The 230,686-nt window shown below is 59.1% G+C and carries 206 protein-coding genes, 5 tRNA genes and 2 pseudogenes (1 of these 213 cut by a window edge); 91 read left to right on the forward strand and 122 right to left on the reverse strand.

The annotated features are described in order from the left end of the window. The 4 genes from RV1423_RS03440 to mfd all read right to left on the reverse strand — a co-directional run. The coding region (locus tag RV1423_RS03440; protein WP_034293210.1) for a succinyl-CoA--3-ketoacid-CoA transferase at positions 1 to 356 on the reverse strand (356 nt) is incomplete at its 3' end. A 98-nt stretch (positions 357 to 454) separates the two neighbouring features. Then, positions 455 to 817 carry a membrane protein gene (locus RV1423_RS03445; RefSeq protein ID WP_034293722.1) on the reverse strand — a complete coding sequence of 121 codons (363 nt, stop codon included), beginning with the start codon at positions 815 to 817 and terminating at the stop codon, positions 455 to 457. Positions 818 to 840: 23 nt separating this feature from the next. Next, positions 841 to 1,683, reverse strand: a complete 843-nt coding sequence (gene serB / locus RV1423_RS03450; protein ID WP_034293212.1) for a phosphoserine phosphatase SerB — start codon at positions 1,681 to 1,683, stop codon at positions 841 to 843. Between the two features lie 31 nt (positions 1,684 to 1,714). Next, complete coding sequence (gene mfd, locus RV1423_RS03455; protein WP_034293214.1) at positions 1,715 to 5,161, reverse strand: transcription-repair coupling factor; 3,447 nt, start codon at positions 5,159 to 5,161, stop codon at positions 1,715 to 1,717. Positions 5,162 to 5,342: 181 nt separating this feature from the next. On the opposite strand from mfd, the gene ispD reads away from it, so the two are divergent. The 3 genes from ispD to RV1423_RS03470 all read left to right on the forward strand — a co-directional run bounded on the left by ispD (position 5,343) and on the right by RV1423_RS03470 (position 6,962). After that, positions 5,343 to 6,077: a 2-C-methyl-D-erythritol 4-phosphate cytidylyltransferase gene (ispD, locus tag RV1423_RS03460; RefSeq protein WP_034293216.1), complete on the forward strand. Its 735-nt coding sequence runs from the start codon at positions 5,343 to 5,345 to the stop codon at positions 6,075 to 6,077. 9 nt (positions 6,078 to 6,086) lie between these two features. Next, positions 6,087 to 6,611: a 2-C-methyl-D-erythritol 2,4-cyclodiphosphate synthase gene (gene ispF, locus RV1423_RS03465; RefSeq protein WP_034293218.1), complete on the forward strand. Its 525-nt coding sequence runs from the start codon at positions 6,087 to 6,089 to the stop codon at positions 6,609 to 6,611. 144 nt (positions 6,612 to 6,755) lie between these two features. Continuing rightward, complete coding sequence (locus RV1423_RS03470) at positions 6,756 to 6,962, forward strand: cold-shock protein (RefSeq protein ID WP_034293220.1); 207 nt, start codon at positions 6,756 to 6,758, stop codon at positions 6,960 to 6,962. 185 nt (positions 6,963 to 7,147) lie between these two features. Here RV1423_RS03470 and aceB read toward each other — a convergent pair whose 3' ends face one another. Further along, complete coding sequence (gene aceB, locus RV1423_RS03475) at positions 7,148 to 8,734, reverse strand: malate synthase A (protein WP_034293222.1); 1,587 nt, start codon at positions 8,732 to 8,734, stop codon at positions 7,148 to 7,150. 179 nt (positions 8,735 to 8,913) lie between these two features. On the opposite strand from aceB, the gene RV1423_RS03480 reads away from it, so the two are divergent. Beyond that, positions 8,914 to 9,819, forward strand: coding sequence for a LysR family transcriptional regulator (locus tag RV1423_RS03480; RefSeq protein ID WP_034293225.1), 906 nt, complete (start codon positions 8,914 to 8,916; stop codon positions 9,817 to 9,819). A 130-nt stretch (positions 9,820 to 9,949) separates the two neighbouring features. Here the strand turns inward: RV1423_RS03480 and thrC are convergent, their stop codons facing one another. Further along, the gene (gene thrC, locus RV1423_RS03485; protein ID WP_034293227.1) at positions 9,950 to 11,410 is read right to left on the reverse strand and encodes a threonine synthase; all 1,461 of its coding nucleotides are present in this window, start codon (positions 11,408 to 11,410) and stop codon (positions 9,950 to 9,952) included. A 104-nt stretch (positions 11,411 to 11,514) separates the two neighbouring features. Then, positions 11,515 to 12,651 (reverse strand): helix-turn-helix transcriptional regulator, encoded by a 1,137-nt coding sequence (locus tag RV1423_RS03490; RefSeq protein WP_034293230.1) that lies wholly within the window; start codon positions 12,649 to 12,651, stop codon positions 11,515 to 11,517. A 592-nt stretch (positions 12,652 to 13,243) separates the two neighbouring features. Here RV1423_RS03490 and RV1423_RS03495 point away from each other — a divergent pair. Further along, positions 13,244 to 13,663, forward strand: a complete 420-nt coding sequence (locus RV1423_RS03495) for a surface-adhesin E family protein (protein ID WP_034293232.1) — start codon at positions 13,244 to 13,246, stop codon at positions 13,661 to 13,663. A gap of 179 nt (positions 13,664 to 13,842) precedes the next feature. Here the strand turns inward: RV1423_RS03495 and RV1423_RS03500 are convergent, their stop codons facing one another. Together RV1423_RS03500 and RV1423_RS03505 are read right to left on the reverse strand one after the other, a co-directional pair. Continuing rightward, positions 13,843 to 15,153 carry a homoserine dehydrogenase gene (locus tag RV1423_RS03500; protein WP_034293233.1) on the reverse strand — a complete coding sequence of 437 codons (1,311 nt, stop codon included), beginning with the start codon at positions 15,151 to 15,153 and terminating at the stop codon, positions 13,843 to 13,845. A 122-nt stretch (positions 15,154 to 15,275) separates the two neighbouring features. Next, a complete protein-coding gene (locus RV1423_RS03505) occupies positions 15,276 to 16,505 on the reverse strand; it encodes a pyridoxal phosphate-dependent aminotransferase (protein WP_034293235.1) in 1,230 nt (409 codons plus the stop codon). 215 nt (positions 16,506 to 16,720) lie between these two features. Between RV1423_RS03505 and RV1423_RS03510 the strand changes: the two genes are divergently transcribed. The 10 genes from RV1423_RS03510 (at position 16,721) to RV1423_RS03555 (ending at position 27,292) form a co-directional block, all read left to right on the forward strand. After that, positions 16,721 to 17,104 carry an Mth938-like domain-containing protein gene (locus RV1423_RS03510; RefSeq protein ID WP_034293237.1) on the forward strand — a complete coding sequence of 128 codons (384 nt, stop codon included), beginning with the start codon at positions 16,721 to 16,723 and terminating at the stop codon, positions 17,102 to 17,104. 23 nt (positions 17,105 to 17,127) lie between these two features. Then, on the forward strand, positions 17,128 to 18,855 hold the full coding sequence (locus RV1423_RS03515) for a glycosyltransferase family 39 protein (RefSeq protein ID WP_034293239.1): 1,728 nt from the start codon (positions 17,128 to 17,130) through the stop codon (positions 18,853 to 18,855). Continuing rightward, positions 18,852 to 19,223 (forward strand): EamA family transporter, encoded by a 372-nt coding sequence (locus tag RV1423_RS03520; RefSeq protein WP_034293241.1) that lies wholly within the window; start codon positions 18,852 to 18,854, stop codon positions 19,221 to 19,223. The genes RV1423_RS03515 and RV1423_RS03520 overlap by 4 nt, the downstream gene beginning before the upstream one ends. A gap of 108 nt (positions 19,224 to 19,331) precedes the next feature. Further along, positions 19,332 to 20,453 (forward strand): DegT/DnrJ/EryC1/StrS aminotransferase family protein, encoded by a 1,122-nt coding sequence (locus tag RV1423_RS03525; protein WP_034293243.1) that lies wholly within the window; start codon positions 19,332 to 19,334, stop codon positions 20,451 to 20,453. Between the two features lie 142 nt (positions 20,454 to 20,595). Then, positions 20,596 to 21,552 (forward strand): glycosyltransferase, encoded by a 957-nt coding sequence (locus RV1423_RS03530; RefSeq protein WP_034293245.1) that lies wholly within the window; start codon positions 20,596 to 20,598, stop codon positions 21,550 to 21,552. Then, positions 21,549 to 22,466, forward strand: a complete 918-nt coding sequence (locus tag RV1423_RS03535; protein ID WP_034293248.1) for a formyltransferase — start codon at positions 21,549 to 21,551, stop codon at positions 22,464 to 22,466. Before RV1423_RS03530 ends, RV1423_RS03535 begins: the two co-directional genes overlap by 4 nt. 14 nt (positions 22,467 to 22,480) lie before the next feature. Next, positions 22,481 to 23,536 carry a bifunctional UDP-4-keto-pentose/UDP-xylose synthase gene (locus tag RV1423_RS03540; RefSeq protein ID WP_034293251.1) on the forward strand — a complete coding sequence of 352 codons (1,056 nt, stop codon included), beginning with the start codon at positions 22,481 to 22,483 and terminating at the stop codon, positions 23,534 to 23,536. Positions 23,537 to 23,775: 239 nt separating this feature from the next. Beyond that, entirely contained in the window at positions 23,776 to 24,717 is a 942-nt protein-coding gene (locus tag RV1423_RS03545; protein WP_034293252.1) for a polysaccharide deacetylase family protein, read from the forward strand. A 52-nt stretch (positions 24,718 to 24,769) separates the two neighbouring features. Then, a complete protein-coding gene (locus tag RV1423_RS03550; protein ID WP_255344191.1) occupies positions 24,770 to 25,249 on the forward strand; it encodes a peroxiredoxin in 480 nt (159 codons plus the stop codon). A 366-nt stretch (positions 25,250 to 25,615) separates the two neighbouring features. Continuing rightward, on the forward strand, positions 25,616 to 27,292 hold the full coding sequence (locus tag RV1423_RS03555) for a PhoH family protein (protein ID WP_051516463.1): 1,677 nt from the start codon (positions 25,616 to 25,618) through the stop codon (positions 27,290 to 27,292). A 71-nt stretch (positions 27,293 to 27,363) separates the two neighbouring features. On the opposite strand, the gene RV1423_RS03560 is transcribed toward RV1423_RS03555, so the two are convergent. The 7 genes from RV1423_RS03560 to rpsF form a co-directional block, all read right to left on the reverse strand. Next, the gene (locus RV1423_RS03560; protein ID WP_034293256.1) at positions 27,364 to 28,371 is read right to left on the reverse strand and encodes an inorganic phosphate transporter; all 1,008 of its coding nucleotides are present in this window, start codon (positions 28,369 to 28,371) and stop codon (positions 27,364 to 27,366) included. An 88-nt stretch (positions 28,372 to 28,459) separates the two neighbouring features. Next, entirely contained in the window at positions 28,460 to 29,086 is a 627-nt protein-coding gene (locus RV1423_RS03565; protein ID WP_034293258.1) for a DUF47 domain-containing protein, read from the reverse strand. Between the two features lie 107 nt (positions 29,087 to 29,193). Beyond that, positions 29,194 to 30,588 carry a replicative DNA helicase gene (locus RV1423_RS03570; protein WP_373419949.1) on the reverse strand — a complete coding sequence of 465 codons (1,395 nt, stop codon included), beginning with the start codon at positions 30,586 to 30,588 and terminating at the stop codon, positions 29,194 to 29,196. 191 nt (positions 30,589 to 30,779) lie between these two features. After that, complete coding sequence (gene rplI, locus RV1423_RS03575) at positions 30,780 to 31,232, reverse strand: 50S ribosomal protein L9 (protein WP_034293264.1); 453 nt, start codon at positions 31,230 to 31,232, stop codon at positions 30,780 to 30,782. A 26-nt stretch (positions 31,233 to 31,258) separates the two neighbouring features. After that, positions 31,259 to 31,543, reverse strand: coding sequence for a 30S ribosomal protein S18 (rpsR, locus tag RV1423_RS03580; protein ID WP_007882558.1), 285 nt, complete (start codon positions 31,541 to 31,543; stop codon positions 31,259 to 31,261). Positions 31,544 to 31,577: 34 nt separating this feature from the next. After that, positions 31,578 to 31,871 (reverse strand): primosomal replication protein N, encoded by a 294-nt coding sequence (gene priB / locus RV1423_RS03585; RefSeq protein ID WP_034293266.1) that lies wholly within the window; start codon positions 31,869 to 31,871, stop codon positions 31,578 to 31,580. Between the two features lie 34 nt (positions 31,872 to 31,905). Next, complete coding sequence (gene rpsF / locus RV1423_RS03590) at positions 31,906 to 32,274, reverse strand: 30S ribosomal protein S6 (RefSeq protein WP_007882559.1); 369 nt, start codon at positions 32,272 to 32,274, stop codon at positions 31,906 to 31,908. A 253-nt stretch (positions 32,275 to 32,527) separates the two neighbouring features. On the opposite strand from rpsF, the gene lexA reads away from it, so the two are divergent. The 10 genes and pseudogenes from lexA (at position 32,528) to RV1423_RS03640 (ending at position 42,644) form a co-directional block, all read left to right on the forward strand. After that, positions 32,528 to 33,181 carry a transcriptional repressor LexA gene (gene lexA / locus RV1423_RS03595; RefSeq protein ID WP_034293269.1) on the forward strand — a complete coding sequence of 218 codons (654 nt, stop codon included), beginning with the start codon at positions 32,528 to 32,530 and terminating at the stop codon, positions 33,179 to 33,181. Positions 33,182 to 33,374: 193 nt separating this feature from the next. Continuing rightward, positions 33,375 to 35,339, forward strand: a complete 1,965-nt coding sequence (locus RV1423_RS03600; protein ID WP_034293727.1) for a tetratricopeptide repeat protein — start codon at positions 33,375 to 33,377, stop codon at positions 35,337 to 35,339. A 332-nt stretch (positions 35,340 to 35,671) separates the two neighbouring features. Next, positions 35,672 to 36,760, forward strand: a complete 1,089-nt coding sequence (locus RV1423_RS03605; protein WP_034293272.1) for a flagellin — start codon at positions 35,672 to 35,674, stop codon at positions 36,758 to 36,760. Positions 36,761 to 36,839: 79 nt separating this feature from the next. Further along, positions 36,840 to 37,196, forward strand: coding sequence for a flagellar protein FlaG (locus RV1423_RS03610; protein ID WP_034293273.1), 357 nt, complete (start codon positions 36,840 to 36,842; stop codon positions 37,194 to 37,196). 261 nt (positions 37,197 to 37,457) lie between these two features. Continuing rightward, entirely contained in the window at positions 37,458 to 39,527 is a 2,070-nt protein-coding gene (gene fliD / locus RV1423_RS03615; RefSeq protein ID WP_034293274.1) for a flagellar filament capping protein FliD, read from the forward strand. A gap of 28 nt (positions 39,528 to 39,555) precedes the next feature. Beyond that, on the forward strand, positions 39,556 to 39,975 hold the full coding sequence (gene fliS, locus RV1423_RS03620; RefSeq protein ID WP_034293276.1) for a flagellar export chaperone FliS: 420 nt from the start codon (positions 39,556 to 39,558) through the stop codon (positions 39,973 to 39,975). Positions 39,976 to 40,030: 55 nt separating this feature from the next. Further along, positions 40,031 to 40,366, forward strand: a complete 336-nt coding sequence (locus RV1423_RS03625; protein ID WP_034293279.1) for a flagellar protein FliT — start codon at positions 40,031 to 40,033, stop codon at positions 40,364 to 40,366. 2 nt (positions 40,367 to 40,368) lie between these two features. Next, the gene (locus tag RV1423_RS03630) at positions 40,369 to 41,541 is read left to right on the forward strand and encodes a flagellar hook-length control protein FliK (RefSeq protein ID WP_034293282.1); all 1,173 of its coding nucleotides are present in this window, start codon (positions 40,369 to 40,371) and stop codon (positions 41,539 to 41,541) included. Further along, positions 41,528 to 41,831: pseudogene (locus RV1423_RS03635) on the forward strand (EscU/YscU/HrcU family type III secretion system export apparatus switch protein). The gene RV1423_RS03630 and the pseudogene RV1423_RS03635 overlap by 14 nt, the downstream one beginning before the upstream one ends. Before the next feature lie 57 nt (positions 41,832 to 41,888). Next, positions 41,889 to 42,644, forward strand: coding sequence for a flagellar brake protein (locus RV1423_RS03640; RefSeq protein WP_034293287.1), 756 nt, complete (start codon positions 41,889 to 41,891; stop codon positions 42,642 to 42,644). Between the two features lie 138 nt (positions 42,645 to 42,782). On the opposite strand, the gene fliE is transcribed toward RV1423_RS03640, so the two are convergent. Then, a complete protein-coding gene (gene fliE / locus RV1423_RS03645; protein WP_034293289.1) occupies positions 42,783 to 43,124 on the reverse strand; it encodes a flagellar hook-basal body complex protein FliE in 342 nt (113 codons plus the stop codon). Positions 43,125 to 43,392: 268 nt separating this feature from the next. Between fliE and fliF the strand changes: the two genes are divergently transcribed. From fliF to fliR, 13 genes are all read left to right on the forward strand, one after another. Continuing rightward, complete coding sequence (gene fliF, locus RV1423_RS03650) at positions 43,393 to 45,162, forward strand: flagellar basal-body MS-ring/collar protein FliF (protein WP_034293291.1); 1,770 nt, start codon at positions 43,393 to 43,395, stop codon at positions 45,160 to 45,162. Continuing rightward, entirely contained in the window at positions 45,155 to 46,150 is a 996-nt protein-coding gene (fliG, locus tag RV1423_RS03655; protein WP_034293293.1) for a flagellar motor switch protein FliG, read from the forward strand. Before fliF ends, fliG begins: the two co-directional genes overlap by 8 nt. Positions 46,151 to 46,230: 80 nt before the next feature. Beyond that, positions 46,231 to 46,929 carry a flagellar assembly protein FliH gene (gene fliH / locus RV1423_RS03660; RefSeq protein ID WP_034293295.1) on the forward strand — a complete coding sequence of 233 codons (699 nt, stop codon included), beginning with the start codon at positions 46,231 to 46,233 and terminating at the stop codon, positions 46,927 to 46,929. Between the two features lie 39 nt (positions 46,930 to 46,968). Beyond that, positions 46,969 to 48,372 (forward strand): flagellar protein export ATPase FliI, encoded by a 1,404-nt coding sequence (fliI, locus tag RV1423_RS03665; RefSeq protein WP_034293297.1) that lies wholly within the window; start codon positions 46,969 to 46,971, stop codon positions 48,370 to 48,372. A 37-nt stretch (positions 48,373 to 48,409) separates the two neighbouring features. Beyond that, the gene (gene fliJ, locus RV1423_RS03670; RefSeq protein WP_034293299.1) at positions 48,410 to 48,850 is read left to right on the forward strand and encodes a flagellar export protein FliJ; all 441 of its coding nucleotides are present in this window, start codon (positions 48,410 to 48,412) and stop codon (positions 48,848 to 48,850) included. Between the two features lie 20 nt (positions 48,851 to 48,870). After that, a complete protein-coding gene (locus tag RV1423_RS03675) occupies positions 48,871 to 50,133 on the forward strand; it encodes a flagellar hook-length control protein FliK (protein ID WP_034293301.1) in 1,263 nt (420 codons plus the stop codon). A gap of 115 nt (positions 50,134 to 50,248) precedes the next feature. Then, on the forward strand, positions 50,249 to 50,770 hold the full coding sequence (fliL, locus tag RV1423_RS03680) for a flagellar basal body-associated protein FliL (RefSeq protein ID WP_034293304.1): 522 nt from the start codon (positions 50,249 to 50,251) through the stop codon (positions 50,768 to 50,770). A 4-nt stretch (positions 50,771 to 50,774) separates the two neighbouring features. Further along, positions 50,775 to 51,788 (forward strand): flagellar motor switch protein FliM, encoded by a 1,014-nt coding sequence (fliM, locus tag RV1423_RS03685; RefSeq protein ID WP_034293305.1) that lies wholly within the window; start codon positions 50,775 to 50,777, stop codon positions 51,786 to 51,788. Beyond that, complete coding sequence (gene fliN / locus RV1423_RS03690; protein ID WP_034293307.1) at positions 51,781 to 52,230, forward strand: flagellar motor switch protein FliN; 450 nt, start codon at positions 51,781 to 51,783, stop codon at positions 52,228 to 52,230. Before fliM ends, fliN begins: the two co-directional genes overlap by 8 nt. Further along, positions 52,227 to 52,694: a flagellar biosynthetic protein FliO gene (fliO, locus tag RV1423_RS03695; protein ID WP_051516464.1), complete on the forward strand. Its 468-nt coding sequence runs from the start codon at positions 52,227 to 52,229 to the stop codon at positions 52,692 to 52,694. Before fliN ends, fliO begins: the two co-directional genes overlap by 4 nt. After that, a complete protein-coding gene (fliP, locus tag RV1423_RS03700) occupies positions 52,681 to 53,451 on the forward strand; it encodes a flagellar type III secretion system pore protein FliP (protein ID WP_051516465.1) in 771 nt (256 codons plus the stop codon). The genes fliO and fliP overlap by 14 nt, the downstream gene beginning before the upstream one ends. 9 nt (positions 53,452 to 53,460) lie before the next feature. Next, positions 53,461 to 53,730, forward strand: a complete 270-nt coding sequence (fliQ, locus tag RV1423_RS03705; RefSeq protein ID WP_034293309.1) for a flagellar biosynthesis protein FliQ — start codon at positions 53,461 to 53,463, stop codon at positions 53,728 to 53,730. Positions 53,731 to 53,769: 39 nt separating this feature from the next. Next, complete coding sequence (gene fliR / locus RV1423_RS03710) at positions 53,770 to 54,573, forward strand: flagellar biosynthetic protein FliR (protein WP_034293311.1); 804 nt, start codon at positions 53,770 to 53,772, stop codon at positions 54,571 to 54,573. A gap of 153 nt (positions 54,574 to 54,726) precedes the next feature. Here fliR and flgL read toward each other — a convergent pair whose 3' ends face one another. The 11 genes from flgL to flgB all read right to left on the reverse strand — a co-directional run bounded on the left by flgL (position 54,727) and on the right by flgB (position 65,608). Then, entirely contained in the window at positions 54,727 to 55,860 is a 1,134-nt protein-coding gene (gene flgL, locus RV1423_RS03715; protein ID WP_034293313.1) for a flagellar hook-associated protein FlgL, read from the reverse strand. Between the two features lie 17 nt (positions 55,861 to 55,877). Continuing rightward, entirely contained in the window at positions 55,878 to 58,160 is a 2,283-nt protein-coding gene (gene flgK, locus RV1423_RS03720; protein WP_034293316.1) for a flagellar hook-associated protein FlgK, read from the reverse strand. Between the two features lie 127 nt (positions 58,161 to 58,287). Beyond that, entirely contained in the window at positions 58,288 to 59,232 is a 945-nt protein-coding gene (gene flgJ, locus RV1423_RS03725) for a flagellar assembly peptidoglycan hydrolase FlgJ (protein WP_034293318.1), read from the reverse strand. A gap of 12 nt (positions 59,233 to 59,244) precedes the next feature. After that, entirely contained in the window at positions 59,245 to 60,381 is a 1,137-nt protein-coding gene (locus RV1423_RS03730; RefSeq protein ID WP_051516466.1) for a flagellar basal body P-ring protein FlgI, read from the reverse strand. Positions 60,382 to 60,396: 15 nt separating this feature from the next. Next, complete coding sequence (locus RV1423_RS03735) at positions 60,397 to 61,056, reverse strand: flagellar basal body L-ring protein FlgH (protein WP_034293322.1); 660 nt, start codon at positions 61,054 to 61,056, stop codon at positions 60,397 to 60,399. Between the two features lie 43 nt (positions 61,057 to 61,099). Further along, entirely contained in the window at positions 61,100 to 61,882 is a 783-nt protein-coding gene (gene flgG / locus RV1423_RS03740) for a flagellar basal-body rod protein FlgG (RefSeq protein WP_034293324.1), read from the reverse strand. Positions 61,883 to 61,915: 33 nt separating this feature from the next. Continuing rightward, positions 61,916 to 62,656 carry a flagellar basal-body rod protein FlgF gene (gene flgF, locus RV1423_RS03745; RefSeq protein ID WP_034293326.1) on the reverse strand — a complete coding sequence of 247 codons (741 nt, stop codon included), beginning with the start codon at positions 62,654 to 62,656 and terminating at the stop codon, positions 61,916 to 61,918. 74 nt (positions 62,657 to 62,730) lie between these two features. Beyond that, a complete protein-coding gene (gene flgE / locus RV1423_RS03750; RefSeq protein WP_034293327.1) occupies positions 62,731 to 64,008 on the reverse strand; it encodes a flagellar hook protein FlgE in 1,278 nt (425 codons plus the stop codon). 36 nt (positions 64,009 to 64,044) lie between these two features. Next, on the reverse strand, positions 64,045 to 64,761 hold the full coding sequence (locus RV1423_RS03755) for a flagellar hook assembly protein FlgD (RefSeq protein ID WP_034293329.1): 717 nt from the start codon (positions 64,759 to 64,761) through the stop codon (positions 64,045 to 64,047). Between the two features lie 14 nt (positions 64,762 to 64,775). Further along, entirely contained in the window at positions 64,776 to 65,180 is a 405-nt protein-coding gene (flgC, locus tag RV1423_RS03760) for a flagellar basal body rod protein FlgC (RefSeq protein WP_034293332.1), read from the reverse strand. A gap of 5 nt (positions 65,181 to 65,185) precedes the next feature. After that, the gene (gene flgB / locus RV1423_RS03765; RefSeq protein WP_034293335.1) at positions 65,186 to 65,608 is read right to left on the reverse strand and encodes a flagellar basal body rod protein FlgB; all 423 of its coding nucleotides are present in this window, start codon (positions 65,606 to 65,608) and stop codon (positions 65,186 to 65,188) included. A 209-nt stretch (positions 65,609 to 65,817) separates the two neighbouring features. On the opposite strand from flgB, the gene flgA reads away from it, so the two are divergent. The 3 genes from flgA (at position 65,818) to RV1423_RS03780 (ending at position 67,438) form a co-directional block, all read left to right on the forward strand. Further along, positions 65,818 to 66,534, forward strand: a complete 717-nt coding sequence (flgA, locus tag RV1423_RS03770; RefSeq protein ID WP_034293338.1) for a flagellar basal body P-ring formation chaperone FlgA — start codon at positions 65,818 to 65,820, stop codon at positions 66,532 to 66,534. A gap of 108 nt (positions 66,535 to 66,642) precedes the next feature. After that, entirely contained in the window at positions 66,643 to 66,957 is a 315-nt protein-coding gene (gene flgM, locus RV1423_RS03775) for a flagellar biosynthesis anti-sigma factor FlgM (protein ID WP_034293341.1), read from the forward strand. 4 nt (positions 66,958 to 66,961) lie between these two features. Further along, positions 66,962 to 67,438, forward strand: a complete 477-nt coding sequence (locus RV1423_RS03780) for a flagella synthesis protein FlgN (RefSeq protein WP_034293343.1) — start codon at positions 66,962 to 66,964, stop codon at positions 67,436 to 67,438. Positions 67,439 to 67,516: 78 nt separating this feature from the next. Here the strand turns inward: RV1423_RS03780 and motD are convergent, their stop codons facing one another. From motD to RV1423_RS03845, 13 genes are all read right to left on the reverse strand, one after another. Further along, complete coding sequence (gene motD, locus RV1423_RS03785) at positions 67,517 to 68,314, reverse strand: flagellar motor protein MotD (protein ID WP_034293345.1); 798 nt, start codon at positions 68,312 to 68,314, stop codon at positions 67,517 to 67,519. A 32-nt stretch (positions 68,315 to 68,346) separates the two neighbouring features. After that, positions 68,347 to 69,093 carry a flagellar motor protein gene (locus RV1423_RS03790; protein ID WP_034293347.1) on the reverse strand — a complete coding sequence of 249 codons (747 nt, stop codon included), beginning with the start codon at positions 69,091 to 69,093 and terminating at the stop codon, positions 68,347 to 68,349. Then, the gene (locus tag RV1423_RS03795) at positions 69,075 to 69,809 is read right to left on the reverse strand and encodes an RNA polymerase sigma factor FliA (RefSeq protein WP_034293350.1); all 735 of its coding nucleotides are present in this window, start codon (positions 69,807 to 69,809) and stop codon (positions 69,075 to 69,077) included. Before RV1423_RS03795 ends, RV1423_RS03790 begins: the two co-directional genes overlap by 19 nt. 6 nt (positions 69,810 to 69,815) lie before the next feature. Then, positions 69,816 to 70,613: an antiactivator of flagellar biosynthesis FleN protein gene (locus tag RV1423_RS03800; protein WP_034293352.1), complete on the reverse strand. Its 798-nt coding sequence runs from the start codon at positions 70,611 to 70,613 to the stop codon at positions 69,816 to 69,818. Positions 70,614 to 70,647: 34 nt separating this feature from the next. Further along, positions 70,648 to 72,075, reverse strand: coding sequence for a flagellar biosynthesis protein FlhF (flhF, locus tag RV1423_RS03805; protein WP_034293354.1), 1,428 nt, complete (start codon positions 72,073 to 72,075; stop codon positions 70,648 to 70,650). After that, positions 72,072 to 74,168 carry a flagellar biosynthesis protein FlhA gene (gene flhA, locus RV1423_RS03810; protein WP_034293356.1) on the reverse strand — a complete coding sequence of 699 codons (2,097 nt, stop codon included), beginning with the start codon at positions 74,166 to 74,168 and terminating at the stop codon, positions 72,072 to 72,074. The genes flhF and flhA overlap by 4 nt, the downstream gene beginning before the upstream one ends. Next, the gene (gene flhB, locus RV1423_RS03815; RefSeq protein ID WP_034293358.1) at positions 74,165 to 75,346 is read right to left on the reverse strand and encodes a flagellar biosynthesis protein FlhB; all 1,182 of its coding nucleotides are present in this window, start codon (positions 75,344 to 75,346) and stop codon (positions 74,165 to 74,167) included. The genes flhA and flhB overlap by 4 nt, the downstream gene beginning before the upstream one ends. Before the next feature lie 258 nt (positions 75,347 to 75,604). Then, on the reverse strand, positions 75,605 to 76,255 hold the full coding sequence (cheZ, locus tag RV1423_RS03820; RefSeq protein WP_034293361.1) for a protein phosphatase CheZ: 651 nt from the start codon (positions 76,253 to 76,255) through the stop codon (positions 75,605 to 75,607). After that, the gene (gene cheY / locus RV1423_RS03825; protein ID WP_034293364.1) at positions 76,242 to 76,637 is read right to left on the reverse strand and encodes a chemotaxis response regulator CheY; all 396 of its coding nucleotides are present in this window, start codon (positions 76,635 to 76,637) and stop codon (positions 76,242 to 76,244) included. The genes cheZ and cheY overlap by 14 nt, the downstream gene beginning before the upstream one ends. Before the next feature lie 120 nt (positions 76,638 to 76,757). Beyond that, positions 76,758 to 77,837 (reverse strand): chemotaxis response regulator protein-glutamate methylesterase, encoded by a 1,080-nt coding sequence (locus RV1423_RS03830; protein WP_034293367.1) that lies wholly within the window; start codon positions 77,835 to 77,837, stop codon positions 76,758 to 76,760. An 81-nt stretch (positions 77,838 to 77,918) separates the two neighbouring features. Beyond that, a complete protein-coding gene (cheD, locus tag RV1423_RS03835) occupies positions 77,919 to 78,521 on the reverse strand; it encodes a chemoreceptor glutamine deamidase CheD (protein ID WP_034293370.1) in 603 nt (200 codons plus the stop codon). Between the two features lie 3 nt (positions 78,522 to 78,524). After that, positions 78,525 to 79,391 (reverse strand): CheR family methyltransferase, encoded by an 867-nt coding sequence (locus tag RV1423_RS03840; protein WP_034293373.1) that lies wholly within the window; start codon positions 79,389 to 79,391, stop codon positions 78,525 to 78,527. Positions 79,392 to 79,487: 96 nt separating this feature from the next. Continuing rightward, entirely contained in the window at positions 79,488 to 81,170 is a 1,683-nt protein-coding gene (locus RV1423_RS03845) for a methyl-accepting chemotaxis protein (RefSeq protein ID WP_034293376.1), read from the reverse strand. Between the two features lie 710 nt (positions 81,171 to 81,880). Here RV1423_RS03845 and RV1423_RS03850 point away from each other — a divergent pair. Then, entirely contained in the window at positions 81,881 to 83,257 is a 1,377-nt protein-coding gene (locus RV1423_RS03850) for an HdeD family acid-resistance protein (RefSeq protein ID WP_034293378.1), read from the forward strand. A 107-nt stretch (positions 83,258 to 83,364) separates the two neighbouring features. On the opposite strand, the gene RV1423_RS03855 is transcribed toward RV1423_RS03850, so the two are convergent. From RV1423_RS03855 to RV1423_RS30330, 7 genes are all read right to left on the reverse strand, one after another. Further along, a tRNA-Pro gene (locus tag RV1423_RS03855) sits at positions 83,365 to 83,441 on the reverse strand. A 117-nt stretch (positions 83,442 to 83,558) separates the two neighbouring features. Then, entirely contained in the window at positions 83,559 to 83,936 is a 378-nt protein-coding gene (locus tag RV1423_RS03860; RefSeq protein WP_034293380.1) for a hypothetical protein, read from the reverse strand. Between the two features lie 157 nt (positions 83,937 to 84,093). Next, positions 84,094 to 84,477 (reverse strand): DUF427 domain-containing protein, encoded by a 384-nt coding sequence (locus RV1423_RS03865; RefSeq protein WP_034293382.1) that lies wholly within the window; start codon positions 84,475 to 84,477, stop codon positions 84,094 to 84,096. Between the two features lie 143 nt (positions 84,478 to 84,620). Continuing rightward, positions 84,621 to 85,868, reverse strand: coding sequence for an MFS transporter (locus RV1423_RS03870; RefSeq protein WP_034293384.1), 1,248 nt, complete (start codon positions 85,866 to 85,868; stop codon positions 84,621 to 84,623). Positions 85,869 to 86,175: 307 nt separating this feature from the next. Then, positions 86,176 to 86,601, reverse strand: a complete 426-nt coding sequence (locus RV1423_RS03875) for an Rrf2 family transcriptional regulator (RefSeq protein WP_034293386.1) — start codon at positions 86,599 to 86,601, stop codon at positions 86,176 to 86,178. Positions 86,602 to 86,682: 81 nt separating this feature from the next. Next, on the reverse strand, positions 86,683 to 87,162 hold the full coding sequence (locus RV1423_RS03880; protein ID WP_034293388.1) for an OsmC family protein: 480 nt from the start codon (positions 87,160 to 87,162) through the stop codon (positions 86,683 to 86,685). Next, positions 87,149 to 87,316 (reverse strand): hypothetical protein, encoded by a 168-nt coding sequence (locus RV1423_RS30330; RefSeq protein WP_197034872.1) that lies wholly within the window; start codon positions 87,314 to 87,316, stop codon positions 87,149 to 87,151. The genes RV1423_RS03880 and RV1423_RS30330 overlap by 14 nt, the downstream gene beginning before the upstream one ends. Between RV1423_RS30330 and RV1423_RS03885 the strand changes: the two genes are divergently transcribed. Next, on the forward strand, positions 87,315 to 88,394 hold the full coding sequence (locus RV1423_RS03885; protein ID WP_034293390.1) for a permease: 1,080 nt from the start codon (positions 87,315 to 87,317) through the stop codon (positions 88,392 to 88,394). The genes RV1423_RS30330 and RV1423_RS03885 overlap by 2 nt on opposite strands. Here RV1423_RS03885 and mnmH read toward each other — a convergent pair. From mnmH to RV1423_RS03910, 5 genes are all read right to left on the reverse strand, one after another. After that, positions 88,391 to 89,494, reverse strand: a complete 1,104-nt coding sequence (gene mnmH / locus RV1423_RS03890; RefSeq protein ID WP_034293392.1) for a tRNA 2-selenouridine(34) synthase MnmH — start codon at positions 89,492 to 89,494, stop codon at positions 88,391 to 88,393. The genes RV1423_RS03885 and mnmH overlap by 4 nt on opposite strands. Continuing rightward, positions 89,494 to 90,528, reverse strand: coding sequence for a selenide, water dikinase SelD (selD, locus tag RV1423_RS03895; RefSeq protein WP_034293394.1), 1,035 nt, complete (start codon positions 90,526 to 90,528; stop codon positions 89,494 to 89,496). The genes mnmH and selD overlap by 1 nt, the downstream gene beginning before the upstream one ends. Before the next feature lie 146 nt (positions 90,529 to 90,674). Next, positions 90,675 to 90,750, reverse strand: a tRNA-Asn gene (locus RV1423_RS03900). A gap of 244 nt (positions 90,751 to 90,994) precedes the next feature. Next, positions 90,995 to 91,070 (reverse strand) — tRNA-Asn (locus RV1423_RS03905). A gap of 91 nt (positions 91,071 to 91,161) precedes the next feature. Then, a complete protein-coding gene (locus RV1423_RS03910) occupies positions 91,162 to 92,379 on the reverse strand; it encodes an amino acid aminotransferase (protein ID WP_034293397.1) in 1,218 nt (405 codons plus the stop codon). 116 nt (positions 92,380 to 92,495) lie between these two features. Here RV1423_RS03910 and uvrB point away from each other — a divergent pair, with 116 nt between their 5' ends. Both uvrB and RV1423_RS03920 read left to right on the forward strand, forming a co-directional pair. Then, entirely contained in the window at positions 92,496 to 94,598 is a 2,103-nt protein-coding gene (gene uvrB / locus RV1423_RS03915; RefSeq protein ID WP_034293400.1) for an excinuclease ABC subunit UvrB, read from the forward strand. Positions 94,599 to 94,706: 108 nt separating this feature from the next. Further along, complete coding sequence (locus RV1423_RS03920) at positions 94,707 to 95,498, forward strand: uracil-DNA glycosylase (RefSeq protein ID WP_034293403.1); 792 nt, start codon at positions 94,707 to 94,709, stop codon at positions 95,496 to 95,498. A 36-nt stretch (positions 95,499 to 95,534) separates the two neighbouring features. Here RV1423_RS03920 and RV1423_RS03925 read toward each other — a convergent pair whose 3' ends face one another. Then, positions 95,535 to 95,957 carry a VOC family protein gene (locus RV1423_RS03925; protein WP_034293735.1) on the reverse strand — a complete coding sequence of 141 codons (423 nt, stop codon included), beginning with the start codon at positions 95,955 to 95,957 and terminating at the stop codon, positions 95,535 to 95,537. Between the two features lie 262 nt (positions 95,958 to 96,219). Beyond that, positions 96,220 to 96,459, reverse strand: coding sequence for a hypothetical protein (locus tag RV1423_RS03930; RefSeq protein ID WP_034293406.1), 240 nt, complete (start codon positions 96,457 to 96,459; stop codon positions 96,220 to 96,222). Positions 96,460 to 96,564: 105 nt separating this feature from the next. On the opposite strand from RV1423_RS03930, the gene RV1423_RS03935 reads away from it, so the two are divergent. After that, positions 96,565 to 97,497: a LysR substrate-binding domain-containing protein gene (locus RV1423_RS03935; RefSeq protein WP_034293408.1), complete on the forward strand. Its 933-nt coding sequence runs from the start codon at positions 96,565 to 96,567 to the stop codon at positions 97,495 to 97,497. Here the strand turns inward: RV1423_RS03935 and RV1423_RS03940 are convergent. The 5 genes from RV1423_RS03940 to RV1423_RS03960 form a co-directional block, all read right to left on the reverse strand. Beyond that, positions 97,473 to 97,784, reverse strand: a complete 312-nt coding sequence (locus RV1423_RS03940; protein WP_034293410.1) for a putative quinol monooxygenase — start codon at positions 97,782 to 97,784, stop codon at positions 97,473 to 97,475. The genes RV1423_RS03935 and RV1423_RS03940 overlap by 25 nt on opposite strands. Positions 97,785 to 97,897: 113 nt before the next feature. Then, positions 97,898 to 98,824, reverse strand: coding sequence for a metal ABC transporter substrate-binding protein (locus tag RV1423_RS03945; RefSeq protein WP_034293738.1), 927 nt, complete (start codon positions 98,822 to 98,824; stop codon positions 97,898 to 97,900). 45 nt (positions 98,825 to 98,869) lie between these two features. Continuing rightward, positions 98,870 to 99,751, reverse strand: a complete 882-nt coding sequence (locus RV1423_RS03950; RefSeq protein WP_034293411.1) for a metal ABC transporter permease — start codon at positions 99,749 to 99,751, stop codon at positions 98,870 to 98,872. Beyond that, entirely contained in the window at positions 99,748 to 100,509 is a 762-nt protein-coding gene (gene aztA, locus RV1423_RS03955; RefSeq protein ID WP_034293413.1) for a zinc ABC transporter ATP-binding protein AztA, read from the reverse strand. The genes RV1423_RS03950 and aztA overlap by 4 nt, the downstream gene beginning before the upstream one ends. A 2-nt stretch (positions 100,510 to 100,511) precedes the next feature. Next, on the reverse strand, positions 100,512 to 100,868 hold the full coding sequence (locus RV1423_RS03960) for a hypothetical protein (RefSeq protein WP_034293415.1): 357 nt from the start codon (positions 100,866 to 100,868) through the stop codon (positions 100,512 to 100,514). Between RV1423_RS03960 and RV1423_RS03965 the strand changes: the two genes are divergently transcribed. From RV1423_RS03965 to RV1423_RS03980, 4 genes are read left to right on the forward strand one after another with little or no spacing between them, the layout of a single operon-like run. After that, positions 100,867 to 101,427, forward strand: coding sequence for a DUF2796 domain-containing protein (locus RV1423_RS03965; RefSeq protein WP_034293417.1), 561 nt, complete (start codon positions 100,867 to 100,869; stop codon positions 101,425 to 101,427). The two genes, RV1423_RS03960 and RV1423_RS03965, sit on opposite strands and share 2 nt — an antisense overlap. A 19-nt stretch (positions 101,428 to 101,446) precedes the next feature. Further along, the gene (locus RV1423_RS03970) at positions 101,447 to 102,160 is read left to right on the forward strand and encodes an ABC transporter ATP-binding protein (RefSeq protein WP_034293420.1); all 714 of its coding nucleotides are present in this window, start codon (positions 101,447 to 101,449) and stop codon (positions 102,158 to 102,160) included. Next, positions 102,157 to 103,419 carry an FtsX-like permease family protein gene (locus RV1423_RS03975; protein WP_034293422.1) on the forward strand — a complete coding sequence of 421 codons (1,263 nt, stop codon included), beginning with the start codon at positions 102,157 to 102,159 and terminating at the stop codon, positions 103,417 to 103,419. The genes RV1423_RS03970 and RV1423_RS03975 overlap by 4 nt, the downstream gene beginning before the upstream one ends. Positions 103,420 to 103,423: 4 nt before the next feature. After that, complete coding sequence (locus RV1423_RS03980) at positions 103,424 to 104,125, forward strand: DUF3299 domain-containing protein (RefSeq protein ID WP_034293424.1); 702 nt, start codon at positions 103,424 to 103,426, stop codon at positions 104,123 to 104,125. A gap of 713 nt (positions 104,126 to 104,838) precedes the next feature. Here the strand turns inward: RV1423_RS03980 and RV1423_RS03985 are convergent. The 5 genes from RV1423_RS03985 to RV1423_RS28910 all read right to left on the reverse strand — a co-directional run bounded on the left by RV1423_RS03985 (position 104,839) and on the right by RV1423_RS28910 (position 108,320). Then, positions 104,839 to 105,486: a DUF2026 family protein gene (locus tag RV1423_RS03985; protein ID WP_034293426.1), complete on the reverse strand. Its 648-nt coding sequence runs from the start codon at positions 105,484 to 105,486 to the stop codon at positions 104,839 to 104,841. Between the two features lie 38 nt (positions 105,487 to 105,524). After that, positions 105,525 to 105,809 carry a hypothetical protein gene (locus RV1423_RS03990; protein WP_034293428.1) on the reverse strand — a complete coding sequence of 95 codons (285 nt, stop codon included), beginning with the start codon at positions 105,807 to 105,809 and terminating at the stop codon, positions 105,525 to 105,527. Positions 105,810 to 106,007: 198 nt separating this feature from the next. Then, complete coding sequence (locus RV1423_RS03995) at positions 106,008 to 106,373, reverse strand: hypothetical protein (RefSeq protein ID WP_034293429.1); 366 nt, start codon at positions 106,371 to 106,373, stop codon at positions 106,008 to 106,010. Positions 106,374 to 106,816: 443 nt separating this feature from the next. After that, complete coding sequence (locus RV1423_RS04000) at positions 106,817 to 107,428, reverse strand: hypothetical protein (RefSeq protein ID WP_034293432.1); 612 nt, start codon at positions 107,426 to 107,428, stop codon at positions 106,817 to 106,819. Positions 107,429 to 108,050: 622 nt separating this feature from the next. Next, on the reverse strand, positions 108,051 to 108,320 hold the full coding sequence (locus RV1423_RS28910; RefSeq protein ID WP_081768677.1) for a hypothetical protein: 270 nt from the start codon (positions 108,318 to 108,320) through the stop codon (positions 108,051 to 108,053). Positions 108,321 to 108,344: 24 nt separating this feature from the next. On the opposite strand from RV1423_RS28910, the gene RV1423_RS29665 reads away from it, so the two are divergent. From RV1423_RS29665 to RV1423_RS04025, 4 genes are all read left to right on the forward strand, one after another. After that, on the forward strand, positions 108,345 to 108,611 hold the full coding sequence (locus RV1423_RS29665) for a hypothetical protein (protein WP_155835017.1): 267 nt from the start codon (positions 108,345 to 108,347) through the stop codon (positions 108,609 to 108,611). A 156-nt stretch (positions 108,612 to 108,767) separates the two neighbouring features. Continuing rightward, entirely contained in the window at positions 108,768 to 109,565 is a 798-nt protein-coding gene (locus RV1423_RS04015; protein ID WP_034293440.1) for a FadR/GntR family transcriptional regulator, read from the forward strand. 168 nt (positions 109,566 to 109,733) lie between these two features. Then, complete coding sequence (kdgD, locus tag RV1423_RS04020; RefSeq protein WP_034293442.1) at positions 109,734 to 110,648, forward strand: 5-dehydro-4-deoxyglucarate dehydratase; 915 nt, start codon at positions 109,734 to 109,736, stop codon at positions 110,646 to 110,648. 124 nt (positions 110,649 to 110,772) lie between these two features. Then, on the forward strand, positions 110,773 to 112,209 hold the full coding sequence (locus RV1423_RS04025) for an aldehyde dehydrogenase family protein (protein ID WP_034293444.1): 1,437 nt from the start codon (positions 110,773 to 110,775) through the stop codon (positions 112,207 to 112,209). A 262-nt stretch (positions 112,210 to 112,471) separates the two neighbouring features. Here RV1423_RS04025 and RV1423_RS04030 read toward each other — a convergent pair whose 3' ends face one another. The 7 genes from RV1423_RS04030 to RV1423_RS04060 form a co-directional block, all read right to left on the reverse strand. Continuing rightward, entirely contained in the window at positions 112,472 to 114,202 is a 1,731-nt protein-coding gene (locus tag RV1423_RS04030; protein ID WP_034293446.1) for a methyl-accepting chemotaxis protein, read from the reverse strand. Positions 114,203 to 114,470: 268 nt separating this feature from the next. Next, positions 114,471 to 115,550: a beta-propeller fold lactonase family protein gene (locus tag RV1423_RS04035; RefSeq protein ID WP_231502052.1), complete on the reverse strand. Its 1,080-nt coding sequence runs from the start codon at positions 115,548 to 115,550 to the stop codon at positions 114,471 to 114,473. Between the two features lie 101 nt (positions 115,551 to 115,651). Next, positions 115,652 to 117,229, reverse strand: coding sequence for a galactarate dehydratase (gene garD, locus RV1423_RS04040; RefSeq protein WP_034293742.1), 1,578 nt, complete (start codon positions 117,227 to 117,229; stop codon positions 115,652 to 115,654). Positions 117,230 to 117,289: 60 nt separating this feature from the next. Next, a complete protein-coding gene (locus tag RV1423_RS04045) occupies positions 117,290 to 118,573 on the reverse strand; it encodes an MFS transporter (RefSeq protein WP_231502053.1) in 1,284 nt (427 codons plus the stop codon). Positions 118,574 to 119,123: 550 nt separating this feature from the next. Continuing rightward, complete coding sequence (locus RV1423_RS04050) at positions 119,124 to 119,543, reverse strand: CHRD domain-containing protein (protein WP_034293454.1); 420 nt, start codon at positions 119,541 to 119,543, stop codon at positions 119,124 to 119,126. A 50-nt stretch (positions 119,544 to 119,593) separates the two neighbouring features. Next, positions 119,594 to 121,846 (reverse strand): molybdopterin cofactor-binding domain-containing protein, encoded by a 2,253-nt coding sequence (locus RV1423_RS04055; protein WP_034293456.1) that lies wholly within the window; start codon positions 121,844 to 121,846, stop codon positions 119,594 to 119,596. Then, positions 121,843 to 122,313 carry a (2Fe-2S)-binding protein gene (locus tag RV1423_RS04060; RefSeq protein ID WP_034293458.1) on the reverse strand — a complete coding sequence of 157 codons (471 nt, stop codon included), beginning with the start codon at positions 122,311 to 122,313 and terminating at the stop codon, positions 121,843 to 121,845. The genes RV1423_RS04055 and RV1423_RS04060 overlap by 4 nt, the downstream gene beginning before the upstream one ends. A 302-nt stretch (positions 122,314 to 122,615) precedes the next feature. Here RV1423_RS04060 and RV1423_RS04065 point away from each other — a divergent pair, with 302 nt between their 5' ends. Beyond that, complete coding sequence (locus RV1423_RS04065; RefSeq protein ID WP_034293461.1) at positions 122,616 to 123,503, forward strand: S9 family peptidase; 888 nt, start codon at positions 122,616 to 122,618, stop codon at positions 123,501 to 123,503. Positions 123,504 to 123,675: 172 nt separating this feature from the next. On the opposite strand, the gene RV1423_RS04070 is transcribed toward RV1423_RS04065, so the two are convergent. Beyond that, positions 123,676 to 124,245, reverse strand: a complete 570-nt coding sequence (locus RV1423_RS04070; RefSeq protein WP_034293463.1) for an OsmC family protein — start codon at positions 124,243 to 124,245, stop codon at positions 123,676 to 123,678. Between the two features lie 363 nt (positions 124,246 to 124,608). Here RV1423_RS04070 and RV1423_RS04075 point away from each other — a divergent pair, with 363 nt between their 5' ends. From RV1423_RS04075 to RV1423_RS04095, 5 genes are all read left to right on the forward strand, one after another. Then, complete coding sequence (locus RV1423_RS04075) at positions 124,609 to 125,646, forward strand: ABC transporter substrate-binding protein (RefSeq protein WP_034293465.1); 1,038 nt, start codon at positions 124,609 to 124,611, stop codon at positions 125,644 to 125,646. A gap of 26 nt (positions 125,647 to 125,672) precedes the next feature. Next, on the forward strand, positions 125,673 to 126,701 hold the full coding sequence (locus RV1423_RS04080) for an ABC transporter permease (RefSeq protein WP_034293467.1): 1,029 nt from the start codon (positions 125,673 to 125,675) through the stop codon (positions 126,699 to 126,701). Then, the gene (locus RV1423_RS04085; protein ID WP_034293469.1) at positions 126,695 to 127,498 is read left to right on the forward strand and encodes an ABC transporter ATP-binding protein; all 804 of its coding nucleotides are present in this window, start codon (positions 126,695 to 126,697) and stop codon (positions 127,496 to 127,498) included. Before RV1423_RS04080 ends, RV1423_RS04085 begins: the two co-directional genes overlap by 7 nt. Next, positions 127,495 to 128,688 carry a cytochrome c gene (locus RV1423_RS04090; protein ID WP_034293472.1) on the forward strand — a complete coding sequence of 398 codons (1,194 nt, stop codon included), beginning with the start codon at positions 127,495 to 127,497 and terminating at the stop codon, positions 128,686 to 128,688. Before RV1423_RS04085 ends, RV1423_RS04090 begins: the two co-directional genes overlap by 4 nt. A gap of 114 nt (positions 128,689 to 128,802) precedes the next feature. Next, a complete protein-coding gene (locus tag RV1423_RS04095) occupies positions 128,803 to 129,594 on the forward strand; it encodes a MetQ/NlpA family ABC transporter substrate-binding protein (RefSeq protein WP_051516467.1) in 792 nt (263 codons plus the stop codon). Between the two features lie 148 nt (positions 129,595 to 129,742). Here RV1423_RS04095 and RV1423_RS04100 read toward each other — a convergent pair whose 3' ends face one another. The 4 genes from RV1423_RS04100 to RV1423_RS04115 all read right to left on the reverse strand — a co-directional run bounded on the left by RV1423_RS04100 (position 129,743) and on the right by RV1423_RS04115 (position 132,666). Beyond that, a complete protein-coding gene (locus RV1423_RS04100) occupies positions 129,743 to 130,477 on the reverse strand; it encodes an aspartate/glutamate racemase family protein (protein ID WP_231502042.1) in 735 nt (244 codons plus the stop codon). Next, complete coding sequence (locus RV1423_RS04105) at positions 130,474 to 130,995, reverse strand: hypothetical protein (RefSeq protein WP_051516468.1); 522 nt, start codon at positions 130,993 to 130,995, stop codon at positions 130,474 to 130,476. Before RV1423_RS04105 ends, RV1423_RS04100 begins: the two co-directional genes overlap by 4 nt. Positions 130,996 to 131,019: 24 nt before the next feature. Further along, on the reverse strand, positions 131,020 to 132,108 hold the full coding sequence (locus tag RV1423_RS04110) for an FAD-binding oxidoreductase (protein ID WP_034293475.1): 1,089 nt from the start codon (positions 132,106 to 132,108) through the stop codon (positions 131,020 to 131,022). Positions 132,109 to 132,282: 174 nt separating this feature from the next. After that, complete coding sequence (locus RV1423_RS04115; RefSeq protein ID WP_231502043.1) at positions 132,283 to 132,666, reverse strand: hypothetical protein; 384 nt, start codon at positions 132,664 to 132,666, stop codon at positions 132,283 to 132,285. 386 nt (positions 132,667 to 133,052) lie between these two features. On the opposite strand from RV1423_RS04115, the gene mgrA reads away from it, so the two are divergent. After that, positions 133,053 to 134,090: an L-glyceraldehyde 3-phosphate reductase gene (gene mgrA / locus RV1423_RS04120; RefSeq protein ID WP_034293481.1), complete on the forward strand. Its 1,038-nt coding sequence runs from the start codon at positions 133,053 to 133,055 to the stop codon at positions 134,088 to 134,090. 72 nt (positions 134,091 to 134,162) lie between these two features. On the opposite strand, the gene RV1423_RS04125 is transcribed toward mgrA, so the two are convergent. After that, positions 134,163 to 135,020, reverse strand: coding sequence for an SDR family oxidoreductase (locus RV1423_RS04125; protein ID WP_034293483.1), 858 nt, complete (start codon positions 135,018 to 135,020; stop codon positions 134,163 to 134,165). A 98-nt stretch (positions 135,021 to 135,118) separates the two neighbouring features. On the opposite strand from RV1423_RS04125, the gene RV1423_RS04130 reads away from it, so the two are divergent. Further along, positions 135,119 to 135,562, forward strand: a complete 444-nt coding sequence (locus RV1423_RS04130; RefSeq protein ID WP_051516469.1) for a helix-turn-helix domain-containing protein — start codon at positions 135,119 to 135,121, stop codon at positions 135,560 to 135,562. Positions 135,563 to 135,578: 16 nt separating this feature from the next. On the opposite strand, the gene RV1423_RS04135 is transcribed toward RV1423_RS04130, so the two are convergent. Beyond that, a complete protein-coding gene (locus RV1423_RS04135; RefSeq protein ID WP_034293485.1) occupies positions 135,579 to 136,031 on the reverse strand; it encodes a MarR family winged helix-turn-helix transcriptional regulator in 453 nt (150 codons plus the stop codon). 74 nt (positions 136,032 to 136,105) lie between these two features. Between RV1423_RS04135 and RV1423_RS04140 the strand changes: the two genes are divergently transcribed. Further along, entirely contained in the window at positions 136,106 to 136,720 is a 615-nt protein-coding gene (locus RV1423_RS04140; protein ID WP_231502044.1) for an NADPH-dependent FMN reductase, read from the forward strand. Continuing rightward, a complete protein-coding gene (locus RV1423_RS04145) occupies positions 136,704 to 136,964 on the forward strand; it encodes an integrase (protein WP_051516470.1) in 261 nt (86 codons plus the stop codon). The genes RV1423_RS04140 and RV1423_RS04145 overlap by 17 nt, the downstream gene beginning before the upstream one ends. Before the next feature lie 102 nt (positions 136,965 to 137,066). Here the strand turns inward: RV1423_RS04145 and RV1423_RS04150 are convergent. The 4 genes from RV1423_RS04150 to RV1423_RS04165 form a co-directional block, all read right to left on the reverse strand. Beyond that, a tRNA-His gene (locus RV1423_RS04150) sits at positions 137,067 to 137,142 on the reverse strand. Positions 137,143 to 137,245: 103 nt separating this feature from the next. Continuing rightward, positions 137,246 to 138,148 (reverse strand): glutamate racemase, encoded by a 903-nt coding sequence (gene murI / locus RV1423_RS04155; RefSeq protein WP_034293488.1) that lies wholly within the window; start codon positions 138,146 to 138,148, stop codon positions 137,246 to 137,248. Positions 138,149 to 138,179: 31 nt separating this feature from the next. Then, a complete protein-coding gene (locus RV1423_RS04160; RefSeq protein ID WP_034293492.1) occupies positions 138,180 to 139,721 on the reverse strand; it encodes a fumarate hydratase in 1,542 nt (513 codons plus the stop codon). Positions 139,722 to 139,755: 34 nt separating this feature from the next. After that, a complete protein-coding gene (locus RV1423_RS04165) occupies positions 139,756 to 140,367 on the reverse strand; it encodes a YqhA family protein (protein ID WP_034293495.1) in 612 nt (203 codons plus the stop codon). Positions 140,368 to 140,715: 348 nt separating this feature from the next. On the opposite strand from RV1423_RS04165, the gene acs reads away from it, so the two are divergent. Continuing rightward, the gene (gene acs, locus RV1423_RS04170) at positions 140,716 to 142,698 is read left to right on the forward strand and encodes an acetate--CoA ligase (protein WP_034293499.1); all 1,983 of its coding nucleotides are present in this window, start codon (positions 140,716 to 140,718) and stop codon (positions 142,696 to 142,698) included. A gap of 197 nt (positions 142,699 to 142,895) precedes the next feature. After that, a tRNA-Ser gene (locus RV1423_RS04175) sits at positions 142,896 to 142,986 on the forward strand. A 67-nt stretch (positions 142,987 to 143,053) separates the two neighbouring features. Here the strand turns inward: RV1423_RS04175 and RV1423_RS04180 are convergent. The 5 genes from RV1423_RS04180 to RV1423_RS04195 form a co-directional block, all read right to left on the reverse strand. After that, a complete protein-coding gene (locus RV1423_RS04180) occupies positions 143,054 to 143,236 on the reverse strand; it encodes a hypothetical protein (RefSeq protein WP_034293501.1) in 183 nt (60 codons plus the stop codon). Between the two features lie 65 nt (positions 143,237 to 143,301). Next, entirely contained in the window at positions 143,302 to 143,604 is a 303-nt protein-coding gene (locus tag RV1423_RS04185; protein WP_155835018.1) for a hypothetical protein, read from the reverse strand. A gap of 504 nt (positions 143,605 to 144,108) precedes the next feature. Next, on the reverse strand, positions 144,109 to 145,599 hold the full coding sequence (locus RV1423_RS04190; RefSeq protein WP_051516471.1) for a P-loop ATPase, Sll1717 family: 1,491 nt from the start codon (positions 145,597 to 145,599) through the stop codon (positions 144,109 to 144,111). A gap of 504 nt (positions 145,600 to 146,103) precedes the next feature. After that, positions 146,104 to 146,991, reverse strand: a complete 888-nt coding sequence (locus RV1423_RS29670; RefSeq protein ID WP_155835019.1) for a hypothetical protein — start codon at positions 146,989 to 146,991, stop codon at positions 146,104 to 146,106. Positions 146,992 to 147,161: 170 nt separating this feature from the next. Further along, positions 147,162 to 147,566 carry a helix-turn-helix domain-containing protein gene (locus tag RV1423_RS04195; protein WP_081768679.1) on the reverse strand — a complete coding sequence of 135 codons (405 nt, stop codon included), beginning with the start codon at positions 147,564 to 147,566 and terminating at the stop codon, positions 147,162 to 147,164. Between the two features lie 266 nt (positions 147,567 to 147,832). On the opposite strand from RV1423_RS04195, the gene RV1423_RS28440 reads away from it, so the two are divergent. Together RV1423_RS28440 and RV1423_RS04205 are read left to right on the forward strand one after the other, a co-directional pair. Next, a complete protein-coding gene (locus tag RV1423_RS28440) occupies positions 147,833 to 148,327 on the forward strand; it encodes an antirestriction protein ArdA (protein ID WP_051516473.1) in 495 nt (164 codons plus the stop codon). Positions 148,328 to 148,695: 368 nt separating this feature from the next. Further along, complete coding sequence (locus tag RV1423_RS04205; protein WP_034293505.1) at positions 148,696 to 149,679, forward strand: porin; 984 nt, start codon at positions 148,696 to 148,698, stop codon at positions 149,677 to 149,679. Positions 149,680 to 149,939: 260 nt separating this feature from the next. On the opposite strand, the pseudogene RV1423_RS04210 reads toward RV1423_RS04205, so the two are convergent. Next, positions 149,940 to 150,396 (reverse strand): annotated as a pseudogene (locus RV1423_RS04210) (methyl-accepting chemotaxis protein); the annotation flags it as partial. Positions 150,397 to 151,055: 659 nt separating this feature from the next. On the opposite strand from RV1423_RS04210, the gene wecB reads away from it, so the two are divergent. The 9 genes from wecB to RV1423_RS04255 are packed head-to-tail and all read left to right on the forward strand — an operon-like array spanning position 151,056 to position 164,434. Continuing rightward, complete coding sequence (gene wecB, locus RV1423_RS04215; RefSeq protein WP_051516474.1) at positions 151,056 to 152,195, forward strand: non-hydrolyzing UDP-N-acetylglucosamine 2-epimerase; 1,140 nt, start codon at positions 151,056 to 151,058, stop codon at positions 152,193 to 152,195. 2 nt (positions 152,196 to 152,197) lie between these two features. Further along, positions 152,198 to 154,432 carry a cellulose biosynthesis cyclic di-GMP-binding regulatory protein BcsB gene (locus RV1423_RS04220; RefSeq protein ID WP_034293510.1) on the forward strand — a complete coding sequence of 745 codons (2,235 nt, stop codon included), beginning with the start codon at positions 152,198 to 152,200 and terminating at the stop codon, positions 154,430 to 154,432. Between the two features lie 8 nt (positions 154,433 to 154,440). Continuing rightward, positions 154,441 to 156,591, forward strand: a complete 2,151-nt coding sequence (locus tag RV1423_RS04225; RefSeq protein WP_034293511.1) for a glycosyl transferase family protein — start codon at positions 154,441 to 154,443, stop codon at positions 156,589 to 156,591. Continuing rightward, positions 156,588 to 159,410: a bacteriophage N4 adsorption protein A gene (locus RV1423_RS04230; protein WP_034293513.1), complete on the forward strand. Its 2,823-nt coding sequence runs from the start codon at positions 156,588 to 156,590 to the stop codon at positions 159,408 to 159,410. The genes RV1423_RS04225 and RV1423_RS04230 overlap by 4 nt, the downstream gene beginning before the upstream one ends. A gap of 13 nt (positions 159,411 to 159,423) precedes the next feature. After that, on the forward strand, positions 159,424 to 160,098 hold the full coding sequence (locus tag RV1423_RS04235) for an alginate O-acetyltransferase AlgF (RefSeq protein ID WP_051516475.1): 675 nt from the start codon (positions 159,424 to 159,426) through the stop codon (positions 160,096 to 160,098). Between the two features lie 11 nt (positions 160,099 to 160,109). Further along, complete coding sequence (locus tag RV1423_RS04240) at positions 160,110 to 161,495, forward strand: MBOAT family protein (protein WP_034293515.1); 1,386 nt, start codon at positions 160,110 to 160,112, stop codon at positions 161,493 to 161,495. 2 nt (positions 161,496 to 161,497) lie between these two features. Beyond that, on the forward strand, positions 161,498 to 162,562 hold the full coding sequence (locus RV1423_RS04245; protein WP_034293517.1) for a hypothetical protein: 1,065 nt from the start codon (positions 161,498 to 161,500) through the stop codon (positions 162,560 to 162,562). A 10-nt stretch (positions 162,563 to 162,572) separates the two neighbouring features. Then, complete coding sequence (locus RV1423_RS04250; RefSeq protein ID WP_034293519.1) at positions 162,573 to 163,568, forward strand: twin-arginine translocation pathway signal; 996 nt, start codon at positions 162,573 to 162,575, stop codon at positions 163,566 to 163,568. A gap of 23 nt (positions 163,569 to 163,591) precedes the next feature. After that, the gene (locus tag RV1423_RS04255; RefSeq protein ID WP_231502045.1) at positions 163,592 to 164,434 is read left to right on the forward strand and encodes a hypothetical protein; all 843 of its coding nucleotides are present in this window, start codon (positions 163,592 to 163,594) and stop codon (positions 164,432 to 164,434) included. A 185-nt stretch (positions 164,435 to 164,619) separates the two neighbouring features. Here RV1423_RS04255 and RV1423_RS04260 read toward each other — a convergent pair whose 3' ends face one another. The 4 genes from RV1423_RS04260 to RV1423_RS04275 form a co-directional block, all read right to left on the reverse strand. Continuing rightward, on the reverse strand, positions 164,620 to 165,975 hold the full coding sequence (locus tag RV1423_RS04260) for a cytochrome c (protein ID WP_034293522.1): 1,356 nt from the start codon (positions 165,973 to 165,975) through the stop codon (positions 164,620 to 164,622). Positions 165,976 to 165,987: 12 nt separating this feature from the next. Then, positions 165,988 to 167,763 (reverse strand): GMC family oxidoreductase, encoded by a 1,776-nt coding sequence (locus RV1423_RS04265; RefSeq protein ID WP_034293524.1) that lies wholly within the window; start codon positions 167,761 to 167,763, stop codon positions 165,988 to 165,990. 2 nt (positions 167,764 to 167,765) lie between these two features. Next, complete coding sequence (locus tag RV1423_RS04270; RefSeq protein ID WP_034293526.1) at positions 167,766 to 168,485, reverse strand: gluconate 2-dehydrogenase subunit 3 family protein; 720 nt, start codon at positions 168,483 to 168,485, stop codon at positions 167,766 to 167,768. A gap of 332 nt (positions 168,486 to 168,817) precedes the next feature. Beyond that, positions 168,818 to 169,564, reverse strand: a complete 747-nt coding sequence (locus tag RV1423_RS04275; RefSeq protein WP_081768682.1) for a glycosyltransferase — start codon at positions 169,562 to 169,564, stop codon at positions 168,818 to 168,820. 315 nt (positions 169,565 to 169,879) lie between these two features. On the opposite strand from RV1423_RS04275, the gene RV1423_RS04280 reads away from it, so the two are divergent. Next, complete coding sequence (locus tag RV1423_RS04280) at positions 169,880 to 171,217, forward strand: FAD-binding oxidoreductase (protein WP_034293528.1); 1,338 nt, start codon at positions 169,880 to 169,882, stop codon at positions 171,215 to 171,217. A 27-nt stretch (positions 171,218 to 171,244) separates the two neighbouring features. Then, positions 171,245 to 171,640, forward strand: coding sequence for a cupin domain-containing protein (locus RV1423_RS04285; protein WP_051516477.1), 396 nt, complete (start codon positions 171,245 to 171,247; stop codon positions 171,638 to 171,640). Between the two features lie 92 nt (positions 171,641 to 171,732). Here RV1423_RS04285 and RV1423_RS04290 read toward each other — a convergent pair whose 3' ends face one another. After that, positions 171,733 to 172,704, reverse strand: a complete 972-nt coding sequence (locus RV1423_RS04290; protein ID WP_231502046.1) for a LysR family transcriptional regulator — start codon at positions 172,702 to 172,704, stop codon at positions 171,733 to 171,735. A gap of 476 nt (positions 172,705 to 173,180) precedes the next feature. On the opposite strand from RV1423_RS04290, the gene RV1423_RS04295 reads away from it, so the two are divergent. From RV1423_RS04295 to RV1423_RS04305, 3 genes are read left to right on the forward strand one after another with little or no spacing between them, the layout of a single operon-like run. Continuing rightward, complete coding sequence (locus tag RV1423_RS04295; RefSeq protein ID WP_034293530.1) at positions 173,181 to 174,182, forward strand: ABC transporter substrate-binding protein; 1,002 nt, start codon at positions 173,181 to 173,183, stop codon at positions 174,180 to 174,182. Between the two features lie 9 nt (positions 174,183 to 174,191). Beyond that, positions 174,192 to 174,965: an ABC transporter permease gene (locus RV1423_RS04300; protein ID WP_034293532.1), complete on the forward strand. Its 774-nt coding sequence runs from the start codon at positions 174,192 to 174,194 to the stop codon at positions 174,963 to 174,965. Positions 174,966 to 174,988: 23 nt separating this feature from the next. Next, the gene (locus tag RV1423_RS04305; RefSeq protein ID WP_155835023.1) at positions 174,989 to 175,756 is read left to right on the forward strand and encodes an ABC transporter ATP-binding protein; all 768 of its coding nucleotides are present in this window, start codon (positions 174,989 to 174,991) and stop codon (positions 175,754 to 175,756) included. Positions 175,757 to 175,951: 195 nt separating this feature from the next. Here the strand turns inward: RV1423_RS04305 and RV1423_RS04310 are convergent, their stop codons facing one another. The 4 genes from RV1423_RS04310 to leuC form a co-directional block, all read right to left on the reverse strand. Continuing rightward, positions 175,952 to 178,504 carry a cation-translocating P-type ATPase gene (locus tag RV1423_RS04310; RefSeq protein WP_034293536.1) on the reverse strand — a complete coding sequence of 851 codons (2,553 nt, stop codon included), beginning with the start codon at positions 178,502 to 178,504 and terminating at the stop codon, positions 175,952 to 175,954. A 308-nt stretch (positions 178,505 to 178,812) separates the two neighbouring features. Further along, positions 178,813 to 180,123 carry an MFS transporter gene (locus tag RV1423_RS04315; protein WP_197034875.1) on the reverse strand — a complete coding sequence of 437 codons (1,311 nt, stop codon included), beginning with the start codon at positions 180,121 to 180,123 and terminating at the stop codon, positions 178,813 to 178,815. An 81-nt stretch (positions 180,124 to 180,204) separates the two neighbouring features. Continuing rightward, positions 180,205 to 180,852, reverse strand: a complete 648-nt coding sequence (gene leuD, locus RV1423_RS04320; RefSeq protein WP_034293541.1) for a 3-isopropylmalate dehydratase small subunit — start codon at positions 180,850 to 180,852, stop codon at positions 180,205 to 180,207. Continuing rightward, positions 180,852 to 182,246: a 3-isopropylmalate dehydratase large subunit gene (gene leuC, locus RV1423_RS04325; RefSeq protein ID WP_034293544.1), complete on the reverse strand. Its 1,395-nt coding sequence runs from the start codon at positions 182,244 to 182,246 to the stop codon at positions 180,852 to 180,854. Before leuC ends, leuD begins: the two co-directional genes overlap by 1 nt. A 137-nt stretch (positions 182,247 to 182,383) precedes the next feature. Here leuC and RV1423_RS04330 point away from each other — a divergent pair, with 137 nt between their 5' ends. Further along, positions 182,384 to 183,268: a LysR substrate-binding domain-containing protein gene (locus RV1423_RS04330; protein WP_034293789.1), complete on the forward strand. Its 885-nt coding sequence runs from the start codon at positions 182,384 to 182,386 to the stop codon at positions 183,266 to 183,268. Here RV1423_RS04330 and RV1423_RS30870 read toward each other — a convergent pair. From RV1423_RS30870 to RV1423_RS04345, 3 genes are all read right to left on the reverse strand, one after another. Continuing rightward, positions 183,197 to 184,831 (reverse strand): methyl-accepting chemotaxis protein, encoded by a 1,635-nt coding sequence (locus RV1423_RS30870; RefSeq protein WP_081768684.1) that lies wholly within the window; start codon positions 184,829 to 184,831, stop codon positions 183,197 to 183,199. The genes RV1423_RS04330 and RV1423_RS30870 overlap by 72 nt on opposite strands. A gap of 97 nt (positions 184,832 to 184,928) precedes the next feature. Continuing rightward, positions 184,929 to 186,101: a mandelate racemase/muconate lactonizing enzyme family protein gene (locus RV1423_RS04340; protein WP_034293547.1), complete on the reverse strand. Its 1,173-nt coding sequence runs from the start codon at positions 186,099 to 186,101 to the stop codon at positions 184,929 to 184,931. Positions 186,102 to 186,124: 23 nt separating this feature from the next. Next, positions 186,125 to 187,462, reverse strand: coding sequence for a cation:dicarboxylate symporter family transporter (locus tag RV1423_RS04345; protein WP_051516478.1), 1,338 nt, complete (start codon positions 187,460 to 187,462; stop codon positions 186,125 to 186,127). Positions 187,463 to 187,651: 189 nt separating this feature from the next. On the opposite strand from RV1423_RS04345, the gene RV1423_RS04350 reads away from it, so the two are divergent. Both RV1423_RS04350 and RV1423_RS04355 read left to right on the forward strand, forming a co-directional pair. Continuing rightward, positions 187,652 to 188,383 (forward strand): GntR family transcriptional regulator, encoded by a 732-nt coding sequence (locus tag RV1423_RS04350; protein WP_034293550.1) that lies wholly within the window; start codon positions 187,652 to 187,654, stop codon positions 188,381 to 188,383. A gap of 456 nt (positions 188,384 to 188,839) precedes the next feature. Further along, positions 188,840 to 190,195, forward strand: a complete 1,356-nt coding sequence (locus RV1423_RS04355; RefSeq protein WP_034293553.1) for an adenylosuccinate lyase family protein — start codon at positions 188,840 to 188,842, stop codon at positions 190,193 to 190,195. A gap of 133 nt (positions 190,196 to 190,328) precedes the next feature. Here the strand turns inward: RV1423_RS04355 and RV1423_RS04360 are convergent, their stop codons facing one another. The 4 genes from RV1423_RS04360 to RV1423_RS04375 form a co-directional block, all read right to left on the reverse strand. Next, positions 190,329 to 192,971 (reverse strand): fimbria/pilus outer membrane usher protein, encoded by a 2,643-nt coding sequence (locus RV1423_RS04360; RefSeq protein ID WP_034293555.1) that lies wholly within the window; start codon positions 192,969 to 192,971, stop codon positions 190,329 to 190,331. A gap of 85 nt (positions 192,972 to 193,056) precedes the next feature. Further along, positions 193,057 to 193,821, reverse strand: a complete 765-nt coding sequence (locus tag RV1423_RS04365; protein ID WP_231502047.1) for a molecular chaperone — start codon at positions 193,819 to 193,821, stop codon at positions 193,057 to 193,059. Between the two features lie 89 nt (positions 193,822 to 193,910). Beyond that, on the reverse strand, positions 193,911 to 194,447 hold the full coding sequence (locus RV1423_RS04370; protein WP_034293561.1) for a fimbrial protein: 537 nt from the start codon (positions 194,445 to 194,447) through the stop codon (positions 193,911 to 193,913). A 550-nt stretch (positions 194,448 to 194,997) separates the two neighbouring features. After that, the gene (locus tag RV1423_RS04375; protein WP_081768685.1) at positions 194,998 to 195,666 is read right to left on the reverse strand and encodes a response regulator transcription factor; all 669 of its coding nucleotides are present in this window, start codon (positions 195,664 to 195,666) and stop codon (positions 194,998 to 195,000) included. Positions 195,667 to 196,024: 358 nt separating this feature from the next. On the opposite strand from RV1423_RS04375, the gene RV1423_RS04380 reads away from it, so the two are divergent. Next, positions 196,025 to 196,486 carry a hypothetical protein gene (locus RV1423_RS04380; RefSeq protein WP_034293564.1) on the forward strand — a complete coding sequence of 154 codons (462 nt, stop codon included), beginning with the start codon at positions 196,025 to 196,027 and terminating at the stop codon, positions 196,484 to 196,486. 53 nt (positions 196,487 to 196,539) lie between these two features. Here the strand turns inward: RV1423_RS04380 and RV1423_RS04385 are convergent, their stop codons facing one another. Next, positions 196,540 to 197,331, reverse strand: a complete 792-nt coding sequence (locus RV1423_RS04385) for a ferredoxin--NADP reductase (protein WP_034293567.1) — start codon at positions 197,329 to 197,331, stop codon at positions 196,540 to 196,542. Positions 197,332 to 197,592: 261 nt separating this feature from the next. On the opposite strand from RV1423_RS04385, the gene RV1423_RS04395 reads away from it, so the two are divergent. Beyond that, positions 197,593 to 199,374 (forward strand): autotransporter assembly complex family protein, encoded by a 1,782-nt coding sequence (locus tag RV1423_RS04395; protein ID WP_034293571.1) that lies wholly within the window; start codon positions 197,593 to 197,595, stop codon positions 199,372 to 199,374. A gap of 36 nt (positions 199,375 to 199,410) precedes the next feature. Beyond that, the gene (locus RV1423_RS04400; RefSeq protein WP_081768687.1) at positions 199,411 to 203,376 is read left to right on the forward strand and encodes a translocation/assembly module TamB domain-containing protein; all 3,966 of its coding nucleotides are present in this window, start codon (positions 199,411 to 199,413) and stop codon (positions 203,374 to 203,376) included. A gap of 70 nt (positions 203,377 to 203,446) precedes the next feature. On the opposite strand, the gene corA is transcribed toward RV1423_RS04400, so the two are convergent. Genes corA through RV1423_RS04415 form a run of 3 tightly spaced genes read right to left on the reverse strand, consistent with a single transcriptional unit; the run spans position 203,447 to position 206,793 of the window. Continuing rightward, positions 203,447 to 204,439, reverse strand: coding sequence for a magnesium/cobalt transporter CorA (gene corA, locus RV1423_RS04405; RefSeq protein ID WP_231502048.1), 993 nt, complete (start codon positions 204,437 to 204,439; stop codon positions 203,447 to 203,449). 33 nt (positions 204,440 to 204,472) lie between these two features. Next, the gene (locus tag RV1423_RS04410; protein WP_034293574.1) at positions 204,473 to 205,363 is read right to left on the reverse strand and encodes a DMT family transporter; all 891 of its coding nucleotides are present in this window, start codon (positions 205,361 to 205,363) and stop codon (positions 204,473 to 204,475) included. A gap of 20 nt (positions 205,364 to 205,383) precedes the next feature. Beyond that, a complete protein-coding gene (locus RV1423_RS04415) occupies positions 205,384 to 206,793 on the reverse strand; it encodes a DHA2 family efflux MFS transporter permease subunit (protein ID WP_034293575.1) in 1,410 nt (469 codons plus the stop codon). A 177-nt stretch (positions 206,794 to 206,970) separates the two neighbouring features. On the opposite strand from RV1423_RS04415, the gene RV1423_RS04420 reads away from it, so the two are divergent. Continuing rightward, positions 206,971 to 208,830: a chorismate-binding protein gene (locus RV1423_RS04420; protein ID WP_034293577.1), complete on the forward strand. Its 1,860-nt coding sequence runs from the start codon at positions 206,971 to 206,973 to the stop codon at positions 208,828 to 208,830. Between the two features lie 210 nt (positions 208,831 to 209,040). Here the strand turns inward: RV1423_RS04420 and RV1423_RS04425 are convergent, their stop codons facing one another. The 5 genes from RV1423_RS04425 to RV1423_RS04445 all read right to left on the reverse strand — a co-directional run bounded on the left by RV1423_RS04425 (position 209,041) and on the right by RV1423_RS04445 (position 219,289). Continuing rightward, positions 209,041 to 210,495, reverse strand: a complete 1,455-nt coding sequence (locus RV1423_RS04425) for an efflux transporter outer membrane subunit (protein WP_034293800.1) — start codon at positions 210,493 to 210,495, stop codon at positions 209,041 to 209,043. Between the two features lie 26 nt (positions 210,496 to 210,521). Further along, positions 210,522 to 213,743, reverse strand: a complete 3,222-nt coding sequence (locus RV1423_RS04430; RefSeq protein ID WP_034293579.1) for an efflux RND transporter permease subunit — start codon at positions 213,741 to 213,743, stop codon at positions 210,522 to 210,524. A 12-nt stretch (positions 213,744 to 213,755) separates the two neighbouring features. Further along, on the reverse strand, positions 213,756 to 216,932 hold the full coding sequence (locus RV1423_RS04435) for an MdtB/MuxB family multidrug efflux RND transporter permease subunit (protein ID WP_034293582.1): 3,177 nt from the start codon (positions 216,930 to 216,932) through the stop codon (positions 213,756 to 213,758). Between the two features lie 10 nt (positions 216,933 to 216,942). Continuing rightward, on the reverse strand, positions 216,943 to 218,535 hold the full coding sequence (locus RV1423_RS04440) for an MdtA/MuxA family multidrug efflux RND transporter periplasmic adaptor subunit (RefSeq protein WP_034293802.1): 1,593 nt from the start codon (positions 218,533 to 218,535) through the stop codon (positions 216,943 to 216,945). A 250-nt stretch (positions 218,536 to 218,785) separates the two neighbouring features. Next, complete coding sequence (locus tag RV1423_RS04445; protein WP_034293585.1) at positions 218,786 to 219,289, reverse strand: Spy/CpxP family protein refolding chaperone; 504 nt, start codon at positions 219,287 to 219,289, stop codon at positions 218,786 to 218,788. Positions 219,290 to 219,498: 209 nt separating this feature from the next. Between RV1423_RS04445 and RV1423_RS04450 the strand changes: the two genes are divergently transcribed. Beyond that, entirely contained in the window at positions 219,499 to 220,227 is a 729-nt protein-coding gene (locus RV1423_RS04450; protein WP_197034873.1) for a response regulator, read from the forward strand. After that, positions 220,224 to 221,654 carry an ATP-binding protein gene (locus RV1423_RS04455; protein WP_051516479.1) on the forward strand — a complete coding sequence of 477 codons (1,431 nt, stop codon included), beginning with the start codon at positions 220,224 to 220,226 and terminating at the stop codon, positions 221,652 to 221,654. Before RV1423_RS04450 ends, RV1423_RS04455 begins: the two co-directional genes overlap by 4 nt. Positions 221,655 to 221,661: 7 nt before the next feature. Here RV1423_RS04455 and trpS read toward each other — a convergent pair whose 3' ends face one another. The 8 genes from trpS to trbE all read right to left on the reverse strand — a co-directional run. Then, on the reverse strand, positions 221,662 to 222,711 hold the full coding sequence (gene trpS / locus RV1423_RS04460; RefSeq protein WP_034293589.1) for a tryptophan--tRNA ligase: 1,050 nt from the start codon (positions 222,709 to 222,711) through the stop codon (positions 221,662 to 221,664). Positions 222,712 to 223,258: 547 nt separating this feature from the next. Continuing rightward, positions 223,259 to 223,528 (reverse strand): DUF2274 domain-containing protein, encoded by a 270-nt coding sequence (locus tag RV1423_RS04465; RefSeq protein ID WP_034293591.1) that lies wholly within the window; start codon positions 223,526 to 223,528, stop codon positions 223,259 to 223,261. Next, complete coding sequence (locus RV1423_RS04470) at positions 223,525 to 224,829, reverse strand: TrbI/VirB10 family protein (protein WP_034293593.1); 1,305 nt, start codon at positions 224,827 to 224,829, stop codon at positions 223,525 to 223,527. Before RV1423_RS04470 ends, RV1423_RS04465 begins: the two co-directional genes overlap by 4 nt. Before the next feature lie 2 nt (positions 224,830 to 224,831). Then, entirely contained in the window at positions 224,832 to 225,833 is a 1,002-nt protein-coding gene (trbG, locus tag RV1423_RS04475) for a P-type conjugative transfer protein TrbG (protein WP_034293596.1), read from the reverse strand. Continuing rightward, a complete protein-coding gene (gene trbF / locus RV1423_RS04480; RefSeq protein WP_034293598.1) occupies positions 225,830 to 226,534 on the reverse strand; it encodes a conjugal transfer protein TrbF in 705 nt (234 codons plus the stop codon). Before trbF ends, trbG begins: the two co-directional genes overlap by 4 nt. A 12-nt stretch (positions 226,535 to 226,546) precedes the next feature. Next, positions 226,547 to 227,926 carry a P-type conjugative transfer protein TrbL gene (trbL, locus tag RV1423_RS04485; protein ID WP_034293600.1) on the reverse strand — a complete coding sequence of 460 codons (1,380 nt, stop codon included), beginning with the start codon at positions 227,924 to 227,926 and terminating at the stop codon, positions 226,547 to 226,549. A gap of 9 nt (positions 227,927 to 227,935) precedes the next feature. Continuing rightward, positions 227,936 to 228,664 carry a P-type conjugative transfer protein TrbJ gene (trbJ, locus tag RV1423_RS04490; protein ID WP_034293602.1) on the reverse strand — a complete coding sequence of 243 codons (729 nt, stop codon included), beginning with the start codon at positions 228,662 to 228,664 and terminating at the stop codon, positions 227,936 to 227,938. Continuing rightward, positions 228,661 to 230,686, reverse strand: the 3' portion of a protein-coding gene (gene trbE, locus RV1423_RS04495) for a conjugal transfer protein TrbE (RefSeq protein WP_034293604.1). Its footprint extends 413 nt past the window's final position; 2,026 of the gene's 2,439 nt are visible here — the last part of the coding sequence; its start codon lies beyond the right edge, outside the window; it ends in the stop codon at positions 228,661 to 228,663. Before trbE ends, trbJ begins: the two co-directional genes overlap by 4 nt.

Genomic DNA, 230,686 nt, shown 5'->3' on the forward strand with positions numbered 1-230,686 from the left:
AAGAAGGCCGGGATGCCCGCCCCGCCGGCGCGCAGCTTCTCGGCCAGCGTGCCTTGCGGGGTGAATTCCAGTTCCAGTTCGCCGGCCAGGTATTGGCGTTCGAATTCCTTGTTCTCGCCGACGTAGGAGGCGATCATTTTCTTGATCTGCCGCGTGGTCAGCAACTGCCCCAGGCCGAAACCGTCGACGCCGGCATTGTTGGATATCGCCGTGAGGTTCTGCACGCCGGACTCGCGCAGCGCCGCTATCAGCGCTTCCGGTATGCCGCACAGGCCGAAACCGCCGACAGCGATCGTCTGACCGTCCTTGACGATGCCGGATAACGCGCTGGACGCGTCGGGATAGACTTTATTCATACGGTCGCCTCTCTTTTCTGATTGTTGCAGGATGTTGCCGAAACCTGCCGGCACATTCTAATCCATCTGTATGACCTCAGCTTGACGGCTCACGCTGTCTAGACCGGCATGGCCTTATTGTCGTTGAGGTCGAGCCAGCCCTTGATGATGCGATAGGCTTTCCAGATCCATGCCAGTGCCCAGATCAGCACCGCCAGCGGAATGCCGACGATGGTCATCCAGACGACGCCGCCGGCGAACATCCAGAACAGATACCACCAGAACGAACGGATCTGCCAGCGATGATGGCTATAGACGAAAGTGTCCGCAGCATCGCCGCGCTTGAGGTAATTGACGATCAGCGGCAGCCACGACAACATGCCGAGCGAGAACACCAGACTCAGCCCGTGGAAGATGTACAGCCACCAGGCCAGATCCTTGGCCGATTGCAGGTTGGTATCCAGCATCAGTTCCTGATTCATGCTCATGCGCACCTCCTGTGCATTTAAGTAAGTATGTTCAAGATGCCATCCAGACCGACAAAGTTCAATGCAACATCGGCCTGCGCACGCACCACAGGCTTGGCGCGAAAAGCCACCGAAAGACCGCTGACGCCCATCATCTTCAGATCGTTGGCGCCGTCGCCCATAACGATCGCTTGCGAGGTCGGTACGCCCAGAGCGGCGCAAACGCGTTCGACGGTCAGGCGCTTTTCATCGGCATTGACGATGCCGCCGACGACTTTTCCGGTGAGTTTTCCGTCGATGATTTCGAGCACGTTGGAGTGCGTGTAATCGAGATTCAGACGGCTCTTCATGCGGTCGGTGAAGAAGGTGAAGCCGCCCGACACCAGCAAGGTTTTCAGACCGGCGGCCCGAATCGCTCGCAGCATCTTTTCCGCACCCGGCGATAACTTCAGACGTTCATCGTAGACGCGTTGCAAGGCGCCCGCATCGAGTCCTTTGAGCAAGGCGACCCGGCGCGTCAGGCTCTCATTGAATTCGATTTCGCCGCGCATGGCGGCTTCAGTGATTTCCGACACCAGCGGCTTCAACCCTTGCATGTCGGCGATCTCATCGATGCATTCAATCGTGATCAGGGTCGAATCCATGTCCATCGTGACCAGCTTGAAATCCTTCAGCGTACACCCTGCTTCGACGAAGGCGTAGTCGACTTGCTGCGCCAGACAGGCTGAGTCGATTTGCGCCTTGAGCCCATCGTTGAAGGCGACGCCTTCGCAACGCCAGGCATGAGCGCCGACATCGATGATACGCTGCGGCCGCGCAAGCCCGATGATCGCCTCGACATCGGCGCGATTGGTATTCAGTCCTTGCAAGATCAGATTCATGATGCGTCTTTTTCGTATTTTCAAAATTCGTTCAGCCGACCAATGAGCGCATGGTCGCTTTGACCTGTGCCACGCGCGCGCTGAGGTCGGGCATGTTGACGGTGATGCGCAACTTGTCCTGGCCGTTCAGCTTGATGTGGCGGTTCTTCTGGATCAGTTCGATGATGCGCATGGCGTCGACCGGTGGATTCGGCACGAACTGCAACACCGCCGATTCGGCATGCGCGTCGATCTTGATGATGCCCAGCGGCTTGGCGGCGATGCGCAGGCGGTGCGTCTCGACCAGCGCCTTGGCGACTTCAGGCAACTTGCCGAAACGATCGATCAGTTCTTCCTGCAAGGCGTCGATGGCGTCCTGCTCGGTGCAGTTGGCGAAGCGCTTGTACAGCGACAAGCGTTCGTGCACGTCGCCGCAATAATCGTTGGGCAGCAAGGCCGGCACATGCAGGTTGATCTCGGTGGTGCTGGCCAGCGGCGCAGCGAGGTCCGGCTCCTTGCCGTCCTTGAGCGCGCGCACCGCTTCGTTGAGCATGTCGGAATACATCTGGAAACCGATCTCATGCATTTCGCCCGACTGGCTGTCGCCGAGCACTTCGCCGGCGCCGCGGATTTCCAGATCGTGCATGGCGAGGTAAAAACCGCTGCCGAGTTCTTCCATCTGCTGGATCGCTTCGAGTCGGCGCTGTGCCTGCTTGGTCAATCCCTTGACGTCGTTCACCAGCAAATAGGCATAGGCCTGATGATGCGAACGGCCGACGCGGCCGCGCAATTGGTGCAACTGGGCCAGGCCGAATTTGTCGGCGCGGTGCATGATGATGGTGTTGGCGGTCGGCACGTCGATACCGGTCTCGATGATGGTGGTGCACAGCAGGATGTTGGAACGCTGCGCGACGAAATCGCGCATGACTTTTTCCAGGTCACGCTCGTGCATCTGGCCGTGCGCGATGACCACGCGTGCCTCCGGCAACAGGGCTTCGAGCATGGCCTTGCGGTTTTCGATGGTCTCGACTTCGTTATGCAGGAAATAAACCTGACCGCCGCGCTTGAGCTCGCGCAGGCAGGCTTCGCGGATCGTCGATTCGCCTTCGGCGCGTACGAAAGTCTTGATCGCCAGGCGCTTTTGCGGCGCCGTGGCGATGATCGAGAAATCGCGCAATCCTTCCAGCGCCATGCCGAGCGTGCGCGGAATCGGCGTGGCGGTCAGCGTGAGTACGTCGACCTCGGCGCGCAGCGCTTTGAGCGATTCCTTCTGGCGCACGCCGAAGCGATGTTCTTCATCGATGATGACCAGGCCCAGGCGCGAGAACTTGACGTCGTCGGATAGCAGCTTGTGCGTGCCGATGACGATGTCGAGTGTGCCGTCGGCCATGCCCTTGATCGCTTGCGTGATTTCCTTGCCGGTGCGGAAACGCGACAGTTCGGCAATGCGCACCGGCCAGTTGGCGAAGCGATCGGCAAAGGTCTGCGCATGCTGCTCGGCCAGCAAGGTGGTCGGCGCAAGAATGGCGACCTGCTTGCCGCCCATGACGGCGACGAAGGCGGCGCGCAAGGCGACTTCCGTCTTGCCGAAGCCGACATCGCCGCAAATCAGACGATCCATCGGCTTGCCGCTGGTCATGTCGCCGATGACGGCGTTGATGGCGGCGGCCTGGTCAGGCGTTTCTTCAAAGCCGAAGCTCTCGGCGAAGGTTTCGTAATCGCGCGCGGAATACTGGAACGCGTGTCCCTGGCGCAGCGCGCGGCGCGCATACAGGTTCAGCAATTCGGCGGCGGTGTCGCGGATCTGTTGTGCCGCACGGCGCTTGGCTTTTTCCCACTGCCCGGAACCGAGCGCGTGCAGCGGTGCGTCTTCCGGCGAAGCGCCCGAATAGCGCGAGATCACGTGCAATTGCGACACCGGCACGTAAAGCTTGGTTTCCTTCGCATATTCGAGATGCAGGAACTCGGTCTCGCCCTCGCCCAGGTCCATGCTGAGCAAACCCATGTAGCGGCCGATGCCATGGTTGGCATGGACCACCGGGTCGCCGATCTTGAGCTCGGACAAATCGCGCACCATATGCTCGACTTGCGTGACGGCTTCCTGTTTCTTGCGGCCGAGGCGGCGGCCCGAGCCGGCATACAGTTCGGTCTCAGTGATAAATGCGACCTGCTCTTGCTCCAGCTCGAAACCGGCATACAAGGGCGCCACGCCCAGCATCAGTTGCTCGTCGTTGGCGATGAAGCTGTCGTAGCCGTCGCACAGCGCCGGATGCAAGTCGTATTCCGCGAAGTATTGCTGCAAGGTTTCTCGGCGGCCGTTCGATTCGGCGCACAGCATGACGCGCTTGCCGGTCTTGAGCAGGTAGGCGCGCAGGTTGGTCAGCGGATCGTCGGTGCGGCGATTGACAGCGACATTGGGGATCGGCGCCGACAGAGCGGAAGGCGCGTCGTCGGTTTGGAGTGCCCAGCGGCCGTACGGTTTGACCAGCGTAAAAAAATCTTCGTCGGTCAGGAATACTTCCTCCGGCGCCAGCACCGGACGTTCGCGATCGGCCTTGAGGAAATTGTGGCGCGAGCGCGTATCGCTCCAGAAGCGTTTGATGGCCTGGTCGATGTCGCCGACGGTGGCGAACATGGACGTCGACGGCACATACTGGAACAGCGTCGCGGTCTGCTCGAAGAACAGCGGCAGATAGTATTCGATGCCGGCCGAGGCGATGCCGTTGCCGATGTCCTTGTAGATTGCCGAACGCGACGGATCGCCTTCAAAGACTTCGCGCCAGCGGCTGCGGAAAGCGGTGCGCGAGGCCTCGTCCATCGGGAACTCGCGCCCCGGCAGCAGGCGCACTTCGCGCACCGGATACAGCGAGCGTTGGGTGTCGGCATCGAAGGTGCGGATGGTTTCGATGGTGTCGCCGAACAAGTCGAGGCGATACGGCAGCGCCGAACCCATCGGAAAAATGTCGATCAGGCCGCCCCGCACTGAATATTCGCCGGGCGACATGACTTGCGTCACGTGGGTGTAGCCGGCCAGCGTAAGCTGCGATTTCAGGCGCGCTTCGTCGAGCTTCTCGCCTTGCTTGAAAAAGAAAGTGTACCCGGCCAGGAAACCCGGCGGCGCCATGCGCAGCAAAGCGGTCGTGGCCGGTACGATGAGCACGTCGCAGTGGCCGTTTTGCACTTCATACAGGGTCGCCAGGCGCTCCGACACCAGGTCCTGGTGCGGCGAGAAGGCATCGTAAGGCAAGGTTTCCCAATCGGGCAGCAAATGGCAGCGCAACTTGTCGTCATCGCCTGCGGCGCGCTGGAACCACGGAATTTCCGACAACAGCCGCTGGGCGTCGGTGGCGCTGGCCACGACCACGGTCAGCATGCGCCGGTCGGCTTTGAGCGCGACGGCGGCCTGCGCCAGCAGACAGGCATCGGCGGAGCCATGCACCGCAGGAGGAACGAAACGCGCGCCCGGCTTGGGAAGGGATTTTTTCAGGTCAAAAGACATTGGCTGGATTGGGAAGCGCACCCGGAGTACGCAAAATACGACAAAATGCTGCTGAGCGAGCTGAGTTTGGCTTTAAAATTCAGCCTCACATTATAAACGAAGCCCTCTGCAGACAAGGCCGCGCCCCGACGGCGCCGCGAGCAGGCATTTCCTGCGCTCTTGCTGCCATGGCGCCCTCGGCATGACAGCTTCCGCATCATCACGCTTGGCCCGACATTTCGCCCTGATCCCCGCCGCCGGCGTCGGCGCGCGCCTGGGCGGCGACATCCCCAAGCAATACATGCCGCTGGCCGGCAAACCGATGCTGCAATATGCGCTCGATACCTTCGCCGCCAGCGACGCCATCGCGCATATATTTCTGGTAGTAAGTGTAAACGACGGCTATGTCGACGATTTCCTTGCCGCGCAGCCACAACTTGCGGGCAAGCTGACGGTATTGCGCAACGGTGGCGCGACGCGGCAAGACAGTGTCCTCAACGGCTTGCAGGCGATTCGCGCGCAGGTCGGCGACGACGATTGGGTGCTGGTGCATGACGCAGCCCGCCCAGGACTGAATGCGGAACTCCTGAACAAGCTCATTGCAGCGTTGCGCGACGATACGGTCGGCGGCTTGCTGGCGCTGCCGGTAGTCGATACGCTCAAGCGCAGCAGCGCAGACATTGCGCAACGCGTGCAGGCGACGGTGCCGCGTGAGGCATTGTGGGCCGCGCAAACGCCACAGATGTTTCGCTACGCCTTGCTAACGGGCGCGCTGGAACAGGCCCATGCACAGAACCGCGTCGGTGATATCACCGACGACGCCAGCGCCATCGAAATGCTGGGCCTGCAGCCGAAGCTGGTGGAAGGCAGCCCGCGCAATATCAAGGTCACGTTGGCGCACGATGTCGCACTGGCCGAACTCTTCCTGAAAACGTAAAGGACAAACATGACTTTCGCCCCTCCCCCTCTATTTCGCATCGGCCAGGGCTACGATTGCCATGCGCTGGTGGCGGGACGCAAACTAATCATCGGCGGCGTCGACATCCCGCACAAGACCGGACTGCTTGGACATTCCGACGCGGATGTGTTGTTACATGCCATCACCGACGCGATTTTCGGCTCGGCCGGACTGGGCGACATCGGCCGCCATTTCCCTGACACCGACGCGCAATTCAAGGGAGCCGATTCGCGCGTCCTGCTGCGAGAAGCAGCCAGGCGCCTGGCTGCGGCGGGCTATGCAGTCGGCAATGTCGACGCCACCATCATCGCCCAGGCACCCAAGATGGCGCCGCATATTGCGGCCATGACGGCGCATGTGGCCGATGATCTTGGTATTGCGCCGGAGCAAGTCAACATCAAGGCGAAAACCAACGAAAAACTCGGATATCTGGGCCGCGAAGAAGGCGTTGCCGCCGAAGCGGTGGTTTTGGTCTACAAACCGTCTGCAAATAAAATCGTTCTCACAGAGTGAAAAACGCTTGCATTGACGATTTAATCGGTATAATTAAACGGTCGTTAAGATTCGAGTTGGTAGTGCGGTATTAGTCTGTCATTCCTCTCTAGGGTTAAACGATAATAACGGGCGAAGCCCAGACTAACTTATTTAGGAATTAACATGGCAACTGGTATCGTAAAGTGGTTCAATGACTCGAAGGGCTTCGGCTTTATTACTCCTGACGCGGGCGGCGAAGATTTGTTCGCACACTTCTCGGCTATCCAATCGAATGGCTTCAAGTCGCTGAAAGAAAACCAACGCGTTTCCTTTGAAGTGACTACTGGTCCTAAGGGCCAACAAGCTTCGAACATCGTTCCGACGGAATAATCGATTCGCGTTCGATAAAAAATCCCCGACATGTCGGGGATTTTTTTTGTCCGCACGTTTTGCAGAAGCGTCGATATCCGGCGATTGGCCATGCAACTGCGCAAATGAAAACGCCCGGCACGACCGGGCGTTTTCAATAAAGCGATGAGCAAGATAATACGGCTATCCTGTCGCACCACTCTTCATCAGATTTCTTCGTACAACGGCAACGTCAGGAATTCGGCAAACGTCGCCGAGGTAGACATTTCCTCGAAAATCTTCGCAGCGCGGTCATAAGTCGGGCCGTTGCCGGCGACTTCCTTGACCTTGACCAGTTCTTCCGGAATCATCGCGCGCACCATGTCGGCGGTGACCTTGCGGCCGTCTTCCAACTTACCCTTGCTGCTGCGGATCCACTGCCAGACTTGTGCGCGGCTGATTTCGGCGGTCGCGGCATCTTCCATCAGGTTGTGGATCGGCACGCAGCCGTTGCCGGCTAGCCAGGCGCCCAGATAGTGGATGCCGACGTTGATGTTGTAGCGCAGACCGGCTTCGGTGATCGGCGTTTCCGGCTGGAAGTTGAGCAGGTCGGCCGCCTTGACGTCGACGTCCGGACGTTGCTTCTCGAACTGGTTGGGCTTGTCGCCCAGCACCGCCACGAATTCCTTCATCGACGCTTCGACCAGGCCCGGATGCGCAACCCAGCCGCCATCGTAGCCGTCGGTGGCGTCGCGGCGCTTGTCGTTGATGATGCCTTGCATCGCAACGGCGTTCTTTTCCGGATCATTCTTGATCGGGATCAGCGCACTCATGCCACCGATCGCCGGCGCGCCGCGCTTGTGGCAGGTCTTGAGCAGCAGCAGCGCATAGGCGCGCATGAACGGCGCAGTCATCGTGACCTTGGCGCGGTCTGCCAGGCAGAAGTCCTTGTCGTTCTTGAACTTCTTGATGCACGAGAAAATGTAATCCCAGCGGCCGGCGTTCAGGCCCGCGCTGTGCTCGCGCAGTTCGTACAGGATTTCTTCCATCTCGAACGCGGCGGTGATCGTTTCGATCAGCACGGTAGCCTTGATGGTGCCTTGCGGTAGGCCGATTTCATTTTGCGCCATCACGAAGATGTCGTTCCACAGGCGCGCTTCCAGATGCGACTCCATTTTCGGCAGGTAGAAGTACGGACCGGCGCCGCGCGCCAATTGCTCCTTGGCGTTATGGAACAGGAACAGCGCGAAGTCGAAGATACCGCCGGAGATACGCTTGCCGTCGATGGTGACGTGCTTCTCGTCGAGATGCCAGCCGCGCGGACGCACGACCAGAGTGGCGATCTTGTCGTTGAGCTTGTAGCTCTTGCCGTTCGATTCCAGCGAGATGGTGCGGCGGATCGCGTCGAACAGGTTGATCTGGCCGCTGATCTGATTGTCCCACACTGGCGAATTCGAATCCTCGAAGTCGGTCATGTAGCTGTCGGCGCCCGAGTTGAAGGCGTTGATGACCATTTTGCGCTCGACCGGGCCGGTGATTTCGACACGGCGGCATTCCAGCGCCTTCGGGATCGGAGCGATCTTCCAGTCGCCGCTGCGGATATGCGCGGTGTCGGCCAAGAAGTCGGGACGCTCGCCGGCGTCCAGGCGTTTGACGCGCTCGGCGCGGGCCGCCAGCAACTCTTGGCGACGCGGCTCGAAAGCGCGGCTTAATTTGGCTACTAGCGCCAGTGCGTCGGGGGTCAGGATCTGTTCATAACCAGGCTTGATTTCACCAGAAATCTGCATCCCGGCCGGCAGTGTCAATTGCGTCATGCTGTGCTCCTAAGTAAAAAAAATCGAATGAGAATTCGTTGTCGCATTGTATTTTTATGCACTTAGTATATTTAAACTAAATCCACATGAGTAAAACGTTTTATCACTTTATCTTTGCGTTTTAGTCATAAGTGAAGGGATAATGACTGCGCAGCTTTTCAGCCTTCGAGGGTACCCTGATGGATCAGTTCAAGCAAATTTCCACCTTTGTCGACGTCGCCGCCAAAGGCAGCCTGTCCGCCGCCGCGCGTGCCGAAGGCATTGCGCCGGCCATGATCGGCCGCCGCCTCGATGCGCTGGAAGAAAGACTGGGCGTCAAACTACTGCAGCGGACCACGCGCAAGATCGTGCTGACCAATGAAGGTACCGCCTTCCTGGAGGACTGCCAGCGCATTCTGACCGATCTGGAAGACGCTGAATCCTCGGTATCCGAGCGCAGCGCCCGGGCCAGCGGCAATTTGCTGATCTCCGCCCCGGCAGGTTTCGGCCGCCAGCACGTAGCGCCGCTGGTGCCGTCTTTTCTGGCCGAACACCGCGACGTCACACTCACGCTCAATCTCAACGACCGCATTGTCGATCTGATCGGCGAAGGCGTCGACGTCGCCATCCGCATCGCTGCGCTGACCGATTCCAACCTGATCAGCGTCAAGCTGGCCGACAATCATCGCGTGGTGGTGGCGGCGCCCTCTTATCTGCGCCGCTTCGGCACGCCGGAAACGCCCGACGATCTGGTCCGGCATAACTGCCTGGCCATCAGCAGCGAGGGTAGCCAGCGCGGCTGGACGTTTCGCCATCACGGCAAGAACAGTATTTTCAAGGTCACCGGAAACATGGTCTGCAACGATGGCGAGGTGCTGCACAACTGGGCGCTGAACGGCAAGGGACTGGCCTGGCGTTCGATGTGGGAAGTGGGTTCTGCGATCGAATCGGGAGAGCTGGTCACCGTACTCGACAAATTTGCCGCACCGGGCAACGACATCTATGCGGTGTTTGCGCAGCGGCGGCATCTGCCTTTGCGGATCCGGGCGTTCGTGGATTTCCTGCGGCACGCTTATGCGCAGCCGGATTACTGGCGCAAGAAATAAGAACGGGGATTGCGTGACGACGCTGGATCCAGGCTTTCGCCGGGACGACGAAGACAGAGCAAAAAGACAGGCGCTTCCTCCGTCGTCCTGACGGAGGTCAGGACCCAGCGTCGTACAACTGTCTGATGAATTACAACCCGGTATGCCCGGCCACGAAAGCTTTCACCATCGCCGCATCGGCAGGCATCACTTCAAACCGCTGCGGCAAGGTTTCGATGTTCTCGAACCCTGCGGGACGTTCGGCATCGCGGCCCAGCGCTTCGCGGATAGTTTCGTTGAACTTGGCCGGCAAAGCGGTTTCCAGCACGATCATGGTGACTCCCGGCGCGAGGTTTTCGCGCGCGACCTTGATGCCGTCGGCGGTATGCGTGTCGACAGTGATGCCGTAATTCTTTTCGGCGAAGCGGATGGTTTCCAGGCGGTCCGCATGCGTCGACTTGCCGGATGCAAAACCGTAGCGGATCACGCCGGCGAATTCGTCGCCATCGCTGCCCGGCTTGCCTGTCAGATCGAAACCTCCGGCCGTCTCCACCTTGTGGAACAAGGCCTTCACGCGCGCACTGTCGCGGCCCACCAGGTCGTAGATGAAGCGTTCGAAGTTGGATGCCTTGCTGATGTCCATGCTCGGGCTGCTGGTGTGATAGGTTTCGGCCGACTTGCGCACGCGATAAATACCGGTACGGAAAAATTCGTCGAGCACATCGTTCTCGTTGGTCGCCACCACCAGCTTGTCGATCGGCAGGCCCATCATGCGAGCGATGTGGCCGGCGCAGATATTGCCAAAGTTGCCCGACGGGACGGTGAATGACACCTTTTGGTCATTGCCCGTCGTCGCACTCAGGTAGCCACGGAAGTAGTACACCACCTGCGCCACCACGCGCGCCCAGTTGATCGAATTGACGGTGCCGATCTTCTGCTTCGCCTTGTAGTCGAGATCGTTGGAAATGGCCTTGACGATGTCCTGGCAATCGTCGAACACACCTTCCACTGCCAGGTTGAAAATATTGGGATCCTGCAGGCTGAACATTTGCGCGGTCTGGAATGCGCTCATCTTCTTGTGCGGCGATAGCATGAAGACGCGGATGCCCTGCTTGCCGCGCATGGCGTATTCGGCTGCGCTGCCGGTGTCGCCGGAAGTAGCGCCGACGATATTGAGCTCGGCGCCCTTCTTCGCCAGCGCGTATTCGAACAGGTTGCCCAGCAACTGCATCGCCATGTCCTTGAAGGCCAGCGTCGGACCGTTCGACAAACCTTGCAACACCAGCCTCTTGCCGTCCTTGTCTTCCAGCGTACGCAACGGCGTGATCTGCGCGGCGTCTTCGCCGGCGCGCGTATTGCGATAGATGTCGGGGGTGTAAGTCTTGCGGGTCAGCGCTTTGAGGTCCGCATCGGGAATGTCGCTCGCGAATTTTTTCAGTACTTCGTAGGCCAGGTCGGCGTAAGACAGCGTGCGCCACCGTTCCAGCTCGGCGCTACTGACTTGCGGATAGTGCGCAGGCAGATACAGGCCGCCATCCGGCGCCAGGCCGCCCAGCAGGATTTCGGAAAAGGAAGGTGTTGCAGAGTGACCGCGAGTGGAAACGTATTGCATGGCGTAAGTGAGATAGGTCTTGCAGCAGGTTGCACGAAGAGCGCCATTATAGCTGGCTCGCGAGACGGTCTTGCGATTTTCCGCCGACGGCGGCCTGCTGGACGTTATAGAACGACGTGCGGCTGCGACGCCAGTAGAATCCTGATCAACTCGGCCTGACGCCTGGCGCCGGTCTTGGCGAACAGGCTGGCCAGATGAGTCCGCACGGTGTTGCGGCTAACGTCGTTCTTCAGCGCATAGGATTCCACCGTCTCGTTCTCCAGCAAGGCTTCGGCCAGCCGCGTCTCCGCCGGTGTCAGGCGATAGATGATCTGCAACTGCACCGCGCGCGCGATGCGCTGGCGCATCATGTCCTGCAGGATCAGGAGCGCGAACGGACCGCCGCACAAGGGATCGAGCGCGGCCGGAATCGTCGCAGGAATCACCGACACCAGCAGCGGCACGGTTTGCTTACGACGGGCGACGGCAAACCATTGCCCCTGGCGCGGCTCCTGCGTCGTCGCCATGCGCAGCGCGCGCTGCAGTTTTTCGGCATCGGCCGGCTCGCACGCTGCGAGCTTGTCGTTGCGCACGGACAAGCCATCGGCGACGGCCAGGGTCTCCGTCGCCTGCTGATTCAGGGAAACGATACGGCCCGCGGCGTTGACCCATGCCGTGCCATACGGCAGATGCGCCACCACCGATTCGCTGGCCGACTGCTGGCGCTCCAGCGTCTGCATGCGCGCACGCAGCGCCGCCGAACGGATCAGGTGCGGCGACAGGCTGCGCAGGAATTCATATTCCGTTTCGGCGTATTCGCGGGCGCCGAGCGGTCTCAGGAAGGCAATCGCTTCAGATTGCGTGGTGCGCTCGCCGATGCGCCCCACCACCATATGACGGCCGCCGTATTTGAACAGAAAATCGTTATAGATCTCGCTCTTGCGCACGAAGCGCTCGTCGAAACGCTGATGGTCGGCGCGCCACTCGCCGACTTGCCCGGTGGCAAGCCAGCCGAGACGATCGTCGACCTGGCTGTAGTATTCCTTGTATTCGAGATCGCCGGCTTGGTAGTCGCCGTTGCTCACGCAGGAGGCGATCACCTCGCGGCTCTGCACGTCCATCTGAACGTAATGGCCGGCGATGGCGCCCACCTCGCGGCAGATCATTTCCATGGCTGGCGCAATCCGGCTGAGATCCTGGACCGAGTCGTAAATCAACTCCACCAGTTGGCCGAAGCGCTGTTCCGCGTTCCCCGTAGACATAATTTAGAGCCCCTGAATCGCTTTGTTCGATGCGACTTCTATCCCCCGCGTCTGAGCATAGAACATTTCACTGTCTCATTCAAATGGGTGAGGCTTTTTTTACGAGCGATCTTTAGAACGCATCTCACGCCTATTGATGAAATGAGTTCCAGAATAAATGCAACAAAAAATGCCTGCCGTCATCTTTCGGTACAAGGTCGTGTCATGAGCGGATAAAAAATGCAGGCACTGCAATAAATCTGTCATAAAACAGCTTGGCGACAACTTCAGCGATAGCATCTTCCCGGTTGCACCGGCGGCCGGTTGCGCCACACAAGACAGGAACAAGAATATCGTTATTTTCAAATGACCTTCCGCAGCGGCGCGCAAGCTTCCTGCGCACCGGCCTTCTCGTCCCCGCTCCCCTCTACTTCCCCGCCACGCTTGCTGCAGCGAAATGAAATAAAACGTTACCAGACTTGTAAGCAGTCGTTCGGCGCGTTATGCTGGCGCCCCTGAACCGTATGCGGATGCCGCATGCTTATTCTCACGGAGCAGCCGGAGACGCCTTGTTCGTCCTGTCTTGCGCCCATTGGATAGAAATGGATAAATGATGAAAAAATGGACATGGATGTTGTGTTTGGTATGCGCCGGCGCTGCTCATGCCGAAAACTGGCAATCGATCGGTGGTACCGATCAGGCCGAACTGTCGATGGACGTCGACTCGATCAAGGAAAGCAAAGGCATCCGCGAAGCCTGGTCCATGTGGAATTTCAAGGCTGCCCGCCCGAATAACGACAGCAACTTCCCGTCGCTGAAGTCGTATCGGGACATGCATCAATACAATTGCAAGGAACAGTCATTGAAGCTGACGCGCGAAATCATCTTCGCGGAAAACGACGGCAAGGGCGCCAAGCTTGACCATTCCGACGCGCTGAAGAGCATGCAGTTCGTCAAGCCGGCACCGAACTCGGTGGGCGACGCGATGTTGCAACTGGTGTGCGGCTACGAAATTCCGGCAACGAAGAAATAAATTCTTATCCATTCGCAATACAATCAGGGCGCCCGATGGCGCCCTTTTCTTTAGCCCTGGGATCATCGCGTCCAAAGAAAAAGGAGTCACGGGGACTCCTTTTTCATTCAGACCAACAACAACAACAACAACAACAACAACAACAACAACAACAACAACGACAACCTCGCCGGAGTCGCTCAGCTCAACTCTTCCAGGCGAATCTTCATGACGCTGCCCATGACCGTCGGCAAGGCTTCGATCTTGGCGATCGCCGCCTCGATGTTGCGCTCCAGGGTCTGGTGCGTGAGCATGATGATATCGGTCTGGGTTTCGCCTTCCGACGGCTCCTTTTGCAACATGGCGTCGATCGAAATCGATGAATCCGCCAATATGCGTGTGACATCGGCCAGCACGCCCGGCTTGTCGGCTACATGCATGCGCAGGTAGTAGCTGGTGGTGACGTCCTGGATGGGCAGGACCGGCGTATCGGCCATGGCATGCGGCTGGAACGCCAGGTAAGGCACGCGGTGCTCCGGATCGGCAGTAGCCAGGCGGGTGATGTCGACCAGGTCGGCGATCACGGCCGATGCGGTCGGCTCGGAACCGGCGCCCTTGCCGTAGTACAGCGTCTCGCCGACGGCGTCGCCGCGCACCATCACGGCATTCATCGCGCCTTCGACGTTGGCGATCAGGCGGCCCGACGGAATCAGCGTCGGATGCACGCGCAGTTCGATGCCCTTGGCGGTCTGGCGTGTGATGCCCAACAGCTTGATGCGGTAGCCCAGTTGCTCGGCGTAGCGGATGTCGGTGGCCTGCAGTTTGGTGATGCCTTCCACATGCGCCTTGTCGAACTGCACCGGAATACCGAACGCGATCGAGGCCATGATGGTCAGCTTGTGCGCGGCGTCGACGCCTTCGATGTCGAAGGTCGGATCGGCTTCGGCATAGCCCAGCCGTTGCGCCTCTTTCAGCACGACGTCGAAGTCCAGTCCTTTGTCGCGCATCTCGGACAGGATGAAGTTGGTGGTGCCGTTGATGATGCCGGCGATCCACTGGATGCGGTTAGCGGTGAGTCCTTCGCGCAATGCCTTGATGATGGGGATGCCGCCGGCGACGGCCGCTTCGAATGCGACCATCACGCCCTTTTCCTGCGCCGCCTTGAAAATCTCGTTGCCGTGCGTGGCGATCAGCGCCTTGTTGGCGGTCACCACATGCTTGCCGTTGGCGATCGCCTTGAGCACCAGATCCTTGGCCAGGCCGTAGCCGCCGATCAACTCGATGACGATATCGATGTCCGGGCTGTCGACGACCAGATTGGCGTCGTTGACCACTTTGACTTGTCCATTGGTCAGCTCGGTGGCGCGCTCCGTGTTCAGATCGGCCACCATGGTAATTTCAATGCCGCGCCCTGCGCGCCGCGCAATTTCTTCCTGATTGCGCTTCAATACATTGAAAGTACCGGAACCCACGGTGCCGATGCCGAGCAAGCCTACTTTGATGGATTTCATAATGTCTTCGTGGTTGATAAAAAAGACCGCCGTGATGAAACTGAAATGGGCGGGTGCTGCGGTAAAACGATCACTACCGGATTTCCGGCCACGCGCGAAAATCCGGTTTACAAGATACGAAATCAGGCCGTGCCGTGGCGCCTGCGGTAGCCCTCGAGGAAATGCGCAATGCGTCCCATCGATTCGGTCAGGTCGTCAGTGTTCGGCAGGAACACCACACGGAAGTGATCCGGCGTCGGGCAGTTGAAACCGGTGCCCTGGACGATCAGCACTTTCTCTTCGGCCAGCAGTTCGTAAGCGAACTCCTGGTCGTCCTTGATCGGATAGACCGCGGGATCGAGGCGCGGGAACATGTACAGCGCCGACTTCGGCTTGACGCAGGTCACCCCCGGGATATCAGTCAGCAGCTTGTGCGCGAGGTCGCGCTGCTTGGCCAGGCGGCCGCTCGGCGCCACCAGGTCGTTGATGCTCTGGTAGCCGCCCAACGCAGTCTGGATCGCATACTGCCCCGGCGCGTTGGCGCACAGGCGCATCGACGCCAGCATGTTGAGGCCTTCGATGTAATCCTTGGCGTGCTTCTTCTCGCCCGAGACCACCATCCAGCCGGCGCGGTAACCGCAGGAACGGTAGTTTTTGGATAGCCCGTTGAACGTGATGAACAGCACATCGTCAGCCAGCGATGCCAGCGAGGCATGCGTGTTGCCGTCGTACAAGACCTTGTCGTAGATCTCGTCTGCGAAGATGATCAGTTGGTGCTGGCGCGCGACTTCGACCAGTTCCTGCAACACTTCGGTGGTGTACAGCGCGCCGGTAGGATTGTTCGGATTGATGACGACAATGGCCTTGGTATTGGGTGTGATCTTCTTCCTGATATCCGCGATGTCGGGCTGCCAGCCGGCCTGCTCGTCGCAGACGTAATGCACCGGCGTGCCGCCGGACAGGCTGACTGCCGCGGTCCACAACGGATAATCCGGCGACGGCACCAGCACCTCGTCGCCGGTGTTGAGCAAGGCGTTCATGCTCATGACGATCAACTCGGAAGCGCCGTTGCCGAGATAGATGTCATCGATGGTGACGTCCTGGATGTGCTTTTGCTGGGTGTAATGCATGACCGACTTGCGCGGTGCGAACAGCCCCTTGGAGTCGGTATAGCCCGAGGCGTTGCCCATGTTGCGGATCATGTCCTGCACGATCTCGTCCGGCGCATCGAAGCCGAACGCAGCCAGGTTGCCGATGTTCAGCTTGATGATCTTGTGGCCTTCTTCTTCCATTTGCCGCGCTTTTTCCAGCACGGGGCCTCGAATGTCGTAGCAGACATCCGCCAGTTTTTTCGATTTGTGAATCGGTCGCACAGTGTAAATCCTTTGTATGAAGCCGGTCCGGCAAGGCCGGACGGAGTGGCGTGCCGCATCGCCAGAACCAACCATTTTGCCGAAAGCCCTCCATTTTATCAATGAATAAAACATAGTCCCGAACCGGAAAACGCTACAATGCAGCACTTTAAGACCTTATTGCCCCAATTTGCCACGGCCTCGCCGCCGCGTCAGGCATCTCGGCACTGCGCGCCATGAAGCTCCATTCCACAGAAACCCAGCAATACCAGACCGTCACCTCCTATGACGACAGCGGCGTCGAACTCAACGCCATCCGTTTCGATCATAGCCTGCTCGTGCTTCCCGAGACCCCGCCGGTGGACTGGCCCGTGGCCTCGTTCGAGCAATTGGACGTCGGGCATTTCTCTCAGATCGACGCTACCCGGCCGGATGTCGTAATCCTCGGCACCGGGCAACGCCAGCGCTTCGTCCATCCCAGGCTGACGGTGGCGCTGACCGAGCGTCGCATCGGCGTCGAATGCATGGACAACCAGGCTGCTTGCCGGACCTACAACATCCTCATGGCAGAAGGCCGAAAAGTGGCGCTGGCATTGATTATCGAAGCAAAAACCGCTTAAAAACTGCTAAGGACATCGCCCTGATGCGCGAATTGTACAAATCCAAAGCGTTCGTCTGGACGCTGCTCATTCTGTTCCTGCTGGTGTGGTTCTACATGCTCGGCGCCCGCACCCTGGTGCCTACCGATGAAGGCCGCTACGCCGAAATGGCGCGCGAAATGGTCGCCACCCAGGACTGGATCACCACTCGCCTGAACGGCATCAAGTATTTCGAAAAACCGCCGCTGCAAACCTGGATGAACGCCATCACTTTCGAGCTGTTCGGACTGGGAGAATGGCAGGCGCGTTTGTGGACCGGCCTGTGCGGCCTGTTCGGCATCGGCCTGGTGGCCTATACCGGCCGCCGCGTATTCAACGACCGCGTGGCGTTCTATGCGCCGCTGGTGCTGGCATCGAGCCTGTTCTGGGCCGGCATGGGTCACATCAATACGCTCGACATGGGGCTGGCCGGGATGATGACCTTGAGCGTGTGCGCCCTGCTGCTGGCGCAGCGCAACGACGCCAACCGCGACGAACAGCGCAACTGGATGTTGCTGTGCTGGGCCGGCATGGCGCTGGCGGTGCTGTCGAAGGGATTGATCGGCATCGTGCTGCCGGGCGCCGTGCTGGTGCTGTACACGCTCTTTTCGCGCGACTGGGCGATCTGGAAAAGACTGCATTTGATCAAGGGGCTGGTCCTGTTCTTCGTCATCACTGCCCCCTGGTTCGTGCTGGTGTCGCTGAAGAATCCTGAATTTCCGCAATTCTTCTTCATCCACGAACACTTCCAGCGCTTCACGACCAAAATCCATAGCCGCACCGGTCCCTGGTATTACTTCATTCCCATCCTGCTGCTGGGCATCATTCCCTGGCTGGGCGTCTTAGTGCAAAGTCTGTGGCATGGCCTGCGCGAAGATTCCGGTGCGGGCAGCTTCAACAGCCTGTCCAACGGCAGATTCCAGCCGCGCAAGATGCTGCTGATCTGGTCGGTGTTCATCTTCGTGTTTTTCAGCATCTCCGATTCCAAGCTGCCGTCCTACATCTTGCCGATCTTCCCGACGCTGGCGCTGCTGATTGCCAGCTATCTTGAGCGCGCATCCTTCAAAGCCATCGTCTGGTCGGCATCGATAGTCGCCGTACCCTGCGCCATCGCCATGGCGTTCATTCCGCGCGTGCCGTCGCTGGCCAAGGATGCCTATTCGCTGCCGCTGGTCACGGCGCACGTGCCGTGGATTTACGCCGCGACCATCGTCGCCTTCGTCGGCGCCGTACTGGCGATCCGCTTTGCGCGATCGCAAAAGGATCTGGCCGTGGTCCTCCTGGCGGCTTCGGCGTTCATCGCCGGACAATTGCTGATGCTGGGCCACGACCCGCAAGGGCGCTATTCCGCAGGCGTCGATTACGTCCCGGCGCTGCAACAGGAGCTGACGCCGGAAACGCCAATGTATTTGGTCGGCCGCTATGAACAGGCCTTGCCGTTCTACCTGCGCCGCACGATGACGCTGGTGCGCCATGCCGATGAAATGGAGTTCGGCCTGAAGCAGGAACCGCAACTGTGGCTGCCGACCGTTGACGCTTTCGTCGCGCAATGGGTCGCCGACCATGCCGCCGGCAAGAAGGACATCGCCATCATGGATCCGGCCATCTATGCCGACCTGAAGCAACGCGGCCTCCCGATGCGACTGATCGGCCAGGACCCGCGCCGCGTCATTGTGGCCAATAATCCCGACGCTGCGGCAGCCGACGACAAGAGCAAGAAAGCCAATCCATGAATCTCACCACCTTCGGTTTCATCTTCGTCGGCATCTGCCTCAACGCGGTTGCGCAACTACTACTCAAGGCCGGCACCAACGCTGTCGGCGCGATCCACCTGACGGCCGACAACTGGTTCCCCATCGGTATCAAGCTGGCCACGCAATTGCCAATCATCGGCGGCCTGACCTGCTACGTGATTTCAGTCGGCGTCTGGATCATCGGCCTGTCGCGCGTAGACGTGACGATCGCTTATCCTTTGCTGTCGCTGGGCTACATCATCAACGCCGTCGGGGCCTGGTATTTCCTCGGCGAAGCGGTGTCGGCGCAGCGCCTGCTGGCGATCGGCGTCATCATCGTCGGCGTGATTCTGCTGACCAGAAGCTGATCCATTCAGACTTCGCTGATTTACAATACGCGGCGGTATGCAATGACATTGTGACAAACGCCTTGCAACGCCGACCGAATTTCACCATCAGATCATTGCGAGCACTCCATGACTCAGCCCTTCCTGCCATTCTCCAGACCAACCATTGACGAGCCCACCATCGCCGCCGTCGCCGATGTGCTGCGCTCAGGCTGGCTCACCAGCGGCCCCAAAGTGCAGGCGTTTGAAAAAGCCCTGTCCGACTATTTCGGCGGACGCCTCGTTCGCACGTTCAATTCCGGCACCTGCACGATGGAAATCGCCCTGCGCATCGCCGGTATCGGCGCCGGCGACGAAGTGATCACGACGCCGATCTCCTGGGTGGCCACCGCCAACGTCATTATCGAAACCGGCGCCACGCCTGTTTTTGCCGATATCGATCCGATCACCCGCAATATCGACCTCGACAAGCTGGAAGCCGCCATCACGCCGCGCACCAAGGCGGTGATCCCGGTTTACCTGTCGGGCCTGCCGGTCGACATGGACCGCCTGTACGCGATCGCCAAAAAGCACAAGCTGCGCGTGGTCGAAGACGCTGCCCAAGCCCTGGGTTCAACCTGGAAAGGCAAGCGCATCGGCGCGTTCGGCGATTTCGTGTCGTTCAGCTTCCAGGCCAACAAGAACGTCACCAGCTCCGAAGGCGGTTGCCTGGTTGTCAACAACGCCGACGAAGCCCGGCTGGCAGAAAAATATCGCCTGCAGGGCGTGACCCGCAGCGGCTTCGACGGGCTTGAAGTCGACGTGCTGGGCGGCAAGTTCAATATGACGGACGTGGCCGCCGCCATCGGGCTGGGCCAATTTGCCCATATCGACGCCATCACCGAAAAGCGCCGCGGACTGGCAAAGCACTATTTCGAGGTTTTTGGCAACGATTTCGAAGCCCGGACCGGTGCGCAACTACCAGTCGCGGACTTTGAAAACTCCAACTGGCACATGTTCCAGTTGGTCCTGCCGGAGCGCATCACCCGCGCCGCCTTTATGGAAAAGATGATGGAACGCCAGATCGGCATCGGCTACCACTACCCGCCCATCCATCTGCTCAAGCTATACCGCGACCGCGGCTTCAAGGAAGGCATGTTCCCCGTCGCCGAGCGCGTCGGGCGCCTGATCGTGTCGCTGCCGATGTTTACTGCAATGAGTAAAGAAGATGTCGAACGCGCAGTCGGCGCGGTAAAATCCGTGCTCGCATAAATCTGCGGCATTTCATGTCTGCAAAGCAACATCTGCGGACATGTCTGGGTTGCAAGGCGATTGTCCACCATATGGTATGCGGCTTGCATGGCATGGTTTACATTATCGCTTTCAACACAGCAATCTTTCATTTCAGGACTTGATGAAACCAGAACTTTCTGTCGTCATTCCCGTATATAACGAGGAATCCGGCCTTGCCAAGCTCTTTGCCCGCCTTTACCCGGCGCTGGATGCTTTAGGCATCACTTACGAAATCATTTACATCAACGACGGCAGCCGCGACAAGTCCGCAGCGATCCTGGCCGAACAATACCGCGCTCGTCCCGATGTCACCCGCGTCGTCCTGTTCAACGGCAACTACGGCCAGCATATGGCGATCCTGGCCGGCTTCGAAGCCACCCGCGGCGAGATCGTCGTCACGCTCGACGCCGACCTGCAGAATCCGCCCGAAGAAATCGGCAACCTGATCGCCAAGATGCGCGAAGGCTACGACTATGTCGGTTCGATCCGCCGCCAGCGTCAGGACTCGGCGTGGCGCACCTGGGCCTCCAAGGCCATGAATCGCCTGCGCGAAAAGATCACCCACATCAAGATGACCGACCAGGGCAACATGCTGCGCGCCTATGGCCGCAACGTCATCGATCTGGTCAACCAATGCCGTGAAGTGAATACCTTCGTGCCGGCACTTGCTTACACCTTTGCGCGCAAGCCGACCGAAATCATCGTCGAGCACGAAGAACGCTCCGCGGGCGAATCGAAATATTCGCTGTACAGCCTGATCCGCCTGAATTTCGATCTGGTCACCGGCTTCTCGCTGGTACCGCTGCAGTTCTTTTCGCTGCTCGGCATCGGCCTGTCGTTCGCCTCGGCCGCGCTGTTCATTCTGATGGTGATCCGCCGCTTCATCCTCGGCGCTGAAGTGCAAGGCGTGTTCACGCTGTTCGCCATCACCTTCTTCCTGATCGGCGTAATCCTGTTCGGCATCGGCCTGCTCGGCGAATATATCGGCCGCATATACTTGCAGGTGCGCGCGCGTCCGCGCTATGTCGTGCAGGCATTGCTTGAGCAATCTTCCGAACAAGACAAACAAACCTCATGAACGCCGTCGTTTTTGCCTACCATGATGTCGGCGTGCGCTGCCTGAAGGTATTGTTGGCGCGCGGCGTGCGTGTGGCGCTGGTGGTGACGCACGAAGACAATCCGGACGAGAATATCTGGTTCAGTTCGGTCGCGGACGTGTGCCGCGAATACGGCATTCCCTACATCACACCGAACGATCCGAAATCGCCGCAATTGCTGACCCAGGTGCAGGCAGCCCAGCCGGACTTCATCTTCAGCTTCTACTATCGCCACATGCTGCCGGTTAATCTGCTGGCCTTGGCCAAACATGGCGCCTACAACATGCATGGTTCGCTGCTGCCGAAATACCGCGGCCGTGTGCCAATCAACTGGGCGGTCCTGCACGGCGAGACCGAAACCGGCGCCACCCTCCACGAGATGGCTGCAAAGCCAGATGCCGGCGCCATCGTGGCGCAGACTTCCGTGCCTATCCTGCCGGACGACACGGCTTATGAGGTCTTCGGCAAGGTAGTGGTTGCCGCCGAGCAAACCCTGTGGCGCGTGCTGCCGCTGATGCTGTCCGGACGCACGCCCAAACTGCCCAACGACCTCAGCAAAGGCAGCTATTTCGGCGGCCGCAAACCGGAAGACGGACGCATCGACTGGAAAAAACCCGCGCAGCACGTGCATAATCTGGTCCGTACTGTCGCGCCGCCCTATCCCGGCGCGTTCGAAGAAATCGCGGGTGATAAAATCACGCTGGTAAGAACGCGCCTGATCCCGGCCTCCGCCCGCCCCACGCTTGAGAGGTCGCACGGCGCGCAAGACAAGTTCTTTGAAGGCGGCCGCCTCTATGCACGCTGCGGCGACGGCAACTACCTGCAAATCCTGGGCATCCAGATCAACGATCAGGATGTCTCTCTTAACAATTATCTGAAATACATGGCGGTCTAGGCCGTCCACTCACTATGAAAAAAGTCCTCATTCTCGGCGTCAACGGCTTCATCGGCCACCACTTGTCCAAGCGCATCCTGGAAACCACAGACTGGCATGTCTACGGCATGGACATGATGACCGACCGCATCACCGACATCCTTGAAAACGAGACATACAAATCGCGCATGCACTTCTTCGAGGGCGACATCACAATCAACAAGGAGTGGGTCGAGTACCACGTCAAGAAATGCGACGTGATCCTGCCGCTGGTGGCGATCGCCACGCCATCCACTTACGTCAGCAAGCCGCTGCGCGTGTTTGAACTGGACTTCGAAGCCAACCTGCCGATCGTGCGCTCGGCCGCCAAGTACGGCAAGCATCTGGTGTTTCCGTCGACCTCCGAAGTCTACGGCATGTGCCATGACGACGAATTCGATCCCGAAGAATCCGAACTGATCTGCGGCCCGATCAACAAGCCGCGCTGGATCTATTCGTGCGCCAAGCAATTGATGGATCGCGTGATCTGGGGCTACGGCATGGAAGACAACCTGAACTTCACGCTGTTCCGTCCGTTCAACTGGATCGGCGCCGGACTCGACTCGATCCATACGCCGAAGGAAGGCAGTTCGCGCGTGGTCACGCAATTCTTCGGTCACATCGTGCGCGGCGAGAACATTTCGCTGGTCGACGGCGGCCAGCAAAAACGCGCCTTCACCTACATCGACGACGGCATCGACGCACTGATGAAGATCATCGCCAACGAAGGCGGTATCGCCACGGGCAAGATCTACAATATCGGCAATCCGACCAACAATTACTCGATCCGCGAATTGGCCGACATGATGCTGAAGCTGGCTGCAGAATATCCGGAGTACGCCGACTCGGCCAAGCAGGTCAAACTGGTGGAAACCACGTCGACGGCCTACTACGGCAAGGGTTACCAGGACGTACAGAACCGCGTTCCGAAAATCACCAATACCTGCGGAGAGCTGAACTGGAAACCGACCTTCACCATGGCCGACACCCTGCGCAACATCTTTGATGCTTACCGCAGCCAGGTTGCCGAAGCCAGGGCCTTGGTCGACTAAGCGCCATTGTTGCAAGGGATTCGCCTGCCTGGGCGTATCCCTGCCCTCCTCTTCCATCCGCGGCCGGCATTTGCCGCCGTCTCGGCACTCGCTCCTGTTTTATCCTCTACAAACCGGAATGAATCCTTAAAATGGGTTTATTCGCCACGTCTTTCGTGCCACAATTTAGCCATCAGGCAACCGGCCCGCAAGAACAACGTCGGCGCTGACAAGCTTCCCCATCAAGAAAGCAAGAGACCTTGCCCCAGATCACTCTCAAAATCGATGCCGATACTTATCGCGGCACGCGCGAAGGCGTTCCCAATCTGGTCCAGCAATTGCTGCGCCATGACGCCAATGCGACCTTCCTGTTTTCGCTGGGGCCGGACCATACCGGCTGGGCGCTCAAACAGGTATTCCGCCCCGGTTTCTTCAGCAAGGTGTCGCGCACTTCCGTGGTCGAACATTACGGCATCAAGACGCTGATGTACGGAACGTTGCTGCCGGCGCCGGATATCGGCAAGACCTGCGCAAAATACATGCGGGCGGTGCGCGACGCTGGCTTCGAATGCGGCATCCATACCTGGGACCACCGGGTATGGCAGGACAACGTTCGCACGCGCGATGCGCAATGGACCAGGGAAACGATGCAGCGCTCATATGCGCGCTTTCACGACATCTTCGGCCATGCTCCGGTCACGCACGGCGCCGCCGGCTGGCAGATGAATGAATACGCATTCGCGCAACTCGATGAGTTCGGCATCGCCTATTCCTCCGACGGCCGCGCGATGCTCAATGAAGACGGCTCGCTCTACGACGCTGCTGCGGGCCCGCATCGCCTGAAACTGGGAGACAAGACCTCATCATGCGTGCAATTGCCGACCACGCTGCCGACGCTGGACGAGCTGCTCGGCCGCACCATCAACGGCGTTGTCATGGATGCGTCAAATGTCGCCGCTATACTGTTGCGATTGACGGAGCAGCGCCGCGACCATGTCTTTACTTTGCATGCCGAACTTGAAGGACAAAAACTTGCCCCCATCTTCGAACAATTGCTGCTTGGCTGGCGGGCACAGGGCTACGATCTGGTATCGATGGGAGATTACTACCAGACCGTGAAAGACGATGTTTTGCCGAACCTTCCCGTCGCATGGGGCGAGTTGCCGGGTCGCTCCGGCGACATGATCCTGCAGGCAGCATGACCGGACTCCACTCTCGACGACACAATACGAACACTTACTTCGGGGCGCTATTTTGACTGACGATACACCATCCATACTGAACAAGATCGTGCCGGAATTTTCCGCTGCGATGACCAGCGGCAAAACCTTTACGCTGTCGGACTACAAAGGCAAGAATCTGGTGCTGTACTTTTATCCGAAAGACAATACGCCGGGCTGCACCACCGAAGGCATCCAGTTCCGCGATATGTATCCCGAATTCCAGAAACACAACACCGAGATTTTCGGCATCAGCCGCGACAGCCTGAAGTCCCATGAAAACTTCAAAGGCAAACTGGAAATGCCTTTCGAACTGATCTCCGATCCTGACGAAACGCTATGTATCATGTTCGATGTGATGAAAATGAAGAACATGTATGGCAAGAAAGTCCGCGGCGTCGAACGCAGTACGTTTGTGATTGACGAATCGGGCAAATTGGTGAAAGAATGGCGTGGAGTGAAGGTGCCATCGCACGTTGACGAAGTGCTGAGCTTCGTGAAGACAATTGCTTGAGAAACGTTTCCGCACGCGGACAACGTTTCCCATAGTAGCGACAGAATCGATCTGAAACATCATTTTGCCGCCGCCAGCCGAAAGATGCGGTCATTTTAGATAAGCCTTTGAATTCAAACAGAAAAATGTTTTTTGGAAGCCGTTTTTGGATCAGGTCCCGAACCTGCCAAAACGGCTTTTTTACTTTGCAATTTAGTCCTTCCACTAATCAAGCCCTCCTTCCTCTTTTCCTGTGCCTGTCAGCGGTGCATGCCTGTACCAAGAAGGGTTTTATTAGCGGCAGCCGTCCTTCGTTGTTGTTCCTCCCGCAGTACCTGTTCGCTCTGACAAAGCGGCATTTTTTCTCCATTCACTACCGAGGTTCTGATGCCCCTGCCCAAACTGCCGAGTAAACCAGCTGCTTTATTAGCCCCCAAAGATTATCCCAAGGCCGACCGCGGTAAACCTGTCAAACCCCACATCGCATTAGTAGAACCTGCTGCACCTGCCGCATCCCCAGTCGCCAAGGCGGCGCCGCAGCCGGCCCCCCCTCAGGCCAGGATCACCGACAAGAGCCCGGTCGAAAAGCCCCGTGCTGCGCCCAAAGCCGTTGAATCGCGCGCCAAGTCGAACATCAGCCGTACCGCGGACAAGCTGGGCGTGTCCAAACTGTTCGTACTCGACACCAACGTACTGATGCATGATCCAACCTCGCTGTTCCGTTTCGAGGAACACGACATCTATCTGCCGATGATCACGCTGGAAGAACTCGACAACCACAAGAAAGGCATGTCGGAGGTGGCCCGCAATGCGCGCCAAATCTCGCGTTCGCTCGACGCGCTGGTCAGCGACATCGCAGAAGACGCCATCGATCTCGGCATCCCGCTATCGAAACTGGGCAACAAGGACGCCAAGGGCCGCCTGTTCTTCCAGACCAAACTGCAAAACGCCAAACTGCCCGACGGCCTGCCCGAAGGCAAAGCCGACAACCAGATTCTCGGCGTGGTGCGAGCGCTCGACCAGCAATATCCTGACCGCCCCGTCGTGCTGGTGTCGAAAGACATCAACATGCGCCTCAAGGCGCGCGCTATCGGTTTGCCGGCCGAAGACTATTTCAATGACCACGTGTTGGAAGACACCGACCTGCTGTATTCAGGGATCCAGCAGTTGCCGGACGATTTCTGGAACAAGCACGGCAAGGGAATGGAATCCTGGCAGGAAAACAAGCACGGCACCAGCTATACCTACTACCGTGTCACCGGCCCGCACGTACCTTCGCTGCTGGTGAATCAGTTCGTTTTCATTGAACCGAAGAACGGCGAACCGGCGTTTTACGGACAAGTCACGCAGATCAATGGCAAGACAGCGGTCCTGCAAACCTTGCGCGATTATGGTCACACCAAGAACAGCGTGTGGGGCATCACGGCACGCAATCGCGAGCAGAACTTTGCGCTGAACCTGCTGATGAATCCGGAATGCGACTTCGTCACGCTGCTCGGCCAGGCCGGCACCGGCAAGACCCTGCTGGCATTAGCGGCGGGGCTGGCGCAAGTACTGGAAACCAAGAACTACAACGAGATCATCGTCACCCGCGTCACCGTGCCGGTGGGCGAGGACATCGGTTTCCTGCCCGGCACCGAAGAAGAAAAGATGGGGCCGTGGATGGGTGCCTTCGACGACAATCTGGAAGTCCTGAACAAGTCGGACGGCGACGCCGGCGAGTGGGGTCGTGCGGCGACGCAAGACCTGATCCGCTCGCGTATCAAGATCAAATCGCTGAACTTCATGCGCGGCCGCACTTTCGTCAATAAATTCCTGATCATCGACGAAGCACAGAACCTGACGCCAAAACAGATGAAGACCCTGGTCACCCGTGCAGGTCCAGGCACAAAGATCATCTGCCTCGGGAACATCGCGCAGATCGACACGCCTTACCTGACCGAAGGCTCAAGCGGCCTGACTTACGTGGTCGACCGCTTCAAGGGCTGGTCGCACAGCGGCCATGTCACACTGGCGCGCGGCGAACGTTCGCGTCTTGCAGATCACGCAAGCGACGTCTTGTAAGAGCTGCCGTTGCAAACAAAAAAGCGCAGACTTCGGTCTGCGCTTTTTGTTTTTGACGCCAATCCGGCTGGTTATAGGATGTGCATACCTATCCACCACGCAATCGCCGCGACGAATGCCGATGCAGGAATCGTGAAAATCCAGGCCCAGACGATATTGCCGGCTACGCCCCAGCGCACTGCCGACATCTTGTGCGAAGCGCCGACGCCGACGATCGCGCCGGTGATAGTGTGCGTGGTGGAGACCGGCACCCCCATTGCAGTTGCAATGAACAAGGTAATCGCCCCGCCGGTTTCAGCACAAAAGCCGCCGACCGGTTTCAGTTTGGTAATCTTCTGACCCATGGTCTTGACGATGCGCCAGCCGCCGAACAAGGTGCCGAGGCTGATCGCACAATAGCAACTGATGATCACCCACATTGGTGGATTGTCGGTGCCGGAATACCCCGCCGCGATCAACAGCATCCAGATGATGCCGATGGTTTTTTGCGCATCGTTGCCGCCGTGGCCGAGGCTGTACATCGATGCCGACAACAATTGGGCACGGCGAAACCAGCCGTCGATCTTGCGCGGTGTCGAGCGCACGAAAATCCACGACACCAGCAACATCATGATCGAACCGAGCACAAATCCCAGCAAAGGCGACAACACGATGAAGATGATGATCTTGATCAGGCCCGACGCCACCAGCGAACCGGTGCCCGCCTTGGCCACGGCGGCGCCGACCAGGCCGCCGATCAGGGCGTGCGAGGACGAAGATGGAATACCGTAATACCACGTAACCAGATTCCAGAAAATCGCACCGACCAGCGCGCCGAACACGACAACATGATCTACCACAGCAGGATCGATCGTTCCTTTGCCGACCGATGCCGCCACATTCAATTGATGAAAAACGAATACCGCTACAAGATTGAAAAATGCCGCCATTGCCACCGCCGTCTGCGGACGCAGCACGCCGGTGGAAACCACCGTGGCGATAGCATTGGCGGCATCGTGGAAACCGTTCATGAAATCGAACAGCAGCGCCAGGACGATCAGCAAGGCAAGAATATGGAAACTAATTTGAACTGTATGCATGGATAAACCGTTATCTTGAGAATCATCGGCAACAACTGGCAACATCGCGCTGCGACGGCGCCGGGCGCCGCACAGTCAATGGCGAGGATCAGGCGTTTTCGACGATGATGCCTTCGATGATGTTGGCGACGTCTTCGCAACGATCAGTAACGGTTTCCAGGATTTCATAGATGGCTTTGAGCTTGATCAGGTTGCGCACATCAGGTTCATCGCGGAACAGTTTGGACATGGCAGCGCGCATGACGTGATCGGCATCCGATTCCAGGCGGTCGATTTCTTCGCAGATCACCAGGATTTGCCGCGAGTTGTCCATGTTGTGCAACAAGCCGACGGCGGTCTTGACCTTTTCGGCACAGGCCAGGCACAGCTCAGCGAGACGCTTGGCTTCCGGCGTGATGGCCTTGATGTCATACAGCGAGATGGTTTGCGCCGCGTCTTCCAGCAGATCGAGGATGTCATCCATGCGCGTGATCAGTTGATGAATGTCGTCTCGATCCAGCGGCGTGATGAAGGTCTTGTGCAACAGGTCGATCGCATTGTGGGTAATTTTGTCCGCTTGTTTTTCCAGGGTCTCGATCGCGTGTACGCGAATTTCCAGATCATCGAAATTGGTCATCAATGCAACCATCTCCTTGGCGCATTTCACACCCAGTTCCGCATGCTGGTTGAAGAGATCAAAAAATTTGCCCTCGGTGGGCATCAGGCGTCCAAACATGTTCCACTCTCTTATGAATAATTAGTGCTTCGCTTGCACAATCCGGGCCGCTGCATGCATGGCCCGCATCGCTCGTCCGGATGGAACCGGACGATAAACCCGGCGCATCAATCGCCGCCGTATGGCGAACCCAGACTGCCGATGTAGTTGTCGTACTTGGTAAATTGCCCCAGGAATGCCAGGCGGATGCTACCGATCGGACCGTTACGCTGCTTGCCGATGATGATTTCCGCAGTGCCCTTGTCCGGTGAATCCGGATTGTAAACTTCGTCGCGATAAATAAACAAAATCACGTCGGCGTCCTGCTCGATAGCGCCGGATTCGCGCAAGTCGGACATGACGGGACGCTTGTTCGGACGCTGCTCCAACGAACGGTTCAACTGCGACAGCGCAATGACCGGGCAATTGAGTTCCTTGGCGAGGCCTTTGAGGCTTCGCGAAATTTCCGAGATTTCCGATGCGCGGTTTTCCGAACTATTACCGCCATTGCCGGACATCAGTTGCAGGTAGTCGATGATAATCAGGCCCAACTTGCCGCATTGGCGAGCAAGGCGACGTGAACGGGCGCGCAATTCGATTGGGCTCAGCGCCGGTGTTTCATCGATATAGAACTGCGCATCGTTCATTTTTTGAATCGCATGCGTCAGACGTGGCCAGTCTTCATCGATCAGGCGGCCTGTGCGCAGACGGTGCTGATCGAGACGGCCGACCGAACCCAGCATACGCATGGCGAGCTGGGTGCCGCCCATTTCCATGGAGAACACGGCGACCGGCAAGCCGCTATCGATGGCAACGTTTTCACCGATATTGATCGAGAAGGCGGTCTTACCCATCGAAGGACGACCGGCGACGATGATCAAGTCGCCCGGCTGCAGCCCGGAAGTCATCTTGTCGAGATCGACGAAACCTGTCGGCACGCCGGTGATGTCGCTGGTGCTGTCGCGGTTATACAGTTCATCGATACGCTCGACCACCTGCGTGAGCAGCGGCTGAATTTCCATGAAACCCTGCGAACCGCGCGAACCTTCTTCGGCGATCGCAAAAATCTTGGACTCGGCTTCATCGAGCATTTGCTTGACATTTTTGCCTTGCGGATTGAAGGCGTTGCCCGAGATTTCATCTGAGACCGTGATCAGCTTGCGCAAGATGCCGCGGTCACGCACGATTTCGGCGTAACGGCGAATATTGGCTGCGGACGGCGTGTTCTGCGCCAGAGCATTGAGATAGCTCAGGCCGCCAACCTCGTCGGCCTTGCCGCTGGTTGACATCGCCTCGTAGACGGTGATCACGTCGGCGGGCTTGGTTTCGTTGATCAGCTTGACGATATGCTGAAAGATGATGCGATGATCGTAGCGATAGAAATCGTCTGCGCTGACGAAGTCGGCGATACGGTCCCAGGCAGCATTGTCAAGCAGCAAACCGCCCAAGACGGATTGCTCGGCTTCGATCGAGTGTGGCGGGACACGCAGAGATTCTAGTTGCGGATCGGGAGATGCGTTCATGGCGCGCATTATACCTGCTAAGAGTAGTCGCTACAGGTGCGGGGGCGAATTAGCCGGCGGTTTTACAAACAACAATCAGATTCGCGTCGAATCTCCGCCATGGCGACCAGCGGACCCCGACCCGACGCAATAAAAAAGCCAGGCGAACCCGGCTTCTTTATCAAAACAAAAGAAAGGACTTGGCGTAAAAATTACGCGTGATCGCCCAGAACAGCAACGGTTACGTCAACCACGACGTCGGTGTGCAGAGCAACCGAAACAGTGTGATCGCCGACGATCTTCAGAGGACCTTGCGGCAAGCGAACTTGCGCCTTTTCGACCGGGAAACCTTGCTTTGCCAGCGCCTCGGCGATGTCGAAGTTGGTCACGGAACCGAACAGGCGGCCATCAACGCCAGACTTCTGGGTGATTTGAACGGCCAGGCCGCTCAATTTTTCACCCTGAGCTTGTGCCGTTGCCAGCTTTTCAGCGGCGGCCTTTTCCAGCTCGGCGCGCTTCGCTTCGAATTCAGCGATAGCAGTTGCTGTAGCGCGGCGCGCCATGCGTTGCGGGATCAGGAAATTGCGTGCGTAACCGTCCTTGACGCGGACGACTTCGCCCAGACCACCGAGATTAACGACTTTTTCCAACAGAATGACTTGCATGTTTTTCTCCTATATCTGGTCGTCAATTACGCGTTGTGCAGATCAGTGTACGGCAGCAACGCGAGGTAGCGTGCGCGCTTGATCGCAGTGTCGACTTGACGCTGATAATGTGCCTTGGTGCCGGTCAGACGTGCTGGCATGATCTTGCCGTTTTCTTGCACGAAATCCTTCAGGGTGTCGACGTCCTTGTAATCGACTTGCTCAACACCTGCTGCGGTGAAACGGCAGAATTTTTTGCGCTTGAACAGCGGATTTTGCTGTTGGCGTTTTTGCTTCAACTTGCTTTTATCGAACTTTTTACCGAATGCCATTTTGCGGCTCCTGATATATAAAAATTGAGTGGTTCTAAACTACGGATTCAAAATCAACGATATGAAACACGAGGCTTTTGCTGTTGCGATTTCTGCGTGCCATGAAGCCGGTGAATTTAAGCATCTCGCCGAGACCGGCCTGATTAAGCCGACCTGAAATTTCACCTGCAGCAAATGCAGTGATTTCAAACTCGACCAATCTCTTGACGCCTGCTTCAGTCTGTTCCGACTGGTGCTGCAACTTTGCAGTCACTATCGGGATGCCGGCCGGGGTATAACGCAGGACGTCACGCTCGGCGATGCTGGCAACAAACTGGAATTGATTCACTCTCCCTGGTGCTTTTCTATCGCAACGTCAGCAATTAAGCCGCTGGTGCTTCTGCGCGATTGCTCTTTGCTGCGTCTTCCTTCTGGACAGCCTTCAGGATTGGCGAAGGACCGGTTTCGGCCTTCTTCATCTTGACTGTCAGGTGACGCAACACTGCATCGTTGAACTTGAAGCCGGTTTCGATTTCGGCCAGAGTTTCGCCGTCAACTTCGATATTCAGGCAAACGTAATGTGCTTTTGCCAGTTTCTGGATTTGGTACGCCAATTGACGGCGGCCCCAATCTTCGACACGGTGAATCTTGCCGCCGCGTGCAGTAACGATGCCTTTGTAACGCTCGATCATCGCTGGAACTTGCTCGCTTTGGTCCGGATGGACGATAAATACGATTTCATAATGACGCATGTAGACTCCTTTTTGGACTGATTAACAAATCGCCCACCTCGGCGTCAAGACGAGTGTGGGAAGAGGAAAGCCCGCAATCATACAACAGGCGGCCAAAAACCTCAATGCTTTCAGGCGTTTGCTGTGGATCGGCCCCGACAAAAAACGGCCAATGGCAATGACATGATTTCAATATTGCAGATTGACACTGCTTTATAACTGTATAAAAATACAGACTGTTTATGCAACCAGCATAACTTCCCCGAAAGCCGACATGCTCAAACTGACCGCTCGCCAGGAACAGATCCTGAATCTGATCAAAGATGCCATTGAAAACACAGGCTTCCCCCCAACACGGGCAGAAATAGCCACCGAACTGGGCTTTCGCTCAGCAAATGCGGCCGAAGAGCACCTGCAGGCGCTTGCGCGCAAAGGCGCCATCGAGATTTCTCCCGGCACGTCGCGCGGCATCCGTCTGCGTGAAACCTCGCTGACCGGTACTGGCGGCCGGCAAATGGCCCTGCCGCATCCGGCATTGATGCAATTGTCGCTGCCTCTGGTTGGACGGGTCGCCGCCGGCTCGCCGATCTTGGCGCAAGAACATATAGAAAACAATTACAACGTGGACCCTGCGCTGTTTTCAGCAAAACCCGACTATCTTTTGAAAGTACGCGGCATGTCAATGCGCGATGCAGGCATCCTTGATGGCGACCTGCTGGCAGTGAAAAAAGCGGATCAGGCCCGCAACGGCCAGATCGTTGTAGCCCGCCTGGGCGACGATGTGACCGTGAAGCGATACAGGAAGACCGGCTCACTGATCGAACTGCTGCCGGAAAACCCGGACTTCAGCATTATCAAGGTCTCCGCCGAAGAAGAGAACTTCGCACTGGAAGGCCTCGCCGTCGGCCTGCTTCGTAGTTGGAATTGAAAGAGCAACACGGCAGCAAGATCAACAACCCGCTAAATTGCGGGTTTTTTTGTGTCTGTTTGAGCCATCAAAATAGAAATTGCGTCATATGATAAGCGCAGAATATTGCGCCTTCTTTGCCAGGGCATTCATTATTCCCGGCGAAACGAGCAACATGCGTATCGAGACACTACTTATTGGTCAAGGGATTCAAATGTCAACGCGTAGCAGCAAAAAACCAGTCAAGAACAACACCCACGATATCAAGGATCTACTGGCAGTCCGCGAATGCCTTAGCCTGCTGGACGATCATAAAGTTGATGAAGCAAAAGTCATTTGTGCTCAAGTCCTCAAACGCGCACCGAACTTGGTATTCGCCAATCATGCCTGGGGTCTGATTGCAATGCATGAGAATGACTATGCTGCAGCGGAAACGGCGCTACGCAAAGCCGTCTCCGCGGATTCGAAAAACTCGGAATACCTTGCCAATCTGGCAACCTGCGTTCTGAAGCAAGATCGCATTGACGACTCAATCGCTCTTTACGAAGAGGCCATCAAGTTCAATACAGAGAACAAAGACGCGCGCATCGGCCTTGCCAATGCCCTCCATGAAAAGAATGATCCCGAGGCATCCATTGCCTATTTCGAAGACGCCGTCAAACGCGCACCCGATGCCCCCGGACCACTTTCTCACCTCGGCAAAGCACTCATTGATGCAAAAAAATACAAGGAAGCGGTCGCCGTCCTGCTTAAATCGCTGGAACTGCAGATCGATTTCGCACCGGCACACACCAATCTCGGCGTTGCATTCCAGGAAATGAACATGCTGGGAGATGCGCTGGAATGCCACAAGACATCGCTACTGCTCGACCCTACAGATATATATGCGCAAAACAAGATTGCCGACACTTATATAAAGCAAAAGAATTACGATAAGGCAAACGAACATTACAAGCGCATTATCGAACTCGCTCCAAAGGACCCAAACAGCTACACAAAACTGGCATCCAGCTACTTTTCCAATGAAGACCGCTACGAAGATGCCATGGCGCTTTTCCACAAAGCTCTGGAAGTCGATCCCAAACATCCACTGACATTGAACAATGTCGGCGCCACTATGTACGACTACGGGGAAACAAAGGCCTCCCTGCAATATTTCCGGGACGCTCTGGCTTTAAAGCCCAACTATCTGACTGCACAACACAATCTTGCCCTTGGGCAATTATTGGCAGGCGATCTGAAAGAAGGCTGGGCCAACCACGAGAGCCGGCTGGATGTGAAGGAACGTCGCTACGTCTACAAGCTCATCCACAAGCTTTTTGAACTAATTCCCAAATGGGATGGCACGTCTTCTCTGAAGGACAAATTCATTTTATTAATGCACGAACAAGGTTTCGGCGACAGCATCCAGTTCGTTCGTTATGTACATTTGCTGCTGGAGCAAGGAGCACGGGTGGCCCTGCACGTAAAAGACCCGCTGGCCAGGCTGTTTCGCAGTGTGTCCGACCAGATCACTTTGGTCAGAGAAAACGACCCAATCCCCCCATGCGATTGCGCCTATGTGTTAATGAGCCTGCCGCATGCAATGGGAACCGATCATGTCGAAGATATTCCTTCCTATCCATCCTACTTGTCCGCCGATCCGGCCGACAGTGCAAAATGGGCTGAGAAAATTGGCCTTCTCGCAGGAAACAAAAGCGATCTGCGCGTCGGTTTCGTCTGGGCAGGCAATCCGGAACATGGCAATGACCGAAAACGCTCCATTCCACTCGATACATTTGCACCGCTCTTTAATACGCCTGGCGTCAAATTCTTCTCGATTCAAAAAGGCCCCGCAACACCAGAACTGGAAAAACTGCCGAAAGAATTGCCTGTTTTCAACATTGGCGACGCATTCAACGATTTTGCCGATACTGCCGCAGCCATGGCAAATCTCGACTTAATTATCAGCGTCGACACATCCGTGGTTCACCTGGCCGGCGCTCTTGGCAGACCGACATGGACATTATTAGCCCACACCCCCGACTGGCGCTGGTTAAATGACAGGGAAGACTCGCCCTGGTACCCGAGCATGCGCCTGTTCAGACAACAAAGCAGAGGCGACTGGCCCGGGGTCATTGCCAAAGTAGCATCGGAATTATCTGCATTGGGCAATAAAAAGAAACAAGACGCAGAATAATCAGACACATCCTTCTCATCTTCAATTTCATTGCGCCAACTGTATTTGTTGGCGTAATGCAATCTTCTCCATCTTCCATTTTGGGAACTTTTACAAGAATACGCGCTAAAGTTTTCCCAAATAGCGTCGAAATAGGATTTGCTTGACGTATGAAGCACGCAGTTTTAGGTCGGACAGCATTGGAAAAATTTTTTTGCCATAAACATTAAACTTTTTCCGATACCGTCCGATAAAGCTAACAACAGCGGTTTGAACGCCTGAGGCTTTAGGTAAAAACCAAAGTTAAGCACTGAAACTCGGATTTATCGGCCTCAAATCTTAGGAGAACTAATATGGCATCAATCATCAATACCAATATTGCGTCGCTTAACACGCAACGCAATCTTAGTGCTTCGCAATCCTCGTTGAATACATCGATTCAACGTTTGTCTTCCGGCCTGCGCGTCAACAGCGCAAAGGACGACGCAGCAGGCTTGGCAATTGCCGACCGTATGAATGCCCAAGTCAAGGGTCTGGCAGTTGCTCAACGTAACGCCAATGACGGCATCTCCCTGGCTCAAACCGCTGAAGGCGCGCTGAGCACGGTTACCGACAACCTGCAACGTATGCGCGAACTGGCAGTTCAAGCAAGCAACGGCTCGAACGGCGCACAGGACCGTAAAACCCTGAACGACGAATACAAGCAATTGTCGGACGAAGTTTTCCGTGTTCTGAACGGCACAACGTTCAACGGCCAAAACCTGTTCACAGGTATCGGCTCCGGTGCAAGCGCTGGTACAGGTTCCGATACAGCCAACGTTTCGGCTTCGCTGACACTGACTTTCCAAGTCGGCGCCAACGTAACCGACAACAAGCTGAACGATCAAATCAGCATCTCGCTGTCCGATCTGTCGAATGCCAGCACAATCGCCAACGTTATCGGTACAAGCGCGAAGGGTCTGATCGGTTTGGGCGACACAACCTCGGTTGACGCTGCTCAAGTCACTTATACATCGGCCAAAGCCGCCCTGGACAATCTGTTCGCAACCGGTTCGACACTGACCGCAACTGCGCTGGCTTCGTCCGCTGTGAGTCTGCAATCCGCCATCGACACAGCCAAACTGGCTCTGGACAAGGCAATCGCCGACCCGACAGCGCAAAGCGATGCGCAAAAAGCGATCAAGAATCTGGACCAGGCGATCAACCTGATCTCGTCCAAGCGTGCAGAGTTCGGTGCGGTTCAAAACCGTTTCACCGCCGTGATCAGCAACCTGCAGATCTCGAGCGAAAACATCACCGCCTCGCGCAGCCGTATCATGGATACCGACTACGCGGCAGAAACTGCGAACCTCTCACGTGCGCAGATCCTGCAACAAGCTGGTACCGCAATGCTGTCGCAAGCGAACTCGTCGCCGCAAAGCGTGCTGTCGCTGTTGAAATAGTCTTAAGTACTATGTAGGATAGTGTGCGGAGACATACGTCTGTATTCTCCGCACATTCCTTTGACGAAGGAGCAAAATCATGTCGACTTCCCCGCTTAATATCACTGCTGCAGGTGACTCCGGCGTCTATGTGCCGACGCAAGCAAATACAAAGCCAGACCCAGTGGTATCGACGGTTGCACCAGCGGCAACACCGCAAACACAACGCTTGACCGAAAGCGACGTCACCCAGGCTGTCGACAAGCTGAACGATTTCGCCAGCCAGAATGCGTCTGATCTCAACTTCTCGAAAGATCAGGAAACCGGCAAAACAATCGTAAAAGTTGTCGATACGGCAACCGATACCGTCATCCGTCAGATTCCAAGCGAAGAAGCAATTGCGATCGCAAAATCGATTGATAAGATGCAAGGCTTGCTGATTAACCACAAGGTTTGATGCACATGGAGTCTGCTACGAACTGTTGAAGTCCTTAGAATATTCATGCGTAATCGCAGTTATTTGCGCAGGGTATATTATTCGCCTCAATAATTCATAACGGATTTGCGCAATTTTTAGTTACGTATTGGCATGCTTCATTTTGATGTTTTGAGGCCCGTCAGGACTTCGATCAACAGAACCATGCTTGTCCATTGCTCGCCACTCTTGTCACTGCGGCAGTGTAATTGGCGCCATGCGCCCTAGAAATCAGGAGATATCATGGCAACCTCTACCGGTACAATTACTACCTCTGCCGGCCCCCTTGACGTAGCAACTCTTGTTTCAAAATTGATGGGTGCGGAAAGTCAAGTACTGACGCCGTTGACTCAGCAAGCAAGCAGCTACAATTCGCTGATTTCGGCATATGGCAGCCTGAAGAGCGCCATTTCCTCCTATCAAAGCGCCCTCAACAATCTGACGGCGGCAAGTTTCAGTTCGCAAAAAGCAACTGTCAACAATTCCGGCACCGGAACCACGTTGACCACGGATCCGTTCACCGCGGATGTCAATAGCGATGACTCGACCAAAATTCTCGCTCAGAAGATTCAGTCGGCCGGCTTTCCCAGTTCACAGACTTTCAACGCCGGCGATTCGCTGGCCATCAAGATCGGCACCAATTCACCGACTTTCATTACGCTGCAAGCCAATTCGACACTGTCCGGCCTGCGCGACACCATCAATGCATCCAAAGCCGGTGTGACCGCGAGCATCGTCACGGACGGCACGGGCGATCACCTCGTGCTGGAGTCCAACACGGGCGGCACAGCCAACACCATCAAGGTACAAGCCAACAATAGCCTGTCCTCGCTGGCATACGATCCGTCCAGCTCGACCCCCAGCACAATGACGCAGACCCAGGCGCCGCGTGATTCAACGGTTGCCGCTTCCGGCAGCTACACCGTGTCGGTTTCCCAATTGGCGCAGGCGCAAAAAATCACGTCCGTCGGCTTTGCCGACGGCACGACATTTGATAACGGGCTGCTTGCCATCAAGACAGGCAACGGCTCTACCACGATCATCAAGCCAACCACTAACACCTTGGCTGGCGTACGCGATGCAATCAATGCCAGCACTGCAGGCGTCAACGCGACCATCGTCAGCGACGGCACGGCCTCCCATCTGGTGCTTGTCGCCAAGGACAGTGGCGCCAGCAATTCGATTCGCGTTACCGGCACGGGCAGCTACTCCTCTCTGAACTTCGACCCTAGTGGCAAGATCACTTCCGCAGGCGTGGCGACGGGACAGACCTTCGATACGAGTACCGGAGGATTGACGCTGAATGTCGGCGGTACGAACACCACCATTTCGTTGAGCGGCTCCGCAACGATGCAAAACATCCGCGACGCTATCAATACGGCCAACGCCGGCGTCACGGCAAGCATCACCAATGACGGCACCCAGGACCATCTGGTGCTGACGCCTTCCGGCACCGGCGCCACCAGCCCGGTGTCGCTGACCGGCACTGGTGACTTTGCCACGCTCTCCGGCAGTACGATGGGCCAGTTGCAAGCCGCCCAGGATGCCAAATTGAATATTGACGGCGTCGCTGTGACAAGCCCGACCAACAAAGTCACCAATGCCATTTCGGGCGTGACGCTGAATTTGTCCAAGGTCACCACCGCCTCCGACAACATCACGCTGAACATTGCCAATGACACCAGCGGCGTTGCAACAACGGCAAGCACTTTCGTTTCGGCCTACAACGCTTTGGCCAAGTCCATCGCCGGCATGACGCAACAAACGCCGTCGACCACACTTGGCGCTGCCGGCACCTCCTCTCCCCTGGCGAGCGAATCGTCAGTGCAGAGCATCATGACCCAGTTGCGTAGCGCATTGTTCGCCAATGTTGCCGGTGGCAACGGCATCAGCAGCCTGTCCGACATCGGCATCAGCTTCCAGAAAGACGGCACGCTTGCGCTGGATTCGACAAAACTGACCACGGCGACCACCAACAACTTTGCAGGCGTTGCCAACCTGTTTTCTTCGACCGCCGGCACAAATTCGGACGGCTCGCTCAATACGACGGGCACCAATGGTATTCTCGTCAATTTGAAAAATCTAGTGACCGGTTTCTTGGCCGATGGGGGTATCATCGATACCAAGACCAAGGGTCTGCAAGCCAGCCTGAAAATCAATTCGGATCGCCAATCCGCCATTCAGACTCGCCTGAGCAATATGCAGGATCAATATACGAACCAGTTCAATGCGCTCAATGTCACGCTGGCCAGCATGGCATCGACACAGAGCTATCTGACGCAGCAACTGGCAAACCTGCCTAAAGCCGGCTAATCGGTAAGAGCGAGCACAGGAGAATATAATGTTCGGAACCATGCAACGCGGCGCCAACGCCTACGCCAATATCGGTGTCGAAACCGGCGTTGTCGCTGCAAGTCCGCACAAGTTGATCACCATGCTGTTTGACGGCGCGCTGGTAGCGATTGCCATGGGCGAAAAATATATGAAAGGCGGCGACATCAAGAACAAGGGCGAATCCATCACCAAAGCGATTTTGATCATCGAAAGCGGCTTGCGCGCCAGCCTGAACAAGAACGTCGGCGGCGAACTCGCCATGAATCTGGACGCACTGTACGAATACATGGGGCGCCGCCTGTTCACCGCCAATGTCGAGAACTCGGTCGAAATACTCACAGAGGTCCATGGATTGCTGGACGGATTGCGAGATGCTTGGGAAGCAATCGCTCCAACCACGCTCAACCAACCGCAAGCTGCCGCATAAAACACGATAACAAGAGTACGTCTTCCCCTCTACAGCCAACGAAAGCATATCAATAATGGACGGTGCAGAAGTCATCTTGTTATATGAACTGGTCGCCGAGCTTACGGACCAGATGCTTGCTGCTGCCCGCAAGGAAGACTGGACCTTGCTTTCGCAGTTGGAGGCGAAATGCGCACAATATGTGGAAACCTTGAAGCAAAATGAAACCGGCGTCGCATTAAGCGATGATCGTCGTGAACGTAAAATCGAGATATTGAAAAAAATCCTTGAAGACGACAAGGATATTCGCAACCTCACCAGTCCGGGCCTGCAGAAACTTTCAGCAATGATCAAGAGCACCGGTACAGAAATCAAACTGTCCAAAACCTACGGCATGAATCAAAGAGGCTAGAAATGATACCGCGGGCAGACATCGCCACAACCGTCCAGCCCGTAGCCGCCGTCGAGGCGCCTACTACAATCGTTTCTGTCGCCGACGCCAAGCAAGAAGCCTTCAGTCGTCTCGCGCAAATCGCCATCGGCCAGCAATTGCAGGCCAAAGTGCTGTCGACCTATAACGATGGCTCCTATCTGGTACGCATCGCCAATACCGCCGCCCGCATGGTCTTGCCGACCGCAACGCGCACGGGAGACACGCTGGTGCTGACGATGGTCGGCAAAGAGCCTCGCCCCACCTTCTTGCTGGATGCAACCGAAGGCGCAGCCGAAAAAGAGGAAAGCAGCTCGGTATCGCTCAGCACTGCCGGCCGCATGATGGAAAAGGACATGCAGTCGCTGAAAGCGGCCCAGCAAGGCGCTCCTACCGTCGTCGGCCGCGACAATCAGATCGACGAAGGAGAGGCCAGAAACGCCAATCAAGGCCAGGCCGCTCCAGAAAGTACCAAGACATCCCTGAGTTCCGCCGGCAAGCTGGTCGATGCCCTCCTGCATGCCTCGGAAGAAAGCGATTTGCCAAGCGCCATCAAACCCGGCAGCCCGCTGGTCGGCAATCCAAGCAATACACCGCAATTGGCAACTGCCCTGCATGATTCGGTAGCGTACAGCGGTGCGTTCTACGAATCCCATGTAGTCGCGTGGGCCGAAGGCAAGCGCCCCCTGACCGAATTGCAAAAGGAGCCGCAAGCGCAACTTGGCCAACAAGTTCAGGCCGGCGCGTCGAGTTTCCTGAACAGCACGGACCCCGCCAATACCCAGCTTGGTCAATTGATCAATCTCCAGTTGAACGCTTTGGAACAGCAACGCATCGTTTGGCACGGCGAAGTCTGGCCCGGCCAGCAAATGGAATGGGAAATCAATCGGGACGCCCCCGACACACCCAACCACGGCGACCAGGAAAACGAGAGCGTGCCGTCCTGGCATAGCGTAGTGCGCTTCAATTTCGAGCATTTGGGCGCTGTTTCGGCCTCAATACGCTTGATCGGCCAGCAGATACATATGCAGGTGCGCACCAATAGCGACGTCACGGCCGCAGCATTGCGCGCAAACGGCAGCATGTTGTCGGAGGCGATGGCCGCCGCCGGCTCCTCCTTGGATTCCCTGATTGTGAAGCGGGATGAACAAACCTAATATCCCCCTTCAGAATGCAGTAGCCTTGGCCTACAATACTACTCAGGCTGCTCCCAAAGTTGTCGCCAAGGGAAGCGGGCTGGTCGCCGAAGCCATTATTGCCCGTGCGCGGGAAAGCGGTGTTTTTATTCACGAATCGAAGGAGCTCGTCTCGCTGCTGATGCAGGTCGACCTCGACCAGCAAATTCCCCCCGCCCTCTACCGGGCGGTAGCTGAACTTTTAGCCTGGTTGTATCGTATTGAAAATATGCAATTAGAGCGCAGTGATGTATGATTCGGGGTTAGATTAAAACCTGCCCTTTTGGGATACGAGCTTACCCTTCTATCCTTTGATTTGAGACGCACAGATGGCAAACACCGACGAGATTCAAGACGACAGCCCGTATCGAGTACACTCGCGCCGGGAGATCATTTCCCTGCTCAATAGCATGATGGAACGTAATCAACTGCTGAGCCTGCTCATCAAGGGAGGCTCTGAATCCATTATTACGTCGATTCTGGACATTGACGAGGACGAAAACAGTGTCGTCGTCGATGCGGCGCCTAGCGCCACGCTGAACGAAAACATCCTGCAAAGTACGCGCATCGGCTTTGAAGCCCTGTACAACAACATTCGCATCACTTTCAATGTCGACAGGGCAAAGTCATGCGAATTCCAGAAGCGCCCGGCGCTCAAGATCGACATTCCGGACAGCCTCGTACGGCTGCAACGCCGCGAATATTTCCGTATCGCCACGCCGATTGCCAAGCCGCTGCGCTGCACCTTCCGTGTCACCCAGCCCGACGGGACCTTCACCACGATCGTCACCCTGCTCAACAACATCAGTGCCGGCGGCGTCGCCGTCACCGATGAAAAGAAAGTACTCGATACGACGATTGGTCGCATTTATGACGATGTTTCGCTGGAAATGACGGACAACACCATTGTCACCGTCAAATTGCAGGTGCGCGACTGCAAAGAAGCCAAACTGACGTCAGGCAAGACCGTCAATCGCTTCGGCTGCGAATTTGTCGACCTGCCGCGTGCAGTTCTCGCTGCGATCCAGCGTTTCATCACAAAACTCGAGCGCGAGCAGAATGCGAAAGCTTCGGGCATGATGTAAAAATAGCAAGGGAAATACACCAGTATCCTCGCCTGCGCCAAAAATTCCCTCGTACAATAAAAAAGAGCTGCCAGCGCAGCTCTTTTTTATTGTATTCAATGAATGACGCCGCGACTCACCGCTGACATCCCGCAGGCGTCACACCTGCATCGTCATGATGTCGCGGTAAGCCGACACCAGTTTATTGCGCACTTGCAGGCTGGTCTGGAACGAAATACTTGATTTCTGCATGGCAATCATGACATCCGACAGGTTGATGTTATCGTTGCCCATGGCAAAACTCTCGGACATCTGCTTGGACTTTTCCTGCGATGCATTGACATCATCAAGGGAGTTCTTCAACACACTGGCGAAATCCACACGGGGGGCCGGTTTTTCACCGACGGCGGCACTTTCCAAAGGAGCAACGTTCCCCTGGGCACGCGCAGCCGCAGCCTTCAACTGCGCTACCATCGCCTCGATTCTGCTAGTGTCAATCATGCTGGCTGCCAATTTGCACCTCTTCGAATTCAACCCAACGATATGCAATCACGCGTTGTGATCACAATTCCCGTTTCTACAACGGCAGATTACCACGCCGCCCCTTGCCACTCGCAACAATAAGCGGGGAAATAGCCATTCTGTTCCATAGATCAAATTTCCGCTCTGGCAGGACAATCCACACTAAGCAAAAAACCTATATGGGTAGGGAAGCAGTGAAGCAAATCACATACAGCCACAAGCTCGGCGGCACACGCAAGGGGAAATCATGGCGGTAGCAGCCGATGGCACGCTAACCAGCGACAGCACCACAGCCACCGAAGGCACAACTCCGGGTGAAAACGGTTCCTCGGGGCCGCAACGCAGCGGAATCGTCGGCTACGCCCAATCGACTCAAGGACGCCGGGTACTACTGATGGTCGCGGCTGCAGCCGTGGTCGCGCTGATGATCGGCATCTGGATGTGGAGCCAGAAGACTGAATATCGGGTCCTGTTCTCCAACTTTTCCGACCGCGACGGCGGCGCCATCGTTGCCTCGCTGCAGCAGATGAACGTACCCTACAAATATTCGGAAGGCGGCACAGCTATTCTGGTGCCCGAAACCATGGTGCATGATGCCCGCCTGAAACTGGCGGCGCAGGGCCTGCCCAAGGGTGGCAATGTCGGCTTCGAGCTGATGGAAAACCAGAAGCTGGGCGTCTCCCAGTTCCTCGAACAAGTCAACTTCCAGCGTGCCCTTGAGGGCGAACTGGCTCGCTCCATCCAATCGCTGTCCGCCGTTCAGGCGGCTCGCGTGCATCTGGCCCTGCCGAAAGCCTCCGTTTTTGTGCGCGACCAGCAAAAGCCGACGGCATCGGTCATTCTCAGCCTCTACCCCGGCCGCATGCTGGATGCCCAGCAAGTCAGCGCAATCGTCCATCTCGTCGCTAGCAGCGTCCCCGAGCTATCGCCTAAAAGCGTGACCATCGTCGACCAGAATGGCAACCTGCTTTCCGATACCACCAAGCAACCAGCCAATGGTCTCGATCCGACGCAATTGAAATACGTTCAGGATCTGCAGCAAGACATCGTCAAACGCGTCGAATCCATCATCGCGCCTATTGTCGGCAACGGCAACGTCCGCGCCGAAGCGACCGCCGATGTCGACTTCTCGCGCAGCGAGCAAGCCGCAGAAACCTACAAACCGAACCAGACGCCTGATACCGCCGCAGTTCGCAGCAAGCAAAGCAGCGAATCGCAGAACGGCAATTCGAGCACATCCGGTATTCCCGGCGCCCTGACCAACCAGCCGCCGGCGCCGGCTACTGCGCCGATCGTCAATCCGCCGGTTGCCGGCGCTGCCGGAGCGGCAGGCGCAGCGGGCCAGGCCGCGACACAGCCGACCACCAGTACGGGCACATCGCATAAAGACGCGACCATCAACTACGAAGTGGATAAGACCGTCCGCTACGTTCAGCAACCGATGGGCGGCGTCAAGCGCCTGACGGTAGCGGTGGTCGTCAATTACAAGCGCACAATCGACCAGACCGGCAAGATCGTCATGAAGCCGCTGACCGAAGCCGAGCGCAACCAGATTTCGGATCTGGTCAAGGAAGCGATGGGCTTCAATAAGGATCGCGGCGACTCGCTCAACGTGGTCAATACCCAATTCAGCAGCGAGCTGGAACCGGAATTGCCGTTGTGGAAACAGCCGGATATGATCCAGATGGCCAAGGAAATCGGCAAATACGTCCTGCTGGCTGCCGTGCTGCTCTACCTCTACTTCGGCGTGCTGCGCCCCATCATCTGGAAGATTACCGGTCGCGAAGAAAGAGAAGCCAAGGCCCGCGCCGAAGCGGAAGCCGCAGCAGCAGCGGCTGCAGCGGCAGCCATGTATGATCCGGACAATCCCGACGCTATCGTCGAATTGTCTCCCGAAGCAGCAGAACTCGACGCCCGCGCCGAGTACAAGCAAAATCTCGAAACCGTCAAGCTGTTGGCCAAATCCGATCCTAAACTGGTCGCAAGCATTGTGAAGGCATGGGTGAACAATGAGTAACGAAGGCGTTCAAAAAGGTGCCATCCTGATGCTTGCGCTGGGCGAGGATGAGGCTGCCGAAGTCATGAAATACCTTGGCCCCAAGGAAGTGCAAAAACTGGGCGCCGCCATGACCACGCTGAAAAACATCAGCTTCGAGGAAATCAACGGCGTGCTGGACGATTTCCTGGCGCAAACCGGCCAGGCTTCGTCGATCGGCCTCGATTCGGATGAATACATCCGCAGCGTGCTGACCAAGGCGCTGGGCGACGACAAGGCCACGTCCCTGCTCAACCGCATCCTGGGCGGGCGCGACGCCAGCGGCATCGAAAGCCTCAAGTGGATGGATGCGCAGTCGGTCGCTGAACTTATCCGTAACGAACACCCCCAGATTATTGCGACCATCCTGGTTCACCTCGAACGCGACCACGCCTGCGATATTCTCAACAATTTCACCGAACGCCTGCGCAACGACGTCATCTTGCGTATCGCCACCCTCGATGGCGTGCAGCCGACGGCATTGCGCGAACTGAACGACGTCCTGACCAAGCTGCTGACCGGCAACGAAAGCCTGAAGAAACAGCAAATGGGCGGTATCCGCACCGCGGCGGAAATCCTCAACTTCATGTCGGGCGAGAACGAAACGTCCGTCATGGGCAATCTGCGCGCCTACGACGAAGACATGGCGCAAAAGATCATGGACGAAATGTTCGTGTTCGAAAACATCATCGACATCGACGGCCGAGGCATCCAGTTGCTGCTGCGCGAAGTTCAGTCCGAATCGCTTATCGTCGCCCTCAAGGGCGCCTCGCAAGCGCTGCGCGACAAGATATTCGGCAACATGTCGCAACGCGCGGCTGAAATGATGAAGGAAGACCTGGAATCCAAAGGCCCTGTGCGTCTCTCGGAAGTCGACGCGCAGCAAAAGGCCATCCTGCAAATCGTCCGCCGCCTGGCCGACGAAGGTCAGATCGTACTCGGCGCGAAGGGCGAAGATGCATTCGTCTGACGCCGCTACCGCAATCACGCGCGTGCCGTTCGGCCGCGTGATGCTGAGTGCGCCTGTCGCCCAGTTTTACCGGATCTGAAATGGCTTCGCGAAACAACATCATTCCCAAAGAACAGATGACGCCTTACCAACGTTGGGAATTGGCATCCTTCGACGAGCAGGAAGAACTTCCGCCGCCGGTGGAGGAGTTCGTCGTCGAGGAAATCCCTCCCCCGCCAGCCCTGACCGTTGAGGAAATTGAGGCCATCCGCGAGCAGGCGCGCCAGGAAGGCTATGCCGAAGGCCAGCAACAAGGCTTGCAGGCCGGCCGCGCGGAAGGCTATATGGCCGGTTTGCAACAAGGCCAGACCGAAGTCAACGAAACCATCCAGCATCTGCGCCAGATCGCCGTTTCGTTCGGCACGGAAGTTTCGCAAAGCAGCGAAACCATGGCGCCGGAGTTGCTCAGCCTCGGATTGGATATCAGCAAAGCCATGCTCAAGACGGCGCTCAGCGTCAAGCCGGAACTGATCCTGCCGACCGTCACCGCTGCCATCCATTCCCTGCCCAGCCTGCAATTACCGGCCCTGCTGTTTTTGCACCCCGAAGACGCCGCGCTGGTGCGCGAACATCTGGGCGATGAACTCGGCCAGCATGGCTGGCGCATCGTCGAAGATCCAGAACTGGATCGCGGCGGCTGCCGCATCGAAACCGGCACCAACCAGATTGATGCCACTACCCAGACACGCTGGCGCCGCATCGCCGAATCGCTCAGCAAACAACTGGACTGGCTGGAGTAGTCGCATGCGCGCACCTACTCCCATTTACAAGGTGCAACGATGAATTCGCCGATGCCCTCTCATTTCAGTCGCTGGCAGGCTTATCTGCACAACTGCAGCGGCCTGATCGGCATGACCGAACCGACGCAGATTTCCGGTCGCGTCACGCGTGTTGCCGGCCTGGTGATGGAAGCCGTCGGCCTGAAACTGCCGGTCGGAAGTCCTTGCACCGTCCCCTTGCCAAATGGCACCTTGATCGAAGCGGAAGTCGTTGGTTTCCAGGATGACCGCCTCTTTTTGATGCCGCAGAGCGACGTCGAAGGCATCGTCCCCGGCACGCGCGTCTATCCGGTGGAACCGGTCAAACCACCGCCGCGCACCGGCCCGATCGCCTATATCCGCCGTACCGATGAACATAGCCGCCGCCTGCCGGTCGGCGACGAGTTGCTGGGCCGCGTGCTCGACGGCGCCGGCCGGCCGCTCGACAATCTCGGCCCCTTGCATACCGAAAATTCCGCGCCGCTCAGCGTGCGCGCAGCCAACCCCTTGGGACGCGCCCCGATCGTCGATATCCTGGATGTCGGCGTGCGCGCCATCAACAGCATGCTGACCGTCGGACGCGGCCAGCGCATGGGCCTGTTTGCGGGTTCCGGCGTCGGCAAGAGCGTGTTGCTCGGCATGATGGCGCGCTATACCAGCGCCGATGTCATCGTGGTCGGTCTGATCGGCGAACGGGGCCGCGAAGTCAAGGAATTCATCGAACAGATTCTCGGCACCGAAGGCCTGGCGCGTTCGGTGGTGGTCGCTGCTCCGGCCGACACCCCGCCGCTGATGCGCCTGCAAGGCGCAGCGTACGCAACCGCCATTGCCGAATATTTTCGCGACCAGGGTAAAAATGTCCTGCTGATCATGGATTCGCTGACCCGCTACGCCATGGCGCAACGCGAAATCGCACTGGCCATCGGCGAACCGCCGGCCACCAAGGGCTATCCACCATCCGTGTTCGCCAAACTGCCGGCGCTGGTCGAACGTGCCGGCAACGGCGACGTCGGCGGCGGCTCGATTACCGCTTTTTATACCGTCCTGACCGAAGGCGACGATCAGCAGGATCCGATCGCCGATGCGGCGCGTGCGATTCTCGACGGCCATATCGTGCTCAACCGGGTATTGGCGGAGGCCGGACATTATCCGGCAATCGACATTGAACAATCCATCAGCCGCGCCATGCACAGCATTACGTCGGTCGAACACCAACGCGACACGCGCCGCCTGAAACAGTTGTATTCCCGATATCAACGCAATCGCGACCTGATCAGCGTAGGCGCCTACGCTGCCGGAACCGACCCGATTCTGGACCAGGCCATCCAGCTATTACCGCGTATCGAGGCATTCTTGCAGCAGGGCATCCCCGAACGCGCCGGTGTTACCGAGAGCTTGGGGCAACTTACCGCTCTATTCCAGTGATTGAGCGCTTGGACCGGAAAATATAATCAAAGCTACCATGGCTACGACCTCTGCACTCGAAACGCTGATCGAACTGGCGACCAAAGAGACCGACGAAGCGACCAAACGCTTGGGACGGGCCGTTCGCGCAAGCGAAGAAGCGCAGCAGAAACTTGTCATTCTGGAACAATATCGCGATGATTATGCTTTACGTTTTCAGGAAAGCCTGTCATCCGGTTTGACGGCAATGAGCTATCGCAATTTTCAGTTATTCATTGAAAAGATCGACAGTGCCATTTCCGGGCAGCAAAGTGTGGTCAGGAATGCCCAGCAACGTGTCGCGGAAGCGCGCGCAGCGTGGCAAGCATGCGAGCGCAAGCGGATGTCTTATGACACACTGGCGACGCGGGCGAAGCAAACTGCGCAATTGCGCGAAAATCGACGTGATCAGAAGCAGACGGATGAACATGCGTCGCGCATCACGTTTTACAAACGGTAAGCAAGGAACTGGCGGAAACGATGAACACTCAATTGCCGATACTGAACGTCGCTGGCATGCAAAATGCCGCTCGCCCGGCTACGCAAGCCGATTCCTTCACGGCTGAAGTTCCGTTCAATCAGGTATTGAACAAGGAAGTCAGCAATCGCAACGCCGACAACCAAAGTAAACCCAGCGAAGCCGCCAAGGATACTTCGCCCGAACCGGCCAAGACCAGCACAGCCTCGGAATCGTCCGCTCCGGCGACAAAGTCCGACACGACCAAGACAGCCTCGTCCGACGATAAAAAAGACGACGACAAGGCCGACGACGACACGGAAGATACGACCGCTGCAGCCTCGTCCGCGCAAATGCTGGCGCTGGTCGCCAACATGGGTCACTTGGCCGTCCAACCTGTTGCGAAGAAAACCGCCGATCAGGATATGGACGCCCTGGCCAGCCAGAAAGGCAAAAAACCCATTGGACAGATCGGCGCCGAGACCAAGACCGGCCTGACCGATGCGCAAAACGACGACAAGGGCGACAATAAAAGCAAGGGCAACGTGCTCGACTTTGCAGCCCTGCAAGATCAGGACAAACAAGCCGCTGAGGACAAATCTGCGACACCGGTGCGCACGAGTGCCGAGAAGGCATTGCCTGAAACGCCGGCCGATGCAAAATCCGCCAAAGCCGATCTGCAGGATGCAACGGCAGCAACCCGCAACGTCAAGGTCGCTCCCGAAGCGAACATCAAACCGGCCGAAGCTCAAGTGCAGCCGAACGCCTCGACAGTGGTTCCGGCCTTGCAGCAAGCCATGACGCTGAGCCAGCAGGCTGCCATGAGCGGCCAGGCCGTGCAAAGACTGACGCCCGCCGTCGGTAGTCAAGGATGGGATCAGGCTGTCGGCCAGAAAGTCGTCTGGATGGCCAGCGGCGGCATGCAGAGCGCTTCGCTGACACTGAATCCGCCGGACCTCGGCCCATTGCAGGTGGTCCTGCATGTCAACAACCAGCAAGCCGATGCGACATTCATCACGGCGCAGCCCGAAGTCAAGCAAGCGCTCGAAGCCGCCATGCCGAAGCTGCGCGAAATGATGGACCAGGCCGGCATCCAACTGGGCCAGGCCACCGTCAATACCGGCACGCCAAACCAGCAAGGCCCAGCGAATCAGCAACAACAGGCGCGCAGCGGCAGCACGTCGAGCTTCGGGCGTACCGGCAACGATGAAGCCGACATTCATGTCGCCGTCGTTCCACGTCCGGCCGCCAGCGGCGGACAAGGGCTCGTAGATACATTTGCATAAGCCGAACAGCATTCAATATAAAAAAACAGGTGTCCCGGTAACAGTATTCAATATCGGCCGTTTCTTGCCGATAGTGTTCTTATCTGCCGCAGACATCCACGAAAGGGAAAAATAGATGGCAACAAAAGCAGCAAAACCGGCAGCCAAAGGGGCGGACGCCGCAGAGGCGCCACCGGCGAAATCGAAGAAAATGCTCTTCATCATCATCGGCGCAGTGCTAGTGCTGGCGATCGGCGGCGCAGCGGCTTTCATGCTGATGGGTGGAAAGTCCAAGAAAGCCGACGAAGAACATTCTGAAGAAAAAGCAAGCTCCAAAGTACCGGTATTCGTTGTCATCGAACCTTTTGTCGTCAACCTCCAGCAGGAAAACGGCGACCAGTTCCTGCAAGTGGCGTTGACCCTGCAAGTGCCGAATGCGGAAACTGCGGAGACGCTTAAGGTCTTCATGCCACAAGTGCGCAGCCGTTTGCTGATGGTATTGTCGAGCAAGAAAGCGTCCGAATTGCTCACCAGCGAAGGCAAGCGCAACCTGACCGACGAGATCATCGACCAACTGGGAGAACCTTTTGCCGGCGGCGGCAAAGGACCGACGATCACCGACGTGTTCTATACCTCTTTTGTCATTCAACAGCAGTAGCATCATGGCCGAACACTTTCTATCGCAGGAAGAAGTCGATGCACTCCTAAGAGGGGTGACCGGGGACGAGGACGAGGAAAAAAGCGCCGAAGAAACCCCCGGTACGGTACGCAATTACAATCTTGCGACGCAGGAGCGTATCGTCCGCGGCCGGATGCCGACGCTCGAAATCATCAACGAACGTTTTGCCCGCCTGTTTCGCATCGGCCTGTTCAACTTCCTGCACCGTACCGCCGAAATTTCGGTCGGGCCGGTGAAAGTGTCGAAGTACAGCGAATTCATCCGCAACCTGGTGGTGCCGACCAACCTCAACCTGGTCCATATCAAACCCTTCCGCGGCATCGGCCTGGTGGTGTTCGATCCCCAGTTCGTGTTCCTGCTGGTGGACAACATGTTCGGCGGCGACGGACGTTTCCATACCCGCATCGAAGGCCGCGAGTTCACGCCGACCGAACAGCGCATCATCATGCGCGTGCTCGACATCGTATTCGAGACGTATTCGAAGTCCTGGGAACCGATTTATCCGATCGAGTTCGAGTACATCCGTTCCGAACTGAATACGCAATTCGCCAATATCGCCACGCCCAATGAAGTCGTGGTCTCGACTTCGTTTACCATCGAACTGGGTCCGGTCAGCGGCGAGATTCACGTCTGCACGCCCTATTCGATGATCGAGCCGGTACGAGACAAGCTTACCAGCAGCATGCAAGGCGAAGCCCTGGAAGTCGATAAACGCTGGATCCGCCTGATGAAGCAGCAGATCCAGACCGCCGAAGTGGAACTCATCGCCAACTTCGGCACCGCCCGCGTCACATTTACCGATTTGCTGAACATGCAAGTCGGCGACGTCATCCAACTGCAGACCGTCACTCCGGTCACGGCGCAGGTCGATGGCGTTCCGGTGATGGAGTGCAGCTATGGCAAACTGAACGGTCAATACGCTCTGCGCGTAGAGAAGCTGCTATCCATCACGCACAACGAAACACCAGAAAGTATTCAAGGAGAGCAGAATGGCTGAAGATAACGTTGACCAAACAGTGGCGGAAGACGATCCGTGGGGCGCCGCGTTGGCCGAACAGACAGAGGCGGAAGAAGCGCAGAAGAAGCATATTCCGGAAGAGGAAGGCCTTCCCGCAAAGCCGGCTGAAGCGACCATCTTCAAGGATCTCAGCGCATCCGATCTGCAAACGAATACCCCCAACGACATCGACTTCATCCTCGATATCCCTGTCCAGTTGACAGTGGAACTGGGCCGTACCAAGATCGCCATCAAGAACCTGCTGCAATTGGCGCAAGGTTCGGTGGTGGAACTTGACGGCATGGCCGGCGAACCGATGGACGTCCTCGTCAACGGTTGTCTGATCGCACAAGGCGAAGTGGTGGTGGTCAATGACAAGTTCGGTATCCGCCTGACCGACATCATTACTCCTGCAGAGCGTATCCGCAAACTGAATAGATGAACCGCCCCAGCCGTCTCCTCAGCCTGACCTGCACATCCTGCAGTTGCATCGCCTTCCTATCGGCAATACTTGTGGCCGGTGCGGCACAGGCAACGGAACAAGCATCTGCCCCGGCATTGCCCTCTTCCACCGGCAGCGTATTTACCATGCTGCTGGGCTTGGTCGCGGTATTGGCGTTGATGGCCGGCATTGCCTGGTTGTTCAAGCGTAGCGGGCTGGTTCAGGGCGCCAACAGCAATGCGGTTGCCAAAATCATCGGCGGCGTCAGCGTCGGCACACGCGAACGCGTGATGGTCATCGAAGTTGCCGATCAATGGATCGTTATCGGCGTTGCGCCGGGACGCGTCAACACGCTTGCGACCATGCCGCGCCAGGAACATGTCGCTGCATCCGCATCGACGGCATCCGCGAATTTTTCATCCTGGCTGAAACAAACGATCGATAAACGTAATGGCAGCAGTTAGAACCTCATCGGCGCGCCCGCATCGCTGGCTACGCCTGCTGCCGGTTTTCCTCCTCTGCCTGCCGCTGGCGGCGGCTGCACAGCAGGGATTGCCGGCATTCACCAGCACGCCGACACCGGGCGGCGGACAAACCTACAACCTCAGCATCCAGACGATGCTGCTGCTCACGTCCCTGTCCTTCATTCCCGCCGCGCTGTTGATGATGACCTGTTTCACCCGCATCGTCATCGTGCTGTCGCTGCTGCGCCAGGCGCTGGGTACGCAATCGACGCCGCCGACCCAGGTGCTGGTCGGTCTTTCGCTGTTCCTGACGCTGTTTGTCATGGGACCGGTATTCGACAAGATTTACGCTGACGCCTACCTGCCCTTTGCCGACAACAAGATTTCCATGATCGACGCGATGGAAAAAGGCGCCGTGCCGCTCAAGGAATTCATGCTCAAGCAGACGCGCCAGTCCGATCTGGCGCTGTACGTCAAACTGTCGCATGGTCCCGACCTGCAAGGCCCGGAAGACGTGCCGCTGCGCTTGCTGATCCCGGCGTTCGTCACCAGCGAGCTCAAGACCGCCTTCCAGATCAGTTTCGCCATTTTCATTCCTTTCCTGATCATCGATATGGTGGTCGCCAGTATCCTGATGTCGATGGGTATGATGATGATGTCGCCCGCCATCGTCTCGCTGCCCTTCAAGCTGATGCTGTTCGTGCTGGTGGACGGTTGGCAGTTGCTGATCGGCTCGCTGGCCGAGAGTTTTTATTAAGGTACCGCCATGACTCCTGAGAGCGTAATGACCCTTGGCCGCCATGCCATGGAAGTCACCCTGATGATCGCTGCGCCGATGTTGTTTACCGCGCTGATAATCGGCCTGGTGGTCAGTATTTTCCAGGCGGCGACGCAAATCAACGAAGCCACGCTGACGTTCATCCCGAAACTCGTCGGGGTATTCCTCGCGCTGATCATCGCCGGTCCGTGGATGATCGGCGTCATGCTGGATTACATGCGGCTGATGTTCACCGGCATTCCTGCGATGGTGCAGTAACGCCGGCAGGATTTCCACGCTTTTGCCACCCGGCATGCCATGATCAATGTCACCAGCGCCCAGCTTTATATCTGGGTAGCTTCCTTCCTTTGGCCGCTGACCCGCATTCTGGGCTTGCTTTCGATCGCGCCGCCGTTCGGCAACGCCAGTGTGCCGATGCTGGTAAAACTGCTGCTGGGCGTCGCCATATCCATCGCCATCGCTCCTGGCGTACCGGTGCCGCCGGCGCTGGATCCGATGTCGATGACCGGACTGATGATCCTGATGCAGCAATTCATCATCGGCGCGGCAATGGGTTTTGCCGTCCGCGTGGTGTTTTCCGCCGTCGAAATGGCCGGGGACATGATCAGCTCCACCATGGGTCTCGGCTTCGCGGTGTTCTTCGACCCCCAATCCCAGGGCCGCAGCTCCGCCATCAGCCAGATGCTTTCGCTGCTGGCCACGCTGGTCTTCCTGAGCATCAACGGCCACCTGATCCTGGTCGCCGTCATGGCCGATAGCTTCAATACCCTGCCGATCACGGCCGCGCCGGTGACCGCCGAGGGCTTCCATTACATTGCGATCTCGGGTGCGCGCATCTTCAGCATGGGATTGCAATTGTCGCTGCCGATCGTGGTGGCGTTATTGATCACCAATATGGCCCTGGGCATTCTGACGCGTGCGGCGCCGCAACTGAACCTGTTCGGCATCGGTTTTCCCATCACGATGGTGGCTGGCTTCGTGCTGCTCGCCATCTGCCTGCCCTATATGCTGACGCCGCTCCAGCACTTCCTCAACGAGACCATCGAAACGGTCCGCATGCTCGGCGGCATGGCAACCATTCCGCCCATGCCCAAGCGCTGACGCAGGATGCGTTCGTCCTGACCGGCAATCCGGGTTTACAGCCGGGGCGCGAGAATTTCATACAATTGAGGAATAAGAACAAGATACGAAGCACGCATTGGCCTCGTCAAGAGAAGAGACGCCGGGCAAACGTCCGTTCGCCCGGCAGAAGAATTACTTCAGGTAATTCAACAGCGTCAGGCTGCTGGTGGTGACGAACGATTTCTGTGCAGCTTGCAGGTAAGTCTGCTGCAGGGACAACGCGCTGATGGATGCCGCCAGATCCGCAGGATTGCGACCGAGCAGATCGTTGGCGGTCTGCGTGTATTGCTCGTCCTTGACGGAGCCAGCGGCATTGAGATTATCGATCTCGGACTGGCGCGCGCCCACCGAGGCGGAGGCAGCACCGACACTGTTCATCTGGACATCGATGTCGGCGCCCAAGGCATTTAATCCACGCGTCAACGCCGCCTGACTGCCTGGAATCGGAGTACGCGCAGCATCCGCCTTGTCGGAAGTCAGCTTGGCGTTGGCCGCCTGGGTCAACAAAGTCGCGTAGTTAGGGTCTGTAGGCTGGGCAGCGTCAAGAGCCGCTTGTGCAGTCTTGTATGCCTGGATGGGAAACTGTCCCGACCCTGTAGGATATTCAAACGTATTGGCAGCCTGAACATCTGCATTATTCGCTGTCTCTGTGACCGGCACCGACAACAAGGTGATCAGGTCTTGCATGTTCTTAAAGACGTTCTGGCCATTGCCCTGAAAGACTGCCTGGCCGGACACGCTGATTTCCATGTTACGAGAGGAGTCCACCTGCAATGTCTGTTGTCCCTGGTCACCGTTATAAACGATATTGCCCATGCTATCGTAGTCGAACGGCTGGGTGGTACTCTTGAAACCGGAGAACAGATAGTTTCCCAAACCATCCTTGGCATTGGCGAAACCGAGCATCTCTTTCAGATTACCCTTCAACTCGGTCGCCAGATTGGCGCGCTCGGCATTGGTATAAGAAGCATTGCCTGCGGAGATCATGTCCGACTTGATCTTCGTCAGCATGTCGGTAACGCTGGTCAGCGCTGCGCCGACCTGAGACAAGGAACTGTCCGCATTATCGCGATTTGTCTTGTATTGTGTGTTGAGCGCCTGGGTCTGAGACAAATCCAGCGCACGCGCCGCAGACACCGCATCGTCCGACGGCAACAACACTGTCTGGTTCTGGTTGACCTGCTGCTGCAGCTTCAGAATCGAGCTCTGCATGCCGGTCAATTCGTTGCTGCTCAACTGGTAGAGCATGCTTGTACTAATGCGCATTTTGATCTTCCTTAAAACTAGCCGCCAAGAGTGAACAAGACATTCAGCATGTCGCTGGCCGCCTGGATGATTTTTGCCGCAGCCTGGTAGGCTGTCTGATTCTTGATCATGTTCGCCAATTCCTCATCCTGGTTCACCCCGGATTCGGCCTGCTGCTCCTGCTGAATCGATGTCAGACGGGCATTCTCCGCCTTGTTGGTGACATCGATCTCATTGGTCTTGTTGCCGATCATGCTGACCAGTTGCGAATACGATCCCTGATATGAGGTATTACCGATCGTATTGGTCGTCTGCAAGGCATTGAGCGCCTGCGCATTGCGGTTGTCGCTGACGCCGTCGGTATTGGGCGAGACGTAGAACTGGTCACCGTTGACCGGCTGTCCGGTAATCTTGAAGTTGATGCCGGTGGAGGTAGTGTAGCTATAGCCTGGGCCGAAAGGCAAATTCGGCGGCGTCACCGCAACGTTATTGCCGCTGGCATCCGTAACCGTCACCGTGCCCATCGCCGCCGATCCCAACGCAGGGGATGGCACCAATTGCCCGGTACCGCTGTCGAAAGTGAAGCTTAATTTGGTGCCGGCAGCAAGCGGCGATCCGGCATAGTTGGTGTCGATGGTCCCGGGTGAAATAGCTCCTGTTCCGGTGTTGGCCGGCTTCGGCGAGAATGCGAATGTATCGCCGTTCGCCGGTGCACCGCTCAGCACGAAACTCACGCCGCCGCTGCTGATGGTAGCGCCGGCAGAATACGGAACCGGCGCGCCGGCCGTATAGGTAGTCGTCACGCCTGCCGTCGTGGTCACAGTGACTGCGGCCGGAGGCACCAATGCCAATGACGTCGTACCGGAGTTATAAGTGTAAGTCTGCGTCGAATTCGGCGTGAACACCGACTTGTCGACAGTCGCGGAAGTCACCACGCCAGTGCCGGTATTGCCGGTCGTCACCAAACCCATGTCGGTGACGGCATTGCTCGATGTCACAATCGGGGTTGCTGCAGCAATCTTCTGGGTATTGGTGATTGCCACGCTGATGCCGCCCGCGCCATTGATGGTCGGCTTGACTGTGAAACTGTCGTTGGCCGCCATGTTGGCAGCGTTGAACGTCACGCCGTCCACAGTCACGCCAGCCGCCGGCATGGTCGCGAAAGTAGTCTTGGTATTGTCCGACAGACGCGTCACCGTATAGTTGGTGCCGTCGAAATCGAGCTTGTAGTCGCTGACCGTCAGTTGGGACGTATTGGTGATCGATGCCGCCAATGTGGCGGCCGGTGCCGCAGTGTGGTTAGTCGCGCTGGGAAAAACGCCCGGCGTGGGCACATTGAAGAAAGCCGTTCCCAGAGCGCCGTTCTGGTCTTGCCCCAGTTCATGCTGAGCATTGAAAGTGCTGGCCAGCACAATTGCCACGCGACCCAAGGTATTCTGCGCGACGTCCAGAGTTTCGGTGCGATATTGCAAAATCCCGCCCAGACTGCCGCCGCTGAATGCCTTGTCCGGCAACGAGATCGTGGCGCCGCTGCTGGTCTTCATCGAAACCTGCAAACGTGTAGGATCATCTGGCGACGGCGTCGCCACCAGTTGGGAAACCTGATCGCCCATCACCAGAGGCTGGCCGTTGCCGATAAAAACGCTCAGCGAGCCATTGTCCTGCGGCAGCGTCGTTACCTTGACGATCTTGTTCAAATTGGCAATAGCCTGGTCACGCTGGTCCAACAGATCGTTAGGCGCGACGCCGCTGGCGCCTGACACCTTCAGAATCGCCGAGTTCAGCTCCTGGATCTGCGTCGCGTAAGAATTGATCGTATCGACGCTGGAGGTAATCTGGCTGTTGACGTTGTTGCGGCTTTGCGCCATCTGGTCGTTCAAGCTTTGAAAACGCGCAGACAACGTCTGACCTGCCGACAGGACGGCCTGGCGTGCGGCATCGTTGTTCGGCGTCGACGCCAGGTTTTGCATGGCGGTGAAAAAACCTTGCAGCGCAGGCGACAAGCCGGCGGAGGTGTCGGCAACCAGATTATTCAGTTGGCTGATCTGCGACAGGTAGGAATCCAGCGAACTCGTCGTCGTCTGCGACGCCAAGACCTGCTTGTTCAGGAAATCGTTATAGACCCGCTTGATTTCCGCGACCTGCGTACCCTGTCCGACAAAACCATAGCCGTAGTTGATGCCGCCGGCCGTGCTTTGCACCACCACCTGGCGGTTATAACCAGGCGTTGTCGCATTGGAAATATTATGGCTAGTCGTTGCCTGTGCCGCCTGAGCGGCAGCAAGTGCACTTTGCCCGATACTGAAGATATTGGTTGCCATGCTATCTGTTCTTTAACGGAATATCCTAGTGAACGGCATCCTGCAGAGAAACTTTAGGACCTGTCACCAATGAATGGGAAAGCACGCAACGCCTGAAACATGTCTGAAAAACCAACTATGCCGAAGATCAGGCGGACAGCGATTGCCGAATGATGCGCGATAGTTTTTCCGCATAGTGCGGGTCGGTGGCATAGCCCGCGCGTTGCAAACCGTAGGCGAAACCATGCGCGTCTTGCGCGTTGGCCAACACTTTTTCGTAGCGCGGGTTGCTGCGCAGCAGCTTGGCGTAATCCTGGAAAGCTTCCGAATAAGAAGCATAAGCGCGGAATTTCTCCACCTTGCGTTGCGCTACGCCATTGACGTATTCGATCGTGGTCGCCTCGACCACCTTGCCGGTCCAGTTCCCTGTTGCCTTGATGCCGAACAGATTGTGCGCGGAACTGCCGTCCCGGGCGCGGATTTCCTTCTTGCCCCAACCGGTTTCGAGCGCAGCTTGCGCCAGCATGAACTTGGCCGGAATACCGGTAACCTGGCTCGCCGCTTCGGCATCGGCCTGCAAACGATTCTGGAATGCTTCGATGTGCGCCGGCCGCTGCTGCCCGCCCTTGCGCTTGTTGCCGCCTCGCGAAGCGCTGTCGTCGGTGCTATTGGCCAGCCCCTGAACCAGCTTGGCCTTGTCGAGGTCGCTCAGGCCGTTGGCCAGTGGAATATCCAGCGGCAGCGGGGACGCGCCGTCATCGTCGGCCGGCAACGGCTTGTTGAGACTGCTGGACAACTGGCGCACCAGCATGTCGGCAAGGCCGACACCGCGCTGCGCCATATTCTGGCTCAACTGCTGATCCAGCATGCTGGTGAACATCTTGGTCTGCTGGCTGTCGAACGGACCGTCCTGCGGCGTGGCGTCGCGCATGCTTTTCAGCATCATGTTCAGGAATAAAGCTTCGAACTGCTTGGCGGCGCCTTTGAGCGCTTCAGGCGATTGCTGGGATGCGGCGGAACGCAGGCCATTCAGACTGTTGGCGTCGGCAGCGAGGCTTTCAGTCGGATTACCCGGCTTGATATTGTTGATCATGTTCTGCCCTGTTTAGATGACTTCCAGCTCGGCGCGCAAAGAACCCGCCGCTTTCATGGCTTGCAGGATGGCCAGCAAGTCCTGCGGCGTTGCACCGATGGCGTTGAGCGCCTTGACCACATCTGCCAGCGAAGCGCCTCCCTTCAGGTACATGACCTTCCCAGGCGTCGAGTTGATTGAAATCTGTGCATTCTGGTTGGCCGCCGTCTGGCCGCCCGACAAGGCACCCGGCTGACTGACGCTGTTCTCCGCATTGATCACAACCGACAGATTGCCATGCGACACGGCGCAGGTCTCCAGCGTCACTGACTGGTTCATGACCACCGAACCGGTACGGGCATTGAGGATGACTTTGGCTTGCAGCTTGCCCGGGATGACATCGATGTTTTCAAGCGCGCCGAGAAACGACACGCGCTCGCCGCTGCCGATCGGCGCACGCACGCGAATCACACGGCCGTCCTGTGCGACGGCGGTTTCATAACCGAAACGTTTGTTGATGGCTTCCACCACGCGACTGGCGGTCGAGAAGTCATTGTCGTTCAACTCGAGATTGATCATCTCGCCCTGGCCCAGTGCCGAAGGCACCGATCGTTCCACCGTGGCGCCGCCGGAAATGCGGCCCGCGCTCAATTGATTGATGGTGGTGCTACTGCCGGCTGCCGAAGCGCCGGCGCCGCCGACCACGATATTGCCCTGGGCGATGGCATAAATCTGGCCGTCGGCGCCTTTCAACGGCGCCATCAGCAGTGTGCCGCCGCGGATGCTCTTGGCATTGCCGATTGACGAAACGGTCACGTCAAGCAATTGTCCCGGTTGCGCAAAGGCTGGCAACGAAGCTGTCACCATCACGGCCGCCACGTTCTTCAACTGCATGTTGCTGGTGGTATTGCTGGGCAGGTTTACGCCCAGTTGCTGCAACATGCTGATGACGCTTTGCACGGTGAATGGCGTTTGCGTGGTCTGGTCGCCGCTGCCATCCAGACCGACAGCAAGGCCGTAACCGACCAATTGGTTCTGCCGTACGCCCTGTATGCTGGCAAGATCCTTGAGACGCTCGGCGTAGCTTGCGCCAGCGCTCAACAGGCATGCGCAAGCCAGCAACAACGACACCGAACGGCGCAAACCCAGCAATGAGGGACGGAGATTCATGATGCAACTTTCTGGTTAAAACGGCGCGACGCTATAGAAAAAACGCCCCAAGGACGACATGAACTCCGCCATGTCGATACGTGTGTTGGTTCGGTATTCCACTTTGGCGTCGGCGACTAACGTCGATGAAACAGTATTGCCGGTAGCGATGTTGTCAGGGCTGACGGTACCGGAGAAGCGCACATATTCCACGCCCTTGTCGAGCGAGACCTGTTTTTCGCCACTAACGATCATATTCCCGTTGGGCAGGACTTCGATCACCGTCACGCCGATGGTGCCGGTAAACGTGTTGCTCGACGTCGTGGCGCCCTTGTCTTCAAATTTGTTGCTTGACGAGCCATTCGCAGCCAGCTCCTTGATCGACGTTCCGAACAGGCTCGGCGCGGTGGTCGCAACAGTGCCGGTCTTGCTGCCGGAGCTGCCGGCGGACTTGGCGGCGCTGGTCTTCTCATTGATGGTAATAGTAAGGGTATCTCCCACCAGGCGCGCGCGACGATCCTCCAGCAACGGACGATACACCGCCGACTGGAAGATTGCTCCATTGGTGGCCGGCGCATAGGCTGCCGGCTGCGGCTTCGCCGTCAACGGCAACTTGACGATCGATTCCGGCACCGTATTGCATCCGGCAAGAGCGAATATCCCGACGATGGCGGCACGTTTCATCAGGCTTTTCATGTTTGCCTCATTCCATTTCATCAAAACAAAAGCAACAAAAACATTACATCTGCGACAGCTTCGCCAGCATCTGATCGGATGTGGTAATCGCCTTGCTGTTGATCTCGTAGGCGCGCTGTGTCTGAATCATATTGACCATTTCTTCCACGACGTTGACGTTCGAGGTCTCGACATAACCTTGCCACAATGCGCCGGCGCCATTGGTTCCCGGGGTGTTGGGAGCAGGCGTGCCGGAGGCGGCCGTCTCAGCGTAAAGGTTTTCACCTTTGCTTTCCAGGCCGGCCGGATTGACGAAGGTAGCGATCTGCAGCGTGCCGATCTGCGTCGTGGCGGCCGAACCTGCCTGCGTGATCGAGACCGTGCCGTCACGACCGATGGTCAGCTTGGTCATGTTGGCTGGCAACGTAATCGGCGGCTGAACCACGTAACCGCTGGACGTCACCAGTTGTCCCTGGCTGTCGCTCTGGAAAGAACCGTCACGCGTGTACTGCGTAGTGCCGTCCGGCATCAGGACCTGGAAAAAACCGGCGCCCTGAATGGCGACGTCCTTGTCATTGTTGGTCTGGTTGACATTGCCTTGCGTGTGGATACGCTCAGTCGCCACCGGACGCACGCCGGTGCCGATCTGCAGGCCGGACGGCAATTGCGTCTGTTGCGACGACTGCGCGCCGGGCTGGCGGATAGTCTGGTACATCAGGTCTTCGAACACGGCGCGCGAACGCTTGAAACCGTTGGTGCTGACGTTGGCCAGGTTATTGGAAATCACGTCCAGTTGCGTTTGTTGCGCATCGAGACCGGTTTTGGAAATCCACAGGGAACGAATCATTTTTTCTCCAGTACCTGAACTTCAGGTTTAACTTCAGGACAACGACAGAATTTGCGTAGCTTTGTCTGCATCACTTTGGGCAGTCGTGACCACCTTCATGTTCAGGTCGAATTGGCGTGCCAGGTTGATCATGTTGACCATGGATTCAACTACGTTCACGTTACTGCCTTCCAGCGCGCCGCCGACCAGGCGGACATTGGCGTCGGGCGGCGCCTGCGCGCCGGCGGTCATGCGGAACAGGCCGTCGTCCCCGCGCTTGAGCGCTTTCTCATCGGGATTGACCAGCTTGATGCGGCCAAGTATGTTCACTGCATTCGGCGTCCCCGTGGTAGGAATCGACGATACCGTGCCATCCGGTGCGATCGCCACGGTCACATCGGGAGGAATGCTGATGGGGCCGCCATCGCCAACAACGTTCAGGCCACTCTGCGTTTGCAGGATGCCGTTTTCGCTCAACTTGAAGCTGCCGTTGCGCGTATACGCCTCGCCGCCATCGGGGGTCTGCACAGCGAGCCATCCCTGCCCTTGCACCGCGACATCCAGCGCACGGCCGGTATCCTGAACCGGTCCGAGCGAGAAATCGGTGCCCGCCGTCGAATCGACCACAAACGTGCGCGTCGCCAGCCCTTCGCCAACCACCGGCACCGCGCGGAAGGTGTTGAGTTGCGAACGGAAGCCGGTCGTGGTCGCATTCGCCAGGTTGTTGCTGGTGTTGGCCTGCTGCTCCAATGTGTGCTTGGCGCCGGACATGGCGGTGTAAATCACACGATCCATAGTTACCTCTCTGTATGCGTGCGACATCGCTGCCGCACGCCTTCCTGCTCAATTCAGGCTCTGTAGCGTCAAACTTAACGCAAGCTGACCAGCGTTTGCAGGACGGTATCCTGCACCTTGATGGTCTGCGAGTTAGCCTGATAAACGCGCTGCGCCACGATCATATTCACCAGTTCGGTGGTCAGATCGACGTTAGAATCTTCCACTGCACGCGCTTGCAGGACACCAAACTGACCTGTGGTCGGTGTGCCGACCAACGGTTCGCCTGCGTCTGCAGACGCGGTGTACAGATTATTGCCCAAAGGTTGCAGGCCGTTCGGATTGGCAAAATTCACCATCACCACCTGCCCCAAGGTCTTGGTGTCGCCGTTGGAATAGCTGCCGGTGATCTTGCCGTCCTTGCCGATCGAGAAGCTCGACAGCACGCCCGGGGCTTTGCCGTCTTGGGTCAGTTTGATCGGTGTGAACGCCTGACCGGTCTGGGTTGTGCCGGTGTAGTTAATGGTAATCGGCGAAGGAAACACTGCACCCGGCTTGGCAAAAGGCAAAAGCTGGGCTGTAGTCAATGTCACCGCCGGTTGCGTCGTAGCCGGGTCGAGAACACCGGTATTGGTAAACTCCAATGTGCCGACCGGCTGAATACCGGCAGCAGCGCCGCCGTCGACGACAGTGCCGTCAATGGCCGTATAGATATCCCAATCCGTATCGCCAGCGGTTGCCGGCGTCGCTTTTTTCACATAATACGTTTGCACGTTATAGGAATTACCCAGGCTGTCGTAGACGGTAACACCAGTGGTGCTGTTATAGCTGTCCGAATTGGTAAGGTCGAACGGCGTCACCGTCGGCACCGTCATCCGCGAGTCCAGATTCAGTACGGAAGTCACGGCCGTTGTCGGTGTCGCCGGAATATTCGATGTATCGATCTTCAGCGGCACCGGATCGCCGCCGGTGACGGTACCCAGCCAACCTGTCAGATAGGCGCCATTCTCGCTGGGATTGATGATGTAGCCATCCTTGTTCAACTGGAACTGGCCGTTGCGGCCATACATCGGCGACGCATCGGTCAGGCTGCTCTGCATGCGGAAGAAGCCGTCGCCGTTGATGGCGATATCCAGCGGATTGTTGGTCGTGGTGACATTGCCCTGGGTGAATGCCTGCTGCACGTTGGCGACGGTGACACCGATGCCGACCGGAGAATTGCCGGAACGGTTCATCGAGTTGGCGTACATGTCGGCAAACTGCGCCTGAGCCGATTTGAAACCCACTGTACTGGCATTGGCGACGTTATTGCCGATGACATCCAGGCTTTTCGCTGCGCCGTTCAGACCGCTCAGGCCTTGTTGAAAACTCATTTGATTCTCCTTGTGCTGAAAGCCGTCAGTGGATTATTAGAGGATTTGGACGACATCGGAAACCTTGATGGTGCCGATGTTCGATACATTCAGTTTGACGCCGTCGGTACCGGTCGTGACGCTGGCGACCGTACCGAAAGCCAGCGCGGTTGCAGTCACCGCAGCGCCGCCGCTGGTGGCGGAAACGTCGAAAGTGTACTGGCCGTCCGCCGCCTTGGTGCCCGCGTCGTTAGTGCCATCCCAGATCACCGGCACGGTGCCGGCAGCCTGAGCGCCCAGATCAAGCTTGCGCACCACGGCGCCGGTCGAATCGCGAATGGTGACCTTGATGCTGTCTGCGTTGCTGGCAAGTTGCAAACCGAACACGGCTTTTTGCGAAGTCGTCGACGTGCCATCTTCGTTCTTGACAGTGTCGGACGTCAATGTGAGGTTGTTTCCCGGAGCCAGAACGCTGTGGCCGATCATGTTGGCCGATTGCAGCGACTGCGCCGACTGATAGTCCGTCATCAGCGACGCCAGCGTGGTGTTCAACTGACTGATGCCCGACACGGTCGACAACTGGGCCAACTGGGTAGTCAGTTGCGAGTTGTCCATCGGGTTGGTCGGATCCTGATTTTGCATCTGCACGGTCAGCAGCTTGAGAAAACGATTCTGGATCGCTTCCGGGCTGTTGTCGTTCAGACTGGAAGTGTTGGACGTCGAGCTCGACGTTCCATTCATTGTGGACAGCAGGTCGTTAGAAACGGTAGTCATGATGAGGATCTTCCTTATTGACCGATGGTGAGGGTTTTTACCAGCATATTCTTGGCGGTGTTCATCGTCTCGACGTTAGTCTGGTACGAGCGCGATGCGGAGATCATGTTGACCATCTCCTCTACCGGATTCACGTTGGGCATGGCGACATAACCATTGTTGTCCGCGAGCGGATGCTTGGGGTCGTACACCAGCTTGGGCGGCGCCTGATCCTCGACCACCTGGCTGACCTGCACGCCGCTGTTTTCGATGTTGCCGAACGGGACAGCCTTGAACACTACCTGCTTGGCCTTGTACGGCTGGCCATTGGGGCTGGTTGCGCTGTCGGCGTTGGCGATGTTGCTGGCCACGGTATTGAGACGCTGCGATTGCGCGCTCATGGCCGAACCGGCGACATTGAAGATATTGGAAAGGGACATGATGATCAGCCTGGTTGGATGGCGGCGAGCAGACCTTTGATCTGCGCATTGACTGCAGTGACACCGGCCTCATAACGCACGGCGTTGTCGGTGAACTGGTTGCGCTCGACATCCATGTCGACAGTATTGCCATCCACGCTGCCCTGGGTCACGGTACGATACAGCAACGGTGAACCGCCGATGCCCTCTTCGCCGCTGGCCTTGCCGGCAATATGTCCCGGCGAAGTACGCGCCAGCTCGACCGGCGGCACCGTTGTCGACTTGCCTTGCATGGCGCCTTGCAGCGTCTTGGCGAAATCAATGTCGCGCGCCTTATAATTCGGCGTATCGGCATTGGCAATATTGGACGCCAGCAATTGCTGGCGCTGGGCGCGCAAATTCAGCGCCGTCTCGTTAAACCGCAGATAATCATCCAGTTTTGCGACCATCGAATCCTCCTGACGCACCTTCAAAAAGTACGCATTACGCCAATAATGGGACTTACATACCATTGGATCATAAGGCCCTACCTGAAACTCTAATGCCCGAGAAAGAGAGAAAACTGTGCCTTGTTCGACCTTTTGACAAAGGCTGCCGCCGGTAGTATTGCTGACACGATGGCTCGGCCTCCGGCTCCTCGGTTTAAAAAGTTTCAATTATGAAATCATTCCTGAAAGCGCTTCTGCTGCTTCTGCCCATATTCGGGCTTTCCGCGCTGGCGCAAACGACCGATCCTACCGCCGCTCCGCCGCGCCAGGACTTGGCGGCGCTACAAAAAATCGCCGAGCAATTCATGAAGATTCAGACGACCGGGCTGTCCGGCACCGTCAATATCGCCGTTGAGCCGGTCGACAATCGCCTCAACCTTGCCGCCTGCCCATCTCCGCAAGCCTTCATGCCCAACGGCGGACGCCTGTGGGGGAAAACCACCATCGGCATCAAGTGCACTGCGCCTGCGCCGTGGACAGTCTACGTACGCGCCACCGTCCAGGTGATTGCCGACTATATCGTCACGTCGACGCCGCTGGCACAAGGCCAGGTCATCGGACCGAACGACATTACCCACGTCAAGGGCGATCTCTCCAATTTGCCTAACGGCATCGTCACCGAAGAATCTCAAGCCATCGGCCGCATCGCCAATATGTCGCTGGCGGCGGGTGCCCCGTTGCGCCAGGATGCGCTGCGCAGCAACCGTGTGGTGCAGCAAGGCCAGGCCGTACGCGTCGTTTCCACCGGCCCCGGCTTCCAGATCACCACCGAAGGCCGCGCCATGACCAACGCCAGCGAAGGCCAGATGGCGCAGGCCAAAACGCCGACTGGACAGGTCGTCAGCGGCATCGCCAAAGCAGGCGGGATTGTGGAAATAAATTACTGAAGAGAAACCTTCTGTCGAGTGTGAAAAGTTATTAAAGTTTGCGGGGAAATGGCCGATAATCTAGGCAACAGGCGGGTCGCCGAGCCCTAACCCCTTAAGGATGATGCCGTGAACGTTAATGACGCACTCAAAAAGAGCACCGGTTTACCAGAGATAACGCAGCCTCAGGCGCGCTCGACGAACACCGGCGCAAGCAAAACCGACAGCGCAAGCCCTGGCGAGAGCGCCGCCAATGTCCAGTTGTCTTCACAATACCAGTCGCTGGGAGTGAAAGCCAACGCTAGCGGCGGCAGCTTCGACGCCAAGAAAGTCGCAGAAATCAAGGCGGCAATCGCCAACGGTACTTTCCAGGTCGATCCTGAAAAAGTCGCCAGCGGCCTGCTCGATACGGTCAAGGATTTGATTGGTTCACGCAAAAATTAATGCAATGACAAGTACTTCTTCGCCGCTGCCGTCCCATACCCTTGCTGATGAAAAGCGGGTGACCTCACGCTTGGTGGCGGCGTTGCAGCACGAGCAGGATTTGCTCAGCGGCAATGGCGATGCGGACAAGATTCCCGAAATCATTACCGACAAAGCCAACATTGTTGCCGAAATGGCCGCTTTGGCCGATCAACGCCACAAGTTGTTGGCCGCTGCGGGATTTACCGCCAGCGAAAACGGCATGCAATCATGGGTGGGGCAGTTCGGCTCCGTCGAAGACAAACAGATTTGGGAAGACTTGTTCGCCCTCGCCCAATCGGCCCGCGAACTTAATCGCCTGAATGGTTTGCTGATCGGCAAGCAAATGGCAATCAATCAAAATGCCCTGAATATCCTGCAAGGCCGAACCAACGGTACTTTCTACGGTCCGGACGGACAATCGAATTTGCGCACTTCCGGCCGCCCGCTCGGCATCGGCTAGCGCTCTGATTTCTCGATATCAGATCCGAAAAGCCCGATCATTGATCGGGCTTTTTTTTCGTATGGCGGCAGGTTTGAATCAAGGTAGACTCTTTGCGGTCGCATCCGCAAACGGCACTTCGGTGGCCTGCTCCGCCAGGCGCGACAGGATCATGACGTCGACGCGGCGGTTGCGCAGGCGGCCTTCCGGCGTGTCGTTGGATGCCACCGGCTTGTTCGAGCCATGCCCGACTGCCGTCAGGCGAATCTCTGCAATGCCCTGATTGCCAAACAGGCGCGCCACCGTACTGGCGCGCACCGCGGACAACTCCCAATTGGAAGGAAATGCGCTGGTGTTGATCAGCGTATTGTCGGTGTGCCCCTCGATCTGGATGGCATGATCGTCGTTCTTCAGCACCTTGGCGATGGCGATCAGGGTTTCTTCCGATTCCTTGCTGACCTTGGCGTCTCCCGGTGCAAATAGGACATTGGCGTTGATTTCCACATTGACGCCGACACTGGTCTGCGTCACCCGCACCTTGCCTTCCCGCACCAGCGGCGCCAGCACCTGCATGATGTCGCGCGCCATGTCGGTCATGCGTTCCTTTTCGCGCCGCAAGGCGTCGTTGCTACGCGGCTTCAAAGGAGATATTTTGGGCGTGGCCGCTTGCTGCGCACCCTGCCCGCCAGCCTGTACGATGACCGGCGCAGTCGATACCGGTTCCTTGCCGAAGGCATTGATCAACGAATCGGCGAGGACTTTGTACTTGCCTTCGTTGACCTGAGAAATGGCATACATGACCACAAAAAATGCGAATAGCAGCGTGATGAAGTCGGCGTAGGAAACCAGCCAGCGCTCGTGGTTCTCGTGCTCTTCTTCATGTTTTTTGCGCGCCATGACGAATATCCTGGGGATAAAATTTACGCCGCTCAGGACGTCGTGAAATAGGATTCCGCCCGCTCCTGGATCACGCGCGGATTGTCGCCGCTGGCGATGCCGAACAAGCCGTCGGCCACCATGTCGCGCCGGTTCACTTCCGCCGCCAGCAGCTCTTTGAGCTTGTTGCTGACCGGCAGGAAAAACAGGTTGGCCAGGCCCACACCATAAATTGTGGCAACGAAAGCCACCGCGATGCCGCCGCCGAGTTTGGCAGGGTCCGACAGATTTTCCATCACATGGATCAATCCCAGCACGGCGCCAAGAATACCTATGGTGGGCGAGTAGCCGCCGGCGGCTTCCCAGATTTTCATCGCCTGACGCTGCTGGGTTTCGTATACGCCGGTATCGATGTCGAGGATTTCTTTCAGCTTGGCCGGAGTAATGCCGTCGATGAGCAGGCGCAGTCCTTTCTTAATGAAAGGGTCGCTGCTGTCGTTCATGTGTTCTTCAAGATGGAGTAAACCTTCACGCCGCGAGACGGTGCTCCAGACCGAGATATTTTCAATCAACTGCGAATGGCTGTGAACCGGCGGAGAGAAGACATGGGCAAGAAGTTGGACGCCTCGGATGAAGTTGTCGAGCCTGGTTTGCAAAAGAACGGCACCGAGGGTGCCGGCAAAAACGATCAGGAATGCCGTCGGCTGCAAGATGGAACCAAGATGACCACCTTCCAATACTTGCCCGAGAAAGATGCCTCCAAGGGCAACAACCAGTCCTCCTATGCTACTCCAGTCCACGCTTGCTCCCTTAAAGTCGAGCGCATGCGAGCGATCGCCTGGCTATGCAACTGGCACACTCGCGACTCGGAAACGCCCATGACAGCACCGATTTCCTTCAAGTTCATTTCTTGCTCGTAGTACAAACCCATCAGGATTTTTTCACGCTCCGGCAAAGCGCGTATGGAGTCGATGACCGCTTCGCGGAAGCCGCCATTGATCAGGTTTTGCAATGGATCGTCGGTATCGCTGGTCTGATAGCGATCGAGGAAATGCTCATGACCGCCGTCGGTGTCGTGAAAATCCTCGTAGTAAATCAGTTGATGCCCGCCGCACTCGGTCAACAGATCCTGATATTCGCTCAGGTTCATCTTGAGGTGTTGTGCGACCTCGGTTTCTTGGGGCGGCCGCCCCAATTGCTGGAGCAGGACGTGAATCGCATCTTCAATCTTGCGGGTGTTCTGGCGGATGCTGCGCGGCAACCAGTCGCTGCTGCGCAATTCATCCAGCATGGCACCGCGAATGCGCTGCACGGCGTAGGTTTCAAACTGCGCGCCGTGCGTTTCTTCATATCGGTTGACGGCATCAAGCAGGCCGATCATGCCTGCTTGAATCAAGTCGTCCACTTCCACGCTCGGTGGAAGCTTTGCCTTCATCTGATGCGCCAGTTTTTTTACGAGCGGTGCATGCAGCTCCAGCAAATTGTTCTTGTCCGTCTTTCCTTTGACGTTATACATAACACGTCATACTCCGAGACTGGCACCGTCGGTAGCCATGCCGTACGTGCCCTTGGTGAGATTGGATAACGAAAATTGATCGGCCAGACGCTTGAACGCAATTGTCGCTCCGGCCAGCGGAAATGCCTCCAGCACAGTGCGACCTTGTCCCGAAGCACGACGGATATGCTCGTCGGCCGGGATCGCTCCCATGAAATGCAGTTGTGCCGCCAGATAGCGATTGGCGGCCTGCGCCATGTTGGCGAAGACGACCTGCGCTTCCTCGTCCGAACCGCCGCTGACCAGCAGACTGAAAGGACGGCGCCCCAGCTTGTCGCTCAGCGATTTGAGCAGGACATACGCGGCCTTGATCGAGCTCGGGTTGGTCGACATGTGGACGACGATCTCGCCCATTTCCATCCCCGGCACCGGTAAGACATCGTCTTCGCTCAACTCGCCATTGACTAGCGTGACATCGGATTCTTCGGTCAGGCCGTCGAAAATCTGGGCCAGACGGGAGGCTTGCGGATGTGTGGCCGCGGAGACATTCTTGCGCGACAAGCGGGCCAGGGCGAAACCTTCCGGTACCATGCGCACTGCCTCATCCAGACGCCGTTCCTGACGCGCCACATCAAGCAGGGTCGCTACAGCGACGCCGCCGAAACGCGACAGGATGATGGATGGCGTCATGCACGCATCCACCAGCAGCGCGTTGTGGTCGCTGGCGGCAAGGGACGCCGCCAGATTGATCAGCATCGCGCCTTTTTCATCATCGGGCAAAACCGAAAAGAAAGTGAATACGCGTGGCGTCGGACGCTCCAGCATCCGGCGCAGTCCTTCCGCTTGATCAACGTCGTAACTAGCCAAGGATCACCTCCCTCAGGCTTTTGTCGTTCATGGCTGTTGCTGTCGGCCCGACAACAACGGGCAACTCGGCGTCCTGAAACTCGAATGGCGCGGTTTCACGCTTCAATTTAAAGGCCCGGTCGGCCAGATACAACTTGTTGGCAACATGCAGGTCTTCCGGCACGCGCTGGCCGTTTGCCACATAGTAAAGGTTCAGTTTTTGCCGGATGACGACGTCCAATACGTTGCCGATGGTCGCCGCTTCGTCCAGCTTGGTGATGATGCATCCGGCCAGGCCTTCGCTGGAATAGGCGCTCACTACTTCGTTGAGCGTGCCGCCGGTCGCCGTTGCATTCAGGCACAGCAGGCGCTTGATGTCGGTGCCTGCACCCGACAGCATGGCGGCTTGTTCGGCTACCATCTGGTCGCGCTGGCCCATGCCGGCGGTATCGATCAGGACCGTATGTTTGCCCTGCAATTCGTCCAGCGCGATGCGCAGGTCGGCTTCATCCTTTACCGAGTGGACCATGACGCCGAGGATCTTGCCGTAAATGCGCAGTTGCTCGTAACCGCCGATACGGTAGCCGTCAGTGGTGATCAGCGCCAGCTTGCCTGGGCCGTGGCGCATCACGCAGCGCGCCGCCAGCTTGGCGGTGGTGGTGGTCTTGCCGACGCCTGTCGGACCGACCAGGGCGTACACGCCGCCCTCCTCCAGCAATTCGTTTTCATTGGCCATGGTCAACAGATTCTTGGCCAGCACCGATTTGACCCAGAACATCGCATCCTGCGATTTCGGATTTTGCGGCAGATTTTCGGTAATCAGGCGCGACAGGCTGGCGCTGAAACCGGCTGCCAGCATTTCACGCATGATCGCGGCCTTGGCCGGCTCGCGCTTTTGCGTGCCCCCCCAGGAAATTTCCGCCAGTTGCGTTTCCAGCACGCCGCGCATGGAACGGATTTCGGTCATGACGTCCGACAGGATTTCATCGTAATCCTTGCCGTCGAACTCTGCCATGACGCTTGACTGCTGCGGCCGCTGCGCAGTCGGCGAAGCAGCCTTCGGAAGGGCTTGCGCCGGTTCCTTGGCGCTGGCGCGAGCGGCGTTGCGGGTGCGCCAGACGCGAGCGTCGGCTTGTGCCGTATTGTGCTCGACGTGCGTGCCCGTAACGGGAGCTTGCGGCTCGGGGCGCGTGCGCGGCACGGCGGACTGGAACTGCGGTGCAGGCTGGGCCGGAGACCTGCGCACGGCCTGACGCGGTATGGCGTCCCTGGCCATGGCGGGCACCACCAATGAAGACATGTCTTCATTGGCCATCGCCAGGATCTCCACGCCATCATCGATGTTCCGATTGGAGAGGATGACGGCATCGGGACCAAGCGCTTCGCGCACTTGGCGCCATGCGTCTCGAGACGAACCTGCAATAAATTTTTTAACGTTCATGCTTGCCCTCCAACTAGGCTGGTAACTTTAATCGTTTTCGAATCAGGAACTTCAGCGTGCGAAAGCACCCGGAGTTGCGGCATTGCGCGTCGCAAGAAGCGCGCCAGCAATGCCCGCAACGGTCCCGGGACCAACAATACCGGGGTCAGACCCAACTGCTCTTGATGACGTGCTGCGTTTTCTGTCTGGGTAATCAGCGTATCGGCCAGGCCCGGCTCGATGCCGCCGCCCTCCGGACCGCTGGCCTGCAGCGCCTGCATCAGCAGACGCTCGAGTTTGTTGTCCAGCGTCATGACCGACAGCTCGCTCTCGGTCGGGAAAATCTGCTGCACGATCGCCCGGCCCAATGCAATGCGCACGAGGGAGGTGAGCTCGTTCGCCTCTTGCACGCGCGGCGCGTATTCCGCCAAGGTTTCGATGATAGTCCGCATATCGCGGATATGCACGCCTTCGATCAGCAGGTTTTGCAACACTTTCTGGACCGTACCCAGCGGCAACAACTTCGGCACCAGATCTTCGATGAGCTTCGGCGCATCCTTGCCCACATGATCAAGTAATTGCTGCACTTCTTGGCGGCCCAGCAATTCGGCGGCATGCAGGGTGATCAAATGATTCAGGTGGGTAGCGATGACGGTGCCCGTGTCGACCACCGTATAACCCATGGTTTGCGCCATTTCGCGCATGTTGCTTTCGATCCAGACCGCCGGCAGGCCGAAGGCAGGATCGCTGGTCATCAGACCCGGCAGCGGACCGGTGACCATGCCCGGATTGATCGCCAGGAATTGCCCGAAGTTGGCCTCGCCCTTGCCGATTTCCACACCCTTCAGGGCAATGCGATAAGCCGACGGCTTCAACTCCAGATTGTCGCGGATGTGCACCGGCGGCGACAGGAAGCCGACTTCCTGCGCAAACTTCTTGCGAATGCCCTTGATCCGGCGCAGCAGCTCGCCGCCCTGCCCCTTGTCGACCAGCGGAATCAGGCGATAGCCGACTTCCAGGCCGAGCGTATCGACAGGTTGAATGTCTTGCCACGTAGCTTCTTCCACTTCCTGGGAGGCCGCCGCCGGTGCCGGCTGTTCGGCGACACTGACTGCTTTCGCGATGCGCTGGGTGACGGCGTAACCGGCACCGCCGAGCATTGCCGCCAGCAGGATAAAGGCGATGTGCGGCATGCCCGGGATCAGGCCCATGCCGCCGATGATGATTGCGGTCAGATAGAGGACTTCCGGCTTGGCGAACAACTGGGTGATCAACTGGCCGCCGACATCCTGGTCGTTGGCCACGCGCGACACGACCACGCCGGCTGCGGTCGAAATGATCAGGGAAGGAATCTGCGCCACCAGTCCGTCGCCAATAGCCAGCAAAGTGTAGTTCTTCAGCGCCATGTCGAAGGCAAGATCATGCTGGACCATGCCGACCACCAGGCCGCCGACGATATTGACCACCGTCACGATAATGCCGGCCACGGCGTCGCCGCGCACGTATTTGCTGGCACCGTCCATGGCGCCGTAGAACTCGGCTTCCTGCGCTACTTCCTTGCGGCGCGCACGCGCTTCCGGCTCGCCGATCATGCCGGCGTTCAGGTCGGCGTCGATCGCCATCTGTTTGCCTGGCATCGCGTCCAGGGTAAAGCGCGCGCCCACTTCGGCGATACGGCCGGCACCTTTGGTGACGACGGTGAAATTGATGATCGTCAGGATGATGAAGACTACGATACCGACCGTGTAATTGCCGCCGATCAGGAAGTGGCCGAAAGCCTCGATCACCTTGCCGGCGGCGTCGGGACCGGTATGCCCTTCGGTCAGCACGACGCGAGTGGAGGCAACGTTGAGCGACAGGCGCAGCATGGTGCTCACCAGCAGCACGGCGGGGAAAGCGACGAAATCGAGCGGCTTGACCGTGTATAAGGCGGTCAGCAAGACGATCACCGACAACGAAATGTTGAAGCTGAACAGGATGTCCAGTGCAAACGCGGGCAACGGCAACACCATCATCGCCAGCATCATGACGATGAGGACAGGCGCAGCCAGCGCCTTCGTATGCTTTATCGGCACCCAGGCCGGCAATTTCATGCTATTGATGTTGAGATTCATCGAGCAGCCCTGGCTTGTGCGGCTGCCATGGCGGCCTTGCGTTTATAAAGCGGATCATCGAGTTCTTTCGGCACATCCAGGTCGCTCGGTTCGTCAGGACGGGCTCCGCCGCCGGCGTTGTAGGTGCGTAACTGGAAGATGTAGGCCAGCACTTCGGCCACTGCGGTATAAAGCTGTTCCGGAATTTCGTCGCCGATCTCGGTGTGGTAATGCAAAGCGCGCGCCAGCGGCGGCGCCTCCAGGATGGGCACGTTGTTTTCGCGCGCGATCTCGCGGATTTTTGCCGCCACCGCTTCCGTTCCCTTGGCCACCACCTGCGGCGCCGACATGCCTTTTTCGCTGTATTTCAGCGCCACGGCAAAGTGGGTCGGGTTGGTCACCACCACATCTGCTGTCGGCACCGCCGACATCATGCGACGGCGTGCAGCAGCGCGCTGCAAGGCGCGAATCTTGCCCTTGATGAGCGGATCGCCATCGGATTCCTTGTGTTCTTGCTTGACTTCCTGGCGCGTCATCTTCAGCTTGCGGCTGTAATTCCACAATTGGTAAGGGACGTCGATGGCGGCAATCACGATCAGCGCGCACACCATCATGATGAAACTGGTCCACAGCAAAGTCGGCATGTGGCTGCTGGAGGTCCTGAGCGGCTCGACGCTCAGGTTCAGCACCGCGTCGATATGGCTGCTCATAGCAAACCAGGCAACTGCCCCGACCAGCACCGTCTTCAGAATGCCCTTGACCAACTCGACCAACGAGTTGAGCGAGAACAGGTTCATGACGCCCTTGATGGGATTGAGGCGTTCAAATTTCGGCTCCAGCGAACTGCCGTTAAACAGCCAGCCGCCCAGAATCAGCGGCGACGCCACCGCGGCCAGGGTCATCATGAACGCAATCGGGATGCAAGCGACGGCGACTTCCATGAAGTGGCCGCTCAGACGGTCGAACAACAATGCGGGGTCAAACGCCATTTCCCGCTCGAAAGTCATGGTCGAGACCATGAGGCGGTTCAGGCTGGTCACCAAGGGGCCGGTGAACATCCACAGGGTGCTGCCGCCGATCAGCAACATGACGCACGTAGCCATCTCGCGTGAACGCGGCACGTCGCCTTGCTCACGGGCTTTTTCAATGCGTTTCCCCGTGGGCTGTTCGGTCCGTTCTTGATCGCTGTCTTCGGCCACTGCCGTTCCCCTGTATTGCTTCTTTCCGCTTTTGAAGACGGAATTTTGAGACTATCAGGCAGAATTATTGGCGAGATACCCCTCGAATCATCGTGGGAATAAGGGGCGAAACGCCCCGTATTTCGGAGCAGGGGAAGTGCGTCATATCTGCCTTCAGCGCGCGAAGACAGATGGGACGGCGATGCTGGCCAGGGTTAAAGTGTCGTCAGAAACGAAATTTAACCGGGCCGGATGAAGAAATGATTACCTTTACAACAACTAAAAACCGAGACTCTCGAGCAAATCGTCCACCTGGCTTTGATTGGCGATGACGTTGTTGCCGGTGGGATTGATCTGCGGACCGTTCAGAAGACCGGAATCCTCGCGTTTGGCTTCAGGCGGGGAATAGTCCACCAACAACTGCACCAGTTGGCTCTCGATATCGTGCGCCAGTTCGGTCACGCGCTTGATCACCTGGCCGGTCAGGTCCTGGAAGTCTTGCGCCATCATGATGTCCAGCAGTTGCTGCTTGGTCAGGCTGACGTTTTCGCGGGTCGTGCCCAGGTAAGCCAAGGTTTTTTCGGCCATGGCGCGGTAGTCGCTCTCGGAAAACGCCGCCTCTGTGACCGTCCTCCATTCAACGGCCAGCGTGCCGGCGCCGTCGCTGATGGCGTCCTGCATCGGACCGGCAGTCTCGGTGGCGTTCAGCACGCGCTGCGCGGCCTTTTCGGTCATCATGGCCACGTATTCCAGACGATCACGTGCATCAGGCATGTCGCTGGCGGCTTTTTCCAGCAAACGGTCAAAACCGAGCCCACGCAGGTTGTCATGCAAGCTGCGCGTCATGTGGCCTATGCGGGTAAGAAACTGATCCTGCTGATCCGCCCCTTGCGTCCCCTGCGATGCCGTATCCACGTCAGCCTCCGACATCCAGTTTCTCGAAGATCTTGCCAAGTTTTTCGTCCAGCGTCGCTGCGGTAAACGGCTTGACCACATAACCGTTGGCGCCGGCTTGCGCTGCGGCGACGATGTTTTCCTTCTTCGCTTCGGCAGTCACCATCAGGACCGGCAACTTCGACAGCGCCGGATCCTTACGGATTTCCTGCAGCATGGTCAAGCCGTCCATATTGGGCATGTTCCAGTCGGAAACCACGAAATCGAACTGATCACTCCGCAACTTTTGCAGCGCCTGCACGCCGTCTTCAGCTTCATCCACATTGGTGTATCCCAACTCTTTGAGCAGGTTGCGGACGATGCGGCGCATCGTGGAGAAATCGTCTACGACGAGAAACTTGGTATTTGGGCCTGCCATGACTATTACTCCATTGATTCAAAACAATTGTTGACGATAACGACACCAATACAGCAAAACTTGAGGCCCCGCCTGGTATTGACCAGACAAATTCTTGCAATTGGCTGCATGGTACGCGAACTACACCCGTAATGCACGACTGCCGTGTTCGGTCAGATAACTTAATACGCGGCCGGGCATGGCCTGCAGGGCGACAACCTCGTTCGAGGCGCCGACCGCGATCGCTTCGCGCGGCATGCCGAACACCACGCACGACGCTTCGTCCTGAGCAAAATTATAGGCCCCGGCATTCTTCATTTCCAGCATGCCTTGCGCGCCGTCCTTGCCCATGCCGGTCAAAATCACACCGACCGCATTCTTGCCGGCGCAAACCGCAGCGGAATTGAACAGCACATCGACCGACGGACGATGGCGATTGACCGGCGGCCCCTGGTCGAGCTGGGTCATGTAATTGGCCCCGCTGCGCACCAGCTTGAGGTGCGAATGCCCTGGAGCAATATAAGCGTGGCCAGGCAAAACACGCTCGTTGCCGGCGGCTTCCTTGACGGAAATCTTGCACAAGTTGTCGAGACGCTGCGCGAATGAACGCGTAAATCCTTCCGGCATGTGCTGGGTGATCAGGATGCCTGGACAATCGGATGGCATCCTGATCAGGAACTCCTTGATGGCTTCGGTGCCGCCGGTCGAGGCGCCGATGATGATCAGCTTCTCGCTGGAGAGCAACGGATTACGCATTTGCGGCAATGACTCTCCACCCGCCGACTTGGGCGCATCCGGATTCGGAACCGAGCGCGGACGGATGCTGGCCTTGGACGCCGCGCGGATTTTGTCGGCGATCATGTCGGTGTATTCCTGCATGCCGCTCTGGATCGAAATCTTCGGTTTCGTAACGAAATCGACGGCGCCCAGCTCCAGCGCGCGCAAGGTGATTTCGGAACCGCGCTCGGTCAGCGAGGACACCATCACCACCGGCATCGGACGCAGGCGCATCAGCTTTTCCAGGAAATCAAGGCCGTCCATGCGCGGCATTTCAACGTCCAGCGTGAGGACGTCCGGGTTGGTCTGCTTGATCAGATCGCGCGCAATAATGGGATCGGGGGCGACGCCCACAACTTCCATGTCGGGTTGGCTGCCGATGATCTCCTTCATGACGCTGCGGATCAATGCCGAGTCGTCGACGATCAATACTTTGATTTTCATACGATGAGTACTTTCCAAAAACTCGCCTCCGAAACATCGTCCAGAGGCTGATAAAACCCTTCTCCCTCGGCGATCCCGACTTTAAAACAAGTCGACCTCGCCGCCCACTGGCTTGGTGACCAGCCTGCTGGCGTAATCCTGCTCGCGGTTGACCAGCGTATTGTTGTGCAACTGTTTGAGCTTCTTCACCAGCACCTTGCCGGTGCGGGGAAAGAAATATACCTTGCGCGGCCAGATGTCGTTGAGATCTTCCGCAACCACACGGATATTTTCCGCTTTCAGGTAGTCCCTGACAAACTGGGCATTGCGTTCACCCACGTTGATGGCGATGAAACCGCGCAATACGTTGCCGCCGCCGAACACCTTGGCTTCGAGATTTTCGCGCCTGGCGCCCGCCTTGAGCAAGTCGTTGATCAGAATTTCCATCGCATAGGTGCCGTAGCGCATCGAGGCGGAAATCGGACTGTCGCCGTCGCCGCTGTCGGGCAGCATGAAATGGTTCATGCCGCCGATGCCGGTGACGCGATCGCGGATACATGCCGACACGCAGGAGCCGAGCACAGTGACGATCATCATGTCCTTGTGCGTGAAATAGTATTCGCCCGGCAATATCTTCGCCGCATCGCAATCGAAGGTGCGGTCGTAATAGACATTGGAAGCGAATTGATCCTGGCCTTGACTCATCGCTTATTTCCCCGCCTTGCGTTGCGACGCCGCCTGCAGCTCGTAGACAGTCTTGCCCTTGAGCTTGAGTGCATCGGACACGTACAAAAAATTCTCCGAATGGCCGGCAAACAACAGGGCGTGCGGCTTCATGAGCGGCACAAAGCGGGACAAAATCTTGCTCTGCGTCGGTTTGTCGAAATAAATCATGACGTTGCGACAGAAGATCACATCGAACGGCCCGGTCACCGGCCAACTGTCGGCCAGCAGGTTCAACTGCTTGAACGTGATCATCTTGCGCAGCTCCGGACGCACCCGGACGTAGCCTTCCTGGTTGCCCTTGCCGCGCAGGAAGAATTTCTTGGTGCGTTCGGGAGACAGTTTTTCGATACGCTCGATCGGATAAACACCGTTGGCGCCGGTGGCCAGCACGTTGGTATCGATATCGGTCGCGATGATCTGCGCCGGCGGCGTCAGGCTGCCGTAGGCTTCGCACAGCGTCATGGCGATCGTGTAGGGTTCTTCTCCGGTCGAGGCTGCAGAACACCAGACCGTGACCGGCTCTTTCAGCGTCTTGACGAAATCGGCCAGGATGGGGAAGTGGTGCGACTCGCGAAAAAAGGATGTCAGATTGGTGGTCAGCGCATTGGTGAATGCCTCCCATTCGTCGGTATCGCCGCTGCGTTCCAGCATGTCGAGATACTGCACGAACGAGCCGATGCCGATCGCGCGCAGACGCCGCGCCAGGCGACTGTAGACCATTTCCTGCTTGCTTTCGGCCAGCGCAATGCCGGCTCGCTTGTAAATAAGATCTCGCACCCGGTCAAAATCGCGATTGGTGAAATCGAACTCTTTGACAGAATCAAGCTTATTCTGTGGCGCAGGTTTCAAGTTGTTGTTCCTTTTCTGTTCCGGGCTATCAGGTTCCCGGACAGGAGCCTCCCGTTGTCGAATAGTCTATCAACCTGCCCTGCCTGGTCAAGCTGTTCAAGCCGAGATCTGGCGGACCAATCCCTTGCTGTTCTCCGTCTTGACTGTTTGCCTGGACTGCTTGGCCGACGCCGGAGCATGGACGGCGCCGGCAGGAACCGGCGCGACATCCTGCACCTGGCTGGAGCGGTAGCCGATGCGGAAGCCTCCCCAATGCTTGCCGTTGACATAAATCGGCGCCGAAAGATCGTGCATGACTTCGCCGGTATCGCGCTTATAAGTCTGCAATAGGAATGGTTTTGTATTCGCCCCGCAACGCTTTCCGGTTCGGTCGCTGAAAATGCGCTTGGTGCGATTGTTGACCAGGTCGGTATCGTAATCGCCGGTCAGCGGCTTGGAGAATTTCTTGTTATGCGTCGGAAAGTAGCCATTATTGTCCACTGCGCCCGCATATGCCAGTTGCGGCATGGCGTCCAGGATGGCTTCTTGCACTTCCGGCAACACGCGATCGGTGAAAGCATCGAACTGCGTCGTGTGCTTGGGTGGATTGGTGTTGGGAACAGGTTTGTAAGTGCGATCGAACAACGCCGCTTCGCCGATCCGCCCCGCTGCGATTGCTTCCTCGAACAGTTTGCCGATGCGCCTGGCTGCGGCGGTCGCCACTTTCTGGATGTCGTCATGCTGGGTCTTGGCGTTGCTTTCCGCGATCGCGTCATAGACCAGTTCGGCGCGCTCCGACAAGGCCATTGCCGACGCAGCCACGCGCGGCAATTCGATATCGGTCGCCAGCATGCCGTCGCGGATTTTCAGGATGGCTTCTGCAATCCGGTGCGTGGTCTCGACATGCTCGCGCGAAGCGCGGGCGATCTGCTGGATTTCCTCTTCCGATATTCCGGCGGAACGTTCGATGTTGCCAAGGAAACCATGCACCCGTTCGACGTTCTGCGACGCTTCCATGACCTTGCTGCTCAGGGCCTGCATGCCGCCGGCGGCACGCTCGGCCTCTTCGGTGATGGACCGCACCATGGCGCCGATGTCGTCGGTGGCCTCCTTGGTGCGCTGCGCCAGTTGCCTCACCTCGCCCGCCACCACGGCAAAGCCACGACCATGCTCGCCGGCGCGTGCCGCTTCGATCGCGGCGTTCAAGGCCAGCAGATTGGTACGCGCGGCGATCTCGCTGATGACTTCGGTAATGCCGTGGATGCGTTTGGATTTTTCCTGCAATGCGGACATCATGGCCGAGGCATTCTGCGCATCGTTACGCGCCTTGCCGATCTGTTCCAGCCCAAGGTCAACTTCCGCGCGACCAGCCACACTTTCAGCGCGCACATCGGCCGCGACCTTGGACGCGCGTTCGGCGTTGGCGGCAATCTGCTCCGTCGTGGTGGCATTCTGCTCCGAGCCGGCGACAATACCGTTGGCAGCCTGCACGTCCTGGGCGATCTTGTTCTTGATGGAGTCGACGAAGTAGGAAGTCTCCGCAGCACCGATCATGATGTGATCGATTTCGCTGCCGATCTTGTCGACGAAGGTTGCGCCTTGATCCGTCCGGCCTCTGGTCGCAAGGCGCGACAGAATGACCGCAACAGCCGTCGCCGATACCGCCAGCCAGACCGGAGGAAACGGCGCGGCAAACGCACCGAGCCCCGCAAAAATTCCGCCGCCGACAGCGACCGGAATGATGATCAGGACCAGCGCGTCAAGCGCGCTGGACAGCGCCTTGCTTTTCCTCTCGAACATGCTGCAGTCTCCTCACGATTGACCGTCCTGCCTTATCTGCTATTTATATGGCAGGTACGGATGACATCTGAACAACTTATATGAAAGGAAATCCGAATACGCCGCACCGGTCTTTGTTGCTTATTCTCGTTGATGCAATCCGGCGCGCGGTCTCCCCCTATTTTTGGGCAGCTTACAAGGGATAACTTACGCGTAACTTATGCCGGAGCACTTGATGCGAACCTCCAGGCTGCGTAATTCCTGCTCTTTTATATACCTCTATCGCCATACTCGCCGGTAGGGACAAAACTCGAATCGGCAGGCGCGAGCCTCGGCCTGGCATCTTCTCGCAACCTGATTGCTCGAGCTCCGCGACGACGCCGAGCCGCCTTGGCGCACAGCATCGCAGGAAGTGTTTCCTGGGCTTTAGTGATCGCGAGCTGACTGGATATTACGTTGGCGACTTGCTGAACCCCTCGCATGCGTCGAAATACACTGACAGACTACGGCGCAAAAATTCAAAAAAATAACGTATGAAGTAATGGATCAAAATAACGTCCACTAAGTTTTTTCATGTGGATTACCATCATATTTTGACGAACCTATTGCGCGATATTAGTATCCATGCTGTTCCGGTGTGGTACATAGCCCTTTAATACCACAGCCGCATTTTCATGGCATACCATTAAAACAACCTGCCATTCAACCGCATAAGACGGGATCGGCCCACGATGATTCAACTAGTGCTATTGCTGTTAGGCGCGGACTATCTGCGCAAACGTTGGCGTACATTGCAGATCATTGGGTGGCTTTGGACAATTGCCGGCGTATTCATTTTTATTGACGCGCTGGATGGCGCACTGTATTTCCCCATCACGTTCTTCGCCTGGCTGCTGGTGCTCGACGGCCTGTCCACGCTGGCGGTTGCCTGGACCGGGATGGGCGGCCAACGCAGCCTGCGCTATGTAAAAGGCATTGCGTTCCTGTTTGCCGCGACGCTGATCCTCGCCGGGCATCAGCATGGCAATTTCATCCTGTCGATGATTTTCGGCACGCTCTTCCTGGTGGACGGCTTGCTGCAATCCGTCTCTGCCTGGATCGTTCGTTACCCACGCTGGCAGGCCGCCTTCGCCGGCGGACTGATCGAAATTCTCCTGGCCTTTTTCTTTTACCAGCCTTATCCGACCCATTACGTCGGCACCGTTCCTTATTGCGTCGGACTCGGCTTGTTGTTCAGTGGCTGGGGGATGTTGCTGCTGGCTTATCGGATTCATCGTTTACCCGGCGCGGTCTTGCTCAAAGCGGTACGTGAAGGACATCATGCGGCCCGCTGGCAAGACTATAACCCGGCAATCGATGCGCAAGCGCCCCTGATCTGGGACGGCCCGCCGGCCAAGAGCGAGCAGGCACTGACCATCCATGTGTGGACCCCGGTAGGATCGGCCAAGAAACCCGGGCAACGGAGGCTGCTGGTGGATCGCTACATTGCAGCGGTCGACGCCAACGGCGTGATTTCAACCGGCCATGCGGCGCTTGAATCCCCGGAAGGGATTTATATCAGCCTGTATCCCGGCATCGAAATCGATCGCTCGCCGGACGATTTCAGCCGCCTGTTGCGGGCCACGCGTGAAAACGATGTGCCCGGTATATTCCAGCCGAGCTATCAGGTCGAATCGAAAGCCTGGTGCGAATCCACGATGCAGGTGCGGATCAGGAATTACAGCCCGAAACGCCTAGGCATCTTCTGGGAAGAATACAAAAAAGACCTGACTTACAACCTGACCAATCGCAACTGTTCCAGCACTGTTTCACGGGCATTGGAGGCTTCAGTGGAAGGTTCGCTCGGTCATTTCCAAGGACGTGATCGCGGCTGGGCGCCGTTTTTGCGGATGCTGGTCACACCGGAACTATGGGTCGCTGCGCAGATTCGGAAGCGCGCCAATACGATGGCCTGGACGCCGGGGTTGACGCTGGATTATGCGCGTGCATTGAGCATGCTGGTCGATCCCCGGCCATTTGGGTGGCTGAAGATGGCGCGGCTGGCATTCAAAAAAATGGGGAGGTCGCGCCGTCAGTGGCGGGAGGAGCGATTTGAGGTCAAGCGATAGAGCTGACCACGGATTTGATTTGTACTGAATTTGCCCCACAGCGGAAGGCAAAAACCAGAAAAGACGAAGGGCTTACAGATCAGATATCTGTAAGCCCTTGATTTCATTGGTCGGGACGGTGTGATTCGAACACACGACCCCTTGCACCCCATGCAAGTACGCTACCAGGCTGCGCTACGCCCCGACGAGCCGGTAATTATAGCAGAGTAAGATTTGTTTTGTCTCTGCCAACATTCCATGCGACGCCAACAATCCAAGCCGCCCTCACATCCGGATCTTGCACGAATCGTCAACTCCGGCACTAGATCTTTGTCGATTGGACCTTCGCTTCCCTGTCCTTGCGCTCTTCCGGATTTTGCTCCTTCAGGCCGAGATTCCGGGAGCGCAGTTTGTCGCGGATCAGGCGAAAGGCATCAATGTCCAGCATCGGAGACAACGCACTGGCGGCTTTTTTCTTGACGCTTTGTGAGGGCGGTCGCTCCGGCATCGGCGACGGTATGGTCGCGATTGCGGAAGCGAGTTCGGAAAGGCCTTCCGCAAGCTTTCTTGCAGCATCTGACACGGTGACCTTGTCGGTCGGCAGAGGCGCCTGACCATCGGCACCGGCGACCGCATTGATGTTGCCTGCGTCGATGGCGTAGGCGGAAAACGGCATATCGCTGCTGGTGTTGATCTTCATTCCGGCTCCGCCAATGAATATTATTCAATTATTAACGGGTACCGACGAGGAATCTTTAACCATCCCCCCGGGCGGCGCCGGCGGCCGCCAAAAGCGAATGCTGCCGGTCTCGATTCACGACACCTCCTTGCGCATACCGGTCTTGAAACAACTTGCGTCAACCAATATCGCGTACTTCGATGGCGTCGACCCGGTCGGCGTAAAAGGCAACATGCCCCTCGATTGCGGCCACGGCAGGATAAGGATGTTCATAACTCCAGACGGCATTGACGGAACGCTCGCCGCCGGCGGGAATGCTGTAGTACGCGCACTCCCCTTTGTACGGACAATAGGTGCTGTGTCCGGTGCGTTCAAGCAAGCTCATGTCGACATCGGCGCGGGGGATGTAATACACCGGCGGATAGGCGGCTTCGCACAGCTTCAGCGCCGTGCGCGAGTCAGCGATGGTGCGGCCGCCCAGCGTAACGACGACGCGTGCGGCGGCAGGCTCGACGGTGATCGGATGATCCGGGCCTGGGATTTTGACGAGTTTGGCGCTCATGGATGTGCTCCTGGTGACCTGCATTGACGGCGGCGTGTCTTGCATGGAGAACCGGTACAGCATGCAAGTTCCCTCGCCCGAAAATGATGTTACTCCGATGATGGAAAAAAGCCCGCGAGTTTGTCGTTCGCGGGCTTGCTCTATTACTTGTTCAGGATCTCGGCAAGATTCTTGTTGCCCATGCCGAAGCTGGCAATGGCAATCAGCCCCAGCAATCCGAGCGCGCTTCCCAGCCACAGCGTGGAAGGAATACCCACCGCATCGACCACCACGCCGCCGACGAAGGAGCCGACCGCGATCGCCACCTGCACGATGCTGACGAACAGGGCCGAACCGGCTTCAGGCAAATCGGGGGAAGACAACTGCAGCCAGATGCTCAGGCACAGTGGAATCGCGCCGAAGGCAACACCCCACGCCACCACCATCGCAGTGACGGCGATTGGCGATGCATGCACCAACGGCATGGTGAACAGTGCCACCATCAGCAGCAGCACCATGCCAAACAGCGACAACTGCAAATGGCGCGTGATGAAAGCGGAAATCGCCAGGTTGGACACGAAACCGACGAAACCGAACGCCAGCAGCACCGAGGTGATCAGCGGCAGGCTGAAACCGTTTTGACCGAGGAACGGTGCGATGTAGGTGTACGACGAAAAGTGCGCGCCGAACACCAGCGCCACCATCAGCAGACTCTTGCGCGGATTGGCCCGGCTCACCAGCGTGGCGAGATCGCGGAAGCGGATTGCGGCCCTGGACGGCAACGACGGCAGCAGCAAGGTTTGCGCCGCCAGCGCCAGCGCCGCGAGGATACCGGTCGCGATGAACGATGCGCGCCACGACGACAAGCCGCTGATGAAGGTGCCCAGCGGCACGCCGATCACGGTGGCAAAGGTCACGCCGCTCAGGATCATCGCCGTCGCCTTGGCCGCATGCTCCAGTCGGACCAGGCGGCCCGCAGTCGCCAGCGCCAATGTCCAGAAACCACCCAACGCCGCCCCCAACAGCGCGCGGCCGAGCAACATCAGGCCGAAGGACGGCGCAAACGCCGACACCAGATTCGACGCCAGCAACAACACCGATAGCATCAGCAAAATGAAACGGCGATTGATGCGCCCTGCGCCCAGCATCAAGCCGGGAGCGGAGATGGCAGCAACCACGCCGGGTGTCGTCACCATCAGGCCGGCGGTGCCCGGCGACACGCCAAGGTCATGCGCAATCTGCGGCAGCAAGCCGACGGGAAGAAACTCGGTGGTCACAAAAGCAAACGCGCCGATCGCCACCGACACCACCGATAGCCATGACCGCAAAGGCGAGGCCGCGTTTTCCGCCGCGCTGAGCGGGTCGTGCGCGACGTCGCCCTGCGCGTTATTGACCGCGATATTCTTTTCCATTGAAAAACTCCTGAATTCTGTTTGACCCTGCGCCGCCCCAGCGCCTTGAGCCGATTGAGTGTGAAGGCATGCAGCCGCCGCAAACCGCTGATACCGGTTGCATTGAATTGCACTTGCCTGCTTGTTTCGTCACCCGTCCTGCCGTTATGTCGCCGCTTAAACTGTCTTATTTTTAATGACAGTTTTGAAATAAAAATAAGGACCGATATTCGATCCTCCTTGCGAGCAATCCCATGTGCGGCTTTTCGCCTTTGCAAGACCTGATGTCCAGTCTTGTCGTTTTAATCATCCGGCTTAAGATCCGGCTTTATTCGTCGCAGATCTTGTTGACCAGTTCGGACAGCTTCCTGCCCTTCAATATTTTCAGCATCGCGCTTTCCACCTCCGAAATCACCGGCTCCAGCGCCATGTTCATGCCGCAACTGACCGGACAGCAGGGATCCTTGGGTCGCGTATTATGCTTCAATACGGGTTCTTCTTCCACTGCCTGGTAAATTTCCGCTAGGCTGATCTGCGACGCCGGCCGCGCCAACTGTGCGCCGCCGCCCTTGCCTTCCTTGGTCACCACGAGATGCGCCCTGGACAGCTTGCGCAACAACTCCCGCACGAAGACCGGATTGGTATTGACGCTGGTCGCAATGGCGGCAGAGGGCAAGAACTCTTCCCCTCCCCTAGTCGCGCGCTCGACGCTGACCAATATGTGTGCCGCCACGGCGAACCGACTCGATTTCATACTGTATTTATATCCAATACAGATAAAAAAGTCAAGCAACTTGTCCGAAAATGCTGATGTGTGCGACGAAGCCGCGACGCCTCATTCTTCCGCAAGCTCCGACGTCGGCACCACATCGATCTCCGTGAGCACCGAATTGGCAAGAAAACATTGTTCATGCGCGGCATGGTGCAAGGCCTCGTCTTCCGCCAGCGTCGGCACCCTGCTGCGATATGAAACGACCGGCCGCAACGTCACCTTGCTGACCACCAGCTTGTCCTCGGCGTTTTTCGTCATCACGCCGGAAGCCAGATCGACATAACGATCGACCACCAAGCCTTGCTTTGCCGCGATCGACAGGAAAGTCAACATATGGCAACTCGACAGCGCCGCGACGTAGGCCTCTTCGGGATCGACATTGGCTGCCGACGAATACGGCAAGGGAACAATATGCGGCGACGCCGAAGCCGGCACCTCCAGGCCGCCGTCAAAACGCCAGCTATGCACGCGGCTGTAGCGATTGTCGGTAAACGCTTCCTCGCTGCCGCGCGACCACAAGACCGTTGCTTCAATTTCTATCATGCGCACTCTCCTGTCGAAGTGTTCCAGCATACACGAACGGCACCGCAAGGCGCACCGCAACGCCGATGCGATCCGGCGCGATTGCACGCTGGCGAAGCCCGCACCGGGTTATGATGCGCAATTCTTTTTCAATCCGGAAATCGCTCAATAACATGGACAGCTCCTCCTCTTCGCCTTCGTCACCCACCCCTCCGCAGTTCGCCCGCAGCCCGGCCGCCTGGCTGAAACCAGCTTTATTCCTGCTGGTGGCGATCGCCGGGCTGTACTACGTCAAATGGTCTCCCTATTATCTGAAATCCTTCGTCGCTGCGGACACGCACAGCATCGGCGCGTCGATCCTGGCCGACGGCCCTAGCTCGCCGCTCGCTGCCGCATGGAGCTACGCCAAAGTCTATTTCCTGGCGATATGGAAGGCGGCTGTATTGGGTGTTGTCCTTGGCTCGCTGGTGCAAGTGCTGGTTCCACGCGATTGGCTGCTGCGGTTGTTTGGCCGTGCGGATATCGCCTCCACGGCATGCGGCGGCCTGTTTGCGCTGCCTGGCATGATGTGCAGTTGCTGCGCAGCGCCGGTAGTGGCCGGGATGCGCCGGCAACAGGTATCGGTCGGCGCCGCGCTGGCGTTCTGGATCGCCAATCCGATGCTGAACCCGGCAACACTGGTGTTCATGGGCTTCGTGCTTGGCTGGGGTTTTACCGCATTGCGACTGGTGGCGGGTGTTGCGCTGGTGCTGGGCGTATCGCTGATAGCGCAGCACATCGCCGAACCGGAATCGATGCCGCAAGCTGCTGTCGACGCCGCTGCCGCAACTGCGGCGGCAGAGAATCAAGAAACGTTCCTGAGACGTTGGATGCAAAAGCTATGGCAGCTTTTCTGGAGCACCATTCCGATCTACATTGTCGCCGTGTTGGCGCTGGGAGCGACGCGGGTCTGGCTATTCCCGCATATCGATGCATCCATCGGCAATAGCCTGCCGTGGACAGTTGCCCTGGCTGTGGTCGGCACTTTGTTCGTGATCCCGACCGCCGCTGAAATCCCGATCGTGCAGTCGATGCTGGCGCTGGGACTGGGCATTGCGCCTGCGGTTACCTTGCTGATGACCTTGCCGAGCATCAGCCTGCCCTCGCTGCTGATGCTGCGCAAATCCTTCAGCCGCCGGGTATTGGTCACAGTGGCCTTGCTGACCATGCTGGTCGGCATCATCACGGGGTTGATCGGCGCCGCGATACTTTAAGCGGCGCGGTGCTGCCGCAGAAAATCGACCACCGCAGCCTGGTCGCCGGCAAACAGCAGGCGGGAGCGCTTGGCGTCCCGCTGATAGACATAGAGCGGATCGTAATATTCGCGCAGCAATCCCTCGATCCAGGCCCGATGCAAGTCAATCGCGCCATCGATGGCTTGTTGATCGAGCGCCGCCTGCATCAATCCCAACAGCCGCCGATAGCGTTCATCGCCAAGGCGCTTGACCAGATTGCCGAGGGCCAGCAACAAATGGTCGCGGTAACGCGCAAAGCCGCCCTCTGCATCAAGCGTCATATATTCCGCGCACAACCCGCTGACGTAATCGCGCAGGATCCTCTCAACGCGGCCCGCGAGACTGTCTTCCAGCCAGACCATCGGAAACCTCTGCATACCCCGGTATAGCTCAAGCGGCAATGCACAGCGGCCGATCAGGCGGCTTTCGTCTTCCAGCGCAAACCATCCGTGGCCGCGCGCTTGCTTGCGCAGCAAATCGACTGCCAGCCGGTGTTCGAAATCGATGTTCGACGGCTGGCCTGTGGCATGTTTGCCAAAACTGGATCCGCGATGGTTGGCATGCGCTTCAAGATCGAGACCATTATCCAGTTGCGCCAGCACGTCGGTCTTGCCGGCGCCGGTCATACCGCCGACCACGATAAAACCGGCTTGCTCTACGACCCGCATCACGCTGTCGATGAGGAAGGCTCGCATTGCCTTGTACCCGCCGGCGACGCGCGGATAGTCGATGCCCGCCTCGCTCTTGAGCCATTGCTGCGTGATCTTCGATCGCAAGCCGCCGCGAAAACAATACAGGCAACCGTCCGGATTGGCGCGTGCGAAGTCGGCCCAGGCCTGGATACGCGCTTCCTTGACCGAGCCGCTGACCAGACGATGGCCCAATGCAATCGCTGCTTCCTGTCCGTGCTGTTTGTAGCAGAGCCCGACCTGTTCACGGTCGCTGTCGTCCATCAACGGCAAGTTGACCGCAGCAGGGAAAGCACCTTTGCCGAACTCAACCGGCGCCCGTGCATCCAGCATTGGCCGACTGTCGATGAACAAGGCGCGATCGGGCAGGATGTCGCCGCCGGCAACCATCAAACCACCTCGACCGCGTATCGCTGTCGCTCGGTCAATTCGCCGATCGGCGCCAGCGTCAGGCCAATCCCTGCGGCGACGGCAAGAAAATCGGAATTTCCCGCGGGCGTCACGGCCACCAGCAAACCGCCGCTGGTTTGCGGATCGCACAGCAGTTGCTTTTGCGCCTCGCTGATCGGGCTGATCTTGTCGGCATAACTGGCGAAATTACGACCGGTCCCGCCAGGCACGCAGCCCTCGGCCAGATAATGTGCGACGCCCGGCAAGCCGGGCACCAGTGCGTGTTCGATACGTGCGCTAACGCCGCTACCGTCGCACATCTCGACCAGATGGCCGAGCAAGCCGAAGCCGGTCACATCGGTCATCGCCGCCACGCCGGGCAGCTTTCCAAAATGGCTGCCGGCCTTGTTAAGCATGCACATCCAGTCGCGCGCCGTCCCCACATCCTCCGCCCGCAGCTTGCCCATTTTTTCAGCAGTCGTCAGGATACCGATGCCCAGCGGTTTGGTCAGGTAAAGCAGGCAGCCTGCGCCGGCGGTGTCGTTGCGTTTCATGTGTCGCTTCTCGACTACGCCGGTCACGGCGAGGCCGAAGATCGGCTCGGGCGCGTCGATCGAATGGCCGCCGGCCAGCGCGATACCGGCCGCGTCGCAGACGGCACGGCCGCCCCGGACCACTTCACGCGCCACTTCCGGCGGCAGCAATTTGACGGGCCAGCCGAGAATGGCAATCGCCATCAGAGGATCGCCCCCCATGGCATAGATATCGCTGATGGCGTTGGTGGCGGCAATACGCCCGAAGTCGAAGGGATCGTCGACGATAGGCATGAAGAAATCGGTGGTGGAGACGATGCCGCGCTCTTCGTCCAGTCCATATACCGCAGCGTCGTCGCGCGATGCGTTGCCGACCCACAATTTCGGATCGAGATTCTGCGCGCCGCTACCGGCAAGGATGACTTCCAGCACCTGCGGCGATATCTTGCAGCCGCAGCCGGCGCCGTGACTGTATTGGGTCAAGCGGATGGATTCGCTCATCGGAACTCCTGGAAATCAAAGGAGCCGATTCTAGCAGTGTTTGGGATAGGGCCGTTCAGTTGCTCATGACTGCGACACAGCACCGCCTAGAAACCGAAAACAGAAAGGGGTTGCAAGCAATAAAGCTTGCAACCCCTCATATATCGTGGCTCCCCGACCTGGACTCGAACCAGGGACCTGCGGATTAACAGTCCGTCGCTCTACCGACTGAGCTATCAGGGAACAGCCGAGGGCGCGATTATGAACTAAATTTGCCGTTGCCGCTATATTTCCGCAGCAGAAACTTGCTAAATAATTTTCTTCGCACCGCTCGCTTCTTTGCTGCGCCTGCATGCAACGCGCAACGTCGGAAAACGCATTCCGAATGCATCGAAAGCCATGACCTCGCGCCAGCAAAATGACGTCAAGCGAAACGACTTGTCGGAATTGAAAAAGCCCCGCACGGATGCGAGGCTTTCGAATTTTTTGGCTCCCCGACCTGGACTCGAACCAGGGACCTGCGGATTAACAGTCCGTCGCTCTACCGACTGAGCTATCAGGGAACAGATGAGAAAAAGATTATGACCGGATTTTTAATTCCTGTCAAAACCTTTTTGTATTCCAGCCATCGACAGGCCGGAATACGTTTCCCTTTCAGAGCACCTTGGCGATGGCATCGACGACGGCGTCGATGTTCTTGGTGTTCAGCGCCGCGACGCAGATGCGGCCGGTGTCGACGGCATAGATCGAGAACTCGTTGCGCAGGCGTTCCACTTGCGCCTTGGTCAGGCCCGAGTACGAGAACATGCCGCGTTGCTTGATGACAAAATCGAAATCATGCGATGGCGCTTTCTCTTTCAGCTTGGAAACCAGCAACTGACGCATTTCGCGGATGCGCACGCGCATCTCGGCCAGTTCCTTTTCCCACAGCGCGCGCAGTTCCGGCGAAGCCAGCGCAGTCGCGACGACCTGGCCGCCGTGGATCGGCGGGTTGGAATAATTGGTGCGGACCACGCGCTTCAATTGCGACAGCACGCGTGCAGCTTCTTCGCCGCTGGCGGCGACAATGCTCAACGCGCCGACGCGTTCGCCATACAGCGAGAACGACTTCGAGAACGAGTTGGAGACGAACAGCGGACCGCCGGCGTCGGCGAAGCGGCGCACGACCTTGCCGTCTTCTTCGATGCCGTCGCCGAAGCCCTGGTAAGCCATGTCGAGGAAGGGAATCAGGCCGCGCGAAGTCACGACGTCGATCACCTGCGTCCATTGATCGGCAGTCAGGTCGGCGCCGGTCGGGTTGTGGCAGCAGGCGTGCAGCAGCACAACCGCGCCGGACGGCATGGTCTTCAATGCATCCAGCATGCCGGCGAAGTTGACGCCGCGGGTGGCCGGATCGTAGTACGGATAATTGTTGACGGTGAAGCCCGCCATTTCAAACAGGGCGCGGTGGTTTTCCCAGCTTGGATCGCTGATCCAGACTTGCGTGGATGCCGGCGAGAAATGCTTGATGAAATCGGCGCCCAGCTTCAGCGCGCCGGTGCCGCCCAGGGCTTGCACGGTAATCGCGCGCTTCTCTTGAACAACGGCGCTATCGGCACCAAATACCAATTCTTGGACTGCCTTGTCGTACGTTGCCAGACCATCGATCGGCAAATAGGTGCGCGGAGCCAGTTTGGCAGCCAGTTCAGCTTCCGCCTTGCGCACGCACTCCAGCAGAGGCACTTTGCCATTATCGTCATAATAGACGCCAACGCCGAGGTTGGTTTTGCCTGGATTCTTGTCGGCATTGTAAGCATCGGTAATGCCGAGGATAGGGTCGCGCGGCGCCATTTCGATGGCGGTGAAGAGGGAGGCTGAGAGAGGTGCGTTCATCGTGATAACATAAAAAGTTAGCTGCAACCGTGGATTGCAGTCGGGATGGATGCAGGGCAAAGCCACGAGCCGAGCACCGTTTTGCAACACGTAATTTTACCAAAGGTCGAATGACAATGGCTGATTTATCCCCCGTTACCGCCACCGCTTCTCTTGCGTCGCCTGCGTTCGACGAAGGCAAGTTCCTGACGTTCCCGGATTCCCCCTACCGGCTGTATCAGCCCTTCCCGCCCGCAGGCGACCAACCGGCCGCCATCGACAAGCTGGTGGAAGGAGTCAACGACGGCCTGTTCTTCCAGACCTTGCTCGGCGTCACCGGTTCGGGCAAGACCTATACGATGGCCAACACCATCGCCCGCCTCGGTCGGCCGGCGATCATCTTCGCGCCGAACAAAACGCTGGCGGCGCAGTTATACAGCGAATTTCGTGAGTTCTTTCCGCAAAATGCGGTCGAATATTTCGTCAGCTATTACGACTATTACCAGCCGGAAGCTTATGTACCGCAGCGCGACCTGTTCATCGAGAAAGATTCCTCGATCAATGAACACATCGAACAGATGCGCCTGTCCTGCACCAAGTCGCTGATGGAGCGGCGCGACGTTGTCATCGTGGCAACGGTCTCGGCGATTTACGGTATCGGTAATCCCAACGAATACCACCAGATGATCCTGACCTTGCGCGCCAAGGACAAGGTCAGCCAGCGCGACGTCATCGCGCGCCTGATCCAGATGCAATACACGCGCAACGAAGTCGATTTCGGCCGCGGCACTTTCCGCGTGCGCGGCGACACCATCGACGTATTCCCGGCCGAACATGCCGAACTGGCGGTGCGCATCGAGATGTTCGACGACGAAATCGACAGCCTGCAATTGTTCGACCCGCTGACCGGCCGCGTGCGCCAGAAGATTCCGCGTTTCACCGTCTATCCCGGTTCGCACTACGTGACGCCGCGCGCGACCGTATTGCGCGCGATCGAAACCATCAAGGACGAGTTGCGCGAACGGCTGGAATTCTTCCGCAAGGAGAACAAGCTGATCGAAGAACAGCGGCTGGAGCAACGCACCCGTTTCGACATTGAAATGATGACCGAGATCGGCTTCACCAAGGGCATCGAAAACTACTCGCGCCACCTGTCCGGCGCCAAGGCCGGCGAACCGCCGCCGACGCTGGTCGACTATCTGCCGCAGGACGCCATCATGTTCCTCGACGAATCGCACGTGCTGATCGGCCAGTTGAACGGCATGTACAACGGCGACCGCGCGCGCAAGACCAATCTCGTGGATTACGGCTTCCGCCTGCCCTCGGCGCTGGACAACCGGCCGCTGAAGTTCGACGAATTCCAGGGCAAGATGCGCCAGACCATCTTCGTCTCGGCGACGCCTGCCGAGTATGAAAACACCCACGCCGACCAGGTTGTCGAACAGGTGGTGCGCCCCACCGGCCTGGTCGATCCGCTCATCTCGGTGCGCCCGGCCACGACGCAGGTCGACGACCTGATGTCGGAAATCACCATGCGCGTCAAGAAGAACGAGCGCGTGCTGGTGACCACGCTGACCAAGCGCATGGCCGAACAGTTGACCGAATTCCTGAGCGACAACGGCATCAAGGTGCGTTACCTGCACAGTGACATCGACACGGTCGAACGCGTCGAAATCATCCGCGACCTGCGTCTCGGCACGTTCGACGTGCTGGTCGGCATCAATCTGTTGCGCGAAGGCCTGGACATTCCCGAAGTCTCGCTGGTGGCGATCCTCGACGCCGACAAGGAAGGCTTCCTGCGCTCCGAACGCAGCCTGATCCAGACCATCGGCCGCGCCGCGCGCAACCTTAACGGCATGGCGATCCTGTACGGCGACAAGGTCACCGACTCGATGCACAAGGCCATTGGCGAAACCGAGCGCCGCCGCGCCAAGCAGGTGGCCTTCAACGAAGCCAACGGCATTACGCCGATGGGCATCAAGAAGGAAATCCGCGAACTCATCGATGGCGTCTACAGCCCGCAGGAAGCGCGCGTCGAGTTGATGGTGGCGCAGGAACAGGCCAACTACGAAGCGATGAGCGAGAAGCAGGTCAGCAAGGAAATCAAACGCCTCGAAAAGCTCATGCATGACCACGCCAAAAACCTGGAGTTCGAAAAGGCCGCCAAGGTGCGCGACCAGTTGCATCTGCTCAAGCAGCAATTGTTCGGCGCCGCCGGCGACGATGCCGCGGTGGCCTGATCGCGGAGAGCCGATGGCGCGTCCATCGGACGCATCCCAAACTGCCCACATTGATTTATCATGCGGGCAGTTTTCCATTTTCGACCAACCTTTCGCCATCCATCACCCATGCCGGCTACCGTTCCCACCGCCCTGCTCGATCTCTGCTCCACGGCCGATCCATCCTGGCGAGCTATCCTTGAAAACGGCCTGCACGCCGTCGCCGCAGCCGATCCGACATATCTGCCGGCGCTCGCGCAAGACAATTACCTGCCCACCGAAGGCCGCCTCTTCGCGGCCTTCAGACAACCGCTCGATGCGGTGCGTTATGTGTTGGTGGGTGAAGGCCCTTATCCGCGTGAAGCCAGCGCCACCGGTGTGTGTTTCATGGACGGCGCGGTCGGTTCGCTATGGTCGGACAAGGGCTTGTCCAAGCAGGTCAACCGTGCCACGTCGCTACGCAACTTCATGAAGATGCTGCTGGTGGCGGATGGCCGCGTGCCGGCCGACAAGACCAGCGGCGACGCCTTGCTGGATATCGCCGCGACAGCGCAGGCCGATACGGCAGGCACCATCCAGACGCTGGCCGACCTGCAGGACAACCTGACCGCGCACGGCTTCCTGCTGCTCAACGCCAGCCTGGTGTTCCGCGCACATGTGGCGCCGGCCAAGGACGCCAAAGCCTGGAAACCGTTTTTTGAAACCGTCTTGAAAGGATTGGCGGAGCATGCCGCGGCGCGCAAACAGGCGCTGCCGACGCTGGTCCTCTGGGGCAAGATCGCCGAGCAGTTGCACGGCTTGCCGGTGGTGGAAGGCTTCCCGCGCGCGGTGGCGGAACATCCCTACAATCTGACGTTCATCGCGCACAGCGGCATGCAGAAGCTCTTCGGCGACATGCATCTGCTGAAGAAGCGCGCATGAAAAACGCCGGCCTCGTCAGCGGGCCGGCGTTGCTATCTATTTCGCGAAAATCTGGTTCATCGAGGCGAAGCCTTTGAACTCCAGCGCATTGCCCGACGGATCCTTGAAGAACATGGTCGACTGCTCGCCGGGTTCGCCCTTGAAGCGCGTATGCGGCTCGACGACGAACTGAACGCCGGCGGCGGCGATGCGTCCGGCCAACGCGTCCCAGGAAACCTGATCGAGGATGATGCCGAAATGCGGGATCGGCACGTTGTCGCCGTCGACATTACCGGCGCCACTCGGTACAACCAGATCCTTTTTGAGATGCAGCGACAACTGGTGTCCCATGCAGTCGAAATCGACCCAGCGCTCAGTACTGCGCCCTTCCGAGAATCCCAGCACGCCGCCGTAAAAGCCGCGCGCCTCGTCCAGGTCGCGCACAAAGAAAGCCAGGTGAAATGGGTGCAATGCGTTCATGTTCCGTTCCGTGTCAAAAGTCGATGCAATATGCAAGAAAGCGCATAGCTTATCGCATTCCCGATTATCTTTCGCATCGGCCTTGAATGGCAAAACCACGGCAGAGAGCATGGCATCTTGTTGCAGTGGGCCGGGAGCATATCGTTCCGGCTCGGTCGTCTGGCAGCGCACATCCCGTTTCAGGATCGCAACCCGCGCCGCATTGTTACCCCCTCTGGCATCACGCCAATATCTTCAGCCGTCGCGGCTGCCATCGAAACGCTCAGATTTGCGTTTGCAGTTCAAACAAGGCGCGCAAGTGGCTGCGATCGAGTTCGCGCAGGCGACGTTCCATGTCGGCGTGATTCGTGACGCCTTCCAGATAAGGAGCATCATTGATGTCGAACAAGGCGCCGTCCACGGTCTTGACAGGCGAACTGAATGCACGCTCGACAAAGAACTGGAAAGCTTCCAGCAGACTCTGTAAATTATTAGAAAAACCGGCAGATTGATAGGTAGACATTTCTTTCTCTCACATGAATGACGTTGCAGTGTTATAGAGAATAGGGGTTGACCCGGACTTTAAAAAGCAATATTTTCCGACATCAGCATTAGAAAAACTAACACCATGACACTCTCCCTGCCGCCGTTGAAGGCGCTCAAAGTGTTCGAAGCGGCCGCCCGCACGCGCAGCCTGACGATTGCCGCGCACGAATTGCACATCACGCACAGCGCGGTCAGCCAGCAGATAAAATTGCTCGAAGAACATTTCGGCCAGCCCTTGTTCATCCGACTGCCGCGTGGCGTGGAAGCAACGGAAGCGGCGCAATTGTTTTACACGGAGGTGCGCGCCAGCCTGGACCGCATCGCCATGGCCGCGGAGCAACTGACGCTGACCGGCAAGAACCGCATCGTGCGCGTGGTCACCGCGCCATCGGTGGCAATGCGCTGGCTGATCCCGCGCCTGTCGCAATTCCAGATCGACAACCCGCGCATCGAAGTGCGCGTGACGACGACGGTGTCGGAGAATTTCGAAGACGTCAAGGATCCCTTCGACGTGGTGCTGTGGCGCAGCCCGCTGGAGCGCAGCGGCTTTGAATGCGTGCGCTTCCTGGACGACGTGTCGGCGCCGCTGGCGTCGCCGCACTATCTGGAATTGCATCCGATCAACAAGCCGCAGGATTTGTTGCAGGCTTCGCTGATCCATCTGAGCGTGCGTGCGGACGCATGGCAGCAGTGGCTGATCAAGGCCGGCGTGCCGGTAAAGAAAAAATTGCCGGGGACCAGTTACGAGCACTTCTTCCTGAGCTTGCAGGCGGCATCGACCGATCTGGGAATTGCGATGGGATCGCTGGCGCTGGTGGACGACGACTTGGCGCATGGCCGCCTGCGCCAGCTATTTCCGGAGGTAGTGTTGCACGGCCAGGGCTTCCATATGCTGCACCGGACCGGCGAAACCAATGGCAATGCGCTGAAGACCTTCATCGCGTGGCTGATGCAGATGGGACAGGCATCAGCCTATGATCCGAACAAGATTTATTCGACCGATTCCAGTATGTGAACGGCGCGCGCGGCGATCAGGTCTTTCGACTTGCCGCGATAGTCGAGCATGTGCGGCTGGGTGAAGTGGACCTTGAGCGCTTCGGCGCTCTCCCATTTTTCGACGAAAGCGAAAGTGTCGGGACCTAACTCAGCCTGCGCTCCGCCGAAACCGGGGACGTCGACGACCGGACCGTAATCGATGCAGCCTTGCTCGGCGCGCACGGCAGCGAGATTGGCGCGCACCAGCTTGAGCAACTCTTCGCGCTTGCCCGGTTTGGCGGTAATGATTGCGACTACGTGGACCACGTTGTCATCTCCTCTTTGGGGTTATGGGAAGCGACAAGCATACGCGAAGTTGGCGATACGTGACTGCGCCCTCTTTGCGCACCATCATTGATGTCCATTCAGCTCAACCCCGTTCAGTTCAGTTTGAGTTGCGCCAGCAGTTGTTCGATGTTGTAACGCATCAGCTTCAGATAAGTCGGCGCCGGACCGTCGGCTTGCGACAAGGCATCGGCATACAGCTTGCCGCCCAGCGTGACGCCGGCTTCCTTGCTGATCTGTTGCAGCAGCTTGGGGCTGCTCATGTTTTCGATGAAGACGGCGCGGATCTTTTCCTGGCGGATCTGGCGGATCAGATTGGCGACCTCTTTCGCGCTCGGCTCGCTGTCGGTCGACACGCCTTGCGGCGCGAGGAAGCGGACCTGGTAATGCGCGCCGAAATATTCGAAGGCGTCATGCGAGGTGATCACCTTGCGCTTGACGTCGGGAAACTGCGCAAACTGTTGCATGGCCCATCGATCCAGTTCGTTGAGTTTGGCGATGTAGGTCTCGCCGTTCTTTCGATAAACCGTGGCGCCGGACGGATCGAGTTTGCTCAGCGCGGCGACGATGTTGCGCGTGTAGACGACGACATTGGCCGGATTCTGCCAGGCGTGCGGGTCGTTCTTGCCATGGTGATGAGCATCGTCGTGTCCGGCATGGTCGTCATGCTCATCGCCGACACGATCGCGCACCGCGATGCCGTTGGAGGCAACCACGATATCGCCGCGATAATTGGCCGACTGCACTACACGCTCCATCCAGCCTTCGAAGCCAAGACCATTGATCACTACCAGTTTGGCGTGCGCCACCGATTTGATATGGTCGGGCGCCGGCTGGAACACGTGCGCGTCCTGATCAGGACCGACCAGCGTAGTCACGGCGATGCGATCGCCGCCGACATTGGCGACGATGTCGCCGAGGATGCTGAAGCTGGCGACCACCGGCAACCGGGCATCTGCTGCGGACGCCGCCTGCGCGGCCAGCATGGCTGTGATCAATAAAATCTGGCGAAACAGTTTCACGACGACTCCCAAAAGAAATCAAAAATAAGAGTTGCTGACAAAACGCTAAGCGCGCAGATGCGGCCGGCGCAGCATACGCGGCAACCAGCCGCGCGGCGCAAAGACCAGCGACAGGAAATAGAACGCGCCGGCACACACGATAATCACCGGACCGGACGGCACCGACGCGTAATACGACAGCATCAGCCCGGCATAGCCTGCGGCGGCGGCCTGCACGGTGCTGTTGACCAGTTGCGCCGGCAAGGTGTCGTGCCACAGCCGCGCCGACACCGCCGGCAGCATCATCAGACCAACCGCCATCAGTGTGCCCAGGGTCTGAAACGATGCCACCAGGTTCAGCACCACCAGCATCAGGAACGATTGTTGATAGAGCGTATTGCGTCCGCCGCTGGCGGCCAGGTAGGACGGGTCGAAACTTTCCAGCAGCAGGCCGCGATACAAACCCGCCATCAGCAACACGCTCACGCTCGACACCCCGGCCACCAGCATCAAGCCTTCGGTATCGACGCCGAGCACATTGCCGAACAGGATGTGCAGCAAGTCGAGCTGGGTGCCGTGACCAGAAATCATGATCACGCCGAGCGCCAGCGCCACGACATAGATGGCGGCAAGACTGGCATCTTCCTTGAGCTCGGTATGGCGGCTGATCCAGCCCGCCAGCGCCACCACGATCACACCGGCAAGAAAGCCGCCGATGCTCAGCGCCGGCAGCGACAGGCCGAAGAAAATAAAACCGGCGGCCACACCCGGTAACACGGCATGGCTCAAGGCTTCGCCGAACAGGCTCATGCGGCGCAACGTCAGCATCACGCCCAGCGGCGCGCTGGAGAGCGCCAATGCCAACGTCGCCACCAACGCGCGGCGCATGAAGGCGAACTCCTGGAACGGCGCAATCGTGAATTGATAAACCTCATGGAGCAAGGTCATTGCGATGCGCTCCCGTCATCCGCCGCATCGACCGCACACAGCGGCGCATGCTCGTCGACCGCTTCCGCCATGGAACGGGCGCGATGCAGGTTTTCATGGCACAGCACCTGTTCAGTCTCGCCCCAGGCCACGACATTGCGCGCCAGCAGCAGCGACTGCGGAAATGCCCGGCGCACCTGGTCGTAGTCGTGCAAAACCGCGATGACCGTGCGCTGTTCGGCATGCCACGACTGGATGATGCGCAGCAGATCGCTGGTGGTTTTGGTGTCGATGGCGTTGAAAGGCTCGTCCAGCAGGATCAGTTCGGCGTCCTGCAACAGGATGCGCGCAAACAGCACGCGCTGGAATTGCCCCACCGACAGACTGGCGATCGCACGCTGCGCGAAGCCGTCCAGGCCGACCGCCGCCAGCGCCTGTTCGGCGCGCTGCATCATGTCGCGGCTCATGCGGCGAAACAGTCCGGCGCGCGACCAGTAACCGAGCAAGACGCAATCCAGCACCGAAATCGGAAAGCTGCGATCGATTTCCGCCTGTTGCGGCAGATAGGCGATGCGTCCGGCAGGGGCATGCGTGACGACGCGGCCGCTATTGCAACGCACCTGCCCCATGATGGTTTTCAGCAAGGTGCTCTTGCCGGCGCCGTTGGGGCCGACGATCGCTGTCAGCGAGCCGCGCGCGAAATCGCCGCTGATGTGATGCAAGGCCGGATGGCGCCGGTAAGTGACGGTGAGGTTTTCGAGAGAAATGGCGACGGGCATGTTCAATCTACTCCCAGTGCCCATATCACGCCGAGCCAGAGCAGCAGGCACACGGGCGCAACCAGCAGCACACGCTGCCACCAGGGCAGCGCAAGCACGCTGGTTTGTTGAAAGAGGCGGAAAAACATAGATGAAGGAATATTCTTGTCAATCGATTTGCCGCGCCGAAACCGGATACAGCCCGACCGCGCGCAGTTACAAATCAGTTTGCAACCGAGTTGCGAAACTGGAATTATAATGCAACATTGTTGCAAGATGTGACAAAGCTCCAATAAATCCTTCAACCCAGTCATCATGCTGCCCGGGACTTTCCTTTCGAATATCCCTGCGCCGCCAACCTGAAGAAAGATCGCGCCCATGAATTCCCGTCAAATCATTGCCACCATCCTCGGATCGTCCCTGCTGCTCTCCTCCGCGCTCGCCCTGGCGCACGAAGCCCATGTGCACGGTGTCGGCAAGCTCGACGTCGCGCTCGACGGCAAGACGCTGTCGCTGCACCTGGACTCGCCGCTGGTCAACCTGATCGGCTTCGAACATGCCGCCAAAAGCGCCAAGGACAAACAAGCCGCGCAAGACATGGCGAAAACCTTGCGCAATGCCGCTGCAGTGTTCGTCTCCAGCCCGTCAGCAGAATGCAAGCTCAGTGAGGTCAAATTGAACTCTGCCGCGATCGAACCGGCGCTGCTCGGCGAAACCACCGCCGGCAAACCGGCCGGCCGCGAAGATCATGACGGCCACGCCGACCTCGACGCCGATTTCGTCTTCCAGTGCGCCCAACCGGAACGTCTGCAAAAAATCGACGTCAAGCTGTTCGATGCCTTCAAAGGATTCAACAGCATCGATGTGCAACTGGTGACGGGCAAGCGCCAGGGCGCGGCGAAACTGACGCCGGGTGCGGCCAGTCTCGCCATCCAATAACTATTTTCAACAACCGAACATGAGCGACGCCGCCATCGCATTGCGCAATATCTCCTTCACCTGGCCCGGCCAGAAAACGCCGACGCTGGCGCTGGACAGCTTCGACGTGCAAGCACGCGAACAAGTTTTTGTCAGCGGCCCCAGCGGCAGCGGCAAAAGCACGCTGCTGGCGCTGATCGGCGGCATCGCCAATGCGCAGGCCGGCACCGTCGCCATCCTCGGCCAGTCGCTGGACAGTTTGCCGGCGTCGCGGCGCGACCGCTTTCGCGTCGATCACATCGGTTTCATCTTCCAACAGTTCAATCTGATTCCCTACCTGTCGATCCTGGACAATGTGCTGCTGCCCTGCCAGTTCTCGGCCTATCGCCGCGAACGCGCGCTGGCGCAGGGACATGATCTGCGCGCAGCGGCGCAATCGCTGTTGCGCAGCCTCGACCTGGCGCCCGACTTGTGGACGCGCGCCGTCACGCAATTGTCGATCGGCCAGCAGCAACGCGTGGCCGCCGCGCGCGCGCTGATCGGCCGGCCGGAAATCGTGGTTGCCGATGAACCCACTTCGGCGCTCGATAGCGACCGCCAGCAAGCCTTCCTCGACCTGATCCAGCATGAGTGCGAACAAGCCGGTGCCAGCCTGGTATTCGTCAGCCACGACCAGCGTCTGGCGGAACGTTTTCACCGCCGCATCGCGTTGAACGACATCAATCGCTGCGCGCAGGTGGAGGAGTCGGCATGAGCTTCCTGTTCCGACTTGCCGCGCGCAGCGCGTGGAACCGCCGCTTCACGCTCGGCTTGATGCTGCTGGCGATTGCGCTGTCAAGCGCCATGCTGCTGGGCATCGAACGCGTGCGCCACGATGTGCGCGAGGGCTTTTCGCAGTCGGTGTCGGGCACGGACCTGGTGGTCGGCGCGCGCACCAGCCCGGTCCAGTTGATGCTGTATGCGATCTTCCGTATCGGCGGCGCCACCAATAACATGGGTTGGGACAGCGCGCAGAAACTGGCGAAAAATCCTGCCGTGGCGTGGACCATTCCGCTGTCGCTGGGCGATTCGCATCGCGGCTTCCCGGTGCTGGCGACCAACGGCAATTATTTTGAACACTTCCATTACGGCGACGGCCAGGCGCTGCGCCTGAGCGAAGGCCGCGTCTTCGGCAGCGTATTCGAAACCGTGATCGGCGCCGAAGTGGCGCAACGCCTGCATTACAAACTCGGCGACCGTATCGTGCTGAGCCACGGCATGGGCAGCCTGCACCTGACCGATCACGCCGACAAGCCGTTCACGGTGACCGGCATCCTGGCGCGCACTGGCACGCCGGTCGACCGCACCGTGCATATCGGGCTCGATGCGATGGAAGCGATCCATCTCGATTGGGAAGGCGGCGCACCGATGCCCGGCCTGTCGATTGCACCGGCGCTGGTCAAGAAATTCGATCTCACGCCGAAGACGGTCACCGCCGTACTGGTCGGCCTGAAGAACCGCGCCGCCGTGTTCGGCGTGCAGCGCGACATCGCCGACGATACCAGCGAACCGCTGATGGCGGTGCTGCCCGGCGTCGCGCTGGACGAATTGTGGCAAGTGGTCGGCGTCGGCGAAAACGCCCTGCTGCTAGTGTCCGGCATGGTGGTCATCGTCGGCCTGGCCGGGCTGGTGTCGGCCATTCTCGCCAGCCTCGGCGAACGGCGACGCGAGCTGGCGGTGCTGCGCTCGGTCGGCGCGCGCCCCGGCGACATTTTCCTGCTGCTGGCGCTGGAAGGCCTTGCCGTGATGCTGGCCGGCGTGGTGCTGGGCGTGGTCTTGCTGACGCTGGCGCTGTTCGCGCTCGGCCCCTTCCTGAGCGCGCAATTTGGCGTAACATTGCATCCAGCCTTGCCTGCCGCCGGCGAATTGCAGTTGTTGCTGTGGACCATCGCCGCCGGCTTCGTCGCCAGCCTGTTGCCGGGCTTGCGCGCTTACCGGCTCAGCCTGGCCGACGGCCTCACCCCTCGGATCTGACATCATGAAAAGCATTACCTGGATAGGCGGCATCGTTGCCGCGGGACTACTGGTCGGTTACTCGGTGCATCTCGCGGCGACGCCGAATGCACCCAAAGCGGCGCGGGTCGTAGCGGCATCGACGACTGCGGCCGCACCTTATTCCGACAACGCGCAATACAAGGTCGGCGACCATTTGCAGCCTGGGCCCGACTTGGCAAGCACGCCTTACAAACCGTCGGGCAAGACTGAAGGCGGCTTCCGCGAAATCGCCTGGGAATCACTGATTCCCAAGAACTGGGACGCCATGGCGCCGTTCAAGGGACTGAAGCTGGACCAGATGCAAGACGGCGACCCGCGCGCCATGGAAGCGCTGTGGAAAGCCAAGAAATACTGGAAGAACGCGCCGATCGACCCCAGCATGGACGGCGCATCGATACGCATCCCCGGCTTCGTGGTGTCGCTGGAACGCGAGGGCGAGGCATTGAAGGAATTCCTGCTGGTGCCCTACTTCGGCGCATGCATCCACGTGCCGCCGCCGCCAGCCAACCAAATCATCCACGTGCACAGCAGCAAGGCCGTCAAGAACATTCGCACCATGGATGCCGTGTGGATCAATGGCGTGCTCAAGGTCGAGCATTCGGACACGATGATGGGCACCGCCGGCTACAGCATGAAGTCGGTGAAAGTCGAACCGTACACGGATCAGGCGACGCAAGGGGGTTAAGAGCCAAGAGCAGTTAGCAAAACGCCGTCGGCGGCGTTGCTTCTGCTTGCCGAACGTTCGGCCAGTCTGCGTCGGCGCGCCTTGCCATCGAGGTCTTGTCAGCAGATCCCGGCGAGGATTGCACGCCGCAGATTTATCGAGAAGTTATCCACACATTTTGGGTGCAAGCCTGTGGATAAACACTTGAGAAGTGAATTAAGTCATTGATAACAAGAGAATTTTCATTCTTTTGTCATTCTTGTGCAAATCGATTGCAAGGACGCACCCCGCGCCGCCGGGCTGGATCACCAGCAGGGAGGATGGCAGCTTCCACTACGTGTGCGTACAGCCGGGTTATAACGCCACTATCCGGCATTGGCGACTCAAGCATGCTGCTGTTTTCCTGACGCTAAACCTGATGAGGAAAAAAAACCTGCGATACTTGCATATCGCAGGTGAATCTAAAGCAAGTTTAGAGGAGACGAACAGATTTTATCGAATGCGTGTGACGACTTCATGACACCTGAAACCGTTTCGAAAACTGCTTCGTACACATCCGAATCCTGCGGCAAACGTCATGAAATATCTGCCACTGTCATCGGCAAGTCACAAAGCCGGATTATCCTTTCAATTCTTTCGCGATACATGCAACCGATATGCATGATTGCACGGTGTGCCGGGCCAACCGTCCGGCGCACCACTCCCCGAATTCCCTCTTCCGCTTCCGTTTGCAGTCACCACGCTCCGGTTACCTGCAAGCGGCTCAGTCTGATCTTCGTGCCTTCGCCCTCGGCGTTCTGCATCACGAGATCGCTGCCCAATTCCTTCGGCGGCTTCTGGTACCACTCCATGCACACCTGCGACAAATTGCTCAACGCCGGCTTGTTCGTAAACTGCTGCAGCAACTCCCGTGTCAGCGCCAGATTCGGCTCAAGCCTGAAATCGCCGAGCGCCTTGAGCGCGTCCGGCGACGCCGACATGCGCGTCAAATCCTTCTGGAACATCTGCCTCGGCACCGCGATCGGATGCCCCGCAGCAGCCAGCAACTCCTGAAACACCGGCGCCATGAAGTCCAATGCATAACCTTCGCATTGCACCCAGCAATGAAACGCATCGCTGTTGCTGTCGACCTTGTCGCCATCCAGCGTGCCGAACGACAAGGCGCCGCTGCTATCCGCGCTGACCAGATAGAACGCCGCGCCGGCGACCGGAAAGGCGTTCTTCTTGTAAAACTTCTTCAATATCTGCGCCGCCGTCACGCTGAAGAAAAAACTCGCGGCAGGAATATTGGCGTCGACACTGTCCAGCACGGAATGAATGACGCGAAAAATACGTTGATAGTCCGCAAGCGGAATGAGGGGGCGAATGTTCGATGATTTCATCCGCGCATTTTCTCACATCGCATGCCACACGCGCCTCGTTATGCCTTGTCCTTACCCTGGCCTTCGGCATTGTGTCCGTTCAACAAGCACGAAGAGCAATCGATCTCCTGACGCGCCGAACATGCCGTCAACTCCGGTAACCGCTCGGCAGCGTCCTGCTCCGACGACGGCGCATGCAAGTGCTCGCGCGACATCTTCATCTCGCGCTTGTTCCATTCACAATCGGCGCGGATGAACAAATACATCAGCAGCAGGCAGAACCCGAGATAGATGATGAACATCAAGGCGATATCGCTTGGCACTGTTTCGATGATGAATTGCATACGACCTCCGTTAGCTCAACTATGCAGAGGGTCTGTTGAGGTTGACTACCTCATGCAAACCGTCTTTCCACGGAGATCATCATAATCAGTCGTATGCACCCAATCTATCGGGGGATTCCTTAGGAGAGAACCCGACTGGCGCGTCGGGAAAACATCTGAAGATGGGAAGGAGTCGCACGCGGCCGCGTGCGACGTCAATCAGTGCGACTGCGCGTCGATATCGGCAAGAGATTCCCGGCCGCGCTGGGTAATCTCGAATCCTTCGCCAGCCTCTTTCGCCACGATGTGCCCCTTGCGGCCGAGGAAAATCGCCACGTCGGCGTCGATGGCGACATGCGGATCTGCGTTCAGGCTGCGCAAGGCTTCGATGCAGCGATAGATAAACAGGATCTGCTTGCCCTTTTCTGTCAGCGCCAGTTGCCCGTCGCGCGTGTATTCAAGGAACTTGAGGCCAGTCAGGCGCTTGGTATTGCGCGCCACGCACGCACTCGGGCGACCGCGATGTTCCTTGCGGCTGATCTGACCGAGGGCGTCAAATTCATCTTTGGTCAAATCATTGCTCATTGCTGCTTTCTCCGGTTAGGCGTGATTGACAGGCATCCGGCAAGACGCCTCGGCCGCCATGGTACGCGCGAAATGGTTTTCTGGACAGCTTCCGCATGCCTAAACCCCGGCCCGACTTACCCACAATGTCTGTGAACAACGCTGTGGACAAGCTGTGGGACGTGCCGGCCGAGCCACCCCACGGCTGGTTCGGCAACAGATTGCCTCCCTGGCAGGCAGGCGTCGCGGCGACAGGGTAAAAAAAACCCGCCGCGAAGAAACATCGGGCGGGTTCAATCTCAAAAACATCTTCCAGGAGGTTTATTGAGGAGACGTTTTCACTGTAAATCGAAAGTCTTCTCTGGGAAACGATCAATATCTTATTCGCTTATGCGTTGCAGGCATAAGCTGTTTCCCGGCAGCATGCGCTACGCCTCATCAATCTCAAGCCCACTTCAACCGGATTACATCGGCGGCTTGACGCCATCCTTTTCCACAACGATGCGAGCCGCGTTCCAGTCATCGCCGCCGCGCGTCGCCACAGCGAAGACAGCCAGGCCCGGCTTCACGTCTTGCAAGGTGGCCGGCACAAACGTCACCACCGGAACATCCTTGGGCACCTGGATCTTGATGTCCTTGCCCTGATAAGTGAGATTGAGATCGCGGCCGGCGTTGTCGGAAACAACTGCCGACACGGTCGCATTGGTCATGCTGCTGCCCGGCAGCAAATCCCAGTCATAGTGGCCTTCACCGGCGCCGCGCGCTTCCTCGGGGAAGACCACGACCTCCAGCGCCTGGATGCCGCCATTGGCCGTGGGCTTGCCGGCGGTGCCGATGAAACTTCCCTGTTTGATAGCCGACAGGTCCAGCGACTTGACTGATGAATAGCGCGTACTATCGCTCACATGCAGGGTCAGTTTCTTGCCTTCGCGCGTCAGCACCTCGACGTCGCCGCCGCTTGCCGCGGCGACAGTGCCGCGAATTCTGCTCGGCGCGACATTCTGCGCCTGGGCCAGCAATGGCAAAGCGAATACAGCAACCGTAAACATGGACAGCAACCTGGAGCGGTTCGACATGACGATTCCTTCAATGTGTAGGGGGAAATGAGTCTAGCACCGGCCTGGAAATACTGCTGCGCCCCTCTATGTTTCGTTTTATCGCCATGAGGCGACACGGACGGGAACAATCTCCCAATACGGCCGGGACTGAAAAAAGTGCGATGATCTCCCGGAATAGAGAAGAGACACTCGTATTTACGACTACAAAAAATCAATCAAATATTTACAAATCAAAAAACAACTTTATTTCCTCATATAACGAGATAGTTACCACCATTGACGGCAACAAATATCTTGCATTTCTCGAATTTATTCTATTTTAATGATCTCGAGTTTTTGCAAGAATGTAATCAAGTCACTCGCATCCCTATCCACTCTGTAGTGCCTGAAGCGTCTCCCTTCAGGCAGTCATCACCCAGGCCAGAGATCCCGACTCTGCCTGTCATGGTTTTCGGGGGAGTGACGAGCTTTCCCGGTGCCGATTCCCCTGGCACCGGGTTTTTTTATGTGCATCCGCTAGAAACAAAAAAGCAGCATTCGATGTTTCTATCGAATACTGCTCATTACCTACCCAAGAATTTTCAATTCCGCCCCGCCTCTGCATGCCGTGAACAACAGCGCCAAGGCAGACGTTCGACCATCACCCCAGACGCCAGTTGGAACGATGGCGAGAGCGGGATTTGACGATATGCAATTCATCGTTGGCCGCATGCAACGGCGTGCGTCGGAAGACGTTCCTGCCGGCATTCGTGAGATTAAAAGCGCCGCCCAGATTGGGAATTCCCAGTCCTTTGCTGATCACGCTTTGCACTACTCGACGAGGAATGACGCGAAAATCGCCTTTGAACACGCTATACATCCAGCGTAATTCTTCACCAGTCAATTCAACATTATTCTCGCTAGCCTTCATGGTTTCCTCGCGGAAATAAAACCGATGCTAGCACAAACAAAAAAATCGCGTACGCATCTGAGCGCTTTATCCGGCAAGGAATGCAAGACTATCTCCATGTCATTTCCACAGGTTCTCATTAAAAACCTGCAACCCGGATCCCAGGCGAAAATGGGAGGCCCTGCCAAACCACGGATACCGGCAATTCGAGGCTGCACCGCCCTTGACGATATTTTTTCGGCACGGCAATTTGGCTCCCCCGATCTGCCGCATATTCCTTTCACGACATTAGGCACAAACACCGGGGCATGAGATAAGACATAGGGTAAGAAACGATCGAAGATGCCATCCACCGCGACTTCCTGCTACGAAAAGCGGCCATCCTCTGGTAAGATGTCGCATAACTTTCCGTTATAAAGCGCCTGCCGGTGCACTTTTCACGCCACTTTCACGTACTGACCCATAAAAATGGAAGTTACCGAGACCCCCAGCCCGCTGATGCGTCCTCGCAAAAAGACCCAAAGCCTGTCTCAGGAAGTCGTCAGCGCGATTTCCGAAATGATCTCCAACGGTTCCATCAAGCCGGGCGAAAAGCTGCCCACAGAGTCCGAGATCATGCTGACCCAAGGCGTGAGCCGCACCGTGGTGCGCGAAGCGATCTCCCGCCTGCAAGCGGCCGGACTGGTGGAAACGCGGCACGGCATCGGCACCTTTGTACTGGAAGCGCAAAAAGCCGGCAACATCAACATTGACCCGGCCACCATCACGACGATGAAAGACCTGCTGGCGCTGCTGGAACTGCGCATCAGCCTGGAAACCGAAACCGCCGGCCTGGCCGCCGCGCGCCGCACCGATGAGCAATTGCTGGAAATCCGCCAGGCGCTGGATGCCTTCCATGACAACCTGCAAAAAGGCAGCGACACTGTCGGTCCCGATTTCCGCTTCCATTTCCAGATCGCCAACGCCACCGGCAACCGCTATTTCATCGAAATCATCAGCCACCTCGGCGTCGGCGTGATCCCGCGCAAACGCCTCAACACCGCTGAGTTGGCACGCGATCCGCAGGCCAGCTACCTCGACCGTGTGCAGCGTGAGCACGAAGACATTTACGAAGCCATCGCCCGCCGCGATACCGAAGCCGCCCGCGCGGCCATGCGCAACCACCTGACCAACAGCCGCGAGCGCCTGCGCCGCGCCCAGGAAGCCGCCGAATCGGCCGCCGGCGCGCAACGGCAGCACAAAGCGCCGGACGCCTCGGACAACTAAGCAGACAACACCCAACACAGGTCGACAGCAAAAACTGCTGGCTTTCCCTCAACACATGTTGTACGATGACTGATGTCTTAATACCGAATTTGACCTCAAGCGCCTGTGAACGTTCGGACACTGCGCGCTGCGGCACTTTTCCAACTTCATTACTGGCGCCTACGATATATGTACACACCTCAAGACCTGAAACAAATCCTCTCCTCCGGCCTGCTCTCCTTCCCGCTGACCGACTTCGACGAGCAAGGCAATTTCCGTCCGAAGACCTATATCGAGCGCCTGGAGTGGCTGGCCCCCTACGGCGCCAGCGCGCTGTTCGCGGCCGGCGGCACAGGTGAGTTCTTCTCGCTGGTGCCGGACGAATACCCGGACATCATCCGCACCGCCGTGGAAACCTGCAAAGGCAAGGTGCCCATCATCGCCGGCGCCGGCGGCGCCACCCGTGCAGCCATCGCCTATGCGCAGGAAGCCGAACGCCTGGGCGCGCACGGCATCCTGCTCATGCCCCATTACCTGACCGAAGCCAGCCAGGACGGCATCGCCGAACACGTCGAAGCCGTCTGCAAATCGGTCAAGTTCGGCGTCATCGTCTACAACCGCGGCGTCTGCAGGCTCAATGCCGACATGCTGGAACGCCTGGCCGAACGCTGCCCCAACCTGATCGGCTTCAAGGACGGCGTCGGCGAAATCGAAGCGATGGTCACCGTCCGCCGCCGCCTCGGCGATCGCTTCGCCTACCTCGGCGGCCTGCCTACCGCGGAAGTCTATGCGGCCGCCTACAAGGCGCTGGGCGTGCCGGTCTACTCGTCGGCCGTGTTCAACTTCATCCCCAAGACCGCGATGGACTTCTACCATGCGATCGCCCGGGAAGACCACGCCGCCGTCGGCAAGCTGATCGATGAGTTCTTCCTGCCTTACCTTGCCATCCGGAACCGCAAGGCCGGTTATGCAGTCAGTATCGTCAAGGCCGGCGCCCGTGTCGTCGGCCACGACGCAGGTCCGGTGCGCACGCCGCTGACCGCTTGCACGGAAGCGGAACACGAAGAACTGGCTGCGCTGATCAAGCGCCTCGGCCCGCAGTAAGTAGCCGCATTAAAGCTGCAATGAGCAACTGATTCAAGTTGTCCGATCAGAAGTAAACAATCCCTCGACTGACCGCCGGCATGTTCCCGCGGTCAGTTTTGGCTTCCACCTCCAGGAGAATACGATGACCCAATTTGCGAACTACATCAACGGCGAATGGCTGCAAGGCGCCAGCGTCAACAAGAACGTCAACCCGTCCGACCTCTCCGACATCATCGGCGAATACGCTCAGGCTGACGCCGCCCAGGCCGATATCGCCATCGCCGCCGCCCACGCCGCCTTCCCGGCCTGGAGTACAGGCAACATCCAGGCGCGTTCCGACGCGCTCGACAAGATCGGCAGCGAAATCCTGGCGCGCAAGGAAGAGCTCGGCCGCCTGCTCTCGCGCGAAGAAGGCAAGACGCTTGCGGAAGGCATCGGCGAAGCCGGCCGCGCCGGCAACATCTTCAAATTCTTCGCCGCCGAAGTGCTGCGCATCCAGGGCCAGAAACTGGCCTCCGTACGTCCCGGCATGGATATCGAAATCACACGCGAACCGGTCGGCGTGGTCGGCATCATCGCACCGTGGAATTTCCCGATGGCGATCCCGGCCTGGAAGATCGCCCCCGCGCTGGCCTACGGCAACACCGTCGTGTTCAAGCCGGCCGAACTGGTGCCGGGCAGCGCCTGGGCGATTGCCGACATCATCAGCCGTTCCGGCATCCCGGCCGGCGTGTTCAACCTGGTCATGGGCCGCGGCTCGGTGGTCGGCCAGCGCTTCATCGACGACCGCCGCGTCACCGCCCTCACCTTCACCGGCTCGGTCGCGACCGGCAACCGCGTGGCGCAGGGCTGCATCGCGCGCATGGCGAAGTTCCAGCTTGAAATGGGCGGCAAGAATCCGCTGGTCGTCCTCAACGACGCCGACCTCAACGTCGCCGTCACGGCCGCAGTGCAAGGCGCGTTCTTCTCGACCGGCCAACGCTGCACGGCGTCGAGTCGCATCATCGTCGAAAAGGATATTTACCCGCGCTTCGTCGAAGCGGTCCGCAATCAATTGGCCGGCCTCAAGATCGACAACGCATTGAACAAGGACACCCACATCGGCCCGGTCGTCGACCAGTCGCAACTGGACCAGAACCTGTCGTACATTGAAATCGGCAAACAGGAAGGAGCGCGCCTGGCCTTCGGCGGCGAGCGCGTCAAGCGCGACACCGACGGTTTCTACATGACGCCCGCATTGTTCGCCGACTGCGGCAACGACATGCGCATCTCGCGCGAAGAAATCTTCGGACCGGTCGCCTCGGTGATCCCGGCCGACAACTATGAACACGCGCTGCAACTGGCCAACGACACCGAATTCGGCCTGTCGTCGGGCATCTGCACCACTTCGCTGAAGTACGCCACCCACTTCAAGCGGCATGCGCAAGCCGGCATGGTGATGGTCAACACGGCAACCGCCGGCGTCGACTACCACGTACCGTTCGGCGGCCGCAAGGCGTCGAGCTACGGTCCGCGCGAACAGGGCGCATACGCAGCCGAGTTCTACACCATCGTCAAAACCGCCTACACCGCCGCCTGATCGCCCACAGGCAAGATCGAGAACCCTGCCTCACCAGGTATCCACAGCCGCCGGCAACGGCGGTTTCCGGCGCCGGAGCGTATGTTCCGGCGCTTTTTTTTTATGGCTGACGAAAAGTGCCGGCAATAATGCCGTCCAGTCAAGCCTCGTCCTATCTATTTGCAGTCGTCCGAGTTAACGCTGCGCTCCAGTATCGTGAAGGCAATTGATACGACACTGGGTCCTGACGTGCGTCAGGACGACAATGATGCGGAATTGGCCGTCAGAACTGCTCCCAATCGCCGTCCGAACTGGGCGCAGGCGGCAGGTTCAGCGCCGGCTTTGGCGCTGCTGCAACCGTGGCGGCGGCCGGCCTGGACAGAACCGGTTTTGCCGGTGCATTCGCGACCGCGGCGGCGTTCGACGTTGGTGCCGGACGTGCGGTGGGGCTTGCCGCATGCTTGCCATCGATCCTGAAAATGCTGACCGCCTCGGCCAGCGTCTCCGCCTGCGTCTGCAGGGATTGCGCCGCAGCGGCAGCTTCTTCCACCAGCGCGGCGTTCTGCTGCGTGACTTCGTCCATCTGCGCGATGGCGAGATTGACCTGGCCGATGCCTTCGCTCTGTTCGAGGCTGGCCGAACTGATCTCGCCGACGATGTCGGTGACGCGGCGCACGCTGTCGACCACTTCACGCATGGTCATGCCGGCATGCTCGACCAGGCGGCTGCCGGAATCGACCTTGTCCACCGAGTCGGTAATAAGTCCCTTGATTTCCTTGGCGGCGGCGGCGCTGCGCTGCGCCAGGCTGCGCACTTCGCTTGCCACCACCGCGAAACCGCGGCCTTGTTCGCCGGCGCGCGCAGCTTCCACCGCCGCGTTCAGCGCCAGGATGTTGGTCTGGAATGCGATGCCGTCAATCACGCTGATGATGTCGACGATCTTCTTCGACGATTCATTGATGGCGTTCATGGTGTCGACTACCTGCGCGACCACCTCGCCGCCCTTGATCGCAGTCTCCGACGCCGAGTGCGCAAGCTGGTTGGCTTGCTGCGCGTTCTCAGCGTTTTGTTTGACGGTGCCGGTCAGTTGCTCCATGGAGGCCGCGGTTTCTTCCAGCGAGCTGGCCTGGGTCTCGGTGCGCGACGACAAATCCAGATTGCCGGAAGCGATTTCCTGCGCGCCGGTATTGATCACCTCGGTACTGCCGCGCACACGCGACACCGTATTGAGCAGGCTCTGCTGCATGCTGCGGATGGCCGAAAACAGGCGGCCGATTTCATTGCGGCCGGGTTCTGCGATCTTCATCGTCAGGTCGCCGTTGGCCACCTGGTCCAGCAAGGCCACGGCCCGATTCAACGGCGCCAGCACAATGCTGCGCAGCAAGAAATGCACTCCCAGCACCAGGATCAAGGCTGCGATCAGGCCCACGACCACCAGCCAGACCACCATGTTGTATTCACGATCGCGCTCGCCGACAATGCCTTCGCCGATGTCATTGACCAGCTTCTGGAATTTCTCCAACTGAGCGGAAAAGTTGGCGCCCTTGGCCGTGATGTCGCGACCGTTGATCTCGGCATACGCGGCCGTGTCGTTATTGCGCAAGGCATCGGCGGCCTTCTTCAGCGCATCCGACAGTTGCCGGCCGGCATCGACCAGATCGGCCTTGAGTTTGTCATCCTGTCCCTTGAACGACGGCGCCTTGTCGAAGTCCTCCAGCAGCTTCAACGTGCGCTCGGAACTGGTCTGGGCGCTTTTCAACGCGGAATTCTTGACGTCCTGATCGTTCTGCTCTTTCAGCACGCTGTAGGCGCGCGTCAGCGCAGCACGCGTGCGCGTGCTGTCCTTATAGGCGTCGTTGATGATCAGCGCGCGCGAGTAGACCTCATGCACCATCACGGTGGACTGGTTAGCGCGGCCCAGCGCGAAGACGCCGACGCCGGCGCCGAATACGATCATGGCGGCGAACAAGGTCAACGCCCCCATCAGGCTAAAACGAACGGTGATATTCCGCATTCCCTACTCCTATTATTCTGTCAGTTCCATCGCACAATACGCACAACACGTACATGATGCAGCAGATGGTTCAACTCTTATATGGTCCGGCACCAGCAGCGTACAGCCGCCATCTTAGAGCAAGGCTGAAATGGCAGCGTGCTTTTTCTCACCGTTTTTGAGGAAAATCAATTTCGGCGTTGTCGAATCGACAAATCCGGCGCAGTAACGAAAAATCCCCCGCATGCTGCTGCGAGGGATCTTGACTGCTGCACGGTACCGGCCAGACTTATGGAAACGTAACGATTTCCACCCAGTTCGGGTTCTTGCCCAGCTCGTAATGCTGCAAAGGCTTCAAGGCACCGGTCTTTTGATTGATGGCGTAGCTGGTCATGCCGTTGGATTTTTGTCCGACAGCCAGCAGATACTTGCCTTGCGGGTCAATATTGAAGCCCCGCGGCTGAGTCTCTGTCGCGAAGTTGCCGACAGTGGTCAACTCGCCGGTCTTCACATTGACGCGGTATGCCGTCAAGGTGCTGGTGGTACGTTCAGACGCATACAAGAAGCGGCCGTCCGGCGTCAGATGGATATCCGCCGCAGCCGGCGCATCGCCCTTGAATCCCGGCGGCACGGCGGAGACCGTACCTTTCAGCGTCAGCGTGCCTTGCGCAGCATCGTAGGCGTAAGTGTTCACCGTACCATCGAGCTCGTTGGTCGAAAATACATAACGCAGATTCGGATGGAACACAAAATGGCGCGGACCAGCGCCGGCCTTGGTGGCGACCGAGGGCGGAGTATTCGGTGCAATCTTGCCGGTGGCAGCATCGAACTTGAATTGCAAAATCACGTCGCTGCCCAGATTGGAGACGAACAGAAAATGATTCTTCGGATCGGTCGCAACCGCGTGCGCGTTCTTGCCGGTATTGATGACGCTCACGCCGTCTTGCTGCACCAGACCGGTCACAGAAATGGGATTGATGGAAATCTTATGGCCGGTGTACGACGCCGCCAGCAAGAAACGGCCACTCTTATCGGTCGCGAGATTGGCCATGTTGTCGGCCAGCGGCACCGTCGCCAAGGCTTTCAGCTTGCCGCTTTTCTGATCGACGGCAAAGGTCGTGACCGAATACGGTTCCGAACGCAGCGAAGCATACAGACGGCGATGGTCGGGACTGAACGCCAGCGGCATCACGGTGCCGCCAGTCTGCACCTGCTCGACTGGCGTCACGCTGCCGTCCTTGTTCAATTGCATGACGTAGATGTCCTTGCTGTCGGCGTTGGACACGTACACCATGGTCGCGGCATTTGCGCCGCCGCAAACCGCACCGGCCAACAACGCTGCTGCACCTGCCTTCAGCGCAAAATCCATGACTTCCATGCTTCCTCCTGACAATGAAAAAAGCCTCTGCCTACGTCAAGCAGAGGCTTGTTGGTCTTGTTATGTTTGCTGCACGAACGAAACGTCGACAATCAAGTGATCGGCGCCGGGTTGAACAGCGTCAGCGCATTATGCAGCTTCCACTTCTCGGCCCAGGTCTGCTTGCGGCCGCTGGCCACATCCAGCATCAGCCGGAACAATTCCCAGCCGACGTCTTCGATGGTCGCTTCGCCGCTGGCAATGCGTCCGGCGTTGACGTCCATCAGGTCGTGCCAGCGCCGCGCCAGATCGTTGCGGGTGGCAACCTTGATCACCGGCACGGCGGCCAGGCCGTAAGGCGTACCGCGGCCGGTGGTAAAGACATGCAGGTTCATGCCGGCCGCCAGTTGCAAGGTGCCGCAAACGAAATCGCTGGCCGGCGTGGCGGCATAGATCAGGCCCTTTTGCTTGAGCTTGTCGCCGGGAGCCAGCACGCCGGAAATCGGGCTGCTGCCTGATTTGACAATGGAACCCATGGCTTTCTCGACGATGTTGGCCAGGCCGCCCTTCTTGTTGCCTGGCGTGGTGTTGGCGCTGCGGTCGACGCCGCCTTTTTTCAGGTAATTGTCGTACCAGTCCATCTCGCGAATCATGGCCTGCGCCACTTCCTCGTTGACGGCGCGCGAGGTCAACTGATCGATGCCGTCGCGCACTTCGGTCACTTCCGAGAACATCACCGACGCGCCGGCGCGCACCAGCAGATCGGTGGCGAAACCGACCGCCGGATTGGCGGTCACGCCCGAGAAGGCATCGCTGCCGCCGCATTGCACGCCGACCACCAGGTCCGAGGCCGGGCAAGTCACGCGGCGACGCTTGTCCAGTTCCTGCAGACGCGCTTCGGCCATGTGCAGGATGGAGTCGATCATGGAGTTGAAACCGACATGTTCCGCATCCTGCAGGCAGACCACGTAAGGCTCGCCTTCCTTGTGGATAGGGATGATGCTTTCCGGCAGCAGGCGGTTCGGCTGCAACTTTTCGCAGCCGAGGCTGACCACCATCGCCTGGCCGCCGAAGTTGGGGTTCAGGCTGATGTTGCGCAGCGTGCGGATCGGGATGTCGGCGTTGGGCGCGTCGATGGCAACGCCGCAGCCGTATGTGTGCTCCAGCGCGACCACATCTTCGACGTTGGGATATTTCGGCAGCAACTCCAGGCGGATGCGCTTGACCGCATGTTCGACCACGCCGGCCACGCATTGCACGGTGGTGGTGATCGCCAACAGGTTGCGCGTGCCGACCGAACCGTCGGCGTTGCGGTAGCCTTCGAAGGTATAGCCGTCCAGCGGCACGGAAGCCGAGGCCGGCGCCTTGCGCGTGGCAATCGGCAGGTTGTCGAGCCCGCGCGCCGGCGGCAAGGTCACGACCGATTCCTCGATCCAGCTTCCCTTGGCGATATCGCGCGCGGCGTAGCCGATGGCGACGTCGTAGCGCACGATGGCGTCACCCTGGGCGATGTCGCGCAAGGCGATCTTGTGCCCCTGCGGCACCTGGCTGATCAGCGTCAGCCCGTCCGGGAAAACGGTGCCGGCCGGCAGGCCGCGGTCGTTGACGACGATGGCGACATTGTCGTTCTCGTGCATCAGGATATAGCGCGGCGTGTTGGCATCCGTACCGGTGTATGTTTCTGTACTCATGGCGATTCCCATCTACTGCAAATTGACCGCGAATGGCTTCGGGTTAACGACGTTGCCGCATCATATCGGCTTCAATTCGACGCGCTTGATTTCCTTGACGATCACCAGATAGCTGATCACCGTCACCAGCGCATTGGCGCCGACGAAGACCAGCGCGCCTGCAAAAGAACCGGTCTCCTTCAGGATATAACCGATCACAATCGGCGTGGTGATGCCGGCGATATTGCCGAAGGTGTTGAACAAGCCGCCGGACAGGCCGACGATTTCCTTCGGCGCGGTATCGGCCACCACGGCCCAGCCCAGCGCGCCGATGCCCTTGCCGAAGAAGGCCACGGCCATGATGCCGACCACCAGCCATTGCGCATCGACGTAATTGCACAGGATCATCGTGGTCGACAGCAGCATGCCGCCGACAATAGGAATCTTGCGCGACAACGTGACGCTATGGCCGCGCTTGATCAGGCGGTCCGAAATCAGGCCGCCGACCACCCCGCCGATGAAGCCGCACACCGCGGGGATCGACGCCACGAAGCCAGCCTTGAGGATCGACATGCCGCGCTCCTGCACCAGATACACCGGAAACCAGGTCAGGAAGAAATAAGTGATCGTATTGATGCAGTACTGGCCGATATACACGCCCAGCAGCATGCGGTTGCTTAACAGTTGCTTGATGTAGCCCCACTTGGCCTTGCCTTCGCCGGTGCCGGCTTTCGCCGGCTGCCCGGCCTGATCCATGTCGACCAGGCCGCCGCCCTGCTCGATGTGCTGCAGCTCGGCCTTGTTGATCATCGGGTGATCCTTGGGGCTGTGAATGATCTTGATCCAGACGAAAGCCAGTCCCATGCCGAACACGCCCATCACCGTGAACACATGATGCCAGCCATAGGCATGCGTGATCCAGCCCATCAGCGGCGTGAACAGCACAGCGGCAAAGTATTGGGCGGAATTGAAAATCGCCGAGGCAGTACCGCGCTCCGCGGTCGGAAACCACGACGCCACGATGCGGCCGTTGGCCGGGAACGAGGGCGCTTCCGCCATGCCGACAATGAAACGCAGGAGAAACAGCAAGACCACTGCCGCTGCGGTGCCGAACCAGGTCACGCCGCCTTGCAGCAGCGTGAAGAACGACCACAGGAAGATGCTCAGTGCGTAGATCTTCTTGGAACCGAAACGGTCCAGCAGCCAGCCGCCCGGCAATTGCGCCAGCACATATGCCCAACTGAACGCCGAAAAGATGTAACCCATCATCACCGGATCGAGACCCAGTTCGGCCTTCATCGAGGTGCCTGCGATCGACAGCGTGGCGCGGTCGGCATAATTGACCGTCGTCACCAGGAACAGCATGAACAGGATCAGATAACGGACATGGCTTGCTTTGGCGCTGCTGCTCGCTGCAGCGCCGACTTGATTGACACTCACTGACTATCTCCCGACCGGTACTGCGCTTGAATCCCGGACGGCAAGACGATAAACCGGATGCCGCGGGCCTGTATGCCTGCGGCGGTCTCCTGCTTATGTCTGGCGGCGCCCTGCGGACTGACTGCGACAGTATTTATTATGGAAAAACGACAAAGTCGACCTTGTTATCAGTCATCATACAACATAAGTGGGAGTATAAACAGCCGTGTTTAGTTTGGCAAATGAATTGTGGGAACACCTTGATTTTTATTCAGACCCCGCGTCCAGAGCGGATCAGGCGGCATCATAAGCCATGCGAAAACGCCGTGCGCCGGCTTGCCGGAAAGGCTGTTGCACCTTTCGATAAAGAATCCCTGCAAAGGCTCGAAAAGTAACAAATCGATTAGTTGTCTGACAATTTAAGACTACCAATGGGAGGTTCACCGACAAAAAAGCCATCCCCGCCGGAGGATGGCTTCGATGAAACGGAGGCCGCTCACTTCGGCAGCAGTTGTCCGCGAATCTCGCCGCCCGGATGCGCCGCGCTGTGGACATTGACATACATGCCGCCCGCCATGAAGGCGGCATACTGCTCGTCGCTGAACTTGGCGCCGGCCGGCACCGTCCAGCCGTTCTCGCCATTCTTCGTCAACCCCACCAGCACCGGACCATTGGCGCCCGCTGCGCCGGTGTGGATGTGCGCCATCTTGCCTTCGATGCCGGTCGTCGTGATGCTGCCGCTGACCGTCTTGTCGGCGGCCACGCTGATGCTGCCGGAACCGCCGGCGGCCGAATCGTTGGCCGGTACTTCGCTGGCGCTCTTCAGTTCAACGCTGACGGTTTGCGCCGACACCGACGCAACGCTCAACAGCAACGCCGCCAGCAGGGCGATCTTCTTGCTTCCTGGTTTGATCATGATTCGTTCTCCTCGTTTTCAGACATCATAAGAACCTGCATTGCACATCATCAGGCATTGGCCAGCGCCGCCTTCACGCGCTCCGGCGTAAACGGCACGGTGCGCAGACGAATGCCGACCGCATCCCATACCGCATTGGCCAGCGCCGCCGTCACCGGAGAAGCGGCCGCCTCGCCGCCGCCGAGCGGCGGCATGGTCGGCCGGTCGATCAGTTCGATACGCACTTCCGGCACGGCGGGAAAGGCCAGAATCGGATAACTGGCCCAGTCAACGTTCTGCACACGGCGGCGGTCGAAACGGATCTCTTCATACAGGCTGCGCGAAATGGTTTGCAGGATGCTGCCTTCCACCTGGGCGCGCAGCCCATCGGGATTGATGATCAACCCGCAGTCATGCGCGCAGGCCACCCGCAGCACGCGGATGCCGCCGCTGCCGCGATCGACTTCGACCTCCATCGCCATGGCGACATAGGTTTCGTTGTGCTTGTAATGCGAATAGGCAATGCCGCGTCCGCGCTTGTTGGTCTTGTTTACCGCGCCCGCGCTGGCGGCGCGCGACTGCCAGCCGAACAGCGACGCGGTGCGCTTCAATACTTCCGCGCCGCGCGCATCCTTCAGCGATTGCAGCCGGAACGCCAGCGGGTCCATGCCGGCTTGCGCCGCCAGTTCATCCGTAAAGCATTCCACCGCGTAAATATTGGCGATCTTGCCGGGCGCGCGGATGTTGGCCGGACGCAGCGGCGCGCTGTCGTGCCAGTGCACGCCGACCGACACGTTGGCAACGTCGTAAGGCGGATCGCCGTTCTGCGAGATCAGGCCGGTCGAAATGCCCTTGGGTTGCGGCATGCCGGCGGTCTGCGGCGCCAGCAGCGGCACCGTCGGCAGACTGGCGGTGGCGCGCGGCAGCCACATCTCGGTGCGCCACGCAGCAATCGTATTGCCGGGACCGAGCGCACCTTCGACGGTCAATGCCTGCGGCGGCCCCTTGGGATCGAAGCCATGCTCGTCCTGACGCGACCATTGCACCCGCACCGGCTTGCCCAGCGTCTTCGACATCAGCGCCGCATCGGCAGCGGCGTCGTCGTGGCCGTTCATGCCGTAGCAACCGGCGCCGTCGACATACACCAGACGCACCGCCTCATTAGGCAAACCCAGCATCTGCGCGTAAGCGGGACGATAGCGATGCGTGCCTTGCGAAGCCGTATAAATCGTCGCCTGTTTTGCGCCGACATCAGCCACCGCGCACGACGGCCCGATCGAGCCGTGCGTCTGCGGCGGCCAGTAATAACTCGCGCTGAGCTTGCCGGCAGCCGACTGCAACACGCCGGCGGCGTCGCCCTTGCTGACCAGCGTTTCTTCCGCATCGAAGGGGCCGCTGCGCAGCCACTGCTCGACCTTGTCGTGCCCCATCAGTTTGTCGCTGTCGCTCCAGACCACCTTCAGCGCCGCCGCGGCTTGCATGGCATCCCATTCGTCGGGCGCGGCCACGCCGAGGAAGTCGCCGATGCGCACCACCCTGACGCCTGGAAAACTCCTGACGGAAGACTCGTCGATCAAGACGATCCGCGCGCCCTCGCCAGCCGGTCGGATCACGCGCCCATGCAGCATGCCTGGCAACTTCACGTCGTGTACATAGACGTGTGTGCCGGTCACCTTGGCCGGCACGTCGGGCCGCAACAGCGGCTTGCCGACCACGCGATAATCTTGCGGACTATTCAGCGGCGCCTTGGCGTCGACCTTCAGGTCGAAACGCTTGCCGCCGACCAGTTCGGCGAAGCTCAGGCCCGCGCCGCCGGCCTTGGGCCGCACCACGCCGTCCTGCACCATCAGTTCGGACGCCGGTTTTTGCAGGCGCGCCGCCGCCATCAAGATCAGCGCCTCGCGCGCGGTAGCCGCCGCCTGCCGTATCTGCACGCCGCCGCGCATGACGCCGCTGCTGCCGGCGGTCGGCCCCTGGTCGGGCGTGAGCGCGGTGTCGCCTTCGATCATTTCTATCTTGTCGACAGCGATGCCGAGTTCTTCCGCCGCCATTTGCCGGATCGCGATGCGCAGTCCCTGGCCGAGATCGACCTTGCCGGAAAACAAGGTCACGGTGCCGTCCTGATGGATCGCGATGTAACCATCCACCGCGCCGGCATCGAGCGTCTTGTCGATCAGGGCATGCGCTTGCGCGTTGCCGCTCTTGTCCCGCAACACCTGTTCGGTCGCGCGTGCGGACAAAGGCAAACCCAGCGCCACCACCAGCGCGCCGCCGGCCTTGAGCAACTGCCGTCTGGTCATCTGGATATCGAATGGCGCGTTCATGCCGGCGTCCTCCCCGAAGCGCGCATCACCGCGCGCAAAATGCGCACATGCGTGCCGCAGCGGCACAGATTGGCCGCCAGAGCATCCTTGATTTCAGCTTCGCTCGGCCTGGGATTGGAAGCCAGCAAGGCCGCGCTGGTCATGACCATGCCGTTGGCGCAATAGCCGCACTGCGCGGCCTGCTCGGCGATGAAGGCAGCCTGCACCGGATGCGGCCGCTCGGGCGTGCCGAGACCTTCGATAGTGGTGATGGATTTGCCCGCGACGGCCGACAAGGGCGTCACGCAACTGCGCAGCGGCGTCTTGTCGAGCAAGACCGTACAGGCGCCGCATTGCCCCAGACCGCAACCGAACTTGGGACCGGTCAGGCCGATGGCGTTGCGCAAGATATAAAGCAGGGGTTGTTCTGGATCGCGGACATCAACGGAACGGGACGCGCCGTTGACGGTAAAAGAGATGGTAGGCATGACGCTCTCCGGGTCTGTGAAGCGTTATCGGAAAAAACCGTTGTTCGATTCCTAACTCACTTGCACACCTGTAGCGCGATGGATTCTAGCACGCCCGTAAAAGCCCGTATGCCGGTGTCCCAAAGGCCCGGCGAAGCATCCTGTCAGCGTTTTGAAAGTCTGCAGCGCCGCACATTTGCGCCGCTGCAACAAAGCCTCGGAACCGGCCGCCGCAAAACAAAAATTCGTGCGATAAATCCACGCAAGCCATGCCGATTCACAGATAATTTGCCGACGCCACTCCAACCATCAGAACAAAAATCATGCGCCCTTTACTGCTATGTTTCTGCCTCCTCGCCGGCAACGCCTTTCTCCCCGCCCACGCGCAGCAACTCGCGCATGATTTGCATGAGTCGGTCACCGCAATCGACGTCAAGGTCAAGGATATCTACGGCCGCGAAGAGACCGGCAAAGTCGTGGTCACGCAATTCAAACCCGACGGCGACGGTCCTTTTCCGATCGTCATCCTCAACCACGGACGCAGCCCCACCAACCGCGCCGACCCGCCGCGCTTCCGCTACACCAGGCAGGCGCGCTTTTTCACCGAACGCGGCTTTGCGGTATTCGAACCGACCCGCATCGGTTATGGCCAATACGGCACGCAGTTCGATCCGGAAGACAGCGGTTCATGCAGCAGCAAGGACTATGCGCCCATGGCCGAAGCCGCCAGCACGGAAATACTTGCCGTACTTGATTACGCCAGGCAACAGCCTTACGTCGATCCCGCCCGGGTACTGCTGGTCGGCCAGTCGGTGGGCGGCTACTCCACCGTCGCCACCGCCGCCAGGCATCCCGCTGGCCTGATCGGCGCCATCAATTTTGCCGGCGGTTCCGGCGGCGACCCGGCGACGCATCCCGGCGTTCCATGCCAGGGCAATCGCATGGCAGAGATGTACGCCCATTTCGGCAAAACCACCAAGGCGCCGATGCTGTGGATCTACACGGAAAACGACCAGTATTTCAACCCCAGCTACAGCAAGGCCTGGCATGCCGCCTTCGTCAAGGCGGGCGGCGATGCAGATTTCCATCTGCTGCCGCCGTTCGCCAAAAACGGCCACACGCTGTTCTCCAACGGCGTCGATATCTGGTCGCCGATCGTCGCCGAATTCATCGGCAAGCTTGGGTTCAATGCCGAGCCGCTGAAACATTGAACCTCGGACTGATCCTCGCGCCAGGCGTTCATGACATTCAGTTGAGACTGCACACTGTCATCCCGGCTTATGTCTGGGCCCCGTGCCGTATCGGACGTCTGCACGACGCTGGGTCCCGGCGTTCGCCGGGACGACTCCGATGAATAGAAATATGCCTGCTCCGCTGTTCAGCTCAGGAAATCGCCTGCTCCGCCTCAACCCCGGCCTCTCCCGGCGCGCTGCCGGTGTGCCGGATCTCGGCGCGGATTTGCTGCGGATTCTTCAGCAGGTTGAGGATAGGGCAAGTCTTCTCCACCGCCTCGAACAAGGCCTGCACGTCCTCCTCGCTCGCCGGCGACGCCAGATGCACGGTATAACCGATGTCGTGCGGATAGATAGGAATGTCTTCATAACCGGGACGACCGCCACGCGGATCGATCTTGCCGGTGACCTCCACCTCGAGCGAATCGACCGGCACCTGGCGATGCGCCGCCTGGATCAGAAAGATATGCGTCACGCAGGAACCCAGCACGCCCAGTTGCAATTCGGGTGAACTCGGTCCCAGGTTGTAGCCGGCAAAATCCGGCGGGCTGTCGCTGATGACCTGATGGTCGCGAATGCGGATGCGGCGCACGCCGCTGCGTCCTTCGGCGCTGACCTTCGCTTGCAGCGCGGCAGGACCGGCATTGCCGGCGTCGATCAGGGCTTCGCGCGCCAGCACGGCGCTGCGTTTTTCGGACAGGTAATGATTCAGTGTGGTCATGGCGGATACTTTCCTTGAATGATGAATGCGGCGCCGGCACGTCCCATCCGCACCGGGCAAACCGTAGTCTCCATCCTCGCGCTTGCGCCCGGCAACGAAGCATTCTGAATATCCATATACACCTGCGCGGCGCCTCTCGTCTGCCATAACGCCGCATTCGACGCTTACCAGAAACGCACCGTCCAAGTCTGCATGCCGTTCCGCGAGATAAGCGCGGCTACGCGCGCCGGGCGCATAAAGAAACGCATTCTTATTCTTTGGCCGCCGACGCCGGCATCATTAGTATTTGTTTGTTTTGTCAGCGGCCCGTCAGCGCCACATATGCCTGCGCCCGCTCCTGTCAACCCAGTGGAGTCACCAACGATGAAAAATAATATTCCCTCGCAAGATGCAATCGCTCTCCCCTCCTGGTCGCGCCGCGATGTACTGCGCGCAGGCGCGGCGGCAGCCATTGTCGGCACCGGTGCCGCCGTCGTCGCACCCAACGCCTGGTCGGCGCCGCCGCGCAAGCTGACCTTCGCCTGGAGCGCGATCGCGTTCTGCCTGTCGCCGGTGGTAGTGGCGCAGGAACGCGGCTTCTTCGAGAAAAACGGGCTCGACGTCGAATTGCTCAATTGGGGCGGTTCCACCGACCAATTGCTGGAAGCGCTGGCCACCGGCAAGGCCGACGTCGGCGTCGGCCTCATCCATCGCTGGCTCAAGCCGCTCGAAGCCGGCTTCGACGTCAAAATCGTCGGCAGCGCACACGGCGGCTGCCTGCGCCTGGTAGGCGCCAACCAAGCCGGCGTGAAGGACATCAACAGCCTCAAGGGCAAGGTCATCGGCGTGTCCGACCAGAACAGCCCGGCCAAGAACTTCTTCGCCATCCATCTGGTCAAGAAGGGTTTCAACGTCGAGAAGGACGTCGAGTGGCGCGTCTACCCGGCCGACCTGCTCGACGTCGCCGTCAAGAAGGGAGAAATCCAGGCGATCGCCGACGGCGATCCGAACGTCTTCCTGATCGAGAAGCGCAACCAGGGCGTCTTCACAGAAATCGGCAACAGCGCCGTCGGCGAATACAAGGACAAGCTCTGCTGCATCCTCGGTGCGCGCGGCGATCTGGTGCGCAATGACAAACCGGCCGCCGCCGCGGTGGTGCGCTCCATTGTGCAGGCCTCGGAATACGTTGCCGAAAATCCCAACGAAGCCGCCAAGATCTACGCCAAGTATTCACCTAAAGTGCCGGTCGAAGATTTGCGCGCGCTACTGACCGGCCTGACCTATCACCACCATCCGAACGGCAAACCGCTGCGCGACGAAGTCGAATATTTCGCGCGCGACTTCCACACCGCAGGCGTGCTGAAGAAATCCACCGACCCCGTCCGTCTGGCGAATCACGTCACCGTCGACGTGCTGAGCTGACGACCACTCTTGAACCGGAGATCGACATGACAAGCACCACGACTGAGGATGTTTTGCTCAGGGCCGGCCAAGCAGGCCTGTTCGACGGCGTGCGCGTGACCGGCGTCTGGCGCACCGGCCTGCTGGCGGCGACCGCCTGGCTGCTGCTGGGATTGATCACGCTGCGCTGGCCGAACAAGGAAGTCGGTTTCAGCGACTGGGCCTACACCGACGAGTTCGGCTATGCCGCAACCGCGGTTGCCGTGGCGCTGGCCTTGCTGGCGCTGGCAGGCGAACGCGCCGGCCGCGTCGCGCATTTGCTGCGTCCGGCCGGACAATGGCTGGTCGCGGCGCCGCTGCTGCTGGGCACATGGGAAATCCTGACCGCCAAGCTGGGCGTGCTGCCGACGCCGTTCTTCGCGCCGCCGCAAAGCCTGATCGAAGTCTATGACGAAGACTGGCGCCGCCTCGGCATCAGCACGGCGTATTCGCTGCGCTTGCTGGTGCATGGCTTCGCCGTCGGCGGCATCGTCGGCTTCCTGGTCGGCGCCACCATCGGCTGGTCGCGCGTGGCCGGCTACTGGGTGCATCCGGTGCTGCGCTTTCTCGGTCCGGTACCAGCATCGGCGCTGCTGCCGCTGGCGTTTTTCTTCGCGCCGTCCAGCTATGCGGCGGCGGTGTTCCTGATCGCGCTGGCGACGGCGTTTCCGGTCGCAGTGCTGACCTGGTCCGGCGTGGCGTCGGTCAGCAAAAGCTACTACGACGTGGCGCGCACGCTGGGCGCTTCGGAATGGTTCCTGATTCTGCGCGTGGCGATCCCGGCAGCCTTGCCGCAAGTCTTCGTCGGCCTGTTCATGGGCCTGGGCGCGGCGTTCTCGGTGCTGGTGACGGCGGAGATGATGGGCGTCAAGGCCGGTCTCGGCTGGTACCTGCAATGGGCGCAAGGCTGGGCCGCCTACAGCAACATGTATGCCGCGCTGATCGTCATGGCGATCCTGTGCTCGAGCCTGATCACCCTGCTGTTCAAAGTTCGCGACCGCGCGCTGTCGTGGCAGAAAGGAACCGTCAAATGGTAAGCCCGACATTGACCCAACCGGAACAACAACAGCAACGCAAAACCGGCGCGCGCATCGACATCCGCAACGTCAGCCACTGGTTCAAATTACCCAACGGCGTCTTGCAGGTGCTCGACGATATTTCGCTGACCGTCGCGCCGGGCGAGTTCGTCGCTCTGCTCGGTCCGAGCGGTTGCGGCAAGTCGACCTTGCTGCGGCTGGTGGCAGGACTGGAACCGGCGACCGCTGGCGAGGTCTTGCAGAACAACGAGAAGATCACGCGTCCCGATCCTTCGCGCATCGTGGTGTTCCAGGATCCGACGCTGTACCCGTGGCGCAAGGTGTGGGACAACGTCGCACTCGGCCTGCAGGCGCGCGGCCTGCTCAAGCAACAGCGGCAACGCGTCGACGATGCGCTCGCGCTGGTCGGCCTGAGCGAATTCGCCGACGCCTTTCCGCATCAACTGTCCGGCGGCATGGCGCAGCGCGTGGCGCTGGCGCGCGCGCTGGTCAACGATCCGCAATTGCTGGTGCTGGACGAACCGCTTGGCAAACTCGATTCGCTTACGCGCTTGCAAATGCAGAGCGAGCTGGTGTCGCTGTGGCAGCGCAACGGCTTCTCGGCCTTGCTGGTCACGCACGATGTCGAGGAAGCGCTGTTCCTGGCGAACCGCGTCATCATCTTCAGCGATCGGCCGGCGCGCGTGCGCGCCAAAATCACGGTCGACCTGCCCTACCCCCGCCATCGCGGCGATGCGCGGCTGGCCGCGCTGCGCCATGAAGCCTTGCGTCATCTGGGATTGGATGCGAGCTGGTGAGTCTGCTGTCGCTGTCCGACTGGATCAATCCGCTGCTCATCGCATTCCAGGACCTGCAAGAAGGATTTCTCCATGCACTGGCGGCGCTGCGACTGGCGCAGACCAGCCACGGCCAGCCGGCATGGCCGTTCGCGCAGCGTCTGAGCGGCGAGGTCCTGCTGATCGACCGCAGCGTGGCGCGGCAACTGCTGGAGGCATTGGGCTTCGTCGCTATTGCGCTGCTGTCGCTGGCCGTCGCTGCATTGTGGCGGCGCGGCCGCATCGTGATGCTGCTGATCGCCGTGGTGCTGGCGTTCTTCGCGCCGTGGCCTGATCGCGGGCTGCTGCTGGCGCCGGCCGAGCCAACCAGCTTCCACGTTTCGCCTTCGGGTTTCAGCGCCGCCGCCATCGTCCATGGCAAGCGCGTGTACGATCAGCGTTGCGCCAGTTGCCATGCGGCCGACGGCAAGGGCGATACGCCGCTGGCCTTGTCGCTGCCGGTATCGCCGCCCAATCTGGCAAGCGGTTTGCTGTGGCGGCGCGCGGACGGTGAACTGTTCTGGAAGATCGCCTACGGCGCGCGAGATCGCCTCGGTGCAACGACCATGCCCGGCTTCACGCGCCAACTCACCGACAGCGACGTCTGGGCGCTGATCGACTTCATGAAGGCCAATGCAGCAGGTACGAGCATTCGCGAGATCGGCTCCTGGGATCAGCCGGTGGCCTTGCCCGCGGTAGCGACCGATTGCGGCGATGTATCGCGCCGGACCGTCGGGCAACGGCATGGCCAGCGGGTGCGCATCATCCTGGCCTCGGCGCAACAGCCGGCATCATTTCCGCTAGACGATCCGCGCTTGCGCAGCATCATTCTGGCCAACGGCGCGGTCAACAAACCGACATCGCAGCCGGGCGAGCCCGCCATTGATTGCATGGCCAATTCGCGCGATGCGTGGCAAGCGCTTTCCATCATTACCGGCATCGACAGCGACAAGCTCGCCGGCACGCAATTGCTGAGCGACCGCGACGGCTGGCTGCGCGCACGCAAAGCAGCGAATGATGGCAACGGCAACTGGTCCGAATCCGACATCCTGTGCCGCGCGCCGGCGGCGATGAAGAAAGACGCCCGGGGCGGACTCGACGAGCTCATCGCGGCAATGGACGCCGAGCCGGTGCGCTTCGTCAAGGGCGGCTTTATCCACGCGGTCCGATAGCCGTCAGACGTCAAAGAAGAAAACCAAATATCGTCGTGAGAAATGCGTCGTTCGCAATTGCGGAAGCAATTGCTACACTTTCCCGCCAACTCAATACTGACAAGAAAGAACGCCGTGTTTTCATCCCGCCTGCAAAAAAAAATCCTCCTCGTCGCCACACTGGCTTTCAGCGCCAATGCCTTCGCCGCCGACGCCCCGCTGCGTGTGGGCGCGTCGCCCGGTCCGTTCAGCGATTTCCTGCAAGAAGCCGCCAAGATCGCCAATGCGCAAGGTTTCCCGGTCAAAGTGATCGAGTTCACCGAGCCGACCCAAATCAACGAAGCGACGCAGGCCGGAGACATCGACCTGAACAATTTCCAGCACGTGCCGTACATGCAAAAGCAGAACGAATCGCGCGGCTACAAGATCGTGTCGATCAAGCCGACCTATGTCGCGCCGGCTGGCATCTACTCGGCCAAACACAAGTCGCTGGCAAGTTTCCCGCAAGGCGCCAAGATCGGCATTCCGAACGATCCCGCCAATGAAGCGCGCGCCCTGTTCCTGCTGCAAAAAGCCGGCCTGATCAAGCTCAAGGCCGACGCCAACACCAATGCCGGCGTCGCCGACATCGCAGAGAATCCGAAGAAGCTCAACATCGTCCTGCTCGACGAAGTGCAATTGCCGCGCGTGCTGGTCGATATCGATGCCGGCGTAATCACGCTGAACAAGGGCGTCCTGGCGGGCCTCAATCCCAAGGACGCCTTGCTGTTGGAAGACAAGACCTCGCAATGGGCCATCATCTGGGCCGCGCGCGCCGACCGCAAGGATGATCCGCGCATTGCCCGTTTCATAAAGATCTTCGAGTCGGATCAGATCAAGCAGTTCATCATCAGGAAATTCAACGGTACGGTGATTCCGGCCTGGTGATTTTCAGCGCCGCAAACCGTCCGTCATTGCAAACCTCGCATCACGCTGTTGTCCTGACGAACATCTGGATCCAGCGTCGTAACGGCCGTCTTCACGACTCACGACACTGGGTCCCGGCATTCGCCGGGACAATTGCGATGATAGTTTCCTATTCCGCCGGATAGCGGCGAGGCCGCAAACCGGCGTGAAACCAATTCACCAGCGACACTGTGTCGTAAATCGGAATGCCGGAAGCCTGCTGGATATCGGCCGTGAATGGCGCGAGATTGGTGCACTCGGAAACGATGGCGCCGATAGCCGGATTTTCGCGCAGCATGCGCGCCGTCAGATCGAGCACTTCCCGACGCAGCACCGCATGCGGCACGCTGTCGTCGCCCTCGCGGATCGAGCGCACGAATTCGGAATCCTGCGGCATGCCGTACACCGGCGTATCGGCGGCGATGCCGACCGCTTCCAGGTATTTTCCGTTGAGGACTTCGCCGTTATAGGTGAGAATGCCGACCTGCTTGTGCGACGGAATGATCCGCTGCACCATCGGCACCTGCAGCAAGCTGCTGGTCGCCACCGGCACGCCGCAAAAGTCGACCAGTTCCTGCTGATAGATCGACAGGAAGCCGCAGGTCGTGGTGATGCCGTCGACGCCGGCGTCGACCAGTTCCTTGGCCGCCTTCTTGAACGGTTCCAGCAGGCTGGCATTGTGCAGGTCGGTCATCTTGGCCGGCACGGCGTCGTCGACGATACGGTATTGCACCGGAAAATCCCAGGTTCCCGCATGGCCGATGTCGCCGAGATAACGGCGGAAATGCGTCTTCACCATCAGGATGCCGACGCTGACGCCGTAATAGGTTTTCTTGGGCGCAGTCATGTCCGTTCCCTCGCTCATTGCGCGGGATCCTGCAGATAGTCGTCGACGTCGACTTCCAGGATGCTATTGAAGATATTAGTGGCGACCATGGTGCCGCCGAAACCGATCAGGTTGACGATGGCGGCATCGTCGTAGCGCTGCTTCAGGCGCGCCCAGATGGCCTCGTCCAGTTGCCTCGCGCGACCGCCGATGCGGCTGCCAAGGTCGATCAGCAACTGTTCCTCTTCGGTCGGGTTGAAATCCTTCGGCGAGATGCCTTCCGCCGCCAGCGCCTTGCGAAAAAAGGTCGAGCACAGCAAGCAGTCCGATGCCGACGAAATGGCATGGGCGTAGATGTTGAAGGCGCGCTTGCCTAGCAGCCGGATCAGTTCGGCCTTGATCAGGTAGGAACCGTGGTAGGCCTGATGCGCCGGCAGCGAGTGCAGGATGGTGCCTTTCATATTGGTGACCAGGCCGACGCGCGCGATTTCATCGTCGTAAGCTTGCCGGCGTTGCGGGTCGAGCGCTTCGCGCGCGACAAGATTGAGTCTTGCCATGAGAGTGTTCCTTGTGATGGGGATTCAGAGAAAGAAGCGTCGCGGGCGGAATGTTTCCAGTTCCGGCCGCACCGCATTGTTGAGGATTTCGTCGGCCGCCGCCGCGCCGAGGAAAGGCGCCAGCGTTACGCCGCTGTGCGTGACGATGCTGTAGTAGCCCTCCGTATCGGGCGAAGGACCGACCGCCGGGAACTGATCGGCCGGAATCGCACGCACGCCCACGCGCAAGGCTTCGGCATCGACGCCGCGCAACAAGGGCAAGACCTCGCGCGCGGCGGCAAGCAGTCCCGTCACTTCCGGCGAACGGGAATCGAATTCGGCGTCTGCCGCCACTTCAAGATCGTTGCGGCAAATCAGCAGGCGTCCGGCGCCATCGGGGTGAATGTGCACGCGCGGAGAAAAGATCACCCGCTGCACCCCATGCGCCAGCGACGGCGTAAACACCATCAACCCCGCCGACGGCGCCAGCGGAATGCGCAGCGCCGCCGGCAAGGCCGCCTGATCGGCCCAGCGGCCGGTGCAGTTGATGACGACATCGGCGTCGTGCGATACCCCATCGGCAGTCGTCACCCCAACCACGCGGCTGCCTTGCCGCCGGATCGCCGTGACGGCCAGATGCGGGAAAACCTTGGCGCCGTGCCGCTGGGCATCAGCCAGCAAAGCATGGCTGTAGACGACCGGATCGACCCAGCCGTCATCGGGAAAGAAAGCCACCGGCGCATCGCCGACAGCGGCCGGATCGATATCCGGTTCCAGCGCGCGCAGTTGGTCGTGATCGAGCCATTGCGCGGCATAGCCCCATGATTGCAGCAGCGCGATTTTGCGACGGTAGGCCTCGGGCGCGATGCCTTCCCATTCGATGGTGCCGCCGCCGTGCCACCACGGCGCATGGCCGAAAGCGGCGCGTAAATCGGCGTGCGCGCGCATACCGGCGACGTTGAGATCGTGATAGGCGCGCGGTGCCTTGTTATGCGAATTGACCCAGGCGAAACTGCTGGCGCTGGTGCCGCCGCCGATGCGGCCGGCGTCAATGACGGCGACAGGCGCGCCGGCGCGCGCCAGGTGAAAGGCAAGCGAAGCGCCGATCACGCCGGCGCCGATGACGATATGCATAGCTGGAAAAGAGGGTCGTCAGGGAATGCTGATCAGCGTTGCGTTCCCGGCAGATTTCCTGATGATGAAAACAAGATTTCTACTATAACGCCCGTGCTGCAGACGCCCAACGACCAATAGCAAGTATGCAAATTACAAAAGCGCATGTGCGCCTTGTCGACGCTACTGCGGCGATTATTGCTGCGAACCTGAAGTACGTTTTTTCTTGCGACGTTCGCCATGCCGGAGGACGGCGGCACGTTCCTCGCTGGTCAACTCCAGCATGTCGGCATACACCTGATCGACTGCCTGCTCATAGGAAAGCGAGGTATCAAGCGTCATCTTTTCCGTCAGCAAGGCATTGGCTTTTTTCAGATTGCCGTCGCAAATGTCGCGAATGAAATTGATCTTGTGCTGAAAAACAGAGACCGGCTCGTCGGCGCGTAATTTCCTGCCGTAACGCAGCCATAGAAAAGCCGCGCCAAACAAGCCTGCGCCTGTTCCGATAAAAAGGTGTTCCATGCACATCTCCAGCCGAGTGGTTAATGATTGTTGTGACTCGTTGCGCGAGATAGGCATGGCATCCGTTCTGATGCGGTATCGATATCCGTGTGCGCTTGTGCTTGGATTCCCCCCAAGACTTCTGGTCCGTCGTCTCGCTACAGAAACCATTTTTTCGCTTCGGACCAGGCCGTATTAGGCGGCATTTTCCAGCACTTCGCAACAAATCTTTACAACATACCAAGTCGACTCCACTCGTTATTGCGAAGGAGGATTACCGTCAGCATTTTGTCAGCGAAACAGGGCTGGTTGCCGAGTACAGAAATACATACGGACACGGCGAAAACCCGGCTTGCTGTCCGGCGACAACGAAACGTGCATGCGACTACAATGTGTGACTCGTTTTGCCGCACTACGGCGACCGTCTCCGACGGCATTCACGAACAAACAAGGAGAGACATCCAATGACCTATCTGGCATCGAGCACCCGATACGAAACCATGCAATACCGCACCTGCGGCCGCAGCGGCCTGAAGCTGCCGCTGCTGTCGCTGGGCTTGTGGCACAACTTCGGCGACACCGGCTCGCTGGCGACGCAACGCGACATGCTGCGCACCGCATTCAACTTCGGCATCACGCATTTCGACCTGGCCAATAATTACGGACCGCCGTACGGCAGCGCCGAAGCCAATTTCGGTCATCTCTTCAAGCAGGATTTCCAGCCTTATCGCGACGAGTTGATCATCTCGACCAAGGCCGGATGGGACATGTGGCCCGGCCCTTACGGTCAGGGCGGCGGTTCGCGCAAATATGTGCTGGCCAGCCTGGACCAGAGCCTCAAGCGCATGAACCTCGACTACGTCGACATCTTCTACTCACACCGCTTCGATCCGGACACGCCGTTGGAAGAAACCATGGGCGCGCTGGCCACCGCCGTGCAGCAGGGCAAGGCGCTGTACGTGGGCGTGTCGTCCTACTCGCCGCAAAAGACCAGGGAAGCGGCTGAACTGCTGAAGCAATGGAAGGTCCCCTGCCTGATCCATCAGCCGTCGTACAACATGTTCAACCGCTGGATCGAACAGGGCCTGCTCGACGAACTGGAACGGCAAGGCATGGGTTGCATCACCTTCACCGCGCTGGCGCAAGGCCTGCTGAGCGACAAATACCTCAACGGCATTCCTGAAGATGCCCGCATCAACCGCGCCGGCGGCGGTTCGCTCAAGAGCGATCACCTGAGCGCGGAAAACCTGCAACGCGTGCGCGTGCTCAACGACATCGCCAAGGCGCGCGGCCAAACACTGGCTCAAATGGCGCTGGCCTGGGTGCTGCGCGATCCGCGCGTCACGTCGACGCTGATCGGCGCCAGCAGCAGCAAACAGATCCGCGAGAACGTCGCCGCGCTCGAAAAGCTCAGCTTCACCGCCGAGGAACTGGCCGCGATCGACAAGCAGGCGCAAGATGGCCATCTCAACTTGTGGGAAGTGTCGTCGCGACACACCTGATCCTGCGCACAAAACAAAGGCCCATCGGCTTGACGGCGATGGGCCTTTTTCATTTCAACGAAAAATCGCCGCTCAGTGCTTGCCCAGCACTGCCGCCACCGATGCTGCCAGCGACGTGGTCGGATGACCAATCAGGGAAGACAGTTGACGACCGTCGTCAAATAGCGCCCCCTGCGAAGCCGCCGTATCCGAATCGGACAACAGGGCGGCAATCGTTTCCGGCAAACCGAAACCAATCAGCGCAGCCTTGTAATCGGCTTCGGGCACATTGCGATAAATCACCGCCTTGCCGGATTGGCGCGCCGCTTCGGCAGCCAGTTCGGTCAGTGTATAGGCGCTGTCGCCCGCGAGTTCGTAGACCTTGCCGGCGTGACCGCTGCCGGTCAGCACCGTGGCGGCGGCGTCGGCATAATCGCTGCGCGCGGCCGAGGCGATGCGGCCATCGCCGGCGCTACCGTAGATGGCGCCTTGCGCGACGGCATTCGGCACGCCTGCGGTGTAGTTCTCGGTATACCAGCCGTTGCGCAGGATCGTCGCGGGCAAGCCGCTCGCCTTGATGGCTTGCTCGGTTTGCTCATGTTCAGCGGCCAGGCCGAGCGTCGAGGTGTCGGCGCGCAAGACGCTGGTGTATGCCAGCAACTTGACGTCGGCGCGTTTGGCCGCGTCGATGACGGCGCGGTGCTGCGGCAAGCGCTGGCCGATTTCATTGGAAGAAATCAGCAAGACTTTTTCCGCTCCCTGAAAAGCGGCATCGAGGCTGGCGGCGTCGGTGTAATCGGCGCGCCGCACCTGCACGCCCAGCGCGGCCAGGTCGCCGGCCTTTTCCGGACTGCGCACGGCGGCGACCACCTGGCCGGCGGGAACGGTTTTCAACAATGCTGCGATGACAAGACGACCCAATTGGCCGGTGGCTCCGGTGACGACGATCATGACAATTCCTGTTCGATAAAAGTGAAGGAAATCGCAGGTTAGCCGATACGCTAACTTTTTGTAAGTACATACAAAAAGGTTAGTGTAAAATCGGCCCCATGAATACACGAGACCGTTTTCCTCCCCTTTCTTCCCACGTTTCCCTCAAGGAGCGCATGCGGCGCGGCGAGTTGTTTTCCGCCGACTGTCCGTCGCGCAGCGTGTTGAAGCACATCACCAGCCGCTGGGGCGTGCTGCTTCTGGTTGCGCTGCTGGCCGGCACGCACCGCTTCAGCGACCTGCGCCGCAAGGTCGGCGGCGTCAGCGAAAAAATGCTGGCGCAGACATTGCAGGACCTGGAAGGCGACGGACTGGTGATCCGCAAGTCTCATGACGTGGTGCCGCCGCATGTCGATTACACGCTGTCGCCGCTGGGGCTGGAAGCCGCGCAGCGCGTGGAAGCATTGACGGACTGGATAGAAATGAGCCTGCCCCTGATCCTCGAAGCCTGGCAGGAAAAATCCGAGCGAACGGCAAAGAATGCAAACGGCAACGGGAAATAAAAAACCTGTACCTTCCTCACCGCTGCCTTTCCTTCATCGCCTCCGCGAACTTTCGCAGCAGCACCGGAAATGCCTCTTGTTCTGCTGCCGGCCAATCGGCGATCAGTTCGCCAAGCAACTGACGGCGAGCCTTGGCAATCGCCGCGACCGCACGAGCACCTGCTTTCGTGATCGCTGCTGCCCTCACTCGCATGTCTTCCTCAGAGGAGGGGCGCTTGACCAAACCAAGTCGTTCCAACTTAGCAATCTGGCGGCTGACCGTAGAGGGATCACGGCCCGCCTTCTCCGCAAGCTGGGCAACACTCATGGCCGGTGCGGCACTGAGCCGAACCAGCAAGGGAAACAAAGCCCTGTCCAACGACACGCCGGCTGCCCCCAACAGCACCTCATCTTGACGAGGGCTGTTCAGCAGCCCAGTGAGTTCAATCAGAGCCGCGGCAATCGCATCAACATTACATGTATCGTGCATGCTTTACACTCATTCACAAAGTCTTCATAATGCGTGCATCGTACATGCATTTGAAGGCTCACGCTATGGAACCAATGAAGAAAGTGCTGCTGATCATGGGCAGTACACGAGCAGGGAGGAAGTGTCCTCAGATCACCTCATGGGTGAAGTCCCTCGCCAAGCAGGTTTGTCCGGACTTCTCCTATGAAATCGTTGACTTGGCGACGTGGCAGCTACCGATGGACGACGAACCGGGCATTCCTGCTCTGGGCAACTACACACAAGCACATACCTTGGCATGGAGCGAGAAGATCAAGGCAGCCGCTGCCGTAGCCTTCATCACCCCGCAATTCAACTGGGGCTATCCGGCCGTCCTGAAAAACGCCATTGATCACCTGTACAGTGAATGGCGAGAGAAGCCCACGATCATCGTGACCTATGGCGGGCATGGCGGCACTCGCTGTGCCAGGCAGCTAAGACGTGTCGCGGCCTCACTCAGAATGAACGTAGTTCTGACGGCACCGGCTCTTGAACTTCCGGATCTGGTGATTCGGGAAGGTGCAGCCCTCAATCCCGCTCAAGATTTCCGTGCTTCCATTCCCAAAATCGAAAGGGCATTCACGGAACTGGCTAATCAAATCAATGATCGTGAAAGCATGCTTTCAACAATCAAAAGAAAGCTGAAGGCATTGCTTGCCAGCATTTCATAGAAAAAAGAAAGGCCGGTCAGACGGCTACACCGCCAGCGGATTCAAGGGAATGTTCGGCAAGCTGCTCGACCAGGCACTGGAAGAAAAGGTCATCACGAAACGGTTCACGTTCCACGATCTCCGGGCTTATTACGTGACGCAACACAAGGAGGAAAGAGGCAGCCTGCCGGACCTGCATGCCAATCCAGCGACGATGGCGCGCGTGTACGATCGGAGCAAAACGGTGAAGCGGAAGGGGTTGTAAATTCCAGTTTGTGGAACGACTGTGGAATTCCGGCACGGCGAGTAAACACAGCCCTGTGGCGCGAAGCCTTATAGCCTTATAGCCTTATAGCTTTATAGATACTGGGGTGGCTGACGGGACTCGAACCCGCGACAACAGGAATCACAATCCTGGACTCTACCAACTGAGCTACAGCCACCACTGCATGACCAAGGACGTGAACTGCTGCCTTGTGTCAGTGAAGCAGAAGATTATACAAAATTGTGGAGGTTCTGGCAAATGAATTAGTCGCCGGAACGCAATTAGCCGGAATCCGTTTGGAGCGTGGCCGGTTTTCCGGCGATCTGTCGCACTTCCGCAGGCATTCCCAACAAACTCGCCAACGCCGTCGACAAGGTGCTGGCGCTGGCAGTGGTATAGGCGACCAGACCGCCCTCCTCGGCCGCCACGGACAGAAGAAGCAGATCCTTCGCGTTCAGCAGACGGGTCAATTGACGCGTCACCGCTTCGCCGGTATCGACGATGAAGGGTGCCGGACAACCGGCATGCTGCGCGGCCGCCTCGATCAACTCCCGGACAAACGGGTAATGCGTGCAGCCCAGCACCAGGGTATCGGCGCCCTGGGCGATCAGCGGCATGACATAGCGATCCACCAACTCGGCGGTTGCGGGCGAATAAAGTTCGCCCTTTTCGATCTGATCGACCAAGCCGACGCAGGCTTGCGAAATGAACCGTACCTTGCCCGCCGTCGCAACCTGCTCACGCAGCGCAATGAACCTTGCGCTGGCCAGCGTGCTGCGCGTGGCCAGCACGCCGACAATGCCGCTTTTGCTTTGCATCGCTGCCGGTTTCAGGCCGGGTTCGATGCCGACCACGATGAGATCGGGCCAGTTGGTCCTGATCGCCTGGATCGCCGCCGCGGTTGCGGTATTGCATGCGACCACCAGCGCCTTGATACCCTCTTCGATCAGGAAAGCCGCGATCGCCAGCGAGCGCTCGACGATTTGCCGCTCCTCCCTGTCGCCGTAGGGCGCGTAGCCGGAGTCGGCGAAATACAGCAAATGCTCCTGCGGCAACGCGGCGCGCACATGACGCAGCACCGACAAGCCGCCGATGCCGGAATCGAAAATGCCGACGGGCGCATCGGCGTCCATCGGCATCGGTGTTGCCTGCGATATCGATCCGGTCACCGGCGGCCCGCTCATCGGCAAGCAAGTCCCGGTTGACGCAGAGTCATCATGCGATCGTGACAGGAATCTTGCTCAGCGAAGCGCTGGTGGCAATGCGTTCCTTCCACTCCTGCGGGCCGGTGGTATGCACCGAGACGCCGTCCGAATCGACCGCCACGGTCACCGGCATGTCCTTGACGTCAAACTCGTAAATCGCTTCCATGCCGAGGTCGGCAAAACCCAGCACCTTGGCCGACTTGATCGCCTTCGACACCAGGTAGGCGGCGCCGCCGACGGCCATCAGGTACGCCGACTTGTGCTTCTTGATCGACTCGATCGCCACCGGACCGCGTTCCGATTTGCCGATCATCGAGATCAGGCCGGTCTGCTCCAGCATCATGTCGGTAAATTTGTCCATGCGCGTCGCGGTCGTCGGACCGGCCGGACCGACCACTTCGTCGCGCACCGGATCGACCGGACCGACATAGTAGATCACGCGATTGGTGAAATCGACCGGCAGCTTCTCGCCCTTGGCCAGCATTTCCTGGATGCGCTTGTGCGCGGCGTCGCGGCCGGTCAGCATCTTGCCGTTCAACAGCAGGGTCTGGCCCGGCTTCCACGAGGCGACTTCTTCCTTCGTCAGCGTGTTGAGGTCGACGCGCTTGGACTTCTCGGTATCGGGAACCCAGTGAACTTCCGGCCATTCGGACAGCGACGGCGGCTCCATGTAGGCCGGACCGGAACCGTCCAGCACGAAGTGGCCGTGACGGGTTGCCGCACAGTTCGGGATCATCGCGACCGGTTTCGACGCCGCGTGCGTCGGATGCATCATGATCTTGACGTCGAGCACGGTGGTCAGGCCACCCAGGCCTTGCGCACCGATACCCAGCGCATTGACCTTGTCGCACAGTTCGATGCGCAATTCCTCGGTCTTGTTTTGCGGGCCGCGCTTCTTCAGCTCGTACATGTCGATGTCGTCCATCAGCACTTCCTTGGCCATCAGCATGGCCTTCTCGGCGGTGCCGCCGATACCGATGCCGAGCATGCCCGGCGGACACCAGCCGGCGCCCATCGTCGGCACAGTCTTCAGCACCCAGTCCACCAGCGAGTCGGAAGGATTGAGCATGACGAACTTGGTCTTGTTTTCGGAACCGCCGCCCTTGGCCGCGATGCGCACGTCGACGGTATTGCCCGGCACCAGCTCCATGTGGATCACGGCCGGCGTGTTGTCCTTGGTGTTCTTGCGTTCGAATTGCGGATCGGCCACGATCGAGGCGCGCAGCACGTTGTCCGGATGCATGTAGCCTTGGCGCACGCCTTGGTTGACGGCGTCGGCGATGGAACCGGTAAAGCCTTCGAAGCGCACGCCCATGCCGATCTTCAGGAACACGTTGACGATGCCGGTGTCCTGGCAGATCGGACGCTTGCCTTCGGCGCACATGCGCGAATTGGTCAGGATCTGGGCGATGGAATCTTTCGCGGCCGGGCTCTGCTCCTGTTCATAGGCGCGAGCCAGGTGCTGAATGAAATCCACCGGATGGTAATAGCTGATGTATTGCAGCGCGGCGGCCACGGATTCGATGAGATCGTCTTGCTTGATGATGGTCATGGCTGGTTCTCTCGGGTTAATTGAAAGGTTACGGTCAGTGCGGTTCCTGCGGCTCCGGCGGATGCGCCATCAACCGGTCGCAATACGCGATCGCCATGGCGGACAACAGGAAGGTGATGTGGATGCCGGTCTGCGCCAGCAGGGTCTTGACGTCGTAGAGGTTGGCGTTGATGAAGGTCTTGAGCAGATGGATCGACGAGATGCCGATGATCGCCGTCGCCAGCTTGACCTTGAGCACCGACGCATTTACATGCGACAGCCACTCGGGCTGGTCGGGATGGCTTTCGAGGTTCATGCGCGAGACGAAGGTTTCGTAGCCGCCGACGATCACCATGATCAGCAGATTGGAGATCATCACCACGTCGATCAGCGCCAGCACCACCAGCATGATGGTTTGTTCGTTGAGCTTGTCGGGACGCAACGCGCCTTCGATGGCGACCGCGTCGAGAATGTGTTCGAGCGACGACGGGTTGCCCAGGGCCGCCCCGATCAGGTCGCTGAGTTCGACCCAGAAATGATAGACGTAGACGCACTGCGCCAGGATCAGGCCGAGATACAGCGGCAACTGCAGCCACCGGCTCATGAAAATCAGATTCGGCAGGATGCCGATCTTCTTGCCTGGCGATACGGAGCGTGGTTCTTTCATTGGCATACATCTTCGGTTGATACCGGGACTGGCGTCCCTGAAGTCCAGTAGGCGGCCGCAAGCGCGGCGGCCGAATTCAGGGCGCTATTTTACACGCCCTTGCCCATCTCTTGGTTGCTGCGGGCGATCGCAACGCGTACTCCCTGCCGACGCCGCCCGCAAATGCGATAATGCGGGAAGGCAACGGGGCGGCGCCTGCTTCCCGGCAACCCATCAATTCAGGATGTGTAAGGACTGAGTAAGTGAAAACGCCTATGTTTTGCGAAAAGCAAAAATCAGAAGTTTTGCGGCGCGCAAAAACGGATCGTTTTTGCAAAAAGCAAAATTCATCAATCGCAGGAGACTATCGTGGCAGACATTGAGACCTTCAAGCAGGAAAACCGTGTATTCGCCCCCCCGGCGGAATTCGTCAAGCATGCCGCCATTTCCGGCATGGACGCCTACCATGCCATGTGCGCAGAAGCCGAGCGCGACTACGAAGGCTTCTGGGCCAAGCTGGCCCGCGAAAACCTGCAATGGAAAAAGCCGTTCACCAAGACGCTGAACGAAGCCGACGCACCGTTCTACAAATGGTTTGAAGACGGCCAGATCAACGTCTCGTACAACTGCCTCGACGTCAACCTCGACAACGGCAATGCCGACAAGACCGCCGTCATCTTCGAATCCGACGATGCCAAAGTCACCAAAGTCACCTATCGCGAACTGCACAAGATCGTCTGCCACTTCGCCAACGGCCTGAAATCGCTCGGCGTCAAGAAAGGCGACCGCGTCGTCATCTACATGCCGATGTCGATCGAAGGCGTCGCCGCCATGCAAGCCTGCGCCCGCATCGGCGCCACGCACTCGGTGGTGTTCGGCGGCTTCTCCGCCAAGTCGCTGCAAGAACGCGTGATCGACGCCGGCGCAGTCGCCGTCATCACCGCCGACTACCAGGTCCGCGGCGGCAAGCAGTTGCCGCTGAAATCCATCGTCGACGAAGCGCTCGCCATGGGCGGCTGCGACACCATCAGAAACGTGATCGTCTACAAGCGCTCCGGCGCCGACATCAACTGGGTCGAAGGCCGCGACCTCTGGCTGCACGACGTCGTCGCCAACCAGCCCGACGCCTGCGAGCCGGAATGGGTCGACGCCGAACATCCGCTGTTCATCCTCTATACCTCCGGCTCCACCGGCAAACCCAAGGGCGTGCAACATGCGTCCGGCGGCTACCTGCTGTGGGCCGTGCTGACGATGAAGTGGACCTTCGACATCAAGCCCGACGACGTCTACTGGTGCACCGCCGACATCGGCTGGATCACCGGCCACACCTACATCGCCTACGGCCCGCTGACAGTCGGCGCAACGCAGATCGTATTCGAAGGCGTGCCGACCTATCCGAACGCAGGCCGTTTCTGGGACATGATACAGCGTCACAAAGCCACCATTTTCTACACCGCGCCGACCGCGATCCGCTCGCTGATCAAGGCCGCCGACGCCGATGAAAAAATCCATCCCAAGCAATACGACCTGTCGTCGCTGCGCCTCCTGGGTTCGGTCGGCGAACCGATCAATCCGGAAGCCTGGATGTGGTACTACAAAAACATAGGCGCCGAAAAATGCCCGATCGTCGACACCTTCTGGCAAACCGAAACCGGCGGCCACATGATCTCGCCGCTGCCCGGTGCGACGCCACAGGTGCCCGGTTCATGCACGCTGCCGCTGCCCGGCATCACCGCCGCCATCGTCGATGAAACCGGCAACGACCTGCCCAACGGCACCGGCGGCATCCTGGTCGTCAAGCGTCCATGGCCGTCGATGATCCGTACCATCTGGAACGATCCCGAGCGTTTCAAGAAGAGCTACTTCCCCGAAGAATTCGGCGGCAAGGTCTACCTCGCCGGCGACGGCGCGATCCGTAACAAGGACACCGGCTACTTCACCATCACCGGCCGCATCGACGACGTGTTGAATGTCTCCGGTCACCGCATGGGCACGATGGAAATCGAATCCGCGCTGGTCGCCAACCCCATCGTGGCCGAAGCCGCCGTGGTCGGCAAACCGGACGAAACCACCGGCGAATCGATCTGCGCCTTCGTGGTGCTCAAACGCCCGCGCCCCACCGGCGACGAAGCCAAGGCCATCGCCAAGGAACTACGCGACTGGGTCGCCAAGGAAATCGGCCCGATCGCCAAGCCCAAGGAAATCCGCTTCGGCGACAACCTGCCCAAGACCCGCTCCGGCAAAATCATGCGCCGCCTGCTGCGCGTGCTGGCCAAGGGCGAAGACATCACGCAGGACGTCTCCACGCTGGAAAACCCGGCCATCCTGGACCAACTGAAAGAAGCGCAATAAGAAACGCGCGGCGATGGGCAGTCGGATCGGCAACCGCACGCCAGGGCGACCCGGAGCGGGAATGCCGGCCTGACAAGAAACGATGGCGATGCCGCAACGCATCGCCATTATTTTAAGAAGCCCCGCAGAAAACCATCTCTATTTGGAAAAAATGTTGCTATAATTAGCGGCTTCGCTAAAACCGAAGCCCAAATTCCGGAGAGATGGATGAGTGGTTGAAGTCGCACGCCTGGAAAGCGTGTATAGGTTAATAGCCTATCGGGGGTTCGAATCCCCCTCTCTCCGCCAGAATACTGACAAGGCCTCCAGACATGGAGGCTTTTTCTTTTGTACTATTCAAATTGCCGTCAAGGCACTAGCTCTTATTCCGACCATTGGAATGAATTTCTTGAGCAACCATCAAAACTAGCTTTTCAACCTCTGTTTCGACGGCAACATAAAGTTTGCGCAACTTTGGCCCATAGTCGACCAATTGCAGCTCTTTACGCTCCAGCAATGCTCCATATGCTTCCTTATCACGAGCCGCCTCGACCAACATATCTTCATACTCGCCTACCAATGCATTGTTTAGGGTTAATGATCTAACGAACCCGTATGCACGTGCTATGGGCCTTCTGGATTTGCCATAAGGGACGTCGCATTAAGTAGACGAAATCCATTTAACAATGTCACCACTTCATCGCGAAGACTCAAGATGATTTGCTCAACTTCGTCATTCGCTCTATGAATTGATTGCTTGTTTTGCTGCTGCAACACCCAGACAGCAGCCAATATTGCCCCAATAGAGCCGAACGCCTGCACCCAGCCAGACCACTCGCCGCTATCCTTCGGTAGATTTGCGCAGAATACAGTCAACAAAATTCCGGCGAAAAAGCCGCTGAGTAGCCGCATCCAATTTGCATTCATTTTGATTTCCCCCTTTATTCTTCTATGCTCAATCTAATACTCTTTACATTCGAACTTCATCGAAGCGGTCGTACAATCTCCGGCTTACGTCGATAGACCCGATCAGCGAGTCGGCTATCGGCATGAGCTAACAAAACCCTAGCATGCTCTAATGTCACTGCATCGCTAGCGCATTTTGCCCTTAAGTCGTGCTCGGTAAAACGTACCTCAACTTTTGTTTCTGCCAGAACACGCGCAATAAATCCCCTCCACATCGAATCCCAGCCACCAGCACGGCCCGACGTCTCATCGTAATAGCATTCTCCTTTTCGGTTGCAAAACAAGAATGGCGAGAGCCTGACCGGGCGCACAGACTTGGCTTCCGCAATAGCAGTAATCAATTCCTCCGACCACTCGATGATGATCCGCTTACCGGTCGTATTGAGCGTTTTGTGCGGCGCAACGTGGATTCCGTCCTCTTGAAGGTCGGACAGAGGGCTAGAGCTTTGAATATGTGTCGCAGACTTAAAGAATCTGTAAGGACTTGAATAACCCTCTATGTACAACCAGTCTCTCATTAAAATTTAAACGTGCCTCTCTATTCTGATACCGGAATACGTACCGACCAACCCGCGGAGTATTTCCGATAACACTAAACAGATATAGAACTTGCAAAACAAATTTAACGTTCTTCTCTTTTGCAAAACCGTTTTCCACTTGAGAAGCATATGCTTTTTCCATCTCAGCGATCGAGAAATTCCACTTTCTTAACTGAGAAATGGCATCAAAGATATTAGATATATCAGGAAGTATCGCGAAAAGCTCGTCCGTAAACTCCTCTCTTAGATAATTTGAAAAAGCTTTGTCGACCTTTTTAATAACTTCTGGGGTAATCGTTTTTCTATTTCCAGCATCTTCCGCGCAATTCTGAAGATAAACCACAAAATCGCGCGGGCGCAATAATGTACTTCGGGAAATAAAATCAAAAGTATCTATCCTCGTTCTCTGCTTGGTACCCATTCCTATTTTTCTGGTACCAAAGACTCGTTTCCATGCTTCGTCAAAAGAAAGTGGGATTTTACATCCCGGATCCATAGCCCTAGAAAGCCGGAAAGCAAGCACCTTTTTGAGTTTTTCTGAATCCCAATTTAAATCAACTCTGAAATCACCCCATTTATTCTTATCGGCATCTTGAACAATCTCATAGATATCATCCCTCAGAAAAACAACGGGATATATTTTGGGGCCGGTTTGCATACTGAAAGTCGTGCGTACGTCTTGAACTGCTTTAAACAAACTAGTAATGAGAGCGCTGTATTGGTGATATTGGTCTGTATTAATTAAATCTCGGTAGTCCTCGTCTAATTCATCAAAAAGAACAAAATATGTAGCCGCCCCAGCATGCTGCATGATTATGTCTTCAAGCAAATCGACATGTTCAATCCAACTTTGTGGTTCAGGATTTTGTTTGGCAATCTTGATCGACAACCCAAATAGAGAGATACCGAATTCTTTACCAATCCACTTGTTTATTCTCCGACTTAACGAGGTGTTGTCATCATATAGCGAAGCCAATTGATCCCGAACTCCAATATCGACCTCTTCATTTTTTAGCATTAAGCGACATATGGTGCTATAAATCAGAAATTTCCAAACAGTAATATACTCATTTGGAGCTGTATATTTCTGGTTCTTTTTAGAATAAAGTTCATTGAATGGAAAATTCTTGAAACTCAATTTTTCAGCGAACAGATTGTATTCACTCTGACGATTGAAGTATTCGCAAAGTGCAGTTTTTCCCGCTCCTTTTCTACCAATTACGAAATACTTTTGACCTTTGGCAATTTGGTCGACTTCTTTTACATGCCAAAAATATCGATCATTGTCTTCTGCTTTTGCTTCTCGCTTCCAAGTCGCTATCTCCGCAAGCAAATCATGGTCAACGCTCGACGTATCTAATTCTTCAAGCTCATCAGACGCCCACGGGTCTGTCACATTCACTTCTGTTTTTTTCATATTTGATCCATGAATTATTAGAAATTTTTTCTGGGAGGACTAACTTCAATGAAAACAATAAATACAGGTACCAAAATCAGAATAGCGTTTGAGCATAACAAAAAATAAAAATACGGATGAGAATGCATGAGGTGACTATCAGTTCGAAACGAAAAGCAGAGCGGTACTATAAGCTCTAATATGCTCTCTGAACAAGGAGTGGTGATTCAATAGGCTAGATTTCAATAGTGCCAATTATGTCTATATCTTATTGGTACATAATTCAGCACCAATGCGGGTACAAACGCATATAAACCCTATTTTCTAACTCGTTGTTTTTAAATCATTTTATTTCTGATGGTCAGACTCCCCCTCTCTCCGCCAGAATAAGTAAGCCCTTGATTTTTCAAGGGCTTTTTTATTTTCAATTCGACGCTGGTGTCACTCCTTGGGTCGCTCTTCCGGGGCAATTCATTTTTTTATGAGCTTCATCGAACAAACCCTTCAGTTGGGCTGTATCGAAAACTAATGCCAAGCAATCGTACCGTTATTGTTCAAGCGAAGCGTTGCCGCAGTTCCAGCATCATGCTGACTAACATCTGTTACACCTAGCCCCAACAAATATAGGGCGGATTTTAAAGCCGCGGTAAACGAGCTGATATTAGTGTCATCCGAATCGTCAGACCCAGATCTTACGATGTATCCGGTTAATTCCCCTCGCCCGTGAACAAGATTTACCAAATGCGCTAACAGTCTCCGGCCTCTTGGATTTAGATCGTCGTTGTCAAGACAGCTCCCGCTAACAAAATGCGTTGCAGACGCAGCAACGACTCCTGCATGAGGGTCGGATGCGGTGATAAAAATAGCCAAACAATCAAGTAATCCGTAGACCTCCAATTCCTCGAAGCCAACATTAGGCTTATCCATAACTAACGGAGTCTCCCCGGCGAGCCGCTTTCTCCCTCCAGGGACCGGCGTGAAATTATTCAAGAGATCAATGTCATAACCACCTCGTTCATTTCGTATTACAGAGAAGTCGCGAACGTCAGCCAAAGCATGTCCAAGGCTTGGTGATCCAAAGTCCATCCTGATCTCTCTTGCAATTTGCGCCGAGTCAGTATGCGCTGCGGCAAATTGATTCGCTGTACCTGCTCCCCAACTTTGTCCATCGATGGTGATAACCCTTTGAATCGGCGCGTGCTCGCTACTTCCGTGGACGCCGCGCATACGTTGGGCCGTAGCTGTTGTGGAACTACTGTTATCGATCTTTGCTTTAAGGTCTCTGTGTTCTTGGGCTTGAGGCCGATTATCCTTAAATTGCGCAGTTGGCGCGACTCCCCGTCCTACTCGGGAGGTCTTTTCGCCACTTGATCGAGGCACATTCTCGGCCGTCTTTTCTTTGGAAGCGTTCATCCATAACCCTCATTTGTTTTTCTTGCATGGCGAAGCTCAGACTCGGGACGATAAATCTAACATGAAAAAACCCGCCGAAGCGGGTCTGAACTTACTCACTGTATTTCCGGCCGTGGCCAATCACACATTCTCTTATGTATTTCCGTTCATCCGATGCTCACTTGCTCCATTTACAAAATATCGCCAAGAAATTTCTCCACTACCTTCCTGTCCCTGGCATTCAGCTTGCCAATAGCAAAAGTGACTTTGCCGAATAAATCCAGAAGGATAGTTTGCTGACTCTCACTCAAATTCTCCATACGGTTCATTAGGGCCAATGCCTGGCCACTGACATCCGGTGTGCTGATTTTCAGCAAATCGCTGATTTCACACTCCAGCAGTTTTGCCATTTGTTCAAGGCGTGCCAATGTCGGCGAGATATGACCCGTTTCCAAACGGCTCACCGTTTCCTTTTCAATACCCATTTGCTCGGCAAGTTGTGCCTGAGTCCATCCCTTGGTTCTTCTGCGTACGGCAATAATCCCGCCGACCTCACGAGCCAACTGCTTTCCTGAATTCCTGTCTTCTTGCGGCATGACCTACCCCGTCATTTAGAAGCCAGAAGCATGATCCTTTTACGTCAACCCTGGAATGACTCAGCGCGTTAATATACAATGACATATTAAATCATTTTTAATTGACTCAATAAGTCCATTCACATTCATGGCGGTATTTGATGCCCTAGGTGAGATGACTCAAAAATGATCCAAACAAATGAGTTGTGAAGTCTGCATAGGCAGAGCAAGTCTTCAATCAACTTCCGGCTCAACCAGCCTAAAAACGACACGAAAGCGGGAACGTCATGAGCACATACTTTGCACAGCCCTTTAACCTGGACGCAATCGGTTTTTATTTTGACACTTTGGATTCATACGCCGAGCAATCAGAAAACCTGCTGGACGCTCATGGCAACCTGGTGGAAGAGTTTGAAATCCAGTCTGCTGACGGCGATGACTGCGAACTGTTTTTAGTGTGTGGAATCAATCAAGCTAATTTGAATACTTGGTTTGAAGACATCGTCAACCTGAGCGACTATGAAAAAACAGTCTTGCATTACTTGCTCGGTGTTTCTGGCTATAGCCTCAAAAGTGCTTTGGACAAGTTGGACGAAGTGAACCTGTATGAGGGAAATTTGAAAGAGGTCGCAGAAAGGCTTTTTGATGAATTTTACTCAAGCGATGTGCCTGAGTCGATCCGTGCTTATATTGACTATGAAAAATTTTCCCATGACTGTAAATTGCGTGGCGATATGTGCGAGTTTGAATTTAATGGCAAGACTTGGACATGCACTAACTAATGCTTCGCTCACATAATCCAAAGCGCTTGGCCGTTCTCCCAAATCGCCGACGCCACATCCCAAACCAGATTTTCTGTAATGGCCAACGACCTATACAGGCCTGTTCATTTGGTCACGATCTGTCTATCGCAACTTGACGAACCTCTCTCTACTATCGCTTCGGTGAAACTGATCGATCAAAAGCCACGAAGTATGGCAACGAGATCAGCTTGTCCGGAAATCGTTGCCGTCAGCACGACGGTCGATACCGGGCAGATTTCTGCGGCCGTGAGGCGGCGAAATACCACGCTCCGCATGCGCTCCATCTGTCTTCCCGCGAGGGTGGACGTGCCTGCGGCACCTATAACGTTTATATAGCAGGGGGATCAATGAAGAAATCGCTTTTGGCATTTGCCGCACTCGCATCCATTACCGGCGTCGCATCGGCGCAAAGCAGTGTCACTATTTATGGCGTAGTTGACATGGGTCTTAAGGTAGAAAACGCTGGCTCCGGCACCTTCTTAGGTCTCGACAGCGGTAACCAGAGCGGCAGCCGAGTCGGGTTCAAAGGCACGGAGGACTTGGGGGGCGGCTTGAAAGCAAACTTCGTTCTGGAAGCCGGCTTCAACGCCGACACCGGCGCAAATGCCACCGCTGGCGTGCTGTTCAATCGCATGTCGTATGTGAGCCTGGCGGGCGGATTCGGCGAGGTCAAACTAGGCCGCATCAACACCGTGGTGTACTCGAACGCTGCGGTCTTCGACCCCTTCGGCGATACCCTCGCCGGCGACTCGGCCCGTATCTTCAACTATGGAGGAAGCCGCACCGACAATACCGTCAACTACAGTTACGCGGCGCAGAATGGCATTAACGGACAAGTCGCCTACAGTTTCGGCGAAGTCGCCGGAGACAATAACGCCAACCGTACCGTCGCCGGCGCCATCGGTTATGCGGCAGGCCCGGCCTCAGTCGTGCTGACCCACCAGAACACCAAGAACGTCACCGGCAGCGACGCCTCCAAAACCACCCTCCTCGGCGGCAACTACAACTTCGGACTGCTGCAACCCTTCGTGGCGTATGCGATCAACAAAGGTGTGGGTACGCTGGACACCCGCGACGCGCTGCTGGGCCTGAATATCAATCTGGGACCCAACGACGTGATCATGAGTTCGATCATGCACAAGTACGACAAGTTCGCCGATCACCGCGACGCCACGCAAGTCGCATTGGGTTACAGCCACTCGTTATCCAAACGCACCAACTTGTACACCAGCGTGGCACGCCTGTCGAACAACTACAACATCAACTACAAAACCACTCGCAACGGCGCCGCCGATAACCTGTTCAATCTCGGCATCCGCCACAAGTTCTGATAAGACGCAGTTGAAACAAGCATCCTTGTTATCTTGAGGGGGACTGCGGCTACCGCATCGCCAACGCCGCAGCCCGCAGTGCCGGCAGTGCTTGACACGAGCCGGTCACTGTTTCCCGGTCATGTCCTGGCATGACCGGCTTTTTGCCTGGTGTTAATTTCACCGCCATGCGAACACGCTACGGATTGAATCAGTGAGTGCTACCCCATTCGAAACCGGCGCCAGCAATCAGGTGTCTGGACAGGCGGCGCCCCCCCGGATCAAGGCGCGGCCAGTTTCAGCCTGGCGTGCAGGATATCGACACTGTTTTTCAGGATGGGCAAAGTGTTCAAGGTGAAGATGCCGACCAGATTCGACAGGTTGAACGCCTGCTCTTGCATCGCCTGCGCGGCAGCGGCCGCCTGCTCCACCAGTGCCGCATTCTGCTGAGTCACATTATCCATCTGCAATACGGCATCGTTGATCTGTTCGATTCCTTCGCTCTGCTGCCGACTCGACAGCGAGATTTCCGAGATCACGCTATTGACCTGCCTGACGCTGCCGACCACTTCCTCCATCGTCGTTCCCGCCTGCGCCACCAGGGAACGCCCGATTTTGACCTGCTGCACGGAATCGGAAATGAGTTCTTTGATTTCTTTCGCTGCGGTGGGCCAGACTGCGCACTTCCGAGGCGACAACGGCGAAGCTGCGCCCTTGCTCTTCGGCGCACGTCGCTTCTGGACCACTTCCCCGGCCTTGGAGGCCACGTCGGACGCGGATTTGGCCAGATCATGCTTGCAAAAGCAATCAGATTCACGCCCGAGATACCGAAGACAATCTCAAACTCTGCTCCGTTGAGGCGCGCAAGACCCGCAACTTGTCAGGCAATCTGATACAGATGTGGCTGACTCAATCCGATCGCGGAGAATTGGACAAAGAATCCGAATAGTGACGCAAGACGAGGAAAAATTGTCCATCGACACTCCTCCTCTTTTTCATATTCAGCAATTTCCCTCTACATAGCCTCACCAGAAAAATATCAATGAGCATCGGTCCCCATTCAGGATGCTGATTCCGGTCTGCTGCAGTGAGTTCTCAGCAAACACAGGACAATCCCACCCCGATCGACTTTGTCGCGTAAAGACTTTCGATGACATCTGCATTGTCACGAAGAAGAGTATTGATTGCCGGCAAAACGTTATCCGGCAAGCTCATAGCGTCACTTCATGAAATGTCAGACAAGGTCAGAAACGGGTCTTATCGAAGTTATATCATTGGCCGGAGAGCCTGTTCCATACAGTCTCAAGAACCACTGTCACCCGTCATTCCAACCGAGCCAACCGAGCTAACAATTGAAAATCCTCTCTATTTTTGGAACCCGGCCAGAAGCGATAAAAATGGCGCCGGTAGTTCGGCAACTGGCGCAGGCAGAGGGTGTCAACTCGGTGGTCTGCGTGACCGGCCAGCATCGCAGCATGTTGCAGCAAGTACTCGATCTGTTCGACATCGCTCCCGATCACGACCTCGACGTGATGCTCGCCAACCAGACGCTCAACGGCTTGTGCGCGCGTCTGTTCGACAAGATCCACCCGGTGCTGGAGAGCGAGCGGCCGGACCGCATCCTGGTGCACGGAGACACCACGACGGCGACCATTGCCGCCATGGCGGCCTTTCATCAGAGAATTCCGGTGGCGCATGTCGAAGCGGGCCTGCGCACCGGCAATCTGTCGCAGCCATGGCCGGAAGAAATGAATCGCCGCGTGGTTGACGTGATCGGCGATTACCTGTTCGCGCCCACCCGCGGCGCAGCGGAAAATCTGCGCGGCGAAAATCTCTCCGGCCACATCATCGTCACCGGCAACACCGTCATCGACGCCTTGCACATGACTATCCGCCGCATCAATCAAAGCGCCGAGCTGCAACAGGATCTCGACACCGCCTTTGCATTCCTCGGTTCGGGACGGAAAATCCTGCTGGTCACAGGTCATCGGCGGGAGAACTTCGGCACCGGCTTTGCCGAGGTCTGCGAAGCGCTGGCGACACTGTCGCAACGGGACGATATCGACATCGTCTATCCGGTGCATCTCAATCCGAATGTGCGCGGCCCGGTGCAACAGATGCTGGCGGCGTTACCCAATGTGCATCTCATCGAACCGCTCGACTATCTGCATTTCGTGCGCCTGATGCAACATGCCCACGTGGTGCTGACCGACTCCGGCGGCGTGCAGGAAGAAGCGCCGGCGCTGGGCAAGCCGGTGCTGGTCATGCGCGACGTCACCGAACGTCCGGAAGCAGTCGCCTCCGGCACCGTGCGGCTGGTGGGAACCGGGCGTGAACGCATCATCGCCGAAGTCGGCCAACTGTTCGACAGCCCGCAACTCCATGCCGAGTTCTCGCACAAGGCCAATCCCTACGGCGATGGCGAAGCCGCCGCGCGCATCGCTGCCGCCTTGACCGGAAAGTCCTTCATCGAATTCCAATCCTATAGCGTCTCTCACCGCAAGCCTCCCGGCCAGCGCGACATCTCCTACTCCTGAAAATGCAAGCTCCCCAACCGTTACGCAACAACCATCCGGTACTCAAGGCCCTGTGCCTCGGTCTCGCCATCGGCGCAAGTTCCTGCGCCTTCGCCGCAGGCAGCGGCGCAGCACAGCAGCTTGAGCAATGGGCCGGCGATCGCTGGGTCACGCGCAGCATCAGCCTGGGCGAACTCGGATTCACCTCGCCGGCGGTACTCGACAGCAATACCGCACGACGCGAATACTACCTGCCGGTGCCGGCCAATGTCCCGCTCAGCGACGCCGCCGTGCAGCTCAATGCACGCTACCTGCGCGCCGATGGCGGCCGCACTTCGATGACTTTGTCCATCGACGGCTACCCCGTCGCCGCGCGCCGCTTCACCGAAGAACAAGGCGACGCCAGCCAGGCCATCGGCATCGACGGACTGCCGCGCAGCAACGGCTTCGTCCGGCTCGGTGTGAACTGGTCATCGGTGTTGTCCGATCAGGTCTGCACCGATCAGCGCGCCCCCGGCAACAGCTTGCGCCTGGCGGCCGATTCGCGCTTCAGTTATCGCTATGAACGCGCCGCGATCAAGACGCTGGCCACCGGTTGGAGCGCCTTGCCGGTCAATCCGGTGCTGCTGGTGTCCAGACACGGGCTGTCGACTGCGGCTTACGATACCGCCTGGCGCACCGGCGTGGCCTTGCAGCGCAACGGCAAGCATGTCAGCGTCAGCACCTTGCCTGCGGTCGGCGACGCCATCGACTTGAGCGCACTGTCGCTGCCGCCGGCTCTGCTCGGCGTGCCGGCTTTCGCTGCCTTGAATGACCGCGCAGCCCAGCATCGCATCAAAGACCAGGCCGAACTGGGTGCGCTGATCGCCCTGGGTCAACATGGACCGTTGCATGCCGACCTGGTCATCGCCGACAGCAGCCTGATCGATGCCATGCGCACCGCCGTCGCTGCCTTGCAAGCGCAGATCAAGAGCACCGCGGCCGACGCGGCGGCGCCTTACGCAGCGTGGCTGGCGAGCGGCTTCACGCTGCTCGACCAGACGCCTTCGACAGACCAGTTGCGCCTGGCGACATTCGGCGGCAACAGCGTCATTGTGATTCCGGCAACGGCCGGCGCCAAAGCGGCCGGGCTGCTCGGCACGCTATGGCAGAGCACTGCCGTCAATCCTGCCGCCACCGTCAAACAGGCGAGCGCGCCAAAACTCGACGGCGACAAGATTCTGCTCATTCTGCTCAACCAGTTCGGCGCACTGGCGGGATCGATGGATGTGCTCGCGCATGCCGAGCGCAGCGTCACCTTTGATCTCGGTTCAGTGGCGGTCGATGGCCGTCTGCCGGCCGAAATCGTGTTCGACCTGTCGGCCGCTCCCAGCATCAACGGCGAGGCGCCGGTCATTTCAGTGTTCTTGAACGACTTCCTGCTGGGCGCCAAACGGCTCACCGCAGACGGCCGCCCGCAACGCGTATCGGTACCGGTGCCGGCTTATACGCTGGCCGCACGCAATGAAATCCGCATCGCCTTCTATCGCCAGCCGACCCAGGAGCGCTGCCACGATCAACCCAGCGCCTTCCCGGTGTCTATCCTGCCGGGCAGCCATATCCGTCTGAGCAAGAGCACGCTGGGACGCGACTTCGTCGGCACCGCCGGCCATTTCGCCGACAGCGCCGACCTGCTCATTTCCGACGCCGCGCTGGCAACTCCCGGCGACAGCTTGCCGCAGGTGATCCGGATTGCCGAAGCGGTAGGTTTCTCCACCGATCTGTCGGCGCTGCGCATTGTCAAGACGGGTCAGACCGGCAAGCCGGAACACGCTTTCCTGGCCTTCGATGTCGCGCTCGACGGCGATCGACCGGCTGGCGTCGTACGCGACGGCAAACTGGTGCTCAAGGAAAATGACAAGCCGCTGCCCATGCTGGAACTGGCCGACATGAACCGGCTCGCCACCGTGGAAGTGCTCAAGTCCTCGGACCAGATCGGCATCCTGTACCGCAACATCGGCACACAGGCGCCAACGCCGGCCGGTTCCTTCCGCCTGACGCGCGGCAACTTCGCCGTGGTCGGCGACAACGGCCTGCTGTTGCAGATCGATACCAACGATCCGACCGGCAGCGAGCTGGCCGACGCCAGCAATCCGCAATCGATGTGGGAAAAGCACATGACCTTGTGGCTGATCATCATCGGTGCGCTTGCCTTCGCGCTGATCGCCGCACGCGTCGCCCAGGTGCGCCGCCGCGCCAGGCCGGATAGCGCGGACTGAGCCGATCCGTGTCCGAATTCGCCATCTACTTCGCGCAGTACTACCGCGCACTGGAGCATATCGCCGCCGTCACGGCGGTGCTGATCCTGATCTCCAGCGTCGATGACCTGTTCATCGACGCCTGGTACTGGACGCGCGAAATCTATCGCAAGCTGACCGTACAGCGCCGCAGCGGCTATACGCCGCTGACGGCGGACGCATTGCGGCAACAGGACCAGCAGCCGCTGGCCATCATGGTGCCGGCCTGGCTCGAATACGACGTCATCGCCCAGATGATAGAAAACATGGTCAGCGTGCTCGACTACCGCAACTACGTCGTATTCGTCGGTACTTACATGAACGATGCCGCCACCATCGAAGAAGTGGAGCGGATGCGGCGCCGCTACCGGCAATTGAAACGGGTCGAAGTCCCGCATGCCGGACCGACCTGCAAGGCGGACTGTCTGAACTGGGTGATCCAGGCGATCTTCCTGCACGAGCAGCAGGAAAACATCGAATTCGCCGGCGTCATCCTGCATGACAGCGAAGACGTGCTGCATCCGCTGGAACTGCAATTCTTCAACTACCTGCTGCCGCGCAAGGACATGATCCAGTTGCCGGTCATGTCGCTGGAACGCAACTGGTATGAGCTGGTGGCAGGCACCTATATGGACGAATTCGCCGAATGGCATGCCAAGGATCTGGTGGTGCGCGAAAGCGTTTCCGGCATGGTTCCCTCGGCCGGCGTAGGCACCTGTTTCTCGCGCCGCGCCCTGCTGGCCTTGATCGAGCAGACCGACAATCAGCCCTTCAATACCGACAGCCTGACCGAAGACTACGATGTCGGCACCCGCCTCGGCGCGATGGGCATGCAATCGATCTTCGCCCGCTTCAACGTGCAGTTCCGCGCCAGGCGCAAGACCTGGTTCGGACACGGCCCGGTGCGCGAACTGACGCTCGACATGCCGTTGTGCGTACGCGAGTATTTCCCCGACACCTTCCGCACTGCATACCGGCAAAAAGCGCGCTGGGTACTCGGCATCGGCATGCAAAGCTGGGAACAACTGGGCTGGAAAGGCTCGCTGACCACCAAGTATCTGCTGTTTCGCGACCGCAAGGGCATCGTCACGTCGTTCGTCAGCATCGTCGCTTACCTGCTGTTCCTCCAGTTCATGCTGTTTTATGTGGCCGGGCTGGCAGGCTGGTGGAACATGCGTTTCCCGCCTGTCTTCACCGAAGGAAGCTGGCTGATGCTGGTCGCCACCCTGACAGCGGTAGCGCTGGGTTTGCGGGTGGTGCAGCGGTTTTATTTCGTCACCAGGCTATATGGCTGGGAACACGGCCTGATGTCGATTCCGCGCATGCTGGTCGGCAATGTCATCAATTTTCTGGCGGTGGCGCGCGCCTGGCGTTTGTTCCTCGGGCATTTGCTGTTCGGCCAGCGCATGGTGTGGGACAAGACCATGCACGATTTTCCATCGGCCTCGCAACTGACCCAGAAACGCCTGCGCCTGGGTGAGCTGCTGTCGTCCTGGCAGGCGGTCGACGCCAACCGGCTGGAATCGGCGTTGGCCGACCAGCAACTGCGCCAGATTCCGCTGGGGCGCATCCTGGTCTCGAAAGGTTGGCTCGATGATGAAACCCTGGCTGAAGCGATTTCCTTCCAGGCCAATCTGCCGCGCGCCCATCCCACCCCTGCCAGCATCGAGGCGTATGCCGCACTGCTGCCGGCGGAACTGTGCGTGCGCTGGCGCGCACTGGTCATTGCCCGGCATGACGATCTGATCGATATCGCCGTAGCCAATGCGCTTGATGAAGAAGCGCTGCAGCAGATACGCGACGCCGCCGGCTGCCCGGTGGCGCAATTCGTGGTGCGCGAAAGCGAGATCCGCTCCGGTCTGCGCTTGTTGCGCGGCGCGGCGGAACTGGGAACCTCCAGCAATACGCCTTTGCTGGGCGACATCCTGATCGAGTCCGATCTGATCAGCCGCGACCAGTTCGATAGCGCGCTGGTTGAATACCGGCCCGAACGCGACGGCCGCATCGGCGACTATCTTGTCACCCGTGGCGTGGTATCGCGCGCCAGCATCGAACATGCGGTGCAGGAACAACGGCGCCGCTCGGAGATGGCGCACCGGCAGGCCGATGCCGCCAGTGCGACGGAAGCGGTTTCAACATGATGCGCGCCGTACTTTCGCCTGTCGCCCTGGCCTGCGCCATGGCATGCGCCTCCGGCTGGGCTGCTGCCCCGGCACAGCAGGAATTGCCGCTCAGCGGACCGGCCTATCAGATCGCCGATCAAGCCTATCGCGCCTATGCGCGCGGCGACTATGACGCCGCCGTCAGGAACGCTCGCGAAGCAGTCCGGCTGCGCCCCGACCTGGCGCGCCTGAAAACGCTGCTGCAACAAGCGCAGACAGCGGCGAGGCGCGGCCGCCAGCCGCGCGCGAGCACGGCGGGCGGCAGAATCGACCGTCGCGACATCCAGGCGGCGCAGAAGTCGCGCCCCTCGCAACCGGCCGACGAAGCAGCCGCGCGGGCCTTGCAGGCTGCGGACCGCAACGACTTGCCGCAAGCCTCGCGAGAGATTGCCGCGGCAATCGAGCAAGCGCCTCGGGTGGTGCAATACCGCTTGTTGCAAACCGACTTCCTGATCCGGCGCCAGCAGTATGATCAGGCCGAAGCCGCCAGTACGCGTGCGTTGCAGTACATCGACGACGCCGACGATGCCGACGACGGCGCATTGCCGGCGATTCTGCACGGCTATCTGTTGCAGCGGCGCGATCAATACCAGGACGCTCGGCAATTTTACGTAAAGGCTTTGCAGACCGATGCGCTCGGCGATGAGGATATGCGCAATCTGCGCCTGATCGTCGCCGATGCCGCTCTGGCGGCGCAAGATCACGCCATGGCGATTGCCGCGCTGGAGCCGCTGCCCGCCACCGACCCCGAGGCTGGCGAACGGCGCAAGCTGGCTGCGGTCGACGAAGCTGCCAGCCTGCCCTTGCAGGCGCCTGCACTGCGTTGCCTGATCAACCGCTTCGGTCCGGTCTGCTCTTTGTTCGCCGCAGAACGTCCCTCGCGAACACTTGCAGCACAAGCCTATCGGGCGGCGGCGCAAGGACATCCGCGCGATGCGCTGGCCTTGTTCGAGCAAGCCTTGCGCATCGGCGGCGCCAATGCCGAACTGGCGGCCCGGCGCGACGGCGTGCGTCGCCAACTGGCGCAGGAACCTGCCGCCGAGGCCTATCAGGCGCTCGCCGATGACGACGCGGCGACGGCCGAACGCGCTGCTTCGCAAGCCATCGCCTACGCGCCGGACGTCATGAATTATCGTTTGTTGCTCATCGATGCCCTGGAACGGCAAGAGCAATATGCGGCCGCCGAGCGCGCAGCCGGCGAAGCAATCCAGATCGATGACGAAGACGCCGTGCCGCTGATATTGCGCGCTTACCTGCGGCAACGCCAAGGCAACTATCGCAGCGCCCGCGAGGATTACCGCCAGGCGCTGGATAACGACGTGCTCAGCGACGACGACCGCCGCAATCTGCGTCTGTATGTCGCCGACGCCGCCACCGCCGCAGCCGACACCGGCCTGGCCACGGCCACCCTGGCGTCGCTGGCCGCAGACGACAAGGAAGCGGCATGGCGGCGCGCGCTGCTCGATCTGCGGCAACGCCAGCGCAGCGGACCGCCGCCATTGCAGGCGCCGTTTCTCGATTGCCGGGTGACGCCTTACGGCACGGTGTGTACCGCTGCTCCCGCCGTCGGTGCGCCCAATGCGCTGATCGGCGCGATCTATCGGGCCTTGGCGACAAAACAGTATGACGAGGCCGTCAAGCTGGCGCGCATGCTGCATGCGCTGGCCACCGCCAATGACGGTTACCGCCGGGTGCTGGCGCAAACGCTCACGGCTGCGGGCCGCGACGATGAGGCGAGCCGCGTCGCCGACGGATTGCGCAATGACGGCCCCGATCTCGGCTTTGCCTACATGGCCGCCATGGCGGGTGCGCCGGAACTGGCTCTGCAGACTTTCCGGCAAGCCGATGAGGCCGGCAAGCTGCCGCCGCAAGCCCTGCAAAACGCCGCCTTCTCCGCCATCAACGCCAATGAGCGGCAAACTGCGGTCCAATATTTCAAGCGCGCCATCGATGCCGCCGACGACGGCACGCTCAAGCTCGCGCCGCAGCAATTGTTCGACACCCGCCGCGCCGTGTCCGAGCTGGAACGCGAATGGGGCGCCTATGTGTCGGCCAGCTATCGCGGCAGCAACAACATGCAGGCCGGGCAGAACCAGGCCGCGACCATCGGCGACAGCCTGCAGATCGGCACCGAAGCCTACTGGCGACCGCCATCGCTGAACCGCGACGGCCGCTATGTCGATCTGTACGGACGCATCACCGGCACCGCTTACAGTGCGCCGACCACCTCCACCGATACGCGGACCGGCAATACCTTTTCCGGCAAACCGGCGGTGGGCGCGTCCAGCCTGATGAGTGCATTCGGCGTGCGCTGGAAGCCGCTGGCGTCGCAGAATCTGATCGCCGCCTTCGAACGCCAGCAACCGCTCGGTTCAGCGGCGCAAGGCGACTGGCTGGCGCGGCTCGGCTACTCCTACGGCCGCGGCACCGACCTGCGCGCCGATGCCGACCGCTGGAACACGACCCAGTTGTTCGCCGAAACCGGTTACTACCTGCAAGCGCAGACTTATTACTTCACGTCCGAATTGCAAAGCGGACGCAGTTATCTGCTGCCGGAAAACTGGGGCAAGAACACCGTGCTGTGGCCGCACGCAGTGCTGGCGGCCGACTACAACACCGGCTATCCGACGCCGCTGGCCGTAGGCGCCGGCGTGGGCGTGAATCTGCGCCACTGGTGGCGTGAAGACCACTATCACGCGCCCCGCTCCTATGCCGATCTTTCCATCCAATACCGCCGCAAGATCGCCGGCGACGAACGCGCCAACGGCTGGTTCGTGCGCGCTGTCTTCAATTATTGAAAGTCCCTTCGCCATGACAAACAAACTGACGCATCGCATCGCCCGTCTGCTGCCCGCGGGCGCACTCGCGCTGACCGCGCTGACCGCGAGCGCCCAGGAAATCGCCCGCCTCTATGCACCGCAAGCGCCGGCCGGATCGAGCTATCTGCGCGTGGTCAATCCATCCAAGAAAACCGTCAAGGTCGAATTCGGCGGCAAGCAGGATACGCTCGATCCGAAGCGCAAACCCGTGAGCGACTACCGCGTGGTCGATGCCGCCGTCGACGTCGCGATCAAGGCCGACGGCCGCCTGCTGGAGCGCATCCATGTCAAGCCGGACAGTTTCAATACCGTGGTCTTGAACGGTACCGACCAGGCCTTGCTGATCAACGACGCCACCGATGGCCGCAACGATCTCAAGGCCGAACTGCGCTTCTATAACCTGGCGCGCGATTGCAATGCCGCGCTTGCCATACAGGATGGCGCAACCATCTTCGAACGCGTCGCCTACGGCGACCATCGCAAGCGCACCATCAATCCGGTGCAGGCGCGCTTGCTGGGGCGCTGCGACAATACGGCGTCAGCCGCGCTGGCCTTGCCGCCGCTGAAGTCGGGCGACCATGCCAGCCTGTTCCTGTTCGGCGATGCCGGGAATCCGCGCCTGATCGGACAGATCGACGCCACCGAAGCCTTTTCCGGTTCGCGCTGACGCGGCTTGCCATGGTATTCGCCAGCACCAGTTTCGTCTTCCTGTTCCTGCCGCTGTTCCTGCTGGCATATGCCGTCGTCGGCAGGCGCTGGCGCAACCTGACCATCCTGGCGTTCAGTTGGCTGTTCTATGCCTGGTGGCGGCTCGACTTCCTGCCGCTGATCGTTTCCATCGCGCTGTGGTCGTGGGCTACCGGCCGCCGGCTGGAGACCGCACAAGGCGGCAAGCGCCGCCGCGTGCTGATCGTCGCCATTGCCTGGCCGTTGCTGGCGTTGTTGTGGTTCAAGTACGCCAACCTGCTGGCCGGCAGCCTGATCTGGCTGGGCGCGCCGCTCAGCGGCTGGCAGGCGGTGGTGCTGCCCATCGGTCTATCGTTCTTCGTGTTCGGGGCGATTTCCTATTCGGTCGATATCTATCGCGGCACCGTGGCCGCCGAACCCAGTTTCATCAACTACGCCACCTATCAGTCGATGTTCGGCCACCTGGTCGCCGGTCCGGTGGTGCGCTACAAATGGGTGGCGCAGCGGCTGCAATGGCGCGCTTTTGATCGCGGGGAATTCGCCGCCGGGACGGAACGCTTCATGCTCGGCTTTGCACAGAAAATCCTGCTGGCCGACACCCTCGCGCCCCTGGTCGACAGCGGCTATCGGTTGTCGGCGCCGAGCGCCGCCGACAGCGCGCTGACGGTGCTGGCCTACACCCTGCAACTGTACTTCGACTTCGCTGCCTATAGCAGCATGGCGATCGGCCTGGGCCTGATGGTCGGGCTGAAATTCCCGGAAAACTTCAACACGCCCTATCTCAGCCTGTCGCTGTCGGATTTCTGGCGCCGCTGGCACATCAGCCTGTCGAGCTGGCTGCGCGACTATCTGTATATTCCGCTCGGCGGCAATCGTCAGGGCCTGGTGCGCGGTTGCATCAACCTGCTGATCACCATGGCGCTGGGCGGGCTGTGGCACGGCGCCAGTTGGACCTTCATGGTCTGGGGACTGTGGCACGGACTGGGATTGACGGTCGAACGCCTGTGGCGCACCCGGGGCGCCCCGGCGCTGCCGTTCTGGTGTGCGCATGCGCTGACGCTGTTGTTCGTCATGCTGGGCTGGCTGCTGTTCCGCGCGCAAAGCTGGAACGAAGTTGCGCTCATGCTCGGCGCGCTGACCGGCGGCAACGGCTGGGGGCTGTCGCCGGCATTTTCCGCCGCTTTGCACGCCAATCAGATGATCTGCCTGCTGCTCGGGCTGGTGTTGGTTTACCTGCCGCTGTACCGCGCGCCGCTGCCGCGCATGAGTCAACGCGTGTTGCGTCTGGCGCGCTGGCTGACCTTGCCGGTTTGGCTGCTGGCCCTTTGGGTGCTGCAAGGGCGCACCGTGGTTCCTTTCCTTTACTTCCAGTTCTGACGATGGCGCGCAAGTTCACCACCCTGGCATTCCTGCTCATCATGGCGAGCGGTTGTGCGTTGCTGCTCTGGCGCCTGGCCGGTGAAACCGCGCTGGCGCACAAGCTGCGCCAGGCATCCTGGCTTGACGGCGGCGTCACGCAAGTGCTGGACCAGCACATCGGCCTGGCCCTGCCCGCCGACAAGACTGCCGGGCGCTGGATCAATGGCCTGCTCTACGCCGCCACCGGCGACGCCGATCCGCAAGTGCGCAGCGCATGTCCTGGCTGGCTGTTCCTGACCGAGGAAATCGTCGAGACGCCGCAAGGCGAACGTCATCTGGCGCAGCGCATCGCGCTGGCGCACAAGTTGCTCGACGCGCTTCACCGACGCGGCATCGCCGTGATCGCAGCGCCGGTGCCGGACAAGGTTGAACAGACCGGGGCCGCATTGTGCGGCCTGGCGATCTCATCGCAGGCGCGCCAGCGTCGCCAGGCGTGGCGACAGGCTTCGGCCGGCTTGCCATTGCTCCAGGTCGACCTGAGCACCGGCTGGGTTGCGCCCGGCTACTGGCGCACCGACAGCCACTGGGATCGCGATGGCGCCGCCTTCGCCGCCGGCCGCATCGCCGACGCCATCGCTGCGGCGCAACTGCCGACGCCGGCGCAACCGACGGCGATGCGGTTGACCACAGATGCAACCACCCACGCCCGCAGCGGCGACCTGATGCGTCTGGCCGGCATCGATCGCAACCAGCCGCCATTTGCACCGCCGGCCGACACCGATCGCGATGCAACGCTGCAAATCGAACACAGCGGCGGCCTGCTCGACGATGTAGCCGCGCCCGCCGTGATGCTGGCCGGTTCATCGTATTCGCTCAATTCAGGCTTTATCGATTATCTGCAACTGCAAATGAAGCAGGAAATCGTGCAGCAGAGCCGGCTGGGCAGCGGCTTTGCCGGCAGCCTGCTGGATCTGCTGCAACATCCGGCGCGGCTCGACGGCATCCGGCTGCTGATCTGGGAATGGCCGCTGCGCGTGCTGTACCAGCCGCTGACCAAAGACGAACAGGCATATCTGCAACAATAAGGAGTTCATCATGAAGCAATCCCATCTGCAATCCGCCGCCGCCGCGCTGGCATCGGCATGCGGCAAGGCGCTGGTGTACGCCATGCTGCTGGGCGGCGCGGCGCACGCGGCGCCATCGATCATCGAAGGCCAGGACGGCTGGCTGTTTCCCGGCTGGGAGCGCAGCGACAAGGTCGAACGCGCCCGCCTCGAAGCCAACCTGAAACTGGTCCAGGAGGTGCGCGACCAGCTCCAGACAAAACAGATCGGACTGGTGCTGATGGTGGTGCCCGCCAAAGCGGCGTTCTATCAACAGCGGTTACCCGCCACAACCAGGTTGTCCGCGGATATTCAGTCGCGCTATGGCGACATCCAGACGCTGCTGGCCAAAGCCGGCATCCCCACCTTTGATGATCGCGCAGTATTGCAGGCGGTCGAGCAAGGCAAGCAAACCGCGTTCTACCGCGCCGACTACCATTGGACCGCATGGGCCGCCGAAGCTTCGGCCGAAGCGACCGCGCAACTGATCCGCACACAGTGGCGCCTGCCTGCGGCCGGCGGCGGCGCAACGCTGGGCGAGTGGACCAATGACCGGCGCTACGGCGACCTCGCCACCAACTTCATGTCGCCCGAAGACCGCAAACGTATCGGCCGCGATATCTATACCGTGCGCAAGCAGGCTGAAGCCGGAGCCAACGCGGCCTTGCTCGACAGCGCGCCGGCGCAGGTGCTGGTGGTCGGCAACAGCTTTGTGCAGCCCTATCTCGGCTATACGCAAAAACTGTCCAACCTGCTCGATCAGGCGGTCGGCCTGACCTGGAACCCGGGCAATGTCGGCCCCTGGAAAACACTGCTCGATGCGCTGGAAAACGCCGAATTCGCCCAGCACAAGACCAAGGTCATCGTCTGGCAATTCAACGAAGCGCAGTTGGAAAACGGCCCCGATGCCGCCGACAGTTGGGATGCCAAAGGCGTCATGAGCGCGGCCTCCTGGCGCAGCCGCGTGGCAGCAGCCTTGTCCAGATAAGCCCGCACGATTATTCTTTACTCATGAACCCTCTTGTGCCGCCGCTGCGCCCGCGCTTCTTGTCCGTCTTGCTGACGCTGTTGCTGGGCGCCTGTGCGGCGCCGCCGCAAATCGTCGGCACGGTCTGGCAACCCGACAACGACAACGCGCAACCGCGAGGCCAGTGGCATCGCCTGGGCGCCCATGAACTGCTGGTGCAATGGAGCGTGGTCGATGGCATCAGCTTCGTCGGCGCCTGCGGTGCGCCGGCGCCGCAACAGCCTGACTGGCCGCGCATCGCCGCCGAACCCTGGGCGCAGGAGATCATCGTCGGCCTGGCCGGTCGCTTCGACGAACGCGCCGCGCGCGCCGATCCCGCAGCGCTGCTGACGGCGTCGCTCTGCATCGCCGCCCTGCCCCGTCCGTTCAAGGTTTCAGGCTGGTACTTCCCGGTCGAGATCGATCCGAGCTGGCAGGAAGCGCCGCAACTGGCGGCCTTGCTGGAACGCTTGCCGAAGCCTTTGTGGGTGAGCGTCTACGACAACAGCAACATCGGCGGCAACGCGCTGGCCGACTGGCTGCAGCGCTGGCTGCCGGAAGATATCGGCATCCTGTTCCAGGACGGCGTCGGCGTGTATGCGCGCGAGCCGAGAGTCGCAGCCGGCTATTTCCGCATCTTGCGCGAGCGCTTCGGGCAGCAACGCGTGCGCATGATCGCCGAAGCATTTCGTCCCGCCGCAGCGGGCGGATTCCGGCCCGCCACGCTGGATGAGTTGGAACGGCAGTTGGCGGCCTATGGCGACTTTCCGCTGTATCTGTTTGAAGGCCCGCGTTATGTTTCGGAAGATACGGTAGCCCGCCTGCAACGCTTCGTCCGCCCCGATTAGATCTCCCCCTTCGCAGGTGGCGTCGCTGGCATCATCCGAAATCGATACCGTCTGCACTCCGTGCAATGCAGCCGACAATCCGGAAAATAAGGGTTATCGATAAAGCCGCGCTCAACACGACACAAAAAAATGCGGCCATCCTTTTGAGATGGCCGCATGCGGTACTTCCTTAAAACGACTTCTTATCAGGGCTTGGCCGCCGGAGCCGAACCCGCTGCCGCAGTCTTTTTCGACACTTCCTTACGCACCTTGGCCACCATGTCCGGCGTAACGGCTGGTGCATTATTGCCCCAACTGCTGCGGACAAAGGTCAGGACATCGGCCATATCCTGATCGGACAGCCGTCCGCCAAAAGCAGGCATGGCGAACTGCGTCGGCGCGGTCTTGGTCCATGGCATTTCGCCGCCTTCCAGCGCAATACGGATCAGCGACGCCGGATTCTCAGCGTTGACCGTGGTGCTCAACGCCAGCGACGGGAAGGTCTGGTCATAGCCGTGGCCGCTGCTGCGGTGGCAGGCCGCGCAGTTGTTGAGGAAGGTCATGGCGCCGTTGCTCTGGTCGGTGCCGGCGCGCAAAGCCTTATGGACCTTGTCGTCGTAGACCAGCGGGGCAACCCCGGCATTGACCGCCGCGAGCGACTTGAGGTACTTGGCGATGGCTTGCAGGTCAGCATCAGTGAAGTGTTGCGTACTGTTGCTGACTACCTCGGCCATGCCGCCAAATGCCGCCGAATGCCCGTTGCGGCCGCTCTTGAGGAAGTCCACGATCTCTTGCTCGCTCCACTTGCCCAGGCCGTCGCGGTGATCGCCGCGCAGGTTGCTGGCCAGGTAGCCGTCGATCACGCCGCCCGAGAGGAACTTGGCGCCATCGTCGGAGAGCGCCTTCTCTTGCATGGCCATGCCGCGCGGCGTATGGCAAGCGCCGCAGTGGGCCAGGCCTTCGACCAGGTAACGGCCCTGGGCGATCTGGGCATCGGCGCCGGCGCCGACGATCTCGTCGCCGGCCACGGCCGGCGCAAACACCTTGCGCCAGATCGACAGCGGCCAGCGCATCGATAACGGCCAGGTGATATCGACCGGGCGATTGGGCGCCGGATCGGCCTTCACGCCATTCATGAAGTAGGCATACAGCGCCTTGACGTCAGCCGGCCTGACCTTGGCGTACGAGGTGTAAGGCATGGCCGGGTACAGCGAGGCGCCGTCCTTGCGAATGCCGTGACGCAAGGCCTGGTCGAACTCTTGCTCGCTGTAGTTGCCGATGCCGTTGGTCTTGTCCGGCGTGATGTTGGACGAGTACACGGTGCCGATCGGCGTGGCGATGCCCAGGCCGCCGGCAAAGGGCTTGCCGCCGGTGGCGGTGTGGCAGGCCACGCAGTCGCCTGCGCGCGCCAGGTACTCACCGCGCTTGATGAGTTGGCCCTGTTCGGCGCCGATCGGGGTTGAAGCTGAGACCGAAGTCGGCGCCGCAGTCTGCGCCCACGCGGAAGCCGTGCCCAACGACAAGGCCGCTGCCATGGCAGCAATGAAATAGTGCTTGATCACGTTGTGTTTTCCTTATGCCTGAACCAGCGGACCTGGGTTTTTCAAATACTGTTCGCGGATTGCCTTGGCTGACCAATACGCCAGCGCCGCGACCAGCCCGGTCGGGTTGTAGCCCATGTTCTGCGGAAATGCGGAAGCGCCGTAGACGAACACATTGGGCACATCCCAGCTCTGCAGATAGCGGTTGACCACGCTGTTTTTCGGCGTGGTGCCCATGATGGCGCCGCCGGTCAGGTGGGTCGACTGATAAGCGCGCGTGTCGTACAGCGAGCCGGTCTTGCGCACCGCCTTGAACACTTTTTCAGGCTTCATGGCATTGCCCACTTCTTCCATCTTGCTGCCGATGTAGGTCAGCATCTTGCCTTCGTTTTCATGCCAGTTGAAGGTCATGCGCAGCAGCGGCTGGCCGTTGGCGTCGCGATAGGTCGGGTCCAGCGACAGGTAGGCGTCGCGATAGGCCATGACCGAACCGGACATGCCGATGGTCAGATAACGTTGGTAGGCGTCCTGCACGCCGGCCTTCCAGTCCGACCCCCAATTGGGCGTGCCGGGCACGGTGGAGGTCTGCTTGATGGGACGGCCGCCGTAGCGTACGTGACGGATGCTGGCGCCGCCGATGAAACCGAGCGGGCCGTGGTCGAACTGGTCGGCATTGAGGTCGTCCATGCCGACGCCGCCGGCGCCGGTGCCGGCGAACGGGTTGAACTGCGTGCCCTTGGGCATGAGCACGTTGATGCCGCCGTTGTATTGATAGGCGAAGTTCTTGCCCACCACGCCTTCGCCGGTGACCGGATCGTAAGGCTTGCCGATGCCCGACAGCAGCAGCAGGCGCACGTTGTGGGTCTGGAACGCGGTCAGCAGGACCAGATCGGCCGGCTGCTCGACTTCACGCCCTTGCGCATCGATGTAGGTGACGCCGGTGGCCTTCTTGCCGGTGGAGTCGAGATTGATCTTGGTCACATGCGCGCGGGTGCGCACTTCAAAGTTTTCTTTCTTCAGCAGCACCGGCAGGATGGTGGTTTGCGGCGAGGCCTTGGAATACATGTAGCAGCCGAAGTTTTCACAAAAGCCGCAGTAGTTGCAGGGTCCCAGACGCACGCCGTAGGGATTGGTGAACGGCGCCGAAGCGTTGGCCGCAGGGGTCGGATAGGGATGGAAACCGACTTCGCGCATGGCCTTGTCCACCAGCGAGGCGCTGTACTGATATTTCAGCGGCGGCAACGGGAATTCTTCGCTGCGCGCGGCTTCCAGCGGATTGCCGCCTTCCACGATCTTGCCGTTGATATTGCCGGCCTTGCCGGAGGTGCCGAACACTTTTTCGGCGAAGTTGTAGAACGGTTCCAGTTCGGCATAGGTCACGCCGTGATCCTGGATGGTCATGTTTTCGGGAATGAATTTCTTGCCGTAGCGCTGCTCATGGTGAGTGCGCATTTCCAGTTCTTCCGGCAGATTGCGGTACATCATGCCGTTCCAGTGGAAACCGGCGCCGCCGACGCCGTTACCCAGCAGGAAAGAACCATGCTGGCGATACGGCACCGCGACGTCATTGACGCCATGGCGTATGGTGACGGTTTCACGCGACAAATCCTGGAACAGCTCGCCGCGCACGGCGTACCTCAGTTCGTCGACCGCCTTCGGATAAGGGGTGTCGGCATTGGTGTCGCGCATGTCGCCGCGTTCCAGCGCCAGCACGTTCAGACCGGCCTCGGTAAGTTCCTGGCCCAGAATGGAACCGGTCCAGCCGAGCCCGATCATCACTACGTCAACTTTGTCTTTTTTGATTGCCATGATCAGCCCTTTTCACCCAAGATCGACACAGGGCCGTATGGATACTTCACATTGTATTGGTCCACCCAGTCGGCGAAGTCTGCGCGCGCGCCCGGGAAACCCACCATCTTCCAGCCGCCCATCTTCTGGTTGCCGCCATACATCGGATCGGCGAAATAACCTTCCTTGGTATTGTTGAGCAGATAAGAGAAGAAAGTCTTGGCGGGGATGGTGTCGAATTCGGCCTTGTTGCCTTCCATGGCCTTGAGGGTGCTCAGTTGCAGGGTCTTGTCCAGTTCGGCGAAGACCTTGCCGTGGTTTTTCTGGCACCAGGCGTTACAGGCGGCGATGCCCTGGCGATAGATATCGCGCGGCGGCAGGCTCAGTTGATATCCCAGCTCGGGCACCGAGTCGGGATGGAACGGCCCCTGCATGTACCAGAGCTTGCCGGCGCCATAGGGAGTCTCCATCTGGCGGTCGATGAATTCCGGCACACCGGTTTCGATTGCGCCGGCGCCATACTGGTCGGAGGGGATGAGGTGGTCAACCGCGGCGTTGATGAACGCCCATTCGGCTGCGTTGAAGAAGGTGGGCTGGTAGGCGCGCGCCTTACCGGGTTCTGCCGGATCTGCTGCGGCTGTGTTGCTGACGGCTACTGTAGTGGCGCCACCTAGCGTTGCGGCTGGGACGATGGCGAAGACCTGGCGCAAGAAGCGCCGTCTCGGCTCTTTATCTTCAGACATGATTTTTCCTCTGATCTGTTTTTGTAAAGGAGACCAAATACAGAGACAACCCGCAATTCGCACAAAGCCAATCGATAGGGACGCAAGAAGTACAGGCGCCCTGTCAATTTAGCAACTCGGGATGTCTCTTATACTTGTGCATATCAATCGGATGCTGTCGCGGGCCGAAGGAAGATCGCTATTTTATGCCGAATGGGAAAAAAATTCTGGCGGCCCTTCCTGAGGCATCTTGACGTGATTGATTTTAGCCAACAACCGGGAGAACGACCAAGACCATCAGATCGCCGGATCATCAAGGCGCTTGCCTGATCGGCGGCGGTTCTTCCGCCCTCTCAGGTCGATTTTAAATTCTCGCGTATGCTCAAGGGCGCAGCCTTGACCCGCAACGACAGCAAGTCGACGGTTTGCGAAATCAATGCGACGGGATAGTGGACATGCAGCAGGTCGGCGATCATGCGCCATTCGGCGGCAATGCCTCGCCAATAGCCCAGCTTTTCGGTCTTTCTCGATTGCGTGACTTCGATCCAGCGAGCGACCGCAATGGAAAGCCGACGTTCAACGATCCGCTTGTTCATGAAGACTTCAACTCCAAACCTGGGAAGCAGCAACATCTGCGGCAGCGCCTCGGTCAGTATGTCTTTGCGAATGACTCTTTCGCCGGAAACAAAGTCGAGACCGATGAGGCGGAAAATATAAAGGCTGTTTTTCCGCAGGCTGATGCCGACGTCCGCGCTACCGTCCAGGACAGGCTCCGCAAGCGCTGTGATGTGGTCGCCGCGAAGGCCCTTGAGATCCGCATCGAGCAGCATCAGGATCTCGCATCGCGCTGCCGCTATGCCCGCCGCCATCGCCGCGCTCTTGCCCTGGTTGACCTGGCTCGATATCAGTTTTACGGAAGGAAATTGCTTTACCACTTCCGCCGTGCCGTCGGTCGATCCGTCATCGACGACGATCACTTCGTGGAGGATCGGGTGTCTGGACACCACCTCCAGCACGGCGGCGATGCGAGGCGCCTCATTAAAGGCACAGATGACACACGAGATGGATTGCCTGCTTTCCGGCAAAGAGTCTGTTGGCATGGAATTCCCTTCGGCGACGCCGTGAATGATGCTCTTCGAATGGCCGGATCAGCCTTCGCTGGGGGCTTGCCTATGGTGGACCGAGATTACGGCCAAGAGTTCTGAAGGGGCTGGTGCCAAGGGAGTTTATCCTACATCCGAACCGTTTGCGCGTCGAACCTGCCGCCACATGGGCGGCGAACAAGAGAATCATCGTGAGACCTTGGCGAATGGTGAATCGCCCAATTAATTTCACTAATGTTGCCCATATTTTTCAGCCCTTGTGGCAACCTCTCGTCCCATCGAAATCACTGTATTGGGCGAACGAAAAATATCATGGGACCACATGTAGAACACGTGCCGTCGGATGTCAAATTACCGAGCGCGATCGATGTAGCAATTGTCGGAGGTGGGATTATTGGCGTTTGCACAGCGCTCTATTTACAAAAGAAGGGACTCAGTGTCGCCGTTTTTGAAAAAGGTCAAGTGGCGGCAGAGCAATCCAGCCGAAATTGGGGCTGGGTTCGGGTGACACGGCGCGACATTCGCGAACTTCCTTTGAGCATAGAGAGCGCCACACTTTGGCGCTCGTTAAAAGAAGAATTCGATGTCGATACGGGCTATGTTCAATCCGGTTTGCTCTACATGACGTCTGACGAAAGTGTATTGGACAACTATCATGCCTGGCTAAAAAAAGCGCGGGATGCCGCCGGCGATTCGTTTGATACACGGGAAGTCGGGCCGGCAGAAATTTCCAATCTTCTGCCGGGATCCAAGGTGTCTTTTCGGGGCGGACTGTACACGCCGGGAGATGGCCGGGCCGAACCCCAGAAGGCTGCACCCGCACTGGCAAGGGCATTCCAAAAACTGGGCGGAAAGGTGTTCGCTCCATGTGCTGTGCGCGGTATTGAGACGACTGCCGGCAGAGTCAGCGCCGTTTTAACCGAGCATGGATCGATTGCCTGCAAAAATGTCGTCGTTGCAGGCGGAGCATGGTCGCGCCTGTTCTTGGGAAGTATCGGCGTGGAACTGCCTCAGCTCTTGGTAAAAGGCTCGGTGCTTCGCACGGAGCCGATCGAAGGTGGTCCTGTTATCGGCGCCAGCAACAAGCAGTTCGCTTTTCGCAAGCGAGAGGATGGCGGCTATACCATCGCGAGCGGATTTCGCACTTACGCAGACATCACTCCTGATGCCTTTCGCCTTTTCTTCAAATACATCGAAGCGCTCAAGAGTCAGCGAGGCGCATTGAGGATCACTCTGGGGAAGCGCTCCTGGGATGAGTTGATCCGCCCTCGCAAATGGAAATTGGATCGCCCCTCCCCCTTCGAGAAGATGCGGATTCTGGATCCGGAGCCTGTCGAAAAAAGTATCGCGACTGGGCTACGGAAATTTATTGAGACGTTCCCCCATCTTTCGCATCTGCGAGTTGCCCAACAATGGGCGGGATATATGGATGTGACGCCGGACGCCATCCCGGTCATCTCCGAGATTGACCGCATTCCCGGTCTATTCGTATCTACGGGGTACTCAGGGCATGGATTCGGCATAGGGCCTGCAGCCGGCGCATTGATGGCGGATTTGGTGACGAACGACAGACCATCGGTGGATCCGGCGCCATTCAGATTCGGGCGGTTTACGGACGGCTCCAGGATTGTCGTCGATGCTGGATTTTGATCACTCTTGAATGTGGAATGGAATGAAATGAAAACAACTCATCATCTTTATACTCGCCGTTTTGACAAAGGAGAGGCGCAAGTGAATCCTGATTGGGCCGGCAAAGCTGAATCAGGGGATCCGCAAGCGATTATCGTCAGCGAGTACGAGTCTCCCGACGGGAAAATTCAAACCGGTACCTGGGAGTCATCCACCGGAACATGGATGCTCGATTATGGCGATTGGGAATACTGTCATGTCCTGGAGGGTAGATTCGTCATCACGCCTCTGGGAGGGGAACCCACTGAATATTCCGCAGGCGATGTGTTCGTTCTGGAGCCGGGATTCAAGGGAACCTTGAAAGTTCTCGCTCGAACCCGTAAGCATTTTGTTTATATGACCGTTGCTAACGGGGCAGCCGCCGGTAACGGGTCAGATTCTTAAAAAGCCAGACCGACTCCGTCAAGGCAATGAGCATCGTGTCGGTTCATTGCCTGGCGGAGTCGTTTTTTTTGCGCTGTTCCGCTGTTCATCGGTCAGAAAATGAATGCGTTCGGCGGCAAATCCGGGATGGCGTCCCTGATTGCCGGAGCAACCTCGTTTTTGAGCGACGCAATCGTATGCCGGGTAAGAATTTTTGCCATTTCCGTCCACTCTCCGACACGCGTCAGCAAAAAGAAATGACGGCGTGCCAGCGGGCTTTCGGGAAGATCCGCGATGACGAGATCGGGTAGATAATGACGCGCTTGCCAGAGGCAAAGCGGAGTAGTGATTGCGCATCCTTGGCCAGACGCAACCAGACTGAAAATAGGGTCCGTTGCATCGAATTCATATCGCCTCGGTTCGTCGATGCCAATGTGCCGAATGAAACGCTCCATTTGCTGGGCTGTCGTTTGTCGACGTGAATATCGTATCAACGGGAGTTCCCTTACGGCATCAATGAACGAAGTTTTGCGAGATGGGTGGAAACTTCGGGGGATAACTGCTACGAATGCTTCAGAAAACAGAGCGTTTTGAGACACACGTTCAGGGTCTACTGTCGACTCGGTGCATATCGCAATATCCAACTCGCGGTTAACCAGTTGGTCACTGACCGCAGGCGTCAGGCCAGACCACATCCACAAATTTTGCACCGAACCAAGTACTTTATTGACAAGCGCAGGACCGACAGTGGCCGCGAATGAGTCCACGCATCCGATGCGCAAGCGCGCCGTACCGCCACCGGAGGCTTCCCGTACGCTTTGAGATACAGCATGCGCATGTTCCAGCAATGCGCCGGCTTTCTCTAACAATGTCCTCCCGGCAGCATTGGGCCGCAATGGACGACTATCGCGATCCAGGAGCGCAACTCCTTGCTCAATCTCCAGCGCTTTCACCAATTGGCTTACAGCACTTTGGGTTACGCCAAGAAGACGCGCCGCTTCTGTCATGGAGGTTGTTTCACATACGGTCACAAATGCTTGTAATGCACGTAGGTCGACTGAAGGCATTAAGGTACGTAATGTCATGCGAAAAAATATCGAAGATTGATGATAGGACCTGCTTTACGAAAGCATGGCGTCGCAAGCGGTGCTCTGTTAATGCTCCTGAGTCGACGCGCGATCTATAAATAGATCAGGTGCAAATGTCTTCAGGTTTTCAATTGGGCCACATTAGAACGGCGCATTACGTTGTCGCTCAATTATTTTCCTGGCCGTATTCACTGGAAAGTTGCTCGCAGAGTCCGGATGCACATGCATAGGGAGTATCCGCACCATCGTGAAGCGCCCGAATTAGCCCTTTACATAGTACTTATTAATTTTCCTTAATCGCCATCGTATGTCGTCATGAATCTGTAATATCACCACCTGCCTCATCATGGGCGATCGGAAATAGTTGGTCTGCCTTGTGCGAACCAGTCTCTGCCATGACGGGATTAGGGAGGGGACAAGGGGTAGTGACCGTGTCTCATCGAGAGATTTTACATCCAAAGAAGGAGCAAGCAATGAACAAAACTCGACGCAGGGTCATGAAGCAAGCCATCACGCTGGCAACTGCCGGCTCGATGGGATTCCCCATTCTTTCGCGCGCGGCAGCGCCCACGGTGATTAACTACGGCGGATCCCCTTGGCTGGGACATTACTCGGCTTATATTGCGATGAAGACGGGAATAATGTCCAGGCACGGTATTGATCTGCGCTGGCAGTCATTCGCCACATCCTCCTCGCGCATGGCTGCTGTCATGGCAGGAAACGTCGACATTGCCGGTACCGGCGTCGTATCGGCGCTCGCTTTGATGGCCAGTGGCGCCAAGCAGTTTCAATTGATCGCCACGCCAAATAATTATGGCCGTTCCGAGGGGGTGCTGGTCCGCGACTCCATCAAGACCATAGCCGATCTCAAAGGGAAGAAGGTCGGCGTAACCTACGCTTCCAGCGCGCATGTTTTGCTCCTGGATGTCTTTGGGCAGTATGGGATCAACCCCGACAAGGATCTGTCTCTGATCAATCTTCCGTCAAGCGAACTATTGACCGCATACAAAAGCAATCAGGTGGATGCCGTTGCCGCATGGACGCCGACTTTCGACCGCATCCGCGCCCTGCCCAACACCCGCCTGCTATTCGACGACACTGCTTTCTCCCTCTATAAAAGCTACAAGATGTCCCCCGGACCCGACGTTCTGCTGACGAGAACCAATTTCGGCAAGGAAAATCCGAGCGCCGTTAAAGGATTTGTTCAGGCAATTTTTGAGGCCAATGCGTTTATGACTCAGAAGCCCGAAGAGGCTGCGAAAATCCTCTTGGAACTTTCCTCGCTGAGTCTGGAGGAGCAAGTTGCAGTGATCAAGCAAACAGAATGGCTTACTCTTGCGGATCAAAAGACGCTGATGGAGAACCCGGGCAATTTTGTCGTCAGTTTGCAGAAATTGTCGGAGATGCTGTTCAAACTCAAACAGATCGACTTCGTGCCGCAAGTGCGTCAATGGGTCAACACAACCTACCTGTGAGGCACGCGAATGGCTGAGAAAAAAGAGTGGCTGCACGGCAGCACGCTGTTCACGCTGTCGGCAGTCTCCCTGCTTGCCTTCCTGCTGGTGTGGGAAATGGTCTGCCGGGCGGACATCGTCGACGCGGTGTTCCTCCCGGCGCCGTCTCAAGTCCTGGGGCGGGCCTTGCGCATGTGGGACCAGGATACGCTGATCATCAACATCCTCGCTTCCGCGCGCCGTGTGATGGTCGGCTTCCTGGCTGCAGTGCTGGTGTCGATCCCGTTGGGAATCATGCTGGGCACTTCAAAAGTGGCGCGTGCCATTTTCGATCCCATCCTGTCCTTTTTACGCCCGCTGCCGTCGATGAGCTGGATTCCGCTGACCCTGCTGTGGTTCGGCATCACCGAAACGCAGAAGTACAGCATCGTATTCATGGGCGCGGTCACGCCGGCTCTGCTGTATGTGATCGAAGCCACGCAGAATATCGACCCGCTGCTGATCCGCGCCGCGCGCAACCTCGGCGCCAACCGCTGGCAGGTCATGCGTGAAGTGATCCTGCCGGGCTGCATGCCGCAGATCCTGTCAGGCATGAAAGTGATCCTCGGCCTTTCGTGGACCTGCGTGATTTCCGCGGAGCTGGTGGCCGCGAAGGAAGGCCTGGGTTTCATGATCATGAACGGCAAGGAATTCTTCCAGACCGATACCGTCGTGCTGGGCATGGTGCTGATCAGCTTCACCGTGCTCGCGACCGACATCGTCTTCCGCCTGATCCAAAGGAGCGTACTCTCATGGCAGAAATAAACAGCAAAGCCGATGGCAAGCCGATGATCGAGTTCCGCGGCGTAGCGAAATCTTTCGGTGCATTGAAGGTGCTCGAACGTGTCGACCTGCAGGTAGCCAAGGGCGAATTCCTGGTGCTGCTGGGTGCGTCGGGTTGCGGCAAGTCGACCATGCTCAACCTGGTCTCCGGCTTTGAGCGCGCCAGTTCCGGCAGCATCTGGGTCAACGGCCGCGAGGTGAAGGATGTCGATCCGGCCTGTGGCATGGTGTTCCAGCAGTATGCGCTGTTCCCATGGAAGACCGTGCGCGAGAACGTCGAGTTCGGTCTGAAGATGCGCGGCGTATCACGCAAAGAACGCGCCAAAGTGGCACAGTATTACATCGAAATGGTCGGCCTGAAGGGTTTCGAAAACAGCTTCCCCAACAAGCTCTCCGGCGGCATGAAGCAGCGCGTCTCGATCGCCCGGGTGCTGGCCAACGATCCCGACGTCATGCTGTTCGACGAACCGTTTGCCGCACTCGACGCCATGACGCGCCAGGTGCTGCAGGAGCAATTGCTTTCCATCTACGAGAAAAGCGGCAAGACCATCATCTTCATCACGCATTCGATCGATGAGGCGCTCATGCTGTCGACCCGCATGGTGGTCATGGGCTCCAAGCCCGGGCGCGTAGTGCAGGATATTGCCAACGACCTGCCGCATCCGCGCACAGCGGATGTTCAGCTCTCGCAGCGTTATATCGATCTGAAACGCTCCATTTGGGAAACCGTGCAAGTCGAGGTGATGAAAGGACTGGAAGCCGGCCGTTTGTAGCTCATTTCGAGAACGTAAAGGCGGGTCGGGATTCATTTCCAGCCCGCCTGACCGGTCAAGTTCACGATAAACGCAGTCTTCCTACGTCATTTGCAGCGCGAGATGCGGTGTGAGGAACGTGTCTTGACAAATCCAGGCGGACACACTTGGGATTGGAATGATTCAGTCTGCGCCCCGTGGAAAGTTTTGGAAAAATCACAGCGCCTGCGGAACAGATGCAAAACGACGGCGCTTCACCATTTCAAACCATAGGCAGGAAAGCGCGGCAGCAGCCAATCCTCCCGACAGCATCGTCATGGATAGCGGGGAAAACGAAAATAGCTGCCGGATGGCCGGGATGAAAAAGAGGACCCCGAGCAATAGCAAAATGACCGCCAGGGACCATCCCAGATACGGATTGGCGATGGAGGACCGCCATGACGTCGGACCTGCGGAACGGTTGATGTAGACCAGGCCGAGATTGGAAAGGACCAGTATGCAAAAGACTTCCGCCCGTATCATCTCGGGAGGATTCCCGGCGTAATGCAGGCCGCCCGTAATCGCCAGCAACAGCGCAAGCAGCCCGCCTCCCTGCCATAACCCCAGCCTCAGGAGACTGGCGTCGAACAAATGCTGATCGACGGCTCGCGGTTTGGTCGCCATGACGTCCGGCTCTTCCGGCTCTGCTTCAAACACGATCGAACAGACAGGACCGTGGATCAGTTGCAGGAAAAGGATATGGGCAGGCATCAACAATAACGGCCAGCCCAGCAGGATCGGCGCAATCGATAGGCCAACGATGGGTACGTGCACGACAACCACAAAAGCGATCACCTTGCGCAGATTTCCAAATACCCGGCGACCATGCCGGACCGCCGTGACGATGGACGAAAAGTCATCGTTGAGCAGCACCAGATCGGCGGCTTCTCGTGCTACGTCGGTGCCGCGCCCCCCCATGGCGACGCCGATATCGGCGGCTTTCAGCGCCGGCGCATCGTTGATGCCGTCGCCCGTCATTGCCACCACTTCCCCTTGCGCGCGCAAGGCCTCCACCAGCCGCAACTTTTGCTCAGGCTGAATCCGGCAAAAAACACTGGTTACCGACAAGCGTTGCCGCAGGGTCCGGTCGTCAAGCACAGCGATCTCCGAGCCGAGCATGACCTCCTCGCCATCAGACAAGCCGACCTCTTTCGCGATTGCCAGCGCAGTGGCCGGATGGTCGCCTGTCAGCATCAGGACCCGGATACCGGCTGCATGGCAGGCCGCGATCGCCTGCGGCACGTCGGCACGCACGGGATCCGAAAAAGCCACCAGGCCGAGAAATACAAAATCAAAATCGTGCTGCTTCATCGGCAAAACGTCTGCCGGAAAAACCGCTTTGGCCACACCCAGAACACGCAAGCCATTTTGCGCCATGACGCCGACCTGTTCGCCGATACGCGCGGCCCTGACGGCATCCATATGGCATAAGTCGACAATCGCTTCCGGCGCCCCTTTGGCCGCAATCATGAATTCCTGAAAATCGGGAGATTGCCACACTCTCGACATCGCCATCATCTCCTGCCCCAGCGGATAGTCGTCGACCAATGTCCAATCCGCGTGGAGATGCTCCGTATTCGACAACAGTTTTTTGCCGGTCTCGGCTATTGCCATTTCCATAGGATCGAAAGCATGCCGATGGCTCGCCAGAACGGCAAACTCCATCACCTCATGCAATGACTCGGGCAAAGGACCGCTATCTCCGCCTGCCGCGTCATAGTCGGCGTCTTCGGAACAGATGCGTCTGAGCGCCATGCGGTTCGCCGTCAGCGTGCCGGTTTTATCGACACATAACACAGTGGTCGCTCCAAGCCGTTCGATTGCGGGAATATTCCTGGCCAATACCTTGTTCTGCGAAAGCCGCCATGCTCCCAGGCTCAGGAACAGCATGAGGACTACCGGGAATTCTTCCGGCACAACCGCCATCGTGAGGGTCAAGCCGGCCAGAATGCCGCTCAGCCAGTCATCGGACATGAGCCAGTACACGATCCCGAAAACGCATGCCAGGAGAAGACCGGCAATGGCAACGTTGCGCACCACATGGCGCGTTTCCCGCTGGGTCGGCGTCTCGGCATCGTCGATATCCGCCAGCGACTTCCCGATCTTGCCCAGGGCGCTGCGCACACCTGTCTCGGTGACTTCCCCCCGGCCGCTTCCTTGCACGATCAATGTTCCCGAATAGACGTACGCTGCCGATGTGATGTCCGCCGGCGGCACGCCGTCGGCGAACATGTCTGAAGCGTGCTTGGCGACAGGGACGGATTCGCCGGTCAGCATGGACTCGTCAACCATCAGTTGCGTCATGTCGAGCAAACGCATGTCGGCGGGAATGCGATCACCCTCGGATAGCAGGACGATGTCCCCGCATACCAGTTCACTTCCTGCTACCCGCACCGGCCGGCCATTGCGAATGACCAGCGCCTGCGGACTGGACAAATCGCGCAGGGCCTGGAGGGAGCGCTCGGCACGGCGGTTCTGGTAGAAGGAAATGCCCATGACGATGACGATAAATCCCGCCAGCATGAAGGCTTCCTGTCGATTGCCGAGCATCAGGTAAACCGCACAGCATGCGATCAGCAACAGGAACATTGGCTCTGCGAACAACTCACGCAAAGCGATCAGCCATTCTCCCTGACGATCCTTCGGCAACTGGTTCAATCCGTCGCGCGCGAGCCGGGCTGCGACCTCCGCGTCAGAGAGGCCTTGCGATGCCGGGGAAGAATCAGTCATCGGATAGCTTGCATCCGGTTGGCGCGGACATCTTGTCGCACATATTTTCCTCCGCTGGAGATGGCTTGACTGCCCATCCTACGCCTGAGGCGCGTGCTTTCTTTTGATCAATATCAAATACCTTATTCTCACATCGGCCGTCTGACGCAATCTGACCGGTCAAAATCCGCTGCGGCAACGTACTTCCATATCGCCAATCCCCGTGACTGCCCTGGGCCCTCACGATCCAGATACGGTCCGTCGCCTTGTTGGGCCGGCAACCGTTCCATCCCCGGATCGTCCATCTCGGGAAGAATGGACGACAACCGTTACGCCTCGACCGTCTCGGGCAAGAACCACGGCACGATCAGACCGATGGCATAGACCGAGCCGAACACCAGCGCGGTTGGCGCAATCCCGCCGAACGTCTTGATCATCGCGCCGGCGCCGATCGGGAAACACCATGCGATCAGGCGAGCGGAGTTGAAGACGAAGCTGACCGCAGTGGAACGCACCGAGGCATTGAACAATTCCGCCGGATAGATCGCCAGCCAGGCGAACGCGCAACCCAGCGTGAAGAACCCGTTGATCGGCGCAAATACCAGCATCTGGCCGACGGTGGAGACGTAGCTGTACACCACAATCGTCGAGGCAAGCGAGCCGGCGAACGTAAAGAACAAAAACCATCGCCGGCCGAAGGCGTCGGCCATGAAGCCTGACAGGATGTAGGCGACGATCGCGCCGGCAGTATACAACAGCGACACATACGAATCGCCGTGGAAGTTGCTGCCCTGGGACACCGCGATCACCCTGGTGTAATCGGTCAGCCAGCTCGATACGGCCCACCAGCCGGCGATGCTCACCACCGACAGCAGCGAAGTCAGGAGGATACGGCGCACGGCTTCGCGCTCGCTGAAGACTTGCTTCAGGGTGAAAGGCCGCTTGCCGCCTTTTTCATGCGAAGCCTCGGTGGCGCCCCACTCCTGATTGCGCACGGCGGCAATCCACTCTTCGGACTCGTCCACATCCCGGCGGATATAGAGGACGAAGAATGCCGGCAGCGCGCCCACGATGAACATGATGCGCCAGTTGTCCGCCCCCAGAGGATTGGTCAGGGTCAGGACATACCAGACCAACGCGGCAATCAACGTGCCCCAGCCAAAGCCCGACTGCAGGAAACCGGCGCCCTTGGCGCGTGCCTCCTTGGGCCAGGTTTCGGCGACCAGGGCAATGCCGGTGCTCCACTCGCTGCCCATCGCCAGGCCGGTCAGGAAACGCAGCACGCACAGGGTCGCGATGGAATCCGAAAACGCCGTCAGGCCTGTCAGCATGGCGTACAGGAACACCGACCACATCATCATGCTCTTGCGGCCGACGTAATCCGCCATGATCCCGCCGATCAGGCCGCCGATGCCCCAGCCGAGCAAGGTGATGCCGATGACCAGGCCGGCATAGAACGGTTTGGAACCAGCCTGCTGCGGCGTCATCAGCGAACTGAGCAGCGGCGACAGGACGATCACCAGCGCCAGGGCTTCATAGCCGTCGAAAATCCATCCCAGGAAGGCGCCCTTGAGCGTCTTCCAATGCTTGGGCGTCAGCCGCGCATGCCATGAGGCGCCACTTGATAGTAGTTTTTGCACCGAGTCCAAATCGTCTCTCCTTCTTTTTGTGAATATGGTTCATCCGATATGGGGTATCGGACGACGTTCTGCTTTCCAGTCCTACTGTCCGGCGGCAAGCCAGGGTTCCAGCCTGAATCTGCGTTGCTCGAACTGCTGCAGCGCCGCGCTGTGTTCTTCAAGAATCTGGCCGATCTCGTCAATGCCGAGCAGCAGCGATCGCTTGCGCATCGGGTCGATGTCGAAGGCATATGCGGTGTTGGCGTCGACGATCACCTTCTGGCCGACCAGATCGATCGTCAATTCAAGGCGGCCCGCTTGCCGCAGGACATCGAACAGGGAGGCAACAGCCTGCTCCTCCAGGACAATCGGCAAGACACCGTTCTTGAAGCAATTGCCGTAAAAAATATCCGCGAAGCTCGGCGCAATCAGTACGCGTATGCCCCACTGTTCCAATGCCCACACGGCATGCTCGCGACTCGATCCGCAACCGAAGTTCTTGCGGCTCAGCAGGATTTGCGCGCCCTGACAGGCCGGGTCGTTGAGGGAAAAACCGGCTTTCGGCGTGCGCCGGCTATTGTCGCGGCCAGGCGCGCCGGCTTCTTCATAGCGCCAGTTATCGAACAGGAATTCGCCGAAACCGGCGCGTGTCGTCAGCGCCATGTATTGCTTGGGCAAAATGGCGTCGGTATCGACGTTGGCGCGGTCGATGGGAACCACATGGGATGTGAGTTGGCTGAACGGTTGCATCAAAGCTCTCCCGGCGCGGCGAAGTGTCCGGCAATGGCCGCGGCGGCGGCAATCGCGGGACTGACCAGATGGCTGCGCCCGCCGCGTCCCTGGCGGCCTTCGAAATTGCGGTTGGACGTCGAGGCGCAACGCTCTCCCTCGGAGAGGCTGTCGTTGTTCATGCCGAGGCACATGGAGCAACCGGCGTCGCGCCACTGGAAGCCTGCGTCCAGGAATATCTCATGCAAGCCCTCTTGTTCCGCCTGCCGCTTCACGGAACCCGACCCTGGAACGATCAGCGCCTCGCGGATGTTCGCCGCCACCTTGCGGTGCTTCACGACTTCCGCCACCACGCGCAGGTCTTCGATTCTTGAATTGGTGCACGAACCGATGAAAATCTTGTCCAGCGCGATCGCGCGCATGGGCGTGCCGGCGGCCAATCCCATGTAGTCGAGCGCGCGCATGGCAGCCTCGGGATCCCTGCACTCGCGCGGATCAGGCACGCTTTCGTCAAGCCCGACCGTCATGGCGGGCGTGGTTCCCCACGTCACTTGCGGAGTCAGGCGGCTGACGTCGAACGACAGATGGCGATCAAAGCCGGCGTGATCGTCGCTGTGCAAGGTGGACCAGTATTCCAGCGCCAGTTCCCAGTCGCGCCCCTTGGGACTGGACGGCCGCCCCCTGAGATAGTCGATGGTGACGTCGTCGACGCCGATGATGCCCACGCGTGCGCCGGCCTCCGTGGAAAGATTGCACAGCGTCATGCGCGCTTCCATGCTCAGCTTCGCCACGACGTCGCCCGAGAACTCGAGCGCATGTCCGGTGGCGCAGTCGGTCCCGAACTCCCGCAAGAACGCCAGCGCGATGTCCTTGGCATAGATGCCGTCGGGCAATATGCCATGCAGCAGGACGTTCATGGTTTTCAGTTTGGGAATGGTGAGGCTTTGCGTGGCCAGCACCTGCTCGACATCCGAGGTGCCGATGCCGAAGGCCAGCGCGGCGAACGCGCCGTGGGTGGTGGTGTGCGAATCGCCGCAGGCAATGGTTATGCCCGGCAAGGTCTCCCCCAGTTCCGGCGCCACGACGTGCAGAATCCCCTGGCGCGCGTCGTTCAGGGAATAGTAGTGCAGGCCATATTCGCTGCAATTGCGTTCGAGCGCATTGAGCTGCAGCCGGGCAATCTCGTCGTGCATGCCGGCCTGGCGATTCACTGTGGGAATATTGTGATCGGCCGTCGCCAGCACGGACCGGCTGCGCCACGGTTTCCTGCCGGCTTCGCGCAGGCTGTCGAACGCCTGGGGGCTGGTGACTTCATTGACCAGATGCTTATCGATGTAAAGCAACACCGAGGTCTCATGTTCTGCAACAATATGGCGTTGCCAGATTTTTTCGAATAGCGTTTTGGCGGCTGACATGGATGGAGTGGCTCATTCAGGTGACTTGTCTCTGCCAAAAGGATATCAGTCCGCCAACAGGGAAGGCATGCTATTTGACCAGAGCAGCTATCGCAAATCGACAAACCAGAATTAAGAATCAAGAATTGGCCGGCGACATGCATTTTGATATTGAGACGTTGAAGCTGTTCATCCTGGTGGTGGAACACGGCAGCATCACGGCGGCATCCGAGCCGGGAAACATGGTGGCGTCCGCCATCAGCAGACGCCTTGCCGAACTGGAGCAAAGCGCCGGCATTGCATTGCTGCGCAGGCTGAGCCGGGGCGTCGAACCCACGCCTGCGGGGCGATCGCTCTATGCACATGCCAAAACGGTGATGGCGCAGCTTCACCGCATCGAATGCGACATCAGCGAACATCGGGAGGGCATACAGGGGACGGTGCGCATCTGGGTCAACATGACGGCGCTTTGCTATTACCTGCCGGCGCAACTCAAGCCTTTCATGAGCCGCTATCCGGGCGTCCAGGTTGAATTGGTGGAACGGCTCAGCGATGAAATCCCGGCGGCGGTGGCGGCCGGCGTCGCCGATCTGGGCATTTGCGCGCCGACGGAAACGACGGCGGGTCTTTCGGAGGCGTTTTTTCGCGACGATCCGCTGGTGTTGATTACGCCGCTGGACCATCCGCTGGCCGCACGCAAGCACATCCGGTTTGAAGATGCGCTGGATGAAAATCACATCATGATGCAACGCGGAGCATCGATCAATACGCTGTCGATACGCGCCGCCAGCGCCGTGAACCGGCACATCCGCCCGACCGTGCAGGTGACGAGCTTCGAGGCCATGCGGAACATGGTGTCGGAGGGACTCGGCGTCGCCATCATTCCGGAGATTGCACTGCAAGGCGCCGATGCGTCGCGCTATTCAGCGATCAGACTCGATGATCGCTGGTGCAACCGCCAGTTCAAAATCCTATGGAACGATAACATTTCTCAGTCTACGGCTGTCATGCGGCTGCTGCAGCATCTTCGCGGGAACGACTGACAGCAGCGGTTCGCCGTGCTCCCCGAGCTGGAATATCGCCACCGCGTCTTTCAGCGTCCGCGCCTGTTCCTGCAAGGAGATTGCCGCTGCGGCGGCCTCTTCGACCAGTGCCGCATTTTGCTGGGTCACGCCGTCCATTTGCGAGATGGCCTTGTTGATCTGATCGATCCCCTCCTTTTGCTCGTCCGAGGCCAGGGAAATTTCACGGATGATGGCGGTGACCTTTCTCACGGCGCCGGTGATTTCCTGCATGGTGGAGCCGGCTTGCTCCACCAGTGCCGTGCCGTCGCCGACTTTCACCACCGAGTCGTCGATCAGTTCCTTGATCTCTTTGGCCGCCACGGCGGAACGCTGCGCCAGGCTGCGCACTTCGCTGGCGACGACGGCGAAACCACGTCCCTGCTCGCCCGCCCTGGCCGCCTCGACGGCGGCATTGAGCGCCAGGATATTGGTCTGGAACGCGATGCCGTCGATGACGCTGATGATCGCCGACATCTTGCCGGAACTGTCCTGTATCCCGCGCATGGTGCCGACCACTTTGTCCGTCACCGCCGCGCCGCGCATGGCGATCGACTCCGCCTCGCCGGCCACGACGCCGGCCTGGCGCGCGCTGTCCGAGTTCTGCTTCACCGTGCCCGTCAACTCCTCCATGCTCGCCGCGGTTTCTTCCAGCGACGCGGCCTGTTCTTCCGTGCGCTGGGACAGATCGGTGTTGCCGGATGCAATCTCGCCTGTCGCGGTCGCCATGGAATCGACCGACTGGCGGACCGACGCCACGGTGGCCCGCAAGCCGTCGCGCATGGTCCGCAGGCCTGCCATCAGCTTGCCCATCTCGTCTTGCGAATGCACCAGGATATTGCGGCTCAGGTCGCCTGACGAAATGGCGGAGAAATGCGACAGCGCCTGGCCGAGCGGCCGTGTGATGGCGCGCTGCAGGCTGAATGTGCAGACCACGCCCACGATGACGCCGAGAATGATCATGCCGACCGACAGCAGGCCGAAGGTACGCAGCTCGCTTCTGAAGCTGTCATAGTTTTGCTGCCCGTGTTTCAGATGATACTGGTCCAGCCGTATGGCGCTCTTGGTGAAGTCCAGGGACAAGGGCGGCGCAACCTGCATGGTGTATCTGTCCGCGGAGGTCGCGTCGCCTTGCAACAGGGCATTGAGCGCGGGCTGCAGCGCCTGTTGATTGAAAATATCCCGCTTGGCGCTGACCTCCTTGGCGATGGCGTCTTCCTCGGCGGATTTCGGCAAGGCCAGATAACGCTGCCACGCGGCGTCCGACACTTTGAGATAGTCCCGCGTCTTGTCGATCAGCCCTTTCATGTCGCCCGCTTCCGGATGCAGCAATGCCCGGTCGATGGCGATGCGGGCAATCGCGAGGTTGTACTTGGACTCGCCGATTGCCAGCGCCGAAGCCAGTTGCACCGAATAGGTTTCCTGCAATGCCGTATCGCCGGCGCGGCTGGCCACCTGGCCGATCACGCCGACGACGATCAACAGACCGACCAGCACCAGGATCGCCCCTGTCAGACGCGCCTTGATAGATAGCTTCGACAACATAATGCCCTCCCGGCAATTATTTTTTCTTAACGAATGAATCGGGGTACGCGTCCCGCCGTATCCCGATTCCAGCAACGTGTAATTTGCTTGTGTATTCCTATGCGATCAGCCGTTCCAGCCACGGACGCAGTTCCGCTTTCTGTTCCAGGCCGAAGCCCGCGGCATCCGTCGGCCTGACGGTGCTGTTCTGCAACGCGCATTCTTTGGGATAGCCGCCGAACGGCTGGAATACGCCTGGATAGGCTTCGCAGCCACCCAGTTCCAGACCGACGGCAATATGCAGATTGATCAGATGGCCGCCGTGAGGATAGGCGTTGCGGCGATCGAATCCATGCTGCTCCATCACTTCCAGCATGCGTATATATTCGGTCAGTCCGTAACTCAGGCCGGGGTCCATCTGGAAAATGTCCTTGCCGGCGCGCATGCCGCCGAACAAGACCAGATTCTTGACATCCGGAACGGAAAACAGATTCTCGCCTGTCGCGATCGGGCCTGCGTAAGCCTCGGCAACCCGCCGGTTGAGGTCGAAATCGAGCGGATCGCCGATCTCTTCGTACCAGCGCAGATGGTAGGGAGCAATCGCATTCGCGTATTCCAGCGCCATCTTCAGGTCGAAACGGCCGTTGGCGTCGACGGACAGCCGTGCGCCGTCGCCGTCGACGACACTTAGCGCCGCCTCGATGCGCGCCAGATCGGTCGCCATGGAAGCGCCGCCTATTTTCATCTTGAATGCATTGAACCCGAGACGCGCATATCCTTCGAACTCCTGCTTCAATCGTTCGGTGCTTTCCTCGGGATAGTAATATCCCCCGGCGGCGTAGACGTCGACACCTTCCGTCTTTCCACGACGTCCGCAATGCCGTGCGATGGCGACGTGCGCAGGCTCGTCGTCCAGTTTCGCGTTCAGATCCCAAAAAGCCAGTTCCAGCGCGCCCGCCGCCGCTGCGCGATCGCCGTGGCCGCCGGGTTTTTCATTGCGCATGACGGTCCGCAGCACTTTCAGCGGATCGAAACGCGTCCCTGCCTCGTCCAGCAACGATGCCGGTTCGGCCGCCAGCAGACGGGGGATCATGCGGTCGCGCAAGATGCCGCCCTGGGCATAGCGGCCGATCGAATCAAATGCATAGCCGATGACCGGCTTGCCGTTGCGGACGACGTCGCTGACCACCGCCACCAGGGAGATGTCATGCTCGGCGAAGCTGACCAACGCATTGGCGACTTCGCCTTGCAGACGAACCGATAACTCTTTGATTGCAACAATTTTTGCCATGCCTGTTTACCTGTGATGATGTTTCAGATCGCGGCGTTGATGTCGCGACCCAATACCCGGTGATACTCTTCGCGCGTCCGTTCAGGATCGAACTCGCCGCTGATCTTCGACACGACCATCGTCGCCACGGCATTTCCCATCGAATTGCAAATGCTGACCGCCTGCGAGGTCAGGCGATTGATCCCCAGCAGCAGGGGCAAGCCTTCCACCGGCAGGATGCCGGATGCCGTCACAGTCGCCGCGAACACAATGAACGTTCCGCCCGACACCGTCGCAGCACCTTTCGAGGTCAGCAGCATCAGTGCCAGAATGCCGAGCTGGTGCTCCAGCGTCAGGTGGATGCCGTAGGCATTGGCAAGGAAGAGCACGCACAAGGACATATAGACTGCGGTGCCGTCGAGGTTGAAGGCATAGCCGGTCGGCAGGACCAGGCTGACGGATTGCTTGCTGCAGCCCAGCCTCTGCAGCTTTTCGATCAGGCGCGGCAATGCGCTTTCCGATGAAGCCGTGGCAAACAGCAGTACGATTTCGTCCTTGAAATAGCGCAGGAAGAGAAAGATGTTGAAGCCGTAAATGCGCAGGATGATGCCCATCACCACCACGATCATCAGCGCCAGCGAAATGTACAGCACCAGCAGCAGGTATCCCAGAGAAAGCACTGCCGCCATGCCGCTGTTGCCGATGGCAAAGGCAATGGAGCCGAATGCGCCGATCGGGGCGAATTTCATGATGATGTCGGTCAGCTTGAAGAAGCAGTCGGACATCCCGTTCAACGCCGCTTCGACGCCGCGCCGCTGCTCCGGCTTCAAGGCGAGAACCGCGGCGCCGAACAGGATCGAAATCACCAGGACCTGCAGCAATGCGCCGTTGGCGAAGGCGCCGAAGAAACTGTGCGGGAATATGTCGAGCAGGAATTTCGAGAACGACATCTCGGCCGATTTGCCATACGTCGCTGTCGCCGCCGCCACTTGGGCGGCATCCGTCGACAAATGCAGGTTCAGATTGGCGCCGACGCCCGACAGATTGGCAATCACCATGCTGATGACCAGAATGATGGTGGACACGATCTCAAAATAGAGCAAGGCCTTGAATCCGATGCGCCCCACGCTCTTCAGGTCGCCGGCGGCGGTGATGCCCAACACGACATTCAGGAACACCAGCGGCGCCACAATCATCTTGATCAGATTGAGGAAGATGTCGCCCAGGACTTTCATGGGAATCGCGATCTTGGGAGCCGCAAATCCCAGAGCAAGCCCAAGGACGATACCGGTGAATATCTGAAAACCGAGGCGCAGATAGAAAGGTTTTCGCACGATGGGAGCGTCTGCCGCCGCATCGTCAACGTTTGAGGAAATGGACATGAAGTCTCCTGGACTGAATTAAATAAGTACGGACTTTTATAATATGTTCGGACTATATTAATTTTCTTGACTATAGTCAACTTCTTTCAGAAGAGGCTGGAATAACCGCGCGGGCCAAGCGCCGCACTTGGCAGAAAGAAGGTATGCGGATACCATGCGATCTATACATTGATATCGGCAGGACAACAAATGCAGCCACGCTACGCAGAGCTTGCACAGCAAATCATCGACGAAATCGGCACAGGAAAATTCACGATCGGCGCCACCCTGCCAAGCGAGATCGATCTTTCCACACAATATGGCGTCAGCCGGTCTACGATGCGCTCCGCTCTCCAGCGGGTACAGGAACTCGGGCTCATTTCCCGCAGAAAGCGCGCCGGCATCCGGATAGAGGCGCTTAAACCCCGGCACGGCTACGAACAATCCATTTCCAATGTCGAAGACCTGATTCAGTTCGCGGTCGTCACCGAGCGCCATGTGCAGACCATAGAGGAAATCGTCTGCGATCCGGAACTGGCCGGCCGCTTGCACTGCAAGCCGAAACAACGCTGGCTGCGGGTGGAACTGCTGCGGGTGGACCGCGAGAAGCCGGAGACACCGATTTGCTGGACCGACGTCTATCTGGATCCGGCCCTGGCAACCGGCATGCGCCGGCAATTGCGGAAAAGCAGTGGCCTGATCTGCGAAATGATAGAAGAAAAATATGGTCGCGTAGTCGCCGAGATCCGCCAGGAAATCCGCGCCACCGGCGTCCCCAAGCGTTTCGCTCGCGCCCTCGGGGCCGAAACCGGCTCTTATGCCCTTGAGATCGTGCGCCAGTATATTGACCAGCATGGCATCCCTTTTGAAGTCACCGTCAGCACTTTTCCGGCGGACCGGTTCACCTATGCGTTCAATCTGCGCCGGCAGATCAATTCCTAGTATTCTCCTCGCCGCTCGACTGCCGATGTCCCTGCGCACGCTGGGACCTGGCGTCATGAAAACGTCCGGTACGACGACTGGTCCTGACGTTCGTCAGGACGATGGTTGCGGTGAAGCGACGATGCGGCAATGCCGTTCAGTGACACCTGTTTTCCCATCCGTCGTCCCGGCGCACGCCGGGACCCAGAGTCGTGCAGACGTCCAATACGACGCTCGGTCCCGACCTTCGTCAGAACGACCGTTGTGATGGATTGACAGGCTTTTAAACTTAACTGAACGGCATTACTCTTCTGAGCGACCCTGTTCCCGGCGCTGCGCCCCTTCGCCTCCCGGCATCTTCGCCCGGTTGACAGCATCTTTCAAAATGCTAATATGTCCGTACTTATTAATTGTACGGACATATTAATTTGCACATGTCCGACATTTTTCTTCAGTCACCATCTTCGAGAGACTCTCATGGCCACGACCGTTTTCGACTCCGCGTTATTTAAAGACATGTTCGGCACTGACGCAATGCGCCAGATATTCGACGACAAGGCCTATCTGGTTGCATGCATCGACGCGGAAACCGCCCTGGCCCGTGCGCAGGCGACAGTCGGCCTGATTCCTGCCGACGCGGCGAAAGAAATCACGACGCTCTCCGACTACGACAATCTGAACGTCGAACAACTTCGTACCGAAACCGAGATCGTCGGTTATCCGATATTGCCTCTGGTGAAGCAATTGAGCGAAATGTGCGGCGAGGCCGGCCGCTACGTGCATTGGGGCGCAACGACGCAAGACATCATGGACACGGCAACCATGATCCAGTGCAAGCGCGCCGTCGCGCTCATCGAGACGCAATTGAACGAAACCCGCGGCGCGTTGAAGAAGCTGGCATTGGAACATGCCGATACCGTCACGGCGGGAAGAACGCATTTGCAGCACGCCCTCCCGGTTACCTTCGGCTTTCGTTGCGCGGTATGGTTATCGTCGCTGAACCGCCATGCGGAACGCCTGACGCAACTGAAGTCGCGCGCCTTGCTGGTGGAATTCGGCGGCGCCGCGGGAACCCTTGCCTCTTTGGGCGGCGGCGAAGAAGGACTGGCGGTCCGGGCGGCGTATGCCAAAGAACTCGGACTCGGCAATCCGTCCATTACCTGGCATGTGGCGCGCGACGGCCTGGTTGAAATCGTGACGACCCTGGCGGCCATCGGCGGCTCCCTCGGCAAGATTGCCATGGACGTGATGATGATGTGCGCGTCGGAATTCGGCGAACTGGCTGAACCGTTTGTACAGGGCCGCGGCGCAAGCTCCACCATGCCTCAAAAGCGCAATCCCATTTCCAGCGAACTCATGTTCGCGGCGGCAAAAATGCTGCGCGAACGCGCGGCCCTGATGCTGGATAGCCTGATGCAGGATTTCGAACGGGCAACCGGCCCCTGGCACCTGGAATGGAGCGCCCTGCCTGAAAGTTTCCTGCTGGCGTCGAGCTCGCTGTTTCAGGCGCACTTCATGCTGAGCGGCCTGACCGTCGACAAGGCAAGAATGCGCCGCAATCTTGACCTGACCGGCGGCCTTATCGTCGCGGAGGCGGTGATGATGGGACTGGCGCCCGCGATCGGCCGCCAGCATGCGCATGACGTTGTCTATGAAGCCTGCAAGACGGCCATCGAAAACGGCGAAACACTGTTCGTCGTCCTCTCGCGCAACCAGTCCATTACCGACGAACTGGGCCTGGATAAACTGAAGCAGCTTACCGATCCTGCAAATTATCTCGGTTCCGCCGCCGCCATGGCGAGAAGCGTGGCGGCACAGACGATTCTGGCATAGCCGGCGTTGGATATTCGCTCACCGCAAGCCAGGCAGATCTGCTCATTCCTGTCCTGTCTTGTACATCAGGAAAGAAATAGACCGTATCAAATACGGTCTCCTTATCCATTGCACGCAACATCGGCAACATCGATCAACGCAGAATGGCAGGATCGGGGTCGGTATTCTTGCCGATCACCTCTACGCTCTTCTTGCGCGCGGCCAATTGTCCACCTGCTTCGCAACGTGCTTCGGTAGTGTCGAACACCATACCTTTGGCATCTTTCGACCGTGGGGGAAGATCGTAGCTCAGCGTACATTGATCCTTCGCTGCTGCGCCCCAGCGCAACGTCAGTTTGCCGCTGTCGGCCGCCACCGTGCGAACGAACACAACACCACCTTGCCCGGCCATACCGACCTGATTGCCTTCGGCATCCAGAGCTTCCGCGCCAAAAGGCACTGCGTCGCCGTTTGGCATCTTGGCGTGAATCAGGATCGAGCGGCCACTGACCGTCGGATATTTCATCATTACCACTGCACCGGAATGCGGCGCCACGCGCTGGCTGGTGACCGCCAGTTCCACATCGGTCGACATGCCTTTCGGGTCAATGGCGACTTCATTGATACGATAAGGCGTCAGATACGGCACCACGGCATAGCCGCGGCCATCGATGCGCACGCCGGGCGTATTGACCGCCGCGCCTTCTGCATCGGGTGCTTCGACGATACCGATGGTGTCGCCGATCGACTGCGCCAATGTGATGCCGCCGGGATGCGCAACAACGGCTCCCGATATCTGCGCCGACATTTGCGACGAACCGCCGCTGGCATAGCCGTATCCGCCGCCGATGGTGGCATAGGGACTGCGATACTGGCCGTTGATAAAAGCGCCGCTTGATGACGAATTCTTCGAGCCGCTCACACCGTAACTGAATGCATTGTCGTCCCCGAGAGTACCGGTCAATGACGACTGCAACGTAGTACCGCCACGGCTGTCGCGTTGAACACTGTTGTTGAGGCGCGGCGACTGCACTTCTTTCCCCAGCGGGAAGGAGGCACTCGCATAATATTGCGTGTCGACTGCTCCGCTTGTCAGATCTTTTTGGCGTTGCACAGAGAAGTTATAAGAGATCGTCCTCCAGTTATTGTTATAGCCGGCCTGGTACTGCGTGCTTGATCCCGGTCGGTTCCAGTAGTTCTGGGTCGATCCGCTCATATAGAAGTAACCGTTGTTCTCTCCCAATGTCTGACTCACCATCAACTGCAACTGGGCACGCTGACGATCCACCAGATTAAAGCTGGAACCGGATGCCGCGGCATTCTTCGCGGCCAGAAAATCCTGCAGACGCATGAAGCCGTTGCTGGAATAACGGTAGGCGGCCAGGGAGAAGTTCGTGCCTGTATCCTTGAGCAACTTGCTGTAATCGGCGCGATAGCTCTGACCGCTTCGCGTCTCCTGATCGGACAGATTGGCATGCGAATGCGTCACGCTTGCGGAAAATGCACCTATCTCGGTGTTGAAGGCGCCGCCGCCCACGACGGACAGATAGTCATTCGCAATCAGACCGCCGGCAAACAAGGTGACATCATTGCTGATGCCGCGCTCGTACGTTCCCTGTACAAAATTCACCTGCGACCTGCCGACGTCGCGCGTACGTCCGGCGTTGACGCTGTACCTGCTCATCCCGGGGCGCAACATCTGCGCCACCGAGGCATATGGAACGGAAAAGCTGGAGCGGCTGCCGTCGGCTTCCGTGATCGTCACATCCAGATCGCCACCGTAACCGGTCGGATTCAAGTCGTTGATCTCGAATTGTCCAGGCGCCACCGTGGTTTCATAGATAATATTGCCGCCCTGCCTGATGCTGACCTTGGCATTGGTCTTGGCAACGCCGCGCACAACCGGGGCATAACCGACTTGCGAATCGGGCAGCATGCGTTCATCAGACGCCATACGCACGCCGCGAAATGAGAAACTGTCGAAAAACTGCCCTGAAGTAAACGTGTCGCCGATCGTCAACTGGCTCTTTAAGGGAATGATCTCGCGCTGCAGGTAACTGGCAATGCTCTGGTAACGCATTTTCGCATCGGCCTGACGCGTCACCGAGGACGTATTGCGAAAGCGCCAGTCGCCGAGGTTGATGCCGCCGTTGAGCCCCAGATACATCGAGGTGTTGGATGGCGCTCCCGGACTGCTGGTGCGATAGGCGTTGAAGTTGTATCCCAGAATGCCGGCATTCACGCCCCGGTCCCAAAATTCCGGATTGATATACCCGCGTGCATGTCTGCTGACGGCAATCTGCGGAATGCTGATGTTCAGGCGCAGATCGCTGCTGTCGAAACTGGCGGAAGCACCTGGAATCAGATCTTCGATCTGCAGGCAACTATTGGCCGCCGTGCTGCCCAAGGCAGTGATGGCCTCAGGCGACAGTTTCTGAAAGTCGACGCCAGCCATCTCCAGGAACGAACGAGTCGCACAAAAACGGGCGTCATCCGCATTGCTGTCCATATTTCGGAACAGGACGTCGTTACGACCGATCCAGTTTTCATTGACATAGATGTCGGCCCGGTACGTGCCCGCCAACACCGGATTACCCTTGGCGAAGCGGGACAGGTCGATGGACGGAGCACCTTGTTTGTTCTGCAGAAACTGGTTATTGAACTCTGCCTGCGCCAAGGCAGGCGGTTTCTTTTCCGTATTGGCGGCAGAGACGGAATACGACTGCATGGATGCGACGGCCGCCAAAACGAGGTGGCCCAGCAATTGGTGCTTGAATGGAAGGGAATTGTGTTTCATAAAATCTGCCTGCTCTTCTGCAAAGACATATCCAATATCTGCTTGCCGCCGCAATGGCGTCGTTAAATAAACTGCCGCTCTTTACCTACTTCGACAGACTGCCCTCGCCGTCGACGCCGGCGCCATAATCGTTAAGGAAGGTGTACTTGACCTTTGCCCCTGCGTCAGGTTGCTTCTTCATCTCCTTGAGTGGAAAACGCTCAGTGCCTCCCGGCGCCACCATGCCGCCGTCGTTGTTCACGGCATCCTTGCCGCCTTCAGCGCCGCCCATCACACCGACATTGGTAAAGCTGAAGTAATAAGGCGTTGGGTTGCTGGCTTCAAGTACATAGCCGGCATCGCCGTCGCGCAGCACTTTCCAACTGATTTGCGCGGGAGCCGCGAAATATTGTTCCTGGGTATTCAATGCTTTGGGACGATAAAAAATCTTGATCCGCGTCCGGTAAGCCATCTGCATATAATTCACGTCGCTTTCGTCCAGATCCTTGGGACGCGGCGGCACCTCCAGCAGGTTCAGATAGAAGATCGACTCCCTGTCCTGACGCAACGGCTTCTGGCTGAAAATCATGCGCAAGGTCTGTCCTTTTCCCGGCTCGACGCGAAACAGCGGAGGCGTCAGCACGAAAGGGACTTGCGTCTGGTCGGGCTTGTCATTGATGTCGCCGGTATCGATCCATACCTGCACCAGGCCCGGCGCCTTGCCTTCATTGGTCATGCGCACCGTGACTTCCTTCTCGTCGGCAGGAAAGATCACGCGCGTGCCATGGATCACGACGCTGGCGAAAGACGACGCGCTGCTGAGCAGCATCGCTATCGCTGCAAAATATGCAGCCATCCTGTTATTTTTCATTGCAACCCCCTTTTCATGTTGAGCACATCACATTGCATGACATCCGAAAAGAAAATGCCGGCCGCAGCCGGCATTTTCATCGTCGCCGATCAGTTGAAATCGAGCGAATAAACAACGCTGGAATTCACAGCACCCGAGGTGACGGTGCCGACCGGGTAGTAAGAGGCCTTGTAGAACATCGTCGCAGTGCCAGTGGAGCTGATGGGAAATTGCGCCGCGTTCTGAACGCTCTTGCCGCCAAAAGCATTGATGACCGAGCCATCCACGTTGGACAACTGGATTTCAACGTTCTTTGCTGCAACAGCAGCAGCCGCTGTGTTCGTCAGGCGTCCTGCTGTGTTGACGGTCGGACCGGCGTTAAAGAAGGCGCGGACATTGCCACTCGCAGGAGTACAACCGGTCAGGTCGATTTGAAAGCCGCTGGTGCCTCGTCCACCCGAGGCGGAATTCAGTTCCGCAGCCGACAAGGTTGGCAATACGACGGAAAAGTCGCCGAGAGTACCTGTGGTCACGGTGCAAGTCGCATCGGTGACGGCACCGTTGAAACTGATGGTGTTGACAGCTTGCGCAGTCACGGAAACCAGGCCTGCGGCAGAAAACAGCGATGCCAGAATTAACTTTTTCATTACTACTCCATAAAATTAAAATAAAAATTACGTACCGGCCATCGGTAGCGCAAAAGACTTGAATCGCATTGCTGTTCTCGTCTTGAACGGCATTCTAGGGAAGGACTTTTCTCAGAAATATAGGAAAACTCTCAAAGACGTTTTTTGCACCAAACAATTGAATGGAAACGACGAAAAATTTGTTGCGCACGCGCGTAAGCGGACAGATTCCGCAGCCTTCGATCCGGATAATGGGCGGTGATTTTTCGGGCGCGCGCACGCGAAGCAGGGATTGCTTGCCGACGCGCAATGGCATGTGATGGCACGTAATGGCGCACAACGACGCGAGATTGACGGCCGCCACGCGGCAATGACGAGATGGAGGAAAAAAGAAAAGGGATGAAAAAGACTGGAATGGAGCGTGCCCCCTTATGCCGCGCTCCCTCGTGTCTTCTTCTTTATATTGATTACCGCTGCAACGCCATCCTGGCAAATGGAATCGCGGAAAACGGAATTTTTCTCACATTCATGCGACCGGCGCAGATGAAGCTGTCCCGGCAGCCGCGCAAGATCAGATCAAGCCGGTGGCGTAAGCGTACTTGATCAGGTCGGCGTCCGTCGCCAGGCCCAGTTTGCGCATGGCATTGTTCTTGTGTGTGCTGACGGTGCTCGGCGTGCGCGAGAGACGTTCGCAAATTTCACCGAGGGAAGAACCGCCCACAAACAGGCGCACCACTTCAAGTTCGCTCATGGTGAGCTCCTTGTTTTGCGTGAACGCGTCGCCCTGGGCCCAGCTTATTTCGAGCTCGCCGCGCAAGGAAACCGGAAAATAGACCTGCTTGTTCGACTGCGTGGCGAGACAGGCATTGATCAGTTCGTCGGCTTCTTCCCTTTTGCTGATCACGGAAAAAACACCCATGCGGTACAAGCGTTTGACGACCGCGCCGTTGTTCATGGCCGTATAGACAATCAGCTTGGTGGAAGGAAATTCGGTGCGGATGCGCTTGATCAGGATAAAACCGTCTGCCTCGTCCTTTCCTTCGGTCGGCATTGCAAAATCGGTCACGACCACTTCGCATGGAGTACGCAAGAGTGCGTCCAGCAACTCCTCGCCGGTATGCGCCGTCAGGACGATGCGAAATTCCGGCAGGCGCCCCAATTCATGTTTCAGTGCATTGAGCACCACTGGATGATCGTCCGCAATTGCAATTTGCAAGACTTTACTCGACATCGAACTCATAACATTCTCCTATCATCAATTTGCACGTATCGCGGCTTCAACCATACGCACCTCGTGCATGTGCGATGTGCCCCTCAAAAAATACATGCTCTGGAGTGGTTACGACGACGCTTGGTTCCCTGCCCTTCTTCGCCAAAATCTGTAAATTATTCCTCCCCCTATGAGGAAATTGGAAAAAATATTTTTCGGCATTTATTGATATTGCGGAAAAGCAACAGCAAACAAAATTATTGCGACATATAATCCAGAAAATATTCCAAAAATAATAAGCAACACATTCTCCACACCTCGAAAAAATTCGATTTAACTTTAAATCACGAATTCATTTTAGCCATATATTTTTTCGAGGAGCATGACCATGTCCGTGACCGCGATCCATTTTCACCGCCTTGTCTTTTTTTCCTTGCTCGCCAGTTGTTCTGCATTTTCGTTCGGCGGCACAATACGTTTTTCCGGTGCCATCGTCGAATCGGTATGCACGGTGCAAGCCTTCGCGCTTGACCTGAGGACACTGGTCGGAGCGAAATCCGGCAGCCCTCTCCCCCTCAACGTCTATTGCAACGCGAACCAGTCCGTGCAGATTTCCGTGCAAGACATGGGCGTTACCACCGGCAGGAAGACCTTCAGCAGCGGCGTCGCCGGGGCAGAAGTCGCACTTAGTCACAAAACATCGCTGATCGGCCCGGGCGACAAGATCAACTACGCTTTCAGCGGCAGGAAAGAAATCATCGTCCCCTTGACCGCGACATTGCGCAAGGCTGCCAACATCGACGCAACGCATATGCAGAGCAGCGTCCTTGTCTCGTTCGATTATCGGTAGCCCCCCTTCGCTCAAGCAATCAAGGCGCGTGCCGTGTCCGCCGGGACGGCTGATTACCAATAATCTTCGGTAATGAATTGCCCGCCGCCCGCGCGACGGCAAGGTCCGAGGCCGCGTTCGCGCAGGATGTCGCGCACTTCGGTGATCATGTCGGGGTTGCCGCACACCATCAGGCGCGACGCCTCGGCGGTGATCGCCAGTCCGGCCTTGCGCTCCAGGCTGCCGTCGAGCAGCGCAGCGGTGATGCGGCCATGCAGGTGATCGGATCCGGCGGCATCGTCGTCGCGCGTCGTCATCACAATCAACTGAAGCCGGGCGGGAAAACCCGCTGCCTGCGCCTGTGCACGCAGCGACTCGAATTTTTCCTGGTAACTCAGTTCTTCCGCGTGGCGCACGCAATGCACCAGCACCAGGTTGCGGAATTGATGCCACACTTCGCGCTGCTGCAGGATCGACACATAAGGACCGAGGCCGGTGCCGGTCGCCAGCATCCAGAAGTCTTCCCCGTCGGCAAAACGGTCCGCCGTCATGAAGCCATAGCTCAACTTTTCCACCCAGACCGGATCGCCCGGCTGCAAACGGATCAAGGCCGAGGTGAAGAGTCCGCCGGGGACGACGATGGCGTAGTATTCCAGCGCGTTTTCAGCCTCGGCGGAGGTGATCGAATAGGCGCGCCATACCATTTCGCCGTCGACCATCAGCCCCAGCCGCGCGAACTGTCCGGGCGTAAATCGATAATCCGCCGGACGCGTGGTCCTGAATGTCAGCAGCTTGTCGGTCCAGCGATGTACGGAAACGAGGGTTTCCTGCGTGGCCTTGCCGGTTGCCGGGGTTTGCGCGTTCACGTCCTGCTCCTTATATATGTCCGGTAAAATTCTGAAAAATGGCCGCCAAAGCCGCTTCTTCATTCAATTCGCAACTTTGCCGGATACAATGGCGGTAAAGGCGCCGCTTGTCAGCACGCCGATATCCATGGCTGTTGCAGGGGAACTATTTCCTGCCCGGCAAGGCCTAGTGGATAGAATAATTCACATCCTAACCGCACTTCAGGAAGAGTGCGTTGCCAAGTACCCGCTTATACAGTGTCAAAAATCAACGAACGCCCGATGAAATGGACCTGCCGACTCGCCATTGCCCTGCTCTCGTGTGCGACCGGCTCGGCGTATGCCGCCTACAAGGTTGAAATCACCGCCCCCGCCCCGTTGCAAAAACTGCTGGAAAAACATCTGGACCTGGTGCGCTACCAGAACCGGGAAGACCTGAGCGAAGAACAACTGAAGTTTTTGCTCGACACCGTGAACGACCAGGTGGTGCAACTGGCCTCGACCGAAGGCTACTTTTCGCCGACGACCACAATCAATGTGGAGCAAATTCCAGGCAGCAAGCCTGACGACCAGAAATACGACAAGCGCGTGCAACTGCATGTCAACGCCGGTCCGCGGACAAAGATCAGCACGGTCGACATCGGCGCCACCGGCACCGCCGCCGAAAATGACCCGCAACGCATCGACGCTATCCGCAAGGACTGGTCGTTGCCGGTCGGCGCGCCGTTCCGCCAGGAAGACTGGGACAACGCCAAGAACCAGGGGCTGGAAAAATTGCAGCAACATAAATATGCTGCCGCGCGCATCGCCCGCTCGCAGGCCAGCATCGATCCCGACGACCAGCAAGCCGATTTGTCCGTACAGTACGACAGCGGACCGCGTTTCACGCTGGGGCCTTTGCAGATCACCGGCACCCGACGCTATCCCGAAAGCATCATCCGCAACGTCAATCCGCTCAACGTCGGCGAAGAATACGACGTCAATCGCCTGCTGTCGCTGCAACGCCAGATCCAGAATACGCCCTACTTCAGCAACGCCATCATCGGCATCGACAACGATCCTGAAAATGCCGACATGGCGCCGGTCAAAGTGCAGGTGACCGAATTCCCGACCCAGCGCATACGCACCGGCATCGGCTACGCCACCGACACCGGCGCCCAGGTCGAAGGCCGCTACTCGCATTACAACGTGTTCAACAAGGCCTATGCCTTCGACAGCCAGTTGCGGCTGGAACAGAAGCGCCAGTACGGCTTGCTCAACCTGGCCATGCCTCCCGACGGCAAGAATTTCGTCAACAGCGTCAACACGTCAATGGAACGCACCCGTCTCGAAGGCGTCGACCTGCGCAGCCTGCGTGCCGGCATCAAGCGCGCGCGCAACGGCGAACTGTACGACACCGCTTATACGCTGACCTATTACCGCGATGAACTGCAACAGGAAAACGGCGCCACGCTGCCGGCCAATACCGTCATCACGCAAGGCAAGCACCAGGCGTTGGTGCCCGGCTTTTCCTGGGTGCGCCGCAACGTCGACGATCCCATCTTCCCGCGCCACGGCAATCTGCTGACGCTGGAGACCGGCTTCGCCGTCAAGGGCGTTATTACCGATCAGACTTTCGGCCGCCTGTATGCCCGCTTCAAGCAATATGTGCCGGTCGCGAAACGCGACCTGATCATCCTGCGCACCGACCTGGGCGGCGTCTTCACCAAGGGCGCTGCGTCGGAAGTGCCGGCATCGCTGCTGTTTCGCGCCGGCGGCAACGACTCGGTGCGCGGCTACAGCTACGACAGCATCGGCAATGAGCAGAACGGCACCGTGTATCCGACCAAATACCTGGTCACCGGCAGCGCCGAATACCAGCGCTGGTTCACCGAAAAATGGGGTGCGGCAGTGTTTTACGATGTCGGCACGGCCGCCGACAGTTGGGAAAACAAGACCTTTTACAGCGGCGTCGGCGCCGGCGCACGCTGGCGCAGCCCGGTCGGCTCGCTCAATCTGGACCTCGCCTATGGCGTGCAGAAGAAGCAGTTCCGGCCACATATTTCGCTCGGCATCGCTTTTTAATTACTTTCTATTCTTTATTCTTTACCCAACGCACGCATGACTGCAACAGCCGCAACCGACCTCGCCAATGACGACCTGCCGCCGCCACGCAAGCCCAGGCATGTCGGCCGCTGGTTGCTGCTCGGCGCCGCCGCCCTGCTGCTGGCGCTCACGGCGATCTTGGCGTGGATGGTCGGCACCGAGAGCGGCACGCGCAGCGCCTGGCGTGCGGCGGTCTGGGCCATGCAAGGAAAACTGTCCGGCGCCTATGTCGGCGGCAATCTGGCCGAAGGCGTGCGCCTGCGCAACCTGCGCTACCGCGACGCCACGATGCAACTCGACGTCGACAGCATCGACGCCGGTTGGCGCCTGTCGCCGGCGCAGCGCCGTTTGCGGGTCGCTTACCTGCATGTCGGCACGGTCGACATCAACAAACAACCGGCACCGCCTGAACCGACCGTGCTGCCTTCCTCCCTCAGCCTACCGTTGGCGCTGGACCTGAACGATATTTCGCTGCAAAAACTGCGCCTGCAACAAGGCACATCGGTCACCGAACTCGGTCCTCTTCAGTTGCATGGCACGTCGGACGGCGTACAACATACGCTGGTGCTGGACAAGCTGAACACCGCCTTCGGCCAGGCCACGGCGCTGCTGCACCTGAACGGCAAGCGGCCTTTCGCCATCGGCGGCGGCGTTGAACTGGCAGGTGCATATCAGCAGGAAAAAATCCAGTTGGCGGCGCAATTGTCCGGCTCGCTGCAAGAACTGGGCGTCGCGCTCACCGCCGGCGGCGACAAGCTGAACGGCACGGCCGACATCGTGGCGACGCCCTTCGCCACGGTTCCGCTAAAGAAGGCGGACATCGACCTGCAACACATCAATCCGCAAACTTTCAGCAGCGGCGCACCCAAGGCCGACCTGCGCCTGCAGGCGAACCTCGAACCGGTGGCCGGCGCCACGGCCGACAATCTGCGCGTGGCCGGCACGGTCGTCCTCGTCAATGCGATTCCCGGCAGCATCGACCAGCAGCGCTTGCCGTTGACGTCGGCCAAAGCGACCGTGGATCTTGGCGTCGACAGCCAGCAATTGCACGATCTGCGCATCGTATTGCTGAAGAACGCCACGCTCACGGGCAAAGGACAATTCCTCCCGGCGGATAAAACGGGCAATTTCGATTTTCAGGTTGCCGCTCTCGATCTGCACACGATCCACGGGCAACTCAAGCCGACGCAGTTGCGCGGCCCGCTCAGCGTGCAGTTGAAACCAGACGTACAGAATATCGTCCTCAACCTGCAAGACGCACGCTACAACATCCAGGCCGACGCCGCGATCACCGCCGATAAAGTGACGCTGAACCAGGTGCAATTGACGACTGCCGGAGCACGCCTCGAACTGGCCGGCACGCTGGGTACCGTCGGCGCGATGGATTTCGCATTCAAAGGCAAGCTCGGCAATTTCGATCCGGCCTTGTGGGTGCATACCGGCGCCGTACCGGCGAATGGAAAAACAAAAGGAGGCACAACCAGCGCCGTCTCGGCGCGCATCAATATGGATTTCGACACCAGCGGTTCGCTGTCGCCGGAATTGCAGGCAAAGCTGAACTTCAATATCCATGACAGCAGCTACGACCAGTTGCCCATGAGCGGCAACGGCAAACTGCAACTGGTTGGCAAGCGCCTGCTGCCGAGCAGCCTGGATTTGCTGCTGGCGGGCAATCAGGTACAGCTCAAGGGCGCATTCGGCGCGCCGTCCGACCGGCTCGACGTCCATATCGATGCGCCCCAACTGGCGCGATTGGGCTTCGGCATTTCCGGCCTGCTGAAACTGGACGGCCGGTTGACCGGCACGATGCAGCGCCCCAACCTGCGCGCGACCTATAGCGGCGAACAATTGACATTCGGCCGGCATCATCTGGACAAGCTCGGCGGCCAGGCCGACATCCAGACCGATCTCGCCGCCGCCACTTTTTCCTCTGCCAACAAGCTGCAACTGAGCGTCGACGGCGCAGGCTACAGCGGTCCCGACGCAACGCTGAAACAATTGAAGATCGCACTGTCCGGTACCTACGGCAGCCATCAACTGTCCATGCAGGCCGACGGCCGCGTGAAGAACCAGACGCTGGCGCTGCGGCTCGACGCTCACGGCAAAGTCACCGAAGACAAAGACGGCTACGGCTGGAACGGTATGATCGACAAGCTGGAAAACCAGGGCGTGCCCCGTATCGCGCTGGCCTCGCCGCTGAGCCTGGCCCTCGCTGCAGACACGCTGGTGGCCGGGACGACGCGGCTCAATGTCGACCGCATGGCAATCGATCTCAAGAGCCTCAGTTACCGACAAGGCCGCATCCGCTCCGAAGGCAGCGCCAAGGCGCTCGACGTCGGCCGCGTGCTTGAACTCGTACAAGAGCTGAGCGGCACACCAATACCGGTAAAAACCGATCTGGTGCTCGATGCGGACTGGAATTTCTCACTCGCCGAAACCGCCGGCGGCTTCATCCAACTGGCGCGCAGGAGCGGCGACCTGTCCGTCAACACCGGCAGTTCGCAAGTCGCGCTGGGCCTGTCGGCGCTGCAACTGCGCATCGACTTGGCCGGACAGGAAGCGAAGTTCAGCGGCAGCGCCGCCGCCAGCCGCATCGGCACGATGGAAGCGCAAGGACAAGCCGGCTTCCTGAAGCAGGACGGCATCCTGGCGCTGCTGCCGGATTCGCCGCTGACGGCGCATGCGCGGCTGAACGTACCAGACATCAAAACCATCGGCGCCCTGCTCGGTCCGCAATACAGCCTGGATGGCAAACTGGCGATGGACCTGGATGCCGCCGGCACGCTCGCCAAGCCGCGCCTGTCTGGCGCCGTCAACGGCGACGGCCTTGCCGTGACCTTGTTCGACCAGGGTATCCAGCTCAAGGATGGCATCGTGCGCATCGTCATGGACGACAATGTGATCGACCTGCGCCAGATCGAGTTCCATGGTGGTGAAGGCACCCTGCGCGCCACCGGCAAAGTGCGGTTGGGCGATACCGACCCCGACCTCAACGCCGCCATCGTAGCCGACCGCCTGCAATTGTTCGCCAGTCCCGACCGCCAGTTGATGCTGTCGGGCCAAGCCAGGCTGGCCAACGTCAACGAGCAATTGCGCATCGACGGCAAGTTCACGGTCGACAAGGCCTTGTTCGACCTGCCCAAGAGCAGCGCGCCCAAACTCGGCGACGACGTCGTGATCGTGCGCAAGGACAAAGATGGCGAGACCCGGGCCAAAGCCGGCGCGGCGGCGACATCAAAGGAAAAACTCGCGGCGGCGACGGAAAAACCAGCCGGACGTTTCGCGCCGGTCATGAACATCGTGGTCGATCTCGGCAACAACTTCCGCTTCAGCGGCAGCGGCGCCGACCTGCGTCTGCAAGGCGAGATGAACGTGCATAGCGAGCCGCTGATGCCCTTGCGCGCCGCCGGCACGCTCCGCGTGAGCGAAGGCACTTACGAAGCCTTCGGCACCAAGCTCAACATAGAGCGCGGCATCATCAACTTCCAGGGACCAATCAGCAATCCCAACCTGAACATCCTCGCCATGCGCCGCAACCAGGACGTCGAGGCCGGCGTGGAAGTCACCGGCAACGCCAACCAGCCGCGCGTGCGCCTGGTGTCGGAACCGAACGTGCCCGACGACGAAAAACTGTCTTGGATGATGTTCGGCCACGGCACCGACAGTTCCGGCCTCGGCCAGCGCACCGCCAGCAGCCAGGCGCTGGCCTTCGTCGGCAATTTCGGCGGCAAGAAAATCGCCAAGGACATCGGCCTCGACCAGTTCTCCATTGGCGCCAGCGAGTCGGGGCTTTCCGATGAACAGGTCGTCAATCTCGGCAAGGCGATTTCCGAGAAGCTCTCGGTCGGCTACGAGCAAAGCCTGACCGGTGCAGCGAGCATCGCCAAGGCCACCTGGCAATTGTCGCGGCGCTGGTCGGTGGTGGCGCGCACCGGCACCATCAACGGCCTGAACGTGTTGTACAACCTGCGTTTCGATTGAGAACCCGTTTCATGAAAAAAGGGCGGTCCGGAAATCTCCGCCGCCCTTTTCTCTTGCCTGCGTCCTGTGTCTACAGCCAGCCGACGCGCCGCAACCGATAATACAGCCAGGTGCACGATCCGCCGATGCCGACCAGCACGACCGGGTAGCTCCAGTGCCAGTCCAGCTCCGGCATGTACTTGAAGTTCATGCCGTACAGGCTGAACACCATGGTCGGAATCGCCAATATGCCGCCCCAGCCGGCCAGGCGTTTGACGACTTCGTTCTGGCGGATGGTGACTTGCGCGAGATCGATCTGCATCGCCGCCGCGACCATTTCACGCAAGCGGTCGCCGGTTTCGATCAGGCGCACCACGTGGTCGTAAATGTCTCGGAAGTAGACCTTGCCTTCCTTGGTGATGATGTTTTCGTGAAAACGCAGCAGTTGCGTACAGACGTCCAGCAGCGGCACCGCCGCCGAGCGTATCTTGATCAGTTGGCGTTTTAGCTGGTACAGGTCCTGCAAATGAGCCCGCTCGGAATCGCGCTCGAACAGTTCCGATTCGAACTTGTCGAAGCGCGTTTCGAGGTCGTCCATGATGGGACCGTAGTTATCCACCACGAAGTCCATGATCGAGTACAGCACATAGCTCGGACCGCGCACCAGACGCTCTGGCAATGCTTCGCAATGCTCGCGCACCTTGGCGTAACTCTTCGACGAGCCGTGCCGCACCGACACCACAAAGCGCGCGCCGACAAAAATGTGCGTCTCGCCGAACTGCACCGTCTCGTCGACGACCTGCGCGGTCTGCAGGACCACGAACAAGGTATCCCCGTACTCTTCGATCTTGGGACGCTGGTGAGCGGCGTAGGCGTCTTCCACCGCCAATTCATGCAGGTTGAATTCTTCCTTGATCTCGCGCATCAGTTCGACGCTGGGTTCGAGCAGGCCGACCCAAACGAAGGTGCCGTCCTCCTGCAGTACGTCGCTGATTTCCTCGATCGTCACGTCCCGCAGCTTCCTGCCGTTCTTGTAGGCCGTGCAGTTGATGACCATGTTCGGGTGCATTGTATTTACGTTCATGATGTTGTGCCTGTCGTTCTGTTTCTGTTCTGATCAGGCCGCAGGACGCACGATCCTCTGCCTCAGCGTCTGCGCCAATATGACACCGACCAGCGTGATGCCGCCGCCGACGGCATGATAGGAGTGCAAGGCTTCGTCCAGGGCCATCATGGCGATTATGACGGTAAATATGGGCGACAAGTTCATGAACATGGTGGAATGGCTGGCGCCGAGGTGGGCGATGCCGTTCATCCACAAAATTTGAGAAATGATGGAGGCAGCGATCCCGGCGTACAGGATCAGCGGTAGATTGGCCGCCGTCACCGGCGAGTACGGCGCCATCAGGCATAACGGCAGCAACAGCAGCACCGCCACCCATATCTGCAGGTACAGCAAATGCCAGGCGGCAATCGGCAGCGCCCAGCGCTTGAGCAACACGCCGTAGAAAGCATAGGCGATGGTCGCCACCAGCATCAGCAGATCGCCGAACACGATGCCGTTGGTGAACAACTGGGCCGGATGCCCTTTGCCGATCAGGATCATCAACCCGAACAGCGACAGCACGCCGCCTGCCAGCGTGCCCCAAGTCGGCGGTTCCCGCAGGAAAATGCTGGAAAGCAGCAAGGTCAACAATGGCATCAGCGAGGCGATCATGCCCATGCTGGTAGCCGAGGAAGTCGCCGCGGCGAAGTAGGCAAGACTTTGGTACAGCACCATGCCGAACAAAGCCAGCAGGACAATTTTCCACCAATGCGGACGAATCCTGTGGCGCTCCCGCAACACGCCGCGCAGGCAAAATGGCGTCAGTAGCAGACCGGCCAACAGCCAGCGATAGAACGACATCGCTGCCGGCTCGATCACGCCCGCTGACATTTTGCTGACAATGGTGTTGCCAGACCAGATCAGGATCGCGCTAATCGGAAAGACACTGTATTTGAGCTGCATGGGATCGATGGGTTGAGGACTCAGGCCGGCGCCTTGGCCGCCGGGCCGCGCCCCGCCAACTCGGCGCCGGCATTGTGCGGAAGACGCAGCAGCAACGGAATCGAGAAGGAAGCCGCCACCGCCACCGTCAGGAAAGCCGGCCAGAAATCCTGGCTGACCAGCGTGGCGTGTCCTTGCAGATGATTGGACGTCTGCAGGGCGAAACCGCCCAGCACCACGCCCATGCCCACCGACAATTGCTGCGCCACGCTGGCGATGCTGGTGGCCTGGCTCAGCCTGTGTGCGTCGACATCGGCATAGGAAATCGCATTGAGGCTGGTGAACTGCAGCGAGCGGAAGCAGCCGCCGATCAGCAGGACGATCAGCATCACCGCATACGGCGTGGTCTGGGTGAACAGGCCGACGGCCGCCAGCGATATCACGCCACAGGTGCCGTTGACGACCATCACGCGACGAAAGCCGAAACGTTTGAGGAATTTGGATGCGATCGTCTTCATGAACATCGCCCCAGCCGCCGAAGCGCACGTCAGCAACCCGGATTGAAAGGCGCTGAAACCGAAGCCGAGCTGGAGCATCAGCGGCAACAGGAAAGGGATCGCGCCGATGCCCAGGCGGAATAGCGAACCGCCGCCGACGCCCGCCTGCAAGGTCTTGATTTTCAACAGGTCCAGGTCGATCAACGGATGCTCGGTGCGGCGTGCATGCCAGACATAGGCCGCCAAAGACAAGGCGCCCAGGACCACGCAGGCCAGCGAAATGTCGCCCGACACCAGATGCCGCCCGGCCGTGGCCAGTCCCGTCATCACCAGCGAACAACCGAGCGCCGACAGCACGAAGCCGACCAAGTCCAGCGGCGCCACCTGTTCAGCCTTGCTGTTCGCGATGAAACGCGTCGCCAGATAGAGGCCGAGAATGCTGATCGGGATATTGATGAAAAATATCCAGCGCCAATGGAAGTAGGTCGTGATGAAGCCGCCCAGCGGCGGTCCCAGCACCGGTCCGAACATTGCCGGGATGGTCAGGTAACTGAGCGCCTTGACCAGGTTGGGCTTGTCGACGCTGCGCAGGATGACGAGACGTCCGACCGGCACCATCATGGCGCCGCCGATACCCTGGAAAAACCGCGCCGCGACGAACTGCGGCAAGGTGAGGGAAATGCCGCACAGGATCGAGCCCAGCATGAACACGCAGATCGCCGAGCGGAAAATCGTCAGGGCGCCGAAGCGGTCCGCCATCCAGCCGCTGATCGGGATGAACACGGCCAGGCTGACCAGATAGGAAGTCAGCGCCAGCTTGAGCGAAATCGGATCGACCGCCATGTCCACCGCCAGCACCGGCAGCGAGGTCGAAATCACGGTAGAGTCCATCTGTTCCATGAACAAGGCGCAAGCGACGATCAGGGGAATGGTGAATGTGCGCTGAAAAGCCATCGGACAAGAAATGAGAGTTGAATCGGAGCAGCCGGCGGACTGGCGACGAATGCGGCAACGCTCCGGACCGGACGAAACATGGAAATGTCGCCCAGTATACCGTTTAAGCTATGATGCTGCCGGGCGCATCCGACGCGCCAATCGTCGGCACTCCTTTGTTAATACGCACGCACGACTATGTCTCTCCCCTGCTTTGCCCTGCTCGACGACAGCCGCCATAGCGAAGCCCGCTCGGAGTCGCCGCGTTCGCGCCTGTACACGGATTACCGCGCCACGCTGAGCTGTACTGACGCCAGCGGCATGGCGGCCATGCTGGAGAACATGCAGGCGGCGCAGCGGCATGGCCTGCATGCGGTGGCACTGTTCAGTTACGAACTCGGCGCGGGGATGCATGGGATCGCGCCTCATGACGGACCGCAAGGTCCTGCGGCAGCAATCCTGCTGTTCGCCGATTGCCGGCGACTGACTGCGGAACAGACAACGGTCTGGCTGCAGCAGCAGGAAAACGCCGAACAGGCAACCGTCGCCGGCATCGCCGATGTGCGCGCCAGCGTCGATGAGCAGCGATTTACCGCCGACATCGCTCGCATCCGTGACTATATCGCCGCCGGCGACACCTATCAGGTCAACTATACCTACCGCCTGCATTTCGACGCCTACGGCGCACCGGTCGGCCTGTACAACAAACTGCGCGCGCGCCAGCCGGTGCCCTATGGCGCGCTGATCTGTCTGCCGGACGAACGCTGGGTACTGTCGCTCTCCCCCGAACTGTTTGCGCGCCACACGCAAGGCAAGCTGCTCGCGCAGCCGATGAAAGGCACGGCGCCTGCGCATGACGGTACGCGCGACAACGAACAGGAAAACCTGCGCCGCGCCGATCGGTTGTCCCACGACGAAAAGAACCGTGCCGAAAACCTGATGATCGTCGACCTGCTGCGCAACGATCTCGGCCGCATCGCCGTCGCCGGCTCGGTCGCGGTGCCGCACCTGTTTGCGGTCGAACGGTTCGGTCAAGTGTTGCAGATGACCTCGACCATCACCGCGCAATTGCGCGAAGATGCCGGCATTGCCGAAGTCGTCGCCGCGCTCTACCCCTGCGGATCGATTACCGGCGCGCCCAAGCGCCGCACCATGCAGATCATCCGCGAACTGGAAACCTCGCCGCGCGGCCTGTATACGGGCGCGATCGGCTGGTTCGACGCCGCTCCGCCCGGCAAGGCCGTGGGCGACTTCTGCCTGTCGGTGCCGATCCGCACGCTGGTGCTGCAGGCGCCGCTAGACGGCGTGCGCAAAGGTGAAATGGGTGTCGGTGCAGGCATCGTCCACGACAGCAAGGCCGCTGAAGAATTCGCCGAATGCCGCCTGAAGGCGGGTTTCCTGACCGGACTCGACAGCGGCTTCAGTTTGTTCGAGACCATCCACGCCACCCGCGAGGGCGGCTGCCGCCATCTCGACCGGCATATGCAACGCTTGCGATGCTCGGCCGCGTATTTCAATTTTTTATTTGACGAAACGGCGATCCGCAGCGCGTTGACCACGGCATGCGCGCAATTGCCGACGGCGCAGCCGCATCGCTTGCGGCTGGACTTGTTCCGCGATGGCGCAATCCGTTTGCAGCAAGGTGCGCTGTCGGTGCTCGATGCACGTATCAAAGTATTCATTTCACCGACGCCGACACGCAGCGACGATCTGTTCCTGCGTCACAAAACTTCGATCCGTACTATCTATGACGATGCCTGGAAAGACGCCGAACGGCGCGGCGGCTTCGACACGCTGTTTTTCAACGAACGCGACGAGCTGACCGAAGGCGGGCGCAGCAATGTCTTCGCGCAACTGGACGGCCGCTGGTACACGCCGCCGCTGGCGGCCGGCGCGCTGCCTGGCGTCATGCGTTCGGTGCTGCTCGACGATCCGGCATGGGCCGCGAGCGAGCGTGTCATCACGTGCAACGATTTGCGCAATGCGACCAGCGTGATGCTCTGCAATGCCCTGCGCGGCGCGTTGCCGGCCGAAATCGTCTGGGACGATCCGGCATAAAAAACGCAGCCCCGGGGCGGATATCCCCTTCAGCCAAGCTTCACCTCCCCCATTGCTGTCGTCCTGACGCAAAGTCAGGACCCAGCGTCGTATCGGACGTCTTACGACACCAGGTCCCAGCGTTCGCTGGGACGACGGAGATAGACAGGAAGATGTTTGACTGAAAGGCGCCAGCCCTGAGGCTGTGCTAGTCTTTCGCAGATTCCCCGATTACTTCTTCTTTGTCTCTTCGGACTGGCTCGCCAGCCGGTCGAGGTCGGCGATGTTCTGTTCGCTCCAGCCGCCGCCCAGGGCCTTGGTCAGCAGTACGCTGGCGGCCATGCGGCGGTTCAGGATGTCCAGCGCCGTACGCTCGCTTGCCAGCGCCGTGGCCTGCGCCGTGATGACGCTGACGTAGCTGACGGTGCCAGCCTTGTATTGGTTGGTCACCAGCGTCACGGCCTGGCGCGCCGACTGCAGCGCCTCGTCCTGCACGGCGGCTTCCTGTTCGAGGATGCGCAGCGCGGCCAGGTTGTCTTCCACTTCCTGAAAGGCGGTCAGCACGGTCTGCTTGTAGGCCGCGGCGACGCCGTCATAGGTTGCAATCGCCTGATCCGTCACCGAGCGCCGCGCGCCGCCGTCAAAAATCAACTGTCCCAATTGCGGCCCCAGCGACCATACCCGGCTGGGCAGCGTGAACCAGTTCGACAGACCGTTGGAAGTCTGAAAACCGCCCGACGCCGACAGCGACAAGGTCGGGTAATAGGCCGCCTGCGCCACGCCGATCTGGGCGTTGGCCGCCGCCACGCGGCGTTCGGCGCCGGCTACATCGGGACGGCGTTCGAGCAGCGTCGACGGCAAGGCCCGAGGAATCGGCGGCGCCCCGGCCGCCAGCGGCGACGGCTGGATCGAGAAGGTCGAAGCAGGCTGCCCCACCAGCAAGGCGATGGCATGCTCCAGTTGCGCGCGCTGGACACTGTTGTCGAGCGCCTGCGCCTGCGCCGTCTTCAATTGCGTCTGCGCCTGGATCACGTCGGATTTTGCGGCCACGCCGGCGGCATACTGATTCTGCGTCAACTGGTAGGAACGCTGATACGCGACCACGGTGTCTTCCAGCAACTGCTGCTGCGCATCGAGCACGCGCAATTGCAGATAGTTCTGCGCCAGTTGCGCCTGCGCGCTCAGGCGCGTCGCCGCCAGGTCGGCGGCGCTGGCCTGGGCGCTGGCTTCGTTCGACTCGACATTGCGGCGCACGCGGCCCCATACGTCGACTTCCCAATCGGCGTTGAGGGAGAACGAATAATTGTCCCTGACCGCAGTGCCGTTGCTGCCATTGGTTGACGAACGCGAGCGCGTACGTGAAGCACTCGCCGACAAGGTGGGCGAATAGTCGGCGCGCGCACCCTGCACCAGCGCCATCGCCTTGCGGAAGTTGGCTTCCGATTGCGCCAGGTTCTGATTAGAAATATCGATCTGCTCGACCAGGGCGTTGAGCTGCGGGTCGCCGAACATTTCCCACCACTTGCCGTTCATCGCCAGTTCATTGGGCTGGGCCGGCTTCCAGTCCTTCATCTCCTTGAAGGCGACCGGAACCGGCGCCGTTTCGGGCCTGACATAGTCGGGACCGACCGAGCATGCCGCCAGGACCGTGACCAAAGGAAGCAGAATCAAAGTGCGATGTGTCATTTTCATTTCTCCATGGACGCCGCGGTTCACGCCGCGCCCGAATTCGCGTGCTGCGACGTTTTGCGCTCGAACAGGCGCTTGCTCCACAGGCGGAAACGTTCCATATACAGGTAGACGACCGGCGTGGTGTACAGGGTTAGCATCTGGCTGACGATCAGGCCGCCAACAATGGCGATGCCCAGCGGCTGGCGCAGTTCGGCGCCGTCGCCCGTACCAAGCGCCAGCGGCACCGCGCCGAGCAAGGCCGCCATGGTGGTCATCATGATCGGGCGGAACCGCAGGCTGCACGCCTCGAAGATCGCATCGCGCGGCGACAGGCCGCGCGTGCGCTCTGCCTGCAAGGCGAAGTCGATCATCATGATGGCATTCTTCTTGACGATGCCGATCAGCAGGATCACGCCGATCAGCGCGATCAGGCTGAAATCGGTGCCGGTCGCCAGCAAGGCCAGCAGCGCGCCGACGCCGGCCGACGGCAAGGTCGAAATGATGGTGATCGGATGCACCAGGCTTTCATAGAGCATGCCCAACACGATGTACACCGCCAGCAGCGCCGTCAGGATCAGTATCGGCTGGCTGCCGAGCGACGACTGGAAGGCATTGGCGGTGCCGGCGAAACTGCCGTGCACCGCCGTCGGCACGCCCAGCCGCGCCAGCGTGTCGTTGATCACTTCGGTCGCCTGCGACAGCGAGACGCCTTCGGCCAGGTTGAAGGAAATCGTCGAGGCGATGAACTGCCCTTCGTGGCTCACGCTCAGCGCCGTCGTAGTCGGCGCAAAGGTCGAGAACGACGTCAGCGGCACTTGCCTGGATGCCGCCGTCGACAGGGTCAGCGCCAGCGACGAGTTCGAGTTGAGCTTGCCGCCCGCCGTCAGCTCCGGCGGCTTGCCCAGCGCGGAAGTGGTCGGCGACAGGTTGGCGGTGCTGTTGGCGATGCTGACGTAGGTGCTGTTAAGAATTTCCGGGCTTTGCCAGTATTGCGGCGCCGCTTCCATAACGACGTGATACTGGTTCATGCCGCTGTAGATCGTCGATATTTGCCGCTGGCCGAACAGGTCGCTCAGGCTGGTGTCGATCAGTTCCGGCGTCACGCCGCTGCGGATCGCCGTTTCGCGGTCGATGGTCAGCGAGGTCTGCAGCCCTTTGTCCTGCTGGTCCGTAGTCACGTCCTCCAACTGCGGCAGATTGGAAAACGCCAGCCGTATCTTGGGTTCCCAGGCGCGCAATAGCTCCAGGTCGTCGGACTGCAAGGTGTATTCATATTGCGCATCGCTCTGGCGCGCGCCGACGCGGATGTCCTGCACCGATTGCAGGAACAGCGCGGCGCCGGCCACATGGCCCAGCTTCATGCGCAGGCGCGCAATCACCTTGTCGGCGGATATCTTGCGCTCGGACAATGGCTTGAGCGCAATAAACATGCTGCCGCCGTTGCGCCGGCCGCCGCCGGTGAAGGCGGTGACGTTCAGCACGGCCGGGTCCTGGCGCACGATCTCAATGAACTCATTGAGTTTGGTGCGCATGGCCTGGAAGGAAATCGACTGGTCGCCGCGGATGCCGCCGATCAGCCGACCGGTATCCTGCTGCGGGAAGAAGCCCTTGGGCACGATGACGTACAGATAAACGTTCAGGGCAATGGTGGCCAGCAGAATCACGATCATCAGCGGCGAAAAGCGCAGCGCCCATGCCAGCGAACGCTCATAGCCGCGCAGCATGGCGTCGAACACCCGCTCGACGGCCGAGAAAAAACGGCCCGGCTTGCGCTCCTCTTCGGTCTGATGCCTGAGCAGTTTGGCGCACATCATCGGCGTGGCGGTGAGCGACACCAGCAGCGACACCAGGATCGCCACCGACAGGGTCACGGCGAATTCGCGGAACAGGCGGCCGACGATGCCGCCCATCATCAGGATAGGAATGAACACGGCGATCAGCGAAATGCTCATCGACAAGACCGTGAAACCGACTTCGCGCGCGCCGATCAACGCCGCTTTGACCGGCTTCATGCCCTGCTCGATGTGACGCGAAATATTCTCCAGCACCACGATGGCGTCGTCGACCACGAAACCGGTGGCGATGGTCAGCGCCATCAGCGACAGGTTGTCGAGACTGTAGCCGAGCAGGTACATGACGCCGAAGGTGCCGATCAGCGAGACCGGCACCGCCACGCTAGGAATCAGCGTGGCGCGGCCGCTGCGCAGGAAGAGAAACACCACCATGATCACCAGCGCGATCGACATCAGCAAGGTTTTTTCGGTGTCCTTGAGGGATGCGCGGATGGTCGGCGTGCGGTCCATCATCACTTCCATGTTGATGGCGTGCGGAATCGAGGCTTTCAGTTGCGGCAGCAAGTCATTCACGGCATCGACTGTCTCGATGATGTTGGCGCCGGGCTGGCGGTTCAGGATAACCAGTATCGACGGCTTGCCATTGGCGGAACCGGCGTTGCGTAGGTCGGCGACCGAATCCCTCACTTCGGCGATGTCGCGCACGCGCACCGGCGAACCGTTGCGGTAGGAGACGATCAGCGGCGCGTATTCGGCGGCGGTCTTGGCCTGGTCGTTGGCGTATATCTGCCAGTTGCGGTCGCCGTCTTCGACGATGCCTTTGGGACGGTTGGCATTGGTCGCGGCTACCGCGGTGCGCACATCGGCCGTGCCGATACCGTATTTGTTGAGCGCACTCGGGTTAAGCTCTATCCGTACCGCCGGCTGCGAGCTGCCGCCGACGCTGACCTGCCCGATGCCGCGCACCTGCGCCAGCTTTTGCGCCAGGATGCTGTCGGCGGCGTCGTACATCTGGCCTTGCGTCATGGTGTCCGAGGTCAGCGCCAGGATCATGATGGGCGCGTCGGCCGGATTGACCTTGCGGTAGGTCGGATTGCTCGGCATGCCGGACGGCAGCAGGTTGCGCGCGGCGTTGAGCGCGGCCTGGACGTCGCGCGCAGCGCCGTCGATGTCGCGCGACAAGTCGAACTGCAAAGTAATGCGCGTCGAATTGAGCGAACTCGACGACGTCATCTCGGTGACGCCGGCAATCGCGCCCAACGCACGCTCCAGCGGCGTGGCGATGGTGGCGGCCATGGTTTCCGGGCTGGCGCCAGGCATCGAAGCCGACACCGAAATGGTCGGGTAATCGACTTGCGGCAACGGCGACACCGGCAGCAGCCTGAACGCCACCATGCCGGCCAGGGCGATGCCGATGGTCAGCAGCGTGGTGGCGATGGGCCGTTCAATGAAGGGACGCGAAATATTCATGCTGTCCCTGTATCAGACTTGCGGCGGCAGAGGTTGCGGGGGCGGCGTCAGCGGCGCTGTCGCGGACGGCCCATCGATATCCTTGTCATCCTCGTCCGGTTTGCGTTCCATCCCGAAACGCTTGCGCATGCGGCGCGCCAGGCTGTCGAAACCGAGGTAGATCACCGGCGTGGTGAACAGCGTCAGCACCTGCGACACCAGCAGGCCGCCGACCATGGTGATGCCCAGCGGCTGGCGCAGCTCCGACCCGACGCCGCTGCCCAGCATCAGCGGCAAGGCGCCGAGCAAGGCCGCCATCGTCGTCATCAGGATGGGACGGAAACGCAGCAGGCAAGCCTGGTAGATCGCCTCGCGCGGCGACTTGCCTTCGTTGCGTTCGGCCTCCAGCGCAAAGTCGATCATCATGATGGCGTTTTTCTTGACGATGCCGATCAGCAGGATGATGCCGATGATGCCGATGATGCCGAGGTCGTTGCGCGAAATCATCAGCGACAGCAAGGCGCCCACGCCCGCCGACGGCAAGGTCGACAGGATGGTGATCGGATGGATGTAGCTTTCGTACAACACGCCCAGCACGATATACATCGTGACGATCGCCGCCAGGATCAGCCAGAGCGTATTCGACAACGACGCCTGGAACGCCAGCGCCGCGCCCTGGAAGTTGGTGGAAATGCTGTCCGGCATGCCGATTTCCTTTTCGGCCGCGGTAATCGCCTTGACCGCTTCGCCCAGCGACGATCCCGGCGCCAGGTTGAACGACACCGTCGCCGCCGGGAACTGGCCGAGATGATTGACCACCAGCGGCGCGGTGCGCTCGGTCACCTTGGCGATGCTGGCCAGCGGAATCTGGTTGCCGTTGGACGCGACCAGGAAGATGCTATTGAGCGCGTCCGGCCCCTTCTGGAACTCCGGCTTGACTTCCATCACCACGCGATACTGGTTCGACTGCGTGTAGATGGTTGAAATCAGGCGCTGGCCGAAGGCGTTGTACAGGGCATTGTCGATCGCCGCCGTGGTGATGCCCAGGCGCGAAGCAGCATCGCGGTCAATCTCGACATAGGCCTGCAAACCCTGGTCCTGCACATTGCTGGCGACATCGGCCAGTTCCGGCAATTGGTGCAGGCGATCGACGATTTTCGCCACCCAGATGCTGAGTTCCGCGGCGTTGGCGTCTTCCAGCGTGAACTGGTATTGCGTGCGGCTGACGCTGTCCTCGATGGTCAGGTCCTGCACCGGCTGCATGTACAGCGTGATGCCGGGGACTTTTTCTCTGAGCTTGGGCTGCAGGCGGCGGATGATGTCGCTGGCGCTGATGTCGCGTTCTTCATGCGGCTTGAGGTTGATCAGCATGCGCCCGCTGTTGAGCGTGGCATTGATGCCGTCGACGCCGATGAAGGACGACAGGCTTTCCACGGCGGGATCTTCCAGCACCACTTTGGCCAAGGCCTGCTGGCGCTCGGCCATGGCGGCGAAGGACACCGACTGCGTCGCTTCCGAAATGCCCTGGATCACACCGGTGTCCTGCACCGGGAAAAATCCCTTGGGAACGAAGATATACAGCACCACCGTCAATGCCAGCGTACCCAGCGCCACCGCCAGCGTCGAACGCTGGCGGTCCAGCACCCACTCCAGCGCCACGCCGTAGCGCGCGATGATGCGGTCAAAGAAGGCGCCGCTCTTGTGATAGAACCAGCCCTGCTTCTCTTCCGGCACATGGTGCAGCAGGCGCGCGCACATCATCGGCGTGAGCGTCAGCGACACCACCGCCGAGATCAGGATGGCCACCGCCAGCGTGACGGCGAATTCGTGGAACAGCCGTCCCACCACATCGCCCATGAACAGCAACGGAATCAGTACCGCGATCAGCGAGAACGTCAGCGAGATGATGGTGAAGCCGATCTGCTGCGCGCCCTTGAGCGCTGCCTGCAACGGCGCCATGCCTTCTTCGATGTAGCGCGAAATGTTTTCGATCATGACGATGGCGTCGTCGACCACGAAGCCGGTCGCAATCGTCAGCGCCATCAGCGTCAGGTTGTTGATCGAGAACCCCGCCACATACATGATGCCGAAGGTGCCGACCAGCGACAGCGGCACCGCCACGCTGGGGATGATGGTCGCGGGGACATTGCGCAGGAAGACGAAGATCACCATCACCACCAGCACGATCGACAGCAGCAGCTCGAACTTGACGTCGTCCACCGAAGCGCGGATGGTGGTGGTGCGGTCGGTCAGGATCTGCACATCGATGGCGCCCGGCAGGTTGGCTTGCAGCGTCGGCAGGATTTTCTTGATGCTGTCGACCACGGCGATCACGTTGGCGCCGGGTTGGCGCTGGATGTTGACGATCACCGCGGCCGATTCGTTGGCCCAGGCGCCGAGGCGGATGTTCTCGGCGGCGTCGACCACGTCGGCCACGTCGGACACGCGGATCGGCGCGCCGTTCTTGTAGCCGATGATGAGATTGCGGTATTCGGCGGCCGATTTGAGCTGGTCGTTGGCGTCGATGGTCGAGGCGCGCGCCGGACCGTCGAAACTGCCCTTGGCCTGGTTGACGTTGGCGTTGCCGATGGCGGTGCGGATGTCATCCAGGTTCATGCCCAGCGCGGCGATGGCGCGCGGATTCAACTGCATGCGCACGGCCGGGCGCTGGCCGCCGGACAGGCTGACCAGGCCGACCCCGGACAATTGCGAAATCTTTTGCGCCAGGCGCGTATCGATCAGGTCCTGCACCTTGGGCAGCGGCAGCGTCTTGGACGTCACCGCCAGCGTCAGGATGGGCGTGTCGGCCGGATTGACCTTGCTGTAGATCGGCGGCGCCGGCAAGTCGGACGGCAGCAGGTTGCCGCCGGCGTTGATCGCGGCCTGCACTTCCTGCTCGGCGATGTCGAGGCTGAGGTCGAGGTTGAATTGCAGCGTGATCACCGAGGCGCCGCCCGAGCTGGTCGACGACATCTGGTTCAGGCCCGGCATCTGGCCGAACTGGCGTTCCAGCGGCGCGGTGACGGACGAGGTCATGACATCGGGGCTGGCGCCGGGATACAGCGTAACGACCTGGATGGTCGGGTAGTCGACTTCCGGCAATGCCGACAGCGGCAGTTGTTTATAGGCGACGATGCCGGCCAGCAAAATCGCCAGCATCAGCAGCGATGTGGCGACCGGCCGGAGGATGAACAGGCGTGAAGGATTCATGCTTCAGCCTTTATTTGTTTGCATTGCCGGTGTTCCCGTTGCCGGCGGCCGCCGGAGCGTTGCCTTCGCTATTGCCGCGTTGCTGGCGACGCAGCTCCATCATGCGCTGGCGGCGCTGGTCTTCCGGCAGCTTCCTGATTTCTTCGCCGAATTCGCCGGCATCGATGCGTTTGTTGATGTCGGCCCAGCGCTTCTGGCGTTCTTCGGGCGTCATGTTCTGGCCGCCCTGCGCATCGGCTGTCGCCGGAGCGCCTGCGGCACCGGCGGCTCCCGCGCCGTCGCGCTTGTGGCGGCGCGGACCGGCTTTCTCGGTCAGCTTGTTGGCCGGATCGTCGGCGCCGCCGCGCATGACCGGCTCGACCTTGGCGCCTTCGCGCAGGCGGTCGATGCCGTCGACGACGACGGTTTCACCGCTGGCGACGCCGTCTTCAATCGCGGTGATGTCGCCCTGCGCAGGACCGGTCTTGACATTGCGCACGGTGACTGTGTTATCCGACTTCACCACGTACACGAACAAACCCTTGGAGCCGCGCTGGATCGCTGCCGTCGGGATCACCGTCGCGCCCTGGCGGACGTCGAGCAGCATGCGGATGTTGACGAACTGGTTCGGGAACAAGGCATAGTCGGTGTTGGGAAACTGGGCCTTCAGCTTGACCGTACCGGTGGTGGCGTCGACCTGGTTGTCGATGGTCAGCAGCATGCCGCCGGCCAGCTTGTTCTTCTGGTCGCGGTCCCAGGCGTCGGTGGCCAGTTTCTTGCCGGCCTGCAGTTGCTTCATGACGGCGGGGATGTTGTCTTCGGGGATGCTGAACACCACCGTGATCGGTTGCACCTGGGTGATGATGACGATGCCGTTGGTGTCGCTGGAGTGGACGATGTTGCCGATGTCGACCTGACGCAGGCCGAGGCGCCCGCTGACCGGTGCGGTCACGCGCGAATAGGTCAGTTGCAGCCGCGCGCTGGCGAGGTTGCCTTGGTCGGACTTGACCGTGCCTTCATATTGCTTGACCAGCGCGGCCTGGGTATCGACTTGCTGGCTGGCGATGGAATCCTGCTCCAGCAGCGTGCGGTAGCGCTTCAGATCGAGCTGGGCGGCGCTCAACAGAGCCTGGTCGCGCGCCAACTGGCCTTCCGCCTGGGTGACGGCGACCTGGTAAGGACGCGGATCGAGTTCGGCCAGCAAATCGCCTTCCTTGACCAGTTGCCCCTCTTTGAAATGCAATTTCATCAACTGGCCGTCGACGCGGCTGCGCACGGTCGCGGTCGCGGTCGGCGTGACGCCGCCCAGGCCGGTCAGATAAATATCGACATCAGATGTCCTGGCCACCGCCACACCGACCGGCGACAATCCCAGGCCGCCGAAGCCGCCCATGCCGCCACCCTGGCCGCCGCGCTTGCCTTTGCCGCTGCCCTGTTGTCCCGCCACACCCTGCGCCTGCCCGCCGGATGCCGCCGCCCGCTTGTGGTTCCAGTACGCATAGCCACCGCCGATCACGGCGATCAGCAAGAGCCAGAACCACCAGCGTTTCAGCAATCCTGGCGACTTCTTGGGCGACGGGGAAGATGGCGTTTGATTATTGTCGGGAGTTGGTGTGATAGTCATCTTGGGAGGCAGGAAACGGTTTTTGATCAAGACATTTGGTGAAGATCAGCCCGTTGCCGCCCGGGACGTGGAATCGGCTGGCAGGTCTTCACAAAATGCACTCGCAGACTGGCATGGAAACGCCAGCCCGATATTATGGTCCAGAAGCATGACGAGACTGTGATGAATCCCCTTATCTTCATGCCGACCAGAAAGCCAAAAGGCCTTGCGCACCAAAGAAGATACGCAAGGCCTTGATTACAAACAAGTATTATTTCCCAAAACCATCGCCCATACCGTGTTCGCGGCCGAAACGACCGTGTTTGAAGCGGCGTTCTTCCATTTTATGAAATTCCTGGTCGAACACTTTTTGCTGTTCCGGCGACAGCACGGCGTAGAACTCCTTGGTGGCGGCGATGCGGTCCGTCATATGCGCTTCCATCGTCTTCATCATGTCCAGATGGCGCTCCATGCGTTCCGGTGCGGTCAGCTTGTCCCATTCGTCCTTGCTCGGGCGGGCTGGCGGCGTAGCCGGACGCTGCGGGGCGGTCTTGTCGAGGAAAGTCTTCCAGCCGGCTTCCTGGGCGGCGGTGATCTTGAGCTTGTCATGCAATGCCGCCAGGCGCTTGGCACGATATTGCTCGAACTTGGCGATCTGCTCTGGCGTCGGCGCATGGCGGCCGGCCGGCGGCATCTGGGCGAACGACGACATGGCTGTCAAACCGATACCGACGACGGCGACGCCGATCATGAGATGCTTTTTCAGATTCAACATGGTAATTCCTTTCGTGATAGTCGTGCTATCTGCACAGGTCACATTTAACCGCCGCGGTGTAACGGCGGTTTTTCGCGTGTCGCGCGATTTGTATCGCTTTGTATATGCCGACGACCGCTTTGTTTCGCTCTATGTCTGGAGAACCATCTGTTATCCCAATATACAATTCAGCGTCCCCCTCGCTTTCCGGAATTGTCATAATGGCTGCCATGGATACAAATTCTCACATTCTGGTGGTCGACGACGACCGCGAAATCCGTACCTTGCTTGCGGAATATCTCGACGCCAACGGTTTTCGCACGCTGACGGCGACCAATGGCGTCGACATGCGCAAGGTGCTGGACGAATCGCGCGTGGACCTGATCGTACTCGATCTGACGCTGCCGGGCGAGGACGGCCTGACGCTGTGCCGCAACCTGCGCGCGCAATCGAACGTACCGGTAATCATGCTGACCGCGCGCGGCGAGCCGCTGGACCGCATCCTCGGGCTGGAAATGGGTGCCGACGATTATCTCGCCAAACCCTTCGAGCCGCGCGAATTGTTCGCGCGCATCCGCAGCGTGCTGCGTCGCACGCAGGCGTTGCCGCCCAACATGATCCGGCTGGAAGCCAAGTCCATGCATTTCGCCGGTTGGACGCTGGACCTGACCGCACGCCATCTGCTGAGCGGCGACGGCGTGGTGGTGGCGCTGTCGGGTGCGGAATTCCGCATGCTGAAAGTCTTCCTCGACCATCCTAACCGCATCCTCAATCGCGACCAGTTGCTGGAACTGACGCAAGGCCGCGAAGCCGATCCGTTTGACCGTTCGGTCGATATCCAGATCAGCCGCCTGCGCCAGAAGCTTGGCGACGACGCGCGCACCCCGACCATCATCAAGACCATCCGCAATGAAGGTTATGTGTTGGCCACCACCGTTATCATGGACGATGCGGGATGAAGAATCTGTTCGGTTCGTTTTTCAGCTCATTTTTCAGCTCGATGGCCAACCGGGTCTTCCTGATCCTGCTGGCGGGCATCATCGTCGCTACCGTGGCGACGACTTGGCTGGCGTCCAACGAGCGGCGCAGCACCTTGCGCGAACTGCGCTACCAGCACGTCGCCGAACGCGTTGAGCAGTTCGTGCTGGCGCTCGACGACATCAGTCCGCAGGCGCGCCAGGTGGTCCTGCAGGCAGCCGGCAACTTCGGTTTTGAAGCCGCGTTCGTCAACAGCGTCGGCGACACCGTCAACCCCGGCGCGAGCACAATGGCCGACATTCTGCGATCGCGACTGGGAGCGGATCGCCAGATCGTGGTCCAGCGCGAGACCGATTGCGCGCCGCGCAGGCCGCCCGGCTATTCGCCCGGACCGCTGGACAGGCCGCCGCACATGGAAACCTGCCGCATCATCTACGTCAGCCTGAAGGACAAGGCGCTGTTGCGACTGCGCCTGCACATCCCGGGCGAACCGCCGATGCTGCGCGGACGCGGCAACGGCATCACCCATTCCGGCGCACCTTACATCCTGCTGTTCCTGATATTGATCGCCATGCTGGCCTATGTGGTGGCGCGCATGGCGGCGCGCCCGATCAAGCAGTTGGCAAGCGCGGCCACCGAACTGGGCCGCGACATCGACCACCCTCCGCTGACGGTAAAAGGTCCGACCGAAATCCGCCAGGCGGCCGAGGCGTTCAACGCCATGCAGGCCCGCATTCGCCGCCAGATCCAGCATCGCACGCACATGCTGGCGGCGATCACGCACGACTTGCAGACGCCGCTGACGCGGCTGCGACTGCGGCTGGAAAAAGTCGACGACAAGGAATTGCAACAAAAGCTGGTGGATGACCTGGCAGTGATGCAAGGCATGGTGCGTGAAGGGCTGGATTTGGCGCGCAGCATGGATTCTTCGGAATCGATGCAGCGCCTCGATATCGATTCGCTGCTCGACAGCGTTTGCGCCGACGCTTCCGATGCCGGCCATCAGGTCGAACTGGTCGGCAGCACGCGCGCTTTCATCGTCGCACAGCCGAATGCGCTGCGCCGCTGCCTCACGAATTTGCTCGACAATGCGTTCAAGTACGGTCAGCGCGCCGAGGTCTCGATTGCGCTGGACGATCTGCTGCCTGGCCGCGTGCTGATCTGCATCCGCGATCATGGCCCGGGCATTCCGGAAGATCAATTGGAAGTGGTTTTCGAGCCGTTCCACCGGCTTGAAACCTCGCGCTCGCGCGATACCGGCGGCACCGGTCTCGGCCTGACCATTGCGCGCAATATCGCGGAAAATCACGGCGCCTTGCTGAACCTGCGCAATCACCGTAACGGCGGCCTGGAGGTGTTGTTGTCGCTGCCGCTGAAACAAGCCCGCAAGCCGCCCAAACCGCGCTAGAGCCTGTTCAGAAATAGTTCAGGCCGAGCGCGCCGCGCACTTCCGAGACGGTCTGCGCCGCCGCCGCGCGGGCGCGCTCGGTGCCGCGACGCAAAATCGCCAGCACTTCGCCGCGGTCCTGCTGCCATTGCTGGCGGCGCGTGCGGATCGGTTCCAGCAAAGCTTGCAGATGGCCTTCGAGGCGGCGCTTGAGGACGCTGTCGCCGAGACCGCCGCGGCGATAGTGCTGCTTCAGTTCTTCCAGCGCAATGCGATCCGGCTCGAAAGCGTCGAGGAAGGCGAACACCACGTTGCCTTCGACCTGACCGGGATCGTCGACGCGCAGATGGTTGGGGTCGGTGTACATGCGCTGCACCGCCTGCTTGATCTCGTCAGGGGTGGCGCCAAGCGCAATGGCGTTGCCGAGCGACTTGCTCATCTTGGCCTTGCCGTCGATGCCTGGCAGGCGACCGACTTCCGACAATACTTCCTTGCACTCGACCAGCACGTCCCTGCCGACCACGCTGTTGAACTTGCGCACCAGCTCGTTGGTTTGCTCGATCATGGGCAACTGGTCGTTGCCGACCGGCACCAGCGTGGCCTTGAACGCGCTGATGTCAGCCGCCTGGCTGACGGGATACGTCAGAAAACCGGCCGGGATGTCGCGTTCGAAGCCGCGCAGTCGGATTTCTTCCTTGATGGTCGGGTTGCGCTCCAGGCGCGACACCGTCACGAGGTTCAGCAGATGCATCGACAGCTCGTACAGCTCAGGTACTTGCGACTGGATGAAAATGGTGGATTTTTCCGGATCGATGCCGACGGCCAGATAGTCGAGCGCGACTTCAACCACGTTTTCAGTGACTTTCTGATGGCGGCCGACGTTGTCGGTCATGGCCTGGGTATCGGCCAGCAGCAGGAACTGGCTGGCGTCGTTCTGCAACTGCACGCGCGAGACCAGCGAGCCGATGTAATGGCCGAGATGCAAGGGACCGGTCGGACGGTCGCCGGCCAGGACGATGGGCCGCGCGGCGACAGGGGAATCAGGGGATGCGGATGCAGGTGAAACATTCAAAGACATGGTCACTCCGGTAATTTCGGAACGCTGCCAGTCTCGTCGAACACCAAACAACAATGCCGCCAAGACCGGCGGCATCACATTGACAAAAGCTGTACTGCAAAGCTGTGTAAAAGCGGGCCACCTGAATCAGGTGCGCCACCAATGCAGAAGTTGCAGGAAAGGGAATCTGTGTTGCATTTGATAAGTATAGCACCAAGCCTTGCGGAATGACGCGCCACAAAAGCCTGGCCAAGCCGTCCAGACAATAAAAAATGTCCGCTGTCAAGTTATTTTTGATGGCGAACAGGACGCTAAAAACCCATATAAACCAACAGTTTAGACTGCTTCTGAGCGCCTTGAGCCCACGGTCGGTTTGTAGGCTGGGGGCCACATAGGAGTCTAGCGGTTGCGGGTCTCGGCGTGCCACAGCGGGTAACACGGATGGAAGCTTCGGCCGCTTCCTCCGTAATCATATGCCCGCCAATACATAAACATAAGGCTGATCCCCAAATGCGAACGCGCAGTCCTGAGATTGCGCGTTCGAGGGTACTTTCGGCACTGACTTCGCCTACGGAGGTGTTGCCTCTCGCTGGGGTGGCTTCTGCGTCGCCGGCTTTGATGCCTCCCTTTTCTTGAATCCCCGATCCCCCGCTATGAACGCCTCCAGCATGTGCGGAATCAACGTCACCGCGTCCACTGATTCGCCGTAGGCTTGCGCGTGCAACGCCGCATAGCGGTCGAGGTCAGCTTTCAAGCCAACGGAGCAGGCAAAAGTCAGCTTCGTGCTTTCCGTCTTCGGGAGCGGCCCGAGCCGCAGCTTCTTGATCGGCGTACTCATCGCGATTTCCCCCTATTGAAAAAAAGTGGTTGGTATGGCCGCAGCACCAGATCCCGGTTGACAATGACGCGCACCGGCAAGCCGGGTCGCTCGGTCAGCGTCGGTTGGATATTCATGTTGCGCCGGGTCATCTCCTGGCCCGCCTGGTTCACGCTGTCCTTCAGGCTGTCGCGTCCGGCGATGACCACGCGGTCGCCGCCGTTGCGGTTCTCCGGTGCGGCCAGTTCGGCACCGACGCCCAGCAAGGTGGTCAGCGCAGCACCGGCAAAGACGCGATCCCAATGCCAATCAACGCCATCCTCCAGGCCCGCATAGCCGGCCGGATCGGTGCCGACCAGTTTGTCGAGCTGGAACGAGGACGTATCCGGGAGGATGACGCGATTCCACACCACCTGCACGCGGCTCTGTCCATAGCTCACCTGGCTGTTGTATTTGCCCAGCAAGCGCGAGCCTTGCGGGATCAGCATGTACTTGCCGGTGGCCGTATCGTAGACCGGCTCCGTCACCGTGGCGATCACATCGCCCGGCAGGTCCGACTTGATGCCCGTGACCAGCGCGGCGGCGATGACCGTGCCGGCCATGACCTGGTACGGCGATGCGGGCATTTGCAGGTTGCCGGAGTTGCGGGTTTCCGTAGAACCGGCTTTGTTCAAAAATCCTTCCTTCTGCTCTTGCCGATTCTGCACGGCGGTGGGGTCGGCCGACTGCGCGGCGGTTGAAGCTGGTCCGGCCGCCATCGGATCGAAGGCGGCGTTCGCCGACGCAGGGGCGGCAGGTGCAGCCTGCGCTGACGCGGAAGCGGCAACCTTCTGAGCACTTGACCGGAAGAACACCGACGAAGCCGCTGCTTCCTCGGCCTGCTTCAAGCGTGCCAGGCGTTCGGCTTCGGCCGGATCACGGCCAGATGGCGGGGCACCGTAGCCTTGGGATTGCTGCTCGGCCTTGTGGATCGGCCCGCCCAGATCGCCCGGCAACGGCGTGCCGAGCTGCGGCACTGCTGGCAAGGTCGGCGGCAGCTTGGAATAGTCGGCTGGCAGTTGATCAAGCCCTTCGGAACGCGACACGCGATCGACGTTGAACAGCTCTTTCTGGTCGCCAGCACCTCGGCGCTGCGTAGCTTGCAGCGACCAGATAGTGCCGCCGAGCACGGCGGTCGCCAGCCCGCCAACGAGGACGGCCAGCATACGCCGGTTCAAGCGTGTGACCGGACGCGGCTGGGCACGCAGAGCCACGTTCTCGGGAGCCACCTTGGGCGGCACATCTGACACCGGTGTGCCAGGGGCATTGTTCGCTTGGCTCATGGTCAGTTCCTCCGCGTCACGCTCACAATCCCATCCGTGCGCTCGATACGCACCACGTCGCCCTTGTCAGCACCCAGGCGCAGTTCGGCCGCGCCGAACAGCCGGTCCACGATGTAATACGGCGGACGGAAGCGGTAGTTCACCAGTTGCCCATCACCTTGTGCGCCGATAACGAACAGTGGCGGCAGCTCGCCCTGTGCGATGCCGCCGGGAAACTGGATATAGACCTTCTCGCCATCGTCAAAGGCACGTAATGGCTTCCACGACGGATTGCTGCCGCTAATCGCGTAGCGGAAACGAATTCTCTCCAGCAACAAACCGGCATCCACCGGCGCAGCGATCTGCGCCGCCTGCGACTGGCGCTGCAAGGCCAGCATGCGGTCCTTCGGATAATCCCAGGACACGGACGCCATCCAGGCCTTCTCGGTCGAGGTCAACTCAAGCAGATAGGTGCGCCGGTTGGTCGTCACAACCAAATTGGTCTTGAGGCCGCTGCGCGTAGGTTTGACTAGCACGCTTACGCGCAGGTCAGCACCCGTACCGCTGGACGTGTCGCCCACGATCCAGCGCACGGTATCGCCAGCCGCAACCGTCACCAGTTCCTCGCCGGGTTGAAGCGAAACCACGGTCACCCGGCCCGGACTGGCATAGACCTGGTACAGCGCGCCATCAGTGAATGGCCACACCTGGATCGCATTGACGTAGCCCTCGCGAGTCGGCGCGATGCGCGCCTCCTGATTGGCGCGGGACACGCGCAGCTTCTCGTCGGCAGGTTCTGGCGCGGACTTTTCATCGCCATGTCCCGGCAAGGGCTTCAACTGCTCGGGCAGTGGCAACGGCTGCGGAACAGTCACCACTTCAACAGACTTGGGCGACTCCGGCAAAGGCTGCGCCTGCACCGCCTCATCCAGCGTGATGGTCGGCGGCGGCTTGCCTTGCGTGGCGCACCCGGCAAGGGCTACCAGTAGGGACAAAAATACGTAAATGCGCAAAGTCGGTTTCATGGTTTGGCTCCTTCGGAAGAATCGAGTTCACGGCTCCACGACAGACCATTGACGTAGATGCCCAGCGGATTGCGGCGCAAGCGCTCTTCGGTGCGCGGCGTTTGCAGCACGATGGACACAACCGCCGTCCAACGTTCCAAGCCGGCGGCTGCGCCGTTGACATAGCGGCGCTCAGTCCAGCGCACGTTGAATGACGCATCGCTGGCGCGCACGATGCTGGTGATCTGCACCGTCACCGACTCTTTGCCCACTCGCGCAAACGGGTCATTGGTACGCGCGTAGTCGTTGAGCACGGCCGCGCCGCGGTCGGTGGTGTAGTCGTAGGCGTCGAGCCAGTTCTGGCGCACGACGATGGGGTCGATGGACAGCGAACGCACCAGTGTGATGAAGCGCCCCAGGTGATGCGCCGTCTGTGCATCGTTGGGCTTGTACGGCGTGACGGCTTCGCCGACAGCGCGCACTTGCCCAGCACTGTCCACCTCCACCACAAAGGGCGTGACGATGGATTGCGCCGAGCGCCAGACCAGGCCGCCCGCCATCAGCAAAGCCAGCACCAAACAACCGAAAGCCATCAGCCGCCAGTTCTTTGCCTGCGCACGGGCCGAACCGATACGGTCATCCCAGACCTGCTCAGCGGATTGATACGGGGTGGCAGGCTGTGGCGTGTCCGCATAGCGCACCAATGAACGTTTGAATCGCATGAGATGTTCTCCTTATGAATCCGAGGGGTCGTGCAGGCTGGGGCTACTGCCTGAGCCGCCGCCATCCCCACCGCGCAGCGTGTGGGCGACGGTCGAGGCGGCATGGCTGATCTGCTGGCGACGATGCAGGCGCTTGGCCCAAGCGGGTTGTTGGGTGTCGGCTGGCGCGGCATCGGCACCGCCTTGAGTCGTCGGGCCATTCGCACCACCGGCAGCACCATCCTCGGATGCAGGGGCATCTGGCCTGACGGCCGCCGCAGCCCGATCCTTCATCGACTTGGCTCCAGCGGCGACCTTTTGCCCCACCGATTGCGCGCCCGTCTTGGCGACGTTGCCCAGACCCGCCGCCGCGCCCTTGATGCCACCACCGGCACCGGCAGAACCGGCCTGGAATGCGGACTTCGCGCTACTGGCGGTCGAGGCCATTGAGCGGGCACCACTCGCGGCCATCTTTACGGCACCCGGCGCCATACGCGCACCGGCTGCGACGGCGCTACCGACGCCCGTGGTGGCGACTCCCACTGCGACCGCTGCTCCAGCGGCACCCAAGGCAGTTCCCGCAACAGCACCAGCACCCAACTGCGGCGCCCCGGACACCAGTCCAGTCGCGATGCCCGGTCCGAAGATACCGAGACCCAGCATCGCCAGCGCTGCCAGCATGATGGTCAGCGCGTAATCAATGGACGGGTCTGCACCCGGTGGCGTCCGAAATTCGGCGAACAGGCCCGTGCCTATCCCCACGATGACCGCCAGCACCAGCACCTTGATGCCCGACGACACCACGTTGCCCAACACCTTTTCAGCCAGGAACGAAGTCTTGTTCCACAATGCAAACGGCACCAGCACGAAGCCTGCAAGCGTGGTCAGCTTGAATTCGATCAAGGTGACGAAGAGCTGCACCGCGAGCACGAAGAAACTCACGATCAGCACCAGCCAGGCCAGGAACAACACGACGACCACGTCAATGTTCACGAATACTTCAGGAAATCCCGCCACCTCGCTGATCTGCGCCAAGATCGGCGCACCGGCATCGATGCCGACCTTGGCCAGCCGGCCCGGCTGCAGGAACTCGGCCTGCGAAATCGTCGAACCAGACGCCAGCAGCCCCAGCCCGGAGAAAGACCGGAACACGATGCCAGCCAGCCAATTGAAGTTGCCGATGATGTAGGCGAAGGCCCCCACATACAGCACCTTCTTGATGAGCTTGCCCATGATGTCGTCGCCGCCACCGCTGGCATGGCTCATGGCCCAGAACAGCCCGGCCAGCGTCATGTCGATCACCACTAGCGTGGCGGTCAGATAGGCAACTTCTCCTCGCAGCAAACCGAAACCGGAGTCGATGTAGCGCGAGAAGACGTTGAGGAAATGATCGATGATGGAAACGTCGTTCATGGCATCCCCTCAACGACCGTAGAAATCGACGGTCTGCGGCGTGTATGGCGTGCCGTCTCCGATGAAGCGACGCCGCACCTCGCGGGCACGCTCCTGCACGGCAACGACGCGCGCCTGCTCCAGCGCGGTGGCCCGATCTTGGGTGATTTGCAGTTGCTGCGCCTGGATGGCTTGTCGCGCTTGCAAGGCCAGCAGTTGGTTGGTGGCCTGCGTGGCTTGCAGCGCACCTACGGCCGACTGGCTGCGGTTCACCAGGTCGGTCAGTGTCTGCTCGTCGGATGCGAAATTCTGCACCGCCTGCGATTGCACCTTGGTCGCGGTGCGCAGCGCTTCCAGCGAGTTGCGCCAGCGCGAACGCGCATCGGTCGCCATCTGGTTTCCCGAGATGGAGGCAGAATACGCATCGGGGTAGAGCCGCTGGAATTCAGTCTCCATCTGCGATACGTTGAACGCCAGGCCCTGCGCCTGCTGGATCAGTTGGTTCGTGGCCGACAGCGACGCGCGCAATTCATTCAATACACTGAAGTCCAAGCCGGTGAGGTTCTTCGCCTCGTTCATCAGCGACTGCGCCTGGTTCTGGAGCTGTCTGATCTGGTTGTTGATCTGCTCCAGCGAGCGTGCGGCGGTCATGATGTTCTGGGCCAGGTTGGACGGATCGATCACGACCCACTGCGCGTGTGCGGCAGGCATGACGGTCACCAACGTTGCGACGGCCATGGCGAGGATGGTTTTTTTCATGATGTGTACTCCTGTGGGGTGGATGAATAGGACGGAAAGGACGGAACAAGGTCGGCGGCCCAGTCGAGGCCGCGATGGCGCAGCCAAGCGGCTGCGAAGTCGGAAGGAGGCACTGAGTGGAAGACCGCATCAATGTCACGCTGGTCCTGCGACGTCGAGGCGCCGGCAAAGGCCAGCGTGACCGGCCCCAGATCCAGGTCGAACAAGCGATTGCCCAGCCGAGACTGGTAGTAGTAGTCGCGCTTGGGAACCGCCTCGGCCACGATGTCGATCTGGCGGCGGTTCAAACCGAAGCCTTCGTAGATCACCTTGATCTGCGGTTCGGTCGCCTGCGGGTTGGGCAAGAAGATGCGGCTCGCGCAGCTCTCGATGATCGCAGGCGCGATGACCGAATCCTTGATGTCGGCCAGGGACTGCGTGGCGAAGATGACGCTGACGTTCTTCTTGCGCAGCGTCTTGAGCCACTGGCGGATGCGCGCGGCAAACACCGGGTCATCGAGGAACAGCCAGGCTTCGTCCAGAATGAGCAAGGTCGGCGCGCCGTCGAAGCGTTCATCGAAGCGCGCGAACAGATAGCCCAACACCGCCAGCGTCGCGGCCTTGCTGTGCATCAGTTCTTCCATCTCGAAGCACTGCACGGAACCTGAACCCAGGCGATCCGAGTCTGCGTCCAGCAGCTTGCCGTGCGCTCCGCCGAGTACGTAGGGTTGCAAGGCTTGGCGCAGCGCGTTGGATTGCAGAAGTACCGACAGCCCGGTCAAGGTGCGCTGCTCCACCGGCGCACCTGCAAGACTCCCCAGCGCCGACCAGATAGCGGCCTTTTCTTCCGGTCCGACGGTCACGCTTTCATGCAGCAACCGACCTTCGAGCCACTCGGAGGCCCAAGTGCGGTAGCCCTCCTGGTCGATGCGGGCCAGCGGCTGGAAAGCAATCTCGCCGTCAGCGCCCAGGTCGTAGTGTTCGCCCCCAAGTCCCAGGATGGTGGCGCGCATTGAACGCCCCATGTCAAAAGCAAAGATGCGCGAGCCGGGATAGCGGCGGAACTGCATCGCCAAGGTCGCTAACAACACCGACTTGCCCATGCCGATGGGTCCGACCACCAGTGTGTTGCCCACGTCGCCAATGTGCGTCACCAGCCGGAACGGCGTGGCGCCATCGGTGCGCGTCACAATCAGCGGCGGCCCATCGAGATGCCCATTGCGCTCCTGTCCGGCCCACACCGCCGATACAGGCATCAGGTGCGCCAGGTTCAGCGTCGAGATGATCGGTTGTCGCACGTTGGCGTAGGCATTGCCCGGAATCGAGGACAGCCAGGCGTCCACGGCATTCAGCGTTTCCGGGATTGTGACGAAGCCGCGGCCCTGGATGACACGTTCGATCCGGCGCAGTTTTTCATCCGCGACCGAAGGATCGGTGTCGAGAACCGTCACCGTTGCAGTGACATAGCCGAAGGCGACTTGATCGCTACCTAGCTCCTGCAGGGCCGCATCGGCATCCGCTGACTTGTTCGAGGCGTCGGTATCGACCAGCGGGCTTTCCTGCTGGAAGATGGTTTCACGCAGCAGCGCCACCACGTTCTTGCGCTTGGCGAACCACTGGCGGCGCAGGCGCGTGAGTTCCTTTTCTGCTTCGGACTTGTCCATGCAGAGGAAGCGTGTGGACCAGCGGTAGGCGAAGCCGAGCCGGTTGAGATCATCCAGCAGCCCCGGCCAGGTCGAGGTGGGGAAACCGCGCACCGATGCCACGCGCAGGTGCTGGTCGCCCAGCATGGGAGCCAAACCTCCTACCAAAGCGCAATCGGCCAGCAAGGCATCGATGTAGAACGGATGCTCTGGCACCGCCACCCGATAGCGCCGCGTCGAAACGGTCGCATGCAGATAGGTCAGCGTCTGGCTGTCGTCCAGCCAATCAATCTCCGGCATGACGCCATCAAGCAGGTCAAAGAAGCGATCCGTCTCCGAGACAAACGATTCCAGCCGCTCGCGCCAGTCCACGCCGCCTTGCGGCGTGTTCTCGTACAGC

The sequence above is a fragment of the Herbaspirillum sp. RV1423 genome (assembly GCF_000577615.1).
Lineage (GTDB): Bacteria > Pseudomonadota > Gammaproteobacteria > Burkholderiales > Burkholderiaceae_D > Herbaspirillum.

Excerpts from the sequence above, each read along its gene's own strand:
- RV1423_RS03445 (WP_034293722.1), bottom strand. The coding sequence starts at position 817 with ATGAATCAGGAACTGATGCTGGATACCAACCTGCAATCGGCCAAGGAT.
- serB (WP_034293212.1), bottom strand. The coding sequence starts at position 1,683 with ATGAATCTGATCTTGCAAGGACTGAATACCAATCGCGCCGATGTCGAG.
- mfd (WP_034293214.1), bottom strand. The coding sequence starts at position 5,161 with ATGTCTTTTGACCTGAAAAAATCCCTTCCCAAGCCGGGCGCGCGTTTC.
- ispD (WP_034293216.1), top strand. The coding sequence starts at position 5,343 with ATGACAGCTTCCGCATCATCACGCTTGGCCCGACATTTCGCCCTGATC.
- ispF (WP_034293218.1), top strand. The coding sequence starts at position 6,087 with ATGACTTTCGCCCCTCCCCCTCTATTTCGCATCGGCCAGGGCTACGAT.
- RV1423_RS03470 (WP_034293220.1), top strand. The coding sequence starts at position 6,756 with ATGGCAACTGGTATCGTAAAGTGGTTCAATGACTCGAAGGGCTTCGGC.
- aceB (WP_034293222.1), bottom strand. The coding sequence starts at position 8,734 with ATGACGCAATTGACACTGCCGGCCGGGATGCAGATTTCTGGTGAAATC.
- RV1423_RS03480 (WP_034293225.1), top strand. The coding sequence starts at position 8,914 with ATGGATCAGTTCAAGCAAATTTCCACCTTTGTCGACGTCGCCGCCAAA.
- thrC (WP_034293227.1), bottom strand. The coding sequence starts at position 11,410 with ATGCAATACGTTTCCACTCGCGGTCACTCTGCAACACCTTCCTTTTCC.
- RV1423_RS03490 (WP_034293230.1), bottom strand. The coding sequence starts at position 12,651 with ATGTCTACGGGGAACGCGGAACAGCGCTTCGGCCAACTGGTGGAGTTG.
- RV1423_RS03495 (WP_034293232.1), top strand. The coding sequence starts at position 13,244 with ATGAAAAAATGGACATGGATGTTGTGTTTGGTATGCGCCGGCGCTGCT.
- RV1423_RS03500 (WP_034293233.1), bottom strand. The coding sequence starts at position 15,153 with ATGAAATCCATCAAAGTAGGCTTGCTCGGCATCGGCACCGTGGGTTCC.
- RV1423_RS03510 (WP_034293237.1), top strand. The coding sequence starts at position 16,721 with ATGAAGCTCCATTCCACAGAAACCCAGCAATACCAGACCGTCACCTCC.
- RV1423_RS03515 (WP_034293239.1), top strand. The coding sequence starts at position 17,128 with ATGCGCGAATTGTACAAATCCAAAGCGTTCGTCTGGACGCTGCTCATT.
- RV1423_RS03520 (WP_034293241.1), top strand. The coding sequence starts at position 18,852 with ATGAATCTCACCACCTTCGGTTTCATCTTCGTCGGCATCTGCCTCAAC.
- RV1423_RS03525 (WP_034293243.1), top strand. The coding sequence starts at position 19,332 with ATGACTCAGCCCTTCCTGCCATTCTCCAGACCAACCATTGACGAGCCC.
- RV1423_RS03530 (WP_034293245.1), top strand. The coding sequence starts at position 20,596 with ATGAAACCAGAACTTTCTGTCGTCATTCCCGTATATAACGAGGAATCC.
- RV1423_RS03535 (WP_034293248.1), top strand. The coding sequence starts at position 21,549 with ATGAACGCCGTCGTTTTTGCCTACCATGATGTCGGCGTGCGCTGCCTG.
- RV1423_RS03540 (WP_034293251.1), top strand. The coding sequence starts at position 22,481 with ATGAAAAAAGTCCTCATTCTCGGCGTCAACGGCTTCATCGGCCACCAC.
- RV1423_RS03555 (WP_051516463.1), top strand. The coding sequence starts at position 25,616 with ATGCCCCTGCCCAAACTGCCGAGTAAACCAGCTGCTTTATTAGCCCCC.
- RV1423_RS03560 (WP_034293256.1), bottom strand. The coding sequence starts at position 28,371 with ATGCATACAGTTCAAATTAGTTTCCATATTCTTGCCTTGCTGATCGTC.
- RV1423_RS03565 (WP_034293258.1), bottom strand. The coding sequence starts at position 29,086 with ATGTTTGGACGCCTGATGCCCACCGAGGGCAAATTTTTTGATCTCTTC.
- RV1423_RS03570 (WP_373419949.1), bottom strand. The coding sequence starts at position 30,588 with ATGAACGCATCTCCCGATCCGCAACTAGAATCTCTGCGTGTCCCGCCA.
- rplI (WP_034293264.1), bottom strand. The coding sequence starts at position 31,232 with ATGCAAGTCATTCTGTTGGAAAAAGTCGTTAATCTCGGTGGTCTGGGC.
- rpsR (WP_007882558.1), bottom strand. The coding sequence starts at position 31,543 with ATGGCATTCGGTAAAAAGTTCGATAAAAGCAAGTTGAAGCAAAAACGC.
- rpsF (WP_007882559.1), bottom strand. The coding sequence starts at position 32,274 with ATGCGTCATTATGAAATCGTATTTATCGTCCATCCGGACCAAAGCGAG.
- lexA (WP_034293269.1), top strand. The coding sequence starts at position 32,528 with ATGCTCAAACTGACCGCTCGCCAGGAACAGATCCTGAATCTGATCAAA.
- RV1423_RS03600 (WP_034293727.1), top strand. The coding sequence starts at position 33,375 with ATGTCAACGCGTAGCAGCAAAAAACCAGTCAAGAACAACACCCACGAT.
- RV1423_RS03605 (WP_034293272.1), top strand. The coding sequence starts at position 35,672 with ATGGCATCAATCATCAATACCAATATTGCGTCGCTTAACACGCAACGC.
- RV1423_RS03610 (WP_034293273.1), top strand. The coding sequence starts at position 36,840 with ATGTCGACTTCCCCGCTTAATATCACTGCTGCAGGTGACTCCGGCGTC.
- fliD (WP_034293274.1), top strand. The coding sequence starts at position 37,458 with ATGGCAACCTCTACCGGTACAATTACTACCTCTGCCGGCCCCCTTGAC.
- fliS (WP_034293276.1), top strand. The coding sequence starts at position 39,556 with ATGTTCGGAACCATGCAACGCGGCGCCAACGCCTACGCCAATATCGGT.
- RV1423_RS03625 (WP_034293279.1), top strand. The coding sequence starts at position 40,031 with ATGGACGGTGCAGAAGTCATCTTGTTATATGAACTGGTCGCCGAGCTT.
- RV1423_RS03630 (WP_034293282.1), top strand. The coding sequence starts at position 40,369 with ATGATACCGCGGGCAGACATCGCCACAACCGTCCAGCCCGTAGCCGCC.
- RV1423_RS03640 (WP_034293287.1), top strand. The coding sequence starts at position 41,889 with ATGGCAAACACCGACGAGATTCAAGACGACAGCCCGTATCGAGTACAC.
- fliE (WP_034293289.1), bottom strand. The coding sequence starts at position 43,124 with ATGATTGACACTAGCAGAATCGAGGCGATGGTAGCGCAGTTGAAGGCT.
- fliF (WP_034293291.1), top strand. The coding sequence starts at position 43,393 with ATGGCGGTAGCAGCCGATGGCACGCTAACCAGCGACAGCACCACAGCC.
- fliG (WP_034293293.1), top strand. The coding sequence starts at position 45,155 with ATGAGTAACGAAGGCGTTCAAAAAGGTGCCATCCTGATGCTTGCGCTG.
- fliH (WP_034293295.1), top strand. The coding sequence starts at position 46,231 with ATGGCTTCGCGAAACAACATCATTCCCAAAGAACAGATGACGCCTTAC.
- fliI (WP_034293297.1), top strand. The coding sequence starts at position 46,969 with ATGAATTCGCCGATGCCCTCTCATTTCAGTCGCTGGCAGGCTTATCTG.
- fliJ (WP_034293299.1), top strand. The coding sequence starts at position 48,410 with ATGGCTACGACCTCTGCACTCGAAACGCTGATCGAACTGGCGACCAAA.
- RV1423_RS03675 (WP_034293301.1), top strand. The coding sequence starts at position 48,871 with ATGAACACTCAATTGCCGATACTGAACGTCGCTGGCATGCAAAATGCC.
- fliL (WP_034293304.1), top strand. The coding sequence starts at position 50,249 with ATGGCAACAAAAGCAGCAAAACCGGCAGCCAAAGGGGCGGACGCCGCA.
- fliM (WP_034293305.1), top strand. The coding sequence starts at position 50,775 with ATGGCCGAACACTTTCTATCGCAGGAAGAAGTCGATGCACTCCTAAGA.
- fliN (WP_034293307.1), top strand. The coding sequence starts at position 51,781 with ATGGCTGAAGATAACGTTGACCAAACAGTGGCGGAAGACGATCCGTGG.
- fliO (WP_051516464.1), top strand. The coding sequence starts at position 52,227 with ATGAACCGCCCCAGCCGTCTCCTCAGCCTGACCTGCACATCCTGCAGT.
- fliP (WP_051516465.1), top strand. The coding sequence starts at position 52,681 with ATGGCAGCAGTTAGAACCTCATCGGCGCGCCCGCATCGCTGGCTACGC.
- fliQ (WP_034293309.1), top strand. The coding sequence starts at position 53,461 with ATGACTCCTGAGAGCGTAATGACCCTTGGCCGCCATGCCATGGAAGTC.
- fliR (WP_034293311.1), top strand. The coding sequence starts at position 53,770 with ATGATCAATGTCACCAGCGCCCAGCTTTATATCTGGGTAGCTTCCTTC.
- flgL (WP_034293313.1), bottom strand. The coding sequence starts at position 55,860 with ATGCGCATTAGTACAAGCATGCTCTACCAGTTGAGCAGCAACGAATTG.
- flgK (WP_034293316.1), bottom strand. The coding sequence starts at position 58,160 with ATGGCAACCAATATCTTCAGTATCGGGCAAAGTGCACTTGCTGCCGCT.
- flgJ (WP_034293318.1), bottom strand. The coding sequence starts at position 59,232 with ATGATCAACAATATCAAGCCGGGTAATCCGACTGAAAGCCTCGCTGCC.
- RV1423_RS03730 (WP_051516466.1), bottom strand. The coding sequence starts at position 60,381 with ATGAATCTCCGTCCCTCATTGCTGGGTTTGCGCCGTTCGGTGTCGTTG.
- RV1423_RS03735 (WP_034293322.1), bottom strand. The coding sequence starts at position 61,056 with ATGAAAAGCCTGATGAAACGTGCCGCCATCGTCGGGATATTCGCTCTT.
- flgG (WP_034293324.1), bottom strand. The coding sequence starts at position 61,882 with ATGATTCGTTCCCTGTGGATTTCCAAAACCGGTCTCGATGCGCAACAA.
- flgF (WP_034293326.1), bottom strand. The coding sequence starts at position 62,656 with ATGGATCGTGTGATTTACACCGCCATGTCCGGCGCCAAGCACACATTG.
- flgE (WP_034293327.1), bottom strand. The coding sequence starts at position 64,008 with ATGAGTTTTCAACAAGGCCTGAGCGGTCTGAACGGCGCAGCGAAAAGC.
- RV1423_RS03755 (WP_034293329.1), bottom strand. The coding sequence starts at position 64,761 with ATGACTACCGTTTCTAACGACCTGCTGTCCACAATGAATGGAACGTCG.
- flgC (WP_034293332.1), bottom strand. The coding sequence starts at position 65,180 with ATGTCCCTTTCCAATATCTTCAATGTCGCCGGTTCGGCCATGAGCGCG.
- flgB (WP_034293335.1), bottom strand. The coding sequence starts at position 65,608 with ATGGTCGCAAAACTGGATGATTATCTGCGGTTTAACGAGACGGCGCTG.
- flgA (WP_034293338.1), top strand. The coding sequence starts at position 65,818 with ATGAAATCATTCCTGAAAGCGCTTCTGCTGCTTCTGCCCATATTCGGG.
- RV1423_RS03780 (WP_034293343.1), top strand. The coding sequence starts at position 66,962 with ATGACAAGTACTTCTTCGCCGCTGCCGTCCCATACCCTTGCTGATGAA.
- motD (WP_034293345.1), bottom strand. The coding sequence starts at position 68,314 with ATGGCGCGCAAAAAACATGAAGAAGAGCACGAGAACCACGAGCGCTGG.
- RV1423_RS03795 (WP_034293350.1), bottom strand. The coding sequence starts at position 69,809 with ATGTATAACGTCAAAGGAAAGACGGACAAGAACAATTTGCTGGAGCTG.
- RV1423_RS03800 (WP_034293352.1), bottom strand. The coding sequence starts at position 70,613 with ATGCTGGAGCGTCCGACGCCACGCGTATTCACTTTCTTTTCGGTTTTG.
- flhF (WP_034293354.1), bottom strand. The coding sequence starts at position 72,075 with ATGAACGTTAAAAAATTTATTGCAGGTTCGTCTCGAGACGCATGGCGC.
- flhA (WP_034293356.1), bottom strand. The coding sequence starts at position 74,168 with ATGAATCTCAACATCAATAGCATGAAATTGCCGGCCTGGGTGCCGATA.
- cheZ (WP_034293361.1), bottom strand. The coding sequence starts at position 76,255 with ATGTCGGAGGCTGACGTGGATACGGCATCGCAGGGGACGCAAGGGGCG.
- cheY (WP_034293364.1), bottom strand. The coding sequence starts at position 76,637 with ATGGCAGGCCCAAATACCAAGTTTCTCGTCGTAGACGATTTCTCCACG.
- RV1423_RS03830 (WP_034293367.1), bottom strand. The coding sequence starts at position 77,837 with ATGAAAATCAAAGTATTGATCGTCGACGACTCGGCATTGATCCGCAGC.
- cheD (WP_034293370.1), bottom strand. The coding sequence starts at position 78,521 with ATGAGTCAAGGCCAGGATCAATTCGCTTCCAATGTCTATTACGACCGC.
- RV1423_RS03845 (WP_034293376.1), bottom strand. The coding sequence starts at position 81,170 with ATGTTCGAGAGGAAAAGCAAGGCGCTGTCCAGCGCGCTTGACGCGCTG.
- RV1423_RS03850 (WP_034293378.1), top strand. The coding sequence starts at position 81,881 with ATGATTCAACTAGTGCTATTGCTGTTAGGCGCGGACTATCTGCGCAAA.
- RV1423_RS03860 (WP_034293380.1), bottom strand. The coding sequence starts at position 83,936 with ATGAAGATCAACACCAGCAGCGATATGCCGTTTTCCGCCTACGCCATC.
- RV1423_RS03865 (WP_034293382.1), bottom strand. The coding sequence starts at position 84,477 with ATGAGCGCCAAACTCGTCAAAATCCCAGGCCCGGATCATCCGATCACC.
- RV1423_RS03870 (WP_034293384.1), bottom strand. The coding sequence starts at position 85,868 with ATGGAAAAGAATATCGCGGTCAATAACGCGCAGGGCGACGTCGCGCAC.
- RV1423_RS03875 (WP_034293386.1), bottom strand. The coding sequence starts at position 86,601 with ATGAAATCGAGTCGGTTCGCCGTGGCGGCACACATATTGGTCAGCGTC.
- RV1423_RS03880 (WP_034293388.1), bottom strand. The coding sequence starts at position 87,162 with ATGATAGAAATTGAAGCAACGGTCTTGTGGTCGCGCGGCAGCGAGGAA.
- RV1423_RS03885 (WP_034293390.1), top strand. The coding sequence starts at position 87,315 with ATGGACAGCTCCTCCTCTTCGCCTTCGTCACCCACCCCTCCGCAGTTC.
- RV1423_RS30330 (WP_197034872.1), bottom strand. The coding sequence starts at position 87,316 with ATGTTATTGAGCGATTTCCGGATTGAAAAAGAATTGCGCATCATAACC.
- mnmH (WP_034293392.1), bottom strand. The coding sequence starts at position 89,494 with ATGGTTGCCGGCGGCGACATCCTGCCCGATCGCGCCTTGTTCATCGAC.
- selD (WP_034293394.1), bottom strand. The coding sequence starts at position 90,528 with ATGAGCGAATCCATCCGCTTGACCCAATACAGTCACGGCGCCGGCTGC.
- RV1423_RS03910 (WP_034293397.1), bottom strand. The coding sequence starts at position 92,379 with ATGAACGCACCTCTCTCAGCCTCCCTCTTCACCGCCATCGAAATGGCG.
- uvrB (WP_034293400.1), top strand. The coding sequence starts at position 92,496 with ATGGCTGATTTATCCCCCGTTACCGCCACCGCTTCTCTTGCGTCGCCT.
- RV1423_RS03920 (WP_034293403.1), top strand. The coding sequence starts at position 94,707 with ATGCCGGCTACCGTTCCCACCGCCCTGCTCGATCTCTGCTCCACGGCC.
- RV1423_RS03925 (WP_034293735.1), bottom strand. The coding sequence starts at position 95,957 with ATGAACGCATTGCACCCATTTCACCTGGCTTTCTTTGTGCGCGACCTG.
- RV1423_RS03930 (WP_034293406.1), bottom strand. The coding sequence starts at position 96,459 with ATGTCTACCTATCAATCTGCCGGTTTTTCTAATAATTTACAGAGTCTG.
- RV1423_RS03935 (WP_034293408.1), top strand. The coding sequence starts at position 96,565 with ATGACACTCTCCCTGCCGCCGTTGAAGGCGCTCAAAGTGTTCGAAGCG.
- RV1423_RS03950 (WP_034293411.1), bottom strand. The coding sequence starts at position 99,751 with ATGACCTTGCTCCATGAGGTTTATCAATTCACGATTGCGCCGTTCCAG.
- aztA (WP_034293413.1), bottom strand. The coding sequence starts at position 100,509 with ATGCCCGTCGCCATTTCTCTCGAAAACCTCACCGTCACTTACCGGCGC.
- RV1423_RS03965 (WP_034293417.1), top strand. The coding sequence starts at position 100,867 with ATGAATTCCCGTCAAATCATTGCCACCATCCTCGGATCGTCCCTGCTG.
- RV1423_RS03960 (WP_034293415.1), bottom strand. The coding sequence starts at position 100,868 with ATGGGCGCGATCTTTCTTCAGGTTGGCGGCGCAGGGATATTCGAAAGG.
- RV1423_RS03970 (WP_034293420.1), top strand. The coding sequence starts at position 101,447 with ATGAGCGACGCCGCCATCGCATTGCGCAATATCTCCTTCACCTGGCCC.
- RV1423_RS03975 (WP_034293422.1), top strand. The coding sequence starts at position 102,157 with ATGAGCTTCCTGTTCCGACTTGCCGCGCGCAGCGCGTGGAACCGCCGC.
- RV1423_RS03980 (WP_034293424.1), top strand. The coding sequence starts at position 103,424 with ATGAAAAGCATTACCTGGATAGGCGGCATCGTTGCCGCGGGACTACTG.
- RV1423_RS03985 (WP_034293426.1), bottom strand. The coding sequence starts at position 105,486 with ATGAAATCATCGAACATTCGCCCCCTCATTCCGCTTGCGGACTATCAA.
- RV1423_RS03990 (WP_034293428.1), bottom strand. The coding sequence starts at position 105,809 with ATGCAATTCATCATCGAAACAGTGCCAAGCGATATCGCCTTGATGTTC.
- RV1423_RS03995 (WP_034293429.1), bottom strand. The coding sequence starts at position 106,373 with ATGAGCAATGATTTGACCAAAGATGAATTTGACGCCCTCGGTCAGATC.
- RV1423_RS04000 (WP_034293432.1), bottom strand. The coding sequence starts at position 107,428 with ATGTCGAACCGCTCCAGGTTGCTGTCCATGTTTACGGTTGCTGTATTC.
- RV1423_RS28910 (WP_081768677.1), bottom strand. The coding sequence starts at position 108,320 with ATGAAGGCTAGCGAGAATAATGTTGAATTGACTGGTGAAGAATTACGC.
- RV1423_RS29665 (WP_155835017.1), top strand. The coding sequence starts at position 108,345 with ATGCTAGCACAAACAAAAAAATCGCGTACGCATCTGAGCGCTTTATCC.
- RV1423_RS04015 (WP_034293440.1), top strand. The coding sequence starts at position 108,768 with ATGGAAGTTACCGAGACCCCCAGCCCGCTGATGCGTCCTCGCAAAAAG.
- kdgD (WP_034293442.1), top strand. The coding sequence starts at position 109,734 with ATGTACACACCTCAAGACCTGAAACAAATCCTCTCCTCCGGCCTGCTC.
- RV1423_RS04025 (WP_034293444.1), top strand. The coding sequence starts at position 110,773 with ATGACCCAATTTGCGAACTACATCAACGGCGAATGGCTGCAAGGCGCC.
- RV1423_RS04030 (WP_034293446.1), bottom strand. The coding sequence starts at position 114,202 with ATGCGGAATATCACCGTTCGTTTTAGCCTGATGGGGGCGTTGACCTTG.
- RV1423_RS04035 (WP_231502052.1), bottom strand. The coding sequence starts at position 115,550 with ATGGATTTTGCGCTGAAGGCAGGTGCAGCAGCGTTGTTGGCCGGTGCG.
- garD (WP_034293742.1), bottom strand. The coding sequence starts at position 117,229 with ATGAGTACAGAAACATACACCGGTACGGATGCCAACACGCCGCGCTAT.
- RV1423_RS04045 (WP_231502053.1), bottom strand. The coding sequence starts at position 118,573 with ATGCTGTTCCTGGTGACGACGGTCAATTATGCCGACCGCGCCACGCTG.
- RV1423_RS04050 (WP_034293454.1), bottom strand. The coding sequence starts at position 119,543 with ATGATCAAACCAGGAAGCAAGAAGATCGCCCTGCTGGCGGCGTTGCTG.
- RV1423_RS04055 (WP_034293456.1), bottom strand. The coding sequence starts at position 121,846 with ATGAACGCGCCATTCGATATCCAGATGACCAGACGGCAGTTGCTCAAG.
- RV1423_RS04060 (WP_034293458.1), bottom strand. The coding sequence starts at position 122,313 with ATGCCTACCATCTCTTTTACCGTCAACGGCGCGTCCCGTTCCGTTGAT.
- RV1423_RS04065 (WP_034293461.1), top strand. The coding sequence starts at position 122,616 with ATGCGCCCTTTACTGCTATGTTTCTGCCTCCTCGCCGGCAACGCCTTT.
- RV1423_RS04070 (WP_034293463.1), bottom strand. The coding sequence starts at position 124,245 with ATGACCACACTGAATCATTACCTGTCCGAAAAACGCAGCGCCGTGCTG.
- RV1423_RS04075 (WP_034293465.1), top strand. The coding sequence starts at position 124,609 with ATGAAAAATAATATTCCCTCGCAAGATGCAATCGCTCTCCCCTCCTGG.
- RV1423_RS04080 (WP_034293467.1), top strand. The coding sequence starts at position 125,673 with ATGACAAGCACCACGACTGAGGATGTTTTGCTCAGGGCCGGCCAAGCA.
- RV1423_RS04085 (WP_034293469.1), top strand. The coding sequence starts at position 126,695 with ATGGTAAGCCCGACATTGACCCAACCGGAACAACAACAGCAACGCAAA.
- RV1423_RS04100 (WP_231502042.1), bottom strand. The coding sequence starts at position 130,477 with ATGAGCGAGGGAACGGACATGACTGCGCCCAAGAAAACCTATTACGGC.
- RV1423_RS04105 (WP_051516468.1), bottom strand. The coding sequence starts at position 130,995 with ATGGCAAGACTCAATCTTGTCGCGCGCGAAGCGCTCGACCCGCAACGC.
- RV1423_RS04110 (WP_034293475.1), bottom strand. The coding sequence starts at position 132,108 with ATGCATATCGTCATCGGCGCCGGCGTGATCGGCGCTTCGCTTGCCTTT.
- RV1423_RS04115 (WP_231502043.1), bottom strand. The coding sequence starts at position 132,666 with ATGCCTATCTCGCGCAACGAGTCACAACAATCATTAACCACTCGGCTG.
- mgrA (WP_034293481.1), top strand. The coding sequence starts at position 133,053 with ATGACCTATCTGGCATCGAGCACCCGATACGAAACCATGCAATACCGC.
- RV1423_RS04125 (WP_034293483.1), bottom strand. The coding sequence starts at position 135,020 with ATGATCGTCGTCACCGGAGCCACCGGCCAATTGGGTCGTCTTGTCATC.
- RV1423_RS04130 (WP_051516469.1), top strand. The coding sequence starts at position 135,119 with ATGAATACACGAGACCGTTTTCCTCCCCTTTCTTCCCACGTTTCCCTC.
- RV1423_RS04135 (WP_034293485.1), bottom strand. The coding sequence starts at position 136,031 with ATGCACGATACATGTAATGTTGATGCGATTGCCGCGGCTCTGATTGAA.
- RV1423_RS04140 (WP_231502044.1), top strand. The coding sequence starts at position 136,106 with ATGAAGAAAGTGCTGCTGATCATGGGCAGTACACGAGCAGGGAGGAAG.
- murI (WP_034293488.1), bottom strand. The coding sequence starts at position 138,148 with ATGAGCGGGCCGCCGGTGACCGGATCGATATCGCAGGCAACACCGATG.
- RV1423_RS04160 (WP_034293492.1), bottom strand. The coding sequence starts at position 139,721 with ATGACCATCATCAAGCAAGACGATCTCATCGAATCCGTGGCCGCCGCG.
- RV1423_RS04165 (WP_034293495.1), bottom strand. The coding sequence starts at position 140,367 with ATGAAAGAACCACGCTCCGTATCGCCAGGCAAGAAGATCGGCATCCTG.
- RV1423_RS04180 (WP_034293501.1), bottom strand. The coding sequence starts at position 143,236 with ATGTTGGTCGAGGCGGCTCGTGATAAGGAAGCATATGGAGCATTGCTG.
- RV1423_RS04185 (WP_155835018.1), bottom strand. The coding sequence starts at position 143,604 with ATGAATGCAAATTGGATGCGGCTACTCAGCGGCTTTTTCGCCGGAATT.
- RV1423_RS04190 (WP_051516471.1), bottom strand. The coding sequence starts at position 145,599 with ATGAAAAAAACAGAAGTGAATGTGACAGACCCGTGGGCGTCTGATGAG.
- RV1423_RS29670 (WP_155835019.1), bottom strand. The coding sequence starts at position 146,991 with ATGAACGCTTCCAAAGAAAAGACGGCCGAGAATGTGCCTCGATCAAGT.
- RV1423_RS04195 (WP_081768679.1), bottom strand. The coding sequence starts at position 147,566 with ATGCCGCAAGAAGACAGGAATTCAGGAAAGCAGTTGGCTCGTGAGGTC.
- RV1423_RS28440 (WP_051516473.1), top strand. The coding sequence starts at position 147,833 with ATGAGCACATACTTTGCACAGCCCTTTAACCTGGACGCAATCGGTTTT.
- RV1423_RS04205 (WP_034293505.1), top strand. The coding sequence starts at position 148,696 with ATGAAGAAATCGCTTTTGGCATTTGCCGCACTCGCATCCATTACCGGC.
- wecB (WP_051516474.1), top strand. The coding sequence starts at position 151,056 with ATGGCGCCGGTAGTTCGGCAACTGGCGCAGGCAGAGGGTGTCAACTCG.
- RV1423_RS04220 (WP_034293510.1), top strand. The coding sequence starts at position 152,198 with ATGCAAGCTCCCCAACCGTTACGCAACAACCATCCGGTACTCAAGGCC.
- RV1423_RS04230 (WP_034293513.1), top strand. The coding sequence starts at position 156,588 with ATGATGCGCGCCGTACTTTCGCCTGTCGCCCTGGCCTGCGCCATGGCA.
- RV1423_RS04235 (WP_051516475.1), top strand. The coding sequence starts at position 159,424 with ATGACAAACAAACTGACGCATCGCATCGCCCGTCTGCTGCCCGCGGGC.
- RV1423_RS04240 (WP_034293515.1), top strand. The coding sequence starts at position 160,110 with ATGGTATTCGCCAGCACCAGTTTCGTCTTCCTGTTCCTGCCGCTGTTC.
- RV1423_RS04245 (WP_034293517.1), top strand. The coding sequence starts at position 161,498 with ATGGCGCGCAAGTTCACCACCCTGGCATTCCTGCTCATCATGGCGAGC.
- RV1423_RS04250 (WP_034293519.1), top strand. The coding sequence starts at position 162,573 with ATGAAGCAATCCCATCTGCAATCCGCCGCCGCCGCGCTGGCATCGGCA.
- RV1423_RS04255 (WP_231502045.1), top strand. The coding sequence starts at position 163,592 with ATGAACCCTCTTGTGCCGCCGCTGCGCCCGCGCTTCTTGTCCGTCTTG.
- RV1423_RS04265 (WP_034293524.1), bottom strand. The coding sequence starts at position 167,763 with ATGGCAATCAAAAAAGACAAAGTTGACGTAGTGATGATCGGGCTCGGC.
- RV1423_RS04270 (WP_034293526.1), bottom strand. The coding sequence starts at position 168,485 with ATGTCTGAAGATAAAGAGCCGAGACGGCGCTTCTTGCGCCAGGTCTTC.
- RV1423_RS04275 (WP_081768682.1), bottom strand. The coding sequence starts at position 169,564 with ATGCCAACAGACTCTTTGCCGGAAAGCAGGCAATCCATCTCGTGTGTC.
- RV1423_RS04280 (WP_034293528.1), top strand. The coding sequence starts at position 169,880 with ATGGGACCACATGTAGAACACGTGCCGTCGGATGTCAAATTACCGAGC.
- RV1423_RS04285 (WP_051516477.1), top strand. The coding sequence starts at position 171,245 with ATGAAAACAACTCATCATCTTTATACTCGCCGTTTTGACAAAGGAGAG.
- RV1423_RS04290 (WP_231502046.1), bottom strand. The coding sequence starts at position 172,704 with ATGACATTACGTACCTTAATGCCTTCAGTCGACCTACGTGCATTACAA.
- RV1423_RS04295 (WP_034293530.1), top strand. The coding sequence starts at position 173,181 with ATGAACAAAACTCGACGCAGGGTCATGAAGCAAGCCATCACGCTGGCA.
- RV1423_RS04300 (WP_034293532.1), top strand. The coding sequence starts at position 174,192 with ATGGCTGAGAAAAAAGAGTGGCTGCACGGCAGCACGCTGTTCACGCTG.
- RV1423_RS04305 (WP_155835023.1), top strand. The coding sequence starts at position 174,989 with ATGATCGAGTTCCGCGGCGTAGCGAAATCTTTCGGTGCATTGAAGGTG.
- RV1423_RS04310 (WP_034293536.1), bottom strand. The coding sequence starts at position 178,504 with ATGACTGATTCTTCCCCGGCATCGCAAGGCCTCTCTGACGCGGAGGTC.
- leuD (WP_034293541.1), bottom strand. The coding sequence starts at position 180,852 with ATGCAACCGTTCAGCCAACTCACATCCCATGTGGTTCCCATCGACCGC.
- leuC (WP_034293544.1), bottom strand. The coding sequence starts at position 182,246 with ATGTCAGCCGCCAAAACGCTATTCGAAAAAATCTGGCAACGCCATATT.
- RV1423_RS04330 (WP_034293789.1), top strand. The coding sequence starts at position 182,384 with ATGCATTTTGATATTGAGACGTTGAAGCTGTTCATCCTGGTGGTGGAA.
- RV1423_RS30870 (WP_081768684.1), bottom strand. The coding sequence starts at position 184,831 with ATGTTGTCGAAGCTATCTATCAAGGCGCGTCTGACAGGGGCGATCCTG.
- RV1423_RS04340 (WP_034293547.1), bottom strand. The coding sequence starts at position 186,101 with ATGGCAAAAATTGTTGCAATCAAAGAGTTATCGGTTCGTCTGCAAGGC.
- RV1423_RS04345 (WP_051516478.1), bottom strand. The coding sequence starts at position 187,462 with ATGTCCATTTCCTCAAACGTTGACGATGCGGCGGCAGACGCTCCCATC.
- RV1423_RS04350 (WP_034293550.1), top strand. The coding sequence starts at position 187,652 with ATGCAGCCACGCTACGCAGAGCTTGCACAGCAAATCATCGACGAAATC.
- RV1423_RS04355 (WP_034293553.1), top strand. The coding sequence starts at position 188,840 with ATGGCCACGACCGTTTTCGACTCCGCGTTATTTAAAGACATGTTCGGC.
- RV1423_RS04360 (WP_034293555.1), bottom strand. The coding sequence starts at position 192,971 with ATGAAACACAATTCCCTTCCATTCAAGCACCAATTGCTGGGCCACCTC.
- RV1423_RS04365 (WP_231502047.1), bottom strand. The coding sequence starts at position 193,821 with ATGAAAAATAACAGGATGGCTGCATATTTTGCAGCGATAGCGATGCTG.
- RV1423_RS04370 (WP_034293561.1), bottom strand. The coding sequence starts at position 194,447 with ATGAAAAAGTTAATTCTGGCATCGCTGTTTTCTGCCGCAGGCCTGGTT.
- RV1423_RS04375 (WP_081768685.1), bottom strand. The coding sequence starts at position 195,666 with ATGAGTTCGATGTCGAGTAAAGTCTTGCAAATTGCAATTGCGGACGAT.
- RV1423_RS04380 (WP_034293564.1), top strand. The coding sequence starts at position 196,025 with ATGTCCGTGACCGCGATCCATTTTCACCGCCTTGTCTTTTTTTCCTTG.
- RV1423_RS04395 (WP_034293571.1), top strand. The coding sequence starts at position 197,593 with ATGAAATGGACCTGCCGACTCGCCATTGCCCTGCTCTCGTGTGCGACC.
- RV1423_RS04400 (WP_081768687.1), top strand. The coding sequence starts at position 199,411 with ATGACTGCAACAGCCGCAACCGACCTCGCCAATGACGACCTGCCGCCG.
- corA (WP_231502048.1), bottom strand. The coding sequence starts at position 204,439 with ATGAACGTAAATACAATGCACCCGAACATGGTCATCAACTGCACGGCC.
- RV1423_RS04410 (WP_034293574.1), bottom strand. The coding sequence starts at position 205,363 with ATGCAGCTCAAATACAGTGTCTTTCCGATTAGCGCGATCCTGATCTGG.
- RV1423_RS04415 (WP_034293575.1), bottom strand. The coding sequence starts at position 206,793 with ATGGCTTTTCAGCGCACATTCACCATTCCCCTGATCGTCGCTTGCGCC.
- RV1423_RS04420 (WP_034293577.1), top strand. The coding sequence starts at position 206,971 with ATGTCTCTCCCCTGCTTTGCCCTGCTCGACGACAGCCGCCATAGCGAA.
- RV1423_RS04425 (WP_034293800.1), bottom strand. The coding sequence starts at position 210,495 with ATGACACATCGCACTTTGATTCTGCTTCCTTTGGTCACGGTCCTGGCG.
- RV1423_RS04430 (WP_034293579.1), bottom strand. The coding sequence starts at position 213,743 with ATGAATATTTCGCGTCCCTTCATTGAACGGCCCATCGCCACCACGCTG.
- RV1423_RS04435 (WP_034293582.1), bottom strand. The coding sequence starts at position 216,932 with ATGAATCCTTCACGCCTGTTCATCCTCCGGCCGGTCGCCACATCGCTG.
- RV1423_RS04440 (WP_034293802.1), bottom strand. The coding sequence starts at position 218,535 with ATGACTATCACACCAACTCCCGACAATAATCAAACGCCATCTTCCCCG.
- RV1423_RS04445 (WP_034293585.1), bottom strand. The coding sequence starts at position 219,289 with ATGTTGAATCTGAAAAAGCATCTCATGATCGGCGTCGCCGTCGTCGGT.
- RV1423_RS04450 (WP_197034873.1), top strand. The coding sequence starts at position 219,499 with ATGGATACAAATTCTCACATTCTGGTGGTCGACGACGACCGCGAAATC.
- RV1423_RS04455 (WP_051516479.1), top strand. The coding sequence starts at position 220,224 with ATGAAGAATCTGTTCGGTTCGTTTTTCAGCTCATTTTTCAGCTCGATG.
- trpS (WP_034293589.1), bottom strand. The coding sequence starts at position 222,711 with ATGTCTTTGAATGTTTCACCTGCATCCGCATCCCCTGATTCCCCTGTC.
- RV1423_RS04465 (WP_034293591.1), bottom strand. The coding sequence starts at position 223,528 with ATGAGTACGCCGATCAAGAAGCTGCGGCTCGGGCCGCTCCCGAAGACG.
- RV1423_RS04470 (WP_034293593.1), bottom strand. The coding sequence starts at position 224,829 with ATGAGCCAAGCGAACAATGCCCCTGGCACACCGGTGTCAGATGTGCCG.
- trbG (WP_034293596.1), bottom strand. The coding sequence starts at position 225,833 with ATGAAACCGACTTTGCGCATTTACGTATTTTTGTCCCTACTGGTAGCC.
- trbF (WP_034293598.1), bottom strand. The coding sequence starts at position 226,534 with ATGCGATTCAAACGTTCATTGGTGCGCTATGCGGACACGCCACAGCCT.
- trbL (WP_034293600.1), bottom strand. The coding sequence starts at position 227,926 with ATGAACGACGTTTCCATCATCGATCATTTCCTCAACGTCTTCTCGCGC.
- trbJ (WP_034293602.1), bottom strand. The coding sequence starts at position 228,664 with ATGAAAAAAACCATCCTCGCCATGGCCGTCGCAACGTTGGTGACCGTC.